Origin of the sequence: Halomonas sp. ISL-56, assembly GCF_018612805.1 — a bacterium.
GTDB lineage: Bacteria > Pseudomonadota > Gammaproteobacteria > Pseudomonadales > Halomonadaceae > Vreelandella.
Map to the genome: position 1 here is coordinate 113,379 of NZ_JAGGRO010000016.1, position 192,099 is coordinate 305,477.

Annotated in this window: 182 protein-coding genes and 1 other RNA gene (1 of these 183 cut by a window edge); 132 read left to right on the forward strand and 51 right to left on the reverse strand. The window is 54.8% G+C overall.

The genetic code is table 11. The annotated features are described in order from the left end of the window. The 7 genes from miaA to J7J49_RS14175 form a co-directional block, all read left to right on the forward strand. Positions 1-903, forward strand: partial view of a tRNA (adenosine(37)-N6)-dimethylallyltransferase MiaA gene (gene miaA, locus J7J49_RS14145; RefSeq protein WP_215093481.1) — the 3' portion only. Its footprint begins 36 nt before the window's first position; the window shows 903 of its 939 coding nt (coding positions 37-939); the start codon falls outside the window, past its left edge; the stop codon is at positions 901-903. Positions 904-1,107: 204 nt separating this feature from the next. Continuing rightward, positions 1,108-1,356, forward strand: coding sequence for an RNA chaperone Hfq (hfq, locus tag J7J49_RS14150; RefSeq protein ID WP_007114649.1), 249 nt, complete (start codon positions 1,108-1,110; stop codon positions 1,354-1,356). 37 nt (positions 1,357-1,393) lie between these two features. Next, a complete protein-coding gene (gene hflX / locus J7J49_RS14155; RefSeq protein WP_064236507.1) occupies positions 1,394-2,704 on the forward strand; it encodes a ribosome rescue GTPase HflX in 1,311 nt (436 codons plus the stop codon). 148 nt (positions 2,705-2,852) lie between these two features. Further along, entirely contained in the window at positions 2,853-4,127 is a 1,275-nt protein-coding gene (gene hflK, locus J7J49_RS14160; protein ID WP_215093483.1) for an FtsH protease activity modulator HflK, read from the forward strand. Then, complete coding sequence (gene hflC, locus J7J49_RS14165; protein ID WP_064236509.1) at positions 4,128-5,024, forward strand: protease modulator HflC; 897 nt, start codon at positions 4,128-4,130, stop codon at positions 5,022-5,024. Positions 5,025-5,223: 199 nt separating this feature from the next. Next, positions 5,224-6,420: an ATP phosphoribosyltransferase regulatory subunit gene (locus J7J49_RS14170; RefSeq protein ID WP_215093485.1), complete on the forward strand. Its 1,197-nt coding sequence runs from the start codon at positions 5,224-5,226 to the stop codon at positions 6,418-6,420. Continuing rightward, entirely contained in the window at positions 6,420-7,715 is a 1,296-nt protein-coding gene (locus J7J49_RS14175; protein WP_007114654.1) for an adenylosuccinate synthase, read from the forward strand. The genes J7J49_RS14170 and J7J49_RS14175 overlap by 1 nt, the downstream gene beginning before the upstream one ends. A 69-nt stretch (positions 7,716-7,784) precedes the next feature. On the opposite strand, the gene cobO is transcribed toward J7J49_RS14175, so the two are convergent. Beyond that, positions 7,785-8,384, reverse strand: a complete 600-nt coding sequence (gene cobO, locus J7J49_RS14180) for a cob(I)yrinic acid a,c-diamide adenosyltransferase (protein ID WP_064236511.1) — start codon at positions 8,382-8,384, stop codon at positions 7,785-7,787. Between the two features lie 250 nt (positions 8,385-8,634). Here cobO and J7J49_RS14185 point away from each other — a divergent pair, with 250 nt between their 5' ends. The 4 genes from J7J49_RS14185 to J7J49_RS14200 all read left to right on the forward strand — a co-directional run bounded on the left by J7J49_RS14185 (position 8,635) and on the right by J7J49_RS14200 (position 13,680). Then, positions 8,635-9,120 (forward strand): YajQ family cyclic di-GMP-binding protein, encoded by a 486-nt coding sequence (locus J7J49_RS14185; protein WP_215093487.1) that lies wholly within the window; start codon positions 8,635-8,637, stop codon positions 9,118-9,120. 68 nt (positions 9,121-9,188) lie between these two features. Continuing rightward, positions 9,189-11,819: an aminopeptidase N gene (pepN, locus tag J7J49_RS14190; RefSeq protein ID WP_064236512.1), complete on the forward strand. Its 2,631-nt coding sequence runs from the start codon at positions 9,189-9,191 to the stop codon at positions 11,817-11,819. A gap of 44 nt (positions 11,820-11,863) precedes the next feature. Beyond that, positions 11,864-12,820 carry a lipid kinase YegS gene (gene yegS / locus J7J49_RS14195; RefSeq protein ID WP_215093489.1) on the forward strand — a complete coding sequence of 319 codons (957 nt, stop codon included), beginning with the start codon at positions 11,864-11,866 and terminating at the stop codon, positions 12,818-12,820. A gap of 44 nt (positions 12,821-12,864) precedes the next feature. Beyond that, positions 12,865-13,680, forward strand: a complete 816-nt coding sequence (locus tag J7J49_RS14200; RefSeq protein ID WP_215093492.1) for a hypothetical protein — start codon at positions 12,865-12,867, stop codon at positions 13,678-13,680. A gap of 69 nt (positions 13,681-13,749) precedes the next feature. On the opposite strand, the gene J7J49_RS14205 is transcribed toward J7J49_RS14200, so the two are convergent. Further along, positions 13,750-13,953, reverse strand: coding sequence for a cold-shock protein (locus J7J49_RS14205; protein ID WP_007114660.1), 204 nt, complete (start codon positions 13,951-13,953; stop codon positions 13,750-13,752). A 133-nt stretch (positions 13,954-14,086) separates the two neighbouring features. Here J7J49_RS14205 and J7J49_RS14210 point away from each other — a divergent pair, with 133 nt between their 5' ends. Continuing rightward, positions 14,087-14,743, forward strand: a complete 657-nt coding sequence (locus J7J49_RS14210; protein ID WP_064236515.1) for a LysE family translocator — start codon at positions 14,087-14,089, stop codon at positions 14,741-14,743. 38 nt (positions 14,744-14,781) lie between these two features. On the opposite strand, the gene J7J49_RS14215 is transcribed toward J7J49_RS14210, so the two are convergent. After that, positions 14,782-16,731 carry a transglycosylase SLT domain-containing protein gene (locus tag J7J49_RS14215; RefSeq protein WP_215093494.1) on the reverse strand — a complete coding sequence of 650 codons (1,950 nt, stop codon included), beginning with the start codon at positions 16,729-16,731 and terminating at the stop codon, positions 14,782-14,784. Between the two features lie 138 nt (positions 16,732-16,869). Here J7J49_RS14215 and J7J49_RS14220 point away from each other — a divergent pair, with 138 nt between their 5' ends. The 4 genes from J7J49_RS14220 to sixA all read left to right on the forward strand — a co-directional run bounded on the left by J7J49_RS14220 (position 16,870) and on the right by sixA (position 20,982). Beyond that, positions 16,870-17,202, forward strand: coding sequence for a YkvA family protein (locus J7J49_RS14220; protein WP_064236517.1), 333 nt, complete (start codon positions 16,870-16,872; stop codon positions 17,200-17,202). A gap of 134 nt (positions 17,203-17,336) precedes the next feature. Then, the gene (gene htpG / locus J7J49_RS14225; RefSeq protein ID WP_215093496.1) at positions 17,337-19,271 is read left to right on the forward strand and encodes a molecular chaperone HtpG; all 1,935 of its coding nucleotides are present in this window, start codon (positions 17,337-17,339) and stop codon (positions 19,269-19,271) included. 108 nt (positions 19,272-19,379) lie between these two features. After that, positions 19,380-20,510: an NAD(P)H-dependent glycerol-3-phosphate dehydrogenase gene (locus J7J49_RS14230; RefSeq protein WP_215093701.1), complete on the forward strand. Its 1,131-nt coding sequence runs from the start codon at positions 19,380-19,382 to the stop codon at positions 20,508-20,510. Further along, positions 20,503-20,982, forward strand: coding sequence for a phosphohistidine phosphatase SixA (gene sixA, locus J7J49_RS14235; protein WP_215093498.1), 480 nt, complete (start codon positions 20,503-20,505; stop codon positions 20,980-20,982). Before J7J49_RS14230 ends, sixA begins: the two co-directional genes overlap by 8 nt. An 83-nt stretch (positions 20,983-21,065) precedes the next feature. On the opposite strand, the gene J7J49_RS14240 is transcribed toward sixA, so the two are convergent. After that, a complete protein-coding gene (locus tag J7J49_RS14240; RefSeq protein WP_215093500.1) occupies positions 21,066-22,613 on the reverse strand; it encodes an MFS transporter in 1,548 nt (515 codons plus the stop codon). A 167-nt stretch (positions 22,614-22,780) separates the two neighbouring features. On the opposite strand from J7J49_RS14240, the gene J7J49_RS14245 reads away from it, so the two are divergent. Beyond that, positions 22,781-23,095 (forward strand): ArsR/SmtB family transcription factor, encoded by a 315-nt coding sequence (locus J7J49_RS14245; RefSeq protein ID WP_215093502.1) that lies wholly within the window; start codon positions 22,781-22,783, stop codon positions 23,093-23,095. 245 nt (positions 23,096-23,340) lie between these two features. Here the strand turns inward: J7J49_RS14245 and gatB are convergent, their stop codons facing one another. From gatB to gatC, 3 genes are all read right to left on the reverse strand, one after another. Beyond that, complete coding sequence (gene gatB / locus J7J49_RS14250; protein WP_215093504.1) at positions 23,341-24,795, reverse strand: Asp-tRNA(Asn)/Glu-tRNA(Gln) amidotransferase subunit GatB; 1,455 nt, start codon at positions 24,793-24,795, stop codon at positions 23,341-23,343. Further along, a complete protein-coding gene (gene gatA, locus J7J49_RS14255; RefSeq protein WP_064236521.1) occupies positions 24,795-26,255 on the reverse strand; it encodes an Asp-tRNA(Asn)/Glu-tRNA(Gln) amidotransferase subunit GatA in 1,461 nt (486 codons plus the stop codon). Before gatA ends, gatB begins: the two co-directional genes overlap by 1 nt. Before the next feature lie 94 nt (positions 26,256-26,349). Next, positions 26,350-26,637, reverse strand: coding sequence for an Asp-tRNA(Asn)/Glu-tRNA(Gln) amidotransferase subunit GatC (gene gatC, locus J7J49_RS14260; protein ID WP_064236522.1), 288 nt, complete (start codon positions 26,635-26,637; stop codon positions 26,350-26,352). A 230-nt stretch (positions 26,638-26,867) separates the two neighbouring features. Between gatC and J7J49_RS14265 the strand changes: the two genes are divergently transcribed. From J7J49_RS14265 to tldD, 7 genes are all read left to right on the forward strand, one after another. Further along, entirely contained in the window at positions 26,868-27,905 is a 1,038-nt protein-coding gene (locus J7J49_RS14265; RefSeq protein ID WP_007114671.1) for a rod shape-determining protein, read from the forward strand. 24 nt (positions 27,906-27,929) lie between these two features. Further along, the gene (gene mreC, locus J7J49_RS14270; RefSeq protein ID WP_064236523.1) at positions 27,930-28,859 is read left to right on the forward strand and encodes a rod shape-determining protein MreC; all 930 of its coding nucleotides are present in this window, start codon (positions 27,930-27,932) and stop codon (positions 28,857-28,859) included. Next, positions 28,859-29,347 carry a rod shape-determining protein MreD gene (mreD, locus tag J7J49_RS14275; protein WP_064236524.1) on the forward strand — a complete coding sequence of 163 codons (489 nt, stop codon included), beginning with the start codon at positions 28,859-28,861 and terminating at the stop codon, positions 29,345-29,347. The genes mreC and mreD overlap by 1 nt, the downstream gene beginning before the upstream one ends. Further along, positions 29,344-29,925, forward strand: a complete 582-nt coding sequence (locus tag J7J49_RS14280; RefSeq protein ID WP_215093506.1) for a Maf family protein — start codon at positions 29,344-29,346, stop codon at positions 29,923-29,925. The genes mreD and J7J49_RS14280 overlap by 4 nt, the downstream gene beginning before the upstream one ends. 70 nt (positions 29,926-29,995) lie before the next feature. Continuing rightward, positions 29,996-31,459 carry a ribonuclease G gene (gene rng / locus J7J49_RS14285; RefSeq protein ID WP_215093508.1) on the forward strand — a complete coding sequence of 488 codons (1,464 nt, stop codon included), beginning with the start codon at positions 29,996-29,998 and terminating at the stop codon, positions 31,457-31,459. Between the two features lie 2 nt (positions 31,460-31,461). Continuing rightward, a complete protein-coding gene (locus J7J49_RS14290; RefSeq protein ID WP_215093509.1) occupies positions 31,462-35,316 on the forward strand; it encodes a YhdP family phospholipid transporter in 3,855 nt (1,284 codons plus the stop codon). Beyond that, a complete protein-coding gene (tldD, locus tag J7J49_RS14295; RefSeq protein WP_215093511.1) occupies positions 35,313-36,764 on the forward strand; it encodes a metalloprotease TldD in 1,452 nt (483 codons plus the stop codon). The genes J7J49_RS14290 and tldD overlap by 4 nt, the downstream gene beginning before the upstream one ends. Positions 36,765-36,786: 22 nt before the next feature. On the opposite strand, the gene yjgA is transcribed toward tldD, so the two are convergent. Beyond that, positions 36,787-37,320: a ribosome biogenesis factor YjgA gene (gene yjgA / locus J7J49_RS14300; protein WP_064236529.1), complete on the reverse strand. Its 534-nt coding sequence runs from the start codon at positions 37,318-37,320 to the stop codon at positions 36,787-36,789. Positions 37,321-37,490: 170 nt separating this feature from the next. Between yjgA and pmbA the strand changes: the two genes are divergently transcribed. After that, positions 37,491-38,831 (forward strand): metalloprotease PmbA, encoded by a 1,341-nt coding sequence (gene pmbA, locus J7J49_RS14305; RefSeq protein ID WP_215093513.1) that lies wholly within the window; start codon positions 37,491-37,493, stop codon positions 38,829-38,831. A gap of 15 nt (positions 38,832-38,846) precedes the next feature. Here the strand turns inward: pmbA and J7J49_RS14310 are convergent, their stop codons facing one another. The 10 genes from J7J49_RS14310 to J7J49_RS14355 form a co-directional block, all read right to left on the reverse strand. Further along, positions 38,847-39,116: an HPr family phosphocarrier protein gene (locus tag J7J49_RS14310; protein ID WP_064236531.1), complete on the reverse strand. Its 270-nt coding sequence runs from the start codon at positions 39,114-39,116 to the stop codon at positions 38,847-38,849. Between the two features lie 44 nt (positions 39,117-39,160). Then, complete coding sequence (gene rapZ, locus J7J49_RS14315) at positions 39,161-40,090, reverse strand: RNase adapter RapZ (protein WP_215093515.1); 930 nt, start codon at positions 40,088-40,090, stop codon at positions 39,161-39,163. Positions 40,091-40,194: 104 nt separating this feature from the next. Continuing rightward, positions 40,195-40,665, reverse strand: coding sequence for a PTS sugar transporter subunit IIA (locus J7J49_RS14320; protein WP_064236533.1), 471 nt, complete (start codon positions 40,663-40,665; stop codon positions 40,195-40,197). Positions 40,666-40,669: 4 nt separating this feature from the next. Further along, positions 40,670-40,978 carry a ribosome hibernation-promoting factor, HPF/YfiA family gene (gene hpf, locus J7J49_RS14325; RefSeq protein WP_007114683.1) on the reverse strand — a complete coding sequence of 103 codons (309 nt, stop codon included), beginning with the start codon at positions 40,976-40,978 and terminating at the stop codon, positions 40,670-40,672. Between the two features lie 98 nt (positions 40,979-41,076). Next, a complete protein-coding gene (locus J7J49_RS14330; RefSeq protein ID WP_064236534.1) occupies positions 41,077-42,492 on the reverse strand; it encodes an RNA polymerase factor sigma-54 in 1,416 nt (471 codons plus the stop codon). Positions 42,493-42,635: 143 nt separating this feature from the next. Then, on the reverse strand, positions 42,636-43,361 hold the full coding sequence (gene lptB, locus J7J49_RS14335; protein ID WP_064236620.1) for an LPS export ABC transporter ATP-binding protein: 726 nt from the start codon (positions 43,359-43,361) through the stop codon (positions 42,636-42,638). A gap of 53 nt (positions 43,362-43,414) precedes the next feature. Next, the gene (gene lptA, locus J7J49_RS14340) at positions 43,415-43,909 is read right to left on the reverse strand and encodes a lipopolysaccharide transport periplasmic protein LptA (protein ID WP_064236535.1); all 495 of its coding nucleotides are present in this window, start codon (positions 43,907-43,909) and stop codon (positions 43,415-43,417) included. Between the two features lie 12 nt (positions 43,910-43,921). Next, positions 43,922-44,491, reverse strand: a complete 570-nt coding sequence (gene lptC / locus J7J49_RS14345; protein WP_064236536.1) for an LPS export ABC transporter periplasmic protein LptC — start codon at positions 44,489-44,491, stop codon at positions 43,922-43,924. Further along, entirely contained in the window at positions 44,492-45,034 is a 543-nt protein-coding gene (locus J7J49_RS14350) for a KdsC family phosphatase (protein ID WP_064236537.1), read from the reverse strand. A 55-nt stretch (positions 45,035-45,089) separates the two neighbouring features. Beyond that, positions 45,090-46,076, reverse strand: coding sequence for a KpsF/GutQ family sugar-phosphate isomerase (locus J7J49_RS14355; RefSeq protein WP_215093517.1), 987 nt, complete (start codon positions 46,074-46,076; stop codon positions 45,090-45,092). 307 nt (positions 46,077-46,383) lie between these two features. On the opposite strand from J7J49_RS14355, the gene J7J49_RS14360 reads away from it, so the two are divergent. From J7J49_RS14360 to hisD, 9 genes are all read left to right on the forward strand, one after another. Continuing rightward, positions 46,384-47,205: an ABC transporter ATP-binding protein gene (locus J7J49_RS14360; protein ID WP_215093519.1), complete on the forward strand. Its 822-nt coding sequence runs from the start codon at positions 46,384-46,386 to the stop codon at positions 47,203-47,205. A 53-nt stretch (positions 47,206-47,258) separates the two neighbouring features. Beyond that, entirely contained in the window at positions 47,259-48,059 is an 801-nt protein-coding gene (gene mlaE / locus J7J49_RS14365; protein ID WP_064236540.1) for a lipid asymmetry maintenance ABC transporter permease subunit MlaE, read from the forward strand. A gap of 16 nt (positions 48,060-48,075) precedes the next feature. After that, positions 48,076-48,540 carry an outer membrane lipid asymmetry maintenance protein MlaD gene (gene mlaD, locus J7J49_RS14370; protein ID WP_064236541.1) on the forward strand — a complete coding sequence of 155 codons (465 nt, stop codon included), beginning with the start codon at positions 48,076-48,078 and terminating at the stop codon, positions 48,538-48,540. 105 nt (positions 48,541-48,645) lie between these two features. Continuing rightward, positions 48,646-49,287, forward strand: a complete 642-nt coding sequence (locus J7J49_RS14375; protein ID WP_502793515.1) for an MlaC/ttg2D family ABC transporter substrate-binding protein — start codon at positions 48,646-48,648, stop codon at positions 49,285-49,287. Next, a complete protein-coding gene (locus tag J7J49_RS14380) occupies positions 49,284-49,622 on the forward strand; it encodes an STAS domain-containing protein (protein WP_064236543.1) in 339 nt (112 codons plus the stop codon). Before J7J49_RS14375 ends, J7J49_RS14380 begins: the two co-directional genes overlap by 4 nt. 93 nt (positions 49,623-49,715) lie before the next feature. Next, positions 49,716-49,967, forward strand: coding sequence for a BolA family protein (locus J7J49_RS14385; protein WP_064236544.1), 252 nt, complete (start codon positions 49,716-49,718; stop codon positions 49,965-49,967). 10 nt (positions 49,968-49,977) lie between these two features. Then, positions 49,978-51,240, forward strand: coding sequence for a UDP-N-acetylglucosamine 1-carboxyvinyltransferase (murA, locus tag J7J49_RS14390; protein WP_064236545.1), 1,263 nt, complete (start codon positions 49,978-49,980; stop codon positions 51,238-51,240). Between the two features lie 209 nt (positions 51,241-51,449). After that, positions 51,450-52,103: an ATP phosphoribosyltransferase gene (hisG, locus tag J7J49_RS14395; protein WP_064236546.1), complete on the forward strand. Its 654-nt coding sequence runs from the start codon at positions 51,450-51,452 to the stop codon at positions 52,101-52,103. Positions 52,104-52,117: 14 nt separating this feature from the next. Beyond that, the gene (gene hisD, locus J7J49_RS14400; RefSeq protein ID WP_215093523.1) at positions 52,118-53,446 is read left to right on the forward strand and encodes a histidinol dehydrogenase; all 1,329 of its coding nucleotides are present in this window, start codon (positions 52,118-52,120) and stop codon (positions 53,444-53,446) included. A 107-nt stretch (positions 53,447-53,553) separates the two neighbouring features. Here hisD and J7J49_RS14405 read toward each other — a convergent pair whose 3' ends face one another. Then, complete coding sequence (locus tag J7J49_RS14405; protein ID WP_064236548.1) at positions 53,554-54,819, reverse strand: Do family serine endopeptidase; 1,266 nt, start codon at positions 54,817-54,819, stop codon at positions 53,554-53,556. 128 nt (positions 54,820-54,947) lie between these two features. Here J7J49_RS14405 and J7J49_RS14410 point away from each other — a divergent pair, with 128 nt between their 5' ends. After that, the gene (locus tag J7J49_RS14410) at positions 54,948-55,709 is read left to right on the forward strand and encodes a Nif3-like dinuclear metal center hexameric protein (RefSeq protein ID WP_215093525.1); all 762 of its coding nucleotides are present in this window, start codon (positions 54,948-54,950) and stop codon (positions 55,707-55,709) included. A gap of 55 nt (positions 55,710-55,764) precedes the next feature. On the opposite strand, the gene J7J49_RS14415 is transcribed toward J7J49_RS14410, so the two are convergent. After that, on the reverse strand, positions 55,765-56,223 hold the full coding sequence (locus J7J49_RS14415; protein WP_215093527.1) for a Z-ring associated ZapG family protein: 459 nt from the start codon (positions 56,221-56,223) through the stop codon (positions 55,765-55,767). A gap of 208 nt (positions 56,224-56,431) precedes the next feature. Between J7J49_RS14415 and zapE the strand changes: the two genes are divergently transcribed. The 8 genes from zapE to J7J49_RS14455 all read left to right on the forward strand — a co-directional run bounded on the left by zapE (position 56,432) and on the right by J7J49_RS14455 (position 62,813). Further along, entirely contained in the window at positions 56,432-57,616 is a 1,185-nt protein-coding gene (zapE, locus tag J7J49_RS14420; RefSeq protein ID WP_215093529.1) for a cell division protein ZapE, read from the forward strand. Positions 57,617-57,799: 183 nt separating this feature from the next. After that, positions 57,800-58,228: a 50S ribosomal protein L13 gene (gene rplM / locus J7J49_RS14425; RefSeq protein ID WP_007114705.1), complete on the forward strand. Its 429-nt coding sequence runs from the start codon at positions 57,800-57,802 to the stop codon at positions 58,226-58,228. Positions 58,229-58,241: 13 nt separating this feature from the next. Then, positions 58,242-58,631: a 30S ribosomal protein S9 gene (gene rpsI, locus J7J49_RS14430; protein ID WP_022523918.1), complete on the forward strand. Its 390-nt coding sequence runs from the start codon at positions 58,242-58,244 to the stop codon at positions 58,629-58,631. Positions 58,632-58,838: 207 nt separating this feature from the next. After that, on the forward strand, positions 58,839-59,438 hold the full coding sequence (gene petA, locus J7J49_RS14435; protein WP_064236552.1) for a ubiquinol-cytochrome c reductase iron-sulfur subunit: 600 nt from the start codon (positions 58,839-58,841) through the stop codon (positions 59,436-59,438). Continuing rightward, positions 59,438-60,697, forward strand: a complete 1,260-nt coding sequence (locus tag J7J49_RS14440; protein WP_064236553.1) for a cytochrome b — start codon at positions 59,438-59,440, stop codon at positions 60,695-60,697. The genes petA and J7J49_RS14440 overlap by 1 nt, the downstream gene beginning before the upstream one ends. Next, a complete protein-coding gene (locus tag J7J49_RS14445) occupies positions 60,697-61,464 on the forward strand; it encodes a cytochrome c1 (RefSeq protein WP_064236554.1) in 768 nt (255 codons plus the stop codon). The genes J7J49_RS14440 and J7J49_RS14445 overlap by 1 nt, the downstream gene beginning before the upstream one ends. Before the next feature lie 149 nt (positions 61,465-61,613). After that, positions 61,614-62,240 (forward strand): stringent starvation protein SspA, encoded by a 627-nt coding sequence (sspA, locus tag J7J49_RS14450; RefSeq protein ID WP_007114711.1) that lies wholly within the window; start codon positions 61,614-61,616, stop codon positions 62,238-62,240. Between the two features lie 66 nt (positions 62,241-62,306). Continuing rightward, positions 62,307-62,813 carry a ClpXP protease specificity-enhancing factor gene (locus tag J7J49_RS14455; RefSeq protein WP_064236555.1) on the forward strand — a complete coding sequence of 169 codons (507 nt, stop codon included), beginning with the start codon at positions 62,307-62,309 and terminating at the stop codon, positions 62,811-62,813. 83 nt (positions 62,814-62,896) lie between these two features. On the opposite strand, the gene J7J49_RS14460 is transcribed toward J7J49_RS14455, so the two are convergent. The 4 genes from J7J49_RS14460 to J7J49_RS14475 all read right to left on the reverse strand — a co-directional run bounded on the left by J7J49_RS14460 (position 62,897) and on the right by J7J49_RS14475 (position 66,081). Beyond that, positions 62,897-63,469 (reverse strand): BON domain-containing protein, encoded by a 573-nt coding sequence (locus J7J49_RS14460; protein ID WP_215093531.1) that lies wholly within the window; start codon positions 63,467-63,469, stop codon positions 62,897-62,899. A gap of 93 nt (positions 63,470-63,562) precedes the next feature. Beyond that, the gene (locus J7J49_RS14465) at positions 63,563-64,153 is read right to left on the reverse strand and encodes a phosphoheptose isomerase (protein WP_215093533.1); all 591 of its coding nucleotides are present in this window, start codon (positions 64,151-64,153) and stop codon (positions 63,563-63,565) included. A 58-nt stretch (positions 64,154-64,211) separates the two neighbouring features. Further along, the gene (locus tag J7J49_RS14470) at positions 64,212-64,583 is read right to left on the reverse strand and encodes a YraN family protein (RefSeq protein WP_215093535.1); all 372 of its coding nucleotides are present in this window, start codon (positions 64,581-64,583) and stop codon (positions 64,212-64,214) included. Continuing rightward, positions 64,573-66,081: a penicillin-binding protein activator gene (locus tag J7J49_RS14475; protein WP_064236558.1), complete on the reverse strand. Its 1,509-nt coding sequence runs from the start codon at positions 66,079-66,081 to the stop codon at positions 64,573-64,575. Before J7J49_RS14475 ends, J7J49_RS14470 begins: the two co-directional genes overlap by 11 nt. Before the next feature lie 114 nt (positions 66,082-66,195). Between J7J49_RS14475 and rsmI the strand changes: the two genes are divergently transcribed. The 17 genes from rsmI (at position 66,196) to lpxC (ending at position 85,233) form a co-directional block, all read left to right on the forward strand. Further along, positions 66,196-67,053: a 16S rRNA (cytidine(1402)-2'-O)-methyltransferase gene (gene rsmI / locus J7J49_RS14480; RefSeq protein ID WP_215093537.1), complete on the forward strand. Its 858-nt coding sequence runs from the start codon at positions 66,196-66,198 to the stop codon at positions 67,051-67,053. A gap of 32 nt (positions 67,054-67,085) precedes the next feature. Beyond that, an RNA gene (rnpB, locus tag J7J49_RS14485) (RNase P RNA component class A) lies at positions 67,086-67,456 on the forward strand. Positions 67,457-67,524: 68 nt separating this feature from the next. After that, positions 67,525-68,481, forward strand: coding sequence for a 16S rRNA (cytosine(1402)-N(4))-methyltransferase RsmH (gene rsmH / locus J7J49_RS14490; RefSeq protein ID WP_215093539.1), 957 nt, complete (start codon positions 67,525-67,527; stop codon positions 68,479-68,481). Positions 68,482-68,489: 8 nt separating this feature from the next. Then, the gene (ftsL, locus tag J7J49_RS14495) at positions 68,490-68,825 is read left to right on the forward strand and encodes a cell division protein FtsL (protein WP_064236621.1); all 336 of its coding nucleotides are present in this window, start codon (positions 68,490-68,492) and stop codon (positions 68,823-68,825) included. Continuing rightward, entirely contained in the window at positions 68,822-70,528 is a 1,707-nt protein-coding gene (locus J7J49_RS14500) for a peptidoglycan D,D-transpeptidase FtsI family protein (RefSeq protein WP_064236561.1), read from the forward strand. Before ftsL ends, J7J49_RS14500 begins: the two co-directional genes overlap by 4 nt. Positions 70,529-70,545: 17 nt before the next feature. Next, positions 70,546-72,039: a UDP-N-acetylmuramoyl-L-alanyl-D-glutamate--2,6-diaminopimelate ligase gene (locus tag J7J49_RS14505; RefSeq protein WP_215093541.1), complete on the forward strand. Its 1,494-nt coding sequence runs from the start codon at positions 70,546-70,548 to the stop codon at positions 72,037-72,039. Further along, positions 72,039-73,391: a UDP-N-acetylmuramoyl-tripeptide--D-alanyl-D-alanine ligase gene (locus J7J49_RS14510; protein WP_215093543.1), complete on the forward strand. Its 1,353-nt coding sequence runs from the start codon at positions 72,039-72,041 to the stop codon at positions 73,389-73,391. Before J7J49_RS14505 ends, J7J49_RS14510 begins: the two co-directional genes overlap by 1 nt. 14 nt (positions 73,392-73,405) lie before the next feature. After that, the gene (gene mraY, locus J7J49_RS14515) at positions 73,406-74,488 is read left to right on the forward strand and encodes a phospho-N-acetylmuramoyl-pentapeptide-transferase (protein WP_215093545.1); all 1,083 of its coding nucleotides are present in this window, start codon (positions 73,406-73,408) and stop codon (positions 74,486-74,488) included. Between the two features lie 33 nt (positions 74,489-74,521). Beyond that, on the forward strand, positions 74,522-75,910 hold the full coding sequence (gene murD / locus J7J49_RS14520; RefSeq protein ID WP_215093547.1) for a UDP-N-acetylmuramoyl-L-alanine--D-glutamate ligase: 1,389 nt from the start codon (positions 74,522-74,524) through the stop codon (positions 75,908-75,910). Beyond that, positions 75,907-77,088, forward strand: coding sequence for a putative lipid II flippase FtsW (gene ftsW / locus J7J49_RS14525; RefSeq protein ID WP_064236566.1), 1,182 nt, complete (start codon positions 75,907-75,909; stop codon positions 77,086-77,088). The genes murD and ftsW overlap by 4 nt, the downstream gene beginning before the upstream one ends. A gap of 33 nt (positions 77,089-77,121) precedes the next feature. After that, complete coding sequence (murG, locus tag J7J49_RS14530; RefSeq protein ID WP_215093549.1) at positions 77,122-78,219, forward strand: undecaprenyldiphospho-muramoylpentapeptide beta-N-acetylglucosaminyltransferase; 1,098 nt, start codon at positions 77,122-77,124, stop codon at positions 78,217-78,219. 17 nt (positions 78,220-78,236) lie between these two features. After that, positions 78,237-79,682, forward strand: coding sequence for a UDP-N-acetylmuramate--L-alanine ligase (murC, locus tag J7J49_RS14535; protein ID WP_215093703.1), 1,446 nt, complete (start codon positions 78,237-78,239; stop codon positions 79,680-79,682). Next, positions 79,679-80,620, forward strand: a complete 942-nt coding sequence (locus J7J49_RS14540; RefSeq protein ID WP_215093551.1) for a D-alanine--D-alanine ligase — start codon at positions 79,679-79,681, stop codon at positions 80,618-80,620. The genes murC and J7J49_RS14540 overlap by 4 nt, the downstream gene beginning before the upstream one ends. Before the next feature lie 40 nt (positions 80,621-80,660). Continuing rightward, on the forward strand, positions 80,661-81,374 hold the full coding sequence (locus J7J49_RS14545) for a cell division protein FtsQ/DivIB (protein WP_064236569.1): 714 nt from the start codon (positions 80,661-80,663) through the stop codon (positions 81,372-81,374). Between the two features lie 313 nt (positions 81,375-81,687). Further along, the gene (gene ftsA / locus J7J49_RS14550) at positions 81,688-82,977 is read left to right on the forward strand and encodes a cell division protein FtsA (RefSeq protein WP_035578454.1); all 1,290 of its coding nucleotides are present in this window, start codon (positions 81,688-81,690) and stop codon (positions 82,975-82,977) included. A gap of 34 nt (positions 82,978-83,011) precedes the next feature. Next, the gene (gene ftsZ, locus J7J49_RS14555; protein WP_064236570.1) at positions 83,012-84,187 is read left to right on the forward strand and encodes a cell division protein FtsZ; all 1,176 of its coding nucleotides are present in this window, start codon (positions 83,012-83,014) and stop codon (positions 84,185-84,187) included. 134 nt (positions 84,188-84,321) lie between these two features. Continuing rightward, positions 84,322-85,233 carry a UDP-3-O-acyl-N-acetylglucosamine deacetylase gene (lpxC, locus tag J7J49_RS14560; protein WP_215093553.1) on the forward strand — a complete coding sequence of 304 codons (912 nt, stop codon included), beginning with the start codon at positions 84,322-84,324 and terminating at the stop codon, positions 85,231-85,233. 146 nt (positions 85,234-85,379) lie between these two features. On the opposite strand, the gene J7J49_RS14565 is transcribed toward lpxC, so the two are convergent. Then, positions 85,380-85,844 carry a DUF721 domain-containing protein gene (locus J7J49_RS14565; RefSeq protein ID WP_064236572.1) on the reverse strand — a complete coding sequence of 155 codons (465 nt, stop codon included), beginning with the start codon at positions 85,842-85,844 and terminating at the stop codon, positions 85,380-85,382. 114 nt (positions 85,845-85,958) lie between these two features. Here J7J49_RS14565 and J7J49_RS14570 point away from each other — a divergent pair, with 114 nt between their 5' ends. The 4 genes from J7J49_RS14570 to J7J49_RS14585 all read left to right on the forward strand — a co-directional run bounded on the left by J7J49_RS14570 (position 85,959) and on the right by J7J49_RS14585 (position 91,509). Further along, complete coding sequence (locus J7J49_RS14570; protein ID WP_215093555.1) at positions 85,959-86,321, forward strand: hypothetical protein; 363 nt, start codon at positions 85,959-85,961, stop codon at positions 86,319-86,321. An 88-nt stretch (positions 86,322-86,409) separates the two neighbouring features. Further along, the gene (gene secA, locus J7J49_RS14575) at positions 86,410-89,142 is read left to right on the forward strand and encodes a preprotein translocase subunit SecA (RefSeq protein ID WP_215093557.1); all 2,733 of its coding nucleotides are present in this window, start codon (positions 86,410-86,412) and stop codon (positions 89,140-89,142) included. Between the two features lie 54 nt (positions 89,143-89,196). Next, positions 89,197-90,426, forward strand: coding sequence for a bifunctional glutamate N-acetyltransferase/amino-acid acetyltransferase ArgJ (gene argJ / locus J7J49_RS14580; RefSeq protein WP_215093559.1), 1,230 nt, complete (start codon positions 89,197-89,199; stop codon positions 90,424-90,426). Positions 90,427-90,552: 126 nt separating this feature from the next. After that, the gene (locus J7J49_RS14585) at positions 90,553-91,509 is read left to right on the forward strand and encodes a Nudix family hydrolase (RefSeq protein ID WP_064236576.1); all 957 of its coding nucleotides are present in this window, start codon (positions 90,553-90,555) and stop codon (positions 91,507-91,509) included. 89 nt (positions 91,510-91,598) lie between these two features. Here J7J49_RS14585 and J7J49_RS14590 read toward each other — a convergent pair whose 3' ends face one another. After that, the gene (locus J7J49_RS14590) at positions 91,599-92,513 is read right to left on the reverse strand and encodes a carbon-nitrogen hydrolase (RefSeq protein WP_215093561.1); all 915 of its coding nucleotides are present in this window, start codon (positions 92,511-92,513) and stop codon (positions 91,599-91,601) included. A gap of 87 nt (positions 92,514-92,600) precedes the next feature. Then, on the reverse strand, positions 92,601-93,659 hold the full coding sequence (locus J7J49_RS14595) for an agmatine deiminase family protein (RefSeq protein ID WP_215093563.1): 1,059 nt from the start codon (positions 93,657-93,659) through the stop codon (positions 92,601-92,603). A gap of 179 nt (positions 93,660-93,838) precedes the next feature. Here J7J49_RS14595 and J7J49_RS14600 point away from each other — a divergent pair, with 179 nt between their 5' ends. Continuing rightward, positions 93,839-95,080 carry a lipoprotein-releasing ABC transporter permease subunit gene (locus J7J49_RS14600; RefSeq protein WP_215093565.1) on the forward strand — a complete coding sequence of 414 codons (1,242 nt, stop codon included), beginning with the start codon at positions 93,839-93,841 and terminating at the stop codon, positions 95,078-95,080. A 25-nt stretch (positions 95,081-95,105) separates the two neighbouring features. Then, complete coding sequence (locus J7J49_RS14605) at positions 95,106-95,819, forward strand: ABC transporter ATP-binding protein (RefSeq protein WP_215093567.1); 714 nt, start codon at positions 95,106-95,108, stop codon at positions 95,817-95,819. 16 nt (positions 95,820-95,835) lie between these two features. On the opposite strand, the gene J7J49_RS14610 is transcribed toward J7J49_RS14605, so the two are convergent. Further along, complete coding sequence (locus J7J49_RS14610; protein ID WP_064236580.1) at positions 95,836-96,387, reverse strand: DUF2062 domain-containing protein; 552 nt, start codon at positions 96,385-96,387, stop codon at positions 95,836-95,838. 97 nt (positions 96,388-96,484) lie between these two features. On the opposite strand from J7J49_RS14610, the gene J7J49_RS14615 reads away from it, so the two are divergent. The 7 genes from J7J49_RS14615 to murB all read left to right on the forward strand — a co-directional run bounded on the left by J7J49_RS14615 (position 96,485) and on the right by murB (position 104,192). Continuing rightward, a complete protein-coding gene (locus tag J7J49_RS14615) occupies positions 96,485-98,761 on the forward strand; it encodes a DNA internalization-related competence protein ComEC/Rec2 (protein WP_215093569.1) in 2,277 nt (758 codons plus the stop codon). Positions 98,762-98,817: 56 nt separating this feature from the next. Then, positions 98,818-100,554: a lipid A export permease/ATP-binding protein MsbA gene (gene msbA / locus J7J49_RS14620; RefSeq protein ID WP_215093571.1), complete on the forward strand. Its 1,737-nt coding sequence runs from the start codon at positions 98,818-98,820 to the stop codon at positions 100,552-100,554. Continuing rightward, positions 100,551-101,552 (forward strand): tetraacyldisaccharide 4'-kinase, encoded by a 1,002-nt coding sequence (lpxK, locus tag J7J49_RS14625; protein ID WP_215093573.1) that lies wholly within the window; start codon positions 100,551-100,553, stop codon positions 101,550-101,552. The genes msbA and lpxK overlap by 4 nt, the downstream gene beginning before the upstream one ends. 13 nt (positions 101,553-101,565) lie before the next feature. Beyond that, positions 101,566-101,799, forward strand: a complete 234-nt coding sequence (locus J7J49_RS14630; RefSeq protein WP_064236584.1) for a Trm112 family protein — start codon at positions 101,566-101,568, stop codon at positions 101,797-101,799. After that, positions 101,799-102,587 (forward strand): 3-deoxy-manno-octulosonate cytidylyltransferase, encoded by a 789-nt coding sequence (gene kdsB, locus J7J49_RS14635; protein ID WP_215093575.1) that lies wholly within the window; start codon positions 101,799-101,801, stop codon positions 102,585-102,587. Before J7J49_RS14630 ends, kdsB begins: the two co-directional genes overlap by 1 nt. Before the next feature lie 65 nt (positions 102,588-102,652). After that, positions 102,653-103,117: a low molecular weight protein-tyrosine-phosphatase gene (locus J7J49_RS14640; protein ID WP_215093577.1), complete on the forward strand. Its 465-nt coding sequence runs from the start codon at positions 102,653-102,655 to the stop codon at positions 103,115-103,117. A 25-nt stretch (positions 103,118-103,142) separates the two neighbouring features. Beyond that, positions 103,143-104,192 (forward strand): UDP-N-acetylmuramate dehydrogenase, encoded by a 1,050-nt coding sequence (gene murB / locus J7J49_RS14645; RefSeq protein WP_215093579.1) that lies wholly within the window; start codon positions 103,143-103,145, stop codon positions 104,190-104,192. Between the two features lie 103 nt (positions 104,193-104,295). Here murB and rne read toward each other — a convergent pair whose 3' ends face one another. Continuing rightward, positions 104,296-107,667: a ribonuclease E gene (rne, locus tag J7J49_RS14650; RefSeq protein WP_215093581.1), complete on the reverse strand. Its 3,372-nt coding sequence runs from the start codon at positions 107,665-107,667 to the stop codon at positions 104,296-104,298. A 719-nt stretch (positions 107,668-108,386) separates the two neighbouring features. Between rne and J7J49_RS14655 the strand changes: the two genes are divergently transcribed. The 3 genes from J7J49_RS14655 to sppA all read left to right on the forward strand — a co-directional run bounded on the left by J7J49_RS14655 (position 108,387) and on the right by sppA (position 111,226). Then, positions 108,387-109,340 carry an RluA family pseudouridine synthase gene (locus tag J7J49_RS14655; RefSeq protein WP_215093584.1) on the forward strand — a complete coding sequence of 318 codons (954 nt, stop codon included), beginning with the start codon at positions 108,387-108,389 and terminating at the stop codon, positions 109,338-109,340. A 68-nt stretch (positions 109,341-109,408) separates the two neighbouring features. Beyond that, positions 109,409-110,053 (forward strand): HAD family hydrolase, encoded by a 645-nt coding sequence (locus J7J49_RS14660; RefSeq protein ID WP_215093586.1) that lies wholly within the window; start codon positions 109,409-109,411, stop codon positions 110,051-110,053. A gap of 9 nt (positions 110,054-110,062) precedes the next feature. Then, positions 110,063-111,226 carry a signal peptide peptidase SppA gene (sppA, locus tag J7J49_RS14665; protein ID WP_215093588.1) on the forward strand — a complete coding sequence of 388 codons (1,164 nt, stop codon included), beginning with the start codon at positions 110,063-110,065 and terminating at the stop codon, positions 111,224-111,226. 12 nt (positions 111,227-111,238) lie between these two features. On the opposite strand, the gene J7J49_RS14670 is transcribed toward sppA, so the two are convergent. After that, positions 111,239-111,814 carry a Maf family protein gene (locus J7J49_RS14670; protein WP_215093705.1) on the reverse strand — a complete coding sequence of 192 codons (576 nt, stop codon included), beginning with the start codon at positions 111,812-111,814 and terminating at the stop codon, positions 111,239-111,241. A 287-nt stretch (positions 111,815-112,101) separates the two neighbouring features. Between J7J49_RS14670 and J7J49_RS14675 the strand changes: the two genes are divergently transcribed. The 18 genes from J7J49_RS14675 (at position 112,102) to J7J49_RS14760 (ending at position 129,410) form a co-directional block, all read left to right on the forward strand. Continuing rightward, positions 112,102-112,632, forward strand: coding sequence for a YceD family protein (locus J7J49_RS14675; RefSeq protein ID WP_064236592.1), 531 nt, complete (start codon positions 112,102-112,104; stop codon positions 112,630-112,632). A 35-nt stretch (positions 112,633-112,667) separates the two neighbouring features. Continuing rightward, positions 112,668-112,838: a 50S ribosomal protein L32 gene (gene rpmF, locus J7J49_RS14680; RefSeq protein ID WP_007114757.1), complete on the forward strand. Its 171-nt coding sequence runs from the start codon at positions 112,668-112,670 to the stop codon at positions 112,836-112,838. A 43-nt stretch (positions 112,839-112,881) separates the two neighbouring features. Then, positions 112,882-113,931, forward strand: a complete 1,050-nt coding sequence (gene plsX, locus J7J49_RS14685; protein ID WP_215093590.1) for a phosphate acyltransferase PlsX — start codon at positions 112,882-112,884, stop codon at positions 113,929-113,931. A 112-nt stretch (positions 113,932-114,043) separates the two neighbouring features. Next, positions 114,044-115,003 carry an ACP S-malonyltransferase gene (gene fabD, locus J7J49_RS14690; protein WP_064236594.1) on the forward strand — a complete coding sequence of 320 codons (960 nt, stop codon included), beginning with the start codon at positions 114,044-114,046 and terminating at the stop codon, positions 115,001-115,003. 57 nt (positions 115,004-115,060) lie between these two features. Then, the gene (fabG, locus tag J7J49_RS14695) at positions 115,061-115,804 is read left to right on the forward strand and encodes a 3-oxoacyl-ACP reductase FabG (RefSeq protein WP_215093592.1); all 744 of its coding nucleotides are present in this window, start codon (positions 115,061-115,063) and stop codon (positions 115,802-115,804) included. Positions 115,805-115,928: 124 nt separating this feature from the next. Next, complete coding sequence (gene acpP, locus J7J49_RS14700) at positions 115,929-116,162, forward strand: acyl carrier protein (RefSeq protein ID WP_008956801.1); 234 nt, start codon at positions 115,929-115,931, stop codon at positions 116,160-116,162. Positions 116,163-116,354: 192 nt separating this feature from the next. Continuing rightward, the gene (gene fabF, locus J7J49_RS14705) at positions 116,355-117,593 is read left to right on the forward strand and encodes a beta-ketoacyl-ACP synthase II (protein ID WP_215093594.1); all 1,239 of its coding nucleotides are present in this window, start codon (positions 116,355-116,357) and stop codon (positions 117,591-117,593) included. Positions 117,594-117,646: 53 nt separating this feature from the next. Beyond that, positions 117,647-118,444: an aminodeoxychorismate lyase gene (gene pabC, locus J7J49_RS14710; RefSeq protein ID WP_064236597.1), complete on the forward strand. Its 798-nt coding sequence runs from the start codon at positions 117,647-117,649 to the stop codon at positions 118,442-118,444. Between the two features lie 77 nt (positions 118,445-118,521). Further along, a complete protein-coding gene (gene mltG, locus J7J49_RS14715) occupies positions 118,522-119,529 on the forward strand; it encodes an endolytic transglycosylase MltG (RefSeq protein ID WP_064236598.1) in 1,008 nt (335 codons plus the stop codon). A gap of 34 nt (positions 119,530-119,563) precedes the next feature. Next, positions 119,564-120,217 carry a dTMP kinase gene (tmk, locus tag J7J49_RS14720; RefSeq protein ID WP_215093596.1) on the forward strand — a complete coding sequence of 218 codons (654 nt, stop codon included), beginning with the start codon at positions 119,564-119,566 and terminating at the stop codon, positions 120,215-120,217. Next, positions 120,208-121,194 (forward strand): DNA polymerase III subunit delta', encoded by a 987-nt coding sequence (locus J7J49_RS14725; protein ID WP_215093598.1) that lies wholly within the window; start codon positions 120,208-120,210, stop codon positions 121,192-121,194. Before tmk ends, J7J49_RS14725 begins: the two co-directional genes overlap by 10 nt. 36 nt (positions 121,195-121,230) lie before the next feature. Then, on the forward strand, positions 121,231-121,566 hold the full coding sequence (locus J7J49_RS14730) for a PilZ domain-containing protein (RefSeq protein ID WP_215093600.1): 336 nt from the start codon (positions 121,231-121,233) through the stop codon (positions 121,564-121,566). Positions 121,567-121,611: 45 nt separating this feature from the next. Next, positions 121,612-122,442 carry a TatD family hydrolase gene (locus J7J49_RS14735; protein ID WP_215093602.1) on the forward strand — a complete coding sequence of 277 codons (831 nt, stop codon included), beginning with the start codon at positions 121,612-121,614 and terminating at the stop codon, positions 122,440-122,442. A gap of 38 nt (positions 122,443-122,480) precedes the next feature. Beyond that, positions 122,481-123,053: a DUF1285 domain-containing protein gene (locus J7J49_RS14740; RefSeq protein ID WP_215093604.1), complete on the forward strand. Its 573-nt coding sequence runs from the start codon at positions 122,481-122,483 to the stop codon at positions 123,051-123,053. Beyond that, positions 123,050-125,260, forward strand: coding sequence for an ATP-dependent helicase (locus J7J49_RS14745; protein ID WP_215093606.1), 2,211 nt, complete (start codon positions 123,050-123,052; stop codon positions 125,258-125,260). Before J7J49_RS14740 ends, J7J49_RS14745 begins: the two co-directional genes overlap by 4 nt. A 160-nt stretch (positions 125,261-125,420) precedes the next feature. Beyond that, the gene (locus J7J49_RS14750; protein WP_215093608.1) at positions 125,421-126,650 is read left to right on the forward strand and encodes a porin; all 1,230 of its coding nucleotides are present in this window, start codon (positions 125,421-125,423) and stop codon (positions 126,648-126,650) included. A gap of 11 nt (positions 126,651-126,661) precedes the next feature. Next, positions 126,662-127,099 (forward strand): type 2 periplasmic-binding domain-containing protein, encoded by a 438-nt coding sequence (locus tag J7J49_RS14755; protein WP_251048316.1) that lies wholly within the window; start codon positions 126,662-126,664, stop codon positions 127,097-127,099. A 109-nt stretch (positions 127,100-127,208) separates the two neighbouring features. Next, positions 127,209-129,410: a putative bifunctional diguanylate cyclase/phosphodiesterase gene (locus J7J49_RS14760; RefSeq protein WP_251048317.1), complete on the forward strand. Its 2,202-nt coding sequence runs from the start codon at positions 127,209-127,211 to the stop codon at positions 129,408-129,410. 69 nt (positions 129,411-129,479) lie between these two features. On the opposite strand, the gene J7J49_RS14765 is transcribed toward J7J49_RS14760, so the two are convergent. Next, positions 129,480-131,144 (reverse strand): electron transfer flavoprotein-ubiquinone oxidoreductase, encoded by a 1,665-nt coding sequence (locus J7J49_RS14765; protein ID WP_215093615.1) that lies wholly within the window; start codon positions 131,142-131,144, stop codon positions 129,480-129,482. 492 nt (positions 131,145-131,636) lie between these two features. Here J7J49_RS14765 and J7J49_RS14770 point away from each other — a divergent pair, with 492 nt between their 5' ends. The 9 genes from J7J49_RS14770 to J7J49_RS14810 all read left to right on the forward strand — a co-directional run bounded on the left by J7J49_RS14770 (position 131,637) and on the right by J7J49_RS14810 (position 139,904). Beyond that, on the forward strand, positions 131,637-132,386 hold the full coding sequence (locus tag J7J49_RS14770; protein ID WP_133730513.1) for an electron transfer flavoprotein subunit beta/FixA family protein: 750 nt from the start codon (positions 131,637-131,639) through the stop codon (positions 132,384-132,386). Positions 132,387-132,428: 42 nt separating this feature from the next. Further along, positions 132,429-133,355: an electron transfer flavoprotein subunit alpha/FixB family protein gene (locus J7J49_RS14775; protein WP_215093617.1), complete on the forward strand. Its 927-nt coding sequence runs from the start codon at positions 132,429-132,431 to the stop codon at positions 133,353-133,355. Between the two features lie 217 nt (positions 133,356-133,572). Next, positions 133,573-134,184 (forward strand): superoxide dismutase, encoded by a 612-nt coding sequence (locus tag J7J49_RS14780; RefSeq protein WP_064233163.1) that lies wholly within the window; start codon positions 133,573-133,575, stop codon positions 134,182-134,184. Between the two features lie 251 nt (positions 134,185-134,435). Beyond that, positions 134,436-134,657 (forward strand): glutaredoxin-like protein NrdH, encoded by a 222-nt coding sequence (gene nrdH / locus J7J49_RS14785; RefSeq protein WP_008956787.1) that lies wholly within the window; start codon positions 134,436-134,438, stop codon positions 134,655-134,657. A gap of 9 nt (positions 134,658-134,666) precedes the next feature. Further along, positions 134,667-135,101 carry a class Ib ribonucleoside-diphosphate reductase assembly flavoprotein NrdI gene (nrdI, locus tag J7J49_RS14790; protein WP_144811755.1) on the forward strand — a complete coding sequence of 145 codons (435 nt, stop codon included), beginning with the start codon at positions 134,667-134,669 and terminating at the stop codon, positions 135,099-135,101. Next, a complete protein-coding gene (nrdE, locus tag J7J49_RS14795; protein ID WP_251048318.1) occupies positions 135,083-137,290 on the forward strand; it encodes a class 1b ribonucleoside-diphosphate reductase subunit alpha in 2,208 nt (735 codons plus the stop codon). Before nrdI ends, nrdE begins: the two co-directional genes overlap by 19 nt. A gap of 94 nt (positions 137,291-137,384) precedes the next feature. Further along, positions 137,385-138,356 carry a class 1b ribonucleoside-diphosphate reductase subunit beta gene (gene nrdF, locus J7J49_RS14800; RefSeq protein ID WP_215093618.1) on the forward strand — a complete coding sequence of 324 codons (972 nt, stop codon included), beginning with the start codon at positions 137,385-137,387 and terminating at the stop codon, positions 138,354-138,356. Positions 138,357-138,404: 48 nt separating this feature from the next. After that, positions 138,405-138,803, forward strand: coding sequence for an NUDIX hydrolase (locus tag J7J49_RS14805; RefSeq protein ID WP_064233161.1), 399 nt, complete (start codon positions 138,405-138,407; stop codon positions 138,801-138,803). Positions 138,804-138,956: 153 nt separating this feature from the next. Continuing rightward, positions 138,957-139,904 (forward strand): LysR family transcriptional regulator, encoded by a 948-nt coding sequence (locus J7J49_RS14810; protein ID WP_215093619.1) that lies wholly within the window; start codon positions 138,957-138,959, stop codon positions 139,902-139,904. 19 nt (positions 139,905-139,923) lie between these two features. Here J7J49_RS14810 and J7J49_RS14815 read toward each other — a convergent pair whose 3' ends face one another. Beyond that, complete coding sequence (locus tag J7J49_RS14815; protein ID WP_215093620.1) at positions 139,924-140,817, reverse strand: DMT family transporter; 894 nt, start codon at positions 140,815-140,817, stop codon at positions 139,924-139,926. Positions 140,818-141,127: 310 nt separating this feature from the next. Here J7J49_RS14815 and J7J49_RS14820 point away from each other — a divergent pair, with 310 nt between their 5' ends. Genes J7J49_RS14820 through J7J49_RS14845 form a run of 6 tightly spaced genes read left to right on the forward strand, consistent with a single transcriptional unit; the run spans position 141,128 to position 146,066 of the window. Then, the gene (locus J7J49_RS14820; RefSeq protein WP_215093621.1) at positions 141,128-141,910 is read left to right on the forward strand and encodes a DUF3450 domain-containing protein; all 783 of its coding nucleotides are present in this window, start codon (positions 141,128-141,130) and stop codon (positions 141,908-141,910) included. Next, positions 141,907-143,289, forward strand: a complete 1,383-nt coding sequence (locus J7J49_RS14825; RefSeq protein WP_251048319.1) for a MotA/TolQ/ExbB proton channel family protein — start codon at positions 141,907-141,909, stop codon at positions 143,287-143,289. Before J7J49_RS14820 ends, J7J49_RS14825 begins: the two co-directional genes overlap by 4 nt. Before the next feature lies 1 nt (position 143,290). Beyond that, on the forward strand, positions 143,291-143,833 hold the full coding sequence (locus J7J49_RS14830; RefSeq protein WP_215093622.1) for a MotA/TolQ/ExbB proton channel family protein: 543 nt from the start codon (positions 143,291-143,293) through the stop codon (positions 143,831-143,833). Beyond that, on the forward strand, positions 143,826-144,233 hold the full coding sequence (locus tag J7J49_RS14835) for an ExbD/TolR family protein (protein ID WP_022523852.1): 408 nt from the start codon (positions 143,826-143,828) through the stop codon (positions 144,231-144,233). Before J7J49_RS14830 ends, J7J49_RS14835 begins: the two co-directional genes overlap by 8 nt. Further along, entirely contained in the window at positions 144,230-144,997 is a 768-nt protein-coding gene (locus J7J49_RS14840; RefSeq protein ID WP_064233156.1) for an energy transducer TonB, read from the forward strand. Before J7J49_RS14835 ends, J7J49_RS14840 begins: the two co-directional genes overlap by 4 nt. Before the next feature lie 4 nt (positions 144,998-145,001). Continuing rightward, positions 145,002-146,066, forward strand: a complete 1,065-nt coding sequence (locus J7J49_RS14845; protein ID WP_215093625.1) for a tetratricopeptide repeat protein — start codon at positions 145,002-145,004, stop codon at positions 146,064-146,066. Between the two features lie 34 nt (positions 146,067-146,100). On the opposite strand, the gene xthA is transcribed toward J7J49_RS14845, so the two are convergent. Beyond that, positions 146,101-146,928 (reverse strand): exodeoxyribonuclease III, encoded by an 828-nt coding sequence (gene xthA, locus J7J49_RS14850; protein WP_215093627.1) that lies wholly within the window; start codon positions 146,926-146,928, stop codon positions 146,101-146,103. Next, on the reverse strand, positions 146,928-147,185 hold the full coding sequence (locus tag J7J49_RS14855) for a hypothetical protein (RefSeq protein ID WP_071692902.1): 258 nt from the start codon (positions 147,183-147,185) through the stop codon (positions 146,928-146,930). The genes xthA and J7J49_RS14855 overlap by 1 nt, the downstream gene beginning before the upstream one ends. Positions 147,186-147,329: 144 nt before the next feature. Between J7J49_RS14855 and rhlB the strand changes: the two genes are divergently transcribed. Together rhlB and dinG are read left to right on the forward strand one after the other, a co-directional pair. Beyond that, positions 147,330-148,604 (forward strand): ATP-dependent RNA helicase RhlB, encoded by a 1,275-nt coding sequence (gene rhlB, locus J7J49_RS14860; protein WP_215093629.1) that lies wholly within the window; start codon positions 147,330-147,332, stop codon positions 148,602-148,604. Between the two features lie 5 nt (positions 148,605-148,609). Beyond that, the gene (gene dinG / locus J7J49_RS14865) at positions 148,610-150,739 is read left to right on the forward strand and encodes an ATP-dependent DNA helicase DinG (protein ID WP_215093633.1); all 2,130 of its coding nucleotides are present in this window, start codon (positions 148,610-148,612) and stop codon (positions 150,737-150,739) included. A 78-nt stretch (positions 150,740-150,817) separates the two neighbouring features. Here dinG and J7J49_RS14870 read toward each other — a convergent pair whose 3' ends face one another. Then, positions 150,818-151,894 carry a 3-deoxy-7-phosphoheptulonate synthase gene (locus tag J7J49_RS14870; RefSeq protein WP_064233150.1) on the reverse strand — a complete coding sequence of 359 codons (1,077 nt, stop codon included), beginning with the start codon at positions 151,892-151,894 and terminating at the stop codon, positions 150,818-150,820. A 393-nt stretch (positions 151,895-152,287) separates the two neighbouring features. Between J7J49_RS14870 and rpoE the strand changes: the two genes are divergently transcribed. From rpoE to acpS, 12 genes are all read left to right on the forward strand, one after another. Next, positions 152,288-152,887 (forward strand): RNA polymerase sigma factor RpoE, encoded by a 600-nt coding sequence (rpoE, locus tag J7J49_RS14875; RefSeq protein WP_064233149.1) that lies wholly within the window; start codon positions 152,288-152,290, stop codon positions 152,885-152,887. 305 nt (positions 152,888-153,192) lie between these two features. Then, positions 153,193-153,921 (forward strand): sigma-E factor negative regulatory protein, encoded by a 729-nt coding sequence (locus J7J49_RS14880; RefSeq protein ID WP_215093634.1) that lies wholly within the window; start codon positions 153,193-153,195, stop codon positions 153,919-153,921. A gap of 53 nt (positions 153,922-153,974) precedes the next feature. Continuing rightward, positions 153,975-155,024 carry a MucB/RseB C-terminal domain-containing protein gene (locus J7J49_RS14885; RefSeq protein ID WP_215093636.1) on the forward strand — a complete coding sequence of 350 codons (1,050 nt, stop codon included), beginning with the start codon at positions 153,975-153,977 and terminating at the stop codon, positions 155,022-155,024. A gap of 34 nt (positions 155,025-155,058) precedes the next feature. Next, complete coding sequence (locus J7J49_RS14890; protein ID WP_215093638.1) at positions 155,059-155,538, forward strand: SoxR reducing system RseC family protein; 480 nt, start codon at positions 155,059-155,061, stop codon at positions 155,536-155,538. Between the two features lie 82 nt (positions 155,539-155,620). Further along, a complete protein-coding gene (locus J7J49_RS14895; RefSeq protein ID WP_064233145.1) occupies positions 155,621-157,036 on the forward strand; it encodes a DegQ family serine endoprotease in 1,416 nt (471 codons plus the stop codon). Between the two features lie 195 nt (positions 157,037-157,231). Further along, the gene (gene lepA, locus J7J49_RS14900) at positions 157,232-159,049 is read left to right on the forward strand and encodes a translation elongation factor 4 (RefSeq protein WP_064233144.1); all 1,818 of its coding nucleotides are present in this window, start codon (positions 157,232-157,234) and stop codon (positions 159,047-159,049) included. A 15-nt stretch (positions 159,050-159,064) separates the two neighbouring features. Next, entirely contained in the window at positions 159,065-159,868 is an 804-nt protein-coding gene (lepB, locus tag J7J49_RS14905; RefSeq protein WP_215093641.1) for a signal peptidase I, read from the forward strand. 67 nt (positions 159,869-159,935) lie between these two features. Beyond that, positions 159,936-160,628 (forward strand): ribonuclease III, encoded by a 693-nt coding sequence (gene rnc, locus J7J49_RS14910; protein ID WP_064233142.1) that lies wholly within the window; start codon positions 159,936-159,938, stop codon positions 160,626-160,628. Further along, positions 160,625-161,524, forward strand: coding sequence for a GTPase Era (era, locus tag J7J49_RS14915; protein WP_009286442.1), 900 nt, complete (start codon positions 160,625-160,627; stop codon positions 161,522-161,524). The genes rnc and era overlap by 4 nt, the downstream gene beginning before the upstream one ends. A gap of 8 nt (positions 161,525-161,532) precedes the next feature. Then, positions 161,533-162,228, forward strand: a complete 696-nt coding sequence (gene recO, locus J7J49_RS14920) for a DNA repair protein RecO (RefSeq protein WP_215093643.1) — start codon at positions 161,533-161,535, stop codon at positions 162,226-162,228. Between the two features lie 52 nt (positions 162,229-162,280). Then, positions 162,281-163,117 (forward strand): pyridoxine 5'-phosphate synthase, encoded by an 837-nt coding sequence (gene pdxJ, locus J7J49_RS14925; protein ID WP_215093645.1) that lies wholly within the window; start codon positions 162,281-162,283, stop codon positions 163,115-163,117. A gap of 61 nt (positions 163,118-163,178) precedes the next feature. Next, entirely contained in the window at positions 163,179-163,568 is a 390-nt protein-coding gene (gene acpS, locus J7J49_RS14930) for a holo-ACP synthase (protein WP_064233139.1), read from the forward strand. 89 nt (positions 163,569-163,657) lie between these two features. On the opposite strand, the gene J7J49_RS14935 is transcribed toward acpS, so the two are convergent. Next, entirely contained in the window at positions 163,658-166,423 is a 2,766-nt protein-coding gene (locus J7J49_RS14935) for an ATP-binding protein (RefSeq protein WP_215093647.1), read from the reverse strand. 90 nt (positions 166,424-166,513) lie between these two features. Between J7J49_RS14935 and cysM the strand changes: the two genes are divergently transcribed. The 8 genes from cysM (at position 166,514) to J7J49_RS14975 (ending at position 176,842) form a co-directional block, all read left to right on the forward strand. Then, positions 166,514-167,446, forward strand: a complete 933-nt coding sequence (cysM, locus tag J7J49_RS14940; protein ID WP_215093649.1) for a cysteine synthase CysM — start codon at positions 166,514-166,516, stop codon at positions 167,444-167,446. 2 nt (positions 167,447-167,448) lie between these two features. Next, positions 167,449-168,852, forward strand: a complete 1,404-nt coding sequence (locus tag J7J49_RS14945) for a TRAM domain-containing protein (RefSeq protein WP_215093651.1) — start codon at positions 167,449-167,451, stop codon at positions 168,850-168,852. Positions 168,853-168,987: 135 nt separating this feature from the next. Further along, positions 168,988-171,264, forward strand: a complete 2,277-nt coding sequence (gene relA / locus J7J49_RS14950) for a GTP diphosphokinase (protein WP_215093653.1) — start codon at positions 168,988-168,990, stop codon at positions 171,262-171,264. After that, on the forward strand, positions 171,264-172,133 hold the full coding sequence (mazG, locus tag J7J49_RS14955) for a nucleoside triphosphate pyrophosphohydrolase (protein WP_215093654.1): 870 nt from the start codon (positions 171,264-171,266) through the stop codon (positions 172,131-172,133). Before relA ends, mazG begins: the two co-directional genes overlap by 1 nt. Before the next feature lie 38 nt (positions 172,134-172,171). After that, positions 172,172-174,820 carry a phosphoenolpyruvate carboxylase gene (gene ppc, locus J7J49_RS14960; protein ID WP_215093655.1) on the forward strand — a complete coding sequence of 883 codons (2,649 nt, stop codon included), beginning with the start codon at positions 172,172-172,174 and terminating at the stop codon, positions 174,818-174,820. Positions 174,821-174,878: 58 nt separating this feature from the next. Beyond that, complete coding sequence (locus tag J7J49_RS14965) at positions 174,879-175,424, forward strand: DUF924 family protein (RefSeq protein ID WP_215093657.1); 546 nt, start codon at positions 174,879-174,881, stop codon at positions 175,422-175,424. Positions 175,425-175,460: 36 nt separating this feature from the next. After that, positions 175,461-176,540 carry a 23S rRNA pseudouridine(2604) synthase RluF gene (gene rluF / locus J7J49_RS14970; protein WP_215093659.1) on the forward strand — a complete coding sequence of 360 codons (1,080 nt, stop codon included), beginning with the start codon at positions 175,461-175,463 and terminating at the stop codon, positions 176,538-176,540. Between the two features lie 26 nt (positions 176,541-176,566). Then, complete coding sequence (locus J7J49_RS14975) at positions 176,567-176,842, forward strand: DUF1294 domain-containing protein (RefSeq protein WP_215093661.1); 276 nt, start codon at positions 176,567-176,569, stop codon at positions 176,840-176,842. 30 nt (positions 176,843-176,872) lie between these two features. On the opposite strand, the gene J7J49_RS14980 is transcribed toward J7J49_RS14975, so the two are convergent. From J7J49_RS14980 to J7J49_RS14990, 3 genes are read right to left on the reverse strand one after another with little or no spacing between them, the layout of a single operon-like run. Continuing rightward, positions 176,873-177,553 carry an anthranilate synthase component II gene (locus J7J49_RS14980; protein WP_215093663.1) on the reverse strand — a complete coding sequence of 227 codons (681 nt, stop codon included), beginning with the start codon at positions 177,551-177,553 and terminating at the stop codon, positions 176,873-176,875. Then, positions 177,550-178,971, reverse strand: a complete 1,422-nt coding sequence (locus tag J7J49_RS14985; RefSeq protein WP_215093665.1) for an anthranilate synthase component I family protein — start codon at positions 178,969-178,971, stop codon at positions 177,550-177,552. Before J7J49_RS14985 ends, J7J49_RS14980 begins: the two co-directional genes overlap by 4 nt. Next, entirely contained in the window at positions 178,968-179,300 is a 333-nt protein-coding gene (locus tag J7J49_RS14990; protein WP_215093667.1) for a Trp family transcriptional regulator, read from the reverse strand. The genes J7J49_RS14985 and J7J49_RS14990 overlap by 4 nt, the downstream gene beginning before the upstream one ends. A gap of 100 nt (positions 179,301-179,400) precedes the next feature. Here J7J49_RS14990 and J7J49_RS14995 point away from each other — a divergent pair, with 100 nt between their 5' ends. Further along, positions 179,401-181,296, forward strand: coding sequence for a monovalent cation:proton antiporter-2 (CPA2) family protein (locus J7J49_RS14995; RefSeq protein WP_215093669.1), 1,896 nt, complete (start codon positions 179,401-179,403; stop codon positions 181,294-181,296). A gap of 17 nt (positions 181,297-181,313) precedes the next feature. Here the strand turns inward: J7J49_RS14995 and J7J49_RS22695 are convergent, their stop codons facing one another. The 12 genes from J7J49_RS22695 to J7J49_RS15050 form a co-directional block, all read right to left on the reverse strand. Continuing rightward, positions 181,314-181,445 (reverse strand): hypothetical protein, encoded by a 132-nt coding sequence (locus tag J7J49_RS22695; RefSeq protein ID WP_285222432.1) that lies wholly within the window; start codon positions 181,443-181,445, stop codon positions 181,314-181,316. Continuing rightward, on the reverse strand, positions 181,446-181,583 hold the full coding sequence (locus J7J49_RS15000) for a hypothetical protein (RefSeq protein ID WP_215093671.1): 138 nt from the start codon (positions 181,581-181,583) through the stop codon (positions 181,446-181,448). Between the two features lie 21 nt (positions 181,584-181,604). Continuing rightward, the gene (locus J7J49_RS15005) at positions 181,605-182,099 is read right to left on the reverse strand and encodes a YbbD-related protein (RefSeq protein WP_215093673.1); all 495 of its coding nucleotides are present in this window, start codon (positions 182,097-182,099) and stop codon (positions 181,605-181,607) included. A gap of 563 nt (positions 182,100-182,662) precedes the next feature. Beyond that, positions 182,663-183,190, reverse strand: coding sequence for a hypothetical protein (locus J7J49_RS15010; RefSeq protein WP_215093675.1), 528 nt, complete (start codon positions 183,188-183,190; stop codon positions 182,663-182,665). Positions 183,191-183,465: 275 nt separating this feature from the next. After that, a complete protein-coding gene (locus J7J49_RS22700; protein WP_285222433.1) occupies positions 183,466-183,927 on the reverse strand; it encodes an RHS repeat-associated core domain-containing protein in 462 nt (153 codons plus the stop codon). A gap of 296 nt (positions 183,928-184,223) precedes the next feature. Further along, positions 184,224-184,625: a hypothetical protein gene (locus J7J49_RS15020; RefSeq protein ID WP_215093679.1), complete on the reverse strand. Its 402-nt coding sequence runs from the start codon at positions 184,623-184,625 to the stop codon at positions 184,224-184,226. Positions 184,626-184,638: 13 nt separating this feature from the next. Beyond that, positions 184,639-185,844, reverse strand: coding sequence for an RHS repeat-associated core domain-containing protein (locus J7J49_RS15025; protein ID WP_285222438.1), 1,206 nt, complete (start codon positions 185,842-185,844; stop codon positions 184,639-184,641). A gap of 30 nt (positions 185,845-185,874) precedes the next feature. After that, complete coding sequence (locus J7J49_RS15030) at positions 185,875-187,203, reverse strand: hypothetical protein (protein ID WP_215093683.1); 1,329 nt, start codon at positions 187,201-187,203, stop codon at positions 185,875-185,877. Between the two features lie 227 nt (positions 187,204-187,430). Beyond that, positions 187,431-187,943 (reverse strand): hypothetical protein, encoded by a 513-nt coding sequence (locus J7J49_RS15035; protein ID WP_215093685.1) that lies wholly within the window; start codon positions 187,941-187,943, stop codon positions 187,431-187,433. Positions 187,944-187,981: 38 nt separating this feature from the next. Then, positions 187,982-189,382 (reverse strand): RHS repeat-associated core domain-containing protein, encoded by a 1,401-nt coding sequence (locus J7J49_RS15040; protein ID WP_215093687.1) that lies wholly within the window; start codon positions 189,380-189,382, stop codon positions 187,982-187,984. 133 nt (positions 189,383-189,515) lie between these two features. Then, on the reverse strand, positions 189,516-190,430 hold the full coding sequence (locus J7J49_RS15045; protein WP_215093689.1) for a formylglycine-generating enzyme family protein: 915 nt from the start codon (positions 190,428-190,430) through the stop codon (positions 189,516-189,518). A 33-nt stretch (positions 190,431-190,463) separates the two neighbouring features. Beyond that, positions 190,464-192,099 (reverse strand): RHS repeat-associated core domain-containing protein (locus J7J49_RS15050; RefSeq protein ID WP_285222434.1); only part of this gene is annotated, 1,636 nt, incomplete at its 5' end.

Sequence of the window (192,099 nt, forward strand, 5' to 3'; positions counted from 1 at the left end):
GGCCCAACGGCCGCCGGAAAAACCGATGCGGCGATGGCGCTACACGAACGGCTGGGGCATGAGCTGATTAGCGTTGACTCGGCGATGGTGTATCGCGGTATGGATATTGGCAGTGCTAAGCCCAGTATGGCTGAGCTTACCCGCGCACCCCATCACTTGATCGATATCCGCGACCCCGCTGAGCCCTATTCTGCAGCCGATTTTCGTGAAGATGCGCTACAGCTAATGCGACAAATTAGCGCGGCGGGCAGAGTTCCTCTACTGGTCGGCGGTACCATGCTGTATTACAAGCGACTGGTCGAAGGTGTGGCGAATTTGCCCTCTGCTGACCCGGTTATTCGTCAGTGGCTCGAAGCGCAGTGGCAACGTGAAGGGTTATCGTCGCTGCACAAACAGTTGAGTGAGGTGGATGCGATCTCTGCCCAGCGTATCCATCCCAATGATCCACAGCGTGTAATGCGTGCGCTTGAAGTGTATTACGCCAGTGGGCGGACGATGAGTGAGCTGTGGGCGGAGCAACAGCCGGAAACCTTTCCCTGGCGCGTGTTGTCGATAGCATTGGCGCCTAATGACCGGGCGCTTTTGCACCAACGTATTGCCCAGCGTTTCGAAGTAATGTTGGGTGAGGGCTTGATAAATGAAGTCGCCGCCCTCAAAAAGCGTAATGACTTACATTTAGGCCTGCCGGCGATGAAGAGTGTTGGTTATCGCCAAGTGTGGGAGTATCTAGAAGGTGATTACGATTATGCCGATCTCGTTGAGCGAGGCGTTATCGCAACTCGTCAGCTAGCCAAGCGTCAATTAACCTGGTTAAGAAGTTGGCCAGCGCTTAATTGGGTAGATTCACAGCGTTCAGACGCGCTGGATCAGGTGCTGAAACTCGTGCGTGACAGCGGTGCTTAGCGTAAGATAGGTCGCTAAGGTAGGTCTCTAGGATAGTAACTTAGTAAGTGCGTTTTCGATTGGCTGAGTGATTGGGCCTTTCGCGAACCTCAAAGCTCCTCGGGCATCACTTCGCCTTCCGGGCAGTAATAAATAGTGCGGCGTAGCACCAGTAGGGCACGCCATTTGATAATTAACCCCAACGACAGTTTTAGGGAGAGCAACATGTCCAAAGGGCAGTCCCTTCAAGACCCGTACTTGAACATCCTGCGCAAGGAGCGCATTCCGGTCTCTATCTTTTTGGTCAACGGCATTAAGTTGCAGGGCCAGATCGAATCGTTTGACCAGTTTGTTATCCTACTGCGTAATACCGTCAGCCAGATGGTTTATAAACACGCTATTTCTACGGTTGTCCCTTCTCGCAACGTACGCTTGCCTGCGCAAGACCCGGCAGAGCAGGATGCGGAGATTTAATACCGCTGAAGCAGCAAGAGAGTCCACGAGGTATTGATTGTTTTTCGAACGCCCAGACGCCGGTGAAACGGCAGTTCTTGTTCATGTTGATTTTCATGATGAACAAAAACGTGAAGACCCGGGTGAGTTTTTAGAGCTCGTACGCTCTGCGGGTGCAGAGCCTGCGACTCTACTCACTGCTAGCCGCCACCGACCTGACTCGAGGACTTTTATTGGGTCAGGTAAGTTGGAAGAGCTGCGGGCACTGCTCGCGGCTCACGAAGCTGAGCTGGTGATCTTCAACCATAGCTTAAGTCCCTCTCAAGAGCGCAATGTTGAGCAAGAGCTCAAATGCCGAGTGCTTGACCGTACCGGTCTGATTCTCGATATCTTTGCGCAACGGGCACGAACCCATGAGGGTAAGCTGCAAGTAGAGCTTGCTCAGCTGGAATATATGTCGACCCGCCTAGTGCGTGGATGGACACACCTTGAACGCCAAAAAGGCGGGATTGGCCTGCGCGGCCCTGGTGAAACGCAGCTTGAAACGGACCGTCGCCTGCTGCGTGGGCGAATTAAATCGATTCATAAACGGCTCGATAAAGTACGCAGTCAGCGTGACCAGAATCGCCGCGCGCGTGCGCGTGCAGAAATTCATAGCGTATCGCTGGTGGGGTACACCAACGCTGGGAAGTCGACACTTTTTAACGCCTTGACCAATGCCGAGGTGTATGCCGCCGACCAGCTATTTGCGACACTTGACCCCACGCTGAGACGGCTTGAGATTGAAGACGTTGGCCCCGTTGTGATGGCCGATACCGTGGGCTTTATTCGTCATTTGCCACACAAGTTAGTTGAGGCATTTCAAGCCACGCTTCAAGAAGCATCAGAGGCGTCACTATTAGTGCACGTGATTGATGCCGCAGACCCAGACCGCGAATTAAACGTGGAACAGGTGGAGTTAGTGCTCAAAGAGATCGGCGCGGATGATGTGCCGGTACTCAAGGTCATGAATAAAATTGATAAGCTCGATAGTGCCCCGCGCATAGAACGTGATGGCCATGGCGTACCCGAGGTGGTTTGGCTCTCGGCCCAAAATGGTCAGGGTCTTGAGCTACTCCACGAAGCGCTAACCGAGCGCCTGGCCAACGATGTCATTGGCTTTTCGCTGACACTCACGCCTGAGCAAGGTAAGCTGCGCGCTGGCCTTCATGAGCTGAATGCTGTTCGCGAGGAGGCCTTTGACGAACACGGGCAATCAGTATTGGATGTGCGTTTGCCGCGGCGTGATTTCAACCAGTTAATGGCTCAGTTAGGCGAGCGTGCCAATACCTACTTACCTGTTGCGTTGCAGGAAACCGAAGATTGGTAGCCTCACCGTTTAATGTCTAGTACGCTGTCATTATCTGCTGTTGTATAAAAACGGTACAAGATTTACATAGCAATAATATCAAAACGCCAGCGCTTCGTTGATTGACGAAGCCAGATGCGTGAGCGAATACCCTTAGTGGAGAAGAAGTATGGCCTGGAATGAGCCTGGTGGTGGCAACCAGCACGACCCTTGGAGTAGCGGCGGCCGACGCGGTGGAAGTGATGGTGATGGAAGCCGCGGTAATAATAATGGCAACGGCGGTGGCAATAAAGGGGGCAATAACCAAGGGCCTCCGGACTTGGATGAAGCGCTGAAAAAGTTTCAGGACAAGCTCAACAGTATGTTGGGTGGCGGTAAAAAAGGCGGTGGTAAGAAAACCGGTGGTGGCGGTAGTGATAAAAGCCGTAACCCCTTTGCGCTGCCAGGCCTGATTATTATCGTTGCGCTGGCGATCTGGGCTGCTATGGGCTTCTACTTAGTGGATCAATCCGAGCGTGGTGTTGTGCTCCGCTTTGGCGAATACCAAAATGTCGTCAATCCTGGCCTTCAGTGGAATCCGCCGCTGATTGACGATGTTCGTATGGTCAATGTGACCCGTGTACGCTCGCTGTCACAAACGCAGTCGATGCTGACTCGTGACGAAAACATTGTCGAAGTGGAAATTTCTGCTCAGTACCAAGTGGCTAACCCGCGCGACTTCGTACTCAACGTACGTGATCCAGCTATCTCGATTGAGAACGCGCTTGATTCAGCCCTACGTCACGTGGTTGGCGGTACCGATATGATCGATATACTTACCTCGGGTCGTGAGATTCTAGGTAGCTCGGTCGCTAGCCGTCTGCAGTCCTACCTCGACAACTATGGCGCCGGTATTCGTTTACAAACCATCAACATTGAGTCCACTTCGGCGCCTGCGCCCGTGATTGACGCTTTTGATGATGTTATCCGTGCACGTGAAGATCGCCAGCGTACGATCAACCAAGGTATCGCCTACGCCAATGCGATTATTCCTGAAGCACAAGGTCAGGCGCAGCGTATTGTTGAGCAGGGCCAAGGTTACCGTGAGTCGGTCGTTGCTGAAGCGCAAGGTCAAGCCAACCGCTTTAACTCTCTGTTGACCGAGTACACTAATGCACCGGAAATCATGCGCGAGCGTATGTACCTAGACACAATGGAAGAGGTGTTCGGTAAAACGCCGAAGGTGCTTTTGGATGTAAGCGAAAACGCCCCGTTGATGTACTTGCCGCTGGATCAGTTGAGTGGCAGAAGTGGTAGCCAAGGTCGCGCATCAACAAGCGGTAGCGCTAATAGCAGCGATGAGCAGCTAGACCCTAATGTGCTTGAGCGTTTGCGCAACACTCAGGGGAGTTCCAGCTCTTCATCAAATACGAATAGTAGCTCCATCCGCAGGGAGGGCCGGTAAATGATTAATAATCGATCCCTGCTAATTGTTGGTGGTCTGGCGGCCGTTGCGTGGCTGGCGAGCAATACTCTGTACGTGGTAGACGAGACCGAACGCGCCGTTAAACTGCGTTTTGGTGAAGTCATCGAAGAGAATATTCAGCCTGGCTTGCACGCAAAAGTGCCGATCGCGCAAACGATCCGTAAGTTTGATACGCGTTTGCTAACGCTGGATACGGATACCAGTCGCTATCTGACGCTTGAGCAGAAAGCGGTGATTGTCGACTCCTACGTTAAGTGGCAAGTGGTTAATCCTACGCGTTACTACGAGGCGACAGCGGGTGATGAACTGATGGCTATCCGCCTGATTCAGCCGCGAGTAGATGAGAGCTTGCGTAATGAATTTGGTCGTCTGAACCTTCAGGAAATTATTGCCGAACGGCGTGATGACTTGATGATTGGCCCTACCGAAGAACTTGATTCACTAATGCGTGAAGAGCTCGGTGTGGCCATTCGTGATATCCGCATTAAGCGCATCGACTTGCCTGAAGATGTGTCGGCCGCCGTATTTGAGCGGATGCGTTCTGAGCGTGAGCGTGAAGCCCGCGAATGGCGTGCCCAGGGTCAGGAAGAGGCCGAGCGGATTCGCGCCAACGCGGATCGCCGTCGCCAAGTACTGCTTGCCCAGGCCAATGAACGCTCTGAGACACTGCGCGGTGAAGGTGATGCCCAGGCCGCTGCGATCTTCTCTGAAGCGTATAGCCAGGATCAGGAGTTTTTCTCCTTCTGGCGTAGCCTTAATGCCTACAGCGAAAGCTTCGCCGATGATGGCAATCTAATGGTGCTGGAACCGAGTAGCGATTTCTTCCGCTATTTGCGAAGCGCTGACCCGCAAAGCGGTGAAGATAACGGCGAGTAAAACGTTGTTGGCCGGTGTTCCTCGTCTTGGTTGGATGACAGCCAAGCGGGGTTCACCCGGCGCATAAACGTGATAGAATTTACTAACCGGGCGTCGCCCGGTTTTTTTGTGGCCCTCGTTTAACGCTAATGTCGCCAATGACCATGCTACGTTACTGATTGAATTTGTTGGGCCTTCATCGTCTTGCAGGATTGTTTACATGACCATTGCTGACCGCTGGCTGCTGCCCGACGGCATGGATGAGGTGCTTCCTCCTCAGGCAAGCCGCATGGAAGAGCTGCGCCGTGCGCTGCTCGATCTTTACCACTGTTGGGGGTATGACCAAGTCATGCCGCCACCCGTGGAGTTTCTAGACTCCCTGTTAACAGGCACCGGTACGGATCTGGATCTTCAGACTTTTAAACTGACCGACCAGTTGACGGGACGCATGATGGGCGCCTCGGCAGATGTTACGCCGCAAGTTGCGCGTATGGATGCCCACTCACTAAAGCGTCAGGGACCAGTACGGCTGTGTTATTGCACCAACGTACTGCGCGCTAAGGCGGATCAGCATCAAGGAGGGCGTAGCCCGGTGCAGGTGGGTGCTGAGCTGTTTGGTCATGCGGGGCTTGAGGCGGATAGTGAAATTATTCACTTGGCGCTGGCCAGTATGAAAGCCGCGGGTGCCGAAGAGATACACTTGGCGCTTGGGCATATCGGTATTTACCGTAGTCTTGTAGAGGCTGCAGCGCTGAGTGACGAACAAGAACGTGCGTTATTTGAGGCGCTAGCGCTAAAATCACCGAGTCAACTGGCAAGGCTTGTAGACGCCAGTGTCAGCGACCCGGCGTTAGCGGACATGCTGTTAGCCCTGGGTGAGTTGCATGGAGGCGCAGATATCCTACGCCAGGCGCGGGAGCGGTTTGCTGGCGCGCCAGCCTCGGTCACGGCCGCGCTGGATCAGTTGGACGCCCTTTACCAGGGGGTGCTGGCACGCTTTGATGTCTCGTTCTATTTTGACCTGGCGGAGCTGCGCGGCTATCAATACCACACGGGTATGATGTTTGCCGCCTATGTGCCGGGATACGGTCATGCGTTGGCGAAAGGCGGTCGCTATGACGATACGGGACAGGCCTTTGGCCGTGCACGCCCTGCCACCGGCTTCTCGATGGACTTGAAGCAGTTGGCGTCATTGGCGCTAGCATCACCGGTTCGCGGGGCTATTTGGGCGCCTGCTACGCAGGATGAGGCGCTCAACGCTGTCATTGTCGAGCTGCGTGAGCAGGGAGAACGCGTGATTCAAGCGCTGCCTGGGCAGCGTACTGGGCCGGCGGAGCATGAGTGTGACCGCTATCTTGAGCTTATCGATGGTCGTTGGCAGCCAACGGCCCTGACACAAGAGACGAGTGCATCATAATGGGTAAGAATGTCGTAGTGCTGGGCACCCAATGGGGTGACGAGGGCAAAGGTAAGATCGTTGATCTGCTGACTGAGTCCGCATCTGCCGTGGTGCGCTTTCAGGGTGGTCACAACGCCGGCCATACCCTGGTCATCGACGGTGAGAAGACCGTCCTCCACCTGATTCCTTCAGGTGTTCTGCGCCCAGGCACAAAGTGTGTGATTGGTAATGGCGTGGTGCTTTCACCTGAAGCGTTGATCAAGGAGATTCGTGAGCTGGAAGCCAAAGGCGTGCCAGTGCGTGAGCGACTGCGTCTTTCGCCGGCCTGCCCGCTGATCCTGCCTTATCACGTGCGCCTGGATCAGGCCCGTGAAAAAGCTCGTGGCATCGCTAAAATTGGCACCACTGGCCGCGGCATTGGGCCCGCCTACGAAGATAAAGTAGCCCGCCGTAGCCTGCGCTTAGGCGATATGCTGCATCGCGAGCGCTTCGCTTCCAAGCTGGGTGAAGTGCTCGACTACCACAACTTTGTACTGGTTAATTACCACGGTGAACCGGCGGTCGATTTCCAGGAAGTGCTCGACACGGCCATGCAGATGGCTGAAGAGTTGCGCCCCATGGTGTGCGATACCGTCAGCATGGTGCACGACCTGCGCAAGGCCGGTGAGAATATCCTGTTTGAAGGCGCTCAAGGCTCGCTGCTGGATATTGACCACGGTACTTACCCTTACGTCACCAGCTCCAACACCACGGCAGGGGGTGTTGCGACGGGCTCTGGCGTTGGCCCACTGTATTTGGATTATGTGCTGGGTATTACCAAGGCTTACACAACTCGCGTGGGTTCAGGCCCGTTCCCTACTGAGCTGTTCGACGTTGACGGCCGTCACCTAGCCGAGCGCGGCCATGAGTTTGGCGCCACCACTGGACGGGCGCGTCGCTGCGGTTGGTTTGACGCCGTCGCGCTGCGTCACGCGGTGCAGATTAACTCGGTATCGGGTATCTGCTTAACCAAGCTTGACGTGTTAGACGGGCTAGAAAATATTCGTGTCTGCGTTGGCTATCGCAGTAAAGATGGCGATGTATTGGATAACCCGGTGGACTCTGAGGGCTTCGAAGCAGTTGAGCCGCTTTATGAGGACTTACCTGGCTGGAAAGAGTCAACGCTGGGCGCCAAGCGAGTTGAAGATTTACCTGCTAATGCCCGCGCTTACATCAGCTATCTGGAGAAGCAGGTGGGCGCCAGTATCGATATTATTTCCACCGGCCCAGACCGCATGGAAACCATTGTGCTGCGTAACCCATTCGATAGTTAAGAACGGTGCAAACTGATTATCAGTGAGCAGGCGCACAAAAGGGGCAACTTGGTTTGCCCCTTTTGCTAATTAAAAATCGATGCCACGGCGCGCCTGAAGGCCGTTGTTAAAAGCGTGGCGCACCTCCTGCATTTCGGTCACCGTATCGGCCATGGCGACGAGTTCACGGTGAGCGTTGCGGCCAGTAATAATCACCGTCTGTTCTGAAGGGCGATTCTCCAGTGCTTGCTTCACTGTGGCGATGTCCAGATAGCCAAACTTGAGCATATAGGTGATCTCGTCGAGTACTACCAGATAGGTCTCTGGATCGGCCAGCATGCGCTCAGCCTCTTTCCATACCTCTTGGCAGGCGTCGGTATCCGCTTGGCGATTTTGGGTATCCCAGGTGAAACCAGTGGCCATAATCGCCACCTCTAGATTAGCATCCTCCTCCAAACGGTTGCGTTCGCCGCACTCCCATAGCCCCTTAATAAACTGCACCACGCCCACTTTGTAGCCGTAGCCCAAAGCGCGAGTAACCGTGCCCCAGGCGGCCGTCGTTTTGCCTTTTCCGTTACCGGTATTAATAATGATTAGGCCGCGCTGCTCGTTGGCCCCGGCGACTTTCTCCTCTACGCGCGCTTTAAGCTTCTCCATGGAGGCTTTGTGGCGGGTGTCGCGGTCACTCATGGTATCTCCTGGGTAAAAAAGGGTAGGCTGAACAATAGTCAATGCTATAAACCGCTAGCCTAAGCTATCCGCAGCAGGTTTAACATCACCATAGATCTACTTAAAGACAGTTTTTGTACAAATATTTGCCAGCTGTTGTGAATATTTGTCTTAATAATGCCCCCTTAAAACCAACAATAAGCAACAGAATTGGCCCCTGGGGTGCTGGCTGCTCTAGAATAGGGGGTCATGTCTTGTCAGGAATTACATCATGCCCTCATTTGATATTGTCTCAGAGTTCGATAAGCACGAAGGCGCGAACGCCGTTGATCAAGCCAACCGAGAAGTGCAGTCGCGGTTTGATTTTAAAGGCGTCGATGCAAGCTTCACCCTTGAAGGCGACAAAGTGCAGCTCGAAGCGGAAGTTGATTTCCAGCTTAAGCAAATGCTCGATGTGCTGCGTGCACGTCTCATCGCCAGGGGTATCGATGCCCGCTGTATGGATGTGCAAGACCCGGTGCTCTCCGGCGTGAAAGCGCGCCAGGAAGTTACCCTCAAGGAGGGGCTCGACGCGGCGGAAGCCAAAGATGTGGTCAAGCGCATCAAAGCCAGCAAGCTCAAAGTGCAGGCGCAAATTCAGGGTGAGAAGGTGCGTGTCACGGGTAAAAAACGCGACGACTTACAAGCTGTTATGGCGCTGCTACGCGGTGAAGAGGGGCCGGACTTACCACTTCAGTTCGATAACTTCCGCGACTAGCGGAGGTTACGTTGCCTGCCATCCCGCTTTAATTATGTAATATTCGTTTTATACAGGAGTCACGCACTATGTCTGATCCGCAGCCGGTTTATTTAAGCGACTACCAGCCACCCGCCTACCGGGTAACTCATACCGAGCTGACGTTTGATCTTGACCCCGCCGCGACCCGTGTGAAAGCGCGACTGTTGATGGAGCGACATCCAGAAGCTGACACCAATGCCCCGCTGGTCTTAAATGGCGAGCACCTGAAACTGATCTCCCTGGCGATTGATGAAGTGACGCTGGAAGCCTCGGCATATGCACTGGATGATGAAGGCCTGCGCATTGCTCAGGTGCCCGAGCGGTTTGTATTGGAGAGCGAGGTGGAGATCGCCCCGCAGGAGAACACGGCGTTAGAAGGGCTCTACCAATCCAATGCTATGTACTGCACCCAGTGCGAGGCTGAAGGATTTCGGCGGATTACCTTTTACCCCGACCGCCCGGATGTTATGGCGACCTTTAATGTCACGGTGATCGGTGATCAGCAGCGCGAGCCTATTTTGCTGGCCAACGGTAACCCGATAGGGCGCGGCGAGCTGGACGGCGGTCGTCATTTTGTTACCTGGGAAGACCCACACCCCAAGCCTTGTTACTTATTTGCGCTGGTCGCGGGTAATTTGCATAGCGTAGAGGATCATTTCACCACCATGAGCGGGCGTGTTGTCACGCTGCAGATTTGGGTGGAAAAAGAGAATCTAGATAAAACCGACCATGCCATGGCTTCGTTGAAGCGGGCGATGGAGTGGGACGAGCAGGCGTACGGTCGCGAGTACGATCTGGATCTGTTTATGATCGTGGCCGTTAGTGACTTCAATATGGGGGCGATGGAGAACAAAGGTCTCAATATCTTTAACTCGGCGGCAGTGCTAACCCACCCCCATACGGCCACTGATGCTGCTTTTCAGAGTGTCGAAGGTATCGTTGCCCATGAGTATTTTCATAACTGGTCGGGCAATCGTGTCACCTGCCGCGACTGGTTCCAGCTCTCGCTGAAAGAGGGCTTTACGGTCTTTCGTGACCAGTGCTTTTCGGCGGATACCAATTCCGCGCCGGTTAAGCGCATTCAGGATGTGTCCTTTTTCCGCACTGCCCAGTTTGCCGAAGATGCCGGCCCCACCGCGCATCCGATTCGGCCCGACCACTATATTGAAATTACTAACTTTTACACCCTAACGATTTATGAGAAAGGCGCCGAAGTCGTCCGCATGCTGCGTAATTTGGTGGGGGAAGAGGCGTTTCGGCGCGGCTCAGACCGATACTTTGAGCGCTTTGACGGGCAAGCGGTGACCATCGAAGACTTCGTCGGCTGTATGGCGGAAGTTTCCGGTGAAGATTTTAGTCAGTTTATGCGCTGGTATTCCCAGGCGGGAACGCCGGACATCGATGCCCACGGCGAGTATGACTATGTGCACGGCGAGTACCACTTAACGCTGCGTCAGCGTACGCCTGCAACGCCAGGCCAGACAGATAAGCTGCCGCTGCACATTCCTGTGCGTATGGGCTTAGTGGGTACCAAGTCGGGCCAGGATCTAACCCTAACGCTCAATGGCGAGAAAATAGGCAAAGATGCGGTCATTCATCTGCGTGAAGACGAACAAACGTTTGTGTTTACCGATGTTGCCGAAGCGCCGGTGCCCTCTCTGCTACGCGAGTTCTCCGCGCCGGTGAAGATGCATTATCCTTACTCACGGGAAGATCTCGCTTTCTTGTTGACCCACGACAGCGATGGTTTCAATCGTTGGGATGCGGGCCAGCGGCTGGCACTACTGGCCCTGGAAGACTTGATTGCCGCTCATCGCAATGGGGTTGAAAAGGTCATGGACAGCCGCGTTGTGGATGCCTTTAAAGCATTGCTGAACGGGCCCATGAATGATAAAGCGGTCTTGGCTGAGATGTTGACGCTGCCTTCTGAAGCCTATATCGCTGAGCAGCAGCCTATTGTCGATGTTGATGCCATTCACGCTGCGCGTGAGTTTGTTCGCCAGTCGTTAGCCATGGCGCTGCGCGATGAGTTTGCCGCCATCTACGAAGCCAATATGTCTGAAGAAGCGTACGCGCCGACCCCGGAGCAAATTGCCCAGCGTAGTCTGAAAAACGTGGCGCTCGCTTATCTAATGTCGATTGAGGATGAGCAGGGCTTGGCCTGGTGTGAAGCGCAGTTTGCGGCCGACCACAATATGACCGATGTGCGTCAAGCTCTAACCCAACTAGTGCACAGTGATCGCGATGACCTTGCGTCACCTGCCTTGAAGGCGTTCGGAGAGAAGTGGGCCCATGATCCGCTGGTAATGGATCAATGGTTCACTGTGCAGGTCTCGCGTCCTCAGTCGGATGTGCTTGAGCGGGTCAAGTATCTGATGCAGCACCCCGCCTTCTCGCTCAAAAACCCCAACCGAGTCCGCGCTTTGATAGGGGCCTTTGCTCAGAACAGAGTGAATTTCCACCGTTTGGATGGCCAAGGCTACCAACTGCTGGCCGATGTGGTCATTGAGCTTAATCGGCTCAACCCAGAGATTGCAGCACGGCTTATTACGCCGCTAACCCGCTGGCAGCGCTTTGATGAAACGCGCCAAGCGCTAATGCGGTCTGAGCTTGAACGTATTAAACAACAGCCGCTATCGGCAAATGTTTACGAGGTGGTCGAGAAGGCATTGGCATAAGGTATTGCCATTAAATATGTATCCTAAGGAAAGGAATAACAACAGTGACAGATTCTCAGCAACACTATTTACTGATTATTAATGGTAAATCCGCCGGTAATCCGGCATTGCGTGAAGCCGTCGATGAACAACGTCAGGCAGGGATGCTGATTACTGTTCGCGCTACCTGGGAAGGGGGCGACGCGGCTGATATTGCTGAGCAATCTGACGCCATGGGGATTACCCATGTGATTGCCTGTGGTGGTGATGGCACCGTCAGTGAGGTCATGAATGGGTTAATGCGCTTGCCCCATGACCGACGACCTGTATTGGGGATTGTGCCCTTAGGCAGTGCCAATGACTTTGCGACCTCGGTCGGCCTGCCACTGGAACCAGGCGAAGCTTTGGCGGCAGCCAGGGAGTTGAGCGCCTATCCTATCGATGTTGTGCGGGTGACCGCAGGTGCCGGCGGTGAATCAGCCACCAGCTACTATATCAATATGACCACCGGTGGGTTTGGCGCTGAAGTGACGTCATCGACCCCGAAAACCTTAAAGCGGTTGCTCGGGGGCGGGGCATACTCGGTGATGGGGGCGCTAAAAGCGTGGCGCCACCGCAGCTACCGCGGCACGCTGCATTGGGACGAGAAAGAGGAAAGCGCATCGCTGTTGCTACTGGCGCTGGGCAATGGTCGCCAATCAGGCGGCGGCCAAGTGCTGGCACCGCGTGCCAAGCTGGATGATGGCCGCCTGGACGTGCTGCTGGTCAAAGACTTCAGCTCGGTAACGGAACTGACCAAGCTCATCGGCGAGCTGCAAAGCTTTCCCTATGACGGGCGATTCGTGCGCTATTTCACCACTACCCAATTGACGGTGACCACTCAGCCAAACGAGTCACCTTGGCCACTCACGCTAGATGGTGAGGCACGCTACTATGATCAGTTCTGCGCGGAAGTAGTGCCTCTTGCACTGCGTGTATTACTGCCCGAGGAGTGCCCGTTGCTTTCCTCCAGTCGACCATGACCCGCTAAGTTTAGATGTTTAACGATACAAAGGAGAAGAATCAAATGGCAAATCGCGTGTGGATACCCGCACTCGCCGCTGTGGCTCTATTGCTCAGTGCCTGCGGTGACTCCCAGGATGACCCCACCGTGACACCCGATGAGGATTCTGCGGTGATGGATGAAGAAACCGCTCGCGATGAAGGGGCGGGCGAGGAAGAGGCGCCGGACGCCGCTGAAAACGCGGCACAGATGTCCAGTCGCGAAGAGGTGGAGGATGATATTGAAGCACGCCAGGCCGCTGAAGAGTTTGAGCGAGCGGATGCATTACGCGAGGACAACATCCAGTCTAATGGTGCCGTGTCTAGTGACAGTGCTACGGCAGGTGGCGAGGAGGTTGAAGCCGGAGAAGATACGCTGGCGGCTAATCCTGAGGACGTGCTCGATGAAGAGGGTGCCATGCCGGGTGAAGCTACACGTTCTGATGTGGATGAGATCATTGCCGAAACTGAGCGTCGTTTCGAAGAGGCTGAGCAGCGTTTAGAAGAGCAGTTTCAGGAGGTGGAGCAGCAGGCGCCATCACTAGAGCCGATGGAAAGTGAGGATGTCTCGCCAAGTTGGGACACTGAAAGCAGTTTGCCAGAGCGGACGCCGTTGCAAGATGATCGTGAGGCAACCGATGTTGACGCTTTGATTGAAGATACCGAACGCCGCTTTGAAGAAGCACAGCAGCGGCTTGAAGAGCAGTATCAAGAGTTGGAAAATCGCGGGGCTGAGAGTGGCGCGGTAGTCGAGCCGTCAGGCGAGCTTGGCAGAGGCGTTGAAAGCAATGAGCCTAGTCAGGAATCCAATGCGAGTGATGAGTCGCGGAGTGAGGAATGACGCTTGAGCGATTACCGTTAGGCAATAAAAAAGGCCCGCAAGTGCGGGCCTTTGTACATCCGTTAGCAATTAAGCTGGGCGGATGTTGGAAGCCTGAAGGCCTTTTTTACCCTGAGTCACTTCAAAGCTGACTTTTTGACCATCTTGCAGGGTCTTGAAGCCTTCAGCTTGAATTTCGGAGAAGTGGGCGAACAGATCGTCTCCGCCGTCATCAGGAGAGATGAAGCCGAAGCCTTTAGTATCGTTAAACCACTTAACAGTGCCAGTTGCCATTTTCTATTTCCTTAACGTGCTTAGTAATCACGGGCAACTCAATTGTCCACCCGCTACAATTACTCTAGATGCAAACGCGGCTGTCGTCCAGCGACATTCCTAAGATTTTTTATTTCGTTGCGAGTAAGTACCCATGATGCAGTTAGGTTTTATCGATACACAATTTATTTCCTTTCTGGTGGCGATCACGCTGTTAACGATTAGCCCCGGTGTTGACACTTTGTTGGTAATTCGGAATACGGCGCGTGGAGGGATTAGGGATGGCGTTACCACCAGCCTTGCTATCTGCTGCGGCCTATTTGTACATGCTACGATTTCAGCGTTGGGCATCTCGCTGATCTTGCTGCAATCGGCCTGGGCGTTTCATATGCTGAAACTGGTGGGGGCGGGCTATCTCATTTGGTTGGGAATCACCAGTTTGCTGGCAGCGCGTCGAGGGCAGCCGCTGCCGGTTAATGGCGTGCTAGCAGGCACGCCTGCTGTTTCACGCTGGCAGCCGGTCAAAGAAGGCTTTTTATCCAATGTATTGAATCCTAAAACCGTGGTTTTCTACATGGCTTTTTTACCCCAGTTTATAGCGCCCGGCGACCCTGCGTTACTGAAGTCGCTATGGCTGGCAGGGGTGCACTTTATCATCGCCAATATATGGCAAATCGGGGTAGTGCTAATGGTGGGGAGTGCTGGTAAGTGGCTGGCCAGTGCGCGCTTTGCGCAAACGCTAAACGCCGCTACGGGTGCGGTGTTGGTGGTGTTTGGTATTCGGCTGGCATTAACACAACGCCCGGTTTAAACCGGGCGCTGACGTCAATCTAAACAAGAGAATGCAGCTTAGCGGCGGGCAAGTAGCGCCCGGTCGTAGCGCACCTGTTGTTCGTTATCGCTTAGCAGTGAAACGCCTTCGCTGCTGCCGCCGTTGGCAAGGCTTTCAAAAATCACTCGATAGCTAAGCACTGCCTGGACGTAGTCGCGGGTCTCGCGGAAGGGGATGCTCTCCACAAACAGATCAAAGGCCTCTACGCCATCGCCAAGCCACTGGTCGACGCGGCCAGGGCCAGCATTATAGGCCGCAGCGGCGGCCAGGCGATTACCCTGATAGCGCTGCAGCTTATCGCGCAGGTAGGTGCTGCCCAGGCGGATATTCAGTTCTGGGTCTAGCACGCCATAGGGGCCAGGGTCGCTAATGCCTAGTTCGCGGCTGACTTGGCTGGCGGTGCCGGGCATCAATTGCATAAGCCCGCGGGCTCCTGCGGGTGAAAGGGCGTTGGGATTGTAAGCGCTTTCGCGCCGGGTAATTGCCATCAACAAGTAAGGGTCAACGCCCGTCATGCGGCCCCAATGTTGAAAGCTGTCGTGGTAGGCCTGGGGGAAGCGCCAATCCAAGGCGTCCCACATTTCGGCGGCTATGGTGGTCTGCACTAAGCGTGCATGCCACTGCTGCTGAGCGGCGTAGTCGGCTAGTGCGCGCGCCTGCTGGGGAGAGCCGCTTTGTACCGCATGTAACCACTCGCTGTTGGCCAGCCCATCTTCGCCAATGCGTAGCAAAGCCTCGGTGCGCTGCACGGCGGGGAGTTGGGCAATACGTTGGCGCGACGCTTCGTCAAAATGGTTGCGCTCAAGATTCAACTGATAGGGTTGGCCAAGTCTTTCTGCTGCCGCAAAGCCGTAAAAACTGCGATCTAAAGCGGCTTGCTGGTAACGCGCTTCGGCGGCTGTCTGGTTGCCAAGCTGCCCATTGGCGCGGCCCAGCCAATACTGCCAACGGCTATTTTCTTGCTGGATAGCGGGCATTTCAGCAATCCAGTGGATAACCCCATTCCAGTCTCGGTTAGCCAGCGCACGGCGAACACGCAGCTCTAACACCCGCTCGCTGTCAAACGTGGGTAACACCCCGTCGACCCAGCTAAGCGTGCCGGGGACATCCCGTACTAGCGCGTAGAAGGCCAGTTCCTCTTCGATGGCTGCACGGTCACTGGGGAGCAGATTTAAGCGCGACGAGAGCGTCTGCCAGGCGGCAAAGGCTGCCGGTGTGTCTTCACGGGTATAGCGCTGCATGGCGGCCCGGTAGAAGCTTGCTGTCGCGGCACACTCTGGGCCCAGGCAAGAGGGCGCCTGAGTAATTGCGCTGCTGCGCGCGGCAACACTATCCATTGTATCCAATGCGGTTTGCCACTGGCCGCTTAACAGCCCTCCAAGATAGCTTGAGAGGCTTGTTTCGCCTGCCTGCCAAGCGAGCATCTTGCGCTCCCAAATAGCCGTGGCGTCGATAGTGCCGTTAGCCCGCAGGCGTTCAAATAGCGGATCGCAGGCATCCGGCTGGGAACTGCCGACGCGCCATAAGTCGAGCCCTGCTTCGCTTGCCACCTGGGGTTGGCTAGCGAGTAGCGCGGTGTAGTAGTGGCACTGGCGAGCGGTACCCGCCGGTTCACCGTCGGCCACCGCGAGCAGGTCGCTATAGCGACCCGCATGACCATACTTGGCAATCGCTTGACCACGAATCCACCCTGCTAGCGGAGAGTCAGCGTATTGATCAATAAATTGCTGCACTCGGTCAGGGGAAACATGCGGCAGTTGTCCCCTTATGCGGTGGTATTCCACGTAGCCCCGCAGCGGGTGGTCTTCAATGGCGCGTTCATCTACCCGCGCCCACTGTTGTTCCCTTGCGGCAGCTAGGGCATCACGTAGCTCACTGTCTGAAGCGCCCCAGGAAAGTGCGGGTAACCCCGCCAGCAATGCGGTACATAGCACGCGGGCGGTATGGCGAAATGGCGAAACCAACATGGTGCTCTCTCTCTATCAATCGGTGTCACTTTATCTGGGCTTGGGTGCTGCCCGCCTAGTTTGCTGAGCAGCCGCTATACTGAACGAATACCCGCAGTCATGATCTGACCGCCCAGATACTTAAAGGATCTAATTACGATGGCTCCATTATCCACTTGGTGGTTCTTACGTCGACTCAAATCCCGTGTTTGGGCGACAAAACGCATTGTGCGTGCGTTAAAACTGTTTATACCCATGACCCGCGACGTGATGCGTGGCGACTTTCGGCCTATTCCCTGGTCAGCTTTTGGCATGATGGCATTAGCGCTAGGTTATTTGGTAATGCCGTTTGATCTGATCCCCGATTTTCTGATGCTCATCGGTGTAGTGGACGACGTACTGATTGTCGGCTGGCTGCTCAATCGTATCGATCAACGTCTGGAAGGCTATCGGGCCTGGAAATATAGCGATCCCGATATGACGCCTTCTTAATGCTGACGACTTGTTAACCCCCGCGCTTGAAAAATCTCTGCTTAGCCCCATATCAAGTTCACGAAACTACTTTAAGCCCCTGCATGCGTCACGCAGGGGTACATGACTCAACGTGATTGATAAGGGCTAAGCGCATGACAACTGCTACCCACGAACAAGCGACTGATAAATCGGCTAACCACGAAGAAACGCTAGGCTTTCAAACCGAAGTTAAGCAGCTGTTGAATTTGATGATTCACTCCCTGTACTCCAACCGGGAGATATTCTTACGCGAGCTTATTTCAAACGCGGCGGATGCCTGCGACAAGCTGCGCTACGCGGCGCTTGATAACGATGCGCTCTACGAAGGCGATAGCGAACTGCGTATCGAAATCGAGCATGACCGTGAGGCCAATACGATCACTTTACGTGATAACGGTGTCGGTATGAACCGTGAAGATGTGATCGCTAACTTGGGTACCATCGCGCGCTCCGGTACCGCTGAGTTTCTCAAGCAGCTTTCCGGCGAGCAGCAGAAAGATGCCAAGCTGATCGGCCAGTTCGGCGTTGGTTTCTACTCAGGCTTTATTGTTGCTGATGAAATTTCCGTGCGTACCCGCAAAGCGGGCACGGACGCCGCTGAGGGCGTTGAGTGGCGCTCAAAAGGGGAGGGTGAATTTACCGTTGCTGATATCGAACGTGCTCAGCACGGCACCGAAATCACTTTGCACCTGAAAGAGGACGCCAAAGAGTTTGCCGACGACTATCGTCTGCAGAACTTGGTGCGCAAGTACTCGGATCATATCGAAGTGCCTGTGCGCATGCCGAAAGTGGAAACGGCGAAAGATGACGAAGGCAACCCCATCGAAGGTAGTGAAGTAACTACCTTGGAAACCGTTAACGAGGCGACAGCGCTCTGGTCGCGCCCGAAGAGCGAGGTTTCCGACGATGAGTACAAGGCGTTCTATAAGCACGTTGCGCACGATTTTTCTGACCCTCTGACCTGGAGCCACAACAAGGTCGAAGGCAAGCTTGAGTACACTAGCCTGCTTTATGTGCCGGGTCGTGCGCCCTTTGATATGTTTGACCGCGACGGCGCCCGGGGCGTTAAGCTCTACGTGCAGCGCGTGTTTATTATGGACGACGCTGAACAGTTCCTGCCGCTCTATCTGCGCTTTGTCAAAGGCGTGCTGGATACCCGTGAGCTATCACTGAACGTCTCCCGCGAACTGCTCCAGCAAGATCCCAACGTCGATAAGATCAAAGCGGCGCTCACCAAGCGCGGCTTGGATATGCTGAAAAAGCTCGCCAAGGATAAAGAGCAGTACCAAACCTTCTGGAATACTTTCGGCAGCGTTCTCAAAGAGGGGCCGGGAGAGGATCCATCCAACCGCGAAAAAATTGCTGGCTTGCTGCGCTTTGCCTCAACCCACAGCGATACGGCTACCCAGGAACATGCGCTGGCAGACTACGTTGAGCGCATGAAAGAGGGTCAGCAAAAGATTTACTACGTAGTGGCGGATAGCTTCAATGCGGCCAAAAATAGCCCGCACTTAGAAATCTTCCGCAAAAAAGGTATCGAAGTACTGCTGCTATCTGACCGTATCGATGACTGGCTGATGAGTCATCTCACCGAATTCGACGGCAAAACCTTTGCCGATGTGGCTAAAGGTGAGCTGGATCTTGGTGATGTAGAAGACGAAGAAGAGAAAAAAGCCCAGGAAGAGACTGCTAAAGCCAAAGAAGATCTGGTCAAGCGCGTTAAAGAAGCACTGGGTGACGGTGTTCAAGAAGTCAAAGTGACTCACCGCCTCACCGACTCACCGGCCTGCGTGGTGTTGCCCGAGCATGAGATGGGCTACCAGATGCGCCGCATTATGGAAGCCGCTGGGCAACCGCTGCCAGAGGTGAAGCCGATCCTTGAGCTGAACCCCAGCCATGCGCTGGTAGCGCGCTTGGAAGGAGCTGAAGGCGATCTGTTTACCCAGCTAGCCTACATTCTGCTGGATCAAGCGATCATCGCTGAGGGCGGCCATTTGGATGACCCAGCCGCCTACGTCAAGCGCCTGAATAGCGTTCTAACGGCGTAATAAAATACCCTGCGTTAACGAACGACGGCCCGCTGGTTACCCCAGCGGGCCGTCTGTTTTGATAGAGTAGGGTTTACGTTCTACAAGACTTCTTAGGACACTATTATGATGGCTGAGCAGCAAACCAATGTCCCAGTGCCAACCAATGTAGCAGTGCTGGGGGGCGGTAGTTTTGGCACGGCGCTGGCGAGTATTGCCGCTGACAATGGCGCCCAGGTTCGCCAGTGGATGCGTGATGAAGCGCTGGTCACGCAAATCAACCAAGAGCACCGTAACGGGCGCTATCTACCCCATTACGCTATGAATCCGGTCGTCGAAGCCTCAACTGATCTCCAAGCTGTGCTGGCTGACGCCGAGCTAGTGCTGATCGCGATTCCCTCCAAAGCTTTTCGCAGCGTTGTGCAAGCGGCGAAAGCGTGGCTGAGGCCTGAGCAGATCTTGGTCAGCACGACCAAGGGGATTGAGCAGGAAGGTTTTCTGCTGATGAGCCAAGTGCTGGAGCAAGAGACGGGCTTTAGTCATATTGGTGTGATTGCTGGCCCCAATCTAGCCTCTGAAATCGCCGATAAGCAGCTAACCGCCACAGTGATTGCCAGCGCAGATCCGTTAACCCGCACTCGGGTTCAGCAGGCATTGGGCTGCCGCTATTTCCGTGTTTACGCCAGCGATGACCGCCACGGCGTTGAACTTGGTGGTGCGCTAAAAAATATTTATGCCATCGCTGCCGGTATGGCGGCGGCGCTGGGTATGGGCGAAAACACCCGCAGTATGTTGATGACTCGCGCTTTAGCGGAAATGAGCCGCTTTGCCGTCGCCCAGGGGGCTAACCCGATGACGTTTTTAGGCCTGGCGGGGGTGGGGGATTTAATTGTTACCTGCTCGTCTAACCTATCGCGCAACTACCGCGTCGGCTATGCCATGGGTGAAGGGCGTACGCTGGAGGAGGCCGTAGATGCGCTTGGTCAAGTCGCAGAAGGGGTGAATACCGTTAAGCTGGTATGCGCTAAAGCGAACGAAATGGGTGTTTATATGCCGCTCGCTGAAGGCCTTAATCACGTGCTATTTGATGGTGTGCCAGCTCAGGATATGGCGCGCACGCTCATGATGGGCGAGCAGAGCAGCGACGTAGAGTTTATTCTGCCCCGTGAAGCCGTTCAGCAGGCCCATCGAGACCAATCTCATCACAACCAGGCTTCTAAGGAACAGGTTTCTAAGAACCATGGAGGCAGGAATGGCTGATATGCTGATTATGCGCCACGGCGAGGCCGCGCCGGGGTATCCTGATCAAGCGCGCCGATTGACGCCTCACGGCGAGCTGGAAGCCGAAAAAATGGCGCGCTGGCTGGCCGAGCGTGTCGCTTCGGACGAGCTGCCGGTGCCGAGGATTTATGCCAGCCCCTATGCCCGTGCGCAGCAGACCGCACAAAGGCTTTGTGATGCGCTGGGAACATCATGTGAGACGCTTGGTTTTATTACCCCGGATGATTCCCCCAGCGCGGTAAGTGACTGGCTACTTGAGCAGCCTGAGGGCACGCCAATCATGCTGGTCAGCCATATGCCGCTGGTGGGAGAGTTGGCGGGGCTGTTGGTAGAAGGCAGCCCGGCGCAAGGGGTTGGCTTTCCTACTGCCGCCATCGCCGAGCTTGAGGCTGAGGTATGGGCGGCGGGTTGTGCGCAGTTGAAGCGGTTTACCCAGCCCAGCCAGCTTTGAGTGCGGTAAACACCAAAAAAAGCGGCTGCCGAGGCAGCCGCTAGTCCGTTAAGCTTGACTGGCATTTTTCTAACTGAATATTTCTACTGGGTTATTTCGACTTCCGTGCTGTACGCGCCTTTCTCGTTGGCTCGACGGATCAAACGAGCGATGATGACGGTGAGGACAATCACTATGCCGAAGAGCATCCAGAGAACGCTATGGAATGCACTGTCGTAGCTGTATGACAGAAGCTCGTGGATATCCCCGGAGCGTCCAACCGGAACGCGAATGTCGAAATTGCCTGCTGCGACGTCATTCATCCAACGCTGAACGGTCGCACCATCGGATTCGAATGCCGAGAGTTCGGGTCGTAGTCGGCCGTACAGAAGTGTTGTCAGCATCGCGCCGTAAAGCGACACTGCAATGGCCTCGCTTCCCAGCCTGAAGGTGTTAAGCAGCCCTGCTGCCATCCCGGCTTTCTGGTCAGGTACGACATGAAGTGCAAGACCATCGACCAATCCGGCTGCCAGTCCATATCCTGCGCCGATGAGAAGCAAGGCCGGTGTCAGAAAGACCAGTGAGACGGATGGGCCGCTAACGAGTGCCAGCCACGTAATGCCGACAAGCAGGCAAAAAAGGCTAATGATAAGCACTCGAGTTGACGACACGCCCCTTGCCACCAGCTTCCCAGCAGCGATGGGACACACGAGCATAGGAGCAGTCAGCAGCAACATCGTCAACCCCGCCTGCGTGGCCGACATACTCGAAACCGATGTCAGATATGATGGGAAATACGTCAGCAGTGTTACGAAGCCGAAGGAACCGGCGACCGTGATCAGAGAGTATCCGACGAATGGGCCGTTGTTGAGCAATGAGAGATCGAGCATCGGGGTTGCATGTCGTCGTTCCTGAGACCAGAAAAGGACGAAAATGAACAAGGAGGTTGCGGCGAGCGCTAAAACGCGCCAGTCATCCCAACCCCACTGTGAGCCCTGAACTATGCCAATCATGAGAACGAACAACGCAGCGCTGAACAAGAACGCGCCGCCGAAGTCGAAGTTGGGGACTTTGCCAGCAACAACACCATCCTGGGGAACCACCTTTGCACTCAGCAGCACGAGCAGAAGAATGACGGCATGAGCATAGAATATCGACCGCCAGCCAAAAGCATCAAGAAGTAGGCCTGAAATGGTCGGCCCAAGGCTGACGCCGAGGCCCGCCACAGTGCCGAAAAGAGCGAAGACCCGAACTCTAGCGGCTCCCTCGAAATTGGTCGATAGAAGAGCAATGCCGCACGAAAACACGGCGGCGGCACCGACGCCTGCGAGTGCACGACCGACATCCAAAACGAGTGTGGTTGGCGCAATCGCTGAAAGTAAAGAGGCCAACGTATAAATTGCGACCCCCGCAAGAAAGCACCTTTTTCGTCCCAAGCTGTCAGCCAGTGCGCCCCAGGCGAGCGTGAGGCAGGCGAAGGTCAGGTTAAACGCGTTCACAACCCAATGAAGGCTGGGAAGTGGCGCATGTGTATCGATCGCGATACTCGGCAACGCGATAGCGGTTCCGGAGATCGAGCTTGGAACAACAAAGATTGCCAGTAGAATAACGGGGAGCAGCAGCGCGTTGCTCCTAGAGATTTCTCTGTTCATGGGTTTCTCGATTCTTTTAAAGGATGGCCTGCTAGAAAGGTTAGGTCGGCATATGAGGTTCTATCCGAACAATAGGTTCTATATTTATAGAACCTATTGTTCGGATAGAACCTAATCGCAAACACGGCGGGAGTCAAGCGGCTTCACGCTAGTAGAGGAGGGAAACAATGCCTGATGAATCTGGTCATCCCACGGTAGATGAGATGCGGCTGGGTGCTGTGCTTTCAGCGCTTGCGGAGCAAAAGCGCCGTTATGTCGTTCGGGAGTTCCTTAAAATGGAGAAGGGGGCAGAATGTCATTGTTCGGCCTTCAAGCTGAAGCTCAGCAAGGCCGCGACGTCTCACCACTTCCGCGTGCTGCGGGAAGCGGGGTTGATCTGGCAAACCGATTTGGGAAACAGGAGCGTCGCGCACCTTCGCTACGAGGAGGTCGAACATAGGTTTCCCGGCTTGCTCGCTTTAGTCCTGAAAGAGGCCGAATAATGGCCTTTTGGCACAGCCCGGTTAGCCGACTGTCATCCCACCGACGACGTTCTGAAATCGATGATAGGGATGGCACCTTGCTTTGTATTACCCGATAGACAAGAAAGATCCTATCCACGAGCAGTACGGGCTATCCCACAGAAATATTCGGTTAAAAAAATGCCAGTCAAGTTAAACTGACTGGCATTACTGGAGAGGCAGCCGATAATGATATCGAGCAATCTTCAGGTCGTTAGCACATTTTGCTACAGCAATGCATCGAGTTTCTGCTTTAGCAAACCATTAACTTGCTGCGGGTTAGCCGTGCCGCGCGATGCCTTCATCACTTGGCCGACGAAGTAGCCGATCATCTTGCCGCGTTTTTCCGGCTCCGAGTCGCGGTATTGAGCGACCTGGGCGGGGCTGTCGGCGATTACCTGATTGATCATTGCTTCGATAGCGCCGGTGTCGGTCACCTGCTTGAGGCCTTTCGCTTCGATCACCTCATCAGCACTTTCGCCCTGGCCATTCCACAGCGCTTGGAAAACCTCTTTAGCGGCTTTGCCGTTAATGGTGTTATCCAGCACGCGGCTGATCAGTTCGCCTAGCTGGCGGGCAGAGATCGGGCTATTGGCAATGCTTAGGCTTTCGCGGTTAAGTGCCCCGGAGAGCTCACCCTGCACCCAGTTAGCCGCCTGTTTGGCATCGCCACATTCGCTATGCACGGCTTCAAAAAATTCGGCCATATCGCGGCTGGCGGAGATGACGTTGGCGTCATAAGCGGACAGCCCCAGTTCGTTCTGGAAGCGCTCGCGCTTATCCGCCGGTAGCTCGGGCAGTTGCCCGCGCAGGTGATCCAGGTAGGCTTGATCCAGCACCACCGGCAGCAGGTCGGGGCAGGGGAAGTAACGGTAGTCGTTGGCCTCCTCCTTGGTGCGCATGCTGCGGGTTTCATCGCGGTCTGGGTCGAACAGGCGGGTTTCCTGAACCACGCTGCCGCCATCTTCAATCAGCTCAATCTGGCGCTCCACCTCGAATGCAATCGCACGTTCGACAAAGCGGAAGGAGTTAACGTTTTTAATCTCAGCGCGGGTACCAAAAGCTTCCTGGCCTTTGGGGCGAACCGAGACGTTAACGTCGCAACGCATTGAGCCTTCCGCCATATTGCCGTCGGAAATGCCCAGGTAAGTAACGATGGAGTGAATCGCCTTGAGATACGCTGCGGCTTCTTTGGCATTGCGCATATCCGGCTCGGAGACGATTTCCAGCAGCGGCGTGCCCGCTCGGTTCAAGTCAATACCGGTCATGCCATGAAAATCTTCATGCAGTGATTTACCGGCATCCTCTTCGAGATGGGCATGGTGAATGCGAATACGCTTGGAGCTGCCATCTTCCAGGGTAATCTCAACGTCGCCAGGGCCGACGATGGGGTGGTACATCTGGCTGGTCTGATAGCCCTTGGGCAGGTCGGGGTAGAAGTAGTTTTTACGGTCAAACACCGACACTTCAGCGATGTCTGCATGCACTGCCAGGCCAAACTGCACGGCCATGGCCACGGCTTGCTCGTTAAGCACCGGCAGTACGCCGGGTAGGCCTAAGTCTACCGCACACGCTTGGGTATTTGGCTCAGCGCCAAACGCCGTAGAGGCGCCGGAGAAGATTTTAGAGCGCGTTGCGAGCTGAACGTGGACTTCAAGCCCAATCACGGTTTCCCATTGCATTAGGCGTACTCCTCGGCAAAGGCAGGACGTTGTAAGTGCCAGTCGGTCGCTTGCTGAAACTGGTGGGCGACGTTAAGCAACTGCGCTTCGGCAAAATGGGTGCCCAGAATCTGCAGACCCACCGGGCGGCCACCGACAAAACCTGCGGGTACGCTAATGCCGGGGATGCCAGCCAGGTTAACCGCAATGGTGTAAATATCCTGCAGGTACATCGACACCGGATCTTTTTTAGCGCCCAGGTCGAAGGCTGGCGTAGGCGAGGCGGGGCCCATCAGCACATCGACGTCTTCAAAGGCGTCCAGGAAGTCCTGACGAATCAAACGGCGCACCTGTTGGGCTTTGGTGTAGTAGGCGTCAAAGAAGCCTTCAGAAAGCGTGTGAGTGCCGATGAGGATGCGTCGCTTGACCTCTTCGCCAAAGCCTTCCTCTCGCGAACGCTTGTACAGATCAATCAGATCGCTGGGGTTGTCGCAGCGGTGACCAAAGCGCACGCCGTCGTAGCGGGAGAGATTCGAAGAAGCCTCCGCAGGGGCGATCACGTAGTAGGCCGGAATCGCATAATGGGTATGCGGCAGGCTGACTTCGCGCACCGTGGCGCCTAGGGATTCGTAAACTTTCACCGCCTCGCGGACGGCATTTTCGACCTCCGGGTCTAAACCATCGCCAAAGTATTCTTTCGGTAGGCCGATTTTAAGTCCCGAGAGGGGGGCGTTAAGGCTCTCTACGTAGTCGGGTACGCCGCGGGCAACACTGGTGGAGTCACGGCCGTCATGACCCGCAATCACACCCAGCAGGTGGGCGCAATCTTCGGCACTGCGCGCCAGCGGGCCTGCCTGATCAAGGCTCGAGGCGTAGGCAATGATGCCAAAGCGCGATACGCGGCCATAGGTGGGCTTTAAGCCGGTGATGCCGCAAAACGCTGCCGGTTGGCGAATAGAACCGCCGGTATCGGTACCCATGGCGGCGGGCACTAGGCCTGCTGCGACCGCTGCAGCACTGCCGCCAGAACTACCGCCGGGCACAGCCGTTAAGTCCCAAGGGTTCTTCACCGGGCCGTAGTAGCTGCTTTCGTTGGAGGAGCCCATGGCGAACTCATCCATGTTGGTTTTACCCAGACTAATCGTGCCCGCCGCGTTGAGTTTTTCAACAACGGTGGCGTTATAGGGGGCAATAAAATTATCCAGCATTTTCGAGCCGCAGCTGGTTTTTACACCTTGAGTGCAAAAAATATCTTTCAGTGCCAAAGGTATGCCCGCTAGAGGCCCGGCTTTGCCAGCTGCTCTGGCGTTGTCGGCGACTTCAGCCTGCTTCAGCGCCTGCTCAGCGGTCACGCTGATAAAACTGTTCAGTTTGCCGTCAGCCTTGTCGATGCGCTGTAAATAGTGAGCGGTTAGCTCGCGGCTGGAAAACTCGCCGCTTTTCAAGGCGGCAGCGAGTTGCGTTAAGGTTTTCTCATGCATGACCCAGAAGCTCCGTTCAGGGGAGAAAAAAAGAGGCAATAGTGGTGGCTGCCAATGCTCGTGTGCCGTTACTCAGCGTGTTTATGCACTAAGTTTATTCAACGACGCGGGGCACCAGATACAGGCCATTTTCCACTGCCGGAGCACAGCGCTGAAAGGTTTCGCGCTGGTTAGTTTCGGTTACTTCATCGGCGCGCAGTCGCTGGGTCGCATCGAGCGGATGGGCGAGCGGCATAACGCCTTCAGTATCGAGGCTTTGTAGCTGGTCGACCATGTCCAGAATCCGGCTTAGGTCGTCGACAAAGCCGCTGGCTTGGTCATCGCTGACGGCGAGTCGGGCCAAGTGAGCGGCCCGGCGCACATGAGATTCTTCAAGCGCCATGATCGATATTTCCTTGTCAATGTGATGGAACATAATCCGCTTTAGGCGGTATACATACCGATATCAAAAAATACGTCTTGTGTCGCAGACGTGGAAAATAGCCGCAAAAGGTACCACATCTTGGCCTCAACGGGCAGTCTTAGGCGCGACTCGTGCTTGCTGCCAAGGGGTTGCGGTGATACCGTTTGCATCCGCACAGGGTTCCCGGTCTGCACTAGGTAACAACATCCATGTTTAAACGTTTGAGGGGGCTGTTTTCCAGCGATCTATCGATCGACTTGGGTACGGCCAACACACTGATTTATGTACGCGGTCGCGGTATCGTGCTCGATGAGCCATCCGTGGTTGCTATCCGCCAGTCTGGCAATATGCGCAGCGTCGCGGCAGTCGGTACCGATGCCAAGCGAATGCTGGGGCGCACGCCGGGTAATATTACCGCGATTCGGCCGATGAAAGATGGCGTTATTGCCGACTTCACCGTCACCGAGCAGATGCTCCAGCATTTTATTCGCAAAGTTCACCAAAGCACCTTCTTAACCCCCAGCCCGCGTGTGCTGGTGTGTGTTCCTTGCATGTCAACGCAAGTAGAGCGCCGGGCAATTCGTGAGTCAGCAGAAGGTGCCGGTGCCCGCGAGGTGTTCTTGATTGAAGAACCCATGGCGGCGGCGATTGGCGCAGGCCTTCCGGTTGATGAAGCGCAGGGGTCGATGGTGGTGGATATCGGTGGTGGTACCACTGAAATCGCGATTATTTCACTCAATGGCGTGGTCTACTCCGAATCCATTCGGGTGGGTGGCGACCGCTTTGATGAGGCCATCACAGCCTACGTGCGTCGGCACTACGGCAGCCTGATTGGTGAGGCGACAGCTGAGCGCATCAAAGAGGAAATAGGCTGCGCTTACCCCGGCGGCGAACTACGCGAAATTGATGTGCGTGGTCGTAATCTAGCCGAAGGTATCCCGCGCAGCTTTACGCTTAATTCCCACGAAACCCTGGAAGCGTTGCAAGAAACCCTGGGTTCTATCGTGGCCGCCATTAAGAGCGCCCTTGAGCAGTCACCGCCTGAATTGGCGTCTGATATTGCCGAGCGAGGCTTGGTGTTAACGGGCGGTGGTGCGCTTTTACGCGATCTGGACAAGCTTATCGCTGAAGAGACGGGGCTACCGGTGATCGTTGCCGAAGATCCGTTGACCTGCGTTGCTCGCGGTGGTGGTAAAGCGCTGGAAATGATTGATCAGCACACTTTTGAGTTGCTGTCGAGCGACTAATCGCAGCGGTTAATTGCGGGGGGATTGCCTATTAAACCGCTGTTTTCGCACGGGCCATTGCCGGGCTACCGGCTGTTTTTTTGCGCCTTGGCTGCCAGTGCATTGATGTTTGTCGACCTGCATTTCACGCGCATGGAACAAGTGCGTGCGCAACTGTCGATGGTCGTTGCCCCTATTCAATGGGTTGTTAGTGTGCCTAGCGACCTGTTGAATTGGGGATCGCTTGCGCTCTCTGATCAGCAGGCATTGGTGGATGAAAACCGCCGCCTGCGAGAGCAGATTCTTACCCTTTCCCATCGTGGTCAACGGTTGGCAAATTTGACTGCGGAAAACAGCGAACTGCGCGAATTGCTGCAAGCGGCTAAGCGCCGTGATATTCCCTATATCACGGCTGAGCTGCTGTCGCTGGATAATGATCCCTTTAGCCATCAGATGGTGGTTAACCGTGGCCACCGTAACGGCGCCTATGTAGGTCAGCCGGTCATTGATGCCTCGGGGCTAGTGGGGCAAATTACCGCGGTCTCTGCCTATTCCAGCCGTGTATTGCTGTTAGCCGACGCCAGTCACGCCTTGCCGGTTCAGTTAAACCGCAATGGATTACGCTTTATTGTCCAAGGGGCGGGGCGTTACAACAGCGTAAATGTAATGTATGTGCCTGATACGGCGGATATCCGTGAGGGTGATTTACTGACCACGTCGGGCTTAGCTGGGCGCTTTCCACCGGGTTACCCGGTGGCGCGCGTTACCGAGGTCTATCACGATCCAGGCAAACCGTTTGCGCGTGTTACGGCCGCGCCTATGGCCCAACTGCAGCGCTCACGTCACTTCTTGCTGCTTTTTCCGCCCCCGCGAACGGAGGTGGAGGAGCATGCATGGGATGAAACGCTGGATATCTCTTCAGAGGCTTTACGCTCTTCGCTTCAGCTTGCTAAACCCGATCAAGAGGTGCCTTGATGCCCCGTGCACCGGTAGTGCCTATTTTAGTTATTTGGCTAAGTCTGCTTCTGGCGTTATGTTTGCAAGTGATGCCGTTAGCCGATGGTTGGCAGGTGTATCGTCCCGAGTGGTTGGGGCTTATGCTCATCTACTGGTGTATGCGGACTCCCGATAGAATCGGCGTTTTTCATGGCTTTGTACTGGGCATTTTGATGGATTTAATTGAAGGCACAGCGTTGGGGCAGCATGCGCTCATCTATGCGCTGTTGGCATTTCTATGTGCTCTGGTCTACCCACGTTTTCGGGCCTATTCGCTGGTACAGCAGTCGGCACTGGTGCTGGTGCTGCTGGGCTTGATGCAGTTGGTCGCCCAGTGGCTGCGCACTATCGTGGGTGATTTTTCGATTCATTTGGCGTTTTTAATTCCCGCGCTGATCAGTGCACTGCTATGGCCGTGGCTGGCGACGATGTTCCAGGCGTTAGAGCGTCGGTTGGCCGCCTCATGATTGCACCTGTTTTATGTTTGGCCTCGGCTTCTCCACGCCGTCGGGATTTGCTCGCATCCATTGGTGTGCCGGTCAAGGTTCATCCTTGCGATATTGATGAGACGCCGCTGGTTGGGGAGTCGGCTCAAGCCTATGTAAAGCGCTTGGCGGTTGCCAAAGCCGAGGCGGCGGCCCCTCTAACTGATTTACCGACCCTCGGTTCAGATACCGCTGTGGTGGTCGATGGGCGTATTCTAGGTAAACCGGTGGATGCCGAGGAGGCTGCTGATATGCTGCGGCTACTTTCGGGGCGGTGTCACGAGGTACTTACCGCCGTGGCGGTGAGTGGGCCAGCGGGAATGCTTTCCTGCTGTGTGACAACCCAGGTGACGATGCGTGAGATCAGCGCCGATGAAATCGCTGCCTACTGGCGTACCGGTGAGCCCGCAGATAAGGCGGGAGGCTACGCTATACAGGGATTAGCGTCCATATTTGTAAAACAGATTCAAGGCAGTCACTCAGCAGTGGTAGGGCTACCGCTGTTTGAAACGACGCACTTGCTATGCCGACAGGGAGTTCCTATCTGGCAGCGCGTTTAACGCCCTTGAATAAAGGGTGTCGCCGCCTGTATCGCTGGCAAGGAATACGTCAACCAACAAGGAATTTTGCATGAGCGGTGAAGTTCTCATCAATTTAACGCCAATGGAAACCCGCGTCGCGCTGGTCGAAAACGGCGTTTTGCAAGAGGCACTGATCGAGCGTTCCCGCCGGCGTGGCATCGTGGGCAATATCTACAAAGGCAAAGTGGTTCGTGTACTGCCTGGCATGCAGGCTGCCTTTGTTGATATTGGCTTAGATCGGGCGGCGTTTATTCACGCCCACGAAGTGATGCCTCCCGGCATACCGCTTGATGAGCAGCAGACTATCGGCCAGTTGCTTCACGAGGGCCAGGCGTTAGTGGTGCAAGCGACCAAAGACCCTATTGGTAGCAAAGGGGCGCGCTTAACCACGCATCTTTCGATCCCATCCCGCTATCTGGTCTATATGCCTGATTCTCCTCATCACGGCGTTTCGCAGCGTATTGAGGATGAGCGTGAGCGCGAGCGGTTAAAAGCCCTGCTAGACAGCAGCGTGGCGGAGCAGACGCTGGAAGTGACGGGAGGCTTTATTGTCCGTACTGCCGCGGAAGGCGTCGGTGACGAAGAGCTAAAAGGGGATATGCACTTTCTACTGCGACTGTGGCGCAAAGTTAGCGAGCGAAAAGTAACCGCTACGCCGCAAAGCGTGATTTATGATGATTTGCCGCTCTTTATGCGTACTCTGCGCGATGTAATGCGCGACGATATCGAAAAAGTGCGTATCGATTCACGGGAAAACTTCGTCAAGCTAGTCGAGTTTGCTGAAGAGTTTATGCCCGACGCGGTGGAGCGGATTGAATACTATCCCGGCGAGCGTCCCATTTTTGATCTTTACAGCGTCGAAGATGAGATCCAAAAAGCGTTGGGGCGCAAGGTACAGTTGAAATCCGGTGGCTATCTGGTGATTGACCCCACTGAGGCAATGACCACTATTGATGTCAACACCGGCGGTTATGTCGGTCATCGCAACCTTGAAGAGACCATTTTCAAAACCAACCTTGAGGCGGCCACGACAATAGCCCGCCAGCTTCGGCTGCGTAATCTAGGCGGCATTATCATTATCGACTTTATCGATATGGCGGATGTTGAACATCAGCGACAGGTCTTGCGGGTGTTGGAAAAAGCCTTAGAGCGTGATCATGCCAAAACCAAATGCACTGGCGTTACCGAGCTTGGCCTCGTTCAATTGACCCGTAAGCGCACCCGGGAGAGCCTAGAGCAAACGATGTGTGAAGCCTGCCCGACTTGCAGTGGGCGGGGGACGCTTAAAACGCCAGAAACTGTTTGCTATGAAATCTTTCGTGAGATACTGCGCGAAGAGCGCGCTTATAGCGCTGAGACCTACATGGTGCTGGCATCACAACCTGTCGTTGATCGTTTGCTGGATGAAGAGTCAGCCGCGGTGGCTGACTTGGAGGCGTTTATCAATAAAACCATTCGCTTTCAGGTTGAGCAGCACTACTCCCAAGAACAGTACGATATTGTGCTGATGTAACCATGCTAACGCGTTCGCTGGTGCGTTGGAGTTTGTTGATCGCTGCCTGGCTACTGGGCAGCGCGGCTGTGCTGCTGTTACTGCTGCGCTTGGCGATTAGCCAATCCGATGCCCTAACCCCCCGCATTGAAGCGCTGCTTGAGGCGCGCATTGGCGTGCCGGTCACCATCGATCAGCTATCGCTTTCGCTCGCTCGGAGCGACTTTTTGTTACGCCTTGAGGGTGTAGACGCGGAGACCCCCGATGGCCAAGCGCTATTTTCCCTGGAACATGCGGGGCTGCGATTGGATACCTGGGCATCGCTTGTCAATATGGCGCCGATTTTTAGCGACGCACGCATCAGCGGTACTCAGTTTCACCTTTATCAAGGCACGGGAGCTACTTGGCAATGGCCTGAACCCGCTGAGTTACCGCTGCTAATGGCGCCGGATCCAGAGGTCGACCTTGATACTATCGATACTTGGACCGGCTTGATTTTGCGGCAACGCGTATGGGTAGACGATACCCGGGTAGTCCTGCATGGTCGCCATAATACCGTAATGCTGTATGCCGAGACCTTGCTGCTAACCGGCGATGAACGGCGCACAAGAATGGAAGGCGCAATCAATATTGCGGAATCCATGCAGCAAGCTCGAGTTGAAGCTCTGCCCGCAGCGGAAATAAAAGTCGAAATGCAGCCCGGCCGACAGGGCTTCAGCGATTTTTCGGCAGCATTGCAACTCGATGTTCAGCTCGACCAGTTAGTTGTTCTGGCAGATATGTTCCGGCCGGATCATGCCGCTTATTTAGAGCAAGCTGGCGGCAGTGCGCGGCTGTGGGGGCGCTGGAGCGCCGGACGCCTTGAGGAAGCTCGCGTCGCTGTCGATGTTCCCCAGTTAACGCTACGCCATCAGGTTCAGTACGCGGTGTTAAGGGACATTGAGGCCAATGGTTTATGGCAGCGCGACGGCGACGGGGGGGAAGCGTGGCTAAGCGGTGATGCAGATAGCGTGGAGTGGGCGCAGCCCCCTGGAGGTAGCGTTGGGCCTGCCTTGCCACGCCACTGGCATGCCACCCACCAGCCAGGGCAGTGGGAAGTACGCACCAGTGCTTTTGAACTCGCCTCGCTAACCGCTTGGCGCGATTATGTACTGCTCCCCGAGTCCGTCACCCGGGTATTGCAAACCCTCGCCCCCCGTGGGCAAGTCGAGGGGTTACACTTGGGACAGCAAGATGGCCACTGGGGAGTGGACGCGGCGCTAACTGGCGTCGAAGTCTCACCCTGGCAGCAAGCGCCCGGTGGCGGCCCTCTGGATGCCTGGGTGCAGGCGCGAGACTTCCGCGGGCGCGTGCTGTTTAGCAGTAATGGCGAAAGTACCCTCTATTTCCCCGAGTTTTTTGCCGCCCCCATGCAGCTGCGGCGCGCTGAAGGGGAAGTCGAATGGGTATACGACGGCCCCAATACCATGGTGAGTGGCAAGCGGCTAAGCGTTGATTGGGACGGTGCGCAGATAGCGGGTGGCTTTGGTTTGGTGACCGGAGATCAGCGTGGTCACTTTGGTTTAGATCTGACGTTCAGTGACGTGGATGCTGTGGAGCGTCCGCTTGCTCAGTGGTTGCCGCTCAGCGTGATGGGCGACGAGCTGCGCGAATGGCTGCTTAATGATATTGGCGGCTACGTCAGCAAGGGCTCGCTGCAGCTAAGCCAGCCGTTAGGCGAAGGGGCGACTGCCCAGGACTTTACAGCAACGCTTGCCTTGGCGGTGACGCAAGGGCATTTGCCGATTGCGCCAGGCTGGCCACGCCTTGACGATGTCGAGGGGCGACTGAAGTGGCAAAACAAGGTGTTAGAGGCTGAAATTGATAATGCCCAGAGCCATGGTGTCACGGCTTCAGAGGGCGAGGTGGTGATGGAGGATGAGACGCTCAACCTTTCGGGGCAGTTAACCTCGGATGGGCCAGCGCTGATATCATTTTTACAGGCGATGCCCGAGATCGACCTTTCCCAACTAAGTGATTTGCGCGTGACGGGGGACGTTAACGGCGATATTGCGCTGTCGTTGCCGTTGGCAAACCCTGAGGCGCTGCAGCTGGAAATTAATGCTCAGCCGCGCTTCTCGGAAGTGGTTTATCAACCGCTCGACCTTCGCCTTCAATCGGTTGAGGGGGATCTCGCTTGGCTTCAAGATGGGGAGAGTTCGGGACTCGTCGGCGAGGCTAGTGGTCAGTTGCTTGGGGGGGCTATCAACGCTGATATTGATACTCAAAGCGACGGCATACAACTGCAAGGGCGTGTCGCTACCGCGGCGCTGTTCGGGCTTGCTGGGTTAGACAGTAGCCAAGGGCGCCTGCCCTTTGAAGGGCCGATAGAGTGGCAGGGCCGTGTCACCCTAAGCCCAGCGCCCTCCCTGCGTCTTGAGAGTCGCTTGCTCGGCGTCACCAGCCACCTGCCCGAACCGTTTGCCAAATCACCACAGCAGCCCTGGCCGTGGACATTGACCGCTGATTTAGATGCCAAACGACTTGAAACGCAGCTGGCCGATATCGTTTCAGCACGCATCCAACAGCGTAATGGCGAGCTATCAGGGTCGCTAAAGTTAGGCAGCCAAGCGGAGCGCCTGCCGGGCTGGCCCACTCAGCCCGGCATCAGTCTTGACGCTGCCGTGCCAAGGCTTGATCCGTTAGCGTGGCAGCGGGCGATAGCGCCGCTAATGGCTGGCGGAACCACTATGCCGTCAAGTGAAGGCACTCAAACACCGCTGGATGTCTCGTTAACCACCCCCTGCGTGGTTTATCAAAGCGAGTGTTTAGGCAGTCTTAACGCATCTGGAGGCATCAACGCTGGTCTGATCGATTTGGGCCTAAGCGGTAACCTGGTCACCGGGCGTTTACAGTACGATGCTGAGTCACCGCAACCGTTAGACATGACCATTGAAGCGTTGGCGCTTGATCGCTTGTTGGCGTTAGCCAATGTCGAACATGACAGCGATGCACCGATGCCCGACTCCTGGATGGAATCAGTCGAAACTCAGCGTCAGGCGCCTATGGCCATTCCGGATTGGCTGGCCGATGTGCCCAATGGGCGATTGCGTTTAGCCGAAATTGCCATGGGGCCGCGCCGCTTTGGCCCCTTGACCGCCTACTGGAAAACCGACGGTGAGCGCTTTTCGCTTACCCCTGTCGGCTTAACCCTGGGCCAGCTATCGGCGCGCGGCGAGCTGCACTGGGAGGGGGATGCTGTTTCGAGTCATACCCGCGCAGACATTACGATTCAGGGCGGAGATATTGGCACTGCCCTTGAGCGCCTTGACCAGCCGGTGGCCATGCGCAGCCGAAGTACCGATGTGGTCGCCTCGCTTGACTGGCCGGGGGCACCCTGGCAATTGGAGTTAAGTCGCTCAGATGGCTATATCAGTACCGACATTCGCGACGGCCGTTTTGTCACCCTGGAGTCGGCGCCTGCGCGGTTAATTGGCTTGCTTAATTTCGATAATATTTTACGTCGTCTGCGCCTGGATTTTTCCGACGTAACCGGCCGGGGCACGGCATTTGACCGTGTCAAGGGCACCGCTGATGTTACCGGTGGGCTGTTGACGCTTCGCGGGCCATTGCAAATTGATGCCCCGGCCACCACCCTAACGCTTACCGGCAGTGTCGACCTGGTGACGCGTGAACTTGACCAGCGGCTTGGCGTCACACTACCAGTGACGCAAAGTTTACCGATCGCGGCTATCGCCGTTGGCGCACCCATCGTGGGCGGCGCGCTGTTCCTTGCTGACCAGCTATTTGGCGACGCTTTAGATCGTGCCACGACACTCCATTATCGCGTGCGAGGCCCTTGGACCTCGCCGCAGGTTACTTTAGAAGGCCCCCAATGACCGCATATAAAAGTGATGTAGATACGGCTGCTGCCATTCTGTTGACCCCTGGAGGGCTTGATTTAGACGCTCTGGAAACGGGGTTGGGCTACGCCATGGGCGCGGGCATTGACTACGCTGATCTGTATTTTCAACGTACCTGGCAAGAGGGTTGGGTGCTGGAAGATGGGGAGGTGAAAGAGGCTAGCTACAATATTGACGGCGGCGTCGGTGTGCGCTCCCTGGCGGGTGAAAAAACCGGATTTGCCTACTCCAACCAAATTACGGCCGATGCGTTAATGGACACTGGCCGGACCGCTGCAGGTATTGTGCGCAGTGGTCAACGCCTGCCCGGGCAGTTGGTTCAACCCGTTTCGGCTACGTCGCGCTACGCGGGGATTGACCCATTAGCCGGGCTAAGCGCCGAAGAGAAAGTCGCCATGTTAAAACAGGCTGACCGAGTCGCCCGTGCCGCAGATCCTAGCATCAGTCAGGTGAGTGCTTCCCTATCGGGCACCTACGAAGTGGTGTTAGTGCGGGCCAGCGATGGCACTTTGGCGGCAGATATTCGCCCGCTGGTGCGCTTTAATGTCAGCGTGATTGCGGTTAAGAACGGACGCCGTGAGCGCGGCAGCGCGGGCGGTGGTGGTCGTTACTCCATGGCCAAATTGCGCGATGATCAAGTCGCAGAGCAGTACGCTAAAGAAGCCGTTCGTCAGGCGCTGGTCAACCTGGAAGCCATTGATGCGCCCGCTGGGCAAATGCCGGTGGTGCTGGCGTCAGGCTGGCCGGGGATTTTACTCCATGAAGCCGTCGGCCACGGCTTGGAAGGGGATTTTAACCGTAAGGGAAGTTCCGCCTTTGCGGGCCAAATGGGTAAGCGGGTAGCCGCTAAAGGCGTCACTATTGTCGACGATGCTACGCTAGCGGATTGCCGTGGCTCCATGAGCGTTGATGACGAGGGCACGCCGGGCCAATACACGCCGCTTATTGAAGACGGTATTTTGACTGGCTATATGCAGGACAAACTCAATGCTCGCTTAATGGGTATGGCCCCCACAGGCAACGCGCGGCGTGAATCCTTTGCCCACCTGCCGATGCCGCGTATGACGAATACCGTTATGCTCGCAGGTCAAGAAGAGCCCAGCGATATCATCAAAAGCGTTAAGCGCGGTATTTATGCGGTGAGCTTTGGCGGCGGTCAGGTGGATATTACCTCGGGTAAATTTGTGTTCTCTGCCAGCGAAGCCTACCTAATTGAAGACGGTAAAGTGACGGCGCCGGTGAAAGGGGCCACCTTAATTGGTAATGGGCCGGCAGCGATGCAGCGTGTCTCCATGATTGGCCACGATATGGCGCTGGATGCCGGCATCGGCGTGTGTGGTAAAGAGGGGCAGGGAGTGCCGGTGGGTGTCGGCCAGCCTACCTTGAAATTGGATGAGCTGACCGTCGGTGGGACTCAGTCTTAAGTACTGGTCTTAAGTGCTGCCTTTAAAGAGCAAGCGTTTCGCGCAGGTGTTTGAAGAGCTTGCGCGAGCTGGTGGGTGGTTTGCCCTGTTCGCGTTCTCGCTGGGCGTTGCGAATCAACTGACGCAAAGTCTGGCGGTCGGCATCTGGGTGCTCTGCCATAAAAAGGTCAACAGCAGGATCGCCTTCGTCAATTAAGCGTTCCCGCCATTTTTCCAGTCGGTGGAAGGCATGGTCGCGCTGCTCCTGCTCCTGATCGATGGAATCGAATACGCCTTGAATGGCGGTGAGATCCTCTTTACGGATTAGCTTACCGACATACTGCATATGACGGCGGCGACCTTCATGGGAACGAATGCGCGAGGTTTCCTCGATAGCGCGCAGCATATCGTCAGAGAGGGGGAAGCGGGCGCGTTCCGCCGGTCGCATGGCGATTAAGGTTTCCCCAAGTGCCTGTAAGGCATGCATTTCACGTTTGAGTTGCGACTTGCTAGGGCGTTCTTCCTGCTCTTCTACTTCATTAGTACTTAGGACGGGATCGGGACGTTGCTTACGCATAGTGTGACTCACAGACAAGATTCGTGGCGGCATTATACCAGCTGCGAGTACAACATTGATTCGCCGAAGATACTCTCTTGAAAGATACTCTCTTGAAAGACGTTCTCTTGAAAGACGTTCTCTTGAAAGATATTCGGTTGAGAGACATTCGGTTGAAAAAAGGAGGCCATATGGCACAGGCATTTGATGCATCCGCGCAGCAGTCGTTATTGACCGCGCGTGCCGAAGAGGCGCTAGCGCTGGCAAAACGCTTGGGCGCGGATGCTGCCGAAGTGGGCGCCAGCGTTGATCAGGGCATCGGCGTTAGCGTTCGTCAGGGTGAAGTTGAAACGGTTGAGTTATCCCGTGACCAGGGCATTGCCGTCACGCTTTACGTGGGCCAGCGTAAAGGCAGCGCCTCGTCCACAGACGCCAGCAGCGCCTCGATTCAGGCAGCGGTGGAGAAAGCGCTGGCGATTGCTCGTTATACCGGCGAAGACCCGGCCGCAGGGCTAGCTGACGCTTCTCTGATGGCCGCCGAGTTGCCCGATCTAAAAGTGCACTACCCCTGGGCCCTGACAACGGATAAGGCGATTGAGCTGGCGCTTGCCTGTGAGCAGGCGGGGCGCGACGTTGAAGGCATTTCCCAGTCGGATGGCGCGTCACTTTCCAGCGGCGAAGGGGTACGCGTTTACGCCAATAGCCACGGCTTTTTAGGCACCCAAAAGGGCAGTAGTCACTCACTGTCATGCATGCTGATTGCCCAAGACGCGGCCGGTATGCAGCGCGACTACGACTATACCTCTGCCCGCGACCCCAAGACGCTGCGTGACCCCGCCGAGGTGGGCCGCGAGGCCGCCGCGCGCACGCTGCGCAGGCTGGGTGCTAAACGTCCCCCCACGGGTACCTTTCCGGTGCTGTTTGACCCCTCGTTGGCCAGTGGCTTAATTGGCCATCTGCTTGGTGGTTTAGCCGGTGGCGCGCTCTACCGTCAGGCCTCGTTTTTGTGTGACCGGCTCGGCACACCATTGTTTCCAGACTGGTTTAGTCTTGAAGAGCGGCCCATGGATATTGGTGCCACGGCCAGCTCGCCATTTGATGGCGAGGGTGTGCAAACCCGCAATAATCGCTTTATCGATCAGGGTAGCATCGCAAGCTATATGCTCTCTGCTTACAGCGCTCGTCGGTTGGGTATGCATACCACGGGGAATGCCGGTGGGGCGAGGAACGTAAGGTTAGCGGCGCCGCTGCAATCACGCGAAAGCCTGCTGCAGGAGATGGGCAGGGGTATTTGGGTGACTGAGCTGATGGGCCAAGGCGTTAATGGCGTGACCGGTGATTACTCCCGCGGTGCAGCAGGTTTTTGGGTCGAAAACGGTAAGGTGCAGTACCCGGTTGAAGAGTTCACCATTGCCGGTAACCTAGATCGGATGTTTGCTGGATTAGTCGGGATTGGCGATGACACTGATACCCGTGGCAGTGTTCACACGGGTAGTTGGTTGATTGATGCGATGACGGTGGCGGGTGACTAACAGGTATAGCGGCGGCTACTGATCTTCCTCGAAGCGGGCATCGAACAGCGCTTGAATGGCTTCAAGCGCCTGTTCGGCGTCATCACCTTCGGCGTTGATCGTTAGCTCGGTACCGCAAGGGGCGGCTAGCATCAGCAGTGACATGATGTTGGCGGCGTCAGCTACCTGTTGCTGTTTGTAAACACGTATTTTAGCCGTAAACTGTTGGCCGCATTTGACCAGTTTTGTCGCCGCGCGAGCATGTAGCCCGCGTTGATTGGTAAGTGTGAGTATTCTTTCTGGCACCCTGGTTCCTTCTCGCCGAGTGGTGTCATTAATGGATAGACGCGCTAAGTCTCTTTCCGTTCGTTGTTGGAAGTAGCGCTGAGGAGAGCCGCCGCCGACTGTTCACCCAAGGTGTAGTGCAGCCCCAGTTCACGATGGCGTAGTTGAACGTCGCCCATGCTAGTGGTCAACCTCTCCGCCAGCTTCTCGACCATGTAGACCGAGCGGTGTTGGCCACCGGTGCAGCCAATCGCGATGGTCATGTAGCTGCGTTGGCTATTCTGGTAAGCGGGTAGCCAACGCTCAAGCCACGCCAAAATATCGTTGCTCATGGCGTCAACAATAGGGTAGCTGCTCAAAAAAGCCACAATATCAGCGTCACGGCCGGTGAACTGGCGCAGCGTTGGATCCCAGTAAGGATTCGGCAGGCAGCGCACGTCGAAGACCAAGTCAGCATCTAACGGCACGCCGCGTTTGTAGCCGAATGACTCAAGGGTCAGCGTTAGCTTATCGCGGTGCTGGTGCGCTACCTGGTCGGTAATGCGACGGCGTAAATCGTGTACCGATAACCGTGATGTATCGATCAGTAAGTCGGCTAGGTCGCGAATATCCTCCAGCGTCTCTTCTTCTTTATTAATCGCTTCTTCGAGGGTCATTTCACTATCGCGAGTCAGCGGATGACGTCGCCGGGTAGCCGAGTAACGCTCAAGCAGGATGCGGGCATCGGTGGTCAAGTAAATCACTTGAAAGTTAATTTTACGCTGGCGCAGCTCCTCTAACAAAGAGGGCAAGCGCTCCAGCGCTCCCGGCAAATTACGGGCATCAATACTGACCGCCAAATGAGCACGGTCACCCTGGCCGCGTAATTCGTCCACCAACGAGCCCAGCAGCATAGCGGGGAGGTTATCAATCGCGTAGTAGCCAAGATCCTCCAGCGCCTGTAGAGCGATAGATTTACCTGAACCTGAGCGGCCGCTAATGATCACCAGTTGCATAGAGTCTCTCTTTGCCTTGGTCAAGCTGCGTTAAGGGTGGTGAGCGAAACATACACCTGCGGTGCCTAACCTTAAATAGGTTTTAAAAAAGGTTTTAAGACCAGTTAGGCCGCTGATTGCTCACGAATTTTGGCGGTGATGAGCTCAAGCAATTCACGCTGACTGGCCGCTTTACGCAGCAGCTGGCGTGTATCCGCATCATTCATGATGGTCGCTACTTGGCCGAGCAGTGAAAGGTGCGTGTCATCTGCTTCTTCGGGTACCAACAGTACAAACACCAGGTCTACCGGGTCGCCGTCGATAGCGTCAAAATCAATCGCTTCTGACAATTTTAAAAAACCAGCGATAGGGGCGGTGCAGTGGGGGCTACGCGCATGGGGAATAGCCACGCCGTTACCAATACCGGTGCTGCCTAAGCGTTCACGGCCGATTAAACGGCTAAACACTTCTTGGCTGTCCAAGCTGGGAATATTTTGGGCAATAAAGGTGCTGTAAAACTCCAGCACCCTTTTTTTGCTGCCCCCGGGTACGTCAAATAGAACGCGTTCCGGGGGAAGTATGGTTTCCAACGTCATTGAATTAACGCACACCTGCGCCTTGGGCGCGAGCTTGTGCTTTTTCCTTGTGTTTAACGAGTTGACGGTCGATTTTATCCGCTAGGGCGTCGATAGCGGCGTACATATCACTGTCTAGGGCTTCCGCATGTAAGTCAGCACCTGCGGCGTGCAGCGTACAGGCGGCCTGCTGGCGCTCTTTCTCCACTGATAAGGTGACTTGCACCGTAGTTATATTGTCGTAATGGCGCTCTACACGCTCAAGCTTTTCGTTGACATAGTCACGCAAGGCGTCAGTCAGTTCTACGTGATGACCAGTGATATTTACTTGCATTGACGTACTCCTTATCCATCGGACTGTACTTCGATTGTAACCCTTTTTGCCGCGTTGCAAAGCCCTTGTCGAGAGTTTCCCTGAAACGGCAGCAGGGCCTAGCGTAAACGGCGCCTTTCGCTGGAGGAGGGGATGCCCATGGCTTCACGATATTTAGCCACCGTGCGACGCGCCACCTGCACGCCCCCTTCGCCTAATAGCGTGACTAAGCGGCTGTCAGAAAGCGGTTTGCCAGGGGGCTCCTCTTGAATCAGTTTTTTGAGACGCGCGCGGATGGCGGTACTGGAGTGACTGTCGCCATCTTGGCTGCTCACCTGGCTCGAGAAAAAGTACTTAAGCTCAAAAACACCGCGGGGCGTATGAATGTATTTCTGCGTCGTTACCCGCGAGATAGTTGATTCGTGCATCTCAACGGCTTCGGCAATATCGGCCAATATCAGCGGCTTCATGGCCTCTTCGCCGTGCTCCAAAAAGCCAATCTGTCGGGTGATAATTTCGCGACCAACCCGCAATAGCGTATCGTTACGGCTAGACAGGCTCTTAATCAGCCAGCGCGCTTCCTGCAGGTGCTCTTTGAGAAACTGGTTATCATCGCTTTTGTCCGCACGCTTAATCAAGCTGGCGTAGTCGGGCTGAATGCGCAGCCGTGGCAGGGCCTCTGGGTTGAGCTCTAAATGCCAGCCATCTTGGTCGTGGCGGACGACTAGATCGGGCGTTACATAACTGTCGTCGGTATCGCCGTAGGCGCTACCTGGACGTGGGTCGAGGCTGCGAATGAGTAGGATAACATCGGCCAGCTGCTCGTCATCAAGCCCGAGACGGCGCTTAAGCAAGCGCATATCATCCTTGCCGAGCGCTTCAAGAAACTGCCGAACGAGACGGCGGGCGGGAACCAGCAGTGGTGTATCGTCGGGAAGGGCGGCGAGCTGCAGCATCAGGCATTCACGCAAATCGCGGGCAAAGATACCGGTTGGCTCAAACTGTTGGAGCTTGAGCAGCGTGGTTTCCACTTCGCGCTGACTAAGCCCGTCAATGCCCTGGGCACGAAGTCCTTCACGGATATCGTTGAGCGGCTGGGTTAGGTAGCCATTAGCATCTAGCGCGTCGATTAAGCTCTCCGCGACAAGCTGTTCACGGGCGCTAAAATCGGTCATGGCAAGTTGCCACAGCAGGTGCCCGTGCAGGCTCTGTCCGGCTGCCTGGCGCTCAAAGTCGGGGCCTTCGCTGCTGCTACCACCCTGGCTACCCATATCTTGATAGGTATCTGACCAGTCGCTATCTACCGAGAGCTCAGTAGGGATGCTCTCTGACCACTCTTCTTCTTTAGGCTCGCTGACAGCCTGCTCACTAAATTCATCTTCTTGCTCCAGCATGGGATTGGCGTCTAGGGCCTGCTGAATTTCTTGACGAAGGTCCAGCGTCGAAAGTTGCAACAGCGCAATGGCCTGCTGCAACTGGGGCGTCATGGTCAGCTGTGTGCCGATACGCAGTTGGAGAGAAGCTTTCATGACCATCTGAGAACCACTCGTTAATCGGAATGTTCCACACTAGTGCGAGTGAGTGCCGGGTGCAAGTGCAATAAGCATGCCATTGGTAGTAAAGTTGTTGTAAAGCGCTATTTAGTGGGTGAAAAGTCAGTTTAGAAGTGAAAATAATCTTAGAGGCGAAAATCTGCGCCCAAATAAACATCCCTTACTTTTTGGTTGGTAAGTATTGAAGCTGGCGAGCCGCTGGCGATGATTTGCCCATCACCGACGATATAGGCGATATCGCAAATATCCAGGGTTTCACGCACGTTATGGTCGGTAATCAGTACACCGATATGGCGCTGCTTCAGCGCACGAATGATGGTTTTAATTTCGCCCACAGAAATGGGATCAACGCCAGCAAAGGGCTCATCGAGCAAAATAAAGGCAGGCTCTGTTGCTAAGGAGCGTGCAATTTCCACGCGTCTGCGCTCGCCGCCCGAAAGGCTCATGCCGAGGTTGTCACGAATGTGAGTGATATGAAAGTCTTCGAGTAGCGCTTCCAAGCGCTGTTCCCGGTCGCTGCGATTGAGCTCTTTGCGCGTCTCGAGTATCGCCATAATATTGTCAGCAACCGAAAGTTTGCGGAAGATAGACGCCTCCTGGGGGAGATAGCCGATACCTGCTGCTGCGCGCTCGTGCATGGGTGCGCGGGTTAAATCCACATCGTCGATGCCCACTTCGCCAGCATCGGATTTTACCAGCCCGACAATCATATAGAACGAGGTGGTTTTGCCGGCACCATTCGGGCCAAGTAGGCCGACCACGCTGCCTTGGCAGATTTCCAAATTGATGTCTTTGACCACGCGGCGGCGTTTGTAGCTTTTGGCTAGGTGGTGGGCATAAAGGGTTTTGATCGGCGTAAGAATTTGGTTCGGCGTAGTGTCAACAGTTGCCACAGCTCGGCTCCCTATTGTTCAGGCTGAAGGGTCATACGTATGCGCTGGGGCTCGCTGCCGTCAACGTCAGAGCGTGCTTGAATCACTTCACGGTCAATAAAATATTCAAGCCGCCCGCCGCTGAACTTGTCCTCTTGCTGGGTCAGCTCGGCTTGGTCAATCAGTTCTACGCGGCGTTCAGCGACATGATAAATAATCCTTCTTGCCCAGCCCTCAGTGGGGCCATCCTGACCTTGTGCTTGATGACGCAGGTAGGCGCGCTCACCGGTGGAGGTTGCCGTCGAAAGTTCGCCGGCCTCGTTGCGTTTGATCTCTACCCGATCACCTCGCAACTGCATTTCGCCCTGACGTATCTCTACATCCCCGGTATAAACGGCGGTGCCAGCCCGCTGGTCGAGATCTAAACGGTCGGCTTCCACTTCCACAGGGGCCTGTTGTGAAGTTTGGGCCAGTGCCGATAATGGCATCGCTAGCGCAAATAGGGCGGTGTAAATAAGTGCTTTCATGGCGACTCCTCTTTAAGGTTGCGTGGCCGGGGGGTGTGTGCCGCGCACATTATCAGTTAGGCGTACCCGGCTATCGTTAAGCCACACGTCCATACGTGAAGCGCGCATTTGCTGGGGCGGTTGCTGTAACAGTACCGGTGTTGCACTCCAGGCATGCTGAGTTACCCCATCATAATGCAATAGCTCGGTATCTAGCTGCCAGCCTTCATCAGGTGCGATCAAGCGAGCCGAGCCTGACAGTAACAGCGCTTGGGTAGCGGTGTTGAGCGTGCCTACATCGGCGCTAGCCAGCCACTGGCGCCCCTCATTGTCATACAGAACGGCTTCGGGCTCTTCCGACCAGGTTTCGCTTTGCTGAGGCGTATGGATAAGACGCGGTGTTGTCAGCGACTGCAAAACGCTGCCGTTATCACCGAATAGCGTAATTTCAGCATTTTCCAGTACGTGACCTGGTTCCTGAGCCTGCGCTTCAGGGTCGATGGTAGTGTCTTGAGGGCCGCCGGGGTCAAGCCATACCAGCAGCGCACCCAGCGCGATAACCAGCCCGCCCAGCCAGAGGCGTACCTTAAGCCGCTTCAACATTTACGCTCGACCGTGCAAATAGGTGTCGAGCACCGCGCCCCAGTGCCCTTGAGATTCAAGCAGCGTATCGCAGATTTCACGCACGGCACCGTGACCACCCAGGCGTTCGGTGATCCAGTCGGCGTGGGTGTGCATATAATCCGGTGCGTTAGGCACGGTAATGCCGACGCCGCAACGCTTAATAGCCGCTAGATCGGGCAGGTCGTCGCCGCAATAGGCCACTTGTTCCAGCTCGATATCAAGGCGCTGGCAAAGCCCGCGCAGGGTAGCCAGTTTGTCTTCACAGCCTTGGTGAACATGGTCGATACCCAGGGCGGCGGCACGCTGGCTGACCATGGGGGAATCGCGCCCAGTAATCAGTGCAACATGCACGCCCACGCGTTTGAGCAGCTTTAGCCCATGGCCATCCTGAGTATGGAAGGCTTTGATTTCGATTCCATCGGCCTGAAAGTAGAGGCGGCCATCGGTGAGGACGCCGTCAACATCCAACGCCAATAGGCGTACGCGGCGGAGTCGATCGAGTAGCGCGGTGGGTAGGGTCATAGAGCCTCCATATCAGTAATTTCTTATAGCCAGACGGATAAAAAACGCCGATGGGTTAAATAACGCCGCTGGCGAGCAGGTCGTGCATATGTAGAGCCCCAATAGGGCGCTGTTGTTCATCGACCACCGCTAGCGCGGTAATCCGGCTCTCTTCCATAATACGTACCGCTTCGGCCGCCAGGATGTCGGGGCCGATGCGTTTGCCTGGCCGGGTCATAACGTCGTCAACGAGGACATCGCGCAGGTTGTGAAACTGATCCAGCGTACGGCGCAGGTCGCCATCGGTGTAAACCCCGGCCAGGCGTCCTTCGCTATCCACCACGCAGGTAAAGCCAAGTCCTTGCCGGGTGATCTCTAATAACGCATCGCGCAGTGGGCTTCCTAATGCGACCTGGGGTAGTCGCTCGCCATCGTGCATCAGGTCTCTGACGCGCAGCAGTAAGCGCTTGCCTAAACTGCCGCCAGGGTGGGAAAGGGCAAAGTCTTCAGCGGTAAAGCCGCGTGCTTCCAGTAACGCCACCGCCAGTGCATCGCCTAGGGCGAGAGCCGCAGTGGTGGAGCTGGTAGGGGCGAGATCGAGCGGGCACGCCTCGCGCTCAACGCCGCTGTTTAGGTGCGCATCAGCGTGTTTGGCAAGCGTGGATTGGGGGCGCCCCGTCATGCTGACCAGCGGTGTGCCCAAGCGTTTAAGCAGCGGCAGTAGGGCGGTGACTTCAGCCGTTTCACCCGAGTTAGATAACGCCAGCACAACATCAGCGCGGGTGATCATGCCTAAATCGCCGTGGCTGGCTTCACCGGGGTGAACGAAAAAAGCCGGTGTGCCCGTACTGGCCAGCGTTGCCGCCAGCTTGCCTGCAATATGCCCCGACTTGCCCATGCCCGTCACCACCACGCGTCCTTGGCAGGCGAGGATTAGCTCGCAGGCGCGGTCAAAGCTTTCGTCTAGTTTAGCCTGGAGGCCTCCAATCGCTGCCTGCTCAATTTGCAGCGTACGCAGAGCGCTTTCGCGTAGTAGGCTGGATGAAGCGAGAGGCTGGCGCATAGCGTTTTCTCTTAACGATTGAAAATATGAAAAGTAGTAACCGCAAGAATAACATCTCGACACCGCTTATAGGCAGTAATTGAGGTCGTAATCCCTGGTGGCTTGAGCGATAAACTGCCCTAGCCTAGGGATCTGCTCACCAGTCGTTATACTAATCACTAGGAATGCTCACTCGCGGAGTAATGTTTTGTGGCGTTATAGTACAATGTTCGATAATGTTTTAGAAACACTGTTTTCTAACTGCGCTAGTAGCAAGTAGGGTATGCTATTTAGCCCTAGCTGCGCCCCGTTAAGAGTCAACTGATCCATGACAGATGCACCCTTTATAGAAATTGAAGACCTTTATTTCTCTCGTGGCGATCACGAAATTTTCCGTGGCGTGAATATGACCATACCGCGGGGTAAAGTGACCGCGATCATGGGGCCGAGCGGCACCGGTAAAACGACGCTGCTGAAGTTGATCGGTGGGCAGTTGACCCCGGAGAGCGGACGCATACTGATTGATGGGCAGGACGTTCACCGGCTATCTCGGAAGGCGCTATTTACGCTACGCAAGCGGATGGGGATGCTGTTTCAGAGTGGTGCGCTGTTTTCCGATTTGGATGTGTTTGAGAATGTTGCCTTTCCGTTGCGGGTGCATACTGATTTACCCGATACGATGGTGCGAGATCTTGTGTTACTCAAGCTACAGGCCGTCGGACTGCGCGGAGCGCGTCACTTAACACCCGCTGAGCTATCGGGAGGGATGGCGCGCCGGGTAGCGTTGGCCCGTGCGGTGGCGCTGGATCCGGAGCTGATTCTATATGACGAGCCGTTTGTCGGTCAGGATCCCATTTCGATGGGCGTGTTGGTGCAGCTTATTAAGCGTCTTAATCAAGCGCTGCAGCTCACCTCTGTGGTGGTCTCCCACGACATCAAAGAGACATTGAGTATTGCTGACTATCTCTATCTCATCGCAGATGGTCAGGTAATAGCGGATGGCACGCCGCAAACGCTGGATATCAATCAGGATCCTCGGGTGAGTCAGTTTATTCATGGTGAGCCTGATGGCCCGGTACCGTTTCATTACCCCGCTGAGGCGTTTTATCGCGATATTCTGGGTGAAACCCCGGTGACACAGAAAGATTAGGTGGCAAAGTTAGCTTAAATGCACATATGCAGGGTAAATAAAGGGCAGGGTTAATGCAGTCAAAATTCTCTAACAGCGCCGCGCGTATCACCCGGCTGGGGCGCCGAGGGTGCGACTTAATGGAAGCATTAGGTCGAGCTGGCGTGTTTCTGTTTCAGTCAGCAATTGGTGTGCCTTCCCGAGAAGGCTGGCGACTATGGTTGCACCAGATGCACTTTGTTGGCGTGCTTTCGTTAGCCATTGTGCTGGTGTCGGGGCTGTTTATCGGCATGGTGCTGGCGCTGCAGGGCTATACCATTCTGGTCGATTTCGGTGCTGAGCAGGCCCTGGGACAAATGGTAGCGCTTTCGCTATTGCGTGAGCTAGCGCCAGTAGTGGCGGCGCTGCTGTTTGCTGGGCGGGCAGGCTCTGCGCTTACCGCCGAGATTGGCTTGATGAAAGCCACAGAGCAGCTCACCAGCATGGAAATGATTGGTGTTGATCCGCTACGCCGGGTGGTGGCTCCACGTCTATGGGCAGGCTTTGTGTCGCTGCCTATCCTGACGGTGGGGTTTAGCGTGGTGGGTATTTGGGGCGGCTACTTAGTGGGCGTCGAGTGGTTGGGCGTTTTTGAGGGCTCCTACTGGAGCAACATGCAAGCCAACGTGGCTTTTATTAGTGATATTGGTAACGGCATGATCAAAAGCGCCGTATTTGCGTTGGTGGTGACCTGGATTGCGGTGTTCCAGGGGTATGATTTGGTGCCCACCTCTGAAGGTATCTCGCGTGCTACCACGCGCACGGTAGTGTACTCGTCGCTTGCAGTATTGGGGCTTGATTTTGTGTTGACCGCCATGATGTTTGGCGGTCTTTGATGGCTGGAGCAGTTTCATGAAACGCAGTAAAACCATGGAGTTCGGTGTTGGCCTGTTTATGGTGGCAGGCATCTTAGGGCTTGTGTTCCTCGGCTTGCGGGTTAGTGGACTGACGCTTTCTGCGCCCACACAGTCATTTCAGCTAGAGGCTAACTTTGCCAATATTGGCAGTTTAAAGCCTCGTGCCAGGGTCACTATGGCGGGCGTGACGGTGGGTCGGGTGGAAGCCATTGAACTGGATACGCAATGGTTTGATGCGCGTGTTGTGCTAAGCCTGGATAGCGAACTTGAGGGGCAGCTCTCTAAAGATTCGATTGCTTCTATCCTAACCGCAGGCCTGTTGGGTGAGCAGTACATTGGTCTTAGTGTGGGTGGAGACCCTGAGATGCTGGAAGATGGCGATACGATTCGCGACACCCAGTCGGCGCTGGTGCTGGAAGAACTTATCCAGCAATTTGTGTCCAATATGGCTAGTAACTGATGTTTTAAATAGCGACTGTTTCAAATGTCAGGCGCTAATTCAGTTTAATAATGGCCCAGTGTAATAACGGGTAGGGAGATAACGGTTATGAATGGAGTGAACTTGATGTTGGGTCGTTGGTTGTGGGTAGCAGTGATGATGGCCGCGTTCTTGGTACCGCTGCAGTCGCATGCACAGTCTCAGACGCCAGAGGCGATGATTCGCGATAACGTCGAATCGCTAATGGCGGATATTGAAGGCCGCAAAGATTACTACGCTAACAACCTTGGCGAGCTTGAAGCGTTGGTAGATAGCAACCTTGATCAAGTGGCGGATTTTCGCTATATCGGTGCCAGCGTGATGGGCAACTACTTCCGCAACGCTTCCCCGGAACAGCGCCGTCGTTTTGTGGACGTGTTTCGTCAAACGCTGATTGATACCTATACCCGCGGATTAGTGACGTTTGATTATGATGAGCTGCGGGTGCTGGATACTCAACAGGCTCAGCGCTACGACGATCAGGCTAGCGTCGCCATGGAAGTGATAGCCAATAACGGCCAAGTTTACCCCGTTAGTTATAGCCTAAGGCTTTCTGATGGAGAGTGGCGGGTAGTTAATGTCATTGTTAATGGCATTAACTTGGGCCTGACATTCCGCAACCAGTTTGATCAAGCCATGCGCGATAATAACCGCGATTACGATGCGGTAATCAACGGTTGGTCTCCCGAGGTGGGTGTTGATGAGCTGGAAAAGGGAGGCGATGCGTGACAGCGCTTTATTCACGCCCTAGCGTCACGGTCAGCGTAGAAGGCGCTACCTTGCTTGTGGTGGGTGATGTGGAAGTAACGTTGGCGGCCGACTTGGCCGCCAGTGGCGTTAAATGGCTCAAGCATACTGAGCTAACATCAATCAGCTTTGATTTTAGCCGCGTAGGAAAAGCCAGCAGCGTTGCCATTAGCGTGTTGTTTGAGTGGCTACGGATCTGTCGGCAGCGCGGAATTCTGGTTCAAGCCATTCATTTTTCAGCTGCGCTGCGCCGACTTGCCTCTTTGGCTGAGTTGGATGCTCTGATTGAGCAGCCAGCAACGACTCTGGCCGTTTAACACCTCGGCATCGCCAAGCGCACCGCTTTTCTTTATTATGTCGATCCAATTACGTTCATTGATATCGATGACCCCAAAGGAGTTTTCTGCGCCATGCAACCCAATGAGGTAAAAGCACTGCTTGAATCCCGTATCGACGGATGTCAGTTCCATATCCAGGGTGAAGGCTGTAACTTTCAGGTGATTGCGGTTGGCGATGCCTTTGAAGGTCTCTCTCCGGTCAAACGCCAGCAGCTCGTTTACGCTGCGCTGAGCGATGAGATCGCCTCGGGCGCGCTCCACGCTATTAGCATCAAAACGTTTACTCCGGGGCAGTGGCAAACTGCACCGGAAAACGTTCAATAACGGTCGTCCCATGGATAAATTAATTATTACCGGCAATGGATCGGTAGACGGTGAAGTGTGGGTGAGCGGTGCTAAAAATGCGGCGCTACCTATTCTTTGTGCCAGCCTTTTGGCCGATGGTCCTGTGGTGATTGGTAATTTGCCGCACTTGCAGGATATTACCACCACTCTTGAGTTGCTTGGCCGCATGGGCGTTGAGCCTGTAATGGGCGAAAAGCTGAGCATTCAGTTGGATGGCTCCCAGGTGACCCAGTGTCACGCGCCATATGAGTTGGTTAAGAAAATGCGTGCCTCCATCCTGGTGCTGGGCCCTCTACTTGCCCACTTCGGTAAAGCCGACGTTTCGCTACCCGGCGGATGCGCCATTGGTTCGCGCCCGGTTGACTTGCACATTCGTGGTTTGGAAGCCATGGGGGCGGAGATTCGCGTTGAGGCTGGCTATATCCGCGCGCGGGTCGATGGTCGGCTAAAAGGGGCGACTATCTATTTTGATACCGTCACAGTGACCGGTACCGAAAACCTGCTGATGGCGGCGACCTTGGCTGATGGCAAAACCATTTTAGAAAACGCTGCCCGCGAGCCTGAAATTGTCGACTTGGCCGAGTGCTTGATCAAAATGGGCGCTAATATCAGCGGCCATGGAACCGACACCATCATCATCGAAGGTGTCGAGAAGCTGCACGGCTGCGAACACGACGTCATGCCTGACCGTATCGAGACCGGCACCTTTCTAGTGGCCGCCGCCATGACCGGTGGGCGGGTGAAGGTTAAACGCACCCGGGCCGATATCCTGGATGCCGTCATTGCCAAGCTGGAAGAAGCGGGAGCCGAAATAACCAGTGGCGACGACTGGATTGCCCTGGATATGCACGGTAAACGCCCTAAAGCGGTGAACATTCGCACCGCGCCGTATCCCGCCTTCCCTACCGATATGCAGGCGCAGTTCGTGGCCATGAACGCAGTAGCCGTGGGGCATTCTCGGGTGGTCGAGACCATTTTCGAGAACCGCTTTATGCACGTTCAAGAGCTAAACCGCATGGGCGCTAATATTGTGTTGGAAGGCAACACCGCCTTGATCGAGGGGGTCGAGAAACTTTCCGGCGCGCCGGTAATGGCAACCGACCTGCGTGCGTCTGCTTCGCTGGTGATTGCGGCAATGATGGCCGAGGGCGAAACCTTGGTAGATCGCATCTATCACATTGACCGTGGCTACGAATGTATTGAAGAGAAATTGCAGCTGCTGGGTGCGCGTATTCGCCGTATTCCTGGCTAAGCCATGCTAGGATCCTGTCCGACTTAACACTGATCTAATGCGAATCCCGATATTTTGGCCAACTTTATTCGATCGATTTCGTTAAATAGCGCGCTATTCGCCTCAATCGATCGATAAATTTGTCTCAAAATCCGTGCTTCTCGCGACGATCGGCCAAGCCGGACAGGCTCCTAGTAATCCCTGCATGCGAATAACGACGGGCCGACACGATGAGTAAGCAACTGATTTTAGCCCTCTCGAAGGGTCGTATTCTGGAAGAGACGCTACCGCTGCTAGCCGACGCGGGCATCACGCCTGCAGAGGATTTAAGCAAAAGCCGTAAGCTGCTGTTTGATACCAACTTGCCCGACGTAAAGCTGGTCATTATCCGTGCCACCGACGTGCCCACCTACGTTCAACTGGGGGCTGCCGATGTTGGTATCGCGGGCAAAGATGTGCTGCTTGAGCACGGAGCTGAAGGGCTTTATGAACCGCTGGACTTGGATATTGCCCGCTGTAAACTGATGACCGCGGGTGTGACCGGCCAGTTGCCAGCCCGCGCCCGGCGTCGGGTGGCCACAAAGTTTGTCAATGTGGCGCGACGCTACTATGCCGAGCAGGGTATCCAGGCCGAGGTGATCAAGCTCTACGGCGCGATGGAGCTTGCGCCGTTAATGAATTTGGCTGATGAGATTGTCGATATCGTTGATACTGGCAATACCCTGCGGGCAAATGGTATGGAGCCGCGTGAGCTTATTGCTCATATCAGCACCCGGTTAGTGGTCAATAAAGCCGCCATGACCATGAAGCACGAGCGTATCAAACCGTTACTAGACCGTTTGGATAGTGCGGTTAAAAAGCGTCAGACCCAGCTTGCCGAATGATCTGAGGTGTTCCCATGAGTGACCCCATGAGCAAACAGACGACTACGACGATTGCACGCCTATCGACAAGCGATGCTGCCTTTAACCATCGGCTTGATGAATTGTTAGATTGGGAAGGGGTGTCTGACAAAGCGGTGCAAACGCGAGTAGAAGAAATTCTTTCCAGCGTAAAGCAGCGGGGCGATGCGGCGGTAGTTGAGGCCACGAATCGCTTTGACCGGCTTTCTGCTGCTTCAATGGACGAACTGCAGTTGACGCCAGAGCAGTTGAAGAGGGCGTTTGACAATTTGCCCGCTGAACAGCGAGAGGCGTTGTCCAGTGCAGCCGAGCGGATTAAGCGCTACCACGAGCGTCAAAAGCCCAATTCCTGGCAATATGAAGAGCCAGACGGCACGGTGTTGGGGCAAAAAGTTACCCCGCTTGACCGGGCGGGTATTTATGTCCCGGGTGGAAAGGCTGCTTACCCTTCCTCGGTGCTAATGAATGCGATTCCTGCCCATGTGGCCGGTGTGCGCGAAATCGTGATGGTCGTGCCTACCCCGGACGGTGTGCTAAATGAGCTGGTGCTGGCTGCGGCACACCTGGCGGGTGTCGACTATGTGTTTACGATTGGCGGTGCTCAGGCGGTCGCAGCGCTTGCTTACGGCACTGAAAGTGTGCCTCGGGTCGATAAAATAGTTGGGCCTGGCAACATTTATGTGGCTACGGCTAAGCGTGCGGTATTTGGCCAAGTGGGTATCGATATGATTGCCGGGCCCTCGGAAATTATGGTGGTTTCCGACGGACAGACTGACCCCGATTGGCTGGCGATGGATCTATTCTCTCAAGCCGAGCACGACGAAGATGCCCAGGCGATCCTGGTTAGCTGGGATGCGGAACACCTGGATGCTATCGAAGCGTCGATTGAGCGACTGCTGCCGACCTTAGAGCGTGAAGAGATCGTGCGTGAGTCGCTGCGTCGGCGTGGAGCGTTGGTGCTCTGTCAGGATGTCCAAGAAGCGATTACGCTGATTAACCGCATTGCCCCTGAGCACCTGGAGCTTTCGGTGGCTGCCCCCGAGGCTTGGTTAGACGATATTCGTCATGCTGGCGCAATTTTTATGGGCCGTTACACTGCCGAAGCACTGGGTGACTACTGTGCTGGGCCAAATCATGTGCTGCCAACCTCGGGCACCGCGCGCTTCTCTTCACCGTTGGGCGTCTACGATTTCCAAAAGCGCTCTTCGATTATTCACTGTTCGGCAGAGGGCGCCTCTGAGCTAGGTAAAATAGCGTCGGTGTTAGCGAGGGGAGAGTCATTAACCGCTCACGCTCGCTCAGCGGAGTACCGAATTCGCGATTGATAGCTCACTGTTTGAGCTCAATGTTTGATAACTAAAGCGTCTAGCAAAGCGCCTAAGGCAGCATGTTTGCTAGTCGCTCTTATGGATGCTCCCTATGTGTGAGGTCTTTATGAGTCGCTTTGGCCGGGTGTCTCTTCATTAATCGGGGTGGTGGGGAGCGGGCGCTCTCCCACTTCCAGCGTCATTTCCATACGCTCTCCGCTGCGTACGATGGTAAGCGGTAATGAGGTGCCGGGCGGAATAGAGGCAATTTCGCTCATCGTGGAGCGAGCATCCAAAATAGGCTGACCATCGACGGCAAGTAGTACATCGCCTGGTTCCAATCCTGCTTTAGCGGCGGGCCCGCCGCTGACGACGCCAGCGACAATCACCCCTTGAGGTGTTTGCAGTCCAAAGGAGGCAGCCAGTTCCCTTGATAGCGCCTGCGCTTCAATGCCCAGCCAGCCACGAATCACTCGTCCTTGAGTGACCAGTTCATCCAGGATGCTGTGAGCAAGGTTGGCGGGAATGGCAAAGCCGATACCTTGGGAGCCACCGGAGCGTGAGAAAATAGCCGTGTTGATCCCCACCATGGCGCCTTCAGGGTTAACCAGCGCGCCGCCTGAATTGCCTGGATTGATAGCCGCATCTGTTTGAATAAAGTCTTCGTAGGCGTTTAGCCCTAAATGATTTCGCCCTGTGGCGCTAATAATGCCCATGGTGACCGTCTGGCCGACCCCGAATGGGTTGCCAATGGCGAGCGCTACGTCGCCTACCGCTACGTCGGCTGAGTCTGTCAGTTCAATAACTGGCAAGTCATCCAGGTTGATTCTCAGTACGGCTAAATCGCTTTCAGGGTCTGTGCCTATCACCTCCGCAAGGGTTTCGCGTCCGTCACGCAGGGCGACCTGGATTTCATCGGCGCCATTGATGACGTGGTGATTGGTCAGTACGTAGCCATCCTCGCTGACGATGACGCCAGAACCTAGACTAGAGAGCATGCGCTGGTGGGTAGTCGCATCATCGCCCTGATTATCAAAAAATTGCTGAAAAAATGGATCGGACATCAGCGGGTGCTGATCGCGCTCCACAATACGCGAAGAGTAAATGTTAACTACCGCGGGGGCTGCTTGCTCCACCGCTCTTGCATAACTGACGGGGCCCTCGTTTCTAGATAGCGGCGCTGCCTGATGAATTTCCGGCGCAGGCCGGTTGGGGCTGGGCTCCACCACTGCGGGGGGTGTAGATGTGACTGGGGCTGGGGCTTGAGGGGCTTGTGGCGTTGAGTCACGAAACGGGTTCGGCAACTGCTCGGGGAGCGCAAATAGGATCACTACAGCGAGCAGCACGCCAGTAATAGCAGGCCATAGGTAAGGCAGCACGTAGCGTCGCATGCGATCAATTCCTTAACGGGTCAGTCTCACTGTTCGCGATAAAAAGCAGCGAGTTTTACAATCGTTTTATGGTAACACTTTCTTAGCAAGTACCTCACGGGTGCAGTTAAATCAATAAAGGACTTAATATGATTCTTCGTGACCAATTAGTGGCAGCCTGTGACCATCAGTTACGTACGGCAGAATTTAAAGATTTTACCATTAACGGTTTGCAGGTAGCCGGCAGCGAGCAGGTTAAGCGCATTATGACGGGTGTGACGGCTTGTCAGGCGCTATTGGATGAAGCGGTCGTTTGGCAGGCGGATATGGTGCTGGTGCATCATGGCTACTTTTGGAAAAACGAGCCCGTGGCGATTACCGGCATGAAGCAAAAGCGGATTAAAACGCTGCTTGATCATGATATCAGCCTGCTTGCGTATCACCTGCCCTTGGATGCTCATGCGGAGATGGGCAATAACGCGGAGCTGGGCCGACGCCTTGGGTGGAAAGTAGAGGGGTGTATTGATGGCGAGTTGGGGGAAGGGCTGTTGTGGTCAGGGCGTTTACCACAGGCACAGTCGATTAGCGGACTGGCAGCGCAAATAGCACAAACCTTGCAGCGTCAGCCTTTGGTTATTGAAGCCCCTCATGTGGGTGATATCGAGCGCATCGCCTGGTGCACCGGTGGTGCACAGGACATGATAACTGCCGCCTTTGAAGCTGGCGCGCAGGTATTCGTATCGGGAGAGATATCCGAGCGAACCACTCATCTGGCTAGGGAGTTGGGCATCCACTATATCGCTGCCGGGCACCATGCCACTGAGCGTTATGGAGTTCAGGCGCTGGGCGAGTGGTTAAGCGATGAATACGACGTTGAACACCGCTTTGTGGATATTGATAATCCGGCTTAGCATTTTGGGTAGCCCCGAACCGCTGACAACGGATGCCGGGGCTGATCAATCATTATTAGTAGCGCGGTGGCTGGGGTGTCGCTGCCTCATTGCCTTTCAAGCCAAAGTCTTCAGACAGCGTCCCGCTCTTACCATCCGCATAGTCGCGGGGCGTAGCAGGTGGCGGGGTGTCCACTGTTGTCGGTTGCTCTTGGGCTGAATCGATGTTCGAAAGATCGAGGCTGGGTTGAATGGCCGCATCGCGAATATTCCACTCCGCTGCGTCCTCTTTGAGCTGAAGCTCAAGCTGATTGGCTTCATCACGAATATTGCTTAGACGTTGATAAATGCCCGTTAAATGGCTGCCCACGCTGCTCTTCATCTCAGCAATCTGGTGCTCGCGTTCGAGTAGCTTTTGGCGCATGGAAGAGGCTTCGCGCTGGCTTTTGCTTAACAGCCGGTAAGCGACCGCTCCAACGATCAGGCCGACAATAAACCCGATAATGGCAAACGTTAATGTTGAGCTCGCGTCCACAGTGTTCTCCCTGGCGCCTTTAATATAACAGTTAGGCTGCATTAGCTAGCAGCTTAAGAATCGAACAGGCTGCTATTATAGGCGTCAGTCAGCGGGTTGGGTCAATCCACTCATGCGCTTGGATGCCTCTACAGGTATAATCACAGCCTTCTTAAGGCTGCCAGTGGTTGTGCTGGCTGCTGCCTTATATGCTGTGGGAGGCGAGTGCATGTCATCAACATCTGCGGGTGGGGCAGCGATAAAAACGCGCCCTGCATCGCCTATAGAGCGCTATCGTGCGGACTTAGAGCGCGATGATTTTCAATATGATGCCGCTCAGGAGTTGGCGGTAAAGCATCTTCAGCGGCTTTACGATGAGCTCGTCGCCGCGCCAACAACCGTCCCGAAAGCTCTGGTCGCCAATAAAGGCCTAAAAGCTAAGATGGCTGGCTTTATGGGCAAGAAAACCTCATCGCCCGATGGGCCTGCCTTGCCTCACGTTAAGGGACTCTACTTTTGGGGTGGGGTAGGGCGTGGTAAGACCTACTTAGTCGATACCTTTTATGAAGCCTTGCCCTTTCCCGACAAAATGCGTACCCATTTTCATCGCTTTATGCAGCGGGTTCATAACGAACTAACCCACTATAAGGGTGAAAAGAATCCACTCACGCTAATCGCCGGTAAATTTGCCACTGAGGCGCGGGTTATTTGCTTTGATGAGTTTTTTGTCAAAGATATTACTGATGCAATGATTCTCGCCAATTTGCTGGAAGCGCTGTTCGAGCGTGGGGTGGTGCTGGTAGCAACCTCAAACATTGTGCCTGATGATTTATACAAAGATGGTCTGCAGCGGGCGCGCTTTTTGCCGGCTATCGAGCTTGTGAACCGTCACTGTGAAGTGGTTAATGTCGACTCTGGGGTTGATTATCGTCTGCGCGCCTTGGAGCGAGCCGCTATTTTTTACTCACCGCTGGATGCGGCCGCTGAGCGTGAGCTTTCGCGCAGTTTTCGGGAGATCGCCGGGCATGAAGGGGAGTCAGAGGCATCGTTAGAGGTAAATCACCGCGTACTGAGAACTCGTCGGTTGCATGATGACGTCGCTTGGTTTGAATTTCTTGAGCTCTGCGATGGGCCGCGTAGTCAAAACGATTATATTGAGCTGGCTCGAGAGTTCCATACGGTCTTGGTTTCCAATGTGAGGCGTATGGACGCCAAGCAGGATGACCAAGCGCGGCGTTTTATTAATATGGTCGATGAGTTTTATGACCGCGGCGTGAAGCTGCTAATGTCTGCGGAAGCGCCCATTGAAGAGCTTTATAGCGATGGCAAGCTGACGTTCGAGTTCCAGCGTACTCTTTCTCGTCTGCAGGAGATGCAGTCGAAGGAGTACTTGGCGCTGGCGCATAAACCCTAGGGCCAAGCGCGCGTCGGCCAAGTGAAAAAGTCACGAAACGGCTTAACTTGTCAGTAGCTTTGCTGTAGAATGCCGTCTCGCTGCATGTTGCTGGCGTAAACCAGCAACCAAAAAGAATAGGGATGGTGCTTCGTCGTGTACCGGCGTAAGTCACCCAATACATTTAATCTGGTGATTTCATCCATGAAGACGTTCAGTGCTAAGCCGCAGTCCGTCCAGCGCGACTGGTATGTAGTCGACGCTACGGACAAAACGCTCGGTCGTCTGGCAACCGAGATTGCTCGCCGCCTACGTGGCAAGCATAAGCCCGAATTTACGCCTCACGTTGATACTGGCGACTATATCGTCGTGATCAATGCAGAGAAAGTCCATGTAACCGGTAATAAGGCGAAGGCTAAAACCTACTACCGCCACACTGGTTACCCGGGCGGTCTGCGCTCTATGACATTCGACAAAATGCTTGATCATGCGCCCGAGCGTATCATTGAGTCTGCCGTTAAAGGCATGTTGCCGAAAGGTCCTTTGGGCCGTGCCATGTACACTAAGTTGAAAGTGTACGCTGGCGCCGAGCATCCGCATGCTGCCCAACAGCCGCTTGAACTGAACCTCTGAGGAAATCTTCGCCATGACACAGCAGTATTACGGTACCGGGCGCCGCAAGACTTCCACCGCTCGCGTGTTTATGAAGCCGGGCTCTGGCAAAATCACGGTCAATAACCAAGACCTAGACCTCTACTTTGGTCGCGTTACTGGTCGTATGGTTGTTCGCCAGCCGCTTGAGTTGACTGAAACCCTCAACCAGTTCGACATCTTCGTGACTGTCGCTGGCGGTGGTGGTTCCTCTCAAGCAGGCGCTATTCGTCACGGTATTACCCGTGCCCTGATGAACTACAACGAAGATCTGCGTCCTTCGCTACGTGCCGCTGGTTACGTAACGCGTGATGCACGTCAAGTTGAGCGTAAGAAAGTCGGCCTGCGCAAAGCACGTCGTCGTCCGCAGTTCTCTAAGCGTTAAACTATACGCTATGCGGCAAAACGCCCAGGTCATCGACCTGGGCGTTTTTTATTGGAATATCAAAAAATTATATTGCTTGTACCACTATGGTCACGAGCGGTTGTTCTTGTGCACAGCGCTTTGTTTTTTTACCATAGAGCGTAATTAATATTCGTCGTCGCAGACACCTTTGCGGCGGAACGGGTAAGCTGATGGGAGAAACCTGAAATGGCAGATAACGGCGTAAACAAAGGCCGACGCCGTTTCCTCGTAGGCGCCACCTCCGTAGTGGGTGCGGTAGGTGCTGTCGGGGTTGCGGTTCCCTTTGTGGCTTCTTGGCAGCCTAGTGCCAGGGCAAGAGCGGCGGGTGCTCCCGTTCAAGCAGATATATCTAAGCTTGAACCTGGGGAGCGGATGACCGTCGAATGGCGGGGGCGTCCGATTTGGATCATCAATCGCACACCTGAAATGATCGAGCGCACTGAGTCGCTCGGTGAGGGAGTGCTGGCTGACCCAGAATCAACAGTGCCGCAGCAACCTGCTTATATCGAAGGCCACATGCGTTCTATCAGGCCTGAGATTGGGGTGTTGATTGGTATCTGTACGCATTTGGGCTGTTCGCCGCTCTTTCGTCCGGAGCCCGACGCTGAGGGTGTTGGCGTTGATAACTGGCCGGGTGGTTTCTTCTGTCCTTGCCATGGTTCTCGCTTTGACTTGGCTGGTCGCGTGTTCAGCAACGTCCCCGCGCCTACCAATCTTGAAGTGCCACCCTACCGCTTTGAAAATGATGACATCATTATCATCGGCGAAGATGAGGAGACTGCCTAATGGGTAATCCGAATAAAGCCAAGGCGGAAAAGGGCATCATGCGTTGGGTGGATGACCGCTTCCCTGCTACTCAGATGTGGCAAGAGCACCTCTCTAAATATTACGCGCCGAAAAACTTCAACTTTTGGTACTTCTTTGGCTCGTTAGCGCTACTGGCGCTGGTTAACCAAATCCTGACCGGGGTGTGGTTGACGATGAGCTTTAACCCCTCTGCCGAAGGCGCGTTCGATTCCGTCGAATATATAATGCGTGATGTGGAGTGGGGGTGGCTCATCCGCTATATGCACACCACCGGTGCCTCTGCCTTCTTCCTTGTCGTCTATCTGCATATGTTCCGTGGCCTTTTATATGGTTCTTACAAAGCACCCCGCGAGCTAGTGTGGGTCTTTGGTATGACTATTTATCTGGTGCTTATGGCGGAAGCCTTTATGGGTTACCTGCTGCCGTGGGGGCAAATGTCCTACTGGGGTGCGCAGGTTATTATCTCGCTATTTTCGGCTATCCCCGCTATCGGCCCCGATCTGGCGCAGTGGGTGCGTGGTGACTTCCTGATTTCAGGCATTACCCTAAACCGATTCTTTGCGCTACATGTGGTCGCATTGCCGATCGTTATTCTGGCGCTCGTTGTTCTGCACATCATTGCCCTGCATGAGGTGGGTTCCAATAACCCAGACGGCATTGATATTAAGCAGAAGAAAGATGAAGCCGGTATACCGTTGGACGGAATCCCTTTCCACCCCTACTACACGGTGAAAGACCTTGTAGGCGTGGCAGTCTTCCTGTTTGTTTTCTGTGTAGTGGTGTTCTACTTCCCAGAAGGCGGCGGCTACTTTATTGAAAAGCCCAACTTTGATCCGGCGAACCCGCTGCAGACGCCCGACCACATTGCGCCCGTTTGGTATATGACGCCGTTTTATGCCATCTTGCGCGCAATAACCTTCTCGGTGTTTGGCTTAGACGCTAAGTTCCTGGGGGTTATCTTTATGGGCGCGGCGATTGCCATACTGTTTGTTCTGCCCTGGTTGGATCGCAGTCCGGTGCGCTCTATGCGTTACAAAGGCTGGATGTCGAAAGTGATGCTGCTGCTGTTTGCCATCAGCTTTGTCATTCTGGGTGTGTTGGGTGTGCTGCCATCGACAGAGGGTAGGACGCTTCTAGCTCAGGCGTGCACCGTGATTTATTTCGCCTTCTTTGTCTTGATGCCGTTCTACACCAAGCTGGAGAAGACTAAACCCGTTCCGGAAAGGGTGACTGGCTAATGAAAAAGTATCTATTTGGACTCCTTTTCGCTTTAGTGCCAGTAACCGCGATGGCTGCAGGAGGCGCAAGCGTGCCTCACTCGATGGATCCTGATCTGCACGATCAAGCCTCGCTGCAAAATGGCATGAAGCTCTATGTTAACTACTGCATGGGCTGCCACTCGCTTAAGTACCAGCGCTTTGCCCGTGCGGCTGAGGATTTGGGCATGCCTCAGGATCTGGTTGAAGAGAATCTGATCTTCTCACCTGATTTGGCTTATAACGATCAGATGCATAACGCCATGAACAGTGGTGATGCTGAGAGTTGGTTCGGTGCGCCACCGCCCGACCTGTCGCTTAAAACGCGTGTGCGTGGAACCGATTGGATCTACTCTTACCTGCTTGGTTTCTACAAGGATCCTAGCCGTCCCACAGGCGTTAACAACACAGTGTTTGACTTGGTAGCGATGCCAAACGTGTTGGAGCCTCTGCAGGGCGTGCAAGAGCTGGTGTGTGCTGAAACAGACCATCCGGTTGCGGGCCAAGAGCCGGATGCGTTGTCTGGTAAGTATCAGTCTTGTGATGTGCTGCAAGTGACTGAGCCGGGTGAGCTCGAACCTGCTGAGTTTGAGGAAGCGATGTATGATCTTACTAACTTCCTGGCTTATGTAGGCGAGCCCTCCAAGCTCCAGGCCCAGGCGCTGGCGCCTAAAGTACTGATCTTTATTTTTATTTTTGGTGTGATTGCTTACCTGCTCAAGCGTGAGTACTGGCGAGACATCCACTAATTAGTGGTAGCTGATGATCAGTAGGGCGCACGGCGTAAGCCGTGCGCCTTTTGCTTGTCGGCGTGGCAATAAAGCAAAGCAAGCTAGCTTCCCCTAAGGTAGCGCTGGCGTGTTATTATCCAAGATTGTTTTGATGTGAGGATGCTTTCATGGGTGTTGTGGCCAAGCGGTCGTCGATGATCTTTTACTCAGGTAGTGATGATCATTTCAGTCATCGTGTGCGCATTGTGTTGGCCGAGAAGGGGGTTGCCGTCGATATTGTCGACGTGCTCGATGAAAAACCACCGGAAGAGCTGGCAGACCTCAACCCGTACAACAGCGTGCCGACGCTGTTAGATCGTGACCTAGTGCTGTATGAATCAAAGGTTATGATGGAGTACTTGGATGAGCGGTTCCCGCATCCTCCGCTGTTGCCTGTTTATCCAGTAGCGCGCGCGCAAAGCCGCCTATGGATGCACCGCATTGAGCGCGAGTGGTGCCCGATGGTTGATTTAATCCGCAGCGGTGGAAAGAAAGAGGCGGATAAGGCGCGTAAAGAGCTACGTGAGAGCCTGATTGGTATATCGCCGATTTTTGAGGATATGCCTTACTTCATGAGCGAAGAGTTTACGCTGGTGGATTGCTGTTTGGCGCCTGTCTTATGGCGTTTGCCGGAACTCAACATCGAGTTGCCTGAAAAACAGGTCAAGCCGCTGCTGTCCTACATGTCGCGAGTATTCGAGCGTGAAGCGTTTAAGGCATCTTTAAGTGAGCGTGAAAAAGAGATGCGCGCTTGAATTCATTCGGCTCCTTTGTGCGTGATGAGGGCAGGGAGCCTTTCTTGTAAGGAGGAGGGAGTCTAGATGAAATCGAGTCGCCCCTATCTCGCCCGAGCACTCTATGAGTGGTTGTTGGACAATGAGTTGACGCCTTACCTAGTCGTTGACGCTACCTTGCCAGGTGTTGAGGTGCCGCGCCAGTTTGTTCAGAACGGACAGATCGTTTTGAACGTAGCGCCGACTGCTGTGCGTGATCTCTTTATGGAGAACCAGGCGATTGGCTTTAATGCTCGCTTTGGCGGACAACCTATGCAGGTGATGATACCGACCGAGGCCTTAATCGCTATCTATGCCCGAGAAAATGGCGCAGGAATGGTCTTTGGTCATGAGCCTGAACTGGGTGAGGATACCGAGTCTTTTGGCGATATTGAGGATGAGGCGAAGCCCTCTACCAAGCCTGAGTTGTCGGTGACTGAGCCTGTTGCAGAAAGCCCTGGCAGTGATTCTAGTGCTTCAAGCGAGGACGCTGATAAAGAGTCTCAAGCAAAGAGCAAAGCGAAGAAAAAGCCCACCTTGCGGGTAGTTAAATAACACCCAGGGAGAGCCGAGCCGCACAAAAAAGCCTCGCTTAATAAGCGAGGCTTTTTTGTGGCTTTTAGAAGGCGCTGAGACGTTTAGTCGAGGTAATCAAATACCTTCACGATCCGCTGAACGCCGCCAACGGAGGAGGCTGCGTTGACGATGCGGTCAGCTTCTTCACGGGTAACGCGGCCCATCAGATAAACGCTGGCATTTTCAGTGGTAACCTTTATTTTGGAAGAGTCTATGCGGTCATTGGTGGCCAAATGGCTAACGACATTGGTGGTTAGCCAGGTGTCGGCCAAGCGCTGGCTGGCGGGTAAGTTGGCGGCGACGGTCAGCTCGTTATGAACTCGATTGACCCCGCGTAATTGGCTAGTGACGTCTTCCGCCATATCGCGAAGCTCTTCGCTGGGCACCTGACCAACCAGTAGCACAACCCCGTTATAGCTATGGGCTCGAATGCGGGCATCATCTAGCCGTGCATCAGCGCGTTCCAGGGCACGGCCGACTTCACGCTCAATGGTTGTATCGACGGCTTCAACATCGTCGCTACGCTGGGCATAGTTGGACTGATTGGAGGCTGAGTTATTGGCGCAGCCAGTGATGAACAGCGTTGCGCAAAGCACAGCGACCAGTAAGCCGCGGGGGGAGGGGCGTTGGGTCATCGGTATGACTCCTTAGTGCTGGCAATTAAAGCGTGGGTTTTAAAAACGATCAGTTAAAACAACATCCTGCACGGTAACGCGCTAATAAAGTTATTAGGAGCTGCCAAACAACTGTTCATCGATAAGATCGCATAGGCAGTGAATCACCAGTAGGTGAACCTCCTGAATGCGCGCCGTCGATGTCGCCGGGACGCGAATCTCGCAGTCGTCCTGGCCTAAAAGCGATGCCATATCGCCACCGTCGCGGCCGGTGAGGGCGACCACGGTCATATCACGATCATGTGCGGCTTGAATGGCTTGCACAATATTGCCTGAATTACCGCTGGTGGAGATAGCCAGTAACACATCCCCCGGCTGCCCTAGGGCGCGAATCTGCTTTGAGAACACCTCGTTATAGCTATAGTCGTTAGCAATCGAGGTAAGCGTAGAGGTGTCAGTAGTGAGTGCCAGAGCAGGTAGGCTAGGGCGTTCGCGCTCGAAGCGGTTGAGCAGTTCAGAGGAGAAATGTTGGCTGTCTCCGGCACTGCCACCATTACCGCAGCTAAGAATTTTCCCTTCACTAACAAGGCACTGCACCATCATTTGGCTGGCCACTTCAATAAACGGCGGAAGTACTTCGCTAGCGTAGGTCTTGGTGTCGATGCTGGCGTTGAAGTGGCCGAGTATCCGAGATTGAAAGTCCATCAGGGCTTCCTGGTTAAATTAGAGTGTTAAGACCGTTTTAAAAAAACTTCAAAAACAGTTAAAAGGCATCGAAGGCGGCTTTTACCCAGTCAAATTCGAGGTCGGGTGGCTTGCCCGTAATCGCCAGAATATCAAAACGGCAAGGTGATGAAAGCCCGCCGCGGGCGATATAAAGCCTTGCCGCCCGTGCCAGGCGCTGCTGTTTTTGATAAGTGACGGTTTCCAGTGGGTGCCCGTAGCGCGTCGTCTTACGGTGTTTGACCTCAACAAAGACAAGAATATCGCCATCTCGCATTACCAAGTCAAGCTCACCCCCTTTCACGTAATGATTCTGCGTGACCAGGGCGAGTCCCTGCTGGCCCAGCCATTGAGCGGCAATGTGCTCAATGGCTGCGCCTCGGGCGCGAGCAGTGCGGGCGTTAGTCGTCATTGTTGCCCAGGTTTGGGATTAAAATGGGCGAAGGGACGCCGTTTTGGAATTTGGCCCAGGGCAGCTCGCGGTAAATGCGTCCATCGTCACTTAGGTAAAGCGAGCCGGTGCTGCCATTCAGGCCGTTAAGCTCGCCCAGATTGGAAAATCGTATGGCCAGTTCGTAAGCATCTACGCCCATTGCCATTAGACGGAACATCGAGGCATCGGACTCGTCGCGTAGGCTCCGATAGGTCGATGCAAAGGGGAGCGCTTCTTCGCCACCGACGGCCGCATCAGGGATCTGCCAGGGAATATCCACGAACATGACATCGTTTAGGTCTTGATCAAGGCGTGTCTGTAGGCGCCCTTCGTGCAAATGCGAAGTGGCATAAATGGGCAGATTGGGGGCGTAGTAGTAATCCATAGTGGGTGGCACTTGGCGTGCATACTCAGGCAGGGCGAGTAGAAAGAGCGCGTCAATATTACTGAGGCGAGCGCGATCACCGCTGACATTAAGAGCAGTTTGCACGGCGTTGGAGACTGAGCTCTCAGGGTTATAGCGTACGGCATTAGTGATTTCGCCACCCTGGCTATGCCACTCATTCCAGAAGGCTTCGCCTACGCGGCGGCCCCAGCCATTATCCGGTACCATCATCGACACTTGGCGGTGACCATCCTGCCATGCGCGGCGAGCGACCTGACGCGCTTCGTCTTCAGCTGAAAGGCCGTACTGGAACAGGCGCTGGGCTTGGTTGCTATCGCCGCTGCCATAGTTGAGTGCCAGTGTCGGTAGTGGCACGCTGTCGCGCTGCTCTAGCTGAGTGACTTGATCTTTATCTAGCGGGCCAATAATCAGCTGTGCATTCATCTGCTGGGCGCGGTCATAAAGCTCATCCATCGAGTAGCGCGAGGTGTCCAGGAAGCTCAGCTCGACGTTGCCCCCTTTGACGTCATGGTGTTGACGCATGGCAGTGGCGATGGTGTTGGCGACACTGCTGAGTGGGCCTGATTCCGGCAAGGCAACGACGATACGGCTTATCGCCTGTCCTTCAAGCTCAGGCAGGGTAACGCTAACGGCACCGCTGGGTTGATCGAGCGCCTCGCGAGCCCAGCGCTGACGCTCTTCAAGCCTCTCCTGCTGACTGGACTGCATCGGGAGTTCGTCGTCAAGCACTTGGGTGGCACGAAGCACAGCGCGCGGCTCATTCAAGGCGCGGGCGAGTTCGGAAAACAGCAGTGCCCAGCGTACCCGATCCGGCTCTGATAGCAGGCTTTCATCAATCCCGTCGGCGGTATCAAAGGCTCTCTCGCGCTCACCTTGGCGGGCCAGAATATTAGCTGCTTCCAGGCGCGTTTTGGCGGCTTGTTCTGGCGCTTGCTGTTCGGCTTGGCTGAGTAGCTGGCCGGGGTCTTCATCGGGCGCACGATCTACCACGCTAGGTGATTGCATCGCACAGCCAGCAACCAGAAATGCCATGAGGGCCGCGGTGAGTAAGCCACGTAATGACTGTTTCATGTATCCTTCCTTAGGTTTCCATTTGCGCTGTCGCTGCTTGTCAGCGATTGACCAAGCCACTGCACAAGCATAGCGCACCAGCAGGGCAAGCCATCAACGAATTGAGAGTCAACAATGACAGACGATAATCCGGGCACATTGTACGTGGTTGCTACGCCAATTGGGAATTTGGATGACTTAACCGCGCGTGCCGCTCGGGTGTTAGGACAAGTTTCGCGCATTGCAGCTGAAGATACCCGTCATAGTGGGCGCCTGTTGGCGCACTTGGGGCTGAATAAACCCATGCTCTCTTTGCACGAGCACAACGAAGCGCGCCGAGTGGATACCTTGGATAGTTATCTTGCTGCAGGTGAAGATATTGCGCTGATCAGCGATGCCGGAACACCGCTAATTAGTGATCCTGGCTTTGTATTGGTGCGTGAGTTACGGGCGCGAAATCGCCATATCGTGCCCATCCCGGGGCCTTGTGCGCTGATTACTGCGCTTTCAGGCGCGGGTTTGCCGACAGACCGCTTTGTGTTTGCGGGTTTTCTACCCGCCAAGCCAGGTGCGCGCCGCCAGGCGTTAGAGGGTTGGAAAACCCGCGAAGAGACGTTGGTATTTTATGAATCCCCTCACCGTATCGTGCATACCCTTGAGGCGCTTCAGGAGCAAATGGCGGATCGCGATGTGGTATTGGCGCGTGAACTGACCAAAACTTTCGAAACGTTTCTGCACGGCACGCCTGCGTCGCTATTGGCGCAATTGACGGCTGATCCCAATCAGGCCCGCGGCGAATTTGTGGTGATTGTCGCTGGTGCCCCGCCGGTCGAGCAGGGTGAGCATCAGGCTATATCGGCGGAAGCGCTGTTAGAAACACTGTTGGCCGAGGGGGTTGGCGTTAAGCAGGGCGCTGCGATTGCCGCGCGAATGCTCGGTGGCCGTAAGCAAGTCTGGTACGCTCGTTTGCAAGCAATTAAAGGTGAGCATTGAGGCAAGTCGAGGGCGCTGGTATGCTTGCCGCCGGAGTTGGCCAGACAGTCGCCGCTAATACCCCTTAAAAGGTGTTGGGGGAGGAAAGTCCGGGCTCCATAGGGCAGAGTGCCAGGTAACGCCTGGGCGGCGTGAGCCGACGGAAAGTGCAGCAGAGAGTAGACCGCCTAAGCCCCTGAAATAAACCGCTGGGGCCGGTAAGGGTGAAAGGGTGCGGTAAGAGCGCACCGCGCGCCTGGTAACAGTGCGTGGCATGGTAAACCCCACTCGGAGCAAGACCAAATAGGGATCCAATGGCGTGGCCCGCGCTGGATCCGGGTAGGTTGCTTGAGCGCTGTGGTAACGCAGCGCCTAGAGGAATGGCTGTCCACGACAGAACCCGGCTTATCGGCCGACTCCCCCCATTTCCACATTAGGGCGTGCACGCACGCTCTTTATTACGTTGCTTCTAACATCTTGTGTGAGAAAAAAATGCCTTCTCCTGACGCTGAACAGGTTGCTTCCCGCTTTCGCCATACCAGCGTATTACTGGAGGGTGCTGTCGATGCCCTGGTTCATGATGCGCAGGGCGTCTATTTAGACGGTACGTTTGGGAGAGGCGGGCACTCACGGGTTATCCTTGATCGTCTGAACGCCCAGGGTCAGCTATTGGCTATGGATCGTGACCCCCAGGCGATTGCCGCTGCCGCTGAAATAGCCGATCCACGCTTCCTGATTACCCAGCGCGAATTTGCCCAGCTAGCCGAGTTTGCTCGTGAACAAGGCGTGTTCGGCAAGCTTTCTGGGGTGCTGCTGGATGTCGGCGTTTCTTCTCCTCAGCTTGATGATCCCGAGCGCGGTTTCAGCTTTATGCGCGATGGCCCGTTGGATATGCGTATGGATCCTACCCAGGGGCAAAGCGTGGCTGATTTTCTGGCCCGTGCCAGTGAAGCAGATATTGCCTACGTGTTTAAAACCTATGGCGAAGAGCGCTACGCCAAGCGATTGGCCCGTGCCGTAGTGACGCGTCGGGTCGAGAAGCCGTTTACCCATACGGTGGATTTGGCTGAAGTGTTAAAAGTTGCCCACCCCGCTTGGGAGAAGGGTCGTCACCCGGCGACCAAGGCGTTTCAGGGCCTGCGTATTTTCGTCAACGGCGAGTTGGAACAGTTAGACAGTGCTTTAGAGGCTGCGCTTGAGGCGTTGGCGCCGGGTGGACACTTAGTGGTTATCAGCTTTCACTCGCTAGAAGATCGCCGTGTGAAACGCTTTATTCGTCACCATGTGCGCGGCGATACTGATCTGCCGCGTGGGGTGCCTATTCGCGACGATCAACTGAATCGGCGGCTTGAAGCACTGGGCAAAGGCGTGCGGCCCAGCGATGAGGAGGTAGATGCCAACCCTCGTGCTCGCAGTGCCGTCATGCGGGCTGCACGCAAACGGATGTAAATGTGATCATGAGCATGGATCGGATTGAGCAGTGGGCAACCACGCTACGCGCCGAATGGCCTTTCAGGCTGCGTCTACGCACCTGGCCGGTAGTTATTATACTGTTGTTTCTACTCTGTATGGCTTCTGGGCTAGGCGTAGTCGTCACTACCCATATGACGCGGGTTCAATTTGCTCAGTTGCAACAGCTGGAGCAAGAAGAGAACCAGCTGCAAACGGAGTGGGGACAGCTGCTGCTTGAGGAGGGCGCATGGTCAACGCCTGCCCGCATTGAACAAATCGCTACTGACCGACTGGGTATGCGAATTCCCGATGTCCATGATGTTGAGGTGATTCGGCCATGAGGAGCGAGCGTCGAGGCGGTACCTCGCGTCAGGCTCCGATTGCGCCCCCTCTCGGCGGCGGGCGGTTCGTGTTTATTTTGCTTGCGATTGCTCTGGCATCAGCTATTTTGATTGGCCGCATTACATTGCTTCAGGTCATCGATCGCCCCTTTCTGCAAAGCCAGGGCGATGCGCGGACTCTCCGCCATGAAACCATCCCTGCCCACCGCGGCATGATTACCGATCGTAATGGCGAGCCATTGGCGATTTCCACGCCAGTGGTAACCATTTGGGCCAATCCACAAGAACTTCCCGAAGATGCTATTCAGCGCGTTATGTTGGCCCAAGCGCTGGGTATGACATTGAGCGATTTTGAATCTCGGGTGGCGCGCTTTAGTGAGCATGAATTTATGTATTTGCGTCGCCAGATGACGCCTGCGGCGGCCCAGCAGATTCTTAATCTGCGCACGCCCGGCGTTTATCCGCAGCGTGAATATAAGCGCTACTATCCCGCCGGTGAGGTCGCCGCCCAGTTGCTGGGGGTGACCAACGTTGATGATGTCGGTCAGGAGGGTTTAGAGCTCTCTTACCAGCCTTACTTAGCGGGTCACCCAGGCCAGCGGCGGGTTATTAAAGATCGCCGCGGACGCCTAGTGCGCGAGCTGGGCGTCATTAACGAAGCCCAGCCGGGGGGGGAGCTTACCTTGGCTATCGATCAGCGTATTCAATATATGGCCTACCGTGAGCTGCGTGCCGCGGTGGCTGAGAATGATGCTGATGGTGGTGTGCTGGTGATGATGGATGCGCGCACGGGAGAAGTGTTGGCCATGGCTAATTTGCCCTCCTATAACCCCAATAATCGGGCGGGCATTGACCCGCGCGGATTACGTAATCAAGCGCTGGTGGATGTATTTGAGCCAGGTTCAGTTATGAAACCGCTGGCCATGGCCGCCGTATTAGAAAGTGGCGTTGTGGATCGGAACGCTGTCGTGGACACTTCTCCGGGTTGGATGCGGCTGGATCAGTTCACCATTCGCGATTTCCGTAATTATGGTGAACTTGATCTGCCCGGCATTTTGGAGAAATCGTCGAATGTCGGTATGTCCCGCCTGGCACTGCAATTAAGCGATACGGCAATTTGGGAAAAGTATCATCAGCTAGGGCTGGGGCAAGCGCTCGGAACCGGTTTTCCAGGCGAGTCTACGGGCAGTCTACCTGCGCCAGTTCGCTGGTCGCGGAGCGAGCGGGCGACTCTCTCCTATGGTTATGGGCTGTCGGTTTCAGCGGTGCAACTGGCCAGTGCATACACGGCGTTAGCCAATGATGGCGTGCGCTTGCCACCTTCACTGCTGCGCCTTTCTGAACCGCCCCAAGGCATTCCCGCTATATCGCCGTCGGTTGCCAATGACCTGCTAAATATTCTCGAAACCTCGGTAGCCGCTTATACCGGTGGACGGCGAGCCCGTGTAGAGGGCTATCGTGTGGGAGGTAAAACGGGCACGGTGCGTAAAATAGGCCAGCAGGGCTATACCACCGATGCTTACCGCAGCGTTTTTGCCGGGATTGCGCCCATCTCGGATCCGCGCATTGTCACTGTAGTAATGATTGATCACCCCAAAGCAGGCGAGTTCTACGGCGGCGCCGTCGCGGCGCCGGTTTTTTCCAGTGTGACAGGGAATGCTTTACGCTTGTTGGATGTTCCGCCGGATCATGAGGCGGAGTAGCTTTTTAAGGAGATGGCATGACGCTGAGTCCAGACGATGTTTTAGCGGCGCTCAAGCAAGTATGGCCCAAGTCACCACTGCCCGCCGACCTGCCTAAGCTGCCAAATCAGGTGCGTATTGAAATGAACTCCCGCAAGCTGACGCCGGGGGATATTTTTGTTGCCGTGCCGGGCAGCCAGCGTGACGGTCGCGACTTTATCGAGCAAGCGCTTGAGGCTGGCGCTGCGCTTATTTTAGCGCAAGGGACGCACAGCGATGTGCTGCTTGAGGGGCAAGTGTTGAAGTTACCACATTTGTCGTCGCGTTTAGGGGAACTAGGGCGGGCACTGTTTAAGGTGCCGCGTGATCTGGAAGTGATTGCGGTGACGGGCACTAACGGTAAAAGCTCGGTCACTCACTATATCGCTGCGCTTAGCGAAGCGTTGGGAACGCCTGCGGGTCTTGTCGGTACCTTAGGAGTGGGGCGCCCTGGTGAGTTAAGCGATATTGGCTTAACCACGCCCGGCCCCCTGGCGCTGCAAGCAACGCTGGGTGAGTTGGCACAGCAAGGGGTAAGACGTGTTGCCTTGGAAGCCTCTTCTCACGCCCTGGATCAGTACCGCTTGGAAGCGGTCAACGTCAGTGTGGGAGTATTCACCAACCTGACTCGTGACCATTTGGATTACCACGGCAGCATGGCTGCCTACGCCGCTTCAAAGGCCAAGTTGTTTAGACGCTCTGAGCTTAGCTTGGCGGTGGTCAACGGTGATGATCCCTTGGCGCGTTTAATGCTAGCCGGCTGTAGCAACCGCGTACGTGTGCTGGCCACCGGCCAAGATGAAGCCGTGACACTGCGAGTGCTGGACTGTCAGACGTTTGGTCAGGGTCAGCAGGCGATGATTGCGACCCCCGACGGCGAGAAAATGCTGCGCCTAAATTTAATGGGGCGCTTTAATTTAGATAATGTGCTGTTGGCGATGGCCGTGCTGTACGGATTAGGCGAACCGCTTGATGCGCTGTTTGAAGCAGCGACATCGCTTACGCCGGTGCCGGGTCGTATGGAGCTGTATGCCGATGTTGGTGCTCCCAGCGTAGTGGTCGATTACGCCCACACGCCGGACGCCCTGAAGAGTGCCCTACAGGCGCTACGAGCTCACCTGGGCGATGCAGGTCAACTATGGTGCGTATTTGGCTGCGGCGGTGAACGCGATACAGGTAAACGCGCCGAAATGGCTAAGGCCTCCGAACAGTTGGCGGATCACATCGTGGTTACCGATGATAATCCGCGCCACGAGGCCGCTGCGCAAATCCGTGAGCAGATTTTGGCGGGCTTCTCGGCTAACGCGCAGCCCATTGAAATTGGTGATCGCCGCGAGGCTGTGGCAGCAGCCATTAAACAAGCTGGCGCCCAGGATGTAGTGCTGATCGCTGGTAAAGGCCATGAGGCGTATCAGGAGATTGATGGCGTGCGCCACCCCTTCAGCGATGGCGAAGAGATTCAGCGCGCCTTGGCCCTGCGGAGAGCCCAATAATGCACTGGAGTCTTGGTCAAATTGCCGCGGCGCTCGGCATTATGGCGCCGCCAGAAAGTGCTCAGTTAACTATTTCCTCAGTGATTACCGATAGCCGTAAAATTGCGCCAGGTTGCCTGTTTATTGCCTTAAAGGGTGCCAATTTTGACGGTCATGATTTTGTTGATCGCGCCCACGCGCTGGGCGCGGTGGCGGCGTTGGTCGACACGCCTGTGGTCAGCGACCTACCCCAACTGGTGTGCCCCGATACGCGCTTGGCCCTAGGGCAGCTTGCCGGTGCACACCGGCGCGCATGGCAGGGGCCCCTGGTGGCGGTCACCGGCAACAGCGGTAAAACCACTGTTAAGGAGATATGCGCTGCACTGCTGGCGCCTCTAGGCGAAGTGTTAGCGACCGAAGGAAATCTGAACAATGATTTCGGCGCGCCGCTGACCTTATTGCGTTTGCGACAGCAACATAACGCCGCCGTGATAGAGCTGGGTGCTAATCATTTGGGAGAGATCGCTTGGACAGCTCCGCTGGCCCAGCCCGATATTGCGATTATTACCAACGTGACCGGCGCCCATGTGGGTGAGTTTGGCGGTATGGGGCAGATCGCCCAGGCGAAAAGCGAATTGCTGGCTGGGCTGAGCGGGCAGGGGTCGGCCATATTGAATCGTGATGATCACTACTACGCTTTTTGGGCCTCTCGCGCGGCGCCAAGGCGAGTCGTCAGCTTTGGCTTTCATCCCCAGGCCGATGTGAGCGCCTCAGCGCTTTCCTGTGATCCTCAAGGGCGGTATGCTTTCACGCTACTGCAGCATGGTCAGGCGCTGGGCCAAGTGCGTTTACCACTACTCGGTAAGCATAATGTTAGTAATGCCTTGGCTGCTGCCGCGGCAGCATTAGCGCTGGGGGTGTCGGCAGAGCAGGTTATTGCGCGCCTGGAAACCTTGCAAGCGCTAGCCGGTAGACTGGTCGTGGTGCCTGGTTTGCGGGGTGCCAAGTTGCTGGATGACACTTACAATGCCAACCCTGGGGCGGTCAAAGCAGCTTTGGATACGCTGGCGAGTTTCCCAGCCCCACGCTGGTGTGCGTTAGGCGCAATGGGCGAGCTGGGGGCCGAGACGGCAGCGCTGCACGCGGAAATCGGCCGCTATGCCGCTGAGCTAGGGATTGATGAGCTGTTGACGCTGGGCGATGCCGCAAGCGCTGCCAGCGAGGCCTTTGGTCGTGGGCTGCATTTTAACGATCACGAGGCGCTAACGCGCCATGTCACTAATACTTTGCCGCCGGACACCGCTTTACTGGTGAAAGGGTCGCGCAGTGCCGGCATGGAACATGTCGTTGATGCACTGCGTACGGATAAATAAGGTAAACGCCGTTCATGTTACTTCACTTGGCGAATTTTCTGTCGCAGTACCAAACTGATTTTCAGGTAGTCAACTATTTAACCCTGCGAGTGATCTTAGGCGCTCTCACATCGTTAATGCTCTGCTTATGGTTAGGGCCATGGATGATCCGGCGTCTGGTCGAAGGGCAAATCGGTCAGTCAGTGCGTGACGATGGTCCTCAATCCCATCTTTCAAAAGCAGGTACGCCCACCATGGGTGGGGCAATGATTATATTGGCTATTGCCATTAGCACCTTGCTCTGGGGGGACTTAACCAATCTTTATATCTGGGTGGTGCTGGGCGTAACCATAGGCTTTGGCGCCATTGGTTGGGTCGATGACTACCGCAAAGTCGTTGAGAAAAACCCGCGTGGTTTACCTGCAAAGTGGAAATATTTTTGGCAATCGGTCGTTGGTCTTGGAGCTGCAGTGCTGCTCTATTTAACCGCGTCGTCGCCCGTCGAAACGAGTCTGTTAGTACCGCTTTTCAAAGAGGTCGCGCTGCCGCTGGGCGTGTTTTATATCGTTCTATCGTATTTTGTGATCGTGGGCAGTTCGAATGCGGTTAATTTAACCGACGGCCTTGATGGTCTAGCCATTATGCCCACGGTGCTGGTCGCCATGGGCTTATCGGTATTTGCCTACGCGAGTGGTAATACGGTGTTTGCCACCTATCTACACATTCCCTTCATTGCCGGTACCGGCGAGTTGGCGGTTTTTTGCGCCACCATTGCCGGTGCCGGGCTTGGTTTCTTATGGTTTAATACTTACCCCGCCCAGGTCTTTATGGGGGATGTGGGCGCCTTGGCGCTAGGGGCTGCGCTGGGCGTGGTGGCGGTTATCGTGCGTCAGGAAATTGTACTGTTTATCATGGGCGGTATTTTTGTCATGGAGACGGTGTCGGTCATTCTTCAAGTGGGTTCCTATAAACTCACCGGGCGGCGCATATTCCGTATGGCGCCTTTGCACCATCACTATGAATTAAAAGGCTGGCCTGAACCGCGGGTTATCGTGCGTTTTTGGATTATTACCGTGGTGTTGGTGCTACTTGGCCTCGCAACGCTCAAAATTCGTTAATGCATGTGGGCATGAGGCGAGAAGGAGCCTGTGATGGTTCGAGTTGCTAAAGGTTTAACGCTGGTGGTGGGGCTGGGAATATCGGGACGTGCGATTTGCCGCCATTTAAGCCGCTTGAATGTACCCTATATGGTGGCGGATACCCGTGCCGCGCCACCGGGATTGGAGGAGTTTCAAACCGCACATCCGGACATTGAGGTTCACTGCGGCCCACTAACGTTGCTGGATCTTTATGATGTTGCCGAGGTGGTGGTCAGCCCGGGGCTTGATCCACGCATGCCGGGCTTAAAAGAGCTGGCAGATCAGCTAAATCCGCGCACAGGCGAACCAATGGTGGTGGGCGAAATAGCCCTGTTTGTTCGTGCCGCTAATGCCCCCATTGCGGCCATCACCGGATCGAATGCCAAATCAACGGTGACGACGCTGCTAGGAGAAATGGCTGCCGCCGCCGGTATTAATGCGGCGGTGGGTGGGAACCTTGGTACCCCCGCTCTGGATCTGTTGGCCAGCCATCCCGATGCCGCACTGTATATCCTTGAGCTTTCAAGCTTCCAGCTTGAGACGACTCCCTCTCTGGGGGCGAGCTGTGCTGCCTTCCTGAATTTATCCGAAGATCACCTTGACCGTCACGGTGATATGCACGGCTACCGCGTTGCAAAACAGCGTATTTTTATCGGTGCTGAGAGTGCCGTGGTGAATGCCGATGATCCCCTCACGTGGCCTGAACATCCCGTTGAGCAAGTGGCTTACTTTACTCAAGCAGCCCCTAAAGGAGATCAGTGGGGGCTGGCGTTCCACCACGACAAGCTGACGTTAATGCAGGGTTCCAGCCCTTGGTTGGCTATTAATGAGTTAAAAGTAGCCGGTCAGCACAACTATATGAATGCATTGGCGGCACTGGCCATGGGGCAGGCGTTGGGCTTTGCGGCTGCGCCCATGTGCAACGCCCTGCGAGAATTTAAAGGCCTGGAACACCGCAGTGAAGTCATTGCGCACATTAACGGCGTCACCTGGGTCAATGACACTAAGGGTACCAACGTCGGCGCTACCTTAGCGGCCATTAATGGTATTGGCGCAACGCTGGAAGGACGTTTGATTCTGCTGGCCGGTGGAGTAGGTAAGGGCGCTGATTTTACCCCTTTGGCCGCGCCTCTTTCTAAGTGTGCACGGCATGTGCTGCTATTCGGTTTAGATGCACCGCGGCTAGCCGACGCATTGATTGAACATGTCAGTATTCAGCAGGTCGAGGACTTGGCTCAGGCGATGCAGATAGCCTTTGAACTTGCCCAGCCGGGGGACTGTGTGCTGCTCTCGCCTGCCTGCGCGAGTTTGGATCAATTTGCCAACTATCAACAGCGCGGCGACGTATTTCGCCGTTGGGTGCAGCACCAGGCATCAACTTCAGCCGGGGAGGTGCTATGAGTCGACTTCAGCGTCTTCGTACGGTGCTTACCACGCGCGATCTGCCCTGCGATATTTGGTTGATCATAGCGGCGGTTGCCTTGGCGGGTTTAGGTTGGGTGATGGTCAGTTCGGCGTCGATTGGTTTGTTGGAAGATACCTATCACTACTCGCGCCAGCACGGCGTATTCCTGGTACTAGCCATTATGGCCTGCATATTTATACTCTGCGTGCCGCTTGAAGTTTGGCGCCAGAATGCAGCGCTGATACTGCTCGTTTCCATTTTTATGTTGGTTTTAGTGCTGATGGTTGGTCAAGAGATCAATGGCAGTAAGCGCTGGATAGCGCTGCCGGGGCCATTGCCCAGTTTACAGGTCTCTGAATTTGCCAAAGTCGGGCTGATTTTCTACATGGCGGCGTTTATGTCGCGTTTTACCTACGATCTGCGGCGCCGAGCGTTCAGCATGTGGCGCCCCCTAGCCGTGTTGGCGGTGCCTGCCGGGCTGCTTTTTTTAGCGCCTGATTTCGGCGGTATGGTGGTCTTTACTATTTGTGTCATTGGAATGCTGATGATGAGCGGTGCTTCGCTCGTGCTGTTGGGGGGAAGTGGTGCACTGCTGGGTACAGGGGCAGTCATGATGGTGGTGATAGAGCCCTATCGACTGGCGCGCTGGACTAGTTTTTTAGACCCCTGGGCCGATCAATTTGCGACTGGCTACCAGTTAACCCAGGCGTTAATAGCCTTCGGGCGGGGGCATGTGACGGGCACTGGATTAGGTAACAGTGTGCAAAAACTACACTACCTGCCCGAGGCGCATACCGACTTTATATTTGCGGTGATCGCTGAAGAGCTTGGCATGATCGGCGCGATTATCGTCGTGCTGTTGTTCACCCTATTTATTGCCCGCGCTATGTTGGTCGGGCGTAAAGCTGAGCTGGCAGGGCATCTGTTTGGTGCTTATGTAAGCTACGGTATTGGCTTTGTTGTGGCCGCGCAGGCGTTTATTAACATGGCGGTAAGTTCTGGGTTATTGCCGACCAAAGGGTTAACGCTGCCGCTAATGAGCTATGGCGGCTCTAGTCTGCTGGTCACTGGCATTATGGTCGGGCTGTTGCTGCGCACGGATGCCGAAACGCGTCACCGGCCTCGACGTGCATCCACCCCGTATAAATCCCGTCATGAGCCGCGTTTATCATAACGCTATGCCGTTTGGTGTTATCAGGAGTTTGATGTGACGACTAACGTTAGCCGACGAGTACTGATTATGGCAGGCGGTACTGGGGGCCATGTCTTCCCAGCGTTGTCACTCGCCAAAGCTTTGCAGGCGGAACAGGTTGACGTTGAGTGGCTGGGCAGCCCTCGAGGTATTGAAAATCGCCTTGTGCCTGAAGCGGGTATTAAATTACATACCATCGCCGTTAGCGGGCTGCGCGGCAACGGTCTAACGGGATGGCTCAAAGCACCGCTGAATCTTAGTCGTGCAATATTGCAGGCGCGAGCCGTCATCCGTGACTTCAAACCACATGTGGTGGTCGGCCTGGGGGGCTTTGCCAGCGGCCCCGGCGGGGTGGCTGCATGGTTGGCGAGCGTTCCTTTAGTCGTTCATGAGCAGAACGCCGTGGCAGGCCTGACCAATCGAGTGTTGTCGCGACTGGCTAAACGTACGTATGCCGCTTTTCCTGAGGCCTTTGGAGCGCGTGCCGACGTCATTGGCAACCCTGTGCGTGACGATATCGCCGCTTTGGGGAACTCGCCGCGAGATGAGGAAACTCTCTCTTCACGGCCTCTACGTTTGCTGGTGGTGGGCGGTTCGCTCGGCGCTGTCGCGCTTAATGAACGTTTGGCCCCTGCACTGGCTGCACTGCCCATCGAGCAGTGTCCCCAGGTGCGCCATCAGGCGGGTAAAGAACGTGATGCGGCCACTGCTGAAAATTATCAGCAGCACGGCGTGAGCGCTGAGGTTAGCCCTTTTATTGATGATATGGCCGCCGCCTACGAGTGGGCTGATTTAGTCGTTTGCCGCTCCGGCGCGCTGACAGTCGCAGAGTTGGCGGCTGCGGCTAAGCCCGCGTTGCTGGTGCCATTCCCCTTTGCTGTCGATGATCATCAGCGCGCCAATGCCCAGGTGCTGGTCAAGGCGGGGGCTGCCCAGTGCGTTATTCAGTCTGAGCTGACCGTTGAGCGGTTAAGTGAATATTTAAATCAATTGCTCGTCCCAACCACCCTGGCTTTAATGGCGTCTAAAGCACGTCAGGCCGCGCATCTAGACGCGACGGAGCGCTTGGTTGAAGGGTGTTTGGCGATGATGCCGGTAGGAGACTCTGCGTGATCGATTCAGACCAAACCATGACACCTTCACGGACGGCTGCAGGCCCTGGCATGCGTCGGATTCGGCGTCTGCATTTTGTCGGCATTGGTGGTGCGGGCATGTGTGGTATTGCAGAAGTACTGGCGAACCAGGGCTACACGGTTAGCGGCAGTGATGCCAAAAACTCTTCGGTCTTGGAGCGACTGCGCCAATGTGGTGTCTGTGTGGCGATCGGTCATGCTGAGGCTAATGTGGAAGGCGCCGATGTGGTGGTGGTGTCCAGTGCCATTGATGAGACCAATCCAGAAATTCGTTGGGCTTATGAGCATCGTGTGCCGGTGGTGCGACGGGCTGAAATGCTCGCTGAGCTAATGCGTTTTCGTCACGGTATCGCCGTGGCGGGTACTCATGGCAAAACCACCACGACCAGTTTAACGGCAACACTACTGGCCGAAGGGGGATTGGATCCCACCTTTGTGATTGGCGGCAAGCTGACCAGCGCCGGTGCCAATGCGCGCTTAGGCGAGGGTGATTATTTAGTTGCTGAAGCCGATGAGTCCGATGCCTCTTTTTTGCATTTACAGCCGATGGTTTCGATTGTTACCAATATCGATGCTGACCACATGGCGACCTATGGCGGCGACTTTGAACGGCTAAAAAGTACCTTTATCGAATTTCTGCATAACTTGCCGTTTTATGGCTTAGCAGTGCTGTGTATCGATGATCCCCACGTGCGTGTGCTGTGTGATCAGGTAAAGCGTCAGTTCGTGACCTATGGATTTGATAGCGATGCCGATTATCGCATTGTTGATTTTGCTCAGCGTGGCGGTGACGTGTCGTTTACAGCGTTACGCCCTGGTGGCGCCGCGCCGTTAGACGTGCGTTTGGCCATGCCGGGTCGTCACAATGCGTTGAATGCAATGGCGGCGATTGTGGTGGCTACCGATGCAGGCGTGAGTGATAGCGCTATTCTGAGCGGTCTGGCAGGTTTTGCCGGGGTTGGTCGCCGTTTCCAGGTGCATGGACACTTCCCTGCGCCCCAAGGTGGTGGCGACATCATGCTGGTGGATGATTATGGTCACCATCCTCGCGAAGTTGATATGGTCATTCAAGCGATTCGTGCAGGCTGGCCTGAGCGGCGTCTGGTTATGCTTTACCAGCCCCATCGCTACAGCCGTACCCGCGATTTGTACGAAGACTTTGTGCGCGTACTTTCTCAAGTCGATACGCTTGTGCTGCTCGATATTTATAGTGCCGGTGAAGCGGTTATTCCTGGTGCTGAGGGGCGTACCTTGGCGGGCTCTATTCGTCAACGCGGAGAAGTCGACCCGCTGTTTGTCGAGAATAAGCATGAGTTGCCTGCGCTGTTAACCAACATATTACGCCCAGGCGATATATTAATTACCCAGGGCGCAGGTGATGTGGGGGGGATCTCCCTGCGCTTGGCCCAGGCTCAGTTGGCGATGAACGAGGTGGATCTGTGAGCGTTGACGTAACAAACCCCCAGCCTCTTGGCAAAGTCGTTGTCGTTTACGGTGGCACCTCCGCTGAACGCGAGGTATCGCTTAAAAGCGGTGCGGCGGTGCTGGAGGCGCTGCAGCGCAAAGGTGTTGATGCCTGTGGCTATGATCCCCGTGACAATGGCTTGGTAGGTTTAGAGCAACTGGCTCCTGCTGTGGTCTTTGTTGCTCTGCATGGCCGTGGCGGTGAAGATGGCACCCTACAGGGAGCTTTGGAACTGCTCAGTATTCCTTATACCGGCAGTGGGGTGCTTGCTTCGGCGCTGGGGATGGATAAGCAACGCACCAAGCAGGTATGGAGCGCGGTTGGGCTGCCCACCCCTGAGAGCATTATGTTGGAGGCCACTGCGGACTGGTCAGCCGTGGTCGAGCAACTTGGCTTGCCGTTGATTGTGAAGCCCGTGCATGAAGGCTCAACGCTGGGGATTAGCATCGTAAAGAGCCAGGCAGCGCTTGAGGCAGCTTATCGCGAAGCAGCTCAGTTCGACGCCCGCGTGATGGCGGAGCGCTTTGTAGTGGGTGACGAATACACTGTCGCGCTGCTAGGTGATCAGGTGTTGCCAGCAATTCGTGTTGAAGTACCTGGTGGTTTCTACGACTACGAAGCCAAATATATCGCTAACACCACCCAGTACCATTTGCCCTGTGGCTTGACGGCTCAGCATGAAGCAGAGCTTGCCTTGCTCTGCCAGCAAGCGTTTGCCGCAATTGGTGGGGTAGGCTGGGGGCGGGTTGATGTTATGCGCGATAGCGAAGGGCGTTTTTGGCTATTGGAAGTCAATACGGTGCCAGGCATGACCGATCATAGCTTAGTGCCTCAAGCGGCAGCGCATGCGGGTATTGGCTTTGATGATCTAGTGCTACACATACTCAACACCGCAGGCGAGCCGTTCACAGTATGAGTAATGACGTATTTGATAGCGCCTTATTAAAAAGTGCCTTATGAAGAGGCGTAATGCTTGGTTGGGAATTATCCTGCTGGCGCTGCTGATGGGGGCGGGTGGGCGTGCGCTTTGGCTGTGGCTAGATCGCCCTATTGAACGGGTGTCTATTCGTGGCGAATGGGAGTATGTCAGTGCCGATTACCTGCGTACTCAGCTGGCGCCACTGGTGGTCGATGCCACGTGGCTGTCGGCAGATCTGGGTGAGCTGCGCGACCGCGCACTGCAGGTGGGCTGGTTAAATGAAGTGCGGATTTCCCGTGAGTGGCCTAACGCCTTGGTGTTTGAACTCATTGAGCAGCAGCCCGTCGCGCGCTGGAATGATGATTTCTTGCTTAACCCTGAAGGTGAGCCTTTCGCTTTTGCACCTTTAACGCCACCGTCAGGCATGCCTGATCTGGCAGGCCCTGCTGGTAGCAGTGAAGAAGTGCTCGACTATTACTATCGGCTAAAATCCCACTTCGAACAGTTATCGCTCGAACTCACTCAGCTTCGGTTAGAGCCCCGTGGTGCTTGGCGGCTGCAATTGAACGATGGCGCTTGGGTGATGTTGGGGCGGCGGCAGCATGAAGTGCGCTTGGCAAGATTATCGGCTTCATGGCAGCGAGAGTTAAATTCTCTTAGCGAACAAATCCGCTATATTGATCTGCGCTACCCTAATGGTGTTGCTGTTGCGTGGCATGGAGAAAGTGAATTTGCTGTGCAAGATGAGTAACTCACCTATTACTTGATGCAAATAAGGTGTAAAAGTGAGTGGTTGCCATCGTTGAAAAAGCCAATAATCGGCTTTAAATTGCTTACCAAGCCTATTATTGTGGGTATGTACTAGTCGTATTGCGACTGTTGTTTCTATACTATGGTGCAGTCGCGGGTTAAATAGTTATTAATTTCGACTATCGACAATTAGTGAATGTCTCAGAGACTGCACTGATTATTTTGGGTAGCGCGCTTTCAATGTTAAGCGTTGGATTAAGCTTCATCCTATTTATATTTATTTTTAACAATGACGCAAGGAGATTTCCCGACTCATGGCAGGCTCACCCAACGCATCCAATATGGTGGTCGGGCTGGACATTGGAACGTCCAAGGTCGTCGCGATAGTCGGTCAACCTACCGATGATGGCGGAATTGAAATTGCTGGTATTGGTTCGCATCCTTCGCGTGGCATGAAGCGTGGTGTTGTGATCAATATTGAATCAACGGTGCAGTCTATCCAACGAGCTGTTGAAGAAGCCGAATTGATGGCTGGCTGTGATATCCACTCGGTATATGTTGGCGTGGCAGGCAGCCATATCAGCTCAATGAACTCGGATGGCGTTGTGGCAATCAAAGAGCGAGAAGTGACGCCCTCTGACATCGAGCGAGTGATTGACTCCGCACGAGCGCGCGCCATTTCCGAAGGCCAGAGAGTGTTACATGTGCTGCCGCAAGAGTTCTCCATTGATGCTCAAGGCGGCATACGTGAGCCGTTGGGTATGTCCGGTGTGCGCTTAGAGGCACAGGTGCACCTAGTCACCGCAGCATTAAACGCGGTGCAGAATATCGAGAAGTGTGTGCGCCGCTGCGGTTTAGAGGTTGATGCTATCATCTTAGAGCAGCTTGCCTCGAGCATGGCTGTGCTCACTGAAGATGAACGCGAATTAGGCGTCTGTATGGTCGACATTGGCGGTGGAACGACCGATATGGCTATTTTCAGCGAAGGCGCCATTCGCCACACGGCAGTCATTCCTATCGCCGGTGACCAGGTTACTAACGATATTGCCATGGCGCTGCGCACACCCACGCAGCATGCTGAAGAGATCAAAGTTAAATATGCTTGTGCGTTAACGCATTTAGCCGCAAGCGATGAAATGATTAAGGTACCTAGCGTAGGCGATCGCCCTGCGCGTGATCTATCGCGTCAAGCGCTCGCTGAAGTGGTAGAACCACGCTATGAGGAACTGTTTACGCTAATAAGAGATGAATTGCGCCGTAGTGGCTATGAAGACATGGTGGCTGCGGGGATAGTGCTTACTGGTGGTACCTCGCGTATGGAAGGGGTTAGCGAACTGGCGGAAGAGATTTTCCATATGCCTGTTCGTATCGCATGTCCGCAAAATGTAAGAGGTTTGGCGGATGTCGTTCACAACCCCATTTATGCGACGGGCGTCGGTCTGCTGCATTATGCCTTGCAGGAAACGCGTCATGGGCAAGGTCTAAGAAGCCACGGGGGAGTAGTTGCAGCCCATAAAGGCCGCAACGAGCTTGCCCGGCGTGATATCAAGGAAGACCATTCGGCGCTAGCAAGAATTAAAGGCTGGTTCAAAGGAAATTTCTGACAGGGCCGCAAGCGCGGTTCAGGAGACGGGGCTTATGTTCGAATTGGTAGATAACGCACCCTCGAGCAGTGCGGTCATCAAAGTGGTTGGCGTTGGCGGCGGTGGCGGCAATGCTGTTAACCACATGGTCGAAAGCAATATTGAAGGCGTTGAGTTTATCTGCGCTAACACTGACGCCCAGGCGCTCAAACGCTGTGCGGCGAAAACCGTGTTGCAACTGGGTAGCGAAATCACTAAAGGATTAGGCGCAGGTGCCAATCCCGACGTGGGACGCCAGGCGGCAATGGAAGACCGCGAACGCATTGCGGAATTGCTGGTAGGCGCTGATATGGTGTTTATCACTGCTGGTATGGGCGGTGGTACGGGCACTGGAGGTGCGCCGGTGGTTGCCCAGGTCGCCAAAGAGTTGGGGATTCTCACCGTTGCGGTGGTGACTCGCCCCTTCCCCTTTGAAGGGCCTAAGCGTATGCGCGCTGCTGAAGAGGGCATGAAAGAGCTCTCTGAGCACGTCGATTCGTTGATCACTATCCCTAACGAAAAACTGCTTTCCGTATTGGGTAAGAATGCCACGCTACTGACGGCTTTTAGTGCCGCTAATGATGTGCTGCTGGGTGCTGTTCAAGGTATTGCAGAACTGATTACCAGCCCAGGCATTATCAACGTTGACTTTGCCGATGTGCGCACCGTTATGTCTGAAATGGGCATGGCGATGATGGGCACCGGTGGTGCCACGGGCGAGAATCGTGCTCGTGAAGCCGCTGAGAAGGCTATCCGTAGTCCGCTACTCGAAGATATCGATCTTCACGGTGCGCGCGGTATCTTGGTCAACATCACGGCTGGCCCCGATTTATCGATCGGCGAGTTCAACGATGTGGGCGCTACCGTGCAGGAGTTCGCTTCTCCAGATGCCACAATTGTTGTGGGCACCTCCATTGATATGGAAATGTCTGATGAGCTGCGCGTAACCGTTGTTGCCGCTGGCCTAGATGGGCAAAAACCTAAGGCGGCAGCGCGTGAACCCGCCCGTCGTTCAGCAGCAGAATCATCGGATTACCGCAAGCTGCAGCAGCCAACGGTGATGCGTCAGCAGGCAACTGCGCGCGCTGAAGCACCTGAAGCGTCCGCAAAGCCTCGTCCTGAAAAGCGTCGCGCTTCCGAGGCCGATGACTATCTGGACATCCCCGCGTTTCTACGCCGCCAGGCGGATTGATCCTCGACATCAGGCTCATTGCAACAGCGAGCGAGCGGTTTATTGGCTAAAACGCTCGTTTGCTGTTAAAGTGAACACTGTTTGATAATTTTTCCCCTGCGGTTATTACCGTCATTAGAGTTCGGCTACTATCCATGATCAGACAACGCACCCTACAAAACGTCATTCGTGCCACCGGAGTGGGCCTGCATTCTGGCAAAAAAGTCCACCTCGCTCTGCGTCCGGCGCCGGCCAATACTGGGATTGTGTTTGTCAGAACCGATTTGGATCCCGCTGTGCACGTTCCCGCGCGGGCAGAATTGGTTGAAGATACCAAGCTATGTACCGCCCTTGTTCTCAATGGGGTGAAGGTAGCTACCGTTGAGCACCTGATGTCAGCATTCGCTGGATTGGGAATCGACAATGCTTATGTAGACGTTAGCGAACCTGAAGTGCCCATTATGGATGGTAGCGCAAGTCCGTTTGTGTTTTTGATTCAGTCAGCCGGTATTTTGGAACAGGGTGCGGCTAAGAAGTTTATTCGAATCAAGCACCGAGTGGCGGTGACTGATGGCGATAAAGAAGCCGTTTTCTTGCCTCATCAAGGGTTCAAAGTCTCGTTTGCCATCGATTTTGATCACCCCGTTTTTGAGCAGCAAAAACAGACCGCGCTGATCGACTTCTCGACCACGTCCTTCGTTAAAGAAGTTTCCCGCGCGCGTACGTTTGGATTTATGCGCGACTTAGAGTTTTTACGCTCTAATAATCTGGCGTTAGGGGGAAGCTTAGACAACGCTATTGTAGTTGACGATTACCGTATCGTTAACGAAGGCGGTCTACGCTACGAAGATGAGTTCGTTAAGCATAAAGTATTGGATGCTATTGGTGACTTGTATCAATTGGGATATAGCTTGATCGGGGAGTTCCGCGGGGTGAAATCTGGTCACGCGCTCAATAATCAGCTGTGCCGCGAGTTGTTGGCGCAGCCCGATGCTTTTGAAATTGTCACCTTTGAAGAAGACAAGGCGGTTGCACCTATTTCCTACGCCGCACCTGCCATGGCCTGATGTAGGATTAGGCTAGTTCTTACTTTAGTGCGTGCTATTTGCACTTTGTTTTGGCTTATAAAGCATCGCTCAGGCGGTGCTTTATGTTTTTTAGGGCGGGGATAATATAGCCGTAACTCTGTTTGGCTAAGAAATCAGTGTGGACGTTACTTGGTGGGTGGCCTGGCATGAGATGCAAGCCGTTCCAAGGCACGTTTAAGTGCAGGATTGGTGGTGTCTTCAGCGCACTCAGCTAGCGTTTTTCCCGCATCGGCTGACAGGCTGCGTGTGTTTCGCTTTGGTGCCACAATAGGGCGCACGGGGCGGACTTTGAAGGTAAAACCGCTCACCCCTTCAAAGCCAGGCAGTTGATGAAGTAGTTCTAATAGACGTCGTTGTTCAAAGCGTAACCACGTCAACCAGCTCGCCTGACCACTAATCAGGGTTAAGCGACCTTCGCTAAAGCCACCCACAAAAATATGCTCACGCATCTCTTCGGGCAAGTGGGCGCGCAAGTGGCGTTGAGCCTGATCGATTAAGCGAGACAGGCGCATTAGTTGATTAATATCGCCCGACTTTGAGAGCAAGCGGGCGATGGGCTGGGCGCGCGAACGCTTAACCTTTATACTCATACGCTTAATTCCTGGGGTGCTGCTATTTAAGGCACCACCACTGCTAATGGCGTCGGCCACTTTTGCCGATGGCCGATTGGTTAACTTTACCACGCTCAGGAGCCGGTCTACAGCATGTCACCTACGCTTGATGTTCAATCAGCTTTGCCGCGGCGCCATCGCCGTTACGGTTTAGCGCGTTGGTGGCTGGCGGGTCTGTTAGTGAGTTGCCTTTTACCCGCCAGTTTAAGCCCTGCAGATGCGTTCCGCGGTGGCGAGCGTAGCGTTACTATCTGTTTCTGGGTGCCGGCGATTTTACGCGCGCAGTCCCACTGGGTCGCCAAACGGCGGCGTGCCCTGCAACGCTGGGCGCAAAGCCCCCAGCGCTTTGCGCCTGTACGCCGTCTTTGTCACTGGCTAGCCCCGCTGGCTATGCTGGTCGCCGCGCGGGATGTCTTGACCCAGCGCGGCCCGCCTTCCCACCGAGTCTGTCGTTAATACACCTCTTTGTGCATGCTCTGCAGATAAAGAGCATGCCGTAAAAGGGCAAAGTCCGATGGGACGCTCGTGAATATTTGGATATTTCATGCTTAATAATTTATTACGTAAAGTCGTTGGTTCTAAAAATGACCGCGACGTTAAACGCATGCACAAGAATGTGCCGCAGATCAATGCCTTGGAAGCAGAGCTTGAGGCTATTAGCGATGCGGAGCTGCAAGGAAAGACGGCCGAACTGCGCCAGCGTTTAGAAGCCGGTGAGTCTCTTGATGCACTGCTAGCGCCCGCTTTTGCAGTTGTTCGAGAAGCCAGTAAGCGCGTTATGGGCATGCGCCACTTTGATGTGCAGATGGTGGGGGGCATGACTCTGCACCGTGGTCGAATCGCAGAAATGAAAACCGGTGAAGGTAAAACGCTGGTAGCGACGCTGGCGGTGTATCTAAATGCGCTGCCGGGTAAAGGTGTGCACGTGGTAACGGTGAACGACTACCTGGCGCGTCGTGATGCCGAGTGGATGCGTCCGCTGTATGAATTTCTGGGTCTTTCCATTGGCGTCATTTTCTCTGGGCAGACTGGCGAAGAGAAGCGTCATGCGTATCAGTGCGATATTACCTATGGCACCAACAACGAATTCGGTTTCGATTATCTGCGCGATAACATGGCGTTTTCGTTAGAAGATAAAGTACAGCGTGGCCTGCATTATGCAATTGTCGATGAAGTTGACTCGATTCTTATCGATGAAGCGCGCACGCCGCTGATTATTTCCGGCGCGGTAGATGAAAATACCGACCTGTATAAAGTCGTTAATCAACTTGCCCAGCAGCTCGAGAAAGGCGAAGAGATTGAAGATGAAGAGGCCACGGTGGTCGGTGACTTCTTAGTCGATGAAAAGCAGAAGCAGGTAGAGCTAACGGAGCAGGGGCATAATAAAGTTGAAGAGCTGATGCGCGCTGAAGGCTTATTGGGCGATGAAGAGTCCCTGTACGCGGCGCAAAATCTTAACTTGCTTCAGCATATGCACTCAGCCCTGCGTGCCCGCTACCTGTATAACCGTGATGTCGACTACATCGTATCTGAAGGCCAGGTGGTGATCGTTGATGAGCACACCGGTCGTTCAATGCCAGGGCGCCGCTGGTCAGAAGGGCTACACCAAGCAGTTGAAGCCAAAGAGGGCGTCACGGTGCAGCGCGAAAGCCAAACGCTAGCCTCCACGACCTTCCAGAACTACTTCCGGCTATATGAAAAATTAGCCGGTATGACCGGTACGGCAGATACTGAAGCCTTTGAGTTTCGTCAAATTTACGGTCTCGACGTGGTGGTGATTCCTACCAACCGGCCATTGGCTCGTAAAGACCTCAACGACCTGGTTTATTTGAGCGCTGAAGAGAAGTACGAAGCGATCATCAAAGATGTCAAAACCGAGACCGAAGCCGGTCGACCGGTGCTGGTGGGTACGGCGTCTATTGAGACATCCGAGTACCTTGCCAAGCTGATGCGCGAGGCAGGCCTGACGTTTAACGTGCTTAACGCCAAACAGCACCAGAGCGAAGCCGAGATTATTGCTCAGGCAGGCCGCCCGGGGGCGATTACCATCGCCACTAATATGGCCGGTCGTGGCACCGATATCGTCCTAGGGGGTAATTGGGAAGCCGAAGTAGCCAAATTACAAAACCCTAGCCAAGAGCAAGTTGAAGCGCTAAAAGCCGAATGGCAAGCGCGTCACGATGGCGTGCTGGCCGCGGGTGGCCTGCACGTGGTGGGGTCTGAACGCCACGAGTCCCGGCGTATCGATAATCAACTGCGTGGCCGTGCCGGGCGCCAGGGTGATCCTGGCTCGACACGGTTCTTCTTGTCGCTTGAAGATAGCCTGATGCGGCTGTTTGGCTCTGATCGCGTTAAGCGCTTGATGCAGGCGTTGGGTCTTGAGCACGGCGAAGCCATTGAGCACAAAATGGTTTCTAATGCTGTCGAGCGTGCTCAGAAGAAAGTCGAAGGGCGTAACTTCGATATTCGTAAGCAGCTGCTTGAGTATGATGACGTTGCTAACGATCAGCGCCGTGTGATCTACGATCAGCGCAATGAAATTCTGGCTGCGGACGATGTTGCCGATGCTGTCATTGGTATCCGTGAGGAGGTAATGGAGACGGCTGTCAGCGATTACGTGCCGCCCCAGAGCCTGCCTGAGCAGTGGGATCTGCCCGGCTTGGAAGCGCACTTGAAAACCGAATTTAACCTTGAAGCTCCCGTGGTTAAATGGGCTGCCGAGGATGACCGTTTCAGTGAAGAGCAACTGCGCGAACGGCTTCAGACGATGCATCGCGAGGCCTATGCAGCCAAAATCGAGGCGGCGGGTGAGAAGCTGATTCGCCGCTTTGAGAAGCAGGTCATGCTGCAAGTGCTGGATACGCGTTGGAAAGAGCACCTTCAGTCGATGGATCACCTGCGTCGCGGTATCCATCTGCGTGGCTATGCTCAGAAAAACCCTAAGCAAGAGTACAAGCGTGAATCCTTTGAGCTCTTCCAGCATCTGCTAGAGCATATTAAAGCCGATGTGACGCGCATCCTGAGCCATGTTCAGGTTCGTCAGCCCAAGGAAGTAGACGCCCTTGAGCAACAGCGTCGCGAAGCGCTGGCCCGGGAGACTGCCACGGCGGCTAGCCGTCATGACGCTCCGGCCCAGGAGCTGTCCGAAGCCGAACAGGAAGCGCCTGGTGTAGATGGGCGTCCTATGCGTCGCGAAGGCCCTAAAGTTGGCCGCAACGACCCCTGTTTTTGTGGCTCGGGTAAAAAGTACAAGCAGTGCTGTGGAAAACTAAGCTAACGGCGCCCGTTTTGAGACGCTCTGTGAAACGGTCTTTGTCTATAGGAGAGAATCATGGCGGTTGGAAACACTTCCTTTCCAGAGTTACCACCCCTAGAAGGGGTGCGCCTGGGGGTTGCAATGGCGGGTATCAAAAAGCCGGATCGCCGTGATTTGGTGGTGATTGAACTGCCCGAGACCGCGACGGTATCAGGGGTCTTTACCCGAAATGCGTTCTGCGCAGCGCCGGTGGTGCTGGCGAAGCAGCACCTTGAGCAGTGTCGTGCAGAAGGCCGTTCACCGCGCTACTGGCTGATTAACACCGGTAACGCTAACGCAGGTACCGGTGAGACAGGCTTGCGCGATGCGCGTGCTAGCTGTGCTGAACTGGCCAAACAGGCAGGCGTGTCTGAGCAGGATGTACTGCCATTTTCAACTGGCGTGATTGGTGAGCCGTTGCCGATGGATCGCCTGTTAGCTGGCTTGGCGCCAGCGCTAGAAAGTCTGGCCAGCGACGCTGTGGCTTGGGAGCTCGCAGGCCAAGGTATTCTAACCACCGATACCCGTCCCAAAGGCGCTACCGTCACGCTGGAAGTGGGTGGACAGCAGGTGACGATTAATGGCATCGCCAAAGGGTCGGGCATGATCAAGCCCAATATGGCCACCATGTTGGGGTTTGTGGTGACCGATGCGGCTATCGAAGCACCACTATTGGATCGCCTGCTGCGCGAAACGGTTGATCGCTCGTTCAACTGCATTACGGTGGACAGCGACACATCAACCAATGACGCGTGCATGTTAGCGGCAACCGGTACTGGCCCTAGCATTGTCGAAGATGAACAGATAGCCGTTTTTAGCAACGCCTTGCAGCGAGTAATGACCGAACTGGCCCAAGCAATTATTCGCGACGCAGAAGGTTCAACGAAATTCGTTACTCTTCAGGTGGGCGAAGCTAAAAGCCGTCAAGAGGCGCTTGATGTGGCCTTCACCGTTGCTCACTCACCGCTGGTTAAAACCGCGCTTTACGCTTCAGATGCTAACTGGGGACGTATTTTGGCGGCTGTGGGGCGAGCACCTGTGAGTGAGTTTGATGTCAATCGTGTGGTGATTGATTTGGGTGATGTACGCTTAGTTGAAAATGGCGGACGTGCTGCAGGTTATACCGAAGCAGCGGGGAGCGCCGTGATGGCGCAGTCAGAAATTACTATTCGCATTAATTTGGGGCGCGGTGAGGAAAGTGCCACGGTATGGACTTCCGACCTCTCCCATGACTATGTATCTATCAACGCGGATTACCGCAGCTAGCCAGTTGTCCCCCTGGGGTCGTGGTATTAGCTGGCCGTGGTAATGGGCATACGCAGCGAGATAGCACCAATGCCTTATAGGCGTTGGTGCGCGCAGTGGATAAAGACGTAACGAGTATATGAGTCTATGAGCATAAAGGTAAAACGACGGGTTCACGTCGCGGCAGCTGCGATTATTAGCGCCGATCAAAAGCAAGTACTGATCGCTCGTCGGCCATCAAACGTTGATCATGGCGGGTTGTGGGAGTTCCCGGGCGGTAAATTGGCCCCTTATGAAACTGGTCTTGAAGGGCTAAAGCGTGAGCTGCACGAAGAGCTGGGCGTTGAGATTGTTAGTGCCCAGCCACTGATTCGTGTCCACCATGAGTATCCCGACAAGCACATCCTGCTTGATGTATGGCAGGTGCATGAGTTTGCTGGTGAGCCCTTTGGTCGTGAAGGACAGGCGGTGCGTTGGGTACCTATGAGCGAGCTCTCCAACTACCCCTTCCCAGCGGCTAATCTGCCAATCCTGAGAGCGGTAAGGTTGCCTACCGAGTATCTAATTACCGGGGAGGAAGCCATTGATGCGCATTTCGATGCGTCTTTGGAGCGCGCGCTGCGTGAAGATAACATTCGGCTGGTACAGCTGCGCGCCAAACAGTTGGATGAAGCTGCTTATCTAGCCCGTGCCCAACGTGCATTGAGTTTGTGCCGTGAGCACGGCGCGCGACTGCTACTCAATGGTGAGCCAACGCTGCTCGATCACATTGATGCCGATGGTATTCATTTGACCAGCGAGCGTTTGATGCAGCTTGAGCGTCGTCCGATTGCCGAAAGCAAGTGGCTGTCAGCGTCGACACACAACCAGACGCAGCTTACCCAAGCGGCGGTGCTGGGCTGCGACTTTGTTAGCCTGTCGCCGCTGCGCACCACGCCGTCGCACCCGGAAGTGTTCCCGCTCGGGTGGCATGATTTTCAGCAGTTGGTCGAGCGCGCAGGCATGCCGGTGTTTGCCCTTGGCGGTATGACGCGCTTTGACGCCAATCACGCTCGTGCTGTGGGCGCTCAAGGAATTGCCTCAATCCGCGATTTCTGGAAATAACCCAGCTCATCAATCTGTAATGAAAAACGCCTGCCTGGATCGTTATCCAAGTCAGGCGTTTTTTTGTTTAGCAAGCAACCGAAGGTGTCCTAGTCGCGGTAGCGGCGGGTTAAGTCGCTATAAGCGTCAATGCGCCGGTCACGCAGGTAAGGCCAAATACGGCGGGTGTTTTCACTGCGCGCCATATCAAGTTTCACAACGAGCTGCTCTGTCTCTTCACCCGCATGGGCTAATAGCTCACCTTGGGGCCCGCAGACGAAACTACCGCCCCAGAACTGAACGCCGTCGCCGACCCCGGAGTGATCTGCTTCAAAGCCCACCCGGTTGGCCACCAGTACTGGCAAGCCGTTGGCGACGCCATGGGCGCGCTGAATGACCGTCCAGGCATCTTTCTGGCGGTTCTTTTCTTCGTTATCGTCATTGGGTTCCCAGCCGATTGCCGTCGGGTAAAGCAGTAAATCGGCTCCGGCTAGTGCCATTAGGCGTGCAGCTTCGGGATACCATTGATCCCAGCAAACCAACACACCGAGACGGCCCAGCGAGGTTTCGATCGGGGTAAAGCCTTCTCCACGGGCGCTGTCGTGATCACCCGGTGTGAAGTAAAACTTCTCATAAAACCCAGGGTCATCGGGAATGTGCATCTTGCGATACTGCCCAACTCGCCCTTTGTCGCGGTCATAGACCACGGCGGTATTGTGGTAGAGTCCCGGTGCGCGACGCTCAAATAGCGAACCGACCAGCACAATATCCAGCTCTTTGGCGAGCGCCGCCAAGCGCTGGCCGGTAGGGCCATCGAGGGGTTCCGCTAGATCAAACAGCGCGGGATCTTCAAATTGGCAAAAGTAGTGGGTAGCGTGCAGTTCTTGAAGCAGTACCAGCTGCGCACCTTTTTTAACGGCACTGCGGATACCTTCTTCGCTAGCTGACAGGCTTTTGGCTTTGTCCGGCCAGGCGAGTTGCTGCACAACACCTACAGTTAGCGTCGAATTTGATGTTATCGACATAATGGTTCCTTTATTCATTCAGTACTATTCAGTCAGTACTATTTAATCAGTATCAGCCGAGTGCTGGGCAAGCGTTCTCTCGATAGACTATCCCAGGACAGGCGTGTCGCGAATAAGCGTGCCTTGTGGAAGCTGCATGGTTAAACAGTGCAGGCTGCCGTGTTGGCGAATAACGCTAACGCACTCAATAGGAATAAGCGTGTGCTCGGGAAACGCAACCGCTAACGCGTTTAGCGCGGTGACATCCGCCGGGTCGCCGTAAGTGGGCACCAGCACGGCCTGATTAATGATCAGAAAATTGGCGTAGGTAGCGGGCAGGCGATGGCCATCTTCCGGGTCAAAGCAAGCCTGGGGCCAGGGCAGGGCGATAAGCCGGTAGGGTTCACCATTGCGCTGACGGAAAGCTTGCAGCTCCCGTTCCATTGCTGCTAAGGCAGTGTAGTGCGGGTCGTTGGGGTCATCGCAGCGCACGTAGGCAATGGTGGATGGGTCGCAGAAGCGCGCCAGGGTATCAATATGGCTGTCGGTATCGTCGCCTTCTAAATGACCGTTGGTCAGCCACAATATGCGGTCAACCCCGAAGTCCTCGCCAAGCTGCGTTTCTAATGCTGCTCGGGATAGCGTGGGGTTACGGTTGGGGTTCAGCAGGCATGCTTCAGTGGTCAGCAGGGTGCCTTCACCGTCAGTTTCTATGCCGCCGCCTTCCAGTACCAGATCCCGCGAGCTCACCGGGCAGACCCATACGCCTGCATTAGCAAGCCGCTGGGTGAGTCGATTATCACGCTCGGCGGGAAATTTTCCACCCCAGCCAGTAAAGGTGTAATCGAGCATGACTAATTGGCCATCTTCGTCGACCACACTGACCGGCCCATGATCCCGCGCCCAGGTATCGTCGGTGGGTGCGACAATAAGCAGCAGGCGCTCAGCGGGCACGCCGTAGGCGTCAAAAGTGTCGACCAAGCGCTGTTTGGTGAGCTCGTCGGGTACGCAAATCAGCACGCGCTGATAGCGCGCGGTGGCAATCACAATGCGTTCGAGAGTGGCTTCGATGCAAGCAAGTAGTGGTGCCCAATCGCCGTCATGGCGTGGCCAGGTCAGTTGTATCCCATCCTGGGGATACCATTCGGGTAGCAAACGGTACGTCATAAAAGCGCAGCCCCACGGTCAGCAGTAAATCGGCGCAATGTAGGGCGTGGCGGGGCAAGTTGCAAGCGTAACGTTTTTAATCTGAACGCTCGCGGTGCAGACCGCTCTAATGCCCGTTTGAACATGCAGAGACACTAAAAAAACCGTACCATGAGCGCTTATTGATAAGGAATGACGCCATGCTTGATCGTTTGCCTTTTCTGGTGGGGCTGCGCTACGTGCGCGCTAAACGCCGGAATCACTTTATTTCGTTTATTTCGCTCACCTCGATGCTGGGGTTAATGCTGGGGGTCGCGGTACTTATTTTGGTGTTGTCGGTGATGAACGGCTTCGACCATGAGCTGCGCACGCGTATTTTAGGTATGGTGCCCCACGCTAAAATTGAGTCCCGGGCGGGCATGGTGGAGTGGGAGACGCTAGCCGAAGAATTAATGCAGCGGGAGCGCGTTATCGGTGCGGCGCCCTATGTTGAGCAGCAGGGTATGTTCTCTGTGGGTGGGCGTAATCAGGGTGCTATGGTTAATGGTATTAACCCTGATTGGGAAGACCGCGTGTCGATTATTGGTGAACATATGCGCCAGGGCGAACTAACCGATCTGGTTCCCGGCGAGTGGCACGTGGTACTGGGCTCAATGCTGGCGCGCAACTTGGGCGTTGGCGTGGGCGATCGAGTGACGCTGCTGGTGCCTGAAGCATCGATTACTCCGGCTGGAGTCTTTCCGCGCTTAAAGCGTTTTACCGTCAGCGGTATTTTTAGCGTCGGCGCCGAACTAGATGCTAATTTGGCCTACGCCAATATTGAAGATATGCAAACGCTTGCCCGTCTTGGCGATGCGGTCGGCGGGCTTCGCCTGGAGTTGGATGATCTATTTGCTGCCAGCAGCGAAACCCAGGCGATTCTCAATGAGCTTGGCCCGGAGTATCGGGGGAGCGATTGGACGTTCTCTCAAGGCAATCTTTTCCAGGCGATACAGATGGAAAAGCGCATGATCGCACTACTGTTAACCGTGATTATCGCCGTGGCGGCGTTCAATATCGTCTCGACACTGGTCATGGTTGTCACCGACAAGCGCGCGGATATCGCCATTCTGCGTACGATAGGTGCTAAACCGAGCTCGATTATGGGCATTTTTATTGTTCAGGGCATGGCCATCGGGCTTATCGGTATCGCCATTGGGGTGGCCGTGGGTGTGCTGCTGGCGCTGACCATTGCTGATCTGATTGGCTGGGTGGAAGGAACGCTGGGCATCCAGTTCTTGGATGCTGGGGTCTACTTCATCAGCGATTTACCCTCTCAACTGCAGTGGAATGATGTTATTCGGATCGTTTTGGCCGCCTTTGGTCTGACGTTCCTGTCGACACTTTATCCCGCTTGGCGGGCGGCAAAAGTTCAGCCAGCGGATGTGTTGCGCTATGAATAACGGCTTCAGGAATAAGGATGACATGATGTCGATGAATACTGGGCAAGACGCTGCGGTCATGCTCGATTGCCAGTCGCTGACACGAACCTACAGTGAGGGGCCCCAGGATCTGACGGTACTGGATAAGCTCAATTTGCAGGTGCGTGCCGGTGAACGGGTTGCCATCGTAGGTAGCTCTGGGTCAGGCAAGACGACACTGCTCAATTTGCTGGGGGGGCTCGATCGTCCCAGCGAAGGTAGTGTGGTTATCGCCGGTGAGCCGCTGTTGGGCTTAAATGAAGCGGCACTGGGTAGCTTCCGTAACCGCTACATTGGGTTTGTGTACCAATTCCACCATCTGCTGGCAGAATTTACCGCCGTCGAAAATGCTGCGTTGCCGCTGATTATTCGCGGCCAGTCAAAAAAGGCAGCCGAGAAGCGGGCAATGCAGATACTCGAGCGGGTAGGTATGCAGCCGCGGGCGGATCATAAGCCGGGTGAGCTTTCCGGTGGGGAGCGTCAGCGCGTGGCGATTGCCCGGGCGCTGGTCACCGACCCTAGCTTAGTGCTAATGGATGAGCCCACGGGCAATCTGGATCAAACCACGGCGGCGACAATTTTGTCACTGATGGACGAGCTGGCCAAAGAGAGCGCCTGTGCCTTTGTGATTGTGACCCACGACGTTAGCCTGGCGGCCCATCAAGATCGGGTGCTTAAGCTGGATGCAGGCAAGTTGGTAGAGCAGGCGCCAGCGCTCTAACCGCCGGGCTCAATCATTACTCATCAAATTCAGCCTCAATCTGTGCGCGCCGCTGCCGACGTTTCTGGCGGCGGCGTTTCCAGTTATGGGAGACGTGCCAGCGCCAGATTAAACGAATGCCAATATTGGCAACGATGGCCAATACTATCGCCGTTACCAATGAGCCGACGATCAGTGGCGGCATAATGTCGTGCATCTGTTCGGCGATCCAGCGCGTCGAAATTCGTGACGGGGCTTCCCGCACGGGCGCGCCGAGTATAAAGGTGCCAATCCAGTAGTTGCCGTAAAAAATGACCGGCATCGTCAATGGGTTGGTAATCCATACCAAGCCCACCGAGAGGGCTAAGTTGCAGCGCGTAATGCGAGCGCCCAGCGCTGCGACCACCATCTGAAAAGGGATGGGTAGCATCGCGCAAAACACGCCCACGCTAAATGCATTGGCAACGCTTCGGCGAGTTAAAAGCCACAAACCCGGATCTGCAATCAGCGGTGCCATAAAGCGTAGCGAGCGCTGCTTCCTGATGGTGTCGGGTTTGGGCATGTAGCGCTGCAGGAACCGGCGCGGCATGACGGATACTCTTACCTATCGATGTGGCCCATTATCCATATCGAGCTGCCTTTCGGCTATGCTATGCCATCAATGAAGTGTCGCCAGGGAGGGTTCTATGCGGTTAGGTGTTGCCATGCCAGCGGCGCTTGCGGCACTCGCAGGAGGCATTTTGGCCTGGTACAGCCACGCTGAAGCGCTGACCCCAAACGCGTTTGGGTGGTTGTTAGTGGCCGCTTTACTGGTAATGGTGTGGTGCCCGCGCGTAGGTAGTTGGCTACTGATCGGGGGGTGGGTCTTCATTGGCGTACAAAATGAATGGGGAAGTCGCTTACCAGCAGGGCTAAGCGGTGAAGATATTAGCGTTGAGGCGACCGTGTTGACCGCCCAGCCGCTGGGTAATGCGATGCGCCTGTTGTTAAGCATTGATAAATGTCAAAGCGCTGCAGATAGACCGGCCCGGCCCAGCTGCTCGGCGCTTTCCAAGGTGCGCATAAGCGCTTATAGCGATGAGCGATTTGAGCCCGGTGAACAGTGGCAAATGACGCTGCGTTTGCGCCCCCCAAGCGGCTTTGCCAACCCTGATAGCTTCAATTATGAGCAGTGGCTGTGGCGCGAGGGGATCCACGCCACTGGCTATCTTCGTCAGGAGCCTGCGCCGGTTAGGCTCTCCACTGCGAGCCCTTCGTTGCGCCAACTCGCGCTGGGTTTTTTAGCCCAACAAACGCTTGAAGAGCGTACCAAGCGTTGGTTAGCAGCGCTGACACTGGGGGATAGCGAACAACTTACCCAGGATGACTGGTCGCTGCTGAATGCTACCGGCACCACGCATCTAGTGGTTATTTCAGGCTTACATGTCGGTCTGGTGGCGTCGTTTGTGCTGTTACTCGCCAAGTTAGCTGCTCGTTTTACAACACCTACCAACTGGCGCATGCGCACCTGGCCGTGGTGGCTGGCAGCGCTTGCTTGTGTCAGTTACGCCACCCTGGCTGGGATGGCGCCACCGGCCATGCGGGCAATGGTGATGACGTTGATCGGACTGTGGGTGCTCAGCGGACGTCATGCGCCAGGGCCTTGGCAAGCTTGGTGGCTCGCTCTGGCGCTAGTACTGATCGCTGATCCTCTGGCTTTATGGCGCCCTGGCATGTGGCTATCGTTTGTAGCCGTCGCGTGGTTAATCCTTATTTGGCAAGGGCGGCAGCGACCCAAAGGAGTGAAAGGCTGGTGCTGGGCGCTGGCGAGATCGCAACTGCTGCTCGCCCCGCTAATGGCCGCCGCGGTACTGGTGGCCTTTGGGCGAGTGGCACCCGCCGCCCCGTTGATCAATTTAGTTGCCGTGCCCTGGGTGAGCTCGGTGATGGTACCCACGGCACTGTTGGGATGGCTGCTGTCACCCGTTCCCTTGGTGGGAGATGGGGTGTGGTGGCTGTTTGAGCAGGCGCTTAGCGTTTTCCACCTATTGTTGACGCTTGCTGTTCAGCACTGGCCATTGTGGGAACCTGATCGGCCGTTAACGTATCCGCTTGCCTTCGCTTTGCTACTGCTGTCGCTATGCTGGGGGCTACCTGCCGTACTGCCAGGTTTACGGCTGGCAGCCACTGCGCTGGCCTTAGCGCTGCCGTGGTGGTCGCTTTCATCATCGATACCTCCAAATACGCTCAGAGTCAGTGTGCATGACGTGGGGCAAGGGCAACTGGTAGAGCTACGTAGCGAACATTATCGCCTTCTCTATGACACCGGGCCGCGCTTTCGTAGTGGCTTTATGCCGCTGGAGACGCTGTGGTCGCCGGGACAGAAGTTTGATCAGGTGATTGTTAGCCACGCTGATAATGACCATGCGGGTGGCATTGGCGCATTGTTAGCGGACCATCGGGTCAGCCAATGGGTGGCGCCTAAGGGTGAGGCGCTGCCAGTTTCTAGCATTGACTGTCAGCGTGGCCAACGTTGGCAGCGTGACGGAGTGCGTTACCGCATCCTTTGGCCGCCCGCGGGTGAGAACGATTTTTCTGCTAATGATCGCTCTTGCGTACTTGAAGTGAGCATTGGCGAGCAGCGACTGTTGGTTACCGGAGATGTGGGCACGGAGATAGAGCGACGCTTTCTGAGTAAGGTAGCGCTACCCGTTAATGTATTGGTGGCAGGGCATCATGGCAGCGGTACCAGTTCGGGTATCCAGTTTGTGCGTCACACCGCACCTGAGCATGTGATATTTAGCGCCGGGCGGCGTAATGCTTTTAATCATCCGGTAGATTCTGTCGTGCGCCGTTTTCGCCAGCAGGGAAGCTGTCTATGGAGTACGGCCCATGACGGAGCGCTATATTTTTGGCTAAACGCGGCCCAGCCCATTCGGATCGAAACGATGCGACCCCTGCCAGGGCAACGTAACCGGTGTTGAAGCGCGTCGCCATCAGGTAGAATTCTCCCCACTGTACACTATGGCCAGGAGCGCCTGTGACTGATTCAGGTTGGGGTATCTATAAGCGGTTATTGGGCTATGTTAAGCCGCATTGGCGTGCGTTTGCGCTGGCGGTGGTGGGTTTTGTGGTATATGCCGCGTCAAGTACCGCTCTGGCGGAAATGATGAAGCGCTTAATTGATGGCATTCAAAATCCGGATGCGGCGTTTCGGCTATTTCTTCCACTGTTTGTGATTATTATGTTTTCTGCCAGGGGCTTAGGTACTTTTTTAAGCACCTATTTCATGGCCTATGTGGGCCGCTACGTGATTCACACCCTGCGCTGCGACGTGTTTGCCCATCTTCTCCATCTGCCCGGCCGGTTTTTTGACCACCACTCCAGTGGTCAACTTGTGTCGCGGGTGACCTATCACGTGGAGCAAGTTGCCGGAGCGGCCACCAAGGCGGTGACAATTATTCTACGTGAAGGCCTGTTCGTCATTGGTCTAGTGCTCTATTTACTGTGGACTAACTGGATGTTAACGCTACTGTTTCTGGGCGTAACGCCGATCATCGCGGTAGTGGTGAGCTATGTCAGTAAACGGTTTCGGCGCATTTCAAAGCGCATTCAGCACTCCATGGGCGATGTCACCCATATTGCCTCGGAAGCGCTGTCGGGCTACCGAGTGGTTCGCACCCACGGCGCGGAAGAGTATGAAAAACAGCGCTTCGAACGGGTCAGTGAAGAGAATCGCCGCCAAAGCATGAAAGAGGCCATGACCCGTGCGGTCAGCTCCCCCGTGATTTTGATGCTGGTGGCTATCTCAATGGCCATCCTGGTCTGGCTGGCCATGGCGCCTTCGCTGATGGAGAACATGACGCCCGGTGAATTCGTGGCTTTTATTACCGCAGCCGCTCTGATGATTAAACCCGTGCGCCAACTGACCGAGATTAATGGTGAGATTCAGAAAGGTCTAGCGGCCGCATCAGAGCTTTTCGGGCTACTGGATATGACCCCAGAAGAGGATAGTGGTAAACGTATCGCCAGCCGTTTAAGCGGCGAGGTATTGATTGATAAGGTTAGCTTCCGCTACGCAGACGATCAGCCCGAAGTGCTGCACGATATTAATCTGCGCCTAGCGCCGGGTGAGCTGGTAGCGATTGTTGGCCGTTCGGGAAGCGGCAAGTCCACCTTGGTCAGCCTGCTGCCGCGTTTCTACCGGCCCAGCCAGGGCCGTATCAGCATTGATGGCATTAACGTTGATGAGTACGCGCTGGGCCCACTGCGCCAGCAAATTGCCCTGGTGTCCCAGCAGGTGACGCTATTTAACGCCTCAATCGCCGATAACATTGCCTATGGGGTAGCCAATCCTGATCCTAAGGCTATTCAAGCGGCGGCAGAGGCCGCTTACGCCCATGAGTTTATCGACAAACTGCCCAATGGCTATGCCACCACCGTGGGCGAGAACGGCGTGATGCTCTCGGGCGGACAGCGCCAGCGGTTGGCGATCGCTCGGGCGATCTTCAAGGATGCGCCGCTGCTGGTGCTGGATGAGGCTACTTCAGCGCTGGATACTGAGTCCGAGCGCTATATTCAAAAAGCCCTGGAGCGGGTGTGTGAAGGGCGTACCACGCTAGTCATCGCCCACCGCTTGTCGACCATTGAACGGGCCGACCGGATTGTGGTGATGGATCAGGGGCGCATTATTGAAGAGGGTTCGCATCAGGCGCTGCTGGATGCCGATGGCGCCTACGCGGCGCTGCATCAGCTGCAGTTTCAAGAAGTGCCATGAGAACGCTGTCAGAGTGCTGGCTAAAAGGCGCATACCAGGGCAGTCGATGGCTATTACCGCTGAGACCGTTAGGGGCGCTGTACCAGTGGGCGATGGCTCGCCGTGAACAGGCCTACCGAAAGGGTCGTAAAATCACCTGGAAAGCGCCGGTGCCGGTTATTGTGGTGGGTAATATCACCTTGGGAGGGACAGGTAAATCGCCGTTGGTGGCTTGGCTAGCTAGCTGGCTGGTGGCTCAAGGTTGGTCGCCAGGCATCGTTAGCCGCGGCTATGGTGGAAAAGCGCCGCATTACCCGCTACTTGTCACCGCCGACACTGACGTTGCCGAAAGTGGCGATGAACCACTGATGTTGGCCCAGCAGACAGGTCTGCCGGTGGCGGCGGATCCGCAGCGCGCGCGTGGTGTTCAGGCATTGGTAGAGGCGGGCTGCGATATTATCCTCAGCGACGACGGATTGCAGCACTTGGCACTGGCCCGGGATATTGAGCTAGTCGTTATTGATGGCGCCCGTGGGCTGGGTAACGGGCGCTGCCTGCCCGCGGGGCCACTGCGCGAGTCGCCCAGACGGTTGCGCCGGGTTGATGCGGTAATCGTCAACGGTGACCCTCAGCCGCCGTTGCCGGTTAGCTCTGTCACTACCATGCAGCTAGCACCACTGTGTTGGCGTCGCCTTGAAGATGGCGAGCGCTTTCCGCTCACGCCACTGCCGTTTACGCTGCCAGTGCACGCGGTGGCGGGTATCGGACATCCTGAGCGTTTTTTTCGTACACTTTCCGCATTGGATGTTGAGGGGGAGTGGCACCCGCTTGCCGATCACCAACATTTTGATGCAGACGCGCTAAACTTTGCGGACACGCGCCCGGTGATTATGACCGCCAAAGACGCCGTTAAGTGTTACGCCCTGGCGCCGGCCAACAGCTGGGTACTAGACGTGGAAGCAACGCTTCCTCCCGAATTTGAGCACTGGCTGGCAGCGCGGCTGTCGGCACTTTCCTAAAGGAGATACACGCATGGATAAGGAACTGCTGGCAATGTTGGTCTGCCCATTGTGCAACGGTAAACTGAAATATGATCGCGATGCTCAAGAACTGCGCTGCCACTACGATGGCTTGGCCTATCCGATTCAAGAGGGCATTCCGGTGATGTTGCCGGAAGAAGCTCGCGTCATGGATGCTGATGAGAAGCTGCACACGTCGCCAGGGCGTACTCCAGGTCGCCCCCAAGAGCGTTTAGGAGACGCTTAATGACGGTTGCAGATGATATGGCAGATTTTAAAGTGCCTGACTTCACCGTTGTCGTACCCGCACGCTATGGCTCGACCCGGTTGCCTGGCAAGCCACTGCTTGAGATTGCCGGGGAACCAATGGTTGCTCACGTATGGCGGCGAGCTTGCCAGAGCCACGCCAGCCGAGTCGTAGTGGCGACCGACGATAGCCGCATCCGTGATGCTATGCTGCCTTATGGCGCCGAAGTGATCATGACTCGTGACGATCATCCTTCTGGCACTGATCGCTTAGCCGAGGTGGCTGATATTTTGGCGTTGTCAGATGACGCGTTGCTGGTCAATGTGCAGGGCGACGAGCCGTTAATTCCTCCCGCGCTGATTGACCAGGTGGCGCTGCGCCTAGCCGACGATCCCGCAGCATCGATAGCCACGCTCGCCGAGCCTATCAATGACGTGGATACGCTGTTTAATCCTAACGTGGTTAAGGTGGTGCGTACGCTACAGGGGCGCGCGCTGTATTTTTCCCGGGCACCGATTCCTTGGGATCGTGAGCAGTTCAAAGCGCCACCGACTCTGCTGGCAACCGATGCCTGGCTTCGCCATATCGGCCTGTATGCCTATCGTGCCGGTTTCCTAGCCGCCTACCGAGACTGGCCAGCCTCAAGCCTTGAACAGCTCGAACAGCTCGAACAGCTGCGTGCGCTGCAGAACGGTCATTTGGTTCAGGTGGCATTGGCCTGCGAAGTAAACCCTGCCGGTGTTGATACGGCGGAGGATCTAGCGCGTGTCCGGGCACTACTTGCTTAGCGCGGGTTTGCTTAGCCCCATTGCTAATAGCGAGAGACGCTAATGAGTTGTTAAGGAGCGCTACTGTGAAAGTGTTATTTGTGTGTTTAGGTAATATTTGCCGTTCTCCCACCGCGGAAGGTGTTTTTCGCCGTGCTATTGAGCAAGCGGGACTGGCCGAACAGGTTGAAATTGACTCCTGCGGTGTTGGCAGTTGGCATCTGGGCAAAGCACCGGATGCCCGCGCCCAGCAAGCAGCCCTGCTGCGCGGTATCGATTTAAGCGGACTGCGTGCCCGTCAGCTTAGCGAGCACGATTTTACTGAATTCGACTACGTTCTGGGCATGGATCAGGACAATTTACGCGCCATGCGCGACCTGAAGCCCACCAATAGTAAAGCGCATGTTGGGCTATTTTTGGATTTTGCTGGTACTCCCGGTGCTGAAGTCCCAGACCCTTACTATGGCGGTGATGAGGGGTTCGAAAACGTGCTGAATATGATTGAGGCCGCGTCAGATGGTTTGATTCAACACCTCAAGCGAGCGCTGTAATGGGGCTAATGGTGTGGCTAAATAGATGACTATTTTCAGCAATGTCGATTTGTCCGCGGCAAATACGCTTCGGCTTCCCTGCCAAGCAGAGCGCTTTGCCGCGCCAACGACATTGACCGCCTTACGCCAAACGCTAGCGCAGGCTTGCCGTAAGGGCTGGCTAGTCACGTTGCTAGGCTGCGGTAGCAATGTGCTACTGCCTGAAAAACTGCCGGGGTTGGTGGTGCGTCCTGCTTTGCAGCAGTTCTGGCTTAGCCAGCATCAAGGGGATGTGCTGGCTCACGTGGGGGCTGGCGTTAGCTGGCATACGCTGGTGATGACCACCGCTGCGCGTGGCCTATGGGGCATTGAAAATCTCGCGCTGATCCCTGGCAGTTGTGGTGCCGCGCCAGTACAGAACATCGGAGCCTACGGTGTTGAGCTTGCCGATACGCTGCAGGCGGTGCAAGTAATGGAGCTTGCCACAGGACGGGTTGATTGGTTAAACGCCCAGCAGTGCACTTTTGGTTACCGTGACAGTATCTTTAAAGGCGAATTGGCAGGAAGTGTGGTGATCACTCGGTTGGTTTTGCGTTTGTCACGCACGCCAGCACCTCGGCTGGGCTACGGCGATCTTGCCGCCCGCTTAGCGAACTCTTCTCTACCATTCACGCCCACGCCCACGCCCACGCCCACGCCCACGCCCTTGGCCGTTGCCGAAGCGGTATGCGCCATTCGGCGCGAGAAGTTGCCCGATCCACAGGTGCTTGCCAATGCGGGGAGTTTCTTCAAAAACCCGCTAGTGACTGATGCACAGGCAGTGGAGTTGCTACATCAGTATCCGGCTATGCCCCATTTCCCTCAGCAGGGAGGTCAAACAAAGCTGGCGGCGGGGTGGTTAATCGACCAGTGTGGCTTGAAAGGGATGCGTGATGGTGCATTCGGAGTGCACCAGCATCAAGCGTTGGTGCTGGTGCACTTTGGCGGCGGTGATCGTCAGGGCCTAATGAAAACAGCTAGCTATATCGCTGACCAGGTTGAGGCACACTTTGGGATACGTTTAGAGCCCGAACCGCGATTAGTTAATCCCTATTAGTTAACCTCTATTCGTTAATATCTTGACCCGGTCTCTAACGATGCCCATAACGCAAAAATCCCCGCCGAAGCGGGGATTTTTGTTACTGAAACACGCGACCGATTTACTCGGAATGGGTGTCTTGCTGTGCCTGTTTGCGTTTCTCACGCGGGTCATTGTGAGCCCGGGTGCGACGACGGCGCGGCTTGGGTGTTTCTTCAGTTGCAGCATCTTCAGCAGGCGCTTCGCTGGCCACTGGTTGAGCTTCTGCTTGAGTTGCATGGGCTTCAGTCGTAGTGGTCTCAGTCGTAGGAGGCTCGGTCGTGCCTAGATCGCCACTATTCTTTTCAGGGCTATTCGCTTCAGGGCTATCTGTTCCAGGGCTATGCGCTTCAGCGCTACTCCCTTCAACGTTTTGTAACTCATCACCTTTTTCTGCTGCGTCTTGCTTCGGCACGCTGCTGGAAGGCTCTTCAATCGAAGGGGCAGCAGCGGCGACACTTTCAGAAACGCTTGGAGTTACTGCCGCCTGGCTGGTTTCCTGGGCACTAGCTGACGCTTCGGGTTGACGCTCGTCGCTGCTTTGACCGATATCAGCATTTGGGTAAGTCGCTGGCAGTTCGATGGTGTCAGGCGCTACTGGTTCGCTAGCACTGTGCTGACTATTGGCAGTTTGCTCGGCCTCAGCAGGCGCTGCGTTGGCCTCTGCTGTTTCTGAAGCAACCTCAGATACCTCAGATGCTGCTGCCTGCTCATTGCTGGCTGGGGCCACCGGCTCGCTTGGCTTGGCAGCGGTCTCATCCTGCTCAACTGTGTCAGCGGTGGGCGGTTGTTCCGCTGGTGCAGCCGCTTTAGGCTGGCGACGCGGGTGCGACGACTTGCGCGCTTTAGCGTTGTCTGCCGCTGAGCGGTCGGCGGTGGCAACGTCCGCTTGCTCAGGCTTTTGCGGCTCGTGTTTAGCTTCGGGCTCAGTCTTAGCGTCGGACTCAGTTTTAGCGTCGGACTCGGGCGCAGCGTTATCGTCTGCTGGTGCATCAGCTGTCGCTGCTTTAGCCACCTGCGTTTGCTCTTCTGTGGCAGGTGCTTCGCTCGGCTCTTGCGCGGCTGATGTCGCTTCATCCTGTGCTTCAGCCTGCAGTTTTAATTGCTCAGCTTCGGCTTGAGGATTGATTGCCTGGGTACGGGTGCGGTTACGCGGGTTATTACGCGTACGTTTTGGTTTGCCATCGTCCGGTGTTGTCTCCGGCTGCTTGGCCAACTCTTCGCTCTGCTTATCGCGACGCGGCTCTTTCTGTGCAGCGCCTTTACTGTTATTACCCTCTTTGGCAGAGATGTCTTTCTCAGCGCTCTCTTTGGCAGGGTTATCTTTGGCAGGGCTATCTGCCTGAGTCTCTCTGCGAGGCGCTTTATTAGCGGTCTCTTGGCCGTTAGCCTCTTCTTGCTGAGGGTGGCGACGGCGATTGCGGGTGCGGGTAGGGCCGCTGCGCTTATCGCTATTATCGTCACTGGCAGGGCGCGGCGTGCTGTTGCGCTGCTCAGTTTTTTGCTCAACTTTTTGTTCAGCTTTTGGCTCCGAGCGGGCGCTGTTATCGCTGCGTGACTCGTTACGATTAGTGTTGTCGCCGCGTTCGCCACGCGACGACTTCTGCCGCGACTCATTGCTGCGCTGACTGGTTCTACGCTCACTCGGCTTGCGTGGTGCTGGGGTTTCAGCCTTGGGTTCTGGCGTGGCTTCAGCACTGCTTTCGTCGCTGCCTAACAATTTGGCAAAACCGCGGATAAAGCGGCCGATAACACTAGGCTGTTCGCTGGACGCTGGTGCGACTTTTGCTGCAGGAGCTTGGACAGCCGCAGGTTCTTTCTCTTCAGTTTGCAGCGATGCCGGTGCGGGAGCGTTGTGTGTGACGCTCTTAACGGCGGCCTCGGCGCGAAGTGCGGGTGGCACAAAGCTATGTGCCGGTTCTTTGCCTACTTCGGTATCAGTGGAGAGCTCAAAGCTCGATAGGCTTTGGGTGTCGTCCTCGTCCAGATGATCGTCGCGCAGGCGTTGTACGTCGTAGTGGGGCGTATCCATGTCAGGATTAGGCAGCAGCACGACGCGAACATTCTGACGAGACTCAAGATCAGCCAGCACGCTGCGTTTTTCGTTTAGCAGGTAAGTGGCCACCGGTACCGGCAGAATGGCGCGAATCTGGGCGCTATTCTCTTTCATGGCCTCTTCTTCAATCAGGCGCATGATAGAAAGCGACAGCGAACGCACATCGCGAATGGTGCCCTGGCCATTACAGCGCGGGCACACCACGCCACTGGTTTCACCCAGGGAGGGGCGTAGACGCTGACGGGACATCTCCATCAGGCCGAAGCGTGAAATACGGCCAATCTGTACCCGTGCACGATCTAATTTAAGTGCGTCGCGCATGCGGTTTTCAACTTCACGCTGGTTGCGCGCTGGCCCCATGTCGATAAAGTCGATGACCACCAGACCGCCGATATCGCGCAGGCGTAGCTGACGGGCGATCTCATCGGCGGCTTCGGAGTTGGTCTGCAGGGCGGTCTCTTCGATATCACTGCCGCGAGTGGCGCGGGCGGAGTTGATATCGATAGAGACCAGCGCTTCGGTGTGATCGATCACAATCGAGCCGCCAGAAGGCAGCTTCACTTCGCGCTGATAGGCGGTTTCGATTTGCGATTCAATCTGGAAGCGCGAGAATAGCGGCACTTCGTCCGCGTAGAGTTTGATCTTCTGCTGGTACGAGGGCATCACCTGACGAATAAAGCCCAGCGCCTCGGCGTGAATCTCGGGGCTGTCGATCAGCACTTCACCGATGTCCTGGCGCAAATAGTCGCGCATGGCGCGAATAATGACGTTGGATTCACGGTAGATCAAAAACGGGGCAGGGCGCTTGGCGGCTTCGGTGGTGATCGATTCCCACACCTGAACCAGGTAATCCAGATCCCACTGCAGCTCTTCCGGGTTACGACCGATGCCCGCGGTGCGCACGATCAGACCCATTTTATCCGGCACGGTCAGCTGACCCATGGCATCTTTGAGCTGGCTGCGCTCGTCACCTTCGATGCGGCGTGAAATGCCGCCTGCACGTGGGTTATTGGGCATCAGCACTAAAAAGCGACCCGCCAGGCTAACAAAGGTGGTTAGCGCGGCGCCTTTATTGCCACGCTCTTCTTTGTCGACCTGGACGATGACCTCTTGCCCCTCTTTGAGCACCTCTTTGATGCTCGGACGTCCGGAAACGTCTTTGACGAAGTACTCGCGAGAGATCTCTTTGAGGGGTAAAAAACCGTGGCGATCCGCGCCGTAATCGACAAAGGCGGCTTCCAAGGAGGGTTCTACGCGGGTGATTTTACCGCGATAGATATTGGCTTTTTTCTGTTCTCTTGCACCGGATTCGATATCTAAATCGTAAAGGCGCTGTCCATCAACTAAAGCGACACGCAGCTCTTCGGGCTGGGTCGCATTAATAAGCATCCGTTTCATAGTGTCTCGCATAGCGTTGCGTACCGGCGAACGGCCTATGGTGTGACGTAGGCGAACCGCTGGGTGCTGCGTGCTTGTGCTCGGCGCATTGCTATGCTGACGCGTCAAGCCGGGAGGGCGTCATCGCCGACCCGGCCAATAGGGCGTTGAGTACGTGGCGGAGGCAGGACGTGTTCCGGTGGATCTGTCACGTCCATCCGGCCCTGCTGACACCGCCAACACCTGGCATTCATCGATTCACCAACGCCGGCCACCGGCACAGCGTTGAACTTTTCGCCCGGAGCCAGCCAGCGCCTTGTGACGAGTAAGGAGGGGCTGCTCAGGGCGTGGCGTTGTTTAGTTACTGCCTGCCGTTGAGGGCTAGGCTTACTTTCATCTGCCGGCATAAAACGGGCGGCAGCGTTACTGCATTTTTAAGATCAATTTTTAATACTGGAAAACGGCCAATGCGTACACTGGTGCCGTTTTGTGTTCAGGCCTGCGTGTTAGTCGGGCAGGCGCATTAACCAAGCTCAGCGGTGATGCTCTTTGCTAACAAATTTAATCAATTAGCTATCATTCAGCTAGTCACTAGCGCTAGACAAGGAAGCTTTTTGCGCTTAGCTGGTGAACAACTTGGAATATAACAGTAAAGACAACGACCAGCAATTGACGCAATGCCCTTTGGTCTACGTTAGAATGCCGTTTTTAGCGTCATAGCAGAGCAGGAGTAAGCGGTAATGTCCGAAGGGCGTGAAGTGCAGTGGGTGGATATCGCCCCGGAGCAAGCAGGGCAGCGAATTGATAATTTTCTCATGACGCGTCTTAAGGGTGCGCCACGCGCGCTTATCTATCGCATCGTGCGTAAAGGAGAAGTGCGCGTTAACAAAAAGCGCGTAAAGGTCGATTACCGCTTGCAGGCGGGCGATTTAGTCCGCGTTCCGCCGCTACGCTTGGCACCTCGCGAAGCCGTTAAGGAAGTCAGCGATAATTTGCGCGACCTGTTGGTCGGTAGTGTCATTATGGAGGGCCCAGACTGGATGGTGCTTAACAAGCCCTCTGGTTTGGCTGTGCATGGCGGCAGCGGGGTTAAAATTGGGCTTATAGAAGCGCTGCGTCAAGTGCGCGATGATCTGAGCTTCCTGGAGCTGGTTCACCGCTTGGATCGGGATACGTCAGGCTGTTTACTGCTGGCCAAATCTCGCGATGCATTGGTGACCCTTAATGAGTCGCTGAAAAAACACGGCATGGATAAGCGCTATCTGGCGCTGGTTAGCGGGCGTTGGCCGACGCGTAAAACCTATGAAAGTGCGCGTTTGGATCGCTTTGATGCGGGCAATGGTGAACGTCGGGTAAGGGTAGATCCTAATGGTAAAGTGTCGCGTACCCATTTTTCGGTGGTCGAAACCTTCGAAAAAGTAACCCTGATAGAGGCTGAGCCGGTCACCGGGCGAACTCATCAAATTCGCGTCCATGCCGCCCATGCGGGCCATGCGCTGTTAGGCGACGACAAATACGCTACTCGTGAAAGCGGTTTTCTCACCAAGCAGCTAGGCTTGGGGCGGCTGTTCTTGCATGCCCGGGCGTTGACCTTTCCAGAGCCCGGCAATGGACGTCCAGTCACCGTCAAAGCGCCGCTGCCAGAGGCCTTAGAAGAGGCGCTTAAGCGTGCCCGCCAAAATGCCCTTCGCTGATATGACATTATAAAGAGGTTCTTCATAAAGAGGTTCTTCAACCACGAGTCCTTGAGCAAGGAGTTGCCATGCAGTACGAGCTGATTATATTTGATTGGGACGGCACCCTAATGGATTCCGTGCCGCGTATTGTGTCCTGCATGCAGGCGGCAGCGGTGGAAGCAGAGTGGGGCGAGCTTTCATCGGCTGAGGTGGAAGATATTATTGGCCTGGGGCTACCTGAGGCGATTGCACAACTTTGTCCAGGCATTTTGCCTGCCCAGGCTGAGCGGCTTCGCGAGCGTTATGCGCACCATTTTGTCCAGGCTGACGCCACACCGATGGCTTTTTTTAGCGGCGTAGAAGCACAAATTGCGCGTTTGCGCGGGCGTGAGCAGCAGCGTTTAGCGGTGGCGACAGGCAAAAGTCGCCGTGGTTTGGATCGCATTTTTGCTGAAACAGGCAGCGGTGGGTGGTTTCATGCCAGCCGTACTGCGGATGAAACCCGCTCAAAGCCGCACCCGCAAATGCTGTCTGAACTGTTAGCAGAACTTGAAGTGCCCGTAGAGCGGGCGGTGATGGTCGGCGATACCGAGTACGACCTTGAGATGGCCCGTGCAATCGGAATGGATCGCGTGGGAGTCAGTTACGGGGTTCACGCGCCGGAACGGTTGGCATTGAGCCGCCCGAAGTGGATTGCCCATAGCGTCGACGAGCTTTTTGACCGGTTATAAGGATATTTTATGAGTGACGATCCAATCCGCCCAGGTGGTATGCAAGATGGTCATGACGGCCCGGCCGATGGCTACCGGCGTAACGACGCTGACCATAAAGACCCGGTTAATAGTGACCAGTCTAGCGAGTTAAAGGAAGATCCTTGGACTGAAGGGGCTGAGGTTCCGCCCGGTAAGGGAGCTAAGCAGGCATCTGGTGTGCCAGGTGACGATGCTGAAACCCTGCGCGAACGCCAGCGGCTAGCACAGTTAGAAATGATGGATCACTGGATAGGCGGTGTCTTAGCCGAGCAGCGACGTACCCGCCGTTGGAAGCTGTTTTTCCGCTTGATGTTTCTCACGGTTGTGTTGGTCGCGTTGTTTGCCGCGCTTTATAGTCTGTTTTGGGATTCGCCGAGTGCCACAGCGCCCACTCAGCGCCACTTAGGTATTGTTGAGGTCAACGGTGTGATCGCTAGCGATTCACCAGCCAACGCTGAGCGCATTATCCAGGGGTTAAACCGTGCTTGGGAAGCGGAAAGCGCGGCTGCCGTGGTACTGCACATTAATAGTCCTGGCGGTAGTCCGGTGCAGTCTCAGCGTATCTATGCGGAAATTATGCGCCTACGCGAACAGGGCGATAAGCCGATTATCGCGGTGATTGAAGATATCGGAGCCAGCGGTGCTTATTACATAGCCGCAGCGGCAGATGAAATTGTTGCCTCGCCAGTGAGTCTGGTGGGCTCAATTGGTGTGATTTACGCAGGCTTTGGGTTTGAAGAGGCGATAGCGCGTGTTGGCGTTGAACGCCGTGTGCTCACTGCGGGTGAAAATAAGGCCTTTTTAGACCCGTTCCAGCCCTTGGATGACGATGCAGAAGTATTTTGGCAGAGCGTGCTGAATCAAACCCATGAGCAGTTTATTGACGACGTGCGCGCCGGTCGTGGGGAGAGACTCGGCAATAGTTCGGAAATTTTCTCAGGGCTAATCTGGAGTGGCGAGCAGAGTGTCGAACTCGGGTTAGTCGATCAATTGGGTAGCCTTGAACAGCTGTCTCGCGAGCAGGTCGGTAACACTGACTGGGTGGACTATACGCCGAGCCTTGATCCGTTTGATCGCTTTACACGGCGTTTTACCCAGGTTGTCGCCGAGGTGCTGGGTGTTAGTGCGCCCAACACCCCACTGCGCTTCTAGGTTGGCTTTTGGTTAGTGGGCGCCAAGCGGGTCAAGACCTGCTTGGCGCAACATCTCGCAGAGCGCAATCAGCGGTAGCCCAATCAGGGCGTTGGGATCGCGGCCTTCCAGTTTTTCAAACAGCGCAATGCCAAGGCCTTCCATTCGAAAGCTGCCAGCGCTATCTAATGGCCGCTCTTTGGTGACATAGTTTTCGATCTCTTGCCTGCTAAGAGTGCGAAACACGACCTCGAAGGGTTCGACGTGCACTTGATGGCGCTGGTGGCGAGTATCCAGGAGTGCTAAGCCGGTCAGAAAGGTGACGCGCTGTCCAGAAAAGCGCGCAAGGTTAGCGCAGGCTTTTTCTACTGTGTGTGGTTTGCCAAGAATGTCACCTTCAAATAAAGCAACCTGATCAGAGCCTATAATACAGTGCTGGGGGAAGAGGGCAGACACAGCATTGGCTTTACTGAGTGCCAGGCGATGCACCAGGGCTTGAGGTGTTTCACCAGAATGAGGCGTTTCATCAATATCGGGTGAGTGGCACTGGTAAGGGAGTTGCAGGCGATCAAGCAACTCGCGCCGCCAGCGTGAGCTTGAGGCTAGCACCAGTTCTGTGGTTGAGGAGTGAGCAGTTGATGGCTGAGCAGTTAATGACTGAGTAGTTGGCGACTGAAAGCTTGATGGCTCGGTCATGGATGGTAGGGTCACAGTAAAACTCCTGGCTACATGGTTGCACTGGTGCGTCGTCAAAGCAGTAAAGTGTAGCGAAAGCTGCTAAAGGTGCATATGTTGGCTGTTTATTAAGGTCTACGTTGTTTATTTGTTGAGGAAGCTATGAAAAATGTACCGACAGCTTTGACACCAGCAGGGGGAGTGCCTATCATTGCGCGCCTATGTTGACCTCACAACTCCCCAGTCGGGTGGAGCCTTATAAGCTCGCAGCCCGCCACGAACGAATCGAAGGCTTGGTGGCGCTTGATAAGCTGCCACGTCTTGCCGAAGAGGCGGGTGTTCAAACCGGCGACTGTCAAGTCGTGCTTGAGTTTGGCATCGACGCTCAAGGTCGTCGTGAAATTCGTGGCCACTTGCAAGCGACATTGGCGCTTGCCTGCCGACGCTGCCTGGTGCCGCTGCCTCAAGAGGTGAGCAGTGACTTTTTGCTTGGAATGGTCACTGATGAAGCCTTAGCGGCCGAGTTGCCTGCTAGTCATGAACCGGTGCTGGTGGAAAAGGAACAGCTGGATCTTCTGACGGTGGTTGAGGATGAGTTGATTCTCAGCCTTCCCCAGGTGGTCTATCACGATGAAGCCGAATGTCATGTCTCGGCGGAGCAGCTGGTCAGCAAAACAGAAGGCGCGGCGTCAGAAATAACGCCAGCGACGAACCCTTTCGCGGTGCTAAATGTCTTGAAAGGCAAAAAATAAGCACCCTTTACCTTAATACCTTGGAGTAAACACCCATGGCAGTTCAACAGAACCGTAAAACTCGTTCCAAGCGCGGCATGCGTCGCAGCCACGATGCGCTGACCGCTCCGACCTTGTCCCAGGACAAAGAAACCGGTACCACGCACCTGCGCCACCACGTTTCTCCAGACGGTTTCTATCGTGGTCGTAAAGTGGTTGAGGTATAAGCCTCAATTGCACTACTAAGCGGCTAAACGGATTCAGTGCGGTATGCGCTTAGCGATTGATGTGATGGGGGGTGACCAAGGCCCTCATGCGATTATCGCAGGCTCTGCAAAGGCGGTGGTGGAATACCCCGATCTTGAGCTGATTCTGTTTGGCCCGCGTCAGCAGATTGTTGCTGAGCTTTCGCGTTTGCCGCAGCCTCTGGCTGCGGCAACGTCGCGTTTGGTGGCGCGTGATGCGCCTGATAGTGTGATGCCGGGGTCAACGGCGGCCTGGGCGTTGCGCAGAGGTCATGCGACCAGCATGGCGCGCATGCTGCAATGTGTCGGCGATGGAGAAGCAGTTGCCGGCGTAAGTGCAGGCAATACAGCAGCGCTTGTTGCCTTAGCAAGGCGCGAGCTGGGCATGGTCGAGGGGATTTCGCGACCAGCGATCAGCACCGCGATTCCAGCACGCCAAGGGCGCCGCTGTTATCTGCTGGACCTAGGCGCTAACGTGGACTCTCCCGCCCATCGGTTGGTCGATTTTGCGCTGATGGGTGCGGCGATGGCTCAGTGTGTGGATGGCACCGCTGTGCCGCGTATTGCGTTACTCAATGTTGGCGCAGAAGCCACCAAGGGGAGCGTTAGCGTACGTGAAGCTGACCGTCTGCTGCGTGAGCAGGTTAGTGATAGTGCTTTTGACTATCAGGGCTATGCTGAGGGTGGCGACCTATTTACAGGCGAGCTTGATGTGGTGGTGTGTGATGGCTTTGTGGGCAACGCTGTCCTCAAGGCGAGCGAAGGCTTGACGAGTATGTTGGTTGAACGCGTGCAGATGGCATTTGAATCGCGCCTAAGTGGTCGTTTAGCAAGTCTACTGGCCAAGCCTGTGTTAAGGCGCTTGAAGCAAGAGCTTGACCCTGTGCGGTATAACGGGGCGAGCTTGTTAGGGCTGCGAGGTATCGTAGTGAAAAGCCACGGCAGTGCTCATGCGGATGGATTTTACTACGCGATTCGGCGCGCCCTACAGGAAGTAGAGCATAATTTACCTGCGCGGATCGCAGGCCGCTGGCGGGCGTTATCAAGTGAAAGTGATGGCGCACGCCAGTTGTGACTAGATAATAAATAGCTAATTTTTTGCGGGTTTATAGGTGGCATCAGGATGTGCCAATAATCTCGCCTATCGCTCATATGAGCAAATGCCTACAAGAGCAAAGGTGAACGACATGTCTCAACCCCTTGCCCTCATTTTTCCCGGGCAAGGCTCTCAGCAGCTTGGAATGCTGCGAGAGCTTGCCGAACGCTACAGTGTGGTGGGAACGACATTTGAGGAAGCGTCGGATGCTTTGGGCTACGATTTGTGGAAAGTTGTCCAAGAAGGCCCCGAGGAATCACTTAATGCAACCGCCTGCACTCAGCCTGCCCTGCTCTCTGCAAGCGTCGCTATTTGGCGCGTGTGGCAAGAGTTAGAAGGGCCGCGGCCGACTGTTATGGCAGGTCATAGCCTGGGCGAATACAGTGCTATGGTGTGCGCTGGCGTCATGAGCTTTGCCGAAGGTGTCAACCTAGTGCGTCTACGTGGAGAAGCCATGCAGGCGGCGGTTCCCGCGGGTGAAGGTGGCATGGCGGCGATCTTGGGTTTAGCAGATGATGCGGTTGAAGCCGCCTGTGAAAAGGCCGCCCAGGGCGACGTTGTTTCAGCGGTCAACTATAATTCCCCAGGTCAAGTGGTGATAGCTGGCTCTAAAGTGGCTGTTGAACGAGCCATTATTGCTTGCCAAGAGGCAGGTGCCCGGCGCGCCATGGCATTGCCGGTTTCCGTGCCCTCGCACTGCGCGCTAATGCGCCCTGCGGCCGAGCGGCTGGCAGAGGCTATGCAAAGCATTGAGCTGCGAGCGCCACGCTACACGGTGATCCAAAATGTCGATGCGCAAGCCCATGCCGACACCGCGACGTTAAGCACTCGCCTAATCGAACAGCTCTATCAGCCGGTGCGCTGGAGCGCCTGTGTTGAAGCCATAGCGGATAAAGGTGTGGAGGTATTTATTGAGTGCGGGCCAGGAAAGGTGTTGACTGGCCTGAATAAGCGTATCGTGAAGGGTAGCAAGGGTTTGGCGGTGAATGATCCTGACAGCCTGGAGGCGGCGCTTGAGCTGGCGCGTGAAACGTTGGCTGACAAGGCGTAACCAAAGGGTGCTTATTTCGCTATCCTGGCTTGATTACACGGTTAGAGGCAGAACGTTATGACGCAAGAGAGTAGAGTTGCCCTGGTAACAGGGGCGAGTCGCGGTATTGGGCAGGCCATTGCCCGTGAGCTAGGTCGCCAAGGCCGTATTGTCATCGGTACGGCGACCAGCGAGTCAGGTGCTGAAAAAATTAGTGCCGATTTGAAAGAGCACGGTGTTCAAGGGGCTGGTTTATGCCTTAATGTGACCGACCAGGCCAGCATTGATAGCGTGTTGAAAACCATTACTGAACGCTTTGGTGCGCCGACTATTTTGGTCAACAACGCTGGCATCACCCGCGATAATTTACTGATGCGCATGAAAGAAGATGAGTGGGACTCCGTTATGGATACCAACTTGAAATCTGTCTATCGTGTGAGCAAGGCGTGTTTGCGGGGTATGACCAAGGCGCGTTTTGGGCGTATTGTGTCAATTAGTTCTGTTGTGGCAACCATGGGTAACCTGGGCCAAACTAACTATGCTGCAGCTAAAGCAGGTATGGAAGGTTTTAGCCGCGCTTTGGCACGTGAGGTCTCTTCGCGTGCGATTACGGTAAACGCGGTGGCACCGGGCTTTATCGCTACTGACATGACCGAAGCACTGCCTGAAGCACAGCACGAGATGTTGCTTAAGCAAATTCCGCTGGCCCGTTTAGGGGCACCGGAAGAGATCGCCGCAGCGGTAGGTTTTCTGACCAGTGATGCAGCCGGTTATATCACTGGTGAGACACTTCACGTCAATGGCGGCATGAATATGCGTTGATGGCCTTGGGCTTGGCGGTTGCGTCTGTCCAAGGGCGTCTATAAACTACCCCGCAGCTTTTGGCTTGCGGTTTCCAAATAGCTGGTTATCAAAAACGGCTAATGTGAACGACTGGAGTACGTTAATGAGTACTATTGAAGAGCGCGTTAAGAAAGTTGTAGCAGAGCGCCTGAACGTTAAAGAAGAAGACATCCAAAACAGTTCTTCTTTTACAGAAGACTTGGGTGCTGATTCGCTCGACACCGTTGAGCTGGTAATGGCTTTGGAAGAGGAATTCGACACTGAAATTCCTGATGAAGAAGCTGAGAAGATCACCACGGTTCAAGAAGCCATCGATTACGTGAACGCCCACCAGTAAGGGCTGCGTCGATGCATCGAACCAGGGTGGGGTGCTAGCCACCCGCCTTAAGAGCCGTCCTTTCCTAGGGCGGCTTTTTTGCTTTGCAGCCACAATGCTTATAACGTTCAATCTCCGTTATACTGTTGACCAAATTTAAGCAGCAAATGACCCAAGTGGGTCGCGTCACCATGGATGCCTGGAGGAAAGCTGATGGCACGGAAAAGGGTAGTGGTAACTGGGTTAGGCCTGGTGACCCCAGTGGGTAATAGCGTGGTTGAGTCGTGGGCCAACATTGTGGCCGGTAAAAGCGGTATTACGCCTATTGAGCATTTTGACACCAGCGGTTTTAACACTCGCTTTGGTGGTTCGATTAAGAACTTTGATATTAGCCCGTATCTGAATCCTAAAGATGCCCGCAAGATGGATCTGTTTATTCAGTACGGGATGGCAGCGGGTGCCCAGGCGGTAGAAGATTCGGGTATTGAGTGTACCGAAGAGAATGCTGACCGTATCGGTGTGGCTATCGGCTCAGGCATTGGTGGCCTACCCATGATTGAGCATAACCACAATGCGCTGAACAAAGGCGGTGCTCGCAAGGTGTCGCCATTCTTCGTGCCGGGCTCCATTATCAATATGATCTCCGGCAATATGGCGATCCAGCACGGCTTCAGAGGCCCCAATATCGCCATTACCACCGCTTGCACAACGGGTACCCACAATATTGGTTACAGTGCGCGCACCATTGCCTATGGTGATGCGGACGTGATGATTTGCGGAGGGGCTGAAATGGCCACTACACCGCTGGGCCTGGGTGGCTTTTCGGCTGCTCGTGCACTTTCAACTCGTAATGATGATCCGGAAGCGGCAAGCCGACCTTGGGACACTGATCGCGATGGCTTTGTGCTATCCGACGGTGCGGGTGTGCTGGTGCTTGAAGAGTATGAACACGCCAAGGCGCGGGGAGCCAATATCTACGCCGAGCTGGTGGGCTTTGGTATGAGCGATGATGCTTATCACATGACGTCACCGCCGGAAGATGGGCGTGGTGCTGCGCTGTCTATGCGTAATGCGATCAAAGACGCCCAGATAGATGTTTCTAAAGTGCATTACATAAATGCGCATGGCACATCGACGGCTGCGGGGGATTTGGCGGAGAGCCGCGCTATTGAAAATGTCTTAGGCGATGCCGCGGCTAACGTCGCAGTGAGCTCCACCAAATCGATGATAGGCCACCTTTTGGGTGCAGCTGGCGCTGTAGAAGCGGTATTTTGTATCCTCGCTATTCGTGATCAAGTCGCCCCTCCCACGATTAACCTGGATAACCCTCAGGAAGGCTGCAACCTGGATTACGTGCCTCATACAGCGCGTGATATGCGTATTGATATGGCGCTATCGAACTCCTTCGGTTTTGGTGGCACTAACGGCTCGCTGCTGTTTAAAAAGGTGTAGTTGACGATGCTTCCGCCCGCGTTATCTGACGAATGCTATGTTTGACGAATACTATGTCTGACGAACACTATGTGCCGTTTGATGATCGTGGGCTGGCGTATGGTGACGGTCTATTTGAAACAGTACTGCTGTATGCTGGCGCGCCCGTGCTGTGGCGCTACCATATGGCGCGACTGACGGAGGGCTGTGATCGACTGGGAATACCGCTACCCAGCCAGGAGGCGCTTGATGCCACGTGGCAGGGCGACCCCAGAGCTGAGTTCGAAGTGCTAAAGCTAATACTGACCCGTGGCAGTGGTGGGCGTGGCTATGCCCAGCCGGAACAAATGGTGCCGCGTCTGCTTAGTCGTCGAACGCCGTTTCAACCGTCAGTTGAGCGCTGGCAGTCGGGAGTGACGATACGGATTTGCGATTTGCGGCTTGCCCGTCAGCCCCGGCTTGCAGGTATCAAGCATCTAAATCGACTGGAAAACGTATTGGCCCGTCAAGAGTGGAACGATGCCGCTATTGCCGAAGGTGTGCTGGCCGATAGTGAAGATCTTGTCGTAGAAGCCACCAGTATGAACATTTTTTGGCATCAGGCGGGGCAGGTACTAACCCCAACGCTTGACCAGTGCGGTGTGGCGGGAACGCTGCGTGCTGCACTGCTTGAACAAGGTGGCGTCGTTCAAGCTACGCTTTCGCTTCATCAACTGGCTGATGTCGAACGGTTATGGGTGGCAAACTCTGTCCAGGGTGTATGGCCAGTGACTAAGCTACTTGCAGCGGATGGCTCTCTGTTGCAGCGTTGGCCCTTAGATCAGCCTGACCCGTTCCAACGCTTGGCACATCAGCTATTGGGTGTTGCTTAAACGCCAGTGTTTTTTAGATATCGTTTGTTTGGCTATCGCTCGTTTGGATATCGCCCGGTAATTTTCTTAGAGGTGTCATGGTGAAACGGTTATTAACCGCTTTATTGGTGTTAGTGGTAGTTGGGGCTGCAGCTGCAGCAGGCGGTTATTTCTATTGGCAGAGCCGATTAGAGGCACCGCTAGCGCTTGATGAGCCAATGCTTTACCAAGTGCCGTCTGGCGCAGGCTTTAATCAGGTTGTGGCCCAATTGGAAGACCAGGGCGTGCTGGAAGATGCCTGGGCGTTTCGCTTGCTAGCGCGGGTCGAGCCGGAGCGCGTGCCAAGGCTGCGTACCGGCGAGTATCAGCTGTTGCCGGCTATGAGCGGTCTGGAAATGATGGCATTGTTAGGCAGCAATAAGGTGGTCACCTACTCGCTGACGATTCCTGAGGGGTGGTCTTTTCAGCAGATGCGCGAGTTGCTCAATGCCGCGCCGAAGCTTGACCATCGCACCGCGGAGTTGAGCGACGCCGAGGTAATGACGCTCCTTGACCGAGAAGATACCTTCCCAGAAGGCTGGTTCTTTCCCGATACCTATCGGTACCACTTGGGCATGAGCGATGTTGATATCCTGCGCCAATCATTGGAGCGGATGGAGCGAATCCTTGCAGAAGTTTGGGAAGAGCGCGCGGACGACCTAACCATTGAGACTCCCTACGAAGCGCTGATTATGGCCTCGTTAATCGAGCGGGAAACCGGTGCGCCCGAAGAACGGCGCGAAATTGCTGGCGTGTTCAAGCGTCGCATGGAGCAGGGCATGCGCCTGCAAACCGACCCGACGATTATTTACGGTATGGGTGAGCGTTATGAAGGGCGGATTACCCGCGCCGATATCCGCGAGGCCACGCCGTATAACACCTATGTAATTGACGGAATACCGCCCACGCCGATTGCCATGCCGGGGCGCGCCTCCCTAGAGGCAGCGGTGAATCCATTGCCTGGCGAGACGCTCTATTTCGTTTCCCGTGGGGATGGTACGCACCACTTCTCGCGTACGCTGCGGGAGCATAACAATGCCGTTAATCGCTATATCCGCAACCGATAATCGCTATGACTGATCACCACATTAAGGGAGCATGATGAGTAAGCGTGGACGCTTCATTACGCTGGAAGGCGGCGAAGGCGTGGGTAAATCCACCAACGTGGGCTTTGTCGCCGAGTGTTTGGAAGCCGAGGGGTTGGAAGTAGTGCGCACCCGCGAACCAGGCGGTACCGCGCGTGGCGAAGCTATTCGCGCACTGCTGCTGGATCCTGCGCCCCAAGAGCCGTTGCATGTCGACGCTGAGCTGCTGCTAATGTTCGCCGCGCGGGCACAGCATTTGGCGGAAAAAATACTCCCCGCCTTGGCAAGAGGGGCGTGGGTCGTCTGCGATCGCTTTACCGATGCCACCTTTGCCTATCAGGGCGGTGGTAGAGGCATTGCCAAAGAGCGTATCGCTGTGCTGGAAGATTTTGTTCAGCAGGGGCTGTCGCCCGATTTAACGCTACTGCTCGATATGCCCAAAGAGGCTGCAAGACAGCGCTTAGAGTCGCGCCTGCGTGATCGCCACGAGCAGCGGGATCGTTTTGAGCAGGAGCAGGCTGACTTTTTCCAGGCGGTGCGGGATGGCTACTTGGCGCGAGCGGAAGAAGCGCCGGAGCGCTTTGCGGTGATCGATGCACAGCACTCCCTGGATAAGGTACAAAGCCAAATCCGACAAGTCCTATTAACGAAGGTTACTGCATGGCGCTAACCGGCGTAATGCCGTGGCATCAAACCACGTGGCAGCATTTGACCCGCTTGGCTGATAGTGGGCGTATGCCCCATGCGCTGTTAATTCATGGCGCCCACGGCGTTGGTAAGCAGCAGTTGGCGGAGGCGTTAATTGCGCGAACGCTATGCGCTTCGCCTGTAGACCAAGCCTGCGGCCACTGCCATAGCTGCGCGATGCTGGCATCGGGCTATCACCCGGATCTGCTGCGGGTCTCGCCTGAAGAGGGTAAGCGCCAAATCCGCATTGACCCGATTCGCGAGGTTAACCGCTTTGTTTCGCAAACGGCTCAGCAGGGCGGTTACCGGGTGATTGTGATTTCACCCGCCGAAGCAATGAACGTTGCCGCCGCCAATGCGCTACTCAAAAGCCTTGAGGAGCCCGGTGAGAAAACGCTGTTTATTCTGCTTTCAGACGTGCCCTCGCGGATGCTGGCGACGATCCGCTCCCGCTGCCAGCAGTGGTCACTGCCTAGCGTTGCCTTTGAGGCGTGTCGCGGCTGGTTAATCGAGCAGCTGGGCAGCGCTGACGATGCCTACTTCTGGTGGCAGGTGGCGGGTGGTCTGCCGCTGCTTGCGGTGGAGCTGGCCGTACCGGAAGAACGCGCATTGCGCCACCAGATTCACGACAGTTTTGAACAGTTAGTGCGCGGCGCCGAGCCCGTTTCAGAGGCGGCACGCCTGGATCGTCAGGCGATTGATGCCATCTTATGGTACGGTATCGCTTGGCTGGAAGACCTGATTAGGCTGGGTTTGTCTGGTGAAGCAGAGGTGTTGCATAACCCTGATCTTGAGCCCCTCTATCGTCAGGCGGTTAAAAATGGTCGGGTGCAGGATTGGTTTCGCCTGCTGGATTATGCCCGCGAGCAGCGGCGGTTATTGGCGGTGGGGGCCAACCCCAATCCGCAGTTAGTGCTTGAAGCTTGGTTGGTACGCTGGGCGGCGCTGCTACGCTCATAGCGGCTTCTTTTATCGTTTGTTTGCAGCGAGGTCGTCATGGCAGCTCAGAAAGCGCTCTCTCTTACTGTTCCAGATGTGCCGACACTGCTTTCCGCGTACATGCCTTTTCTGGATCATGGGGGTATGTTTGTACCCACTCAGACCCATTATGCCCTTGGTCAGCAAGTATTTTTACTGCTCACGTTACCGGGTGAAAGCGAACGCCTTTCAGTCACCGGTCAGGTGGTGTGGGTATCGCCGGAGGGGGTGAGTGGCCGCCGTATGCCAGGCATTGGCCTGCACTTCAGTCAGCAGGATTACCCTGTGCGTGACCGCATCGAGACGCTGCTTGCCGGTCAATTGGATAAAGCAGCCCAGTCGTTTACGCTTTAAATCAGACTATAAGACGCTTATAGCCCACTCGTTGTCGAGACCTGCATGTTTGTTGATTCACACTGTCACTTAGACCGTTTATCCGACCAGACCCATGGCGGCGATATCGCCGCCACCCTGGCCGCCGCTCGTGCTGCTCACGTCAGCCAATTTCTTGCTGTGTCGGTGACGTTAGAGGATATGCCGCAGTTGGCGGCCATTGCCCGTGCCCATCACGATGTGGCGATCTCCGCTGGGTTACACCCTTTATATAGCGTTGAGCACGAACCTAGTGTTGCGGATATTAAAGAGGCCGCTGAACAGTATGGCGCCGTAGCGATTGGCGAAACCGGCTTGGATTACCACTACCGCGACAGTGTACCTGTAGAGATTCAGCATGAGCGCTTCAGGCGGCATTTGATCGCGGCGCAAGAGCTGGGGCTCCCGGTAATCATTCATACCCGCGAAGCCAAAGAAGAAACACTCGCCCTATTACGTGAATACAGCGACCCTCGCGTGGGCGGTGTATTACACTGTTTTACTGAAGACTTGGCGATGGCCCGTGAGGCGGTAAGGCTGGGATTTTATATTTCGCTGTCGGGCATCATTACCTTTCGCAATGCCGCTTCGCTGCGTGATTTGGCCGGCCAACTGCCGCTAGATCGTCTGCTGATAGAGACCGACAGCCCCTATCTTGCGCCGGTGCCTTATCGCGGCAAGCCAAACGAGCCTGCCTGGGTAGTGGAAGTGGCAGAGTGCATTGCTACACAACGGGGTATTAGCGTTGATGAAGTTGCCATGCAAACCACTGCCAACTTTTATCAGCTGTTTCGTGCCGCCGCGCCGGATGCCCCGGAGCACGTTAAACAGGGGCTGGCAAACGCTGGGCTTTTATAGCGAATACGCCTTGAATACGCATAAGCGAGGTGGGCGATATGAATATTGATCGATTGCTCCAGCAAGGTAGCGGAGACGAGGAGCGCGCTAGTGCTATTCCACCGCTCGATGAGTGGCACCCAGCGCTCTCTGGCGATATGAATATCTTTATTCACGCAGACGGTAGCTGGTCGCACGAAGGCCAGCCGTTTGGCCGCCCCAAAGTGGCGCGCCTATTGGCAACGCTGCTGCGACTTGATGACGAGGGTTACTGCCTGGTAACGCCGGTGGAACGCTGGCGGATAAAGGTCGAAGACCTGCCGCTGGTCGCGGTAGAAGCCGACTTTCGTGATAATGCCTGGTGGTTTACCACGCAGTTTGACGATGTTGTTCGTTTAGATGCCGACCATCCGCTCTCGGTTACGTTAACGCCGCAAGGGGAAGCGGTGCCGCAACTGCCGGTACGTTTTGGCCTGGCTGCGCGCCTTCATCGTAATGTCTATTACCAGCTGGTGGAGGCCGCCGAAACCCGTGATTTAGGCAATGGCACCAGCGAGATTGGACTGATGAGCACCGGGCAGTGGTTTGCGCTGGGTAGACTCGACGAAGAGCCATCAGGCGAGGCGCCGTGAAGTTAACCGCTGAACAGCAAGCTGTGGTTAATCACCAAGCTGGGCACGCCCGGGTGGCGGCAGTGGCCGGGGCCGGTAAAACTACCACCATGGCTGCCCGGGTGCTGCATCTACTGGCTAGCGGGGTGCCGCCAAAGCGTATCCTGGTGCTGATGTTTAACCGCTCCGCAAAGGATGATTTCCAAAATCGATTAGCCGCAATGGCCCCTGCTGGGCAGGCACTACCGGATGTGCGCACTTTTCACTCCCTGGGCCACCGGTTAACCCAAAGCTTATGTCGATGGGGCGCGCTGGCGCCACGCCAGCTATTGTCCGCTGATTGGCAATTGGAAAGACTGCTTCGCCAAGCGAGTCTCAATGTGCTGCGTGACGCGGTTGAACGCCGCGATGCTGCCCTGGAAGGGGATCGTCTGGAAACCCTGGCCCACTTCTGTGGCTTAGTAAAGGCAGAGATGATGACCCCGGAAGCGCTCTATGAGCGGCTCAATTTAGACCCCGACACGGACTATTTCCCTGCAGCCTTTGTAGAGGGAGAGCGGCTACTAGCAGCCGAAGGAGTGATGACCTATGCCGATCTACTCTATCGCCCGCTGTTGGTGTTAGAAGGAGATAGTGGTCTGCGCGGTCGCGTGGAGGGCTTTCTCGATCATGTCATTATCGACGAGTATCAGGATATTAATGCTGCGCAGCAGCGGCTTTTATCCGTGCTGGTGGGCAGCACCGCCGAGGTAATGGCGGTGGGCGATGCCAACCAATGTATTTATGAGTGGCGTGGCGCCAAACCCGACACCATGCTGGAAAATTTTACTGCCACCTTTGGCAGTGCTACCGACTATCCACTATCGACCACCTTTCGCCACGGCCACGCCTTAGCGCTTGCCGCTAATCACGCCATCGCCGCTAACCAGCGGCGTCCCAATCAGCTCTGTTTAGCAGCGGTCAATAACCCCGAAACGCGTGTTTCGGTGGGGCAGGGCACCCGCTTACTACTCAATGCGTTAATGGATTGGCAGGCCAAGGGGCGAGCGTTTAACGAGGTCAGCCTGTTGGTGCGTAGCTGGGCACTCTCGGTGCCATTTCAACTGGCTCTGCTACAGGCAGGCATCCCGTTTCGGCTTCAGCGCGAGGATCGCTTCGTCTTTCGCTTGCCGCTGGTGCAGGCTTTGGCGGGCTATTTAAAGCTGTCGCGTCGGCCGGATCTGCTGCGAGATCCGCAACAGCTGCTCCTGCTGCTTTCCCAGCCGACCCCCTTCGTTGCCCGTGAGCGACTGCAGCGGCTCGCCTATCAGTTGGCGTCTACTCAACAGTGGCCCGAGCGCCACGATCCCATGTTGACGGCGTTAAAGCCGATTCAGCGCCGCACGCTGAAAAAGCGTTGGGTTCTGCTTTGCGAGCTACCGCAACTAAGTGCATGGCCACCCGCCAAGCTATTACGTCACGTGGTGGAAAGTATCGATGCTGAAAAGACGCTGAAGCGAGCGGCGGCGCGACGGGATAAAGGCGAAGAGGATGTGCGCTTACTCGACGTGCTGATTGAGCAAGCGCAAAGCGTGCAGGATCCCGACGCTTTTATCGAGCTATTGGAACGCCCAGTAGAGAGCCAGGCGGGCGGCGTCCTGATCAGTACCGTGCACGGTGCCAAAGGGCTTGAGTGGCCACTGGTAGCGGTGGCAGGGGTCAACGAGGAAGATTTTCCCCATTATAGCCGCGATAACCCACTTAGCGACGAGCGTTTGGAGGAGGAGCGTCGGCTTTTCTATGTGGCCATCACCCGCGCCCAAGAGCAGCTGCTGGTGCTGCATGACGGCGGCGTGCACCGTCCTAGCCGTTTTATCGCCGAAAGCGCCTGGCAGGATAGCATGCGCGTTGCTTCCTGCCTGGCTGCTGACAGCCCACCAGTGGCTGAGCTACAGGTGTCTTCGCTGGGGCTGGTGGAGCGCTATCTGGCGAGTCTTGGGCGCGACGATATTGTGCTTGCCCCGGCGCAGGTTGAAGAAGCCAAGGTAGGTTATACGGGGGATGCTCAATTTTACCCCGGCCAACGCCTTCTTCATGCGGTATTTGGTGAAGGTGAAGTGGCCGCAGTAGAAGGAAGTGCCAGCGACCCCGTGATTGATGTGCGCTTTGATCAGGCGGGCAGAAGGCGTCTTATTGCCCGCCGGGCGCCCATTGAAGTGTTGGAAAATGGCTCAACGCTTGTTGGGTAAGTAGTTGATTTATCGCCAAGACACACTCTTTTACACTTGCCGCTAAATTAAGCTTTAGAGCGGTTTGACTTAGCATGGCCCTGCCGATTTAATACCCTCACGCCTACCGAGCTAATACGCCGCAGCTCATAGCATATAACTTATGAAATAGGGAACGGGCATGGTAAGGCAAGCCACCTGGCTCTGCGTCATTTTGATCGTCTTACAAAGCGGCGCCTTGCTGGCCGATAGCACTTTGCCTGACCTGGAGTTTAATGGTTTCGGCACGCTGGGCGTTGTTCATTCTGACGAGCGGAACGCTGACTTCGTTGGCGACCCCTTTGCCTCAGAAGGTGCTGGGTATAGTGGCGACTGGAGTGCTGAAGTTGATAGCCGCTTAGGTCTTCAAGCAACGCTGCGTATGACGCCTCAGCTCTCCACTGTTGTTCAGGTGATCAGCGAAAAGCGGTATGACGGCTCATTTGCGCCTGATATTGAATGGGCGAATGTGCAATACGATGTTAGCCCTGATCTTAGCCTGCGAGTTGGGCGTATGGTGCAGAGCTCTTTTATGGCCTCTGAGCACCGTAAGGTTAATTACGCCACTCCGTGGGCCAGGCCGCCACAAGAAGTTTATCGTTTAATCCCTGTGGCTAATTTCGATGGTGTTGATGTGCGCTATCGATATCATAGCGGCAGTGTCACCAATGAACTGCAGGTGAATTTTGGGGGAGGCAGCGCTGATTATCAAGCCGGAAGTATCGACGCGAGCGATTCATGGGGCGTGTCTCACCGCACTCACTGGGGCAATACCACTCTGTTTGCCAGCTACGGCGAACTGAAAGTCAGCGTTGATGAGCTCACACAGTTCTTCGATATTTACCGTCTCTTTGGTCTGCCCGGCGAAGCGCTTGCAAATCGCTATGAAGTTGATGGTAAACGCACGCGTCTGATGAGTTTAGGGGCTGGTTATGACCCCGGTTCATGGTTTGTGATGGGAGAGTGGGCTCACTTTTCGTCGCCGTCTCTGTTAGGCAAAAGTGAAGGAGCCTACATGACTTTCGGCTATCGTATCGCCGAATGGACACCCTATGTGGGGGTGGCGCGGGCAAAAATCACCAGTAGCACCTCAGAGCCGGGATTGAATACTGCCCTCTACCCATCGCCTTATGCAGAAGGGGCGCAGCTTCTTAATGGTGTATTAAATGAGATTCTATCCAGCGGGATGCAGCAAGACAGTATTACGCTTGGGGCTCGCTGGGATTTCAGGCCAGGTATGGCCCTTACAGCCCAATATGATCATATCGATATGCGTTCAGGGTCATCCGGGGGGCTGATTAATCAGCAGCCCGAGTTTACCCCAGGTGGACGGATTAACTTGTTCAGCCTTGCGCTCGACTTTGTGTTTTAAGGAGAGTGACAATGGTTAGACGTCTTATTGCGCCTGGAATCAGCCTCTTGTTTGGGGCAATGCTGAGCCTGAATTGTACCCTCGCTCTAGCCGAAGTGTTGGTGGTGGTATCAGCGGACGCGCCTTTTACTCGCCTCACAAGCAGTGATTTAAGGGATATTTATTTAGGGCGCCGCACGCAGATAGCCAATGGGATGATGGTGGTGCCCTTGGATCAGCCTGAAGGCACGGCAGCGAGAAGCGAGTTTTACACTTACTTTACGGGACAAACCCCCGCGCAGATCAAGGCGCACTGGGCCAGGCAGATATTTACCGGACGGGGGCAGCCGCCCCAAGCGCTCGCTAATAGCCGTGCTGTGGTAGAGCGGCTGGTCAGTGATACAAAAGCACTGGGTTATATAGACCCTGCTTTTCTCGATGAGCGTTTGAGAGTGGTGACAATTGAGTAGTCTCAATGATCAGCGAAGTCCTAACCGGCTCGGCTCAACCAAAGCTTTTATTAAGCGATGGCCCCATCATCTTGTAGAGCCACTGGTGCTATTTAGCATAGTGGCTTTTATGATGCTGTTGGTTGTATGGGGAAGTACTTACTTTTTAGTTAATAAAGAGCGCGTGGCCATTGAACGTCAGGCAGAGCTGTCTGTGGGTGACATTACAGATACCTATGAAGCACGCGTTGTAAGAGCGCTCAGGGAAATCGATACGGCATTAAAATTAGTTCGATTTACCGCCAATAATACTGGTCACGCGAACGTACTCAAAGCATTAAATGAACAGCGCTTATTGCCACCTGCACTACTATTTACCATCAGTCTTGTCGATGCCCAGGGCATGGTCGTTGAATCGACTGATTCAGGGCTACTGGGGTTGCGTTTGACGCCTCCTTTGCAAGCCCCGCAGGAGGGCGATTACTTAGTTGTAGGTGAGGTTCAGACTGATCAAGAGAAGCAGCTTACCTTTACCAGGCCACTGATGCTTGGGCTAGCGCCAACGCAAGAGATAGGCTCGGGCTGGGTCGTTATTGCTATTGATGCCAATTATTTTGTGAGTAGTTATGAGGCTCGTTCTTTGGGCCAGCAGGGTCTGCTGGCGCTGGTCGGCGAGGGTGGAATCGTTCGCGTCAGGCGGATCGGGGAGTCTATTGATTCAGGCGAGTTGATGGCGTTAGCGGCTTGGCAAAGTAGTACGCTGGATGCCGTTAGTGTCCCCTTTCTGACCCACTGGCAGGGTGTAGAGCGCTACACCCTGGTACGCAAACTCTATGATTTTCCACTATCAATCGTCGTAGGGCTTTCGGCCCAGGAGCAGTTGGCCGAGGCTCAATTGCTAGTGCAAAAGTACTGGCAGCGGGCCGCGTGGACAAGCGCTCTACTGCTCATCATTCTGGCGATACTTGGGCGCATGAGTTGGCAACTTCAGCGGGAGCGGCAGCGGGTAATGGACGAGCGTGTAGTGCATGCCCAGCAGGTTGAGCACTTGGCTTTCCATGACACGCTAACTAATTTGCCTAATCGTGCTTTTTTGAGCTACTTAATTACCCAGGCTGTAAAGCTTGGCGACCGCCATGGCGAATCCTTCGCTCTGCTTTTCTTAGACCTTGACCGTTTTAAGTTAATCAATGATACCTTGGGTCACGATGCCGGTGATCACCTTTTACAAGAAGTGGCTAGGCGTCTGACTACATCGGTGCGTGAAAGTGACGTTGTCGCTCGGCTAGGAGGTGACGAATTTGTAATTCTCTTGAGTAAGGTCAGCCGACGAGACCAGATTGAGCCCATTGCCCAAAAAATCCTCTCTGCTGTTAGAGATCCCTTTACGCTAGCGGGGCAGGAGTGCCCTATCTCGGTCAGCATTGGTGTCTCGTTATACCCGGTTGATGGGCTTGACGAACAAACATTGATGAAAAGTGCTGATATGGCGATGTATCAGGCGAAGCAACTGGGCAAAAACAATGTCCAGTTCTATACCGACGAACTAAGTGCAGAAATGGATGTGCGCTTAACGTTGGAGTCTGGCTTGCACCGTGCGCTTGCGGGCCAAGAGTTTAGGTTGTTCTTTCAGTCAAAGCATGACATCGAGGTAGGCAACACGCTTGGCATGGAGGCACTACTTCGTTGGCAGCATCCAACGCTAGGACTGCTTGAACCAGCGCAATTTATGAGCCTCGCTGAAGAGAGTGGTATAGCGATGCATATCGGTCAATGGGTGCTCGAAAATGCCTGTAGGCAAAACATGCTGTGGCAACAAGAAGGGTTTCCCACCCTAACGATGGCTGTCAAGATTTCTGCACTACAATTTTATGACAATAGTTTTGTTAAGAGCATCAGCGACGCATTAACGACTACCGGCATGAATCCTAGGCTGCTTGAGTTGGAAATTACTGAGAGCATGCTGCTGCAGGATGTTAAACGTACCGCGATTATCTTTGCAGAGCTTAAAAAAATGGGCGTTAAGATAGTGGTTGATGATTTTGGTACCGGGTATTCCTCTTTATCGGATTTAAACGTTTTGCCGGTAGATACATTAAAAGTCAGCTCATCTTTACTTAAGCGTTTATCAGGCTCTAACCATGATCAACAACTATCTGCATCAGTCATTGAGCTGGGTAAGCGTCTCAGCCTCCAGGTGTTTGCGAAAGGGATCGACCCCCGTGAGCCGACACGTTTTATTCGCAGTCACTCCAGTTTTCATTTTCACGGATTTTATAGTAACAGGCCGTTATCAGCAGAGGAGAGTTACCAGGAGAAGACGAATCGCTAGCAAAACACTGCTTACCCCTTGTGCAGCGACGACAGGGCAAGCAGTGACGACAGATTTAAACCTACTTTTTTACATATTGGGGTAGTTGGGGCCGCCGCCGCCTTCTGGCGCTACCCAGGTAATATTCTGCGCCGGGTCTTTAATATCGCAGGTTTTGCAGTGCACGCAGTTCTGGAAGTTGATCTGAAAGCGTGGCTGTCCCGCGCTATCCTCAACTATTTCATAGACGCCTGCTGGGCAGTAGCGCTGTGCCGGTTCGGCGTATTCGGGCAGGTTTTCGCGGATCGGCAGCTCAGGATCATCCAAGCGTAGGTGGCACGGTTGATCCTCTTCATGGTTGGTGTTTGATAGAAATACCGAGGTAGGCTTGTCGAAAGAAAGCTTGCCGTCCGGTTTGGGGTAATTAATCTTTTCAAACTCGGCCGCAGGCTTAAGGGCGCCGTGGTCGGTAGTAGTGTCGTGGACGTTAGGCAGCTTGTTGCCCAGCAACTGGTGGGCAAAGTTATATGCTCCACCGCCCACAGTGCCATATTTATGGATTGCGGGACCGAAGCTGGCGCTCTCTTTAAGCTCCTGATAGGCCCAACTTGCTTGCCACTTCTGGGTAAAGCTCGTTAGCTCCTGCGCGCCCTCATCGCCAGCTTTGATCGCCTCAAATACGCTCTCTGCCGCGACCAAGCCTGACTTCATTGCGGTGTGCAGACCTTTAATCTTGGAGAAGTTGAGGGTGCCTGCATCGCAACCAATCAATAGCCCGCCTGGTAAGGTCATTTTAGGCAGGCTGTTCAAGCCTCCTTTGGTAATCGCCCGGGCGCCGTAAGCCACGCGCTTGCCACCCTCCAGGTACTGGCTAAGTACTGGATGATGCTTCATGCGCTGGAACTCGTCGAAGGGCGAGAGCCATGGGTTCTGGTAGCCCAGATCCATAATCAAGCCCACGACGACCTGCTGGTTTTCCGCATGGTAAAGAAACCAGCCGCCATGGGTATTTTTATCTAATGGCCAGCCAGAGCCGTGCAACACAAGCCCAGGTTCATGCTTGTCGGCAGGCACATCCCACAGTTCTTTAAGGCCGATACCGTAGTGTTGCGGGTCGCGACCTTCATCGAGTGAGAAGTCTTTAATTAAGCGTTTGCCCAAATGACCGCGCGCACCTTCAGCAAACAGCGTGTACTTGGCGCGCAGCTCCATGCCCGGCATATGGCCATCTTTGGGAGTGCCATCCGCGGCGACGCCCATATCGCCAATCAGAATGCCGCGCACGGCGTTATCTTCAATAATAACGTCCTGAGCGGCAAAGCCTGGAAAGATCTCAACGCCGAGGGCTTCGGCCTGTTCGGCTAACCAACGGCACAGGTTGCCTGCACTGATCACATAGCGGGTAAGGTCGCCGCCGGTGTTGTGCATGCTTTTAGGCACTACTGCGTTGGGCACTTTCTGCGCTTTTTCGGCGTCTTTGAGCAAAAAAACATCGTCGCGAATCGCCGGCGTATTGAGCGGTGCGCCGCGCTCCTCCCAGTCTGGGAACAGCTCTGCCAGGGCGCGGGGTTCAAATACCGCCCCTGACAATATATGTGCGCCCACTTCTGAGCCTTTTTCAACTACGCAGACGGTAAGCTCTTGCTCAGCTTCGTTGGCTTGCTGCATTAGGCGGCATGCGGCGGAAAGCCCGGATGGGCCCGCACCGACAATGACAACATCAAAGTCCATTATATCGCGTTCAACAGTTTCCACCCGGTTTCTCCTTATTCTCTTTAAGTGCCATTATTTATACGTGCTAGCGAATGAGCACTAGCTTATAAAAGATCGGCCTTAATTTAAAACGGTCGTTTGCTTCTGGTTATATGCCATGATAGGCATAATACCTGTGTCAGGTCACGCCGACGATGGTGAAAGAGGCATTTATTGGCTGTATGCTTCGCTAATCAGCGTTCAGTTACGACTAAGGCCGTAGTGGTTGATAAGGCATCAGGTGTTGTCGCTTTGAGGTAGGCTATGGCAAATTGGTAAGGTTTTTCAATTGCGTGTCTATCAAACGCTTGATTGAATTTAATGTGCTGAATTTAAACGCGCCACCGTTCGTGTTGGTAGCAGCTGTGATGGGGCAGGTGGTCGCTGTTGAGAAGTGGTCTGCCAGTCTTCATCACACGTCTTAATTTAAGGGGTATCCGCTGGGCGGGTGCCGTCTCAGGGTAACGGCTTTACGACAAGCCAAGCGAGGAACCTATGAAAGTACTCGTCGCGGTTAAACGCGTCATCGACTACAACGTCAAAATCCGCGTTAAAGCGGATCACTCGGACGTCGACCTTACCAACGTCAAAATGGCCATGAACCCGTTCTGCGAAATTGCCGTGGAAGAAGCTGTGCGCCTAAAAGAGAAAGGCGTTGCTACAGAAGTGGTCGCGGTCACCGTTGGCCCCAAGGCCGCCCAAGAGCAGCTCCGCACCGCGCTGGCGTTGGGCGCGGATCGTGCCATTCATATCGAAACCGATGAGCGCGCCGAATCCCTGGCCGTCGCCAAACTATTGGCTAAAGTGGTCGAAGAAGAGCAGCCCGGCCTGGTCGTTCTTGGCAAGCAGGCCATCGACACCGACAACAACCAGACCGGCCAGATGCTGGCGGCCCTCACTGGCCTGCCCCAGGGCACCTTTGCTTCAGAGGTTGCGGTCGATGGGGACAAAGTCAACGTCACCCGTGAAATCGATGGCGGTCTGCAGACCATCGCCCTGACGCTGCCGGCGATTGTCACCACCGACCTGCGTTTGAATGAGCCGCGCTACGCCAAGCTCCCCGATATTATGAAAGCCAAGAAAAAGCCCCTGGATGTCAAAACCCCCGCCGACTACGGCGTCGAGGTGGCCTCCAAGGTGAGCCTGCTAAAAGTCGAGTCACCCGCGGAGCGTAAGGGCGGCGTTAAAGTCGCCTCGGTAGACGAGCTGATCGACAAGCTCAAAAACGAAGCCAAAGTTCTTTAAGACAAGTACTTTGATACAAGCGCTTTGAAAGGAGTTAATTCCATGAGTATTCTGGTACTTGCTGATTTACACGAAGGCCAACTGGCTGGTGCGACGGCCCACGTAATTGCGGCCGCCCAACAAATCGGCGGTGATATTGACGTTCTGGTTGCCGGTGAAGGTGTTCAGGCCGCGGCTGACGCTGCCGCTAAGTTAGACGGCGTGAGTAAAGTGCGCGTCGCCGATAACGCCGTTTACGCCCATCAACTGGCCGAGCCCATGGGCGCGCTGCTGGTCGAACTGGCGGGTGATTACACCCACGTACTCGCTAGTGCCTCTACCACTGGCAAAAACGTGCTGCCGCGGCTAGCAGCATTAAAAAACGTTAGCCAACTGTCGGATGTTATCGCCGTGGATAGCGCCGATACTTTCAAGCGCCCGATTTACGCGGGTAACGCCATTGCGACGGTGAAAAGCGATGACGCGTTAAAAGTCATTACCATTCGTTCCACCGGCTTTGACGCGGTGGACGAGGGTAACAGTGCCCCCGTTGAAGCCGTCGATGCAGTGGTTGAAAACAGCCAGTCCAGCTTTGTTAAAGAAGAGCTGGCGGCCTCGGATCGCCCCGAGCTGGGCGGCGCCAAGGTGGTCATCTCCGGTGGTCGCGGGATGGGCAACGGCGAAAACTTCAAGCTGCTCGACGGCATTGCCGACAAGCTGGGGGCCGCCATTGGTGCTTCTCGCGCCGCGGTGGACGCAGGCTTTGTGCCCAACGATATGCAGGTCGGCCAGACCGGTAAGATCGTCGCCCCGGATCTGTATATCGCCGTGGGTATCTCCGGTGCCATCCAGCACCTGGCGGGTATGAAAGACTCCAAGGTCATTGTTGCGATCAACAAAGACGATGAAGCACCGATCTTCCAGGTGGCTGATTACGGCCTGGTCGGCGATCTATTTGAGATACTGCCGGAGCTTGAGAGCAAGCTGTAAGTGGTCGAGCAGCTAAGTCCTAAAAGCCGGCTTCGCCAGAAGTCGGCTTTTTTGAGCCTGGTCTATTAGGTAAACTGATAATAGTTGACTAAAGTACTGGGGCAAAGAGTAAGAAAAGAACACGAGTAAGAAAAACCACCTCGGTGGTTGAAAAAGCTGCGGGCTGACCGCATATAAGTAAGTGAAAGCAACGAAAGCCACTCAAGGAGATGATGATATGGCGCATACATTACCCGAACTGCCGTACGCATATGACGCTCTCGAACCGAATATCGATGCGATGACGATGGAAATTCACCACTCTCGTCACCATCAAACCTACATCAATAACCTGAACGCCACGCTGGAAGGCACAGGCCTTGAAGATGTACCCGTTGAAGAGCTGGTCGCTAATCTGGATCGCGTTCCAGAAGCCAAGCGCCAAGCCGTTATCAACAACGGTGGCGGCCACGCTAACCACTCCATGTTTTGGCAGATGATGTCGCCAAACGGTGGTGGCAACCCCCAAGGCGATGTGGCGAAAGCCATCGACGCTGAATTGGGCGGTCTGGAAACTTTTAAAGAAGAGTTCAAAAAAGCGGCTGTTGGTCGTTTCGGTAGCGGTTGGGCATGGCTATCCGTTACTCCTGAAAAGAAATTGGTGGTAGAAAATACCCTGAATCAAGACAGCCCGCTCATGCACGGCAACACGCCGCTGCTGGGTCTGGATGTTTGGGAACATGCCTACTACCTGAAGTATCAAAACAAGCGTCCTGACTATATTGCTGCGTTCTTTAACGTGGTGAACTGGGAAGACGTTGAGCGTCGTTACCAAGCAGCGATTAGCTAATATTGCTATGACCCGCTAGCCGCGCTGCTTTGCGGCGCTGTGAAAAAACCGTCCACTTTTTAGTGGGCGGTTTTTTTATTGCCGGGGATAATGCGGGGCATTAGCTGTCAATAACCTGTGGATGAAAAATACCACATATGCTTGGATTGATTTTCTTTTGGTCTATATATAGTATGCGTTGTATCTTTTAGAGGGGGCGAGCACTAGATGTGCTCTACCCGAAAAACGCCGCTATGAAAAGGAAAATAGCCATGGAAATCCAAATTTATAGCAAGCCCGCTTGTGTACAGTGCACCGCGACCTACCGCGCGCTAGACAAGCAGGGGCTTGATTACACTGTCATCGATATTACCGCTGAATCCGGTGCCCAAGAAGAAGTTGAAGCGCTGGGCTATCGCCAGTTGCCCGTCGTGGTTGTAGGCGAAGATCACTGGTCGGGTTTCCGTCCAGACCGTATTCAAGCGCTGGCTTAAGTCATCCCCATGCTGGCAAGTTGCACATCCGCGCCTGCGGCCGGCAGTTTGGTGTACTTCTCTACTAAATCAGGCAATACCCATCGTTTTGTAGAAAAGCTTGGTTTTGCCGCAAAGCGACTGCCGCTGAATCGAGACGAGCCTGTTCCACGTGTCACCCAGCCGTATATTTTAATTACCCCCACTTATGGTGGGGGGAGTGAGCAGGGGGCGGTGCCCAAACAGGTCATCCACTTTCTCAACGATACGCATAATCGGAGCCTCCTGCGGGGGGTCATTGCAGCGGGCAATACTAATTTTGGCGAAGCCTATGGCCTTGCTGGCCGCATTATCGCCAAAAAGTGCAACGTGCCGCTGCTGTATCGATTCGAACTGTTTGGCACCGACGACGACGTGGCCAACGTCCGCAAAGGAGTAGAAGAGTTTTGGAAACGACAAGCCTAGCCTCTAAAGACACAGCCTCTACAGATTTAGCCCCTAAAAATGTTGAGGCAAAACGGCCTGCGGCTACTTCTGAAGCGCGCACGCTGGATTACCACGCCCTCAATGCCATGCTCAACCTGTACGGGGCCAATGGCGAGCTACAGCTGGATAAAGATCGCGAAGCGGCGCGCCAGTACTTTTTGCAGCACGTTAACCAGAACACAGTGTTTTTCCACTCGTTAGAGGAAAAGCTCGATTACTTAGTAGAAGAGCAGTACTACGAAGCAGAAATGCTGGCCCAGTACAGTTTCGCCTTTATCAAGGCGTTGTTCGAGCAGGCCTATGCGTATAAGTTTCGCTTCCCCAGTTTTTTGGGCGCTTTTAAGTACTACACCAGCTACACGCTAAAAACGTTTGATGGCAAGCGCTACCTAGAGCGTTACGAAGACCGCGTTTGCATGGTGGCACTGACCCTGGCGCGGGGCGACGAAACGCTGGCGAAGTCGCTAGTGGATGAAATTATTAGCGGCCGTTTCCAGCCCGCAACACCCACTTTCCTGAATTGTGGTAAGCAGCAGCGCGGTGAGCTGGTATCGTGCTTCCTGTTGCGAATTGAAGACAATATGGAGTCGATAGGCCGCTCGATTAACTCGGCCCTGCAGCTCTCCAAGCGTGGTGGCGGCGTGGCATTTCTGCTCACCAATATTCGTGAGTCAGGCGCGCCCATCAAGCGTATTGAAAACCAGTCGTCGGGCATCATCCCGATTATGAAGCTGCTGGAAGATGCCTTCTCCTATGCTAACCAGCTGGGCGCGCGCCAGGGTGCTGGGGCAGTATATCTCAACGCTCACCACCCCGATATTCTGCGCTTTTTGGATACCAAGCGGGAAAACGCTGACGAAAAGATTCGTATCAAAACGCTTTCCCTGGGCGTGACGATTCCGGATATCACCTTTGAACTTGCCAAGCGCAACGACGATATGTACCTGTTCTCGCCCTACGATGTAGAGCGTGTTTACGGTGTACCGTTTGGCGATATCAGCGTCACCGAGAAGTACCAGGAAATGGTCGCCGATGCACGTATCCGCAAGCACAAGATTAACGCCCGGGCGTTTTTCCAGGTGTTGGCCGAACTGCAGTTTGAGTCGGGCTACCCCTACCTGATGTTCGAAGACACGGTTAATCGCGCCAATCCGATTGCTGGCCGCATTAACATGAGCAATCTGTGCTCGGAAATTCTTCAGGTGAATACGCCTACCGAGTATGACGACGACTTGGGCTATCGCCATATTGGCCAGGATATCTCTTGCAACCTGGGTTCCATGAACATTGCCAAGGTGATGGACTCAGGCGATCTCGGCACCAGCGTAGAAATTGCCATTCGCGGTCTCACCGCCGTATCAGAGATGAGCAACCTGCGCAGCGTACCCTCGATTGCCGAAGGTAATGCTCAGTCCCGGGCGATCGGCTTGGGCCAGATGAACCTGCACGGCTATTTGGCGCGGGAGCATATCTACTACGGTTCTGATGAAGGCTTGGATTTTACCAATATCTACTTCTATTGCGTTGCCTTCCATGCGATCCGGGCGTCGAACCGCTTGGCGATTGAGCATAAGGACACCTTTGCAGGCTTTGCAGACTCTACCTATGCCTCGGGTACTTTCTTTGATAAGTACACCGACCAAGCGTGGCTGCCGCGCACTGACAAAGTGCGTGAGCTGTTTGAGCGCAGCGGTATCGCGCTACCCACTCAAGACGATTGGCAGGAGCTTAAAGCCTCGGTCATGGCTCACGGTTTATACAACCGTAACCTGCAGGCGGTACCGCCGACGGGGTCGATCTCCTATATCAACAACTCCACCTCCAGTATTCACCCGGTGGCGGCGAGAATCGAGATTCGCAAAGAGGGCAAGCTAGGGCGTGTTTACTATCCGGCGCCGTTCCTGGATGAGGCGAATTTTGACTACTTCCAGGACGCTTACGAAATCGGCCCGGAAAAGATCATCGATACCTACGCGGAAGCCTCGCAGCACGTCGATCAAGGTCTATCGCTAACGCTATTCTTCCCGGACACTGCAAGCACTCGGGATATCAACAAGGCGCAGATTTACGCCTGGCGCAAAGGGATCAAAACGCTTTACTACATCCGCTTGCGTCAAAGTGCGCTAGAGGGCACTGAGGTGGAAGGCTGTGTGTCTTGCACGCTGTAATCGCAACGACGTGCTCGTTTTTGTAACCCAGCTTTTATGACCATAACCCAGCTTTGCTAGCCCGGCGGTAATGGCCGGGCTTTGAGAGAGTGATATGAATACCATGCAACGTTTATCGCGGGTTGACGCGATTAACTGGAACCGACTCCAGGATGATAAAGACCTGGAAGTCTGGAACCGCTTGACGAGTAATTTTTGGCTACCGGAAAAAGTCCCGCTATCTAACGATATTCAGTCTTGGAACACCCTGACCGAAAAAGAAAAACAGCTGACAATTCGCGTGTTTACTGGCCTTACTCTGCTGGACACCATTCAAAGCAGCGTTGGCGCACCGGTATTAATGGACGATGCTCGCACTCCCCACGAAGAGGCGGTTTACACCAATATCGCCTTTATGGAGTCGGTGCACGCGCGCTCCTACAGCTCGATTTTCTCGACGCTGTGTACCACCCGCGATGTGGACGATGCGTTTCGCTGGAGTGAAGAGAATCCTACGCTACAGGCAAAATCCCAGCTGATTTTAGAGCGCTACCGCTCTGACGATCCGCTGATGCGTAAAGTCGCCAGCGTGTTTCTTGAGTCGTTTCTGTTCTACTCCGGCTTCTATCTGCCGATGTACTGGTCAAGCCACGCCAAGTTGACCAACACCGCCGACCTGATCCGTCTGATCATTCGCGATGAAGCGGTACACGGCTACTACATTGGCTACAAATTCCAGCAGGCCATGGCAGAAGCGACACCCGCGCGTCAGCAGGAAGTTAAAGATTACGCCTACGAGCTGCTGCTGGAACTCTACGACAACGAAGTGCGCTATACCGAGTCGCTGTATGACGAGGTCGGCCTGAGTGAAGACGTGAAAAAATTCCTTCACTACAACGCCAACAAAGCGCTGATGAACCTGGGCTTCGAGCCACTGTTCCCCAGCAGCGTGACCGATGTGGATCCGACCATCATGGCGGCGCTGTCACCCAACGCCGATGAGAACCACGACTTCTTCTCCGGCTCCGGCTCTTCCTACGTGATCGGCAAAGCCGTCGCCACCGAAGACGACGACTGGGCGTTTTAATATCACCGGAGGTTATGGGCATTAAGTCATGGGCATAGAGGAGGGTGTATGTCAGATAGCAAAGCTAACGTATTGAGGATCGCCGCTGCCGTCGTGAGTGACCCCGACGGGCGCTTGCTGTTAGTGCGAAAGCACAATACATCTTTCTTTATGCAGCCCGGCGGCAAGATCGATGCGGGGGAAACCGCTCTAAGGGCCCTGTGCCGCGAGCTGAAGGAGGAGTTGGGCTTGCAGGTTAATGAAGACCAACTGATTCCGCTAGGCGTGCACAACGCTCCCGCTGCCAACGAGCCGGGTATGGCGCTTGAAGCGCATCTGTTTAGTTTGGTTATTGATGAGCCTGTCGAGGCAGCGGCTGAAATCGCCGAAGCAAGATGGGTAACCCGTGAAGAGGCTTGGCTGCTTCCTCTGGCGCCGCTGACAAAAGAGTACGTAGTGGTAAATTAGTGCTTATTCACCAGCTTCTTAAACGTATAGCCATGGCTCGATGCCATCACCGTTACTTGATGAGCTCCACTGCAAAACCAGTTGTCTAGTTGCATTTAATTCTCCCCAAAGCGTATAAAAGAGCATCCATGTGAGAGCAGAAGGGGGACTCTCATGACTGATATAATAAAAACAGCGCGTAAGGCTAATTTAGACACAACGCTGTTGCGTACGCTGGTATCCATAAACGACTGCGGTGGGTTCTCTGAAGCTGCGCAGGCCTTGCACCTAACTCAATCGGCGGTTTCTCACCATGTGCGCCGGCTTGAGGAGCAGCTTGGCAATGCTCTTTTCGATGCTCATGGGCGACGAAGACGTCTTACAGAGGCTGGCGAGCTATTTCTATGGTACGCACGGCAAATTCTTGCCCTCAACGACGAAGCTTTCGTTAAGCTCGGGCAGCAGCGTAAGGTGGCAAAAGATATTCGCTTAGGAGTGTCAGAATATTTCGCCCAAGACTACCTGCCGATCATGCTGGCCTCCTTGCGTTTTGAGCAAGAGGGTATTCACATCATTCCTCAGTTGGGGCGATCAACAAAACTGCAGCGTAGGCTCAATGATGGTCAGCTTGATATGCTCATTGCTGTCGACAGTCCAGAAACACTGCATTCGGATATGCAAAAAGGCGTCCGGTTATCTGACCGGCGCCTTTCCTGGGTAGGTGCGCCAGGTTTTATGCTTGAATCCAGTAATGAGATTCCTATTGTTGCATTTTCCCCGCCTTGCATGCTGCGAGATCTTCAAATTAATGAGCTTAAGAAAAGTCAGTTGCTATGGCGGATAGTCTACGAGGCGCGTGATTTAGGCGATCTACTTGCAGCTGTCAAGGCGGGCCTGGGGGTGAGCGCTTTACCTCTTATCCCTTCGCAGTATGGGCTAGCCTCTCCGGTAAATTTGCAACAACTGCCTGTGTTGCCGGATGTACGAATTAGCATTAAAACTGCTGCCACCATTGAGTTCGACCAATTTGAGTGGCTGATTCAGCTTATTCGGCGCTGCTGGGACTACCCTGCACAACAGGAGGCAGAAGCTGCGCCTCTCCAAGTACCATGCGCGATGTGACTGCAACAAGGCGAAACTACTAGCGGTTATTCAGATAGACCCCGAAAGCGGCCACTGCAAAGCCAGTCATGGCTAATGGGTGAAGCGTTTCGCCAAGAATCACAAAGGCCATAATGGCAGTCATGCCGGGTATGAGGTAGAAGAGGCTGGCCACTTTGCTCGCCTCGCCGCGACGAATCATGACGTAAAGCACGCTGATGGCTCCGATTGAGTTCACAAGACTCATCCAGCTTGTCGCGAATAAGAAAGTGGGCGTGACTTGGAAGTACAGATCTTCAAGAGTATGGGCTGCAATGAAAGCAAAGGTTGCAGCGACACTCAGTTGAATGAAACCTCCCGTACGTAGATCCATGCTTGTACAGAATTTCTTCTGGTAAAGCGTACCTAGCGTGATACCAAACAGGGCGAAGAGAATCGCGATATATCCCCCAAGCGTCGCCTCTCCCAAAGAGAGCTTTTCTGAAACGACCAACGCAACACCTGCTAGACCAATCAGAAGCCCGATCCATTGATGTGACTTTATGCGTTCAGAAAGAAAAACGCTGGCGCTAAGTGCAACGAAAATGGGCATTGTGCCGACGATGAGAGCCGAAACCCCAGCACTCACGCCGAGATTGATTCCGGTATAGAGCCCCGAAAACTGCATTGCTTGAATCAGCAGCCCGACAACCGCAATGTGGCCAACCTCCTTCCACGTTTTTGGCCACGGTGCGCGTGTTGCAACGGCGACCATAAGTAGAACAAAGGCGGCACTAGCGAAGCGCAGAAATATCATGGTGTACGGGCCGACAAAGGGCAGGGCTGCTTTGCCAGCCACGTAGCCAGAGCTCCACATTACAATGAAAAGCAAGGGCAGCCCGAGGGCTGCCACGCTTGGGCGAAAATGAGGGATCGTGGTTGTATTTGATGTCATTGGATTCTCTCCTTAGTGGGTTTGTTACTAAGGAAAGGCTAGCGATACCCAATGATTATGAATAATGAAGATTTGCCCAGGTATACTTTACGAAACGTAATAGATGGAAGGCAGGCGTGGAGGGGCTGACCACTAAGATGCCCCATAAAAAGCAAGGCAAAAATAACTGATTGTTAATGATAAATATTGTCATTTCTTCTATTAGTGGTAGGCTAGTCAGCGTGAAAGATAAACGCAAATCGTTCTGATACCCAATTAGTTTCTAGTTGGGCGGTTTCCGCCGCCCGCTACTCAGTGACGGAGAGTCGACGTGCTGAACAGGCCTTTCTTTGCCTTGCGTGGATGGTGGCTAGCGGGAGTGCTGGCCAGCGGTACGCTAGTGGCAAGTGAACAAGCAGTGGCTCAAGCAGCCGAAAGTGTAGAAGCCCAGCAGGCCCAGGCAGCGCTCCAAGAGCAAATTGATGCCGCCGATGAGCAAACCCGCGAACAGTTGGAAGAGCTACGACGTTTAGAGCGCGAAACTCGCCAGTTGAAGGCTGATAATGCCTCGTTAACCGGGCGCTTGGCGGAAGAGGCCGAACGTCAGCAGCGGCTGGCCACTGCACTGGACACGTTGGAAGAGACCCGAGCCGCGCTGCCTGTGATCGAACAAAACATGTCGGCGCAGCTTAGCCAGTGGATCGAGCGTGACCTGCCTTTTCTACGTGAGGAGCGGTTGGCGCGGGTTGAGCGTCAGCCCGATGAGCAGGGGCAAAATACCATCGAGCGGATTAATGGCCTGCTCGAAGCGTGGCGTGTTGAGCTTGACTATGGGCAGGCGATGGACAGTTGGCGTGGGCGTTTAAGTCAGGATGGCCGTGTGCGTGAAGTGGACTTCTTGCGCATCGGGCGTATCGGCTTCTATTACCTAACCCCTGACGGTCGTGAAGGCGGTGTGTGGGATGCTGAAAGCGGTGCATGGCATCCGCTGGAAGACGAATACCTGCGTGAGGTGCGCAGTGGGCTGCGCATGGCGGAAGATCAGCGCGCTCCGGATCTATTAACCTTGCCGCTCTCGATTAGTGCCAATGACTTGCAGGGAGAGCAACCATGAGTCGTTTTAGCCTAGCGTTTAATTGCCCGCCCGTGAATCGCTTATCCCTGCGTCAGCTTGGCTATGCCTGCGTTGTATTGGGGCTGGTCGCGGTCAGTGGCGTATCAATGGCGCAAACCGAAAGCGCGACTTCGCTGCGGGAAGCCCGTGAGGCGGCTGAAGCGCGAGACCAGCAGCGGTTAATGAGCTTCCTGGATGATCAGCAGGCGCTACAGGCTGCGCTGGAGCAGGCGCGCGCCGAGCACGAAGAAGCACTGCAGCAGCATGAAACGCTAGAGGCCCAGCAGGCAGAGCAAACAGAGCAAGCCAGCGCGCTTAGCGAGCGCCAAGCAGAGCAGGGCGAGGCGCTTTCAGGCCTGCTGGCGAATCTTGCCCGGCATAGCTCTGAGATTCGCAATGCGCTCGGCGAACAGAGCTTGCTGACGCTGGAAGAAGGCTCGCTACCACCGCGTTTGGATGAAGTGGAAGTGCTTGAGCGTCACCAGTTGGAAGGCGTAGTAGATCATTTGGCAGCATTAACCGCGCGCAGCGGGCGCGCCGAGCGGCTTTCGATGCCGGTTGCCGATGCTAATGGCGAGGTGGCCACCCGCGAGTTATTGCGGTTAGGCGATTTCGCGGCCTTTACCGAGAGCGAGTTATTAGAGCGCGGTGAAGGCGATGGCAACTTGGTCGTGCTGGCGCGCACGCCCAATGCCATTGGTGGGTTGCTGGCGGATTACTACCAGGGCGAAAGCAACGTGATGGCGGTGGATCCTACCCAGGGCAGCGTGCTGGAAGCCTTGGCCCAGCAGCCCAGTCTGTGGGAGCGTTTCCAGCAGGGCGGCTATGTCGGCTACGTGGTCGTGGCGCTGGGTATTCTGGGTATGATTATCGGCCTTGGCCAATATCTCTATTTGGTGCTGGTGAGTCTGCGTGTTAAACGCCAGCGGCAATCCCCTGATCAACTGCAGGACAATAACCCGCTGGGCCGGGTACTGCTACGCTTTGAAGGCATGGACAAGCATCAAACTCCAGAGGCTCTGGAAGCGCGGCTGGATGAGGCTGTGCTGGCCGAGCTACCCAAGCTGGAACGCAGTCAGCCAATGGTGAAGCTACTGGCTGCCATTGCGCCGCTGCTTGGTCTGCTTGGTACGGTGACCGGGATGATCGTGACCTTCCAGGCGATTACCGTCTTTGGTACTGGTGACCCACAGCTAATGGCAGGCGGTATTAGCCAGGCGCTGGTCACCACCGTGCTGGGTCTGATTACCGCCGTGCCGTTGTTGTTTGTGCAAACAGCGCTGGCAGGCCGCAGCCGCTACTTAACCCACGTGATTGAAGGGCAGGCGAGTGCGACTCTGGCAGATCACCTGGAATCTCACGCACCCGTGGTGAATTAACATGTCTGCACTTCCTCTCTGGCTCGAACCCGTTGAGCGTTTAGTGGAGGCGGGTGGTGCGGTATTGGTCGTTTTGGCCGTCGTGGCTGTGCTGGTGTTTGCCATGGCCATGGAGCGCTGGTGGTACTACCGGATTACCTGGCGTATAGCGCGGCGCCAATTGCTGCGGCGTTGGGCGTCGCGCAGCGACCACACCAGTTGGAGTGCCCGCACGCTGCGTCAGGTATGGGCAGAGGCGCTGGTCGCCAGGCTGCGCAAACCCTTGCCATGGTTAAAACTGTTGGTCGCGTTATGCCCTTTGCTGGGGCTGTTAGGTACGGTGACGGGTATGATTAGCGTGTTCGATAGCCTTTCGTTGAGTGAGACTCATCAGGCACGTGCCATGGCAGATGGCGTCGCCCGAGCGACACTGCCGACCTTGACCGGCATGGCCATTGCCGTGGTAGGGCTGTTATTTATTAGTCGTTTAGAGCACGTCATTCGTCGTGAAGACCAGCGGCTGCATGATCGCTTGGCGCGGGCACTGGAGGAGAGTGATGCGTAGACGTCGTTCCATAGATGCGACTGCTGAGAGCAATGAGGTGAATCTTACCCCCATGCTCGACGTGGTCTTTATCATGCTGATTTTCTTTATTGTGACGACCAGCTTTGTCAAAGAGAGCGGTGTCGAAATTGAGCGACCTGAATCCAGCGCCGCCACCCCGCGCCCGGATGCCCAAGTGCTTGTGGCGATTTCCCCCGAGGGTGCGGTGTGGGTCGATGGCAGTCCTGTGGATGCCCACCGGGTTGGCCAGCAGGTAGCCGATATGCTGAGTGATGATGGCTCGGTGGTTATTCAGGCGGATCGCGAATCCACGACTGGGCTGCTGATCGAGGTGATGGATCGCCTGCGCGAAGCGGGGGTTGACCAAGTGGCAGTTGCAGCGAGCCGGAGTGGGTCATGATACGCCACCTGCTATCGATACTAGGCGGCGTTGTGCTGGCGGTGGGCTTGTTCTGGCTGTTGGCCCAGCTGGTGGCACCGCCTGAGCGGGAACCCGAAAAGCTCACTATGAGTATGGCGATGACGATGGTTGAAATGCCGGAGGTCGCGCCGGAACAGGAGGCGCCCACACCGCAGCCTGTTGAAGCGGCGCCCCAGCAAGCGCCGCCGCCCATGCCAGCCCCCGAACCGCCGCCAGTCGCTGAGAGCACTATTAGCTTGCCGGAAGTGGAGCTGCCGGATGAGCCCGTTGAGCCGGTTGAAATGGATAGTGAGCTCCCCGAACTGACGGAAGTGATGCCGGAGCCCCGGCCAGAGCCCACCCCTGAACCTGCGCCTGAAGCGCCGCCCCAGGAAGCGCCCGCTGAGCCAGCGCCCGTCGCTACCGCTGCTGAGTCTAGCGAGCCCGCTGAGCGTGAAGTTGCGCCGCAAGCTGAACCAGCACCTTCGAATGAGCCAGTTAATGTTGGTCGAATCACGCCAACTAACCAGACTAAGCCCATTTACCCGCCCCGAGCCCAGCGCCGTGGTATAGAGGGGTTTGTAGAGGTTACGTTTATTATTCGTCGCGACGGCAGTGTGGATGCTTCCTCTATTCGCATCACTAATGCGCAGCCGCGTCGAGTATTTGAAGATGCTGCTCGGGAATCACTTGTTAAATGGCAGTTTGAGCCCAGCGATCAGTTGCGCAATGCCTCCCAGCGAATGGAGTTTCAGTTGAGGTAGCGTTATGAAGCATCTTTTAAGTGTTCTATTGTTGAGTGTTTGGTCGACCGCTGCCCTTGCTGGCCCTGCCTTGCAAGGCGATGTAATTGCCGATCTCAACGCCCTTCAGGCGCAGCTCCAAGATGGGGAGTTGTCCATTGTCGTCGAGCGAGCAACTGCACAAGCCGAGCGGTTAGCGCCGGGAAACCAAGCGGATCAATGGGCCAGCGCGCTCTACCAACAATTGGCGGCAGGTGCCTTGGCGCGCCAGGATCAGCACGCTGCGGCAGCGGATCGGCTGGCGATTGCCCGTGGCTTAAACGGTGTCGATAGTGCCCAAGCAGCCCGCTGGCTACGTGAGGAGGCCTCACTGCGCCGTGCTGCCGGTCAGCGTGATCAGGCCATTGAGTTACTCAGTGAGTGGTTGTCCAATCAGCAAGATATTGAGGCTGTTTGGCAGTTAACCCGCCTGCTGGCTCAGCAGGAGCGCTGGGAGGAAGCTGCCGACTGGCTTGAACAGGCGCTTAATGAAACGCCAGCGCTAACTGAAGCGCAGCAGGCTCTGGCGATTGCTGTGTTTCGCAACGCAGGGCAAGGTGGCCAGGCATTGGGCTGGCTGCTGGATGGCTTGAGTGGGCAAAGCGACGCCGCCGATTGGCGCCAAGCCGCCGGGCTTGCCCAGCAGGCTGGTCAGGCTGGGGTAGCTGCTGGCCTGTGGGAGACGGCGTGGCAATTAGGCAAGCTAACCGAGCAGGAAGATTTCTGGCTACTGATTCAACTCCATCTTGCGGGCGGAACCCCCGCAAGAGCGGCAGAGCATTTAGAGCAGGCGCTGGATGAGGGTGATATTGTCCGCGATGAATCCCATCTGCGTTTGCTTGCCAACGCTTGGCGGCAGGCTAAAGACGTTGAGAAGGCCCTAAATGCCTGGCACGCCTTGGCGCTGGATACGCAAGCTGCCGCCGACTGGCGTGCCTATGGCCAGCTCGCTTACGCCTGGGGTGAGGAGGGTCAAGCGAAACAAGCCTTTGCCCGCGCCTCGTCGTTAGGTGACGAGGAAGCGGAGCAGTGGCTGGCCAGTTTCAACTAGAAAGGGCTATTTCTTGAGGGCAATGTCTCAAGGGCTATGACTTGAGCGTTACAGCGAAGTCACTCCAGGTAGGCGCATGATCCGATGGCCGCTCCATGCCGCGTAAATCGTAGTCGATGCCCGCACCGGTGACCTGCTCAGCTAGCGCCTTAGTGACTAGAATATAGTCGATACGCAGGCCGCGCTTGGGCTCCTGGTTAAACCCTTTTGAGCGGTAGTCGAACCAGCTAAAGCGGTCATCGCTTTGTGGATAGCAGAGGCGATAGCTGTCGGTAAGCCCCCAGGCTTTAATGCCTTCGAGCCATTCGCGCTCAATGGGTTGAAAGCTGGTTTTGCCTTCGCGCAGCCAGCGCTTGCGGTTAGCGTCGCCAATGCCGATGTCCTGGTCTTCCGGCGAAATATTAAAGTCGCCCATGATCGCCAATCGTTCGTCAGGACGGTGCTGCTCGTTGAGCAGTCGCGCTAGCTGGCCGTAAAAGCGCTCTTTATGGGGAAATTTGGTCGGGTGCGTCACATTTTCACCCTGAGGGAAGTAGCCGTTCCATACCGTTACTGTGTCGCCATCTTCCGCCAGCAAGCGGACGCCAATCATACGGCGCTGGGCATCTTCCTCATCGTCGGGGAAACCGTAAAAAACTTCAGCGGGCGCTTGGCGGCACATCAAGGCAACGCCGTAGTGGCCTTTTTGGCCGTGATAAAAAACGTGGTAACCCATGGCTTCCACATCGGCGATAGGGAACTCGCTATCCTGCACCTTGGTTTCCTGAAGCCCAATCACGTCCGGCTGCTGAGTGTCGATCAACGCCTGTAACTGGTGAAGCCGTGCTCGGATGCCATTAATGTTGAACGAAACCAAGCGCATTACGAGTCGTCCCCCTGAGGCTTGTTAGTGCCGCTATCAGTTTTATCAGGATGAATGGCAATATCCTGCCCGTTCTGCTGGCGGGCGAGTTTTCTCACCGCCTGAAGCTTGCGCTGCTGCTGTTTTTTAGCCACAAAGCGGCGCGAAGGAGCGACCTGGTCAGGATTGTCATGGCGCCACTTTTTATAATCTTTACGCCGGCCGGTACGGATTGTCACCTTGTCAGCCAGTGAACGAGTTTTTTTCTTACGCGTCATGTCGCGCTCCTTACGTCGATTTGACGGCTATTCTAACAGGCCTTGGGACTCCTTCGACAGCAGGACGCGCTCTTATCGCCAAGCCCTGGTACAATGCGCACTTCGTGATGCCAACTTCCACAGCAATGGACAGATAGACAGCCTATGAGCGAGTCGGAACAGACCACAGCACCGGCCCAGAATCGCAAGCCAAAACGTCGCCGTCGTAAACCGCGTCGTCGCCAGTCGAGCTGGGATCTTCGTCAGTTTCAGGTGCCCGCCGTGGCCGGCAAGTGGCGCTTTCATGACTTTGATTTGCCGCTGCCCTTAATGCGCGCTATTCATGCCCAAGGGTTTGAGTACTGTACGCCTATTCAAGCCGAGGCCCTGCGCCAAACGCTATTGGGTGGCGACATTGTCGGCAAAGCGCAAACGGGAACCGGTAAAACCGCGGCCTTCTTGATCTCTGTGATGGCCTACTTCCTGGAAGAGCCAACACCCAATGGTCAAAAGCCAGGTGCACCGCGCGCCTTGATTATTGCGCCCACCCGCGAGCTGGCACTGCAGATCGAAAAAGATGCAAAAGCGTTAGCACGCTTCACCCAGCTCAACGTGGCGAGTGTGGTCGGCGGTATGGACTACCAGAAGCAGCGTGAAAGCCTGGGCAGCAAGATCGATATTCTGGTGGCAACACCTGGGCGCCTGTTGGATTTCCATCAGAAGCGCGATATTGACCTCAATGAAGTCGAAGTATTGGTATTAGATGAAGCCGACCGCATGTTGTCGATGGGCTTTATCCCCGATGTGAAGCGGATTATTCGCTACACGCCGAAGAAAGAGGAGCGTCAAACCTTCCTCTTCTCGGCCACCTTTACTGACGACATCTTGAACCTTGCCAGTCAGTGGACGCTGGATCCTGCCCACGTTGAGATCGAAGTGACCGTTGAGAATCAGGCGGATATCGATCAGCGGGTTTATATGGTCTCTGATGACGACAAGCAGCGCTTGCTGGTTAATCTACTCCAGCAGGAGAGCTTTGAGCGCGTCATGGTCTTTGGTAACCGCCGTGATTTAGTGCGCAAGCTTGACGACCTGCTCAAAAAAGCCGGTATCAGTGCGGCGATGCTGTCGGGCGATGTGCCTCAGAACCAGCGTATTAAAACCCTGGAAAGCTTCCGTGAAGGCGAGATTCAGGTATTGGTCGCAACCGACGTTGCTGGTCGTGGGATCCACATTGAAGACGTCAGTCACGTCATCAATTACACCCTGCCCGAAGACCCGGAAGATTACGTACACCGTATCGGTCGTACCGGTCGCGCTGGTGCCAAGGGTGTGTCGATTAGCTTCGTCGGTGAAGAGGATGCCTTCTCGCTGCCGGAAATCGAACGCTATATCAACGACAAGCTGCCCTGCGTACATCCGCCTGAAGGTATGCTCTAAACCGCATGCTCGATACAGCCCTTAAAAGCGAAATTCAAGACGCATACCGTCGCGTGGTGGACACCCTTGAGCTGACCCCACGCTACGGTCAGCGCATGATGATCGCCGAAATCGCCCGGACGCTGGGTAATATCGAGAGCGATGGCGAGGGAAAGCGCACCAGCGATACACATGTCTGTGTGCTTGAAGCGGGTACCGGTACTGGCAAAACGCTGGCCTATCTCATCGCCGCCCTGCCGATCGCGAAAGCGCGCGGCAAACGGCTGATTATCTCGACGGCCACGGTCGCCCTTCAAGAACAGGTGCTGAATCAGGACTTGCCTTCACTCGCCAGCCACAGCGGTATCGCTTTTCGCTATGCATTAGCCAAAGGGCGTGGCCGCTATGTGTGCGTGGCGCGTTTGGATCAGGCGCTCGAAGGCACTGAACCCAACCCGACGCTGTCGCTGTTTGAGCAATCGCTGCAAACGCAAAGCAGTGACTTTACAGTCATTGCCAGCGATATGGCGCAAGCTTACGGTCAGGGCGAATGGGAAGGGGATCGTGATAACTGGCCAGAAGCGATCGACGATGCCCACTGGCGGCGGCTGACGGTTGATCATCGCCAATGCACGGGTAGGCGCTGCGGGCACTTTGGTGCCTGCGCGTTTTTTCGTTCCCGTCGTGAGCTTGAAAATGCTGACGTTATCGTCGCCAATCATGACCTCGTGCTGGCTGATCTAGCCTTGGGCGGTGGCGCTATTCTGCCAGACCCTGCGGACTGCATCTTTGTCTTCGATGAAGGCCACCACCTGCCCGAGAAGGCGCTTTCCCACTTCGCCCACCGATTTGCGGTGCACGGCTGCTTACGCTGGCTGAAAACGCTGAAAAGCAGTTTGACCGATCTTCACCAGGCGTTAGCCATTCAACCAACGGTGTCGCGGCTGTTAGTGAGCTTGCCGGAGCTAATTCATAATCTGGAACCCGCGCTGGGGGATGTGTTTAGCATGGGGCATCAGTTGGCAGAGCGACCGAATGGCCTTGCTGACGAAGAGGCAACTCATCAATCCCGCTTTGAGAAAGGGCAAGTGCCCGATGCTCTTCGTGATCAAGCGCAGCAACTGTTGGTGATGTTTGCCTCGTTGTCGCGCTGCTTGGAGAGCATCAGCGATATTCTTCGTGAAAGTCTTGATCCCGATAAGCAGACCGGCCTTGATCGTGAACAGGCAGAAACTTGGCTGCCGCTCGTCGCGTTGCTTCATGGCCGAGCGCTAGAGGCGCATGCGCTGTGGCAGGCGTTTAGCGAGCAGGATGTTGCTAACGAGGCGCCCAGCGCCCGTTGGATTACCCTTAGCCGCGTCGCCGGTGAACCCGAGGTTGAGTTTTCGGCTAGCCCCGTTTCAGCCGCGCACACCTTGGCCAAGCATTTATGGGGGCGCTGCCATGGGGCGGTGGTCACTTCGGCAACGTTGACCGCACTGGGGCGCTTTGAGCGCCTGCAGGAGCGCGCAGGCTTGGCGAATCGCTACCGCTATCAGGCGCTACCGAGCCCGTTTGATTACGCCAATGCGGTGCTGCGGGTTCCCAAAGAGGCCACCGACCCTGGTGACAGAGAGGCGCACGAGCGGGCGATTGTGGCTTTTGTCTCGCAGTTGGCCGACAAAGAGGCGGCGCTAGTGTTGTTCTCTTCTCGAGCGCAGCTGCGCGCGGTTGATAAAGCACTGCCCGCCAGTGTGAAAGAGCGTGTGCTCGCTCAGGATGCGTTGCCAAAGCGCGAGCTTATTGAGCGCCATCGGGCGGCGGTGGATAGGGGTGAGGGGAGTATCATCTTTGGCTTAGCCAGCTTTGCCGAGGGGATCGATCTTCCCGGTGACTATTTGACGCACGTGGTGATTACGCGGCTACCCTTTGCAGTGCCCGATGACCCGGTGGGCGCTACGTTAGCGGAGTGGATAGAGAGCCAGGGCGGCAATGCGTTTATGCGCATTAGCGTGCCTGATGCGTCTATCAAGCTGGTACAGGCCTGCGGGCGTTTGATTCGTAAGGAGAGCGACCGCGGGACTATCACAATACTGGATAAACGGGTGATCACCCGCCGTTACGGACAAGCACTGTTGGATGCGCTGCCGCCATTTCGGCGCGAAATTAGTCGCTAGCAGTTTATTCAATGTTCTGGAACCAAAAACCCCCGCCGCGGCGGGGGTTTATAGCAGTTTAATCTAGCTGCAACGGTGTTACTTAGCGATTCGCTTGGCCAGGGTGGCGGCAAGTTTGTCGTTCATACGGTTGAAGGCTTCCACCGTGGTGTCCCAGTCGATGCAGGCATCAGTAATCGACACGCCATACTGTAGTTGGCTAAGGTCTGCGGTCAGTTTCTGATTGCCCCAGCCAATGTTGGATTCAACCATCAGGCCGATAATGGAGGTATTGCCCTCCAAAATCTGATTGGTGACGTTCTCCAGTACCAGGGGCTGTAACGCCGCGTCTTTATTGGAGTTGGCGTGGGAGCAGTCGATCATGATGTTGGGTGATAGCTTGGCTTTCTCGAGCTCTTTCTCCGCCAGGGCAACGCTTACGCTGTCGTAGTTGGGCTTACCGTTGCCACCGCGTAGAACGACGTGGCCGTAGGCATTGCCGCGAGTGCGAATAATGGCTACCTGGCCCGCCTGGTTAATGCCCAGAAAGTTATGCGGGCTAGCCACGGACTGAAGTGCGTTGATCGCCACATCCAGGCTGCCGTCGGTGCCATTTTTAAAGCCGACGGGGCTGGAAAGGCCGGAGGCCATTTCCCGGTGAGTCTGCGACTCAGTGGTGCGGGCGCCAATCGCCGACCAACTGATGCAGTCCTGCAGGTACTGGGGCGAAATGGGATCCAGTGCTTCGGTCGCTAGCGGTAAGCCCATTTCGGCCAGATCGACCAGCAGTTTACGGGCAATATGCAGACCCTCATCGATCTCAAAAGAGTCGTTGAGGTGCGGATCGTTAATCAGGCCTTTCCAGCCCACCGTTGTGCGCGGCTTTTCAAAATAGACGCGCATCACGATATACAGGCTGTCGCTGACCTGGTCGGCCAGCGCCCGCAGGCGACGGGCGTAATCAAGCGCGGCTTCCACATCGTGGATTGAGCACGGGCCAACGACGACTAAGAGTCGCGGGTCGTTGCCACTCAGGATATTCTGAATGGTTTGACGACCTTCAATGACGGTTCGCTCTGCTGCATCGGTTAACGGCACGGCATTTTTGAGCGCTTCTGGCGTGGTGAGAACGTCTTGAGCGAGGACGTTAAGGTTATTAACCTGCTGTTCTGACATCTTGCTACCTGTGCTTGCGCGATGGCTGAAAAAAGTGAAGGGCGATAAAAGTGGCGCCTACTATCGCTTGTCGAGCAGGTAAAAATCAATTGCTGTGGAACTATGACGGCATTAAAAGTGTCAGCCGCAGGGTTTTGCGAAAGGGGGTAAGCGCTTGATACGCTGCGAAGAACGCGTAACACTGAGACCCTGTCGTTAAAATTCTGTGGCGTAATAAAATACTGTTTCGTAATAAAATACAGCAACATACTCGGGCGATGAACTCGCTCTTTTATTAACTCTATTATTAATCAATGCCCAAGGGACGCTATGCTGCTTGCTGTGAACGCCCGCTTGTCAGGGCTAATAGGAATGGGGCTCGGCGCACGCCGTACGAGCTGGAGGAGCGTGTGAATGGGCACTCGGGAAACAGACCAACAGCTTGTTGAACGTGCCCAAAAAGGTGATACGCGCGCTTTCGATCTGCTGGTAAAAAAGTACCAGCATAAAATTATCGGCCTGATTGGCCGTTACGTTCATGATCACTCTGAAGTTCAGGATGTAGCCCAGGAGGCATTTATTAAGGCGTACCGCGCCTTAGGCAAATTTCGCTCAGAAAGTGCGTTCTATACCTGGATGTACCGCATCGCAATTAATACAGCAAAGAACTATCTGGTTTCGCGGGGAAGACGTCCGCCGGGCAGTGATTTGGACATCGTCGATGCTGAAATTATCGACCAAAGCGGACGGTTGGCAGACTCAGAGTCACCGGAAGCGGCGATTGCCAGAGACCAGCTCGAAGCCGCGGTTTATCAGGCGATCGAAAACCTGCCGGATGATCTGCGTACGGCGATTACGTTGCGAGAGCTGGATGGTCTTGCTTACGAAGATATAGCGCAGGTAATGCAGTGCCCGGTGGGCACCGTACGTTCGCGGATTTTTCGCGCTCGTGAAGCGGTTGATGAACATATACGTCCATTAATATCGACGGCGCGGAACAGTCGCGATGAGTAGTGGTCAGTAGAGGGTAGGTAGTACGGCCGCCAAAGGATGCCGAAATAAAGGTTTTTTCTTTTTTGTGAACTGTCTGGCATGTAAGGCGTCATAAAGCCTGACTATCTTGATGAGTACGTTTGATATGTCGATACGTGATGTATCAATGTACAAAGCGTCATGCGCTTAGCGTTGCAGGCTAATCAATGTTGGTAATTTATTAGCGTGTAACTGAGTCTTGGCCTTGGAAGTCGTCGGAGTGGTGGTGCGCAGAATGAAGGCCCATTACCCCAGTACTTCTTTTAAACAGTGTGAGGGTGTGAAGTATGAGTCAAAACACACGGGAATCACTTTCGGTGTTAATGGATGGCGAGAGTGATGAGCTTGAGCTTCGCCGAGTGTTGAAGGCACTGCCTAATGATGACGATGCCGCTGATACTTGGCGCCGTTATCACCTTGCCCGCAGTATGATGCAGCGCGAGCAGGGCGTAGATGTCAGCGTTGATCTTTCTGCGGGTATTATGTCTCGCTTGCGTGACGAGCCTGCACCAATGATGCAAGATGCGGAACCTGTGGCCCACCGCACGGGAGGCATATCGTTTGCCCGCGGCGCCGGGGTTGCTGCTGCGGTGTCATTGATGGTGATCACTGGCGTTCAGTTCTTTGGCAATAACTCATCCGTTGGCCAGGGCAGTAGTGACATTGCGACGACTGCGTCCGTTTCCAACGGGGCTACTCTAGTGCAGCCCGTTAACCTAGCCTCTCAGTCGGCAGTCGCTACGCGTGCTGACATGCCCATGTTTGAGCCAACGCCGTTTCGGCTTAGTGGCCAGTCGGGTCAAAGTGGCCTAATGAATATTAGTGAAACTGGTTTCTCGGCGCAGACGCCTCAAGGAGTGACTGCTTCCCAAGGTACTAATATTGATATCGAACAGATTGGCTTATTACAGTCTTACTTAGAGCAGCATACCCAAAGTGCCGCCTACGGCAGTGGCGATAGCTGGATGCCGCTAATGCGCTCCTCCGCAGTCACTGAGCCTTTAGGTCAGCGCTAAATAATGCCACTCTATTTTGACGATACATATTAGGTGAGTAGGGAGTGCGCAGCATGATGGTTCCCCAGCGAGCTAAGCGCGCATGGGTGCTGGCGGTAGTTATTGGTACGCTCCCTTTTCAAACGCATGCGGAAGACGCCAATAGTTCGTCAACAGGCAATAGCTCCTCAGCAATCAATACGTCTTCTGGCAGTCATGCGGGCTACGAATGTGCGTTTGAATCTGAAACGCAGCCCAGTAGTCCAAAACAGTGGCTAGAACTCGGTTTGTGGGCTAGCCACTGTTATGCGTTTCAGGCCAGAGCGGTGGCTATTGATTCCGTCGATGTACGCACGCTGGCGCTTTCCCACCGCATTCAAGACGGCATTCGTCAGCAGGTAGTTCAGTATTTAGACGGCCCCTCTGTCAGCATCGAGCGCCGCTCGCCGGTAGGTAGGTTGGCTTGGACCGAAGAGCACAGCAACGGTGAATTACCTTCGCCCGAAAGGTGGGCGGCTCATCTTGAAAAATATTACGCCATTGAGCTAGAGGATAACGCTCGAGTAGCTGGTCGCGCCGCCGTTAAACTGATTTTCAAGCCCGTCGATCGATGGCGTTTCTCTCATGAGTGGTGGTTAGACCAGGAGACCGGCCTGCTGCTTAAGCATGTGCTCAGTGATCAGCAAGGCAGGATCATTGAAACCTTCCAAATTACTCAGCTTCAGTCGCCCCAAAAGTATACCGGCAGTATTCGAACGAGCACCCCTAACGCTATTCCCAATACTCCCTGGCAGGCCACTTGGTTGCCCGATGGGTTTGTTGCGCAACCGGTGTCCTTGGCTGGTGATAATGGTCATCAGCGAGTCTATAGCGACGGCTTAGCCACCGTGAGTATCTTTGTCGAACCTCTCGCGTCTGAAGATACGACTACCTTGCAAGAAGGCGTGCAGCAGTTGGGCGTGTCGGCCGTCGCGATTGAGCACACCCTTACTGCTGAAGGACGCTGGCAACTAGTGGCCATTGGTGAGTTGCCGGTAGCAACTTTGCAGCGCATTGTACGCTCAATTACCTTCGACCTACTTGAAGATGAAACTCATGAGAGTGATGATGCCGCTGAACAGTAGCGTTAGTTGTTTACTTATGGTGAGAAGATAGCTAATGACTTCCGCACCCTGTGCTTCTCGGTCGAGTACCCCACTGCTTCGTACGGGCACGATTGTTGACTATTTCCCTATCGGTTGTGCGCCGAAAGGGCTTGTCGTAGAGATTTCCGCCCAACAGGGCTGCGAGCAGTGTGCTCAAGGGCGAGGGTGCGGTGTTGGGTTGCTGGCTCCCCAGCGTAGCCAGCGCATTGCAGTAGCGCTTCCTCCCAAAGTGTACAGCGCTGAGCATGACTATCCGCTAGGCAGTCGCGTCACTATTAGCCTGCCACGTGCCTCTGTCACGCTGCTGGCTGTTTGTGTTTATGGGCTGCCGCTGATGTTAGCGCTATTGCTGTCCGGCCTGATTTCGTTCGTCAGTACCGCGAGCTGGCTGGCGCCGCTGGTCTTTTTTATTGCCCTGGTGGGCGGTGCGTTAAGTATTAAATGCCTAATGCGTGGGCGAGGGGAACGCTTCCGCCCACGCTTGGTCAATTAGTTCGTCAGTCTAGTTCTCCGGCGTCTCGCTGTGAGCTGTTGATCTGCCTTTGATTACTATCACATTAAGTAGGAGCTCTTGCATGAAGCGCTTGATTCTCCCTTCCACGCTATGGGTCTGCGTGGTGGCATTGCTAACGTTTGGCCAAGCCGCCAGCGCACAAGGCTTACCTGATTTTACCCAGTTAGTTGAAGACGCCGCCCCTGGGGTGGTGAATATCTCGACCAGTCGAACGGTTCAGCGCAGCAGCGCTCCTAGTTTCGGTGGGCAGGAAATTCCAGAAATCTTCCGCCATTTTTTTGGTGAGAGCTTTGGTGACAGCTTCCCAGTACCACCTGGCAGTGGGCAAGGGCGCACTGAAGAGCGCCAGTCATTAGGCTCGGGGTTTGTTATCAGTGAGGACGGCTATGTGATGACTAATGCCCATGTGGTTCAGGACGCTGATGAGATTCTTGTGCGGCTCAATGATCGTCGCGAATTGAGTGCAGAATTGGTTGGCAGCGATCCACAAACCGATGTGGCATTGCTGAAAATTGACGCAAATGACTTGCCTACACTCAATCTAGGTGACTCTGACGAGCTCAAAGTCGGCGAGTGGGTAGCTGCCATCGGTTCACCCTTCGGGTTTGATCACTCGGTTACTGCGGGTATCGTTAGTGCCATTAACCGTACCTTGCCACGGGATGCGTACGTACCGTTTATTCAAACCGACGTGGCGATTAACCCCGGTAACTCAGGCGGCCCGCTATTTAACTTAGATGGGGAAGTGGTGGGTATTAACTCGCAAATCTTTACCCGTAGCGGCGGCTTTATGGGCGTGTCGTTTGCTATCCCCATTAACGTTGCCATGGATGTGGCTGAGCAGTTGCGTGAAGGCGGCCGGGTGGATCGTGGTTGGTTAGGCGTCATGATTCAGCCCGTGTCTGAGGATCTGGCCGAGTCTTTCGGTATGGACAATGCGATTGGTGCTCTGATTGCTGACCTTGATCCAGAAGGCCCCGCGGCCCTGGGTGGTCTTCAGGCTGGCGATGTCATTCTTGAGGTCAATGGCGAAGAGGTTGACCGCTCAAGCTCACTGCCGCGTCTGATTGGCAAAGGTTCGCCAGGCACCGAGGTAGAGCTCACCCTAATGCGTGATGGCGAAGAGCTGACCGAGTCAGTCGAGTTAGGTAGTTGGCCAGATGCTGAGCAACAGCCGGGTCAAGCCAGCAGTAATAATCAAGCCCGCCTTGGCGTGATGGTTGCTGAAATTGATGATGCCATGCGCGAACAGCTAAATATTCCTGGCGGTGTGATTGTTCGTCAGGTAGAGGCGGATAGCGTGGCCGCTGATGCAGGCATTAACCCTGGTGATGTTTTGGTGAGCATTGATCACCGCAGCGTGTCTTCTTCCGATGAGCTGGTAGAGATCGTTGAGGCGTTGCCGAATGACCGCGCTATTCCTGTGCGCTTGTTCCGCGATGGACGTTCACTATTTGTAGCGCTACGTCTGGAATAACCCGCCTATTTTAACCCCTGGTCCGGCGGTTCTCGCCGGACCGCTGTTCCTAGCCTGCGCATATCGCTACAATAGCGGATATCTTTTTGTCGGAAATGGCCCTTAGTTTTAAACGGCAGCTGTTTTCGAGCTTTGAACTCTCGAAGCGGTCTGCTGATGCGGCCGCTTGCGTACCACTAAGGCAGAACAGACTCGATGTCCCAAGACGTTCCCAACGGAAAGCTTAAGCACATACGCAACTTTTCAATAATCGCCCACATCGACCATGGTAAATCGACGCTCTCTGATCGCCTGATCCAGACCTGCGAAGGATTAACCGAGCGTGAGCTTAAAGAGCAAGTGCTCGATTCTATGGACATCGAGCGTGAACGTGGTATCACCATCAAAGCGCAGTCGGTCACGCTGGATTACACTGCTGCCGATGGTCAAGTTTATCAGCTGAACTTTATCGATACGCCTGGGCATGTTGACTTTTCTTATGAGGTGTCGCGTTCACTCTACGCCTGTGAAGGGGCGTTGCTGGTTGTCGATGCTGCACAAGGTGTTGAGGCTCAGTCGGTGGCCAACTGCTATACCGCTATCGAACAAGGCCTGGAAGTACTGCCCGTACTAAATAAAATCGATTTACCTCAAGCGGACTGCGACAAGGTTGCTCAGGAGATCGAAGAGATTATTGGCCTCGATGCCACGGATGCCTGCCAAGTTTCGGCTAAAAGTGGCATTGGTATTGATGCCCTGCTTGAGCGCTTGGTGCGGGATATTCCGCCGCCCAAAGGCGATCCTGATGCGCCACTGCAAGCGTTGATTATTGATTCCTGGTTTGATAACTACCTTGGCGTTGTCTCGTTAGTGCGCCTGTTCGACGGCACGCTACGTAAAGGCGATAAAATCCGTATTAAATCAACCGGCCGCGATTGGGGCGCTACAGAAGTAGGTATTTTTACCCCCCAACGTAAACAGACAGATATTCTGCGGGCGGGCGAAGTCGGTTTTATTGTTGCCGGTATCAAAGAGATTCACGGTGCGCCGGTGGGCGATACGATCACTCACACTAAAACGCCCGATGTACCGCGTTTGCCCGGTTTCCAAAAAGTGAAGCCGCAGGTTTACGCCGGTATGTTCCCAGTCAGTGCGGATGATTACGAGGACTTCCGTGATGCGCTTGAAAAGCTCGCGCTTAACGATGCCTCTCTTGAATATGTGCCAGAGAACTCCGACGCACTTGGATTTGGATTCCGTGTAGGTTTTCTAGGCACGCTGCACATGGAGATCATTCAAGAGCGCCTAGAGCGTGAGTATGATATTGACCTACTCACTACCGCTCCAACGGTTGTCTACGAACTAGCGATGAAGAATGGCGACGTTCACTATGTCTCCAACCCTTCCAAGCTGCCTGATATGGCTGACGTAGATGAAATGCGTGAGCCGATTGTCCGCGCCAGCATATTGGTTCCCCAAGAATACGTGGGTAATGTCATTGCCGAATGTGAACAGCGCCGCGGCACACAGCGAGACATGCAGTTCTTGGGTAATCAAATTCAACTGGCTTATGAGCTCCCCATGTCAGAAGTGGTCATGGACTTCTTTGACCGCTTGAAATCGATTTCTAAAGGCTACGCGTCGCTTGAATATAACTTCGAACGCTTTGAAGAGGCGAAATTAGTCCGTCTCGACGTATTGATAAATGGCGACAAGGTGGACGCGCTAGCGGTGATTATTCACCGCGATCACGCTCATAATCGTGGTCGCTTATTAGTTGAAAAAATGAAAGAGCTGATTCCACGCCAGATGTTTGACGTGGCGATTCAGGCGGCTATTGGTGGCCAAGTGGTAGCACGTTCCACTGTGAAGGCGCTGCGTAAAAACGTGACGGCCAAGTGTTATGGCGGCGATGTCAGCCGTAAGAAGAAACTGCTCGAGAAACAGAAAGCGGGTAAGAAACGCATGAAACAAGTGGGGCGCGTGGAAATTCCCCAGGATGCCTTCCTTGCTGTGCTCAAGGTTAACGACTAGGAAAGAACGTCACTCATGGATTTTTCATTACTGCTGGTACTTGCCGTTGCGCTTTCGGGCGCTATTTACCTATTGGATGTATGGCTATTAAAGCCTAAGCGCCGCCAACGCTTCGCCGCAGCAGAGGCTAAAACCCAGGAAGGGTTGGATCCCGTTACCAGCGAAAAACTGCTGAAAGAGCCTTGGCCGGTCGACTACGCGCGCTCGTTTTTTCCAGTGCTACTCGTGGTGCTGATAGTGCGTAGTTTCATCATTGAACCCTTTCAAATTCCTTCGGGTTCAATGCGGCCGACGCTTGAAGTGGGTGACTTTATTCTGGTCAACAAGTTTGCCTATGGCCTACGCCTGCCGGTAGTGAATACCCGCTTTATCGAAGTAGGTGACCCTGAGCGCGGCGACGTGATGGTCTTTCGTTTTCCCGAAGAACCTTCGGTCAATTTCATTAAGCGCGTGGTTGGCTTGCCGGGTGATACTGTCCGCTACGAAGGTAAACAGCTTTATATTAATGGAGAGCCGATCGCTAAGCAGCTGATTGCAGAGGGGCCTGATAAATCGCCTCAACAGCTGCTGTTAGAAGAGCGCCTCGGTGACGCCGAGCACTTCATTTATAACAACCCGCGTGATCCTGGCCCGCAAATGCGTGAAGAAACGATTCCAGAAGGCGAGTATTTCATGATGGGCGACAACCGTGACCACTCCAACGACAGCCGTTATTGGGGCTTCGTGCCAGAAGAAAATATTGTCGGTCGTGCGTTTGCGGTATGGATGCATTGGGACGGCGGGTTGCCAAGCTTTACCAGCGTGCGGCGGATTGAATGAAAATGCTGCCTAGGCTAGATTTAATTAGTTATGTCACTTTAGTTAACGTCAATGACGTAGGAGAGCTGTGAGTAATTCCTTGAACGCTTTTTGCCGACGAATCGGCCATACTTTTGGCGACGATACGCTACTGGAATTGGCCTTGACCCACCGTAGCTTCGGTGGTCGTAACAATGAGCGCCTGGAGTTTTTGGGTGACTCCATCGTCAACTTTGTGATCGCCGAGGCGCTTTTTCAGCGCTTTCCCCAAGCTCGAGAAGGGCAGCTTTCACGCCTGCGCGCGCGACTGGTGAAGGGGCAAACGCTGGCGGAACTGGCCCGGGAAATGGAGTTTGGCGAATGCTTGCGGTTAGGATCAGGTGAGATGAAAAGCGGCGGGCATCGCCGTGAATCGATCCTGGCGGATGCGGTAGAAGCCATTATTGGTGGCATCTATCTGGACGCCGGGATGGATGTGGTACGCGACCGTGTGTTGGATTGGTACTCCGAAAGACTGGGTAATATTTCTTTGCAAGATACTCAAAAAGATCCCAAAACACGGCTGCAGGAGTTCCTGCAGTCGCGTCAAGCCGCGTTGCCGCGGTATGAAGTTGTCTGCGTAAAGGGTGAGGCGCATGCCCAGACCTTTACCGTGGAGTGCTACATTGACTTGTTGGCTGAGCATACCACTGGTAAAGGCCCTAGTCGCCGCCATGCTGAACAGCAAGCGGCAGAAGAAGCGCTGTCGTACCTCGAAAAAAGCCCTGGAGATAAATCATGAGCCAAACCTGCGGATTCGTTGCCATTGTCGGCCGACCCAACGTGGGCAAATCGACCCTCATGAACCGTATTCTAGGGCAGAAAATATCGATTACCTCACGGCGCCCGCAAACCACGCGGCACCAGGTAATGGGTATTAAAACGGTCGATGAGACCCAGTTTATCTACGTGGATACGCCGGGCATGCACATCATGTCCAAAGATCGTAATAAAGCCATCAATCGCTTTATGAATCAAGCAGCTACCCAGGCGCTGCGCGATGTCGATTGCGTGGTGTTTATTATCGACCGCACCCGCTGGACGGAAGAAGACCAGGCGGTGTTAAAGCGCCTGGAACATGTAAAAGCGCCGGTGATTCTGGCGGTTAATAAAGTCGACCGCCTGGGCGAAAAAGGCGATTTACTGCCATGGCTCGCCGATGTCGGTGCGCGCCGTGATTTCGCCGCCATTGTGCCGATTTCAGCGAAACACGGCACCCAGGTCGACACGTTGGAAGAGGAGGTGGCCAAACACCTGCCTGAAAGCGTCCACTTCTTCCCTGAAGACCAAATTACCGATAAAAGCCTGCGCTTTATGGCCGCTGAACTGGTACGTGAAAAGGTCATGCGCCAGTTGGGCGATGAGCTGCCTTACCAGATGACCGTCGAAATTGAAGAGTTCCGCGAGACTGAGCGAGTAACGCATATCAGCGCACTTATTCTCGTTGAGCGTCAAGGCCAGAAAGTCATTTTGATCGGCGAAAACGGCGATCGCCTCAAGAGCATCGGCCGCGAAGCGCGCTTGGATATGGAGCGCGCCTTGGGCACTAAAGTAATGCTCAATTTATGGGTGAAAGTGAAGCGCGGCTGGTCGGATGACGAGCGCGCCTTGAAAAGCTTGGGTTACGACCTCGATTGAAGGTAACGATGGCGCCAGAGCCGGCTTTTTTGCTCCATCGTCGGCCCTACCGTGAAACCAGTGCGTTGGTGGATCTATTAACGCTTGATCACGGCAGAGTGCGTGCCGTTGCCCATGGTGGGCAACGGCCTGGCTCAAAATCACGCCAACGCCTGCAGCCGTTTACACCGCTGTTTGTGACCTGGCAGGGCAGTCGTGATTTGAAGCGGTTGACGTTAATGGAGTCACGTGGACAGACGGCGCTATTGGCTGGAGAGGGGCTGCTATGCGGGCTTTATGCCAATGAAATCGCTACCCGGCTACTGCCGTTAGAATTGCCAGCGCCCGACGTATTTGCGTTTTATACCGCGCTACTCGAAGCGTTACCGGCGCCAGCGGAACGAGCACTGGCGTTACGCCGCTATGAATGGGCGCTGCTAGAAGCGCTGGAGGCCACGCCGCAGTTTACGACGCCAGAGGGTAGCGTTTTGGATCCCCAACTCCGCTACCGTTTTGATACCGCCAGCCGGGCATTTATGCCTGCTGAGCGAGGGCTCGATGGCAGAACGCTACGCTATATTGAACAGGGTGACTGGCAGCATGAAGGGCTTGCCAATGCACTTAAGGCGGTAATGCGCGCGGCGTTGGCGCCCCATCTGGGCACAACCGTTTTACGTTCGCGGGAACTGATGCTCGATTTAGCACGGCGCCGCCACCGTCCCTAATTCCTGATTTTATGTTCACAAACTCTTATTTTATCGCTGCGCTGGAGGCTCTATGCACCCCCCTCGGATACTGTTAGGCGTCAATATCGATCACATCGCGACACTTCGCCAAGCCCGAGGTACGCGCTACCCTGACCCTGTGCAGGCGGCACTAGTCGCCGAAGAGGCCGGTGCTGACGGTATCACCGTGCATTTGCGTGAGGATCGGCGACATATTCAGCCCCGGGATGTGCGTATTCTGGCAGAAGTGCTTAATACGCGTATGAATCTGGAAATGGCCGTCACCGAAGAGATGCTGGCTTTGGCCGAAGAGGTGCGTCCCGCCCATGTCTGTTTAGTGCCGGAAAAACGCGAAGAGCTGACCACCGAAGGCGGCCTGGACGTTGTAGGCGGCTTTGACGCCATTGCCAGCGCCTGCCAGCGATTGAGCGCGGCGGGTTGTGATGTGTCCCTGTTTATCGATCCTGATATTGAGCAAATTGACGCTGCCCAGCGCGCCGGGGCGCCGACGATTGAGCTGCACACGGGCGCTTATGCCGAAGCACGACCAGGTAGCGATGCCGCCAATGCGGAGTATCATCGCTTAACCACCGCTGCGACTCACGCTATCTCACTGGGGTTGGTGGTCAATGCCGGTCATGGCTTGCACTACCATAACGTTGAAGCGATTGCGGCGCTGCCGGGCGTCAACGAACTCAATATTGGTCATGCGATTATCGCCCGTGCGCTGTTTGTGGGCCTGAAAGAGGCCGTTCAGGAAATGAAGCGCTTGATTATCGCTGGTCAAGAGGCGGGCTTAATGGCGGCCCTCGATGCTCACGATCACGAACATAGCCACGATCATGCAGACTCATCCGAGCATGTTCATAATGGCTGCTGCGGGCATTAATCAGCTGTTTTCTGTTTAAGGATTTTCTGTTTAGAGTTTTTCTGTTCAGGGGTTTTAGGCAATGATCGTGGGTATAGGTTCTGATATTGCCCGTGTTGAACGTTTTACACGGGCCATGCAGCGGCACGGCCCACGCTTTGCTCAGCGTATTCTAGGCCCCGAAGAGCATGCGCTTTGGCAGCAGAAATCCCAGCCCGCTGCGTTTCTGGCCAAACGCTTTGCTGCCAAAGAGGCATTTGTTAAAGCGCTGGGGTTAGGCCTACGCCAGGGATTGCAGTGGTGTGATATTCAGGTGCTGAACGATGCCCTGGGTAAGCCCTATTTCCTTCTTAACGGCGAAGCCGAAAGGCTCTTGCAAGCGGCAGGTGTCACCACCAGCCACGTTACGTTGAGCGATGAAGTCGAGTACGCGGTGGCTTTTGTTGTATTAGAGCGTGAAGCCCAAGGCTAACGTTAAGTTTTGCTTGATGCTCGATATGCTTAATACCTAAGTGCTTAATATTTAAGTTCTTAATATCTAAGTGCTTAATGCATAAGTACTTAATGTCTAAGCAGTAATGGACGATGTGCACGCAGCCTTCCCATTGCCCGGTAGAGGTCTGCCAGTAGCCCCTCAACATGGTCTAAGCCGCTAGTACGTAGTCGGGTTTCCAGGGTCTCGACCAGCAATGCCAGCTCAGGCGCACCGCAGTAGCGGCTAGCGCCATTGAGTCCATGTACCCAATCGAGCAGCGTGGGTAAGTTTTTTTGGGCAAAAGCAGCGCGCATATGCTGTTCACTCTCATCCAAACTGTCGATCAGGCGTTTTAGCTGTTCTCGCGCCAAGTACTCTTTACCCCCTGCTAGGCGTGCTCCTATCTCAAGATCAACGACGGGCAGTGTGGCGGGAGTTTCGTGGCTAAAGCGTGGATTATTGGTACTGCTTTCGCGCTGTAAGTAGGACGTCGTTGCATTACTGGTGGCCAGCCGATGAGTAATCCCCAAAAAGCGCTTTAGCAACTGGTCTAACTGTGCCTCGTCAATTGGTTTTATCAGCACGTCATCGAGGCCTTCTGCGAGCCACTGCTGACGCTCACTGCTTAGCACGTGGGCGGTAACGGCAATAATCGGGCAGCGGGCCCAGGTGCTACTAAGTCGGCGCAGCGCCTGGGTGGTCTGCACGCCATCCATTTCTGGCATACGAATGTCCATTAACACCATGTCAACGTTACTGTTGCGCGCGAATTCTAGCGCCTGGCGGCCACTTTCTGCCGTAATGACATGCAGGGTTGAGTCTTCAAGCATACTTTTGAGCAGCTCTCGGTTCGGCGCGTTATCGTCGACAATCAATAGTTTGAGTGACTGGGATGCCGCTGGTAGTGCTAGTAATTCCTGGTCGCTTTTATTTGGCAGAAGTGCAGGTAAGAGGAGTTGCTTAAGCGACGCCACCAGTTGAGCACGGGAAAAGGGTTTGTAGAGGGTTTCACCCCCATGGGTTAAGTGCAGCGGTGGCAGGTCAAAACTGTTGCCATTGGCTAAAACCAAAGTGGGGCAGGGCGTTTGATCAATCACCGTTTGCCAGTGGGAGTGCCATTCGGGACTAAAGTCGCTGTGTTCCAACCCTAATATCAGCAGTCTCGCTGGCTCAGAGGCATCAAACGCGATCGGCTGTGCTTCCCAGCGCTGCAGTAAATGCTCGAGTACGTGTCGGGTCGGTGCGTGAGTCTCATATAAACGAATAGTCGGATTGGCCAGGCTGATTTCAGGTGGCCGTTCGATAGCCTTGTGAGCCAGCATGGGCAGCGTGAAAGAAAAGGTCGTACCTTTACCCAGTTTGCTCTTCACCTCAATCTCTCCGCCCATGCGTTCAATCAATTGTCGGCAAATAGTAAGGCCGAGGCCACTGCCACCAAACTGTCGCGAATGGCTGGGCTCTGCTTGAGAAAAGGCGCTAAACAGTGCTTCTTGGTGGGCGTCGCTTAGGCCAATTCCGGTGTCACTGACGCTGATATTGAGCACCACATGTTGGCCTTCCAGGTTATCCAGCATGACGCGCACGATCACTTCGCCTTCATGGGTGAATTTGAGCGCATTGCCAATTAAGTTGTTCAATACTTGGTGAATACGCAGTGGGTCGCCGGTCAGCGGTGTAGGTACGTCGTCATATACCATGGCCACCAAATGAAGCTGTTTGTGTTGGGCTTCTGGAGCATGCAGCCCTACCACTTCGTCAACCAGCGCGACAATATCGATATCCGCCTCTTCCAGGGTGAGGCGATTCGCTTCAAGCTTGGAAAAGTCGAGTACGTCGTTAACCAGCATAAGCAGATTGTCGCAAGCGCGATGCACGTGCTGTAGCCACTCCTGCTGTCGTGTATCCAGCGATGAACGGCCCAGCAACCGGCAGAAGCCGATAATGCCGTTTAACGGCGTACGGATCTCATGACTCATGTTGGCTAAAAATTCAGACTTTACAGCGTTCGCTCGCAGCGCGCTGCGGTGAGCTAGATCGAGCTTGATATTCTGCTCTTCAATGGTTTCCATTGACTCTTGCAGCTCGCTGGTAGCCTGCTCGATTTGTGTTTGCATATTCCGCTGGGCCTGCTGAAAGTGCTCGGCCAGGGCGTTAATATGGCTACTCAGCTGGTGAAGTTCTGCTGCATTAGAGGGCGCCAAACTTAGTCGGTAGTCCCCGCGGGATAGGCGGTAAAGGGCTTGGTTGGCTTCTTCAATAGGGCGGGTGGTATAGCGGCTGATGGCGAAAGCAACTAAAAATAGCAGCAGGCCAAGTAACATGCCGCCTAAGCTGAGGCTGGCAATCAGTTTATAGCGTCCCAAGGCTAACGCTCGGGTGTCCATTTCAATGTCTAGCCAGCCAACGCTAGTATCGTTTGCTAGAAGCTGGCTGGTTCGAATCTGGCTTGTACTGATCGGGTATGCATTGCTCTGAGAAGCATTTAGTGGCAAACGTAGCCGCCAAGCTTCCTTCTCCATGATCAGTTGATTAACAGCGGGGGCGCTAGGCAGAGGAGAACTGGATTGCCCCAGCTGTAAAAGACGATCGCCTTGTTGATTAAAAAGCGCAACCGATCGCAGCTCTTGCATATTGAGCAGTTGGCGCGCCAAGGCCTCCAGACGCTGGGCATCAGCCGCTGTAACCGCGTCAGTAAGGCTTGGAGCCAGCAACTCGCCAGCACTTTCTAAGCGCTCTTGCTGTGCTGCGCGGGCTTGTGTATCACTCTGTATGACCAGCAGTACGGCCATCATGGCGTACACCAGGAGCGGAAAACCGAGTAAGGCAAATAGAAGACGGGTGTTCAAAGACATGAAAAGAGCTCGTTGATTCAAGGAGGTTGCCTGTCCAGCCCAAGGCAGCACCGATATAATGCAGCATAACGGTGACGATAAGGAATATTCATGAACGATCTCAAGGGCTATCTCAAGGACAATCCCAAGGGCTATCCCACGCTAGAAGATGTGGTTGGCAACACGCCCCTAGTACGCCTGAAGCGCATTAGCGCTGGGCGTAACAATACCTTGTTGGCCAAGCTCGAAGGCAATAACCCCGCCGGGTCGGTCAAAGACCGCCCTGCGCTCTCCATGATCAATGAAGCCGAAGCGCGGGGCGATATTACCCCTGGCGATACGCTGATTGAGGCAACCTCAGGCAATACCGGTATTGCGTTAGCCATGGCAGCGGCGATTAAAGGCTATCAGATGGTGTTGGTTATGCCCGAAAACGCCTCGGAAGAGCGTAAGCAGGCAATGGCGGCCTATGGCGCTAAATTAATTTCTGCCAGCAAAGCCGGTGGCATGGAAGAGGCTCGGGATATTGCGGATGGCATGATTGCCAGAGGTGAGGGGAAGCCGCTCAACCAGTTCGCTAACCCGGATAACCCCCTGGCGCACTACCGCACCACCGGGCCCGAAGTGTGGCAGCAAACCGGTGGCGAAGTGACTCACTTCGTCAGCTCCATGGGTACGACGGGCACCATTATGGGCGTGTCGCGCTATTTGAAAGAGCAAAACCCAGCCATTCAAATTGTCGGCTTGCAGCCTGCCGATGGCGCTAGCATTCCCGGTATTCGCCGCTGGCCACAGGCTTACCTACCGGCTATTTTTGAAGCGCCGCGGGTGGATGTCACCCTGGATATTGGCCAACAGGAAGCAGAAGAGCATATGCGTCGTCTGGCCCGTGAAGAGGGCATTCTGGCCGGGGTCTCATCGGGAGGCAGTCTAGCGGGTGCGCTGCGCATCGCTGAGCAGACCGAAAATGCGGTGATTGTGTTTATCGTCTGTGACCGTGGTGACCGCTATCTCTCAACTGGCCTTTTTGCCCCAGGAGTATAACCATGGCCATGTTGGGAAAACGGCGGCCGCCCAGGCCTGCGTCAGGTCATTCTGGGCTAGCGGGCACGCCAGGCGGCAAAACACGGCATACGGCTACGGAGGGTACATCGCCCTTGGTAATTGAACGCTTGGCCCACGATGGCCGTGGCGTTGCCCACGCTGCCAACGGTAAAACCGTGTTTGTTGATCAGGCGTTACCTGGCGAACAGGTGGATGTCGCCATTCACCTCACCCGCAAGCGCTTTGACGAAGCGCATCTCAAATCACTGCTGACGACATCGGAGCAGCGCGTCACACCGCCGTGCCCGCATTTTGGTCACTGCGGTGGTTGCGATTTGCAGCATTTGAATATCGATGCCCAACGTGCCCATAAGCGCGAAGTAGTGCGCGACCTCTTTGCGCGTCAAGGCATTACGCTAGACCAGATTGGCTCAATTCAGGGGGATGATCAAGGCTACCGTCGCCGTGCGCGGCTGGGCGTCAAAGTTGATAGCCAGGGCAATACGCGGCTTGGCTTTCGCGCCGCCCACAGCCACCGCCTAGTGGATATCGAGCGCTGCCCGGTATTGGTCGATCCCTTACAGCAGTTGCTAACGCCCCTGCGCGAGTTACTGAAAACCCTGGAGGCTCCGCGTAAGGTAGGCCATATCGAACTGTTGGCAACGCCTACAACCCAGGTGGTGTTGGTGCGCCAGTTAAAGGAGCACGGAAAAGACGCCGAACGCTGGCAGGCTTTTGCGCAGCAGCAGGGAGTAGCGCTGGGCACTTGGTTGGGGCGTGAAACACCTGCTCTGCACTGGCATGGCGCAGCGCCGACGCTAGAAGAGGTGCTAACCGTTAACGCCCAACCCCCGCTGAGCTTAAGTTTTGCGCCGGGGGATTTTTTACAGGTTAACGCCCAGGTTAATCAGCAGATGGTCGCCCAGATTCTCCAGTGGCTAGCGCCACAACCAGGGCAGAAACTACTCGATCTGTTTGCCGGTATCGGTAATTTCAGCCTGCCTATGGCGGGCGCAGGTGCTGAGGTTCATGCGGTGGAAGGCAACCTCGCCATGGTGGCGCGCATTGCCATAAATGCTAAGCGCAATCAGCTCATGGTCAGCGGCCAGCAGGCCGATTTGAGCGACGCCGTCGGCGTTAATGAGTTGTTAACTGTGCATGGTGATAGTGATGCGCTGGTGCTCGATCCACCGCGCAGCGGCGCAGAGGCAATTTGCCAAGCGCTGGCCCATCATCCGGTGCCCAAAGTGGTCTATATTTCCTGTGATCCAGCGACGCTTGCCCGAGATGCGGCACATCTTGTGCATGCAGGTTACCGGGTCAAGCAAGTAGCAGTTGCGGATATGTTCCTTCACACTGCGCATATGGAAACGCTGATGCTGTTTGAAGCTGATGTTAAAAAATGATGTTAAAAGCTGATGCTATAAAGCGGATGTTATAAAGCTTCTGTTGCAAGGCTAGGGGGCCTGTGTTGCCCCGCCGCATCAAGCCACGGTGACGGCCGTGTAGAGACCGTCTCCCTGAAAGGATAAGTGATTGTCATGGTGAAAGTGCGTGAAGACCAGCCGCTAACCGCAAGCGGAAAGGTGGACATACAGCAATGGTTGACGCGCCTTCAGGAGGATGTGCGTCTACCTGAGCCTGAGCGTTTAGTCGCTGCCTGTGAACTTGCCGAAAAGTTGGAGCTTGAGGCCCCACGCACCCATCGCGTATGGCTATCGCCAGGCTCTAGCTTTCGCATGGGTCTGGAAATGGCTGATATCCTAGGCGAACTGAAGCTAGATCAAGCGACGCTTGAGGCCGCCGTTCTCTACCGTGGCGTAAGGGAAGGGTTGCTGAGCCTTGAGTCTGTATCAAAGCGCTTTGGCGAAGAAGTGGCCAGCCTGATTGATGGCGTGCTGCAAATGGCCGCTATTAGCTACCCGCTGGCGCCTGATCATGGCATGGGCCAGCACAACCAGCAGGAAAACCTGCGCAAGATGCTGGTCAATATGGTCGGTGATGTACGCGTGGCGCTGATCAAAATTGCCGAACGCACCTGCGCCTTACGCCAAGTAAAAGACGCCCCCCGGGAAAAAAGCTTACAGGTGGCCAGGGAAGTTGCCGATATTTACGCGCCGCTGGCCCACCGCCTGGGCATCGGTCAGCTTAAGTGGGAGCTGGAAGACCTATCGTTTCGTTATTTGCACGAAGACGAGTACAAAGCGATTGCCAAGCTGTTGGCGGAGAAGCGCCTTGATCGCGACCGCTATATCCACGATGTCGTAGAAACCATCAAAGCGTTGATGGAAGCGCAGCACATCCACCGCTATGACGTGGACGGTCGAGCCAAACATATTTACTCGATCTGGCGTAAAATGAAGCGCAAACGGATCGATTTTTCTCAGGTACACGACGTAAGAGCAGTGCGAATTCTAGTGCCAGAAGTAGCCGACTGCTACACCGTACTGGGCATTATTCACTCGCGCTGGCATCACGTGCCGAACGAGTTTGACGACTACATCGCCAACCCCAAAAAGAACGGCTACCAGTCACTGCATACTGCCGTGATGGGGCCAGAAAACAAGGTGCTCGAAATCCAGATTCGTACCTTCGCCATGCACGACGAAGCGGAGCTGGGCGTGTGCGCCCACTGGCGTTACAAAGGCCACGATACCAACGCCAAAAGCCGTAGCTACGAAGAGAAAATTGCCTGGCTGCGTCAGGTACTGGAGTGGCAGGACGAGGTGGGTGGTTTTGGCGACCTGCGAGAAGGGCTCTCCAGCGATGTGGCACCTGACCGTATCTATGTCTTTACCCCCGACGGCCACGTCATCGATTTGCCGCGTATTGCCACCCCGATCGACTTTGCCTACCGGGTGCATACCGAGATTGGGCACCGCTGCCGGGGTGCCAAAATTAATGGGCGCATCGTGCCGCTCACTTACAAGCTTAAAACCGGCCAGCAGATAGAAATTCTCACCGCCACCAAGGGCGGACCGAGCCGCGACTGGTTAAACCCCAACCTGGGCTATGTGCGCACCTCACGGGCGCGGGCCAAAATCCAAGCATGGTTCAAGCATCAGGCGCGGGATCAAAATCTAGACGAAGGGCGCGTGCTGTTTGACCGCGAAATGCGCCGCCTGGACGTTGAGGGCCTCGACCTGCCCAAGCTGGCCAAGGCGGTTAACTACCTCAATGCTGATGATATGTACGCCGCCATCGGCGCCGGAGACTTGCGCATTGGTCAAGTGTTGCACCAGGCCCAGCAGCTATTTGGTGAAAGCGATGATCAAGAGCAGCTCGACCGCCTACTCGCCAAGCCAAAACGCCAATCCAGCAAGGCCACCAAAAGTGATATCACTGTGCTGGGTGTCGGCAACCTGAAAACCAGTATGGCCAACTGCTGCCGTCCGGTGCCCGGTGAGCCGATTATTGGCTTTATTACTCAGGGGCGCGGTGTGACCGTTCACCGTCAGGACTGCAGCAATATTCTACAATTGCGTCTGGATGAGCCCCAGCGCATTATCGAAGTGGAGTGGGGCGAACGCGCCCAAACCCGTTATCCGGTAACCATTGAAATTCAGGCTTGGGATCGCTCCGGTCTGTTGCGCGACGTTACCGGGCTGCTGGGTAATGAAAAAGTTAACGTGCTGGCGGTGAACACGCTCACCGATACCGATGAAGGCATTGCCCGACTGCGTATCACGCTGGAAGTCGATGGCCTTGAATCACTGGGGCGCTTGTTCTCGCGTATTCAGCAGTTGCCTAACGTTACCGAAGTGCGCCGTTTGCGCAACGCCGACCCAGAGCAGCAAGCGCGTAAGGGAGGTGCGTAATGCGCCATGGTATCGATGACCTGCTGAAATTGATGCAGGTGTTGCGTGACCACGAGCAAGGCTGTCCCTGGGATCTTCAGCAGGATTGGGACAGCATTGTGCCCCACACCCTGGAAGAGGCCTACGAGGTCGCTGATGCCATCGAACGGCGCGCTTTTGACGAGCTACCCGGTGAGCTAGGCGATCTGCTTTTTCAAGTGGTCTACTACGCCCAGTTTGGTGCGGAGGAGCAGCGCTTCGACTTTGCGGATATCGTCGATACACTGACCGCCAAAATGCTACGCCGCCATCCACACGTATTTCCAGAGGGCACCCTGGCTTCCCGGCGCCCGCCAGGAGTGAGTGCCGAAGAGGTGCAAACCCAGCAGGTGAATAGCCGCTGGGAGTCATTGAAAGCCGAAGAACGCGCCGAGAGAGCCGTAGAGCGGCCCTCTGTGCTCGACGATGTGCCGCGCACGCTGCCCGCGCTTAGCCGCGCTGCCAAGCTGTCTAAACGCGCAGCGCGAGTAGGCTTTGATTGGCCCGACGCCCGCGGCGTGATTGATAAAATTCGTGAAGAGTTGGCCGAAGTGGAAGAAGCGCTCGCCGCTGGTGATCAATCGCATGCGCAAGAAGAAGTCGGCGATCTGCTATTTGCCGTCACCAATCTTGCCCGCACGCTGAATGCCGACCCGGAGCAGTGCCTGCGCGCTACCAATGCCAAGTTTGAGCGCCGTTTTCGTTATGTCGAGCGCGAGCTGATCGCTGTCCAGCGGCCATTAACGGAGGCTTCCCTAGACGAGATGGAAGCCCACTGGCAGGCGGCAAAAGCACAAGAGCTTCAGTCTCAAGAACTTCAGTCACAAGAAAAACAACCTACCCATTCCTGATTTAATAATGATGCGACCCCTGCAAGGAGGCCATGCCAATGAGTCACGACCTACACGAATCTCTGCGCGATAACGTGCGCATTCTGGGCGATAGCCTGGGGCGCACCATTGCCGATGATTTGGGCCAAGCATTTGTCGATAAAATTGAAACCATCCGTGCTCACGCCAAGCGCGGTCGCCAAGGCGATTCACTGCAGCAGCGCGAATTAATCGAGTACCTGCGTGAGCTCCCCGAGAGCGACCTGCTGCCGGTTACTCGAGCCTTTAACCAGTTTTTAAACCTTGCCAATATTGCCGAACAGCACTACCGGGCACGCTTTCGCCGGGTAGAGGACTACAAGCCTGGCTCTCAGCCAGTGCTGGGGGAACTGCTTGAACGCGCCCAGAAGGCGGGTAACTCACCGCGTAATCTAGTCGAAACCCTCGCTAATATGCGCGTAGAGTTGGTGCTCACCGCCCACCCCACCGAAGTTATTCGCCGCACCTTGATCCAAAAATATGACGCCATCGATGAGTGTTTAACCGCCATCGAGAGCTCTGAAGATTATCCCGAGCGTGGCACCCGCGCCCAAGGGCGCCTGGAAGAGCTGATTAGTCAGGCGTGGCACACCGACGAGATCCGCCACGAGCGGCCCACCCCGGTGGACGAAGCCAAGTGGGGTTTTGCGGTGATCGAAAACTCGTTGTGGCAGGCAGTGCCTGACTTTCACCGGGATCTGGACAACCTGCTGCTGGATACCGCCGGCGAGCGCTTGCCCCTGGACGCCGCACCGATACGCTACGCTTCCTGGATGGGCGGCGACCGGGACGGTAACCCCAACGTAACTGCACGGGTGACCCGCGAAGTATTGCTACTGGGCCGCTGGATGGCTGCCGACCTCTATTTGCGCGATCTTGAGCAGCTCAAAACCGAGCTCTCCATGTGGAAGGCCAATAGTGCGCTCAAAGCTGAAGCGGGCGATGTCGCTGAGCCTTACCGCGAAGTGTTGAAGCGGTTGCTTGCGAAGATGGAATCAACCCGCGATTGGGCCAAGGCTGAGCTGGAGGGGAATAACTATGACGGCGGGCCGATTATCGAAACCCGCGATCAGCTCTATTCGCCACTGCTCGCCTGCTACCGCTCGCTGTGTGATGTGGGCCTCGATACCATCGCCAACGGCGCGCTGCTGGATACGCTGCGTCGGGTAGCGGTATTTGGTGTGACGCTGACCAAGCTAGACCTACGCCAAGAAGCCAGCCGCCATGCCCAGGTCATTGAGGAGCTGACCAATGCCCTGGGTCTGGGTCATTACCAGGAGTGGGACGAAGCCAAACGCCAGGAGTTTCTGCTCGTCGAGCTGGCCTCACGACGCCCGCTGATTCCGCGCCGCTGGGAGTGCTCTGCGGAATCCCGAGAAGTGCTGGATACCTTCAAAGTCATCGCCCAGGAGCAAACTGAAGCACTGGGGACGTACATTATTTCCATGGCCGCTGAGCCTTCTGATGTGCTCACCGTCGCGCTGCTGATGAAAGAGGTTGGCGGACAGGTAACGCTACCTATTGCGCCGTTGTTTGAAACCCTTAACGACCTTAATCACGCAGGCGATGTGGTGGATCAACTGCTCGCGATACCCGGCTATCGTTCGCTGATTGATGACCGCCAGGAAATTATGATCGGTTATTCCGACTCGGCCAAAGATGCCGGTCAGTTGGCCGCTGCTTGGGCGCAGTACCGTGCCCAGGAGTCGTTGGTGAATGTGTGTCACCGGCACGGCGTTGATTTAACCCTGTTCCACGGCCGCGGTGGCACCGTTGGCCGTGGTGGCGGCCCAGCCCACGCGGCGATTCTCTCCCAGCCCCCAGGCTCGGTGAACGGCAGCCTCAGGGTGACCGAGCAGGGCGAGATGATTCGCTTTAAGTTTGGCCAGCCGGATATTGCTCTGCGCTCCATGGAGATCTACGCCTGCGCGGTGTTGGAAGCCACGCTATTGCCACCTCGTGCTCCAGAACCCCACTGGCGTGAGGAGATGGATCAGCTCGCAAAGGTAGCGCATGCCGCCTACGTAGGCGTCGTGCGTGAAGACCCGGACTTTGTGCCTTATTTCCGGGCGGTCACCCCAGAAGGTGCTCTGGGCAGGCTGCCACTAGGCTCCCGTCCCACCAAGCGGCGTCAGGACGGTGGGGTCGAAACCCTACGCGCTATTCCGTGGATTTTCGCCTGGACGCAGATTCGTTTAATGCTACCCGCGTGGCTGGGCAGCGGCGAAGCCTTCTCACGGCGTTTGGAGCAGCCCGGCGGCCGTGATGTGTTGCAGGAGATGCGCAACGAGTGGCCTTTCTTCGGCACCTACCTGGACATGCTTGAGATGCTGCTGGCTAAAGCCGACGTAGCGATTGCCGCTTACTACGAGCACCGCTTAGTCGACGAGCCCTCGCTGAAGGCACTGGGTAAACAGCTGCGTGAACGTTTTGGGCGTTTGGAAGATGCAGTGCTGGATATCTTGCAGCAGGAGAAACTGCTGGAGAATACGCCGCTGATTCGTCAGGCGATCGATGTGCGTAACCCCTACATCGACCCGCTCCATGGCCTTCAGGCAGAGCTGCTGCAGCGTAACCGTGATGCCGATGGGGCGATTAGCGCGGATCTTTCCCGTGCACTCATGGTCACCATGGCGGGGATTGCTGCTGGTCTACGTAACACGGGCTAGGTAACACGGGCCAGGCAACACCGGCTAGTTTCTTAATTACGCTAAGAAGGAGGCGTCAATGCCCTCAGATGCTCAAGCGGTACTCGATTTTTGGTTTGAGGAGCTGACGCCTGCTCAGTGGTTTAAAAAAGACCCTGAGATGGATCGGTTGATCGCGGAGCGGTTTAGCGCCATGCATGCCCAAGCCGCGCAGTGCGAGTGTTACCCATGGAGGCAAACAGCCGAAGGGCGGCTCGCTGAGATCATTGTGCTGGATCAGTTCTCGCGCAATATCTACCGCGATGACGCGCGCGCTTTTGCCACCGATGCCTTAGCGCTGGCGCTGGCCCAGGAGGCAGTGGCCGTTGGAGCCGATGCTCCGCTTTCCAGCGTGCAGCGGGCGTTTCTGTATATGCCCTATATGCATAGCGAGTCTGTGGTTATTCATGAGCGGGCGATGCAGCTATTTGACCAGCCGGGGTTGGAGAGCAATCTCGATTTTGAAGTCCGCCACAAAGCGATTATTGATCGTTTCGGGCGTTACCCGCACCGCAATGCATTGCTAGGGCGGGCCTCTAGCGATGAAGAGCTGGACTTTCTAAAGCAGCCCGGCTCGTCTTTTTAAGCGTTTCTTTATTCTCTTTTAGCCATATGGCGTTATATGTCGTTGCGAAAATCTACCCGGATCAATAAGTACATTAGCGAAAGTGGCATGTGCTCCCGCCGCGAGGCCGACCGCTTTGTGGAGCAGGGCAATGTGTGGATTAATGGCCGCCGCGCGACCACCGGTGATCAGGTGGTGGCGGGGGATTTGGTTAAGGTTAACGGTCAGGAGATCGAGCCTCAGGAGGAGGAGGATCTCGTTCTTATCGTGCTGAACAAACCGGTGGGCATTGTCAGTACCACCGAGTCCAGCGAGAAGGATAATATCGTTGAGTTCGTGAAGCATGGCGTGCGTATTTTCCCCATTGGGCGGCTCGATAAAGACTCCCAGGGGCTGATTTTTTTAACCAATAACGGCGATCTGGTTAACAAGATTTTGCGCGCCAATAACAACCACGAGAAAGAGTACCAGGTGACGGTGGACAAGCCGATCACCGACGAGTTTATCGACGGCATGCAGAGCGGTGTGCCGATTCTTGGCAAGGTGACCAAGCGGTGCAAGGTGCAAAAAGAGTCCACCTTTGTGTTCACCATCACCTTGGTGCAGGGGCTCAATCGGCAAATTCGCCGTATGTGCGAATACTTCGGCTATGAGGTCACGCAGCTTATTCGCACGCGTATTATGAATGTACCCCTCAAAGGCTTGGCCCTGGGCGACTGGCGCGATCTCACGCCTAAAGAGATCGATACCATTATCGCCCTGACCGAACGCTCAGAGGCGGCACCCGAGAAGAAAAGTAAAGCTAAGCCGGAAAGACCCAACTACAGCTCAGGCGCAGGAAAGGCAAAACCGCCTTCCGCGAAAGGGCGTCCGGCCAAAGCAGGCGCGAAGGCGGCTGGTGTCAAGGCCGCCGGGGCTAAATCGCTTCCCAAAGGTAAAAAAGCCGCCAGCGGAAAAGCTAACGGAAAAGCTAGCACCGGCCCGAAAGGCAATGCGCCAAGTAAGCCGCACCCCAAGGGCGGTAAAGCCCTCGGTAAGCCCGGTGTTAAAAGCAAGACTGGCGCTAAAGGTAAGCCCGTTGGTAAAGGCCGCGGTAAGCCAGCGGTGGGCGGCAAACCTTCTCAGCGACGCAAGTAGCTCCTAACCCTTCAAGAGTCTCCACTGTGATTCCAATCGTCGCCTTTTACGCTGTGATGAGCGTTATCGCTTATATCACGTATGCCATCGACAAAAAGGCGGCGATTAAAAACCGCCGTCGGGTGAGTGAGAAGTCGTTACATCTGCTTGGGATAGTGGGTGGTTGGCCGGGTGCGCTCCTGGCTCAACAGCAGCTGCGGCATAAAACCCAGAAAACCACCTTTCAAGTTACGTTCTGGCTGACGGTTGTCGTGAATCTGGTCTGTGCAGGGTGGCTAACTGTTTCATTGAGTCTCATTTAGCCACCCATTTAGCCATCCTATACTTGGTGCTTACGCTGTGGCTTGATCGTTGGGCGCGAAAAGAAAATTAGCAATCAGCTCTTTACCGCCTTCGGTGGCAAACGATTCCGGATGGAACTGAATCCCGTGAATCGGGTACTCCCGGTGTTTCACGCCCATCAGTTCGAATTCACCCAATGCTTGCCAGCCGCTGCGCTGCTCAAAGTTATCAGCTTCCAGTGCGCCCACGGTGGCGGTCACTTCAAGGCACTCGGGTAGGGTGGTCGCATCGGCAATCAGTGAGTGATAGCGCATTACCTCAAGCTGGTCGGGTACGCCATTAAACACCGAATGGTTGTTATGATTGATCGGGCTAATTTTACCGTGCATGGGTAACGGCGCTTTCACCACCTTGCCGCCGAATACGTGCACAATGCCCTGCATGCCCAGGCACACCCCAAGTAGCGGCGTGGTCTTGCCCAGTTTCTCAATCACTTCAGCGCACACGCCAAAGTAGCGCGGGTCATCCGGCGAGCCGGGGCCGGGGGAGATAATAATGCGATCCGGTGCCATGGCTTCGATGGCGTGGAAATCGATTTGATTATTGCGCTTAACGAGTATCTCGAAATTGGCCAGCCCGCCGCGATTCTTCTCCGTGGTTAAAATCTCACCAATAAACTGGTAGAGGTTATAGGTGAAGGAGTCGTAATTATCGATAATCAGTACTTTCATGCTGGGCGCTCCATGTCCGTTTTCATAAAAGGGGCAAGGGCTTTGCGGGTACCGGCAAATTTGCGGCGAATCTCTTCGTACTCATCTTCAGCGTTGCTATCGAAGACGTTGCCGCCACAAGTTTGCACGTAGGCGCGCTCTCCGTTAACAAACACGGTACGGATGGGGATTGCAAAGGTGCAGTCACCGTTGAACGAAAACTGACCTACCGCACCACCATAGGGGCCGCGACCGTCGGTTTCCAAGTCATCGATAATTTTCATCGCTTCGATTTTTGGCGCACCGGTGAGGGTGCCCGCCGGAAAATTGCTGGCCAGCGCGGTAAACATATCCTCGCCTTCGGCGATAATGCCGACGATCTCGCTGGAGATATGCTGCACGTGGCTGAAGCGCTTGATGTCCATCAGGCTGCGCACCTTCACCGTACCGAACTGCGCTACTCGGCCAATATCATTGCGGTGTAGATCCACAATCATATTGTGCTCGGCGATCTCTTTAGGGTCGTTGAGCAGTGCCCGGGCGAGCTGGGTGTCTTCCTGAGGCGTTTGTCCGCGCAGCGTGGTACCTGCGAGGGGAAAAGTTTCCATCTCCCCTTGGCGCAGCCGGAACAGCAGCTCAGGGCTGGCGCCAATTAGCTTCTGTTCACCAAATTTGACGTAGTACATCTGCGGCGAGGGGTTAATGGTGCGTAGCTGGTCGTACAACGCCAAAGTGTCGCCCTGAATCCGAAAGCGCTTTTTAAACCCGACCTCACACTGGAACACCTTGCCGTCAATAATATCCTGCTTCACCTTGGCCACTGCCTCAGCGTGCTCTGCCTGGCTCATGGAGTCGCCGAGTGCCGTGATCTGCAGCGGGCCTGCTGGCTCATCGTCTGCACTGATCAGCGTCTGCAGAAAGTCGTAGCGGCTGTTGTCGTAGTAGAAGTAGGTGACTTCCCCGGTCATCTTGTCGAGAATCAGGCCATCTTTGTAAAGCCCAAAGCGAAACGTATCGAAATCATCGCTGGCTTTAAGCGTTAGCGATGGCTCGAAGTACTGCATGGCATCGTAACCGAGATAACCGCTTAGTCCGCCAGCGTATTTACGCGAAATAATATTTTGCGGGATCAGGCTGCGCAGCAGCTCGTAGGGGTTATCGCTGGAGTAGTGGTTGGCATTGCCTTTGCGGTCTTCGATGGTCAGCGTTTGGCCGTTGGCGTAAAGCGTGTACTCGGGGTCAAAGCCAATGATCGAGTGGCGCGCCATATGGCTGTCTTCGCCCAAGGACTCCAGCATGTAGCAGGTAGAAAATTGCCGCTCGATTTTTTGAAACAGCGCAAAAAAATCGCAGTCCGCCGCCAAGGTCACATAGTGCGGTTTGCGTGGCAGCGTAAAAGGCTGCGGGCCTGATACGGCCTGTGTATTGGCAGTGGTCATGATGCATCATTCCGTGAAGAGGGTGGTGATGAAAGTGGTGAAGAAGGCTGTGAAGAAGATTGAGAAGAATGTGGCGATGTTGAAGCAGGTAACGTTGCTAAGGCGCGGGAGCCCCGTGACACCGTAGCGATACCCACGCCCAGGATTTCGGCAATTTTGCGGTGGGGCACACCGTCACGCAGTAGTCTAAAAATCTGTAGGCGTTTACTGATTTCTTGGTACTCTGCAGGCGTTAGCAGGCTAGCCAGCGCTGCGTCCATTGCCTTAGGTGAATCAATGGCGAGCAGATGGTCAATTAGCTCAGCCTGGTAGTCTTCGTTTGAGGGCATGGTCAAGACCGGTTAATAATCGTGTACTAGCGTACTAGTACGTTATATTATTGGCCGTAAAAGTCAAGCAATGCGTGTTGATTTACATTAAGGGAATTCGATGACCGGCTATTTTATTCAAGCCTTTATTTACCTTGTCGCCGCGGTGATTGCGGTACCGCTCGCCAAACGCTTCGGCCTGGGGTCAGTGCTGGGTTATTTGGTTGCTGGGGTGGTGATTGGCCCAATTCTAGGATTGGTGGGTCAGGAGACCACCACTATTCAGCACTTTGCCGAGTTTGGCGTGGTGATGATGCTGTTTTTGGTGGGTATGGAGCTTGATCCCAAGGGGCTTTGGGCGATGCGCGTGCGGTTGATCGGTCTGGGTGGGCTTCAGGTAGTGCTAACGGCCGCTGCAGGCACTGCCATGGCTTGGTGGCTGGGACTTGTGTGGCAAACTGCACTGGCAGTGGGGTTAATTTTCGCGCTCTCTTCCACGGCCATTGTGCTGCAAACACTCAATGAGAAGGGACTCGCCAAAACAGAAGGCGGGCGCAGCGCTTTCTCGGTGCTGCTGTTTCAGGATATCGCGGTGATCCCTATGCTGGCGTTGATTCCGCTGCTGGCGCTGCCGGAATTAATGGGTGTGGGCGTTGATGATGGCCATGCCAGTTTAAACTTGGTTGCAGGCTTGCCCGGCTGGGCACACGCTTTGGTGGTCGTAGCTGCTATCGCCAGCGTGATAGCCGGGGGCTACTATTTAGTGCCGCTGTTGTTTCGCTATGTCATTGGCTCTGGCCTTCGTGAGGTGTTTACCGCCACGGCGCTGATGTTGGTCATTGGCATCGCCGCACTGATGAGTGTGGTCAATCTATCTCCTGCTTTGGGGGCCTTTTTGGCCGGCGTGGTACTGGCTAATAGCGAGTTTAAGCACGAGCTGGAAGCCAATATTGAACCCTTCAAAGGCCTGCTTCTGGGGCTGTTCTTTATTACCGTCGGCGCGGGCATCAACTTCTCGGTGCTGGCGGCAGAGTGGGGCACGGTACTCTCATTAGGCGTGGCGGTTATCGTTGTAAAAGGGGTGATTCTGCTGGGCTTGGCACTGCTATTCCGGGTGCATGGCAGCAACGGCTGGCTGTTTACTTTAAGCCTTGCCCAAGCCGGTGAATTTGGCTTTGTGCTGCTCACCTATAGCGTCCAAAACAGCGTAATTCCTACTGATATCTCCCAGGTACTGTCGTTGGTTGTCGCGCTTTCAATGTTCTTAACACCACTGCTTTTTATAGCTTACGACCGCTTAGTGCTACCGCGTTACCAAACAACCAAAAACGACGACCGAGAGGCCGATGCGATTGAAGAGCAGGCGCCGGTTATCGTTGCGGGGGTAGGGCGGTTTGGGCAAATAATTTGCCGTTTGTTGCGCGCTAATAATATTCCCATAGTTGCGTTGGATCACGAGATCAAGCAGATCGAAAACCTGCGAAAAATTAATATTAAAAGCTACTTTGGTGATGCCAGCCGCTCTGACTTACTCGAAACGGCAGGGATTGAGCATGCCCGTTTGCTGGTTATCGCGCTAGATGATCGCGACCGCTCCGTGCAGATAGTCAAGCATGTAAAGCACGCCTATCCGCATGTCTGGGTATTGGCCCGCGCCTTTGACCGCGGCCACGGCTATCAGCTCCGTGATGCAGGGGCCGACGATGTAATCAGCGAAACCTACCATTCAGCGCTGGAGTTAGGGGGCCATGCTTTGACAGCCATGGGCGTGCACCCCATGCGTGCCAAGCAAATGACCTGGGCCTTTGTACAGAACGAAGATGACCACGAAGACGAGCTGTTTAACGCCTGGAAAGAGATCGAAGAAGGCATCAGTTTCAGCCCCCGCTACGGCGAGCTATTTATGAAGCTGGAAGAGTCGCTGAATAGCGCCATGCAGCAGGATTGGCCAGAGCCCCAACGGGAGGATGTGCCGATCTGGACACCGCCAGAGGTTGATCAGGGGGACAAGGCATAGGTAAAGTGTAGCGCTACTCAATCAGGGAGCGTACCCAAGGCATCGGCGATATAGGCGCTGACGAACTGGCCTTGCTGGGCATCGTCTATTCTGAGTATTGGCACAAAACTTCCTGGTTCGTACACAACGTTAGTGCTTTGGTTATCCATTTACTTTCTCACAATGCGGTCGCGGGTGCCGTTGAATTGATTACCGGTCGCGTCCAACGAGTAGCGGTGGACGCCGTGCTGGCTGCCGTTTAAGTGCGTAACTCCAGGCGGCCCCAGGTTCATTAGTGAATTTTGCACATAGAGTCTGTAGTCGGTGAATTAAAGAGTGTTACAACGGCACTCATCAGTGTAGGGGTTTCTTATCACTATCTCAGATTTTAGGTTGTTAGTTATAATTAGGTGTGTTCTTCTGTCATACTCATGGTCAGTTTTGCACCAAAAGGTATATTCTTTGGCATCATAGTCTTTTCTGCGCAGAGATGAAGTCGTCACACTAGCACCTTTCAAAAGGTCAACTAGCTCTTGTTCATCTTGAAGAGTGAAGGTGATTTTGTAATCATTACTTTCCACATTAGTCCACAGAACTATTTCTTTAGAACTTTTTGGGAAGAATTTGGGGAACCAAGTTATATCGCCAACAGTTCCTTCCTTGTCGATGTCTTCGTAACTTTCAAACTCGCGAATATTTATTGGGTCTGATAGCAATATGCTAACGACAGAAAAGGAGATCAAAATCCAAGAGAGAATTCCCATAATGAAAGTCACGATTTTTAAAAATTTTAATATGAAAGTTAAAGCCGATTTTAATGACATTTATTCTCACCCTGTTTTCAAGATGCGAAGCTTTTATAGCTTCACAAATAATTAAGTTTTTAGTCTAAATAGCCTGTTCTTCGCAACTGGGATCGTGTTCTACGATGATTTTTTTTGGTATATACCTATCACATCGTTCTGAGTATTATTGGTCTGGTGGACAGCTAAAACCATGCGAGTTAACCCTTAAATCGGATAGATCGTCTTCCATCATGTCTTGATGCGCTCTTCTTTCTTTATCTCCATAATAGCCAAGCCTACCACGTATGTAATCTCCTGCTTCTTTAACCAGCGGCGCTGTTAACACTGCACGACAAGCTGATCTATACTAAGGGCGGTTTCGACAATGAGAGCCGCTAACTAAAAATTTCTCTATGTGGGTATACTCAAAACATTGGAGCCCTAGACACATCCCATGCAATTTGAATCTGAAGCTGTTTTAGTTGGCTGCCCCTTTCCCCAAACGTCTACGCCGACTCATGATGCCCTGGCTGATTTAGATTTTTGAACATCCTTCCGCAATTGGTAGGGAAGATTCCACACGTAGTGAGAAAGAGTTATTATCAAATACCCATTAGCGTATCCAAAAAAGAGATATTTCTTTCACTATACTGCTTTTTAAAAAGCATGTTAACGGGAACCGATGTCTGTTCCAGCCCACACTCCTCATTAAAAGAGTACGTAAATGCTAATTCATGATCAGTGTGTTGCATGTCCAAGTTCTTATAATTAAATCTTGCCGTATACACACCATCTGATCTTTTGCTAAATACAGCTTCAGAATTTTCTGAAATCAATAAAGACTCACCAGTTTCTAAGTTTTTTAAGGTCATCGAATCTACGTTTACTAAACAGCTACTATCCTTTTCGGTGGAAGAAGCAAACCAAAGCAGCATTTCATACGGAACATGATGTAGACTGGTTTCATTGTCAATATCCTTCATTGTGCCGCGCAACTTGGAATGTATAACACTAGTGTCCAGTTGAAGCTCGGGTTCTGTAAATCCATAGTTTTTATGTGTTTTCATACTGCACCCAAAACATGTGAAAATCACCATCAAAAGAAGCGTTAAAATCTTTAACTTTGTCATTGACTATTTTTCCTGTGTTAGATGATTGTACGTGGTTGTTACGCGCTGTGGATTAAACATGTCTGATGGTGAAGTTCCAAACATATAATAAGGTACAACATCCGTCGAAAAGTGTGGAACGCCTTTCATATACCTCGATCCAAAAAAATTGTAGGTTCCCGCATTAGCTGGGTCAGTCACAAGGTCGTCATTACAATCAAAAACTGCTTCACTACGGCCATTTGGAGAAACAAATTTTGATTTCCATCATTGCCTTCACCCATGCGGTGATATATTTACTCTTCCGGTGTCAACTCTGTCCAACCATCCACATCAGTAATATCTGAAACGGGCTCATTCCAATAATTTCTTGTCCAATTAACTACGGCAGTCCCACCAACAACTGCCCCGGCAATGCATAATCCGAAGCAAGCTAACAACCCGAGCGGATCCACCATCCCTGCCGGGTTAGACACATACCCATACAAATTCGTGCCACCATTGAGCCCAATCGGATCCTGGCTAATATATTGTCCCTGCTGCGGGTCGTAGTAACGGTGGCGGTTGTAGTAAAGCCCCGATTCTTCGTCGTGCCATTGACCCTGGAAGCGGATCGGTTGGGTAACGTTGCGCACGGCGCGTTGGTTTTTCACCGCCGCCCAGTTGTCAGGTTCGGCGAGCCAGCGGGGTTGGTCGTTAGGGGCGACCAATTGCGTTGGTGATAGAGGCGCTAAGCACTTGGCCTTGTTGAGTGGCATCACTCCGCAGCATGGGCACAAAACTTCTCGGCTCATAAACCACCGTGATGCGTTGTTGGTCGCTCTTTTCACGTACTCTAAAATTAGTGGCTGTGATTGCTCGCCACCGCTGAGATGGCGCTTGGTCTCGTGATGCAGGGCATCGGGATTCAGGGCGATTTCCAGGTCAAGGCCGGGCGCGTTGATGGCTCGTGTCATTGTGATAAGAAAACTATGATTCCTATAACGCTACCGCCGAGAAAGCCAGCATGTGCCTCACTGGGCGAATAGTGTCTACCCTCCTTAATGATATTTTATTATTTTTTAAAAAAATAAAATAACTTAACGCTAAAGAAAATAAAAATTGCATACCCTATCGAGAGGAAAGCAATAAAGAAAGGCGCTAAGAATCTGCCTGCATCATACATGACAATATTAAAGTATTTTTTTTGCTGCTCTGTTCTTTCATCAGCCGAAAAAACTCCGTTGCCATCCAAATCAAAACTCTCTAGTTTCTTAACGAAATAAAGATCGATTGTATAAAATTCAATTGATAAAAAAAACACAACAAATATAAATGTTAAAATTGACGCGCTAAGCGAATGATGAGTTGGCCATTTTCTCTTAGATAGAACTAGCAACCCACCTGTGATCAAAAATATAGCTGAAAGATTGAGAAAAGGAAACCAATAAGAACGATAAAAGTCAATAAATTCCATGTTCGAAGCCTGTTTAGTTGTAGGGGTTCGGATAGGTTTCTACCCATACATATGGTTTATAAGGATAGGTGGTGCCACCTGAAAATTCACCACCCGAACCGGGGCCATCATGAGTCCATGTGGATAGTTCATTCGCATCCCAAAAGCCATCGCCAGCAAAACCTGTAAACGTAGTCGTGCAAGTTGATGATCCGCATACTTGTTCGAAGTCGACCCGAGTTCTCCCAACATGAAAAACTTCTAAATTAATAAAAGTCATATCTGCACTTAAATTGCTGTTAACATATTTTGCTGTGCCATTTTTTAAAGCTTCAGATTGACGCTGAACCAACGGATGATTTCTCAAAGTTTCTTTAGTATTTGGGCCTAATTCTACTTGCTGACCATGTCCATTTTTATAATGAGCCCAAGCTTCTTCTGTATTGTCAACAACAACAGTTTCAAGAGAACATTGCCCTATTGTTCCTGATCCTATCGGATTCATTGCTCCGGATCGAAGAGAGCTTAAGTCTACATTTAAAAGTCCACTCAATCCCAACGGATCCACCATCCCCGTCGGATTGGTCACATAACTATACAAATTCGTGCCGCCGTTGAGGCCGATGGGATCCTGGCTAATATACCTACCTTGCTGCGGGTCATAATAGCGGTGGCGATTGTAATAAAGCCCCGATTCTTCATCGTGCCATTGACCCTGGAAGCGGATCGGTTGGGTAACGTTGCGCACGGCGCGTTGGTTTTTAACCGCTGCCCAGTCGTCGGGTTCGGCCAGCCAGCGGGGTTGGCCGTTGGTGGTAACCAGTTGCATCGGTGTGCCGAGAGCGTCGGTGATATAGACGCTGAGGATTTGGCCTTGCTGGGTGTCGTCGATTCTGAGCATAGGCACAAAACTGCCCGGCTCGTAGACCACCGTGGTGCGCTGATTATCCGTTTCTTCGCGTACGATGCGGTCACCGTCCCAGCCGTAGTGGGTGGTGGCGGTGGTGCCATTGGTGTGGTGCACGGTTTTGCTGATGCGGCGGCCTAGGCCGTCGTAGCGGTAGGTGACGTCGCGGGTGTAGCCCAGCTCGCTGGCATGAGTGAGATGCACCAAGCGGTTGGCGCCGTCGTAGCCCAGGGTTAAGCGTTCGCCGTTGGGCTGTTGGCGCTCGATCAGGTTACCGGCACCATCGTAGCGGTAACGCGCCCCGTTGAGTTGGGTGAGGCGGTTATCAGACAGGGCTTGCTGGCTTTCTAACCGGTTACCGGCCTAGCGGTGGGCATTGTCGCCATGCTGGCTGCCGATCAAACGCCCAGCGGCGTCGTAGTTGTAGGCAATCACTTTTTCTGCTGGATCACCTTGCAGGCTACGGAAGCTCAACCGCCCCAGGGCGTCGTATTGATAGCTCTGCTGGCTGGTGGTGTCTGGGCTGCGCAGGGTGAGGTGATCCAAATGACCGAGGTTGGTATACCCACGCTCCAGTACCAGCGGCTGATTGTGCGCATTGGCACTGGTGCTAAGACGGCGCTGGGTCTCCCGGTGCAGGGCATCGGGTTCCAGGGCGATTTCCAGATCCAGGCCGGGGGCACTCATGCCGTGCAGGTGGCCGCTGCCGTAGGTGTGCCAGTTGAGCGCCGGAAGGTCGCCGAACTGGCTGGCCTCTGGCGCACCGGTGGCGGTGAGTGTGTGCTGGTGTTGCCACTGCCAGCTGCTACCGGCATGTTGCTGCTGTTCGCCGATTAACCGCTGGGCGTGGTCGTAGCTGAATGCGACCTCGCCGTGATCATTGGTAACGCTAAGTAGCTGACCATTCGTCCCCCACTGGTACTGCTCCGTGCTGGCCGGGGCGTGTTCCGTGGCGGGCAAATGCCGGGCCGTAAGGCGACCGGCTTCGTCATAGTCGTAACGGGTGACCAGCGGCTGGCCGTCGGGGCCGGGGCGGTTGGCCTCAATGCGCTCAATCAGTCGCCCGGCGTCATCGTAGCGGTACTGCTGCTCCCGGCCATAGGGACCGGTCTCGCTGGCGAGGCGATCCATCTCGTCATAAGTAAAACGGTAGACCGCGCCGTTGCCCAGGGTCAGCTCGCTCAAGCGGCCAACGTCATCGTAGGCGGTAAACTGCTGGCTTCCGTCGGCCTCGATACGCTGTACCGGGCGGCCGTGGTCATCAAAGAAGAACTGCTGACGGAAGCCTTGGGGGCCTTCCAGCTCCACCAAGCGCCCAAGAGAGTCCACATGGTGGTGCCAGTAGAGCCCGTCGGGGAGCTGGGTGGCGATGCGTCGGCCCATCTTGTCGTGCTGGGTGCGGGTGGTCTCGTTCAGGGCATTGGTGACGCTGGCCAGGTAGCCGTTTCGATCGTAGGCGTACTCGGTACGCTGCTGGGAGCAGTCGACCTGAGCGGTGACCTGGCCCAAAGCGTTCCACTCGCGCTGGTGGCTGGCATCCACCGCATCAGTCAGGGTAGTAGGGCGGTCAGGTAACTGTTCATTCTCATAGGCGAAGGCAGTGGTGCCTTCCGGCCCAGTGACCTCCAGCGGGTGACCGAGGTCGTTGCGTGTGATCTGCCAGCGCTGATTGTCGGGGCCTTCGATGCTCACCGGCTGGCCCAGGGCATCGCGCTCAATCGCCCAGCGCGTGCCGTCCGGGCCGGTCTAAGCAGTTACTTGCTCGTTGTCGACGATATGTCTAAGTTTGAGTGAGTCATGATGAAAGGCCCTTAATGCCACGCTGCCGCCAAGGAAAACAGCACGCGTCTTCCCTTTCCGATGTTTAATGGAGCAATATCTGTGCTGCGCTTATTGCTTGAATCCAGGATTATTGTTTATCAAAAAAGTAAAAAATGCCCCCAGTTACTTGTGAGCTCTTTTTGATACTCTTGTTCTGCTCCATAGGTGTCATCAACAAGGTTTGATAGATTAATCAAAAATAAAGCGATTAGCTTGCTCTGCTCAATGGTGAAACTCTCAGTCGCTTCCTTGTTCCCTAGCACGCTAAAAAAGATAGAATCAAAGTAATCGCCAATATTTCCTTTTTTTAGATTTTCAACCTCGTAAAAATAACTGAGGAATGCTGGGAGATAGTAAATTTCACCTAACTTGCTCAATGCTGAAAAAGGCCCCCAATCAAAGTTAAATTCTTTTGAGTCATCAAAATTAACTTCATGCCATTTTTTTTCATGGAAAATGGCACGTTGCTTGAAGAAATTTTCTTCATCAGATAAATCGCCGTAAGTATCCAGAATGGGGAGGAATAGATCCCCGCTTGGAAGCTTAGTTGAAAACTCCTTGAGAAGCTTTTTTCTATATATCTCCTGGTTGGAGAGTCTTAGAAGGGGCATTTTTTTTACCGTTATGAAATCGTTAAATAGACGTTAATTTATCTGAATATAAGGTTGTCACCTTTTCCCTCATAATCTCTAGTGCAAGGCATCGCATTTCTCAAGTTTCGGTTTATTTGGTCATTATGACCTGTGCCACCCCTAGCAAAACATCTCCTGGCTATATCAATCCTAGCCTGAGCACAAGCGTCGAAAAGCTCAGCTTTACCATAGTCAATCTCATTGCGATCACACATCCCAAGCCCTTTTGTTCTGTTACATGCCTCATCTTGTTGCCTCGCTAACTCATCATACTCATCAGGTGTGCAATTTCCTCCATAGCCAGGTAAAGAGCGAGCACCAGCTGCAGCCCTATGTGCAGCAGTTAGTCGATCTGCCTCTTGGGCTCTAGATGATTCTGATGTTGAACCAGATATAGTTGCTACTACACCCGTAGCAGCTGCTACTCCTAAACCTGTAATCCATTGCGCTGCAGAAGCGCATGCGGGAGTTACAGCTGGAATCGCGCATGCGGCTGCCGGGTTTAAACCCAACGGATCTACCGCCCCCGTCGGATTAGTCACATAGCCATACAAATTCGTCCCACCCCGCAACCCAATCGGATCCTGACTAATATACCGCCCTTGCTGCGGGTCATAATAGCGGTGGCGGTTGTAGTAAAGCCCGCTCTCTTCATCGTGCCATTGGCCCTGGAACCGGATCGGTTGGGCGACGTTGCGCACGGCGCGTTGATTTTTAACCGCTGCCCAGTCGTCGGATTCGGCGAGCCAGCGGGGTTGGCCGGCGGGGGTGACCAACTGCATCGGTGTGCCCAGGGCATCGGTGATATAGGCGCTGAGCACTTGGCCTTGCTGGGTATCATCGATACGCAGCATGGGTACAAAACTGCCCGGCTCGTAGACCACGGTAGTGCGCTGGTCGTCGGTTTCTTCCCGCACGATGCGATCACCGTCCCAGCCGTAGTGGGTGGTGGCGGTGGTGCCGTTGGTGTGGTGTACGGTTTTGCTGATGTGCCTTCCTAGCCCATCGTAGCGGTAGGTGGCTTCGCGTGTGTAGCCCAGCTCACTGGCATGGATCAGGTGCACTAAGCGGTTGGCGCCGTCGTAGCCCAGGGTTAAGCGTTCGCCGTTGGGCTGCTGGCGTTCGACCAAGTTACCGGCGCCGTCGTAGCGGTAGCGCGCCCCATTAAGCTGGGTGAGGTGGTTATCAGGCAGCGGCTGCTGATTATTTTTCTGCTCTAACCGATTCCCAGCAGCGTCGACGCTGTAGCGGTGGGCATTATCGCCGTGCTGGCTGCCGATTAAGCGCCCAGCGGCGTCGTAACTGTAGGCGATGACTTTGGAAGCCGGATCACCTTCCAGGCTACGGAAGCTCATCCGGCCCAGGGCGTCGTATTGATAAGTTTGCTGGCTGGTTGTGCTTATTGTTACTGATAACATGCAGGTGGCGACAGTCGTAGGTGGATCAGTGAAAACAACGTTACTGCTAGGGCAGACAACCAAGGCTTTCTCTGGCGTTTGGTGAATGATTGAGGCAATGTCCGTGTTTTGTTTACTGATTGAACTCTGGCATTTATTCATCAAAAAGGTTGAGTAGCTCAATAATTGGTGGCTGCTTTGTGGTTATGCTGGTTTGATCAGTGTTCTCCTGGGGTATGGAGTGAGCAAGCCTAAAACCAAAATAGTCACCCCATTCGCTAGAACGGGTTAAGTTTCTTCTAGACACTCGGAGAGTGCCCATAGTACACCAATAGCCGCAACCTCTCAGATGCCTTTGAAAACAGTTTTCTCTTGTATAGGGCCTTCCATCAGTAGGCCTATATTTGTAATCATAATCCTTATGGTAGTAGCAATCCTCAACCACTTCAGACACATTGCCTAGCATGTCATAGAGACCAAAAGGGTTGGGTAGTAGGCTGCCGACAGCCAAGGGGTGGTTATAGCCTTCTGTTTCTTCACAGGCATTATCACGATTATTGCGTGGATGGCGTTCTCCACTGAAATTTTCATGGGCAGTAGTGATGCAGTCTCCGGTATAAAAACGACTTGTTGTCCCCCCACGGGCTGCGTACTCCCACTCCGCTTCTGAAGGCAAACGATAGTTTTTTCCTGTTTTTTGATTCAGCCATGGAAGAAACTCATCATTGATCTCCTCATAGCTAACGTTAATGACAGGGTGTTGATCTCTACCAAAACCGCCATCATCCGGTCGCCTTAGGCAGCCACTTTCGCTGTAACACTGATCCCATAGCGCAAAAGTGGTTTCATAAGCACTTATCTCAAAGGCACTGACTGTAATTTCCGTGGCGGGATACTCTTGTGAATAACCCATTACATTTTTCAATTCGGGATCTGTTCCGCCCATTAAAAAAGTCCCACTGGGTATCGTCACCATATCGAGATCGTGGACGGGATCAAGGTTTTCAGCAAAGGAAAAGTTTTTTGCTAAAAGGCACGCTAAGCTGACAACAGTGATGATATAACGCAAAGTGGTTTTCTCCATCAGGGCATTAACGATATTTCAATCCAAGAGCTGTCCTAGCTTTTGATTCACATGTTGCAATTTTTCAAGTAGTGCTTGCCGTGTATCACCCATTGTTTCAACTATCAATTCTCTTGCACTGCCATGGCGGACTGAATCTGTTAGTCCGGCCAAGCCAGCAGATTCTAAGCGTCCAATATGTGCTATTCCTCCCTCATCCCAGAAGATGTGTTTAAGAGTGTCATCGGAGCCCCAGCGGTTAGCAGTGCCTCGACACCCTGCAAACTCGTGAATTTCATCTACTAACTGATCAAAATCATCGTAAACACATTCTCCCATCAAACGATCATCGGTTGGCGTAATGTCTTCATGAAATGTTTTATATCCACAATGGAATACTCTAGGATCACCATAATATGCTATCCAATCTTCATTCTTAACGGGCGGCGAAGCAGGGCACGCCGTTACCATAGGAGGGGGCGATGGAACTCGGTTAGCGGCATGGTTCCAAGGATGTGCTCCCTCCAACCCTAACGGATCCACCATCCCCGTCGGGTTGGTTACATAGCCGTACAGGTTGGTGCCACCCTTGAGCCCTATCGGATCCTGGCTGATGTACCTTCCCTGTTGCGGGTCGTAGTAGCGGTGGCGGTTGTAGTAAAGCCCGCTTTCTTCGTCGTGCCATTGGCCCTGGAAGCGGATCGGTTGGATAACGTTGCGCACGGCGCGTTGGTTTTTGACGGCTGCCCAGTCGTCGGGTTCGGCGAGCCAGCGGGGTTGGCCGTTGGGGGTAACCAACTGCATGGGCGTGCCGAGAGCGTCGGTGATATAGGCGCTGAGCACTTGGCCTTGCTGGGTGTCGTCGATACGTAGCATGGGCACAAAACTCCCAGGCTCATACACCACGGTAGTGCGCTGGTTATCCGTTTCTTCCCGCACGATGCGATCACCGTCCCAGCCGTAGTGGGTGGTGGCGGTGGTGCCATTGGTGTGGCGTACGGTTTTGCTGATGCGGCGGCCTAGGCCGTCGTAGCGGTAGGTGGCGTCGCGGGTGTAGCCCAGCTCGCTGGCATGAGTGAGATGCACCAAGCGGTTGGCGCCGTCGTAGCCCAGGGTTAAGCGTTCGCCGTTGGGCTGTTGCCGTTCGATCAGGTTGCCTGCGCCGTCGTAGCGGTAGCGGGTGCCGTTTAATTGACCAAGGCGGTTATCAGACAGGGCCTGTTGGCCTTCTAAGCGATTACCCGCCGCATCCACGCTATAGCGGTGGGCATGATCGCCGTGCTGGCTGCCGATCAAGCGTCCGGCGGCGTCGTAGCTGTAGGCGATCACCTTAGAGGCGGGGTCACCTTCGAGGCTACGGAAGCTCATCCGGCCCAGGGCGTCGTATTGATAGCTTTGCTGGCTGGTGGTGTCCGGGCTGCGCAGGGTGAGGTGATCCAACTGGCCGAGGTTGGTATAGCCCCGTTCCAGCATTAATGGCTGGTTATGGTCATTGGCGCTGGTACTAAGACGGCGCTGGGTCTCCCGGTGCAGGGCGTCGGGTTCCAGGGCGATTTCCAGATCCAGGCCGGGGGCGCTCATGCCGTGTAGATGGCCGCTGCCGTAGGTGTGCCAATTAAGCGCGGGTAGGTCGCCGAACTGACTGGCCTGGGGCGCGCCGGTGGCGGTGAGTGTA

Excerpts from the sequence above, each read along its gene's own strand:
- hfq (WP_007114649.1), top strand. The coding sequence starts at position 1,108 with ATGTCCAAAGGGCAGTCCCTTCAAGACCCGTACTTGAACATCCTGCGC.
- hflK (WP_215093483.1), top strand. The coding sequence starts at position 2,853 with ATGGCCTGGAATGAGCCTGGTGGTGGCAACCAGCACGACCCTTGGAGT.
- hflC (WP_064236509.1), top strand. The coding sequence starts at position 4,128 with ATGATTAATAATCGATCCCTGCTAATTGTTGGTGGTCTGGCGGCCGTT.
- J7J49_RS14170 (WP_215093485.1), top strand. The coding sequence starts at position 5,224 with ATGACCATTGCTGACCGCTGGCTGCTGCCCGACGGCATGGATGAGGTG.
- J7J49_RS14175 (WP_007114654.1), top strand. The coding sequence starts at position 6,420 with ATGGGTAAGAATGTCGTAGTGCTGGGCACCCAATGGGGTGACGAGGGC.
- cobO (WP_064236511.1), bottom strand. The coding sequence starts at position 8,384 with ATGAGTGACCGCGACACCCGCCACAAAGCCTCCATGGAGAAGCTTAAA.
- J7J49_RS14185 (WP_215093487.1), top strand. The coding sequence starts at position 8,635 with ATGCCCTCATTTGATATTGTCTCAGAGTTCGATAAGCACGAAGGCGCG.
- pepN (WP_064236512.1), top strand. The coding sequence starts at position 9,189 with ATGTCTGATCCGCAGCCGGTTTATTTAAGCGACTACCAGCCACCCGCC.
- J7J49_RS14200 (WP_215093492.1), top strand. The coding sequence starts at position 12,865 with ATGGCAAATCGCGTGTGGATACCCGCACTCGCCGCTGTGGCTCTATTG.
- J7J49_RS14205 (WP_007114660.1), bottom strand. The coding sequence starts at position 13,953 with ATGGCAACTGGCACTGTTAAGTGGTTTAACGATACTAAAGGCTTCGGC.
- J7J49_RS14210 (WP_064236515.1), top strand. The coding sequence starts at position 14,087 with ATGATGCAGTTAGGTTTTATCGATACACAATTTATTTCCTTTCTGGTG.
- J7J49_RS14215 (WP_215093494.1), bottom strand. The coding sequence starts at position 16,731 with ATGTTGGTTTCGCCATTTCGCCATACCGCCCGCGTGCTATGTACCGCA.
- J7J49_RS14220 (WP_064236517.1), top strand. The coding sequence starts at position 16,870 with ATGGCTCCATTATCCACTTGGTGGTTCTTACGTCGACTCAAATCCCGT.
- htpG (WP_215093496.1), top strand. The coding sequence starts at position 17,337 with ATGACAACTGCTACCCACGAACAAGCGACTGATAAATCGGCTAACCAC.
- J7J49_RS14230 (WP_215093701.1), top strand. The coding sequence starts at position 19,380 with ATGGCTGAGCAGCAAACCAATGTCCCAGTGCCAACCAATGTAGCAGTG.
- sixA (WP_215093498.1), top strand. The coding sequence starts at position 20,503 with ATGGCTGATATGCTGATTATGCGCCACGGCGAGGCCGCGCCGGGGTAT.
- J7J49_RS14240 (WP_215093500.1), bottom strand. The coding sequence starts at position 22,613 with ATGAACAGAGAAATCTCTAGGAGCAACGCGCTGCTGCTCCCCGTTATT.
- J7J49_RS14245 (WP_215093502.1), top strand. The coding sequence starts at position 22,781 with ATGCCTGATGAATCTGGTCATCCCACGGTAGATGAGATGCGGCTGGGT.
- gatB (WP_215093504.1), bottom strand. The coding sequence starts at position 24,795 with ATGCAATGGGAAACCGTGATTGGGCTTGAAGTCCACGTTCAGCTCGCA.
- gatA (WP_064236521.1), bottom strand. The coding sequence starts at position 26,255 with ATGCATGAGAAAACCTTAACGCAACTCGCTGCCGCCTTGAAAAGCGGC.
- gatC (WP_064236522.1), bottom strand. The coding sequence starts at position 26,637 with ATGGCGCTTGAAGAATCTCATGTGCGCCGGGCCGCTCACTTGGCCCGA.
- J7J49_RS14265 (WP_007114671.1), top strand. The coding sequence starts at position 26,868 with ATGTTTAAACGTTTGAGGGGGCTGTTTTCCAGCGATCTATCGATCGAC.
- mreD (WP_064236524.1), top strand. The coding sequence starts at position 28,859 with ATGCCCCGTGCACCGGTAGTGCCTATTTTAGTTATTTGGCTAAGTCTG.
- J7J49_RS14280 (WP_215093506.1), top strand. The coding sequence starts at position 29,344 with ATGATTGCACCTGTTTTATGTTTGGCCTCGGCTTCTCCACGCCGTCGG.
- rng (WP_215093508.1), top strand. The coding sequence starts at position 29,996 with ATGAGCGGTGAAGTTCTCATCAATTTAACGCCAATGGAAACCCGCGTC.
- J7J49_RS14290 (WP_215093509.1), top strand. The coding sequence starts at position 31,462 with ATGCTAACGCGTTCGCTGGTGCGTTGGAGTTTGTTGATCGCTGCCTGG.
- tldD (WP_215093511.1), top strand. The coding sequence starts at position 35,313 with ATGACCGCATATAAAAGTGATGTAGATACGGCTGCTGCCATTCTGTTG.
- yjgA (WP_064236529.1), bottom strand. The coding sequence starts at position 37,320 with ATGCGTAAGCAACGTCCCGATCCCGTCCTAAGTACTAATGAAGTAGAA.
- pmbA (WP_215093513.1), top strand. The coding sequence starts at position 37,491 with ATGGCACAGGCATTTGATGCATCCGCGCAGCAGTCGTTATTGACCGCG.
- rapZ (WP_215093515.1), bottom strand. The coding sequence starts at position 40,090 with ATGCAACTGGTGATCATTAGCGGCCGCTCAGGTTCAGGTAAATCTATC.
- J7J49_RS14320 (WP_064236533.1), bottom strand. The coding sequence starts at position 40,665 with ATGACGTTGGAAACCATACTTCCCCCGGAACGCGTTCTATTTGACGTA.
- hpf (WP_007114683.1), bottom strand. The coding sequence starts at position 40,978 with ATGCAAGTAAATATCACTGGTCATCACGTAGAACTGACTGACGCCTTG.
- J7J49_RS14330 (WP_064236534.1), bottom strand. The coding sequence starts at position 42,492 with ATGGTCATGAAAGCTTCTCTCCAACTGCGTATCGGCACACAGCTGACC.
- lptA (WP_064236535.1), bottom strand. The coding sequence starts at position 43,909 with ATGAAAGCACTTATTTACACCGCCCTATTTGCGCTAGCGATGCCATTA.
- lptC (WP_064236536.1), bottom strand. The coding sequence starts at position 44,491 with ATGTTGAAGCGGCTTAAGGTACGCCTCTGGCTGGGCGGGCTGGTTATC.
- J7J49_RS14350 (WP_064236537.1), bottom strand. The coding sequence starts at position 45,034 with ATGACCCTACCCACCGCGCTACTCGATCGACTCCGCCGCGTACGCCTA.
- J7J49_RS14355 (WP_215093517.1), bottom strand. The coding sequence starts at position 46,076 with ATGCGCCAGCCTCTCGCTTCATCCAGCCTACTACGCGAAAGCGCTCTG.
- J7J49_RS14360 (WP_215093519.1), top strand. The coding sequence starts at position 46,384 with ATGACAGATGCACCCTTTATAGAAATTGAAGACCTTTATTTCTCTCGT.
- mlaE (WP_064236540.1), top strand. The coding sequence starts at position 47,259 with ATGCAGTCAAAATTCTCTAACAGCGCCGCGCGTATCACCCGGCTGGGG.
- mlaD (WP_064236541.1), top strand. The coding sequence starts at position 48,076 with ATGAAACGCAGTAAAACCATGGAGTTCGGTGTTGGCCTGTTTATGGTG.
- J7J49_RS14375 (WP_502793515.1), top strand. The coding sequence starts at position 48,646 with ATGTTGGGTCGTTGGTTGTGGGTAGCAGTGATGATGGCCGCGTTCTTG.
- J7J49_RS14385 (WP_064236544.1), top strand. The coding sequence starts at position 49,716 with ATGCAACCCAATGAGGTAAAAGCACTGCTTGAATCCCGTATCGACGGA.
- murA (WP_064236545.1), top strand. The coding sequence starts at position 49,978 with ATGGATAAATTAATTATTACCGGCAATGGATCGGTAGACGGTGAAGTG.
- hisG (WP_064236546.1), top strand. The coding sequence starts at position 51,450 with ATGAGTAAGCAACTGATTTTAGCCCTCTCGAAGGGTCGTATTCTGGAA.
- hisD (WP_215093523.1), top strand. The coding sequence starts at position 52,118 with ATGAGTGACCCCATGAGCAAACAGACGACTACGACGATTGCACGCCTA.
- J7J49_RS14405 (WP_064236548.1), bottom strand. The coding sequence starts at position 54,819 with ATGCGACGCTACGTGCTGCCTTACCTATGGCCTGCTATTACTGGCGTG.
- J7J49_RS14410 (WP_215093525.1), top strand. The coding sequence starts at position 54,948 with ATGATTCTTCGTGACCAATTAGTGGCAGCCTGTGACCATCAGTTACGT.
- zapE (WP_215093529.1), top strand. The coding sequence starts at position 56,432 with ATGTCATCAACATCTGCGGGTGGGGCAGCGATAAAAACGCGCCCTGCA.
- rplM (WP_007114705.1), top strand. The coding sequence starts at position 57,800 with ATGAAGACGTTCAGTGCTAAGCCGCAGTCCGTCCAGCGCGACTGGTAT.
- rpsI (WP_022523918.1), top strand. The coding sequence starts at position 58,242 with ATGACACAGCAGTATTACGGTACCGGGCGCCGCAAGACTTCCACCGCT.
- petA (WP_064236552.1), top strand. The coding sequence starts at position 58,839 with ATGGCAGATAACGGCGTAAACAAAGGCCGACGCCGTTTCCTCGTAGGC.
- J7J49_RS14440 (WP_064236553.1), top strand. The coding sequence starts at position 59,438 with ATGGGTAATCCGAATAAAGCCAAGGCGGAAAAGGGCATCATGCGTTGG.
- J7J49_RS14445 (WP_064236554.1), top strand. The coding sequence starts at position 60,697 with ATGAAAAAGTATCTATTTGGACTCCTTTTCGCTTTAGTGCCAGTAACC.
- sspA (WP_007114711.1), top strand. The coding sequence starts at position 61,614 with ATGGGTGTTGTGGCCAAGCGGTCGTCGATGATCTTTTACTCAGGTAGT.
- J7J49_RS14455 (WP_064236555.1), top strand. The coding sequence starts at position 62,307 with ATGAAATCGAGTCGCCCCTATCTCGCCCGAGCACTCTATGAGTGGTTG.
- J7J49_RS14460 (WP_215093531.1), bottom strand. The coding sequence starts at position 63,469 with ATGACCCAACGCCCCTCCCCCCGCGGCTTACTGGTCGCTGTGCTTTGC.
- J7J49_RS14465 (WP_215093533.1), bottom strand. The coding sequence starts at position 64,153 with ATGGACTTTCAATCTCGGATACTCGGCCACTTCAACGCCAGCATCGAC.
- J7J49_RS14470 (WP_215093535.1), bottom strand. The coding sequence starts at position 64,583 with ATGACGACTAACGCCCGCACTGCTCGCGCCCGAGGCGCAGCCATTGAG.
- J7J49_RS14475 (WP_064236558.1), bottom strand. The coding sequence starts at position 66,081 with ATGAAACAGTCATTACGTGGCTTACTCACCGCGGCCCTCATGGCATTT.
- rsmI (WP_215093537.1), top strand. The coding sequence starts at position 66,196 with ATGACAGACGATAATCCGGGCACATTGTACGTGGTTGCTACGCCAATT.
- rsmH (WP_215093539.1), top strand. The coding sequence starts at position 67,525 with ATGCCTTCTCCTGACGCTGAACAGGTTGCTTCCCGCTTTCGCCATACC.
- ftsL (WP_064236621.1), top strand. The coding sequence starts at position 68,490 with ATGAGCATGGATCGGATTGAGCAGTGGGCAACCACGCTACGCGCCGAA.
- J7J49_RS14500 (WP_064236561.1), top strand. The coding sequence starts at position 68,822 with ATGAGGAGCGAGCGTCGAGGCGGTACCTCGCGTCAGGCTCCGATTGCG.
- J7J49_RS14505 (WP_215093541.1), top strand. The coding sequence starts at position 70,546 with ATGACGCTGAGTCCAGACGATGTTTTAGCGGCGCTCAAGCAAGTATGG.
- J7J49_RS14510 (WP_215093543.1), top strand. The coding sequence starts at position 72,039 with ATGCACTGGAGTCTTGGTCAAATTGCCGCGGCGCTCGGCATTATGGCG.
- mraY (WP_215093545.1), top strand. The coding sequence starts at position 73,406 with ATGTTACTTCACTTGGCGAATTTTCTGTCGCAGTACCAAACTGATTTT.
- murD (WP_215093547.1), top strand. The coding sequence starts at position 74,522 with ATGGTTCGAGTTGCTAAAGGTTTAACGCTGGTGGTGGGGCTGGGAATA.
- ftsW (WP_064236566.1), top strand. The coding sequence starts at position 75,907 with ATGAGTCGACTTCAGCGTCTTCGTACGGTGCTTACCACGCGCGATCTG.
- murC (WP_215093703.1), top strand. The coding sequence starts at position 78,237 with ATGACACCTTCACGGACGGCTGCAGGCCCTGGCATGCGTCGGATTCGG.
- J7J49_RS14545 (WP_064236569.1), top strand. The coding sequence starts at position 80,661 with ATGAAGAGGCGTAATGCTTGGTTGGGAATTATCCTGCTGGCGCTGCTG.
- ftsA (WP_035578454.1), top strand. The coding sequence starts at position 81,688 with ATGGCAGGCTCACCCAACGCATCCAATATGGTGGTCGGGCTGGACATT.
- ftsZ (WP_064236570.1), top strand. The coding sequence starts at position 83,012 with ATGTTCGAATTGGTAGATAACGCACCCTCGAGCAGTGCGGTCATCAAA.
- lpxC (WP_215093553.1), top strand. The coding sequence starts at position 84,322 with ATGATCAGACAACGCACCCTACAAAACGTCATTCGTGCCACCGGAGTG.
- J7J49_RS14565 (WP_064236572.1), bottom strand. The coding sequence starts at position 85,844 with ATGAGTATAAAGGTTAAGCGTTCGCGCGCCCAGCCCATCGCCCGCTTG.
- J7J49_RS14570 (WP_215093555.1), top strand. The coding sequence starts at position 85,959 with ATGTCACCTACGCTTGATGTTCAATCAGCTTTGCCGCGGCGCCATCGC.
- secA (WP_215093557.1), top strand. The coding sequence starts at position 86,410 with ATGCTTAATAATTTATTACGTAAAGTCGTTGGTTCTAAAAATGACCGC.
- argJ (WP_215093559.1), top strand. The coding sequence starts at position 89,197 with ATGGCGGTTGGAAACACTTCCTTTCCAGAGTTACCACCCCTAGAAGGG.
- J7J49_RS14585 (WP_064236576.1), top strand. The coding sequence starts at position 90,553 with ATGAGCATAAAGGTAAAACGACGGGTTCACGTCGCGGCAGCTGCGATT.
- J7J49_RS14590 (WP_215093561.1), bottom strand. The coding sequence starts at position 92,513 with ATGTCGATAACATCAAATTCGACGCTAACTGTAGGTGTTGTGCAGCAA.
- J7J49_RS14595 (WP_215093563.1), bottom strand. The coding sequence starts at position 93,659 with ATGACGTACCGTTTGCTACCCGAATGGTATCCCCAGGATGGGATACAA.
- J7J49_RS14600 (WP_215093565.1), top strand. The coding sequence starts at position 93,839 with ATGCTTGATCGTTTGCCTTTTCTGGTGGGGCTGCGCTACGTGCGCGCT.
- J7J49_RS14605 (WP_215093567.1), top strand. The coding sequence starts at position 95,106 with ATGTCGATGAATACTGGGCAAGACGCTGCGGTCATGCTCGATTGCCAG.
- J7J49_RS14610 (WP_064236580.1), bottom strand. The coding sequence starts at position 96,387 with ATGCCGCGCCGGTTCCTGCAGCGCTACATGCCCAAACCCGACACCATC.
- J7J49_RS14615 (WP_215093569.1), top strand. The coding sequence starts at position 96,485 with ATGCGGTTAGGTGTTGCCATGCCAGCGGCGCTTGCGGCACTCGCAGGA.
- lpxK (WP_215093573.1), top strand. The coding sequence starts at position 100,551 with ATGAGAACGCTGTCAGAGTGCTGGCTAAAAGGCGCATACCAGGGCAGT.
- J7J49_RS14630 (WP_064236584.1), top strand. The coding sequence starts at position 101,566 with ATGGATAAGGAACTGCTGGCAATGTTGGTCTGCCCATTGTGCAACGGT.
- kdsB (WP_215093575.1), top strand. The coding sequence starts at position 101,799 with ATGACGGTTGCAGATGATATGGCAGATTTTAAAGTGCCTGACTTCACC.
- murB (WP_215093579.1), top strand. The coding sequence starts at position 103,143 with ATGACTATTTTCAGCAATGTCGATTTGTCCGCGGCAAATACGCTTCGG.
- rne (WP_215093581.1), bottom strand. The coding sequence starts at position 107,667 with ATGAAACGGATGCTTATTAATGCGACCCAGCCCGAAGAGCTGCGTGTC.
- J7J49_RS14655 (WP_215093584.1), top strand. The coding sequence starts at position 108,387 with ATGTCCGAAGGGCGTGAAGTGCAGTGGGTGGATATCGCCCCGGAGCAA.
- J7J49_RS14660 (WP_215093586.1), top strand. The coding sequence starts at position 109,409 with ATGCAGTACGAGCTGATTATATTTGATTGGGACGGCACCCTAATGGAT.
- sppA (WP_215093588.1), top strand. The coding sequence starts at position 110,063 with ATGAGTGACGATCCAATCCGCCCAGGTGGTATGCAAGATGGTCATGAC.
- J7J49_RS14675 (WP_064236592.1), top strand. The coding sequence starts at position 112,102 with ATGTTGACCTCACAACTCCCCAGTCGGGTGGAGCCTTATAAGCTCGCA.
- rpmF (WP_007114757.1), top strand. The coding sequence starts at position 112,668 with ATGGCAGTTCAACAGAACCGTAAAACTCGTTCCAAGCGCGGCATGCGT.
- plsX (WP_215093590.1), top strand. The coding sequence starts at position 112,882 with ATGCGCTTAGCGATTGATGTGATGGGGGGTGACCAAGGCCCTCATGCG.
- fabD (WP_064236594.1), top strand. The coding sequence starts at position 114,044 with ATGTCTCAACCCCTTGCCCTCATTTTTCCCGGGCAAGGCTCTCAGCAG.
- fabG (WP_215093592.1), top strand. The coding sequence starts at position 115,061 with ATGACGCAAGAGAGTAGAGTTGCCCTGGTAACAGGGGCGAGTCGCGGT.
- acpP (WP_008956801.1), top strand. The coding sequence starts at position 115,929 with ATGAGTACTATTGAAGAGCGCGTTAAGAAAGTTGTAGCAGAGCGCCTG.
- fabF (WP_215093594.1), top strand. The coding sequence starts at position 116,355 with ATGGCACGGAAAAGGGTAGTGGTAACTGGGTTAGGCCTGGTGACCCCA.
- pabC (WP_064236597.1), top strand. The coding sequence starts at position 117,647 with ATGTCTGACGAACACTATGTGCCGTTTGATGATCGTGGGCTGGCGTAT.
- mltG (WP_064236598.1), top strand. The coding sequence starts at position 118,522 with ATGGTGAAACGGTTATTAACCGCTTTATTGGTGTTAGTGGTAGTTGGG.
- tmk (WP_215093596.1), top strand. The coding sequence starts at position 119,564 with ATGAGTAAGCGTGGACGCTTCATTACGCTGGAAGGCGGCGAAGGCGTG.
- J7J49_RS14725 (WP_215093598.1), top strand. The coding sequence starts at position 120,208 with ATGGCGCTAACCGGCGTAATGCCGTGGCATCAAACCACGTGGCAGCAT.
- J7J49_RS14730 (WP_215093600.1), top strand. The coding sequence starts at position 121,231 with ATGGCAGCTCAGAAAGCGCTCTCTCTTACTGTTCCAGATGTGCCGACA.
- J7J49_RS14735 (WP_215093602.1), top strand. The coding sequence starts at position 121,612 with ATGTTTGTTGATTCACACTGTCACTTAGACCGTTTATCCGACCAGACC.
- J7J49_RS14740 (WP_215093604.1), top strand. The coding sequence starts at position 122,481 with ATGAATATTGATCGATTGCTCCAGCAAGGTAGCGGAGACGAGGAGCGC.
- J7J49_RS14750 (WP_215093608.1), top strand. The coding sequence starts at position 125,421 with ATGGTAAGGCAAGCCACCTGGCTCTGCGTCATTTTGATCGTCTTACAA.
- J7J49_RS14755 (WP_251048316.1), top strand. The coding sequence starts at position 126,662 with ATGGTTAGACGTCTTATTGCGCCTGGAATCAGCCTCTTGTTTGGGGCA.
- J7J49_RS14760 (WP_251048317.1), top strand. The coding sequence starts at position 127,209 with ATGATGCTGTTGGTTGTATGGGGAAGTACTTACTTTTTAGTTAATAAA.
- J7J49_RS14770 (WP_133730513.1), top strand. The coding sequence starts at position 131,637 with ATGAAAGTACTCGTCGCGGTTAAACGCGTCATCGACTACAACGTCAAA.
- J7J49_RS14775 (WP_215093617.1), top strand. The coding sequence starts at position 132,429 with ATGAGTATTCTGGTACTTGCTGATTTACACGAAGGCCAACTGGCTGGT.
- J7J49_RS14780 (WP_064233163.1), top strand. The coding sequence starts at position 133,573 with ATGGCGCATACATTACCCGAACTGCCGTACGCATATGACGCTCTCGAA.
- nrdH (WP_008956787.1), top strand. The coding sequence starts at position 134,436 with ATGGAAATCCAAATTTATAGCAAGCCCGCTTGTGTACAGTGCACCGCG.
- nrdI (WP_144811755.1), top strand. The coding sequence starts at position 134,667 with ATGCTGGCAAGTTGCACATCCGCGCCTGCGGCCGGCAGTTTGGTGTAC.
- nrdF (WP_215093618.1), top strand. The coding sequence starts at position 137,385 with ATGAATACCATGCAACGTTTATCGCGGGTTGACGCGATTAACTGGAAC.
- J7J49_RS14805 (WP_064233161.1), top strand. The coding sequence starts at position 138,405 with ATGTCAGATAGCAAAGCTAACGTATTGAGGATCGCCGCTGCCGTCGTG.
- J7J49_RS14810 (WP_215093619.1), top strand. The coding sequence starts at position 138,957 with ATGACTGATATAATAAAAACAGCGCGTAAGGCTAATTTAGACACAACG.
- J7J49_RS14815 (WP_215093620.1), bottom strand. The coding sequence starts at position 140,817 with ATGACATCAAATACAACCACGATCCCTCATTTTCGCCCAAGCGTGGCA.
- J7J49_RS14825 (WP_251048319.1), top strand. The coding sequence starts at position 141,907 with ATGAGTCGTTTTAGCCTAGCGTTTAATTGCCCGCCCGTGAATCGCTTA.
- J7J49_RS14830 (WP_215093622.1), top strand. The coding sequence starts at position 143,291 with ATGTCTGCACTTCCTCTCTGGCTCGAACCCGTTGAGCGTTTAGTGGAG.
- J7J49_RS14835 (WP_022523852.1), top strand. The coding sequence starts at position 143,826 with ATGCGTAGACGTCGTTCCATAGATGCGACTGCTGAGAGCAATGAGGTG.
- J7J49_RS14840 (WP_064233156.1), top strand. The coding sequence starts at position 144,230 with ATGATACGCCACCTGCTATCGATACTAGGCGGCGTTGTGCTGGCGGTG.
- J7J49_RS14845 (WP_215093625.1), top strand. The coding sequence starts at position 145,002 with ATGAAGCATCTTTTAAGTGTTCTATTGTTGAGTGTTTGGTCGACCGCT.
- xthA (WP_215093627.1), bottom strand. The coding sequence starts at position 146,928 with ATGCGCTTGGTTTCGTTCAACATTAATGGCATCCGAGCACGGCTTCAC.
- J7J49_RS14855 (WP_071692902.1), bottom strand. The coding sequence starts at position 147,185 with ATGACGCGTAAGAAAAAAACTCGTTCACTGGCTGACAAGGTGACAATC.
- rhlB (WP_215093629.1), top strand. The coding sequence starts at position 147,330 with ATGAGCGAGTCGGAACAGACCACAGCACCGGCCCAGAATCGCAAGCCA.
- dinG (WP_215093633.1), top strand. The coding sequence starts at position 148,610 with ATGCTCGATACAGCCCTTAAAAGCGAAATTCAAGACGCATACCGTCGC.
- J7J49_RS14870 (WP_064233150.1), bottom strand. The coding sequence starts at position 151,894 with ATGTCAGAACAGCAGGTTAATAACCTTAACGTCCTCGCTCAAGACGTT.
- rpoE (WP_064233149.1), top strand. The coding sequence starts at position 152,288 with ATGGGCACTCGGGAAACAGACCAACAGCTTGTTGAACGTGCCCAAAAA.
- J7J49_RS14880 (WP_215093634.1), top strand. The coding sequence starts at position 153,193 with ATGAGTCAAAACACACGGGAATCACTTTCGGTGTTAATGGATGGCGAG.
- J7J49_RS14885 (WP_215093636.1), top strand. The coding sequence starts at position 153,975 with ATGATGGTTCCCCAGCGAGCTAAGCGCGCATGGGTGCTGGCGGTAGTT.
- J7J49_RS14890 (WP_215093638.1), top strand. The coding sequence starts at position 155,059 with ATGACTTCCGCACCCTGTGCTTCTCGGTCGAGTACCCCACTGCTTCGT.
- J7J49_RS14895 (WP_064233145.1), top strand. The coding sequence starts at position 155,621 with ATGAAGCGCTTGATTCTCCCTTCCACGCTATGGGTCTGCGTGGTGGCA.
- lepA (WP_064233144.1), top strand. The coding sequence starts at position 157,232 with ATGTCCCAAGACGTTCCCAACGGAAAGCTTAAGCACATACGCAACTTT.
- lepB (WP_215093641.1), top strand. The coding sequence starts at position 159,065 with ATGGATTTTTCATTACTGCTGGTACTTGCCGTTGCGCTTTCGGGCGCT.
- era (WP_009286442.1), top strand. The coding sequence starts at position 160,625 with ATGAGCCAAACCTGCGGATTCGTTGCCATTGTCGGCCGACCCAACGTG.
- recO (WP_215093643.1), top strand. The coding sequence starts at position 161,533 with ATGGCGCCAGAGCCGGCTTTTTTGCTCCATCGTCGGCCCTACCGTGAA.
- pdxJ (WP_215093645.1), top strand. The coding sequence starts at position 162,281 with ATGCACCCCCCTCGGATACTGTTAGGCGTCAATATCGATCACATCGCG.
- acpS (WP_064233139.1), top strand. The coding sequence starts at position 163,179 with ATGATCGTGGGTATAGGTTCTGATATTGCCCGTGTTGAACGTTTTACA.
- J7J49_RS14935 (WP_215093647.1), bottom strand. The coding sequence starts at position 166,423 with ATGTCTTTGAACACCCGTCTTCTATTTGCCTTACTCGGTTTTCCGCTC.
- cysM (WP_215093649.1), top strand. The coding sequence starts at position 166,514 with ATGAACGATCTCAAGGGCTATCTCAAGGACAATCCCAAGGGCTATCCC.
- J7J49_RS14945 (WP_215093651.1), top strand. The coding sequence starts at position 167,449 with ATGGCCATGTTGGGAAAACGGCGGCCGCCCAGGCCTGCGTCAGGTCAT.
- relA (WP_215093653.1), top strand. The coding sequence starts at position 168,988 with ATGGTGAAAGTGCGTGAAGACCAGCCGCTAACCGCAAGCGGAAAGGTG.
- mazG (WP_215093654.1), top strand. The coding sequence starts at position 171,264 with ATGCGCCATGGTATCGATGACCTGCTGAAATTGATGCAGGTGTTGCGT.
- ppc (WP_215093655.1), top strand. The coding sequence starts at position 172,172 with ATGAGTCACGACCTACACGAATCTCTGCGCGATAACGTGCGCATTCTG.
- J7J49_RS14965 (WP_215093657.1), top strand. The coding sequence starts at position 174,879 with ATGCCCTCAGATGCTCAAGCGGTACTCGATTTTTGGTTTGAGGAGCTG.
- rluF (WP_215093659.1), top strand. The coding sequence starts at position 175,461 with ATGTCGTTGCGAAAATCTACCCGGATCAATAAGTACATTAGCGAAAGT.
- J7J49_RS14980 (WP_215093663.1), bottom strand. The coding sequence starts at position 177,553 with ATGAAAGTACTGATTATCGATAATTACGACTCCTTCACCTATAACCTC.
- J7J49_RS14985 (WP_215093665.1), bottom strand. The coding sequence starts at position 178,971 with ATGACCACTGCCAATACACAGGCCGTATCAGGCCCGCAGCCTTTTACG.
- J7J49_RS14990 (WP_215093667.1), bottom strand. The coding sequence starts at position 179,300 with ATGCCCTCAAACGAAGACTACCAGGCTGAGCTAATTGACCATCTGCTC.
- J7J49_RS14995 (WP_215093669.1), top strand. The coding sequence starts at position 179,401 with ATGACCGGCTATTTTATTCAAGCCTTTATTTACCTTGTCGCCGCGGTG.
- J7J49_RS22695 (WP_285222432.1), bottom strand. The coding sequence starts at position 181,445 with ATGGATAACCAAAGCACTAACGTTGTGTACGAACCAGGAAGTTTTGTG.
- J7J49_RS15005 (WP_215093673.1), bottom strand. The coding sequence starts at position 182,099 with ATGTCATTAAAATCGGCTTTAACTTTCATATTAAAATTTTTAAAAATC.
- J7J49_RS15010 (WP_215093675.1), bottom strand. The coding sequence starts at position 183,190 with ATGACAAAGTTAAAGATTTTAACGCTTCTTTTGATGGTGATTTTCACA.
- J7J49_RS22700 (WP_285222433.1), bottom strand. The coding sequence starts at position 183,927 with ATGCCACTCAACAAGGCCAAGTGCTTAGCGCCTCTATCACCAACGCAA.
- J7J49_RS15020 (WP_215093679.1), bottom strand. The coding sequence starts at position 184,625 with ATGGAATTTATTGACTTTTATCGTTCTTATTGGTTTCCTTTTCTCAAT.
- J7J49_RS15035 (WP_215093685.1), bottom strand. The coding sequence starts at position 187,943 with ATGCCCCTTCTAAGACTCTCCAACCAGGAGATATATAGAAAAAAGCTT.
- J7J49_RS15040 (WP_215093687.1), bottom strand. The coding sequence starts at position 189,382 with ATGTTATCAGTAACAATAAGCACAACCAGCCAGCAAACTTATCAATAC.